General features: G+C 71.9%; 125 protein-coding genes and 6 pseudogenes (1 of these 131 only partly in view). 63 read left to right on the forward strand and 68 right to left on the reverse strand.

The window, feature by feature from the left end; translation table 11 throughout:
* A protein-coding gene (locus ACIQMV_RS16415; RefSeq protein ID WP_402593331.1) for an ATP-binding protein crosses the window boundary here: on the reverse strand, positions 1-2,505 show its 5' portion. Its footprint begins 183 nt before the window's first position; 2,505 of the gene's 2,688 nt are visible here — the first part of the coding sequence; it begins with the start codon at positions 2,503-2,505; its stop codon lies off the left edge, out of view.
* Between the two features lie 184 nt (positions 2,506-2,689).
* On the opposite strand from ACIQMV_RS16415, the gene ACIQMV_RS16420 reads away from it, so the two are divergent.
* Positions 2,690-3,715, forward strand: coding sequence for a DUF2510 domain-containing protein (locus ACIQMV_RS16420; protein ID WP_402593333.1), 1,026 nt, complete (start codon positions 2,690-2,692; stop codon positions 3,713-3,715).
* 143 nt (positions 3,716-3,858) lie between these two features.
* Here the strand turns inward: ACIQMV_RS16420 and ACIQMV_RS16425 are convergent, their stop codons facing one another.
* Complete coding sequence (locus ACIQMV_RS16425; protein WP_402593334.1) at positions 3,859-4,500, reverse strand: TetR/AcrR family transcriptional regulator; 642 nt, start codon at positions 4,498-4,500, stop codon at positions 3,859-3,861.
* Positions 4,501-4,818: 318 nt separating this feature from the next.
* On the opposite strand from ACIQMV_RS16425, the gene ACIQMV_RS16430 reads away from it, so the two are divergent.
* Positions 4,819-5,799 (forward strand): hypothetical protein, encoded by a 981-nt coding sequence (locus tag ACIQMV_RS16430; RefSeq protein ID WP_402593336.1) that lies wholly within the window; start codon positions 4,819-4,821, stop codon positions 5,797-5,799.
* A 7-nt stretch (positions 5,800-5,806) separates the two neighbouring features.
* Here the strand turns inward: ACIQMV_RS16430 and ACIQMV_RS16435 are convergent, their stop codons facing one another.
* Positions 5,807-6,628 carry a phospholipid scramblase-related protein gene (locus tag ACIQMV_RS16435; protein WP_402593338.1) on the reverse strand — a complete coding sequence of 274 codons (822 nt, stop codon included), beginning with the start codon at positions 6,626-6,628 and terminating at the stop codon, positions 5,807-5,809.
* A 145-nt stretch (positions 6,629-6,773) separates the two neighbouring features.
* Here ACIQMV_RS16435 and ACIQMV_RS16440 point away from each other — a divergent pair, with 145 nt between their 5' ends.
* Positions 6,774-7,853: an LAETG motif-containing sortase-dependent surface protein gene (locus tag ACIQMV_RS16440; RefSeq protein ID WP_402593339.1), complete on the forward strand. Its 1,080-nt coding sequence runs from the start codon at positions 6,774-6,776 to the stop codon at positions 7,851-7,853.
* Positions 7,854-7,971: 118 nt separating this feature from the next.
* Here the strand turns inward: ACIQMV_RS16440 and ACIQMV_RS16445 are convergent, their stop codons facing one another.
* Together ACIQMV_RS16445 and ACIQMV_RS16450 are read right to left on the reverse strand one after the other, a co-directional pair.
* On the reverse strand, positions 7,972-9,522 hold the full coding sequence (locus ACIQMV_RS16445; RefSeq protein WP_402593341.1) for an LCP family protein: 1,551 nt from the start codon (positions 9,520-9,522) through the stop codon (positions 7,972-7,974).
* 145 nt (positions 9,523-9,667) lie between these two features.
* Complete coding sequence (locus ACIQMV_RS16450; RefSeq protein ID WP_402593343.1) at positions 9,668-9,901, reverse strand: hypothetical protein; 234 nt, start codon at positions 9,899-9,901, stop codon at positions 9,668-9,670.
* 147 nt (positions 9,902-10,048) lie between these two features.
* Here ACIQMV_RS16450 and ACIQMV_RS16455 point away from each other — a divergent pair, with 147 nt between their 5' ends.
* Positions 10,049-10,435, forward strand: coding sequence for a hypothetical protein (locus ACIQMV_RS16455; protein WP_402593344.1), 387 nt, complete (start codon positions 10,049-10,051; stop codon positions 10,433-10,435).
* A 146-nt stretch (positions 10,436-10,581) separates the two neighbouring features.
* Entirely contained in the window at positions 10,582-11,952 is a 1,371-nt protein-coding gene (ftsW, locus tag ACIQMV_RS16460) for a putative lipid II flippase FtsW (RefSeq protein WP_402593346.1), read from the forward strand.
* 10 nt (positions 11,953-11,962) lie between these two features.
* Here ftsW and rodA read toward each other — a convergent pair whose 3' ends face one another.
* On the reverse strand, positions 11,963-13,147 hold the full coding sequence (rodA, locus tag ACIQMV_RS16465; protein ID WP_402593535.1) for a rod shape-determining protein RodA: 1,185 nt from the start codon (positions 13,145-13,147) through the stop codon (positions 11,963-11,965).
* 257 nt (positions 13,148-13,404) lie between these two features.
* Here rodA and ACIQMV_RS16470 point away from each other — a divergent pair, with 257 nt between their 5' ends.
* Positions 13,405-15,234, forward strand: a complete 1,830-nt coding sequence (locus ACIQMV_RS16470) for a phosphatidylglycerol lysyltransferase domain-containing protein (RefSeq protein ID WP_141356395.1) — start codon at positions 13,405-13,407, stop codon at positions 15,232-15,234.
* Positions 15,235-15,238: 4 nt separating this feature from the next.
* On the forward strand, positions 15,239-15,649 hold the full coding sequence (locus ACIQMV_RS16475; RefSeq protein ID WP_141356397.1) for a helix-turn-helix transcriptional regulator: 411 nt from the start codon (positions 15,239-15,241) through the stop codon (positions 15,647-15,649).
* A gap of 19 nt (positions 15,650-15,668) precedes the next feature.
* Here ACIQMV_RS16475 and ACIQMV_RS16480 read toward each other — a convergent pair whose 3' ends face one another.
* From ACIQMV_RS16480 to ACIQMV_RS16495, 4 genes are all read right to left on the reverse strand, one after another.
* Complete coding sequence (locus ACIQMV_RS16480; RefSeq protein ID WP_402593348.1) at positions 15,669-17,051, reverse strand: nitrate/sulfonate/bicarbonate ABC transporter ATP-binding protein; 1,383 nt, start codon at positions 17,049-17,051, stop codon at positions 15,669-15,671.
* Between the two features lie 61 nt (positions 17,052-17,112).
* A complete protein-coding gene (locus ACIQMV_RS16485; protein WP_401770382.1) occupies positions 17,113-18,795 on the reverse strand; it encodes an ABC transporter permease subunit in 1,683 nt (560 codons plus the stop codon).
* A gap of 654 nt (positions 18,796-19,449) precedes the next feature.
* Complete coding sequence (locus tag ACIQMV_RS16490) at positions 19,450-20,151, reverse strand: hypothetical protein (protein ID WP_402593350.1); 702 nt, start codon at positions 20,149-20,151, stop codon at positions 19,450-19,452.
* Positions 20,148-20,576: an ATP-binding protein gene (locus ACIQMV_RS16495; RefSeq protein WP_401770386.1), complete on the reverse strand. Its 429-nt coding sequence runs from the start codon at positions 20,574-20,576 to the stop codon at positions 20,148-20,150. The genes ACIQMV_RS16490 and ACIQMV_RS16495 overlap by 4 nt, the downstream gene beginning before the upstream one ends.
* Before the next feature lie 1,017 nt (positions 20,577-21,593).
* On the opposite strand from ACIQMV_RS16495, the gene ACIQMV_RS16500 reads away from it, so the two are divergent.
* The 4 genes from ACIQMV_RS16500 (at position 21,594) to ACIQMV_RS16515 (ending at position 23,716) form a co-directional block, all read left to right on the forward strand.
* Positions 21,594-21,890, forward strand: coding sequence for a plastocyanin/azurin family copper-binding protein (locus ACIQMV_RS16500; protein WP_400036342.1), 297 nt, complete (start codon positions 21,594-21,596; stop codon positions 21,888-21,890).
* Complete coding sequence (locus ACIQMV_RS16505) at positions 21,887-22,900, forward strand: metallophosphoesterase family protein (protein WP_402593353.1); 1,014 nt, start codon at positions 21,887-21,889, stop codon at positions 22,898-22,900. The genes ACIQMV_RS16500 and ACIQMV_RS16505 overlap by 4 nt, the downstream gene beginning before the upstream one ends.
* On the forward strand, positions 22,897-23,349 hold the full coding sequence (locus tag ACIQMV_RS16510) for a hypothetical protein (protein ID WP_402593355.1): 453 nt from the start codon (positions 22,897-22,899) through the stop codon (positions 23,347-23,349). Before ACIQMV_RS16505 ends, ACIQMV_RS16510 begins: the two co-directional genes overlap by 4 nt.
* Before the next feature lie 64 nt (positions 23,350-23,413).
* Positions 23,414-23,716 (forward strand): hypothetical protein, encoded by a 303-nt coding sequence (locus ACIQMV_RS16515; RefSeq protein WP_402593357.1) that lies wholly within the window; start codon positions 23,414-23,416, stop codon positions 23,714-23,716.
* Positions 23,717-23,965: 249 nt separating this feature from the next.
* Here the strand turns inward: ACIQMV_RS16515 and ACIQMV_RS16520 are convergent, their stop codons facing one another.
* Together ACIQMV_RS16520 and ACIQMV_RS16525 are read right to left on the reverse strand one after the other, a co-directional pair.
* Complete coding sequence (locus ACIQMV_RS16520) at positions 23,966-24,700, reverse strand: ABC transporter permease (protein WP_402593358.1); 735 nt, start codon at positions 24,698-24,700, stop codon at positions 23,966-23,968.
* 2 nt (positions 24,701-24,702) lie between these two features.
* Positions 24,703-25,644, reverse strand: coding sequence for an ABC transporter ATP-binding protein (locus tag ACIQMV_RS16525; protein WP_402593360.1), 942 nt, complete (start codon positions 25,642-25,644; stop codon positions 24,703-24,705).
* Positions 25,645-25,752: 108 nt separating this feature from the next.
* Between ACIQMV_RS16525 and ACIQMV_RS16530 the strand changes: the two genes are divergently transcribed.
* Positions 25,753-26,967, forward strand: a complete 1,215-nt coding sequence (locus tag ACIQMV_RS16530) for a sensor histidine kinase (protein WP_402593362.1) — start codon at positions 25,753-25,755, stop codon at positions 26,965-26,967.
* Between the two features lie 14 nt (positions 26,968-26,981).
* Complete coding sequence (locus ACIQMV_RS16535) at positions 26,982-27,644, forward strand: response regulator transcription factor (RefSeq protein ID WP_225077790.1); 663 nt, start codon at positions 26,982-26,984, stop codon at positions 27,642-27,644.
* A 120-nt stretch (positions 27,645-27,764) separates the two neighbouring features.
* On the opposite strand, the pseudogene ACIQMV_RS16540 reads toward ACIQMV_RS16535, so the two are convergent.
* From ACIQMV_RS16540 to ACIQMV_RS16590, 11 genes and pseudogenes are all read right to left on the reverse strand, one after another.
* Positions 27,765-27,887, reverse strand: a pseudogene (locus tag ACIQMV_RS16540) (ATP-binding protein); the annotation flags it as partial.
* A gap of 294 nt (positions 27,888-28,181) precedes the next feature.
* Entirely contained in the window at positions 28,182-30,365 is a 2,184-nt protein-coding gene (locus tag ACIQMV_RS16545; protein ID WP_402593365.1) for a discoidin domain-containing protein, read from the reverse strand.
* A 69-nt stretch (positions 30,366-30,434) separates the two neighbouring features.
* Positions 30,435-32,042, reverse strand: coding sequence for a glycoside hydrolase family 13 protein (locus tag ACIQMV_RS16550; protein ID WP_402593367.1), 1,608 nt, complete (start codon positions 32,040-32,042; stop codon positions 30,435-30,437).
* A 30-nt stretch (positions 32,043-32,072) separates the two neighbouring features.
* The gene (locus tag ACIQMV_RS16555) at positions 32,073-32,948 is read right to left on the reverse strand and encodes a carbohydrate ABC transporter permease (protein ID WP_402593369.1); all 876 of its coding nucleotides are present in this window, start codon (positions 32,946-32,948) and stop codon (positions 32,073-32,075) included.
* Positions 32,945-33,898, reverse strand: a complete 954-nt coding sequence (locus tag ACIQMV_RS16560; RefSeq protein ID WP_402593370.1) for a carbohydrate ABC transporter permease — start codon at positions 33,896-33,898, stop codon at positions 32,945-32,947. The genes ACIQMV_RS16555 and ACIQMV_RS16560 overlap by 4 nt, the downstream gene beginning before the upstream one ends.
* Before the next feature lie 5 nt (positions 33,899-33,903).
* Positions 33,904-35,256 (reverse strand): ABC transporter substrate-binding protein, encoded by a 1,353-nt coding sequence (locus tag ACIQMV_RS16565; RefSeq protein WP_402593372.1) that lies wholly within the window; start codon positions 35,254-35,256, stop codon positions 33,904-33,906.
* 119 nt (positions 35,257-35,375) lie between these two features.
* Complete coding sequence (locus ACIQMV_RS16570) at positions 35,376-36,374, reverse strand: LacI family DNA-binding transcriptional regulator (protein ID WP_172632789.1); 999 nt, start codon at positions 36,372-36,374, stop codon at positions 35,376-35,378.
* Positions 36,375-36,436: 62 nt separating this feature from the next.
* Positions 36,437-37,252, reverse strand: coding sequence for an ABC transporter permease (locus ACIQMV_RS16575; RefSeq protein ID WP_401770422.1), 816 nt, complete (start codon positions 37,250-37,252; stop codon positions 36,437-36,439).
* A 38-nt stretch (positions 37,253-37,290) separates the two neighbouring features.
* Positions 37,291-38,193: an ABC transporter permease gene (locus ACIQMV_RS16580; RefSeq protein ID WP_401770424.1), complete on the reverse strand. Its 903-nt coding sequence runs from the start codon at positions 38,191-38,193 to the stop codon at positions 37,291-37,293.
* A 3-nt stretch (positions 38,194-38,196) separates the two neighbouring features.
* Complete coding sequence (locus ACIQMV_RS16585; protein WP_402593374.1) at positions 38,197-39,396, reverse strand: ABC transporter substrate-binding protein; 1,200 nt, start codon at positions 39,394-39,396, stop codon at positions 38,197-38,199.
* Positions 39,397-39,427: 31 nt separating this feature from the next.
* Positions 39,428-40,465 carry an ABC transporter ATP-binding protein gene (locus ACIQMV_RS16590; protein ID WP_402593376.1) on the reverse strand — a complete coding sequence of 346 codons (1,038 nt, stop codon included), beginning with the start codon at positions 40,463-40,465 and terminating at the stop codon, positions 39,428-39,430.
* A 158-nt stretch (positions 40,466-40,623) separates the two neighbouring features.
* Here ACIQMV_RS16590 and ACIQMV_RS16595 point away from each other — a divergent pair, with 158 nt between their 5' ends.
* The gene (locus tag ACIQMV_RS16595; protein ID WP_141366028.1) at positions 40,624-41,358 is read left to right on the forward strand and encodes a FadR/GntR family transcriptional regulator; all 735 of its coding nucleotides are present in this window, start codon (positions 40,624-40,626) and stop codon (positions 41,356-41,358) included.
* Between the two features lie 36 nt (positions 41,359-41,394).
* A complete protein-coding gene (locus ACIQMV_RS16600) occupies positions 41,395-42,177 on the forward strand; it encodes a cache domain-containing protein (RefSeq protein WP_402593378.1) in 783 nt (260 codons plus the stop codon).
* Positions 42,178-42,915: 738 nt separating this feature from the next.
* On the opposite strand, the gene ACIQMV_RS16605 is transcribed toward ACIQMV_RS16600, so the two are convergent.
* Positions 42,916-43,587, reverse strand: coding sequence for a hypothetical protein (locus tag ACIQMV_RS16605; protein WP_141356438.1), 672 nt, complete (start codon positions 43,585-43,587; stop codon positions 42,916-42,918).
* Positions 43,588-43,813: 226 nt separating this feature from the next.
* On the opposite strand from ACIQMV_RS16605, the gene ACIQMV_RS16610 reads away from it, so the two are divergent.
* From ACIQMV_RS16610 to ACIQMV_RS16620, 3 genes and pseudogenes are all read left to right on the forward strand, one after another.
* Positions 43,814-44,470, forward strand: a complete 657-nt coding sequence (locus tag ACIQMV_RS16610) for a helix-turn-helix domain-containing protein (protein WP_402593379.1) — start codon at positions 43,814-43,816, stop codon at positions 44,468-44,470.
* Positions 44,425-44,999 (forward strand): annotated as a pseudogene (locus tag ACIQMV_RS16615) (toxin-antitoxin system, toxin component). Before ACIQMV_RS16610 ends, ACIQMV_RS16615 begins: the two are co-directional and overlap by 46 nt.
* 145 nt (positions 45,000-45,144) lie before the next feature.
* Positions 45,145-45,372, forward strand: a complete 228-nt coding sequence (locus tag ACIQMV_RS16620; RefSeq protein WP_402593381.1) for a hypothetical protein — start codon at positions 45,145-45,147, stop codon at positions 45,370-45,372.
* A gap of 4 nt (positions 45,373-45,376) precedes the next feature.
* Here the strand turns inward: ACIQMV_RS16620 and ACIQMV_RS16625 are convergent, their stop codons facing one another.
* Both ACIQMV_RS16625 and ACIQMV_RS16630 read right to left on the reverse strand, forming a co-directional pair.
* Positions 45,377-46,057 carry a 4'-phosphopantetheinyl transferase gene (locus ACIQMV_RS16625; RefSeq protein WP_402593383.1) on the reverse strand — a complete coding sequence of 227 codons (681 nt, stop codon included), beginning with the start codon at positions 46,055-46,057 and terminating at the stop codon, positions 45,377-45,379.
* Positions 46,054-46,914, reverse strand: a complete 861-nt coding sequence (locus ACIQMV_RS16630) for a metallophosphoesterase (protein ID WP_141356448.1) — start codon at positions 46,912-46,914, stop codon at positions 46,054-46,056. Before ACIQMV_RS16630 ends, ACIQMV_RS16625 begins: the two co-directional genes overlap by 4 nt.
* Positions 46,915-47,185: 271 nt before the next feature.
* On the opposite strand from ACIQMV_RS16630, the gene ACIQMV_RS16635 reads away from it, so the two are divergent.
* Positions 47,186-48,277: an ATP-grasp domain-containing protein gene (locus ACIQMV_RS16635; RefSeq protein ID WP_402593537.1), complete on the forward strand. Its 1,092-nt coding sequence runs from the start codon at positions 47,186-47,188 to the stop codon at positions 48,275-48,277.
* Between the two features lie 157 nt (positions 48,278-48,434).
* On the forward strand, positions 48,435-50,120 hold the full coding sequence (locus ACIQMV_RS16640) for a carbohydrate binding domain-containing protein (protein WP_402593385.1): 1,686 nt from the start codon (positions 48,435-48,437) through the stop codon (positions 50,118-50,120).
* A gap of 267 nt (positions 50,121-50,387) precedes the next feature.
* Here ACIQMV_RS16640 and ACIQMV_RS16645 read toward each other — a convergent pair whose 3' ends face one another.
* Positions 50,388-51,725 (reverse strand): 6-phospho-beta-glucosidase, encoded by a 1,338-nt coding sequence (locus tag ACIQMV_RS16645; protein WP_402593387.1) that lies wholly within the window; start codon positions 51,723-51,725, stop codon positions 50,388-50,390.
* A gap of 262 nt (positions 51,726-51,987) precedes the next feature.
* On the opposite strand from ACIQMV_RS16645, the gene ACIQMV_RS16650 reads away from it, so the two are divergent.
* The 5 genes from ACIQMV_RS16650 to gnd all read left to right on the forward strand — a co-directional run bounded on the left by ACIQMV_RS16650 (position 51,988) and on the right by gnd (position 57,581).
* Positions 51,988-53,400, forward strand: coding sequence for a glycoside hydrolase family 16 protein (locus ACIQMV_RS16650; RefSeq protein WP_402593389.1), 1,413 nt, complete (start codon positions 51,988-51,990; stop codon positions 53,398-53,400).
* A 318-nt stretch (positions 53,401-53,718) separates the two neighbouring features.
* A complete protein-coding gene (locus ACIQMV_RS16655; RefSeq protein WP_402593390.1) occupies positions 53,719-53,886 on the forward strand; it encodes a hypothetical protein in 168 nt (55 codons plus the stop codon).
* Positions 53,883-55,721: a glucose-6-phosphate dehydrogenase gene (gene zwf, locus ACIQMV_RS16660; protein WP_402593391.1), complete on the forward strand. Its 1,839-nt coding sequence runs from the start codon at positions 53,883-53,885 to the stop codon at positions 55,719-55,721. The genes ACIQMV_RS16655 and zwf overlap by 4 nt, the downstream gene beginning before the upstream one ends.
* Entirely contained in the window at positions 55,718-56,644 is a 927-nt protein-coding gene (gene opcA, locus ACIQMV_RS16665; RefSeq protein ID WP_141356455.1) for a glucose-6-phosphate dehydrogenase assembly protein OpcA, read from the forward strand. Before zwf ends, opcA begins: the two co-directional genes overlap by 4 nt.
* 37 nt (positions 56,645-56,681) lie before the next feature.
* A complete protein-coding gene (gnd, locus tag ACIQMV_RS16670; RefSeq protein WP_141366036.1) occupies positions 56,682-57,581 on the forward strand; it encodes a phosphogluconate dehydrogenase (NAD(+)-dependent, decarboxylating) in 900 nt (299 codons plus the stop codon).
* Positions 57,582-58,056: 475 nt separating this feature from the next.
* Here gnd and ACIQMV_RS16675 read toward each other — a convergent pair whose 3' ends face one another.
* Entirely contained in the window at positions 58,057-58,647 is a 591-nt protein-coding gene (locus ACIQMV_RS16675) for a TetR/AcrR family transcriptional regulator (protein WP_402593394.1), read from the reverse strand.
* A 111-nt stretch (positions 58,648-58,758) separates the two neighbouring features.
* Here ACIQMV_RS16675 and ACIQMV_RS16680 point away from each other — a divergent pair, with 111 nt between their 5' ends.
* Positions 58,759-59,688, forward strand: a complete 930-nt coding sequence (locus ACIQMV_RS16680; protein ID WP_402593396.1) for an NAD(P)-dependent oxidoreductase — start codon at positions 58,759-58,761, stop codon at positions 59,686-59,688.
* Here ACIQMV_RS16680 and ACIQMV_RS16685 read toward each other — a convergent pair.
* Together ACIQMV_RS16685 and ribA are read right to left on the reverse strand one after the other, a co-directional pair.
* The gene (locus tag ACIQMV_RS16685) at positions 59,655-60,116 is read right to left on the reverse strand and encodes a PPOX class F420-dependent oxidoreductase (protein WP_384184687.1); all 462 of its coding nucleotides are present in this window, start codon (positions 60,114-60,116) and stop codon (positions 59,655-59,657) included. The genes ACIQMV_RS16680 and ACIQMV_RS16685 overlap by 34 nt on opposite strands.
* Before the next feature lie 191 nt (positions 60,117-60,307).
* The gene (gene ribA / locus ACIQMV_RS16690; protein ID WP_141356462.1) at positions 60,308-60,967 is read right to left on the reverse strand and encodes a GTP cyclohydrolase II; all 660 of its coding nucleotides are present in this window, start codon (positions 60,965-60,967) and stop codon (positions 60,308-60,310) included.
* Positions 60,968-61,005: 38 nt separating this feature from the next.
* Between ribA and ACIQMV_RS16695 the strand changes: the two genes are divergently transcribed.
* Positions 61,006-61,788, forward strand: coding sequence for a creatininase family protein (locus tag ACIQMV_RS16695; RefSeq protein WP_402593399.1), 783 nt, complete (start codon positions 61,006-61,008; stop codon positions 61,786-61,788).
* A 161-nt stretch (positions 61,789-61,949) separates the two neighbouring features.
* On the opposite strand, the pseudogene ACIQMV_RS16700 reads toward ACIQMV_RS16695, so the two are convergent.
* The 5 genes and pseudogenes from ACIQMV_RS16700 to ACIQMV_RS16720 form a co-directional block, all read right to left on the reverse strand.
* Positions 61,950-63,008, reverse strand: a pseudogene (locus tag ACIQMV_RS16700) (lysylphosphatidylglycerol synthase transmembrane domain-containing protein); the annotation flags it as partial.
* Positions 63,005-63,973, reverse strand: coding sequence for a methyltransferase domain-containing protein (locus tag ACIQMV_RS16705; protein WP_402593540.1), 969 nt, complete (start codon positions 63,971-63,973; stop codon positions 63,005-63,007). The gene ACIQMV_RS16705 and the pseudogene ACIQMV_RS16700, both read right to left, overlap by 4 nt.
* A 149-nt stretch (positions 63,974-64,122) precedes the next feature.
* Positions 64,123-65,307, reverse strand: a complete 1,185-nt coding sequence (locus tag ACIQMV_RS16710) for a glycosyltransferase family 4 protein (protein WP_402593401.1) — start codon at positions 65,305-65,307, stop codon at positions 64,123-64,125.
* On the reverse strand, positions 65,304-65,702 hold the full coding sequence (locus ACIQMV_RS16715) for a 6-pyruvoyl tetrahydropterin synthase family protein (RefSeq protein WP_388481758.1): 399 nt from the start codon (positions 65,700-65,702) through the stop codon (positions 65,304-65,306). The genes ACIQMV_RS16710 and ACIQMV_RS16715 overlap by 4 nt, the downstream gene beginning before the upstream one ends.
* 152 nt (positions 65,703-65,854) lie before the next feature.
* Positions 65,855-66,838 (reverse strand): zinc-binding alcohol dehydrogenase, encoded by a 984-nt coding sequence (locus ACIQMV_RS16720; protein WP_401770457.1) that lies wholly within the window; start codon positions 66,836-66,838, stop codon positions 65,855-65,857.
* A gap of 110 nt (positions 66,839-66,948) precedes the next feature.
* Between ACIQMV_RS16720 and ACIQMV_RS16725 the strand changes: the two genes are divergently transcribed.
* Complete coding sequence (locus ACIQMV_RS16725; RefSeq protein WP_402593403.1) at positions 66,949-67,743, forward strand: CDP-alcohol phosphatidyltransferase family protein; 795 nt, start codon at positions 66,949-66,951, stop codon at positions 67,741-67,743.
* Positions 67,744-67,892: 149 nt separating this feature from the next.
* Here ACIQMV_RS16725 and ACIQMV_RS16730 read toward each other — a convergent pair whose 3' ends face one another.
* Genes ACIQMV_RS16730 through ACIQMV_RS16745 form a run of 4 tightly spaced genes read right to left on the reverse strand, consistent with a single transcriptional unit; the run spans position 67,893 to position 72,478 of the window.
* The gene (locus ACIQMV_RS16730; RefSeq protein ID WP_402593405.1) at positions 67,893-69,257 is read right to left on the reverse strand and encodes a GH1 family beta-glucosidase; all 1,365 of its coding nucleotides are present in this window, start codon (positions 69,255-69,257) and stop codon (positions 67,893-67,895) included.
* Positions 69,258-69,289: 32 nt separating this feature from the next.
* Positions 69,290-70,159: a carbohydrate ABC transporter permease gene (locus ACIQMV_RS16735; protein ID WP_141356478.1), complete on the reverse strand. Its 870-nt coding sequence runs from the start codon at positions 70,157-70,159 to the stop codon at positions 69,290-69,292.
* Positions 70,152-71,147, reverse strand: coding sequence for a carbohydrate ABC transporter permease (locus ACIQMV_RS16740; RefSeq protein WP_141356480.1), 996 nt, complete (start codon positions 71,145-71,147; stop codon positions 70,152-70,154). The genes ACIQMV_RS16735 and ACIQMV_RS16740 overlap by 8 nt, the downstream gene beginning before the upstream one ends.
* Before the next feature lie 14 nt (positions 71,148-71,161).
* A complete protein-coding gene (locus ACIQMV_RS16745; RefSeq protein WP_402593407.1) occupies positions 71,162-72,478 on the reverse strand; it encodes an ABC transporter substrate-binding protein in 1,317 nt (438 codons plus the stop codon).
* Between the two features lie 1,047 nt (positions 72,479-73,525).
* Between ACIQMV_RS16745 and ctaD the strand changes: the two genes are divergently transcribed.
* The 3 genes and pseudogenes from ctaD to ACIQMV_RS16760 form a co-directional block, all read left to right on the forward strand.
* Positions 73,526-75,238 (forward strand): cytochrome c oxidase subunit I, encoded by a 1,713-nt coding sequence (gene ctaD, locus ACIQMV_RS16750; RefSeq protein WP_402593409.1) that lies wholly within the window; start codon positions 73,526-73,528, stop codon positions 75,236-75,238.
* A gap of 3 nt (positions 75,239-75,241) precedes the next feature.
* Positions 75,242-75,802, forward strand: a complete 561-nt coding sequence (locus tag ACIQMV_RS16755; protein WP_402593410.1) for a hypothetical protein — start codon at positions 75,242-75,244, stop codon at positions 75,800-75,802.
* A 408-nt stretch (positions 75,803-76,210) separates the two neighbouring features.
* A pseudogene (locus ACIQMV_RS16760) lies at positions 76,211-77,410 on the forward strand (glycoside hydrolase family 10 protein); the annotation flags it as partial.
* Positions 77,411-77,810: 400 nt separating this feature from the next.
* Here the strand turns inward: ACIQMV_RS16760 and ACIQMV_RS16765 are convergent.
* From ACIQMV_RS16765 to ACIQMV_RS16775, 3 genes are all read right to left on the reverse strand, one after another.
* Complete coding sequence (locus tag ACIQMV_RS16765; RefSeq protein WP_402593411.1) at positions 77,811-79,382, reverse strand: PASTA domain-containing protein; 1,572 nt, start codon at positions 79,380-79,382, stop codon at positions 77,811-77,813.
* Positions 79,383-79,876: 494 nt separating this feature from the next.
* Positions 79,877-80,581, reverse strand: coding sequence for a response regulator (locus tag ACIQMV_RS16770; protein WP_402593412.1), 705 nt, complete (start codon positions 80,579-80,581; stop codon positions 79,877-79,879).
* Positions 80,578-81,492, reverse strand: coding sequence for a sensor histidine kinase (locus tag ACIQMV_RS16775; RefSeq protein ID WP_402593414.1), 915 nt, complete (start codon positions 81,490-81,492; stop codon positions 80,578-80,580). Before ACIQMV_RS16775 ends, ACIQMV_RS16770 begins: the two co-directional genes overlap by 4 nt.
* 109 nt (positions 81,493-81,601) lie before the next feature.
* Here ACIQMV_RS16775 and ACIQMV_RS16780 point away from each other — a divergent pair, with 109 nt between their 5' ends.
* Positions 81,602-82,309, forward strand: coding sequence for an ABC transporter ATP-binding protein (locus ACIQMV_RS16780; protein WP_141356490.1), 708 nt, complete (start codon positions 81,602-81,604; stop codon positions 82,307-82,309).
* Positions 82,306-84,615, forward strand: a complete 2,310-nt coding sequence (locus ACIQMV_RS16785) for an ABC transporter permease (RefSeq protein ID WP_402593416.1) — start codon at positions 82,306-82,308, stop codon at positions 84,613-84,615. The genes ACIQMV_RS16780 and ACIQMV_RS16785 overlap by 4 nt, the downstream gene beginning before the upstream one ends.
* Positions 84,616-84,861: 246 nt before the next feature.
* Here ACIQMV_RS16785 and ACIQMV_RS16790 read toward each other — a convergent pair whose 3' ends face one another.
* Positions 84,862-86,433, reverse strand: coding sequence for an alpha-L-arabinofuranosidase B (locus ACIQMV_RS16790; RefSeq protein WP_402593418.1), 1,572 nt, complete (start codon positions 86,431-86,433; stop codon positions 84,862-84,864).
* A 434-nt stretch (positions 86,434-86,867) separates the two neighbouring features.
* Between ACIQMV_RS16790 and ACIQMV_RS16795 the strand changes: the two genes are divergently transcribed.
* From ACIQMV_RS16795 to ACIQMV_RS16815, 5 genes are read left to right on the forward strand one after another with little or no spacing between them, the layout of a single operon-like run.
* Complete coding sequence (locus tag ACIQMV_RS16795; RefSeq protein ID WP_402593420.1) at positions 86,868-87,386, forward strand: hypothetical protein; 519 nt, start codon at positions 86,868-86,870, stop codon at positions 87,384-87,386.
* On the forward strand, positions 87,386-88,780 hold the full coding sequence (locus tag ACIQMV_RS16800) for a hypothetical protein (protein ID WP_402593421.1): 1,395 nt from the start codon (positions 87,386-87,388) through the stop codon (positions 88,778-88,780). The genes ACIQMV_RS16795 and ACIQMV_RS16800 overlap by 1 nt, the downstream gene beginning before the upstream one ends.
* The gene (locus tag ACIQMV_RS16805) at positions 88,777-90,207 is read left to right on the forward strand and encodes a VWA domain-containing protein (protein ID WP_402593422.1); all 1,431 of its coding nucleotides are present in this window, start codon (positions 88,777-88,779) and stop codon (positions 90,205-90,207) included. The genes ACIQMV_RS16800 and ACIQMV_RS16805 overlap by 4 nt, the downstream gene beginning before the upstream one ends.
* A gap of 55 nt (positions 90,208-90,262) precedes the next feature.
* The gene (locus ACIQMV_RS16810; protein ID WP_402593423.1) at positions 90,263-91,384 is read left to right on the forward strand and encodes an AAA family ATPase; all 1,122 of its coding nucleotides are present in this window, start codon (positions 90,263-90,265) and stop codon (positions 91,382-91,384) included.
* On the forward strand, positions 91,381-94,338 hold the full coding sequence (locus ACIQMV_RS16815; protein ID WP_402593424.1) for a hypothetical protein: 2,958 nt from the start codon (positions 91,381-91,383) through the stop codon (positions 94,336-94,338). The genes ACIQMV_RS16810 and ACIQMV_RS16815 overlap by 4 nt, the downstream gene beginning before the upstream one ends.
* A gap of 10 nt (positions 94,339-94,348) precedes the next feature.
* On the opposite strand, the gene ACIQMV_RS16820 is transcribed toward ACIQMV_RS16815, so the two are convergent.
* From ACIQMV_RS16820 to ACIQMV_RS16840, 5 genes are all read right to left on the reverse strand, one after another.
* Positions 94,349-95,320, reverse strand: a complete 972-nt coding sequence (locus ACIQMV_RS16820) for a hypothetical protein (protein WP_402593425.1) — start codon at positions 95,318-95,320, stop codon at positions 94,349-94,351.
* Between the two features lie 106 nt (positions 95,321-95,426).
* Positions 95,427-96,455: an alpha/beta hydrolase gene (locus tag ACIQMV_RS16825; protein WP_402593427.1), complete on the reverse strand. Its 1,029-nt coding sequence runs from the start codon at positions 96,453-96,455 to the stop codon at positions 95,427-95,429.
* 216 nt (positions 96,456-96,671) lie between these two features.
* Positions 96,672-98,024 carry a globin domain-containing protein gene (locus ACIQMV_RS16830; protein ID WP_402593429.1) on the reverse strand — a complete coding sequence of 451 codons (1,353 nt, stop codon included), beginning with the start codon at positions 98,022-98,024 and terminating at the stop codon, positions 96,672-96,674.
* Between the two features lie 325 nt (positions 98,025-98,349).
* Entirely contained in the window at positions 98,350-99,351 is a 1,002-nt protein-coding gene (locus tag ACIQMV_RS16835) for a DUF6745 domain-containing protein (protein ID WP_402593542.1), read from the reverse strand.
* A gap of 189 nt (positions 99,352-99,540) precedes the next feature.
* Positions 99,541-99,867, reverse strand: coding sequence for a hypothetical protein (locus tag ACIQMV_RS16840; protein WP_141356511.1), 327 nt, complete (start codon positions 99,865-99,867; stop codon positions 99,541-99,543).
* A 186-nt stretch (positions 99,868-100,053) separates the two neighbouring features.
* On the opposite strand from ACIQMV_RS16840, the gene ACIQMV_RS16845 reads away from it, so the two are divergent.
* The 6 genes and pseudogenes from ACIQMV_RS16845 to ACIQMV_RS16870 all read left to right on the forward strand — a co-directional run bounded on the left by ACIQMV_RS16845 (position 100,054) and on the right by ACIQMV_RS16870 (position 106,449).
* Entirely contained in the window at positions 100,054-101,007 is a 954-nt protein-coding gene (locus ACIQMV_RS16845) for an STM4015 family protein (RefSeq protein ID WP_402593430.1), read from the forward strand.
* 7 nt (positions 101,008-101,014) lie between these two features.
* Entirely contained in the window at positions 101,015-101,989 is a 975-nt protein-coding gene (locus ACIQMV_RS16850; protein WP_402593432.1) for an STM4015 family protein, read from the forward strand.
* A pseudogene (locus ACIQMV_RS16855) lies at positions 101,970-103,076 on the forward strand (STM4014 family protein); the annotation flags it as partial. The gene ACIQMV_RS16850 and the pseudogene ACIQMV_RS16855, both read left to right, overlap by 20 nt.
* A gap of 298 nt (positions 103,077-103,374) precedes the next feature.
* Positions 103,375-104,181 (forward strand): STM4013/SEN3800 family hydrolase, encoded by an 807-nt coding sequence (locus ACIQMV_RS16860; protein WP_402593543.1) that lies wholly within the window; start codon positions 103,375-103,377, stop codon positions 104,179-104,181.
* A gap of 2 nt (positions 104,182-104,183) precedes the next feature.
* Entirely contained in the window at positions 104,184-105,560 is a 1,377-nt protein-coding gene (locus tag ACIQMV_RS16865; RefSeq protein WP_402593434.1) for an STM4012 family radical SAM protein, read from the forward strand.
* 10 nt (positions 105,561-105,570) lie between these two features.
* Positions 105,571-106,449, forward strand: a complete 879-nt coding sequence (locus ACIQMV_RS16870; protein WP_402593436.1) for an STM4011 family radical SAM protein — start codon at positions 105,571-105,573, stop codon at positions 106,447-106,449.
* A gap of 21 nt (positions 106,450-106,470) precedes the next feature.
* On the opposite strand, the gene ACIQMV_RS16875 is transcribed toward ACIQMV_RS16870, so the two are convergent.
* On the reverse strand, positions 106,471-106,596 hold the full coding sequence (locus tag ACIQMV_RS16875) for a hypothetical protein (protein ID WP_402593437.1): 126 nt from the start codon (positions 106,594-106,596) through the stop codon (positions 106,471-106,473).
* A 6-nt stretch (positions 106,597-106,602) separates the two neighbouring features.
* Here ACIQMV_RS16875 and ACIQMV_RS16880 point away from each other — a divergent pair, with 6 nt between their 5' ends.
* Positions 106,603-106,728, forward strand: a complete 126-nt coding sequence (locus tag ACIQMV_RS16880; RefSeq protein ID WP_402593439.1) for a hypothetical protein — start codon at positions 106,603-106,605, stop codon at positions 106,726-106,728.
* A gap of 28 nt (positions 106,729-106,756) precedes the next feature.
* On the opposite strand, the gene ACIQMV_RS16885 is transcribed toward ACIQMV_RS16880, so the two are convergent.
* On the reverse strand, positions 106,757-109,471 hold the full coding sequence (locus ACIQMV_RS16885; protein WP_402593440.1) for an ATP-binding protein: 2,715 nt from the start codon (positions 109,469-109,471) through the stop codon (positions 106,757-106,759).
* 357 nt (positions 109,472-109,828) lie between these two features.
* Between ACIQMV_RS16885 and ACIQMV_RS16890 the strand changes: the two genes are divergently transcribed.
* Positions 109,829-110,149 (forward strand): SDR family oxidoreductase, encoded by a 321-nt coding sequence (locus ACIQMV_RS16890; RefSeq protein WP_402593442.1) that lies wholly within the window; start codon positions 109,829-109,831, stop codon positions 110,147-110,149.
* Positions 110,150-110,209: 60 nt separating this feature from the next.
* Here the strand turns inward: ACIQMV_RS16890 and ACIQMV_RS16895 are convergent, their stop codons facing one another.
* Complete coding sequence (locus tag ACIQMV_RS16895) at positions 110,210-111,502, reverse strand: MFS transporter (protein ID WP_402593444.1); 1,293 nt, start codon at positions 111,500-111,502, stop codon at positions 110,210-110,212.
* Positions 111,503-111,583: 81 nt separating this feature from the next.
* Complete coding sequence (locus ACIQMV_RS16900; protein WP_402593446.1) at positions 111,584-112,246, reverse strand: GntR family transcriptional regulator; 663 nt, start codon at positions 112,244-112,246, stop codon at positions 111,584-111,586.
* 494 nt (positions 112,247-112,740) lie between these two features.
* Here ACIQMV_RS16900 and ACIQMV_RS16905 point away from each other — a divergent pair, with 494 nt between their 5' ends.
* On the forward strand, positions 112,741-114,633 hold the full coding sequence (locus ACIQMV_RS16905; protein ID WP_402593449.1) for a CocE/NonD family hydrolase: 1,893 nt from the start codon (positions 112,741-112,743) through the stop codon (positions 114,631-114,633).
* Between the two features lie 250 nt (positions 114,634-114,883).
* A complete protein-coding gene (locus ACIQMV_RS16910) occupies positions 114,884-116,515 on the forward strand; it encodes a CehA/McbA family metallohydrolase (protein WP_402593451.1) in 1,632 nt (543 codons plus the stop codon).
* A gap of 89 nt (positions 116,516-116,604) precedes the next feature.
* Here the strand turns inward: ACIQMV_RS16910 and ACIQMV_RS16915 are convergent, their stop codons facing one another.
* On the reverse strand, positions 116,605-117,681 hold the full coding sequence (locus tag ACIQMV_RS16915; RefSeq protein WP_402593453.1) for a ParB-like protein: 1,077 nt from the start codon (positions 117,679-117,681) through the stop codon (positions 116,605-116,607).
* 426 nt (positions 117,682-118,107) lie between these two features.
* Here ACIQMV_RS16915 and ACIQMV_RS16920 point away from each other — a divergent pair.
* The 3 genes and pseudogenes from ACIQMV_RS16920 to ACIQMV_RS16930 all read left to right on the forward strand — a co-directional run.
* Positions 118,108-118,998: pseudogene (locus ACIQMV_RS16920) on the forward strand (lysozyme); the annotation flags it as partial.
* A 39-nt stretch (positions 118,999-119,037) separates the two neighbouring features.
* Positions 119,038-119,421: a peptidoglycan-binding protein gene (locus ACIQMV_RS16925; RefSeq protein WP_402593545.1), complete on the forward strand. Its 384-nt coding sequence runs from the start codon at positions 119,038-119,040 to the stop codon at positions 119,419-119,421.
* 45 nt (positions 119,422-119,466) lie between these two features.
* Entirely contained in the window at positions 119,467-120,246 is a 780-nt protein-coding gene (locus ACIQMV_RS16930; protein ID WP_141356536.1) for a D-Ala-D-Ala carboxypeptidase family metallohydrolase, read from the forward strand.
* A 36-nt stretch (positions 120,247-120,282) separates the two neighbouring features.
* Here ACIQMV_RS16930 and ACIQMV_RS16935 read toward each other — a convergent pair whose 3' ends face one another.
* The 4 genes from ACIQMV_RS16935 to ACIQMV_RS16950 all read right to left on the reverse strand — a co-directional run bounded on the left by ACIQMV_RS16935 (position 120,283) and on the right by ACIQMV_RS16950 (position 125,193).
* Positions 120,283-121,449 carry a permease gene (locus ACIQMV_RS16935; RefSeq protein ID WP_402593455.1) on the reverse strand — a complete coding sequence of 389 codons (1,167 nt, stop codon included), beginning with the start codon at positions 121,447-121,449 and terminating at the stop codon, positions 120,283-120,285.
* 104 nt (positions 121,450-121,553) lie between these two features.
* Positions 121,554-122,159 (reverse strand): class I SAM-dependent methyltransferase, encoded by a 606-nt coding sequence (locus tag ACIQMV_RS16940; RefSeq protein ID WP_402593457.1) that lies wholly within the window; start codon positions 122,157-122,159, stop codon positions 121,554-121,556.
* 89 nt (positions 122,160-122,248) lie between these two features.
* Positions 122,249-123,994 carry a discoidin domain-containing protein gene (locus tag ACIQMV_RS16945; protein ID WP_402593459.1) on the reverse strand — a complete coding sequence of 582 codons (1,746 nt, stop codon included), beginning with the start codon at positions 123,992-123,994 and terminating at the stop codon, positions 122,249-122,251.
* A 104-nt stretch (positions 123,995-124,098) separates the two neighbouring features.
* The gene (locus tag ACIQMV_RS16950) at positions 124,099-125,193 is read right to left on the reverse strand and encodes a DUF1996 domain-containing protein (protein ID WP_402593461.1); all 1,095 of its coding nucleotides are present in this window, start codon (positions 125,191-125,193) and stop codon (positions 124,099-124,101) included.
* Positions 125,194-125,593: 400 nt separating this feature from the next.
* Here ACIQMV_RS16950 and ACIQMV_RS16955 point away from each other — a divergent pair, with 400 nt between their 5' ends.
* Together ACIQMV_RS16955 and ACIQMV_RS16960 are read left to right on the forward strand one after the other, a co-directional pair.
* Positions 125,594-127,807: a discoidin domain-containing protein gene (locus tag ACIQMV_RS16955; RefSeq protein ID WP_402593463.1), complete on the forward strand. Its 2,214-nt coding sequence runs from the start codon at positions 125,594-125,596 to the stop codon at positions 127,805-127,807.
* Positions 127,808-128,008: 201 nt separating this feature from the next.
* The gene (locus ACIQMV_RS16960) at positions 128,009-129,067 is read left to right on the forward strand and encodes a hypothetical protein (protein ID WP_402593464.1); all 1,059 of its coding nucleotides are present in this window, start codon (positions 128,009-128,011) and stop codon (positions 129,065-129,067) included.
* Between the two features lie 14 nt (positions 129,068-129,081).
* Here ACIQMV_RS16960 and ACIQMV_RS16965 read toward each other — a convergent pair whose 3' ends face one another.
* From ACIQMV_RS16965 to ACIQMV_RS16975, 3 genes are all read right to left on the reverse strand, one after another.
* Positions 129,082-130,578: an APC family permease gene (locus ACIQMV_RS16965; RefSeq protein WP_402593465.1), complete on the reverse strand. Its 1,497-nt coding sequence runs from the start codon at positions 130,576-130,578 to the stop codon at positions 129,082-129,084.
* A gap of 128 nt (positions 130,579-130,706) precedes the next feature.
* Entirely contained in the window at positions 130,707-132,074 is a 1,368-nt protein-coding gene (locus tag ACIQMV_RS16970; RefSeq protein WP_402593467.1) for an aspartate aminotransferase family protein, read from the reverse strand.
* Positions 132,075-132,144: 70 nt separating this feature from the next.
* A complete protein-coding gene (locus ACIQMV_RS16975) occupies positions 132,145-133,617 on the reverse strand; it encodes an aldehyde dehydrogenase (RefSeq protein ID WP_402593469.1) in 1,473 nt (490 codons plus the stop codon).
* 266 nt (positions 133,618-133,883) lie between these two features.
* Here ACIQMV_RS16975 and ACIQMV_RS16980 point away from each other — a divergent pair, with 266 nt between their 5' ends.
* Positions 133,884-134,501, forward strand: coding sequence for a TetR/AcrR family transcriptional regulator (locus tag ACIQMV_RS16980; RefSeq protein ID WP_141356554.1), 618 nt, complete (start codon positions 133,884-133,886; stop codon positions 134,499-134,501).
* 48 nt (positions 134,502-134,549) lie between these two features.
* Here ACIQMV_RS16980 and ACIQMV_RS16985 read toward each other — a convergent pair whose 3' ends face one another.
* From ACIQMV_RS16985 to ACIQMV_RS17005, 5 genes are all read right to left on the reverse strand, one after another.
* Positions 134,550-135,476: a LysR family transcriptional regulator gene (locus ACIQMV_RS16985; protein ID WP_402593471.1), complete on the reverse strand. Its 927-nt coding sequence runs from the start codon at positions 135,474-135,476 to the stop codon at positions 134,550-134,552.
* Between the two features lie 565 nt (positions 135,477-136,041).
* Positions 136,042-137,190: a M20 family metallopeptidase gene (locus tag ACIQMV_RS16990; protein ID WP_402593473.1), complete on the reverse strand. Its 1,149-nt coding sequence runs from the start codon at positions 137,188-137,190 to the stop codon at positions 136,042-136,044.
* Positions 137,187-137,861 (reverse strand): DUF1028 domain-containing protein, encoded by a 675-nt coding sequence (locus tag ACIQMV_RS16995; protein ID WP_402593475.1) that lies wholly within the window; start codon positions 137,859-137,861, stop codon positions 137,187-137,189. The genes ACIQMV_RS16990 and ACIQMV_RS16995 overlap by 4 nt, the downstream gene beginning before the upstream one ends.
* Complete coding sequence (locus ACIQMV_RS17000; RefSeq protein ID WP_402593477.1) at positions 137,858-138,328, reverse strand: RidA family protein; 471 nt, start codon at positions 138,326-138,328, stop codon at positions 137,858-137,860. Before ACIQMV_RS17000 ends, ACIQMV_RS16995 begins: the two co-directional genes overlap by 4 nt.
* Positions 138,329-138,338: 10 nt before the next feature.
* Positions 138,339-139,625 carry a flavin-containing monooxygenase gene (locus ACIQMV_RS17005; protein ID WP_402593479.1) on the reverse strand — a complete coding sequence of 429 codons (1,287 nt, stop codon included), beginning with the start codon at positions 139,623-139,625 and terminating at the stop codon, positions 138,339-138,341.
* Positions 139,626-139,909: 284 nt separating this feature from the next.
* Between ACIQMV_RS17005 and ACIQMV_RS17010 the strand changes: the two genes are divergently transcribed.
* Complete coding sequence (locus ACIQMV_RS17010; RefSeq protein ID WP_402593481.1) at positions 139,910-140,761, forward strand: NmrA/HSCARG family protein; 852 nt, start codon at positions 139,910-139,912, stop codon at positions 140,759-140,761.
* 176 nt (positions 140,762-140,937) lie between these two features.
* Here ACIQMV_RS17010 and ACIQMV_RS17015 read toward each other — a convergent pair whose 3' ends face one another.
* Positions 140,938-143,400, reverse strand: coding sequence for a beta-L-arabinofuranosidase domain-containing protein (locus ACIQMV_RS17015; protein WP_402593484.1), 2,463 nt, complete (start codon positions 143,398-143,400; stop codon positions 140,938-140,940).
* A gap of 464 nt (positions 143,401-143,864) precedes the next feature.
* Here ACIQMV_RS17015 and ACIQMV_RS17020 point away from each other — a divergent pair, with 464 nt between their 5' ends.
* The 8 genes from ACIQMV_RS17020 (at position 143,865) to ACIQMV_RS17055 (ending at position 155,334) form a co-directional block, all read left to right on the forward strand.
* Positions 143,865-147,164 (forward strand): LamG-like jellyroll fold domain-containing protein, encoded by a 3,300-nt coding sequence (locus ACIQMV_RS17020; RefSeq protein WP_402593486.1) that lies wholly within the window; start codon positions 143,865-143,867, stop codon positions 147,162-147,164.
* 249 nt (positions 147,165-147,413) lie between these two features.
* Positions 147,414-148,496, forward strand: coding sequence for an ABC transporter substrate-binding protein (locus ACIQMV_RS17025; RefSeq protein WP_402593488.1), 1,083 nt, complete (start codon positions 147,414-147,416; stop codon positions 148,494-148,496).
* A gap of 78 nt (positions 148,497-148,574) precedes the next feature.
* On the forward strand, positions 148,575-150,209 hold the full coding sequence (locus ACIQMV_RS17030; RefSeq protein WP_402593490.1) for a sugar ABC transporter ATP-binding protein: 1,635 nt from the start codon (positions 148,575-148,577) through the stop codon (positions 150,207-150,209).
* The gene (locus ACIQMV_RS17035) at positions 150,206-151,174 is read left to right on the forward strand and encodes an ABC transporter permease (protein WP_402593492.1); all 969 of its coding nucleotides are present in this window, start codon (positions 150,206-150,208) and stop codon (positions 151,172-151,174) included. The genes ACIQMV_RS17030 and ACIQMV_RS17035 overlap by 4 nt, the downstream gene beginning before the upstream one ends.
* Positions 151,171-152,196 (forward strand): ABC transporter permease, encoded by a 1,026-nt coding sequence (locus ACIQMV_RS17040; RefSeq protein ID WP_402593494.1) that lies wholly within the window; start codon positions 151,171-151,173, stop codon positions 152,194-152,196. Before ACIQMV_RS17035 ends, ACIQMV_RS17040 begins: the two co-directional genes overlap by 4 nt.
* Positions 152,197-152,259: 63 nt before the next feature.
* Positions 152,260-153,276, forward strand: a complete 1,017-nt coding sequence (locus tag ACIQMV_RS17045) for a LacI family DNA-binding transcriptional regulator (protein WP_141356578.1) — start codon at positions 152,260-152,262, stop codon at positions 153,274-153,276.
* Between the two features lie 33 nt (positions 153,277-153,309).
* The gene (locus tag ACIQMV_RS17050) at positions 153,310-154,401 is read left to right on the forward strand and encodes an aldose epimerase family protein (RefSeq protein ID WP_402593496.1); all 1,092 of its coding nucleotides are present in this window, start codon (positions 153,310-153,312) and stop codon (positions 154,399-154,401) included.
* An 18-nt stretch (positions 154,402-154,419) separates the two neighbouring features.
* On the forward strand, positions 154,420-155,334 hold the full coding sequence (locus ACIQMV_RS17055; RefSeq protein ID WP_402593498.1) for an RNA repair domain-containing protein: 915 nt from the start codon (positions 154,420-154,422) through the stop codon (positions 155,332-155,334).
* Between the two features lie 228 nt (positions 155,335-155,562).
* Here ACIQMV_RS17055 and ACIQMV_RS17060 read toward each other — a convergent pair whose 3' ends face one another.
* Together ACIQMV_RS17060 and ACIQMV_RS17065 are read right to left on the reverse strand one after the other, a co-directional pair.
* Positions 155,563-156,324 (reverse strand): thioesterase II family protein, encoded by a 762-nt coding sequence (locus ACIQMV_RS17060; protein ID WP_402593499.1) that lies wholly within the window; start codon positions 156,322-156,324, stop codon positions 155,563-155,565.
* Positions 156,325-156,435: 111 nt separating this feature from the next.
* The coding region (locus tag ACIQMV_RS17065; RefSeq protein WP_402593501.1) for an SDR family NAD(P)-dependent oxidoreductase at positions 156,436-166,698 on the reverse strand (10,263 nt) is incomplete at its 5' end.

Raw genomic sequence — 166,698 nt, forward strand, 5'->3', positions numbered from 1 at the left:
CAGATAGGTGACGGCCTGGGCTGCCAGCCGGACCGCGCGCCGGCCGGTCTCCAGGGCCGCGGCGCAGCGCAGAGCCTCTCCTATGGCGGTGTCGGTGCCGAACCGCTCGGCCTGGCGGCGGAGGTCGGCGACGAGCCGGCCGGCCCGCTCGGGGTCCTCGGTGGCGAGCGCTCGGGCCAGGTCGGCCGCCCAGGGCACCGTCACCGGGTTCTGGTGGCCGCGTGCGGCCGCCGCCTTCTCGGCCGCCTCCAGTTCGTTGACGGCGTCCTCGGTGCGGCCGAGGGCCAGCAGCAGCCGGCCGCGCACGCTGTGCGGATCGGGCAGCACGATGGTGGACGGGTAGGGCGGGGCGAAGGCGTGCTGCTCGGCGACCTCCCAGGCCCGCTCGACATGGCCGCGGGCGAGCAGGGTGTCGACGAGGTTGCAGGTCGCGGTCCAGTACAGGGGCAGTCCGCGGCCGATGCGCTCGGCCAGGCGCAGCGACGCGCGCAGGGCCTCCTCCGCCTCCCGCAGCCGGCCTCGCCTGCGGTGCCCGAGGCCGACGTAGGCGTGGGCGAGGGCGAGGTGGCCGCCGCTCCAGCCGGCGGTCTCGTAGGCACGCAGAGCCTCGGTGTAGAGGGTCTCGGCCCGGTCGAGGCGGTCGCAGTAGGCGTAGGCGCTGGCGAGCATCAGCAGCAGTTCGATGCCCCACTCGGTGTCGGTCCAGCCGAGTCCGGGGGCGAGGCGGCCGTTGACGAGGGCCCGGTCGCACATCTCGACGACCTCCTCGGCGCTCTCGCCGCGGGTCATGGCGTCGAAGCCGCGCAGGATCAGCAGGGCACGCTCGGAGTTGTCGCGTCCGGTGCAGCCGGCGGCGAGTCCGGCGAGCCGCTCGGAGCGGTCCGGGGAGCTGGTACCGCCGGTGTACAGGCCCTCCCACATGTACTGGACGGCCTGCAACCGCATGCGGGTGGGTCCCGGTTCGTGGCGGGCGGCCTCCGCCGCGACCGTGCGGACGGCCTCCTCCAGCTGGTCGTTGTGGAGCAGGGCCTGGGACAGCCGCCACACGGCGTCCACGCGGGTGGCACCGTCGAGGCCGGGCATGGCGAGCGCCCGCTGGAGGTGCTCGATGGTGGTGGCGGGCGCGGTCAGCAGGGTGGCGCAGCCCAGCTCGTGGAGCACGCGCGCGTGCGTCGTGGGGGTCGGCGGCTCCAGCAGGGCCCGCTCCAGGCACTGGCGGGCCGCGTCGGACGCGCCGACGGCGAGGTGCTCGCGGGCCGCCTGGCGCAGCTGCTCGACGAGTTCCTGGTCGTCGTCCGGGTGTACCTGGAGCAGGTGCCGGGAGGCCGCGGCGGCGCCGAACCCGGAGTCGGCGACCACCTGGGCGGCGATGCCGTGCATGGCGGTGCGCAGGGCGTCCGGGATGGAGTTGTAGACGGCGGTGGCGATCAGCGGGTGCACGAACTCCAGGTCCCCGCCCCCCCGGGCGGTCGCCGGGTCCGGCTCGGTGAGGATGCGGGCGCGGCGCAGCAGTTCGGCGCAGCGCTCGGCGTCGTCGGGGTACATGGTGGCCAGCCGGGCGACGAGCTCCACGGAGATGCCGGTGCCCAGGACGGCGGCGGCCCAGGCGAACCGGGTGGCGTCGATGCCGAGTTCCTCCAGGCGGGCGACGAGGCCGCCGCCGCGGGCCGAGCGGTTCAGGGCGCGCAGTTCTGCGGCCTGGGCCTCGACCGGTTCGAGTTCGCTGTCGCGCACCTTGGCGAGCAGCTCGACGGTCTCGTACGGGTTGCCGCCGGTGACCGCCCAGACCTCGCGGCAGAACGGGGCGTCGGCGTGCGGGCCGAGGGTGGTGCGGGTGAGTCCGGCGGTCGCCTCGGGGGTCAGGGCGCTCAGGGTGTGCACACCGGCAGCGGCGACGGCCGCGTCCAGGCACCGGGCGCCCTCGCCGCCGAACTCGCCGGGCCGGCGGGTCACCACGAGCAGTACGGGCGGGTCCTTCAGGCGCTCGGCGAACGCGGCGAGCCAGCGCAGCGTCTCCACGTCGGCCCAGTGGGCGTCGTCGATGAGCAGCACCAGCGGCCACTCGCGCTCGGCCAGCCGGCGCACGGCGGCGACCAGTCCGTCGCACACGCCCTGCGGGTCGGCCTGCCCGTCCCGGGGTTCCGCGATGCCGAGGGCGGGGCCGGCGATGTGGTACCAGTCGCCGAGGTATTCGCGGGCCTCCTCGGGCATCAGCGACAGGAGCGCGGGCTGGAGCAGCTGCCGCACCACGTTGAAGGGGACGGAGCGCAGGGTCTCCCCGCCGCGCGCCGACCACACCGCGCAGCCGTGGTCACCGGCGATACGGCGGATCTCGGTCAGCAGGGCGGTCTTGCCGAGACCGGCCTCCCCCTCCAGGACCAGCAGCCCTCCCGAGGACGCGCGGTCGGCGCACAGGACGTCGATCGCGCGTACGACGGCGGTGAGTTCCTCGTCACGCTCCCACAGCGAGCCCGAGGCGGCCGTGCCCGGCCGTACCTCCGTCATCCCGCTACCTCCCCAAGTCGCCCGACGGCATGCAGACTTCGAGCGTAGCCCCCGAGCGGCCGATGCGGCGGCCCGTCCCGACACCTGTTGCCTCGACGGGTGACCTGCGGTAAAGACTGCTGCGCCGGGAGCCGGACCGGGGTCCTCTCATCGGGCTTTCACCGACGCCTCATACGGTAGGCACATGACGCAGGTGACTCCTCCCGGGTGGTACCCCGACCCCGGGCAGACAAGTGACGGCCCCGCCACCGAGCGCTGGTGGGACGGCAGGGCATGGACGGACCAGACCCGTCCCGTCGGATCGGCCGCCGTGTGGGGTCCCACGGGGCAGCAGGTGGCCCCCGGGCCGTACCCGGCCCAGCAGGGGTATCCGGGGTACCCGGGCTATCCGGCGTACCCCGGACATCCAGGCCGGCCGCCCGCCTCCGGGCGCCGCGGCCTGCGTATCGGTATCGCCGTCGCGGTGGCGGCCGCGGTGCTGGCGAGCATCGGCGTCGGCGTGTACGCGCTGGCCAACGACGTCGGCGGCAAGGACAGCCGTGCCGGGTCGTCCCGGCAGGGCCCGGACGACCGGGGCGGCACGGGCGAGGAACGCGGCCCGTTCGGCGGCCCGGGCGGGGGCTCGGGCGACTCCGGTGGGTCCGGCGGGTCCGGTGGCGGGCCGTCCGAGGCGCCGAAGATCAAGAGCGGCTCGGTGACCGACGCGGTCAGCGGCATCAGCCTGCCCGTGCCCGACGGCTGGTACGGCCAGGAGTTGGGGGTGGGCGCCCAGGTCACGTCGAACGACTCCTACAAGTGCCCCGGCGACACTTCCAAGGACTGCACCAAGGGCGGCGCCTACTCGGCTCCCGCGCTCGCGCTGGGCGTCCGTGGGAGCACGCCCGAGCAGGTCGCCAAGGCCGACATATCGGCGAACGCCGAGGACTCCTACGGAGGCGAGGCCTACGGCGGCATCACCTCCCACCAGGTGCTGGCCTCCAAGGCGGTGACCGTGGCCGGACAGAAGGGCTACCTGGTCCGCTGGAAGGCCGTCACCCGCAAGGGCGCGGACGGGTACGTGGAGTCGCTGGCCTTCCCCTCGCCCCACGACTCCCGGCAGCTCGTCGTCGTCCGCTTCGGCCTCGACGTCGGGGAGCCGCAGTCCGTGATCGACGACATCACCCGGGGCATCGAGGCCTCCTCGGGCGGTGGCAACGGCCAGAGCGTCTGAGCCGACGCCGGAGCCGGCGTCCGAGTCGACCCGGATCCGAAGTGACCGGGCGGGGCACCTCTCCGCTCCAGAGGTACCCCGCCCGGCCGGGGGTGTGCGCCGCCCCCGTCCCCACGGTGCGGCGCGGACAGGTCACCGCCCGGTCATCCCGGGGACGGTGGCCTGAGTCGTGAACCGAGGCCCAGTGCGGGCAGCACCGCGGCCTCCAGGAACCGGACCACGTAGTCCGGGTCGGCGTACTCCCCCTCCAGCACGGGCCGGATGCGCAGGACGCCGAACAGCTGCGCGGGCACGAACTCCAGTGCCGGATTGTCCGCGCGGACCTCGCCGCGCTCCACCCCGCGCCGCAGGATCTCCCGCAGCGCGGCGATCTCCGGCTCGACCAGCGTCTCGCGCAGCGCCCGCTTCAGCTCGGGGTCCAGCGTGATCGCGTGCCCGAGCGCCTGGAGGAGGCGGGTGTCCCGGCCCGACCACTCGCCCGTGGCCAGTGCGACCCGCCGCAGGTCCTCGGCGAGCGAGCCGGTGTCGATGCCGGCGAAGCGGCAGCGGCCGCTGGACCGCAGGGCGGCCGCCACGAACTGCGGCTTGGTCCGCCACTGCCGGTAGAGCGTGGACTTGCTGCACCGGGTGCTGACGGCGACTCCCTCCATGGTGACGGCGTCGTAGCCGTGCTCGCGGATCTGTTCGAGCACAGCGTCGAAGAACTCCTGCTCACGCTCCGGCGTGAGCTTGGAGCGGCGCGGGGCGACAACCGTCTCCGGCTCGTCCGCGGCCTGCGATGTCATCGCTGCGCTCCTCACTCGTGTCCCGGGAGTTCAGGCCCGGACTCCGGGCCGCTCTCCAGTATGGCGAAGGTCCATCGATACGACAGTGTACCGGTACGCGCGCGTATCGGTACACTGTCGTATCGGTACGCTCTCGTGTCGATGTACCGCACATCGACACAGGTGCGGACAGCACCACCCGACGCACCACCATGAGAGAGGGCCTGGCATGACACCCGGAAGCGAGGCCGCCGAAACGGAGCCCGACGGACCGGCGCGGCGCCCGCTCGCCCGCGAGTCCCGGCCGGCCGAGGGGAACGCCCCGGCGGGGGCGGGCCGGTGAACGCGGCCCTGACGGCCGTCGTCCTGTCGCTGTTCTCGGCCTTCGCCTACGCGACCGCCGCGGTCGCCCAGGAACGGCTCGCCGCGCGCACCCGCGGAACGGGCGTGCGCGGACTGCTCCGCGCCGGCACCTGGTGGCGGGCCGTCGCACTGAACGGATCGGCGGCCCTGCTGCACGTGGCGGCGCTGAAGTACGGTCCGCTCACCGTGGTCCAGCCGCTCGGCGCGCTCACCCTGGTGGCCGCCGTGCCGCTGGGGGCGCGGATGGCCGGGCGACGGGTCGCGGCGGCGGAGTGGCGGGGCACCGCGTGCACGTTGCTCGGACTTGCCGTCCTGCTCCTCGCGGCCTCCGGGCCGGCCCCGGTACGCGTGCTGAGCCCCCTCGAGGCACTGTCGGTGGCGGGTGCCACGGCCGTTCTGATCGGCGCGCTGTCACGGCCCGGCGCGCGGCCGGGCCTGCGGCACGCGACCGCGTCGGGGGTCGCCTCGGGCGTGGCCTCCGCGCTGACCCAGACGGTGACGGTGGCCGCCACGGACCACTCCGGCCCCCTGCTCAGCGCCCACGTCATCATGGTGGCGCTGCTCGTCGCGGCCTTCGCGACCGGTGGCCTGCTGCTGTCGCAGACCGCCTACCGGGACGGCCTCGGCGCCCCGCTCGCGGTGCTGACACTGACCAACCCGGCGGCGGCCGCGCTGATCGGGCTCACCCTGCTGGGCCAGGGGCTGAGGGGCGGCGCGACGGGCGTGCTGCTGGCGTCGGCGGGCGCGGCCCTCGCCGCCTGGGGGGTCGTGGCGCTCTCTCGGGCGACCCCGCGACCCACGGACGCCAACCCCGTACCGGGCCCGGAGCACATCGCACCGGGCGGCGACGCGGACCATCCCGTGGCCGCCGTGCTCGCCCTGGAGACGGAACCGCCCGCGCAGGAACCCGCGCTGCCGTCCCGGCCGTTGGGACCGGGACACCTCACCCCGCTGTGACCGGCGGTCAGTTCCAGCCGCGCGAGTCCTGCTTGAGCGCCGTGTCGACGGTCAGCGCCGTGGCGACCACCAGGCTCAGCAGCGGCTCGGGCAGCTGGTAGTGGATCTGCAGGACGTAGTTGTCGGCGGTCGTGAACATCGTCTTGGCCAAGCCCTCCCAGGTCTTGGTGATCCGGGCGACCTCGTTGTCGGCGTGGTCGACGATGGCGAAGTTCCAGGCGCGCCAGTTCTCCGCCTTGATCGCGCCGACCTGCTGCCCGTTCACGTTCATCGCGAAGTTGATCTTGCCGAAGACGTTCTGCTGGACGATCTCACCGATCTCCGAGCCGTCCGGACGGGACACCACCACCCGCGACTTGAAGACCTTCGCCGGCCGGGTGAGCACCAACTGGGGCGTGCCGTAGGCGTCGCGGATCTCGAGCCTGTGCGTCATGAACTGGTCGAGGCTGGAGACGAACCGCATCGCCTTCTTCAGCGCGCTCTGCCCGACCTCGGTGACCGTGCCGATCCGGCTGCCGTGCTGGTCGAAGACCTCGTACTCGTTGGTCAGCTCGATCAGTTTGGCCTTCTGGTTCACCACGAGCACCGGCTCGCTGAACAGCGAGCCGCCGCCCTGGGCGCCCGGAGCGACCCCGGCCTGATGCTGGACCTGCCGCTGCACGCGGGGGTCGTGGGCAGCCGACTGCGGCGGCACCTGCTGCGCGACGTGGGCCTGCTGGTCGGCGTGGGTGTGCTCCGTCCACTGGGAACCGTCCCAGTAACGCAGCGTCTGGGCCGCTCCGTGCGGATCCGGGTACCAACCTGCCGGTGTGTTCGAATACGTACTCACCGGCGCACACTACCGCCGGGCAGGCGGAACCCATGCGCGTGAGTGATGCACGCCACACATTGACCTGTGGATTTCTGGGCAACCCTTCACGGCCCTCAGCGATCTCCTTTGCGAATACATCGACCACTTAGTTTTCGAGGATCGCATGAAGATTCGCCGCTCACTGGCGCTCGCAGCAGCCACGGCAGCCATCACACCCGCTGTGCTTCTTGCGGCCCCCGCCGCCTTCGCCACGGGCTCTCCGACCCCGGCGGTCACCGAGACGACCGAGGGCGGCTCCACCGGCGCCGACGGCCAGACCACCGAGCCCGAGGACACGTCCAAGAGCGCCGACGACACCACCGAGGCCGAGGACCCGTCGAAGAGCGCCGACGACACCACCACCGGCGACGACAACAAGTCGGACGACACCGGCGAGAAGTCCGCGAACACGGGGTCCGACTCGAAGGACGAGGGCACCACCGAGAAGGAGTCGGCCACCCCCACCCCCAGCGCCTCGCCGTCCGAGACGCCGGGCCCCCAGGCGTGCAAGGAGGGCAAGGAGCAGAAGCAGGACAAGAACCTGCGCACCAGCCTGACCGGCCTGCCCTCGAAGGTCGTCGCGGGCAGCGGGTTCCACAACTTCAAGCTGAACGTCACGAACTCCGGCGACAACTCCTACAAGCGCGTCGACATGGGCGTGTTCGCGGCCCTGGTCGGGGAGAAGGAGTTCACCGACGAGAGCAGCCACCTCACCCTGCAGTTCAAGGACCCGGTCACCGGCACGTGGGAGAACATCTCCCTGGACGAGAGGGATGACGCCATCGGTTACGTCGGCTACACCGACGTCAAGCCGAAGGAGTCCTTCACCATCGACCTGCGTCTGAACGTGGACAAGAAGGCCCCGGCCGGCATGGGCGTCGCCATCTCCATCGGCATGTACGCCGATGACAAGGGCAACTGCGTCTTCGCCACCGACGACGACTTCTACCTGTTCGACGTCCTCGCCGCCGGCACCAGCGCGGGCAAGCCCGCCGACGCCAAGCCGCAGGGCGGCCGGAAGCCGCTGCCGGCCAAGCCCGCCGGCGACAAGCAGATCGTCCCGCAGGGCCACCTCGCCGAGACCGGCTCCAGCTCGGCGCTGCCGATGATCGCGCTCGCGGGCGGCGCCGCGGTCGCCGTCGGCGCGGGCGCCGTGTTCGTCGTGCGTCGCCGCAAGGCCGGCAGCGGCGCTGCCACGGCCTGATTCGCGTCCCTGACGCGCTGAGTCACGAGGGCCGCACCCGCGAGAGCGGGTGCGGCCCTTCGCCGTCGGTGTCCGGCCGGCTGCCGGGCGGACTCGGCGCCGTACCGGCGCGCCCGCCCTACCCGTAGGACAAGTTGGAGCACAGGTCGTCGTCGGCCGAGCGGGCGTCCGCCGCCACCGACGTGGGCACGGAGGTCGGCTCGGCCGAGGCGCCGTTCGCAGCGGCCGTGAAGTCCTCACCCAGGACCACGTTGATGCCCGGGCCGGTCAGGGCCTGGAGTTCGGCCCCGGGGAAGAGCTTGGCGACCGTCTCGGCCTCGGCCTGCCGGCCGGGACCGTACTGGATGATGGTGATGGCGTGGTTCTGGCTGCCCGCGTTCTCGGTGCCGGTGACGGTGAAGCCGCGGCCGGTGAGGACGGAGGCGCCGCGGGTGGCGAGGCCGGGGGTGGTGGTTCCGTTGTAGACACCCACGTCGATGCCCTTCCCCAGGTCGCCCTGACCGGCGTCCGGGGATGCGGAGGCAGCCGCCTTGCCCTTCTTGCTCTTCTTGCCGCCCGCGTCCTTGCCGTCGATGGTGCGGTCGGCCCTGAGCGCGGCCCACAGCTCCGAGGCGTCCGGCTCCACGATGGCGACCCGCGCCCCCTCATAGCGCCACGGGATGGTGACGAACTTGGTGTTGTGCAGGTCGACGTCCTTCAGCGACATCGCGAACGACAGCAGCTTGTCGGCCGAGCCCAGACCGGGGTCCACGGTGAGCGACTTGGTGGCGGCATCGGCGAGGGGGAACAGCTTGGTCGGGGTGAACCCGTCGGCCTTGACCTTCTTGATGAGGCTGGCGACGAACGCCTGCTGGCGCTTGATCCGGCCTATGTCGGAGCCGTCGCCGATGCCGTGCCGGATCCGGACCCAGTCCAGCGCCTGCTTCCCGGAGACCTTCTGCTCGCCCTTGCTGAACAGCAGCGAGCCGCGGCTGGCCCGGTTGGGGTTGAGGTCCTTCTGGTAGATGTCCTGCGGCACGCACACCGGCACCCCGCCCACCACGTCGGTGAGCGCGGCGAATCCCTTGAAGTCGACGACGACGGTGTGGTCCACGCGCAGCCCGGTGAGGTGCTCGACGGTGTTCTGGCTGCAGGCGGGGTTGCCCTCGGCGGTGTTGCCCACGGAGTACGCGGCGTTGAACATCGTGTTCGGCCGCGACTCGGTCCAGCCGCCGTCGGGGAGCTTGCAGGGCGGGATGGTGACCAGGGTGTCCCGGGGGATGGACACGGCGAGGGCGTGCCGATGGTCGGCGTAGACGTGCAGCAGGAACGCGGTGTCGGAGCGGCCGATGTCGTCCTTGCTGCCGCCGCCGAGCGCGTCGTTGCCGCCCACGCGCGCGTCGGAGCCGATGACCAGGACGTTCTCGCCCTTGGACGAGCCGGCCTCGGGCCGGTTGTCGGACAGGCCGTCGGCGCCGAAGGTGTTGATGTTGCCGTTGAGCTTCAGATAGAGCCAGCCCAGACCCGCCGTGCCGAGCACCACCAGGGACAGCGCCATGACGAGGGCCGTCCGTCCGCGACTGCGTCCGCCGCGGCCGCCGGAGGCGCGGCGGCGGGAGCCGCCCCGGCGCTGGGGCGGGACGCCCTTGCTCCGGCGGCGCGAAGGAGCGGTCTTGTGGCTGGTCGTCATGCGCGCACCCTCATCCGTCGTACTCGTACAGAGGGGACGACTGACCCCACCCAATGGTTGTACGTTTGCGCAATGTAGCAATAGTCGATGAGAGGGCTCCGCGACGGGGTGCGCGGCCGGCCCGCACCCCGATCCGGCGGGACGGTCAGGGACTGGCCACGTCGAAGCCGTATCGCAGGGGCTCGTCCTTCACGCGCGGGTCGCGGCGGTAGACGTACACCGCCTCCACGCGTACGCCGTCCCGCGACGCCTCCGCCTGACAGGGGAGCGACACCTGAAGCACCCACGGCCGCCCGGCGACCTTGACCCGCACACCGTCCGCCGGCCCGCCCACGAGCACCGCGGCCTCCCGCCCCATCACGCCACCACCAGATTCCATGGGGACAGTTTAAGGGTTGCGCAATTGTTGACCCGAGGAGAATTCCCGCCCACCGGGGCTTCGGGGCGGGGAGCCGTCGGACCGATGACCCGCCATCCCCCTTGCCCCGCTGGCGAATTGGGGACCTGACCGGGGAAGATGGGCGGCGTGAGTCATCCTGCCGACATCGTCATGGTCTTCGACCGGGACGAGGAACTTGCCGTCTTCCCCTCTCTCCGGGCCACGGAGGACGGACTGGAGGCCATGGACGTGATGGAAGGGGAGTACACGGCCTTCACCGTCGAGGGGCGCCTCGTCGACCTGCGCGCCCCGGACGGCGAGGAAGGCCTGGTCCTGGCCGCGCGCACCGACGAGGACGGCCGGAAGGACCTGGAGCGCCACCTGGCCCGCTTCTGGGCCCGCCGTCCCGGCCGACCCCCGCTGAGCCCCGAGGGCACCGCCCGCCTCCTGCTGGTCGGCGGGCCACGGGCCACGGGCCGCGGACCACGCCGGCTCCGGAACCCGTTCCGGCGCGGTCGCGCGCCGCACTCCTGACGGGACGGCGGACGACCACGATGACAGCACGTTCCGCGCGGCCGGGGCCGCGGGCCCACTCACGCGTGCCGCGGAACGGCGATTCGCCGCCGGCACCGGAGCGCCGCGCCCCGATGGACCGCTCCCGCAGCTCTACGGTTGCACACATGCGCAATTCACAGAGTGTCCGTGCGGAGAAGCGCGTGCCGGGCGCCCAGGCCGCCCCGTCGGCGCGTGGACGCCGGCAGGCCCCTCCGCGAGCCCCGGATCCGGCGGGCCGGCCGCGCGGCGGGCGTGCGGGGCGGGTGCCCGGCCCCTCCACGCTCCCGCGCCGCGCCCTCGCGCGGCTGCGGCGGGCCTGGGACCGGCCGCTCACCGGCTACTACCTGGTGGCGGGCAGTGCGGCGCTGATCGCCGGCCTGGGGCTGGTGATGGTGTTCTCCTCCTCGCAGATCCAGGCGCTGCGCTCCGGTCTGCCGCCGACCTACTATCTGCGTCGGCAGATCATGGCCGCGGTGATCGGCGCGGTGCTGGCGGTGCCGGCCGCCCGCATGTCGGTGAAGACGCACCGGTGGCTGGCCTATCCACTGCTGGCCGGGTCCGTACTGCTGCTGGCGCTGGTGCAGGTGCCGGGGCTGGGGCGGACCGTCAACGGCAACACCAACTGGCTCGACCTGGGCGGACCGTTCGTGCTCCAGCCCAGCGAGTTCGCGAAGGTCGCGTTCGTCGTATGGGGCGCGGACCTGCTGGCCCGCAAGCAGCAGCACAAGCTGCTGGGCCAGTGGAAGCACCTGCTCGTGCCGCTGGTGCCCGGTGCCTTGCTGCTGCTGGGACTGATGATGCTCGGCGGGGACATGGGGACCGCGGTCATCCTGTGCGCCGTGCTGTTCGGTCTGCTGTGGCTGGCCGGTGCGCCGCTGCGGCTCTTCGGGGCCGCCCTGACGGGCACGGCGCTCCTGGCCACCGTACTGATCATGACCGCCCCGCACCGGGTGTCGCGGTTCGCCTGCCTCGGCGCGAGCGACCCGGGCCCGAGCGACCAGTGCTGGCAGGTGGTGCACGGCCTGTACGCGCTGTCGACGGGCGGCCTGTTCGGCAACGGAATCGGCGCCAGCGTGGAGAAGTGGGGCCAACTGCCCGAGCCGCACACCGACTTCATCTTCGCCGTCACCGGGGAGGAACTGGGTCTGTTCGGCACCCTGTCCGTACTGGCCCTGTTCGCCGCGCTGTTCGCGGGCGGGCTGCGCATCGCCACCCGCCGCAACGACCCGTTCGTCCGCCTGGCGACCGGCGGCATCGTCACCTGGCTCGCGGCGCAGACCTTCATCAACCTCGGCGGCGTCCTGGGGCTGGTGCCCGTCGCGGGCGTGCCCCTGCCCCTGTTCTCCTACGGCGGCAGCTCGCTGATCGCCACCCTGTACGCCGTGGGGCTCCTGCTCGCCGCCGCCCGCGGCGAACCCGCTGTGCGTAAGGCGCTGGAGGGTCGATGGCGCCGGGTTCGCTCGACCCTGCCGCGCCTCCCCGGGCGCCGCCGCTGAGACTCTGCGGTCAGGCGGACAGCGGGCGTTGCAGACGGAGGCCCTGGAGTATGCCCACGGCGATCCAGCCGGCGAACATCGACGAGCCGCCGTAGCTGACGAACGGCAGCGGCAGTCCGGTGACCGGCATGATGCCGAGGTTCATGCCGATGTTCTCGAACGCCTGGAAGGCCAGCCAGGCCACGATGCCGATCGCGACCACCGTTCCGTACAGGTCGGGGCAGGCGCGGGCGATGCGCAGCGCACGCCACAGCACCACGCCGAGCAGGGCGATCAGCGCCCCGGCACCCAGGAAGCCCAGCTCCTCCCCCGCCACGCTGAAGACGAAGTCGGTCTGCTGCTCGGGCACGAACTGCCCGGTGGTCTGCGCTCCGTGGAACAGCCCCTGGCCCAGCAGGCCGCCGGCCCCGATGGCGATCCGGGCCTGGCTGGTGTTGTAGCCGACCCCGGACGGGTCGAGGGCGGGATCGGCGAACGCGGCGAACCGGTTGATCTGGTACTGGTCCAGCAGGTGCAGTTGCCACACCGCCACCGCACCCAGGACTCCGGCCGCGAGCAGCCCGGTGACCCAGCGCGCGGAGGCACCGGAGGCGAGCAGCACCCCGAGCACGATCACGCCGATGCCCATGAACTGCCCGAGGTCCGGCGTGAGCAGGACCAGCAGGGCGGGCACGCCGGCCACCGCCAGGGACTCCAGGACGCTGCGGCTGTCCGGGCTCGGCCGGTCACCCGTGTCCACCTTGGTGGCCAGCAGCACGGCCATGGCCAGCACGATGGCGACCTTGACGAACTCCGCCGGCTGGATGGACATCCCGCCGATCATGATCCAGCGGCGCGACCCGTTGATCGTGGCGCCCAGCGGCGTCAGCACCGCGAGGACCAGCAGGAGCGTGACGCCGTACAGGACGGGGACGAGGTCCCGGAGCCTGCGCGGGCCCAGCCACATGGTGCCGACGGCCAGGGCGATCCCGATGGCGGTGTTGATCAGATGGCGCGTCAGGAAGGCGTACGGGTCACCCTCGGTCAGCTGGGTGCGGCCGCGGGTCGCGGAGTACACCAGGAGCGCGCCGAGCACCGACAGCGCCAGCGCGGCGCCCAGCAGCGGCCAGTCCAGCCGCCGCAGCACCGAACCGAAGGCCGTGGGCGGCCGCGGTCCCGCGCGCCGGAACGCCCCCCGGACGGCCCCCGGCCCCATGAGCCCGCTCCCGACCTCCATCGCGGCTCTCCTTCGCTCTGGTTCGCTCTGGTTCGCTCTGGTTCGATCCGGTGCACTCCGGTTCGCTCCGGTTCGCTCCGGCCGCGCCCCGGCAGGCTGCCCCGGATCCCGCACGACACGGAACGCCATCATCGCCCAGTTGCGCAATCCGTTAAGTGAAGCACGCCGAAGGGTTGCGCGCTCACCGGCCCCCGCCCGTGGTCACGCCTGCTCAGCAGGCCCTACGCTGGCCTCTCGTGAAGGACTCCGTGACCACCGACGAAGGCTCCTCGCGGAATCGTCTTCGCGCCGTCTCGTACCGCCGTGTGCCCGCCGTGGCCGGTTACCTGTGCCTGCTCGTGGGCGTACTCGACGTCGCGGGGGCGATCTTCCCGCGTATGCGGCACGGGCGGGTGCACACCCTGGCCGTGGCCCTGCCCGGGGCCGTGTCCACCCTGGCCACCGCCGCCTCGCTGATCGTGGGCGTGCTGATGGTGATGCTGGCGCACGCCCTGCGGCGCCGCAAACGGCGGGCCTGGCGGGCGGTGATGATCCTGCTGCCCACGGGCGCGGCACTGCAGCTGCTGCGCTGGCACCAGCATGTGCCCGGCGTCGTCACGGTGCTGCTGTTCGTGCTGCTGCTCGTCGCCCGCCGGGAGTTCTACGCGCTGTCCGACCCGCGCACCCGGTGGCGGGCGGTGTGGAACTTCCTCCTGCTGAGCGCCTTCAGCCTCGGCGCGGGACTGCTGATCGTCGGCGCCCACCCCAGGAAGGTCGTCGCGGCCTCGCTGTCCGACCGGATCCAGCACGTCGCCTACGGTCTGATCGGCATCGAGGGACCGGTGCACTACTCCAGCGAGCGCACCAGCGACCTCGTCTACTTCTCGCTCGCCGGGCTCGGCCTGCTGACCGCGGCCACCACCCTCTACCTCGCGCTGCGCCCCTCCACCCCCGTACCCGTCCTCGGCGACGACGAGGAGCGGCGGCTGCGCGCCCTGCTGGAACGGCACGGCGAGCGGGACTCGCTGGGCTACTTCGCGCTGCGCCGCGACAAGAACGTGCTCTTCTCCCCCACCGGAAAGGCGGCGATCGCCTACCGGGTGGTGTCCGGCGTGATGCTCGCGGGCGGCGACCCGATCGGCGACGTGGAGGCCTGGCCGGGCGCCATCAAGGAGTTCATGGACACCGCCGCCCGGCACGCCTGGGTCCCCGCGGTGATGGGGTGCAGCGAGACCGGCGGCGAGGTGTGGACCCGCGAAGCCGGACTGAACGCCCTGGAGATCGGCGACGAGGCCGTCGTCGACACCGGCGCCTTCACCCTGTCCGGACGGCCGATGCGCAATGTCCGGCAGATGGTCAACCGCATCGAACGGGGCGGCTACAGCTGCCGCATCCGCCGCGTGCGCGACCTGTCCGAGCAGGAGACCGAGCAGATCCGCGCGGCGGCGGCCGCCTGGCGCGGCACCGAGGTGGAACGCGGCTTCTCCATGGCCCTCGGGCGCTTCGGCGAGGCCGGTGACGGCGACTGCGTGGTCGTCACCGCCCACAAGGAGCCGGACGCCGGCGCCCCCGCGCCCGGCGGGGACATCCGCGCGGTCCTGCACTTCGTGCCCTGGGGCCGGGACGGGATCTCCCTGGACCTGATGCGCCGCGACCGCACCGCCGACCCCGGTCTGAACGAACTCCTCATCGTCAAGGCCCTCCAGCAGGCCCCCGGTCTCGGTGTCGGCCGGGTCTCGCTGAACTTCGCGATGTTCCGCGCCGCCCTCGCCCGCGGTGAACGCCTGGGCGCCGGACCGGCCCTGCGCGCCTGGCGCGGCCTGCTGCTCTTCCTCTCCCGCTGGTTCCAGATCGAGTCGCTGTACAAGTTCAACGCCAAGTTCCAGCCCCGGTGGGAGCCGAGGTTCCTGGTCTATCCCACGGCCCGGGACCTGCTCCGCATCAGCCTGGCCGCGCTCCAGGCCGAGGCGTTCCTCAATCTGTCCTGGCCCGCACCGTGGCGGCGGAAGCCGCGGCGGCCGGAGCCCGCGCCTGCCGAGGCGGAGCCCGCCGCGTTCGAACCGCCCGGGGGACCGCCGGTACCCTAGTTGCATGGATGTGCAAGGAAAGGTGTGGGACGCCGAGGCGGCGGACCGGGCGGTGGCGGTGCTCAAGGCGGTGGCGGACCCCTCCCGCTACCGGCTGCTGTGGGCCCTCAGCCACGGTGAACAACCGGTGAGCGAGCTGGCCCGGATGCTGGACGCCCACGTGGCCGCGACGTCCCAGCACCTGGCCAGACTCCGGGCGGCCGGTCTGGTGACCACGCGCCGGGAAGGCACACGCATCTTCTACCGGGCCGCGGGAGTGCGGCCCCTGCTGGAGGCCGCGCACCTCACGGGCACCGAGGGCGGCGGCCCCGGAACCGGCGGCTCCGGTGGCGAGGAGAGCGCGCTCGCACCCCGGCGGGCCGCCGCCGCCAACCCGGTGCTCTCACGCCGCCCGGCCCTGGGCGGCACCCCGTGAGGCGGCGGCCCCGCGGTGCTCAGGCGGGGCACTGGGTGTCCGTGGGTCCGGAGGCGTCGCCGGTGTCGTCGCGGCGGTACTCCTCGGGGCCGGCGTCGTAGGCGTACAACTCGGCGTAGCGGCCCCAGTCGGTGGCCGTCTCCAACTGCTGGTCGACCTGCTCGCTGGTGTAGTGATGGGCCAGCAGATCGCGGAAGAATCCGGCCCGCGCGGTCCCGTCGGCCTTGCCGCGCACGCTGCTGGTGATCACCTTGACCAGCGGCAGCTGGATCGCGGCCCGGGCGAAGATGGTCTTCGACTCCTGGACGTCGGCCCCGGCGAACGCGGTGCCGATGTCGGTGAGCAGCAGGTCGTTGCCGCTGAACCCGGCGAAACCGAGCAGGTCCAGGGCGTCGACCTGGGGCATGACGTCGTCGACCTCGAGACCGAGGTCGTCGGCGAGACCGGCGAGATCGCAGCGCCCGCCGCGGTGCAGCACCAGCTCCGCCAGGCCCGACAGCCCGTCCACGCTCGCCTGCGGCAGCGGGGTGTTGGCCACCGTCCGCCTCTCCAGGTCGGCCGGTTCCTGGCGGCCGGGGGTACGGCCCTCCTTCTGCCGGCCGGTCATGGTGCGGTAGACACGGTCGATCATGTCCTCGAAGGCGGCGGAGTTGCGGTCGCGGGGCCGGTCCAGAGCGACCTCGAAGACCTCCCGGATGGTGCCGTAGGGGCGGGAGCCGAGCACCACGATCCGGTCGGCCATCAGGACCGCCTCCTCGATGTTGTGGGTGACCAGCACGATGGCCCTGGTGGGGAACTGGCCGGACTCCCACAGCTCCATCAGCTCGCCGCGCAGGTTCTCCGCCGTGAGCACGTCCAGGGCGGAGAAGGGCTCGTCCATCATCAGCACGTCCGGCTCGACGACCAGCGCGCGGGCGAAGCCGACGCGCTGGCGCATGCCACCCGACAGCTCCTTGGGATAGGCGGACTCGAAGCCGTCCAGGCCGATCAGGTCGATGGCCAGGCGGGCGGCCTCGGCGCGCTCCACGGGGTGCACGCCCTTGGCCTCCAGGCCGAGTTCGACGTTCTGCTGCACGGTCAGCCAGGGCAGCAGCGCGAAGGTCTGGAACACCATCGCCGTACCGGGGTTGGCGCCGGTCAGCGCGGCGCCCTTGTAGCTGACGGTGCCGGAGCTGGCCGGGACGAGTCCGGCCATACAGCGCAGCAGCGTCGACTTGCCCGAGCCGGACTTGCCCAGCAGCGCGACGACCTCACCGGCGCGGATCTCGAGGTCGATGCCGGAGAGCACGGGCAGTTCGCCGTCGGCGCCCGCGTACGACTTCGTCAGGCCGACGGTCTCCAGCAGCGGTTCGCCGTCGGCCGGGCGGGTGTTCTCGGTGGCCGGAAGGGTGTTCATCGCCATGGCAGGTCCAAGCTGTGGGGTGCGGAGTACGGATGGGGCCCGGTGTGCGGACGGGAGGGGATCACAGGGAGTACCGGGTCTCGGCCAGCCGGTACAGCGGCCGCCAGAGGAAGCGGTTGAGGCAGACCACGTAGACGCTCATCACGACCACGCCGGCGATCAGTCGGGGATGGTCGCCCTGCTCCGTGGCGCGGGCGATGTAGGCGCCCAGGCCGGTGGCGGTGAGCGTGGTGCCGCCGAAGGTGACGACCTCGGCGACGATGGAGGCGTTCCAGGCGCCGCCGGAGGCGGTGATGCCGCCGGTGACGTAGGAGGGAAAGATGCCGGGGATGATCAGCCGCCGCCAGCGCTGCCGGCCTCTCACCCCGAGGTCGTCCATGGCCTCGCGCAGGTCGGTGGGGATCGCCATGGCGCCGGCGATGGTGTTGAAGAGGATGTACCACTGGGCGCCGAGCGCCATCAGGAAGATGCCGCCGATGTCGATGCTCAGGCCGGTCCTGATGAAGAACCACACCGCCAGCGGGAAGAGGAAGTTCGCCGGGAACGAGGCCAGCACCTGCACCACCGGCTGGGCGATCCTCGTCAGCCTGGGCGAGAAACCGATCTTCACGCCGATCGGCACCCACACCACCGTGGCCACGGCGACCAGGACGGCGACGCGGGCCAGGGTGGCGAGCCCGAGCAGCAGCGGTTCGCCGAACACGCCCAGGCCCGTGTGGTCGTACAGGTAGAGGCAGAGGTCGACCAGGCCCCAGACGATCAGCCCGCCCGCCACCAGGGCGAAGGCGACATCCCCGGCGCGCTGCCTGCCCCGCTGCACCACGAGGGGCCGGTCGTCGGTGCCGAAGACGCGCCCGGCCCTGCTCAGCGCCCGGCCGGCCGGGCGCAGCAGGCGGCCGGCGAGCCGGGGCCAGTCGGAGCGGCGCAGGAAGTCCAGGACGACCGACCGCTGGACCTCGCCGGCCTCGGACTGCTCGATCTTGAACTTCTCCGCCCAGGCGGTCAGCGGCCGCCAGAACAGGAAGTTCACCCCGATCACCATGACCGCCATGGTGAGGATGGCGCAGCCGACCTTGGTCAGGTCGCCGTCGGCGATCGCGGCCCCGGCGTAGGAGCCGACCCCGGGCAGGGCGTAGTCGGTGTGGCCGAGGGTGACCGCCTCGGAGGCGACGAGGAAGAACCAGCCGCCGCCGAAGCTCATCATGCCGTTCCAGACCAGGCCGATCATCCCGGCGGGCAGCTCCACCTTCCAGAACCGCATCCACCGGGTGAAGCCGAACGACCGTGACAGCTCGTCCAGTTCGCGCGGCAGCGAGGTGAGGGAGTGGTAGAAGCCGAACGTCATGTTCCACGCCTGGGAGGTGAAGATGGCGAAGATCGCCGCACACTCCAGGCCGAGCATCGAGCCCGGGAACAGGGCGACGAACCCGGTCACCGCCACCGTCAGGAACGCCAGCACCGGCACGGACTGAAGGATGTCCAGCGCCGGGATCAGGATCCGTTCCAGACGGCGGCTCTTGGCGGCGGCGTAGGCGTAGCCGAAGGTGAAGGCCGTGGACAGGGCCAGGGCGACGAACATGCGCAGCAGCGAGCGGGCGGCGTCGTAGGGCAGCTGACCGACACCGGTGTCCACCTGCGCGGACTGGCTGGTGGAGAACGAGAGCGTGATCCCTTTCCCCACCCGCAGGGTGACGTACAGCAGTACCACCACCGCGGCGGCGACGACCAGGTCCACCCAGGTCATCCGGGTAAGACCGCCGGCGAACCGAGCGGGGAACGAGGCCCGCGACCGCGTGGCGGGCGCACTCGTCCGGAACGACATCACAGGCACCTCCAACCGCGCTCCGCCCGGACTGCGGCACATGGACGCCCTGGTGCGAGCGCACCGCGAGGCGGCGGCACTCGCACCAGGGCAGGCATGACAGGGTACGGCGAGAAAGCGGCGAAAAGAGAAGAAGGAGAGAAGAGGGGAAGAAGAAGGAAGAAAGAGAAGAGGAAGAAGAAAGCGGACGACCGGGGCGGCGGTCAGAGACTGCCGGAGAGGCCGCTCGGACTGGGTGGGTCGATGTCCACGAGTGCCTCCGTTCAGCCATGCGGTTCCGTCGGGGAGCACGGGCCTCGCGCACGGCGCGACAGGCGGGTGCCGACAGGTAGTGTGCCGCTTATTGCATCGATACGCAAATAGTGCGGTCCTGGCGGATGCCCTCGCCGCACACCCTCGCCGGGCCGGTCATGTCCACCAGCCGCGAGATCGGCACGGGCACCTGCGCGCTACCGGCCGGTCGCCAGGATCCCGATCGCCACCAGGATCGTCGAGCCGGCGCTCGGCCACGGGCCCCGCCAACGGCGCCCCCACGGCTCGACCTCGCGCCGCCTCTCGCTGTCACATCGGGCCGGTTCAGGTGCCGGGCCGCCCCGCGGATGCCCAGGCGGCGTATTCCTGGCGGACGTAGCGGCGGCGGCCGGGTCCGAGCGTGATCGCGTCGGGCTGATGCGGCCCGGCCACCAGGTCGGGTCGGCGGCGATCGTGCCGCAGGAGCTGTTCGGCGGTTTGCGCGGCGGCGCCGACCGGGCCGAGGTCGGGGCTCTCCAGGGCCATACGGTCCATGAGGGCAGCCCGGCGCAGCAGCCGGGCGCGTTCGGCGACCGCGGCGTCGACCGGCGGGCCGGTGACGGTCCTGGCCTGGCGGCCGTCGCGCTCGGCCCCGAGGGCAAGCACCTGGTGCATTTCGCGTCGCAGGTCGGGCGCGTTCGCGTACGCCTCGTGCGGGGGCGGGGCGTCGATGCCCTCGCCGGTGTTCGGGGCGACATCCTCCTCCGATACACCGCGGCGGGCGCCGCAGCGTGCACACGGCACCGTGCCGTGGTCCAGGTCACCGTGATCGAGGGCCGGTGGGTTCGCCGGGGACCGTACGGGCCCCCGGGCCGGGGCCGGACAGTCGTCGACGGGGCACGGCTCGTGGGTCGCGAAGGCCCACTCGCGGAGGCCCTCGGGTGACCCTGCGCCGCGGCGGCCCCCGGTGACCGGCAGCCGACGCATCACCTCGGCGCCCGGCCCGGCGAAGGGCGGCGGCTCGCACGTGAACTCGGGACCGGTCATGCCGAGCACCTCAGGCAGGCGCGGACTTCGCGTCCGCCGCGCGTCTGGTGGACCTCGGTCGACTGGGCGAGGTACTGGACGATGCCGGTGCCGCGGCCGTGCTCGTCCGGGGCGATGTCGGGACGACGGCGCTCCACGGCCGTTCCGGAGTCACTGACCACGATGTGCAGGGTGCCGTGGTCGAGGACGAGCCGCAGGGTCATGCGCTCGCGGCCGTACTGGGCGGCGTTGGCTGCGAGTTCGTCGACGATGAGAACGGCGGAGTCCCGCTCGCTCTCCGGGACGCACCAGGTCTCCAGCAGATCGGCCGCGAAGTGACGGGCGGCGGAGACGTGTGCCTCCTGCGCGGGCAGGGCGAGCAGCGCCTCGTGGCGGCAACGCCGGGAGACCGGTGGGCTCAGGCGGGGGGAATCGGTGACGAACATGGTCTTCTGACTCTTCTGTGCATGTGCGGAGACCGGAATCCGGAGACCGTCGACGCGATCGAGGGGCGGCCGGTGTGCCGGATCCTGCATCGGGGCGTTCACTCAGTTCCACGGCCGGCGCCCGCCGAACGGTTCGAGCGATTCGCGCCTTTCGCTCCCTGGCCGTTGGGCGACCGGCGACCGGGAGCGTGCACGCCCCGGCTGCGCACTCACGTGTCACGTCGGCCAAGGACCGGCATCCTTCGCAGGAACCGACGGCGAGGGCGACGAAGCGGTGACGCCGGTGGCGGGATCGCGCCCGGAGAAGGTGCGCGACGGAGCCGACATGGCCGCTCCGGGCGGCGTGGCCTTTCCGCGGAGCGATCCGGATCGGCCCTTGGGCCACGCTTTCGGGAGCTCAGGGGCATAGAACGATCACTGCTCATATGCATCGCCTCACCTTGTGACGCACCGCACAGAGTGGCGACCCTCCGTAAGCGCCGCCAGGGCCGCGCGCGCGCGCCGGAACGCCGGAGGGACGGTCGATCTGCGGCGACCCGAAGAAAGTGCCGCGAAAAGTGCGTATCGACCGAACCGCACCACCCCCGTCGCCCGTGAAGTCAGACAAAGGCCGACATACGCGACACCTGTCGCCCACCCCCCAAGCCGTTCTCGGCTCGGGGACGGGGAACTGCCCTCTGCCACCCGCGACTTCGCTTCGCTTGCGCGCACTCGGCAGACGCAGTCCCCATCTCAACCTGATCGTGAGGAACGAACAGCATGTACCCGCACCTTCGTACACCAGGCCGGCGATCACGCGCTGCGGCTGGGCTTGCCGTCGCCACCGTCGCCACCGTCGGCGCGCTGGGGCTCCTGAGCGCATGCGGCCAGTCGTCGCACTCCTCGTCCACCCACGCCGGTGCCATCACACCGGGACAGGGTCAGCACCAGACGGCCGGCATGCCCGGTGCCTCCGGACCGGGACACGCGGCGGGCTCCGCTCCCGGCGCCTCCCCCATGCCCAGCATGACCATGCCCATGAGCCCTCCGAGCACCAGTAAGCCGACCGCGCCGGTGGCCGGGAACGCCGTGGCGATCAAGAACTTCGCATTCGCCCCGGCCACGCTGAAGGTCAAAGCGGGCACCACGGTGACCTGGACCAACCAGGACACCGACGCCCACACCGTCACCAGCGCCGGATCGGGCGGCCCGCTGCATTCGGCCGCCCTGGCCACTCACGCCACGTACAGCCACCGGTTCACACAGCCCGGCACCTACCACTACCTCTGCACCATCCATCCGTTCATGACCGCCACCGTGGAGGTGACCCGATGACCGAGTACCACGACCCTCACCAGGGATCACCGCTCGGTGGCAACGAACCGCACGTACCCCAACACGGCATGTCCCGGCGCCAACTCCTCCGGCACGCGGGGTGGTTCGGCGGGGCTGTGGTGCTGACCGTGGCCGGCGGAGAAGTGATCAGCCACATCGCCGACAGCCGCGGCACCGCCGGGACCACCGCCGGAACCGCGGCTGCGGGAGCCGACACGACGACGAGCGGCGCACTGCGGTTCGTGCAGGTCTCCGACAGCCACATCGGCTTCCAGGGGCCGGCGAACATGGACGTGGCCGGCTCTTTCTCCGAAGCGATCCGCCAGGTCAACTCATTGGGTTTCCGGCCCGACTTCGTCATGCACAGTGGCGATCTGACCCACCTGTCCACGTCCTCGCAGTTCGACCAGGTCAGGCAGATGATGACGGGGATGCGGACCGACCGCGTCTTCACCGTGCCCGGCGAGCACGACTCCATAGGCGACGCGGGACGCGCCTACCGGCGGACCTTCGGCAAGGGCACGCTCGGCGACGGCTGGTACAGCTTCGACACCCACGGCGTGCACTTCATCGCGCTGGTCAACACCCTGAGCCTGGAGAAGCTCGGTCATCTCGGCAACGAGCAGATCGAGTTCGTCCGCAGGGACCTCGCGGGACTGCCGCCGGACACACCCATCGTGGTCTTCAGCCACATCCCCCTGTTCGCCATGTACCCGCAGTGGGGCTGGAGCACGGACGACGCCTTGCGCGTCATCGCGCTCCTGCGCCGCTTCTCCTCCGTGACCTGTCTCAACGGGCATGTCCACCAGCTGTTCACCAAGACGGACGGCAACATCACCTTCCACTCCGCCACCACCACGGCCTATCCGCTGCCCAAGCCCGGCCGGGCCCCCGCCCCGACTCCGCAGGTCGTACCCGCCCGGCAGCTCAAGGACGCACTCGGCATCCGCACCGTGGGCTACCGGCAGGGCGACCGGAACCTGGCGATCAAGGACGAGAGGCTGGCATGACCCTCGGAAGGCTCCTCGCCCCTGCCCTGCGTGTCGCGATCGCCGCCACGCTCGCCGGGAGCGGATACATCCACGCCCGCCTCTACATCGACGAGTACCGCTTCATCCACGTCGTGGGCCCCCTGTTCCTGCTCCAGGCGAGCGTCTCCTTCGCGGTCGCCGCGCTGCTGCTGATCGGGATGCCACCGCTGCTCAGGCTCGCCGCCGCAGGTGTGGCGCTGGGCGCCCTCGGCGGCTTCGCCGCCTCCCGCACCGTGGGCGTCTTCGGATTCACCGAACACGGCCTGCAGCCCTCTCCACAGGCCCTGCTCAGCATCCTGGCCGAAACCGCCACGCTGCTGCTCCTCGCCATCCGGCAGGCAACCGTGACCAGGCAACACCACGCTGCCCGGCCTCCGCTCGGGGCACCCGCCTGGGACTGGGGTACCACCCGCACACCGCCCAGGTGACCACCGCGAAGCCGCCCGGAATGCCGAACCCTGGGCGTTCCCGGAACCAAGGAGTATCCACCCCATGCCACCGCAACCGCGCCCCGCAACCGCCGGGCCGAGTCCGCGCCTGCGTGAACTGAGGGACACCGTGCGCGCCGTGCTCGGCCTGGACGACGACACCGCCGTCATCATCCGCCAATTCACGTACACCGAACCCGGCCACCCACCGCTGGAAACCGTCGTCAGCGTCCTGCCCATGGACGGCGAGGCCCACCGCTGGACACTCCACCGCCCCGCCGACCGCATCACCGAGCACCACCTTCGGGCCGCCCTGCTCCACCACCGGCCGAACCGACCGGAACCGTGCTGCCGCCCCGCCGTGTGAGGTCGGGCGGTGTCACGGCGGGCAGGAAGGCGGTCGCGGCGAAGTGGCGGCGCTGGACATCCCAGCGGCGGCTGACCGGCCCCAACGCCGTGCCCGGCTTCGCGAACCCGCGCAGACGGCGGCTCCTCCGCAAGCTCGGGTGCTCCACCGCCCGCATCACGAGCCTCGTCCGAGCCGCCCTCTGCCTGTGTCTGGCCGGCTCGGACCCAGGTGGGGAAAGGCTGCGGCCGGGGGCCCCGGGCCCGGGTGTCACGCGTCGCGCCGGCGCACCGCCCACCAGCCGGCCAGCAGCGCGGCCGCCGCCCACAGCGCTGTCACCGCGAGCCCCGTCCAGGGGCCGAGGCCGCCCGCCGCCTCTTGGTGCAGGACCTGCTGTCCGGCCCGGTCCGGCAGATAGCGGGACGCGCCCTCGGCGACGTCCCCGATCACGAAGGACACGATCAGGATGAACGGGATGAGCAGGCTGAGCACAGCGACGGCGCTGCGCAGCAGCAAGGTGAGTCCCGCCGCGAACAGGGCCATCAGGGCGAGGTAGATCCCGGCGCCGACGCAGGCCCGCAGCGCCCCCGGCGTGCCGAGGCCGATGGCGTACTCCCCCAGGAACGCCTGGCCCACGAAGAAGGTGGTGAATCCGGTCGCGAGCCCCACAGCGAGGGCGGCGGCACCCACGACCGCCGTCTTGGCCGCGCAGAACAGGCCCCGGCGCGGCACGGCCGACAGGGAGATCCGCAGGGCCCCACTCGCGTACTCGGACGAGACGGCGGTGGCCCCGAACGCGATGGCGGCGATCTGCGCGAAGTTGATCGCGTAGAAGGCTCCGAAGAGCAGGTCCTCGCCGCCCATCGCCTCCGCTTGGCCCACGGTGGAGTAGACGAGCAGGGTGATGGCCAGGGTGGCGGCGAAGACCGCGACGAGCGAGCCGAAGCTCGCCCGGACCGACCTGATCTTGATCCACTCGGAGTGGAGAACGGCGGTGACGGACATGGTCACACCTCCTGCGGGGTGGTCGGGGACGCGGCGGCCGCGGCGGCGAACTCGGCCTCGCCGGTCGTGAGGGCGAGATAGGCCTGCTCCAGGGAGGCCCGTTCGTCGCTGAGTTCGAGAACCGGGATGCCTTCGCGGGCGGCGACGGCTCCGACCTGCTCGGCTCTGGCGCCGTCGACCACCAGCGGGCCTCCGTCGCCCTCCGCCACCGTGTATCCCTCGGCCAGCAGCACGGCCCGCAGCCGGGCGGGCGCGCCGGCACGCACCCGGACGCGCGGGTGGCTGTGCTGTTCGATGAAGTCCTCCATGGGGGTGTCGGCGAGGAGCCGGCCCCGGCCGAGCACGACGAGATGGTCGGCGAAGGCCGCGGTCTCGTTCATCAGGTGACTGGAGACCAGGACCGTGCGGCCCTCCCCAGCCAGCCGGCGCAGCAACTCGCGGATCCAGACGATCCCTTCCGGGTCGAGGCCGTTGGCGGGTTCGTCCAGCATGAGGACGGGCGGGTCCCCGAGGAGCGCGGCGGCGACGCCGAGGCGCTGGCGCATGCCGAGAGAGAAGGTGCGGATGCGGCGGCCGGCCACGGAGGCGAGACCGGTCTCCTGGAGCACCTCGTCCACGCGGCGGGCCGGGATGCGGTTGCTGACGGCGAGGAAGCGCAGCTGGTCGCGGGCGGTACGGGAACCGTGGGCCGCCTGCGCGTCCAGCAGCGCGCCGACGGTGCGCAGGGGCTCGCCCAGGGCCGTGTAGGGGCGGCCGCCCACGGTGGCGGAGCCGGCGGTGGGGCGGTCGAGGCCGAGGACGAGCCGCATGGTGGTGGACTTCCCGGCGCCGTTGGGGCCGAGGAACCCGGTGACCCGGCCCGGTTCGATGGTGCACGTCAGACGGTCGAGGGCCCGGGTGCCGCCGTACTCCTTGGTGAGGCCTCGCACGTGGATGCTGTTCATGACCTCAGCGTGGCCGCGCGGGCGGGTGCCTGACCTCCCCCGCGGGAGGAGACCGCCTCCCCCGTGCGGGGGAGCCGGCGGTCCCGCCCGCTCTGCCAGGATGACGGCATGCCTGGCCTGCTGTCGCCGCTGACGCGTGCGGTCACCTACACCCGTTGGCTCCACCTGCTGGTGGGGGCGATCGTGCCGTTCGTCTGCGCCATGGTCTACCCGGGCCTGGTCGCCCCGACGCCCGGCGACTGGGCACTGATCGCGGTCCTTCCCGTCCCGCTGGTCCTGGCCTCGGCCATGGTGCCCTCGATGCGCCGCGCGGAGGGTCTCCAGGCGCGGCTGATGCTGTTCCCCGGACCGCACGCGCGGGTGCGGAGCGACGAGGATCCGGAGGTTTCCGCAGCGCCGTCCACCTCGTGGACCGACCGTGCCAGAACGGGTGCCTGGATGGTGCTGCGCATGGAGGCGGGGCTCGCGGTCGCCCTGGTGTCGGGCCAGTTGATGGCGCTCTCGCTGTCGCTCGTCGGCGGAGCCTTCGGGGATCCCAGCGTCGCCGACCCGCTCCTGCAGGTTCCCGGGCATGGCTGGTGGTGCGCCCTCCTCGTACCGGTGCCCGTGCTGGTACTGCTCGCGGGGGCCGCGGGAGCGGGTGCTCTCATGGCCCAGGCCGCCCGCCGCCTGCTCGGGCCGTCGGTCAGGGAGCGTCTGTCGGAGCTGGAGGAGCGCACCGAGCGGCTGCTGGAACGCAACCGGATCGCGCAGGAGCTGCACGACTCCCTCGGCCACGCGCTGACGCTGGCCGTGGTCCAGGCGGGTGCCGCACGGGCGGCCGCCGACCCTGAGTTCACCGACCGGGCGCTGGAGGCCATCGAGGAGACCGGCCGGGCCGCGCTGGAGGACCTGGAACAGGTCCTGCTCATGCTGCGGGACACGGGACGGCCGGCCGGCCCCCGTCCCGCGCTCGGTGAGGCGGACCGGTTGCTGGAATCCGCGCGGTCCTCGGGCGCGCGGGTCGACGCCGAGGTGACCGGGCTGCTGGAGGACGTGCCCGGGCCCGTCTCCCGCGAGGGCTACCGGATGCTCCAGGAGGCGCTCACCAACGTGCTGCGGCACGCGGGGCCCGTCCACGTCCGCGTACGCATCGCCGTGGAACAGGCACGGCTGCGGCTGGAGGTGCGCAATCCGCTGACCGGGACGACCTCGGCGGCCGGCGCGGGTGGCGGTCGCGGGCTGCGCGGGATCCGTGAGCGGGCGGCGCTGCTCGGCGGCGAGGCCAAGGCGGGGCAGGACGACGGATGGTGGCTGGTGCGCGTCGACCTGCCGCTGCGGTGATCTACGCTGACCGGATGCCGATCACCGTTCTCCTCGTCGACGACGAACCGCTCGTACGGGCGGGCCTGCGCGCCGTGCTGGAGGCGCAGCCGGACATCGAGGTGGTGGGCGAGGCGGCCGACGGGGCCGCCGTGATCCCCCTGGTGCGGCAACTGCGCCCCGACGTCGTGGCCATGGACGTGCGGATGCCGCTGATGGACGGCATCGAGGCCACCCGCGCCGTGCTGCGCACCGTGCCGGACCCGCCGAAGATCGTGGTGGTGACGACCTTCGAGAACGACGAGTACGTGTACGGGGCGCTGCGCGCGGGCGCCGACGGCTTCCTGCTGAAGCGGGCGCGGCCGGCGGAGATCGTGCACGCGGTACGGCTGGTGGCCGCGGGGGACTCCCTGCTGTTCCCGGCGGCACTGCGGGAGTTGGCCGCCCGGTACGGCGAGGACCACGGCAACGCCGCGGCCCGGACGGCCATGGAGCGCGCCGCTCTGACCGAACGGGAGGGGCAGGTGCTGCGGCTCATGGCCCGCGGCCTGTCGAACGCGGAGATCGCCGCGCGTCTGGTGGTGGGCACCGAGACCGTCAAGTCCCATGTGAGTTCCGTGCTGGCGAAACTCGGCGCCCGCGACCGCACCCAGGCGGTCATCGCGGCGTACGAGTCCGGGTTCGTCGCGCCGGGTTGAGGCCGGGGCGGGCGGGTGGTCCCGCGCTACAGCACGTCGCGGAGCCTGGCCCTGCTCCGGGCGGCGAGGCGCGGGACGCCTGCGGTCACGGGGTCATCGGGCATCGCCTCATAGCGGCTCCGACGCCAGATCGGTGGGTCCCGGCGGCCGGCGTGCACCGCGGGTGTCGGACACCTCGATGCGCAGCAGGACGTCCGGGGTGTGCGCCAGACGCAGTTCGAAGTCCCGGCCGGGTACGCGGCCGGGCGAGGCGTGCGGAACCCGCCGACGTAATCCGGCCCCCAGGTCGTAGGACAGCGTGCGGTCCGTGGTCGCGGCCTCCGCACCGGTACCGGTCCCTGGATGAGGCGGCCCAGACTGTCGTAGGCACGCTCGCGCTTCACCCCGCCTGGCAGCGACGCGGTGACCGGGACATCCGGCCTTGTCGTGGACGGAGGTGACGTGGGGGCCAGGGTTGAGTCCGGGGCGGGTGGGTGGTCCCGGGCTTCGCCGCCTCGTGGAGCCTGCTCCGGGCGGCGAAGCGCGGGACGCCTGCGGTCACGGGGTGAGGTAGGCCTCCACTTCGCTGAACTGGCCCGCCGGCCAGCCGGTGTTGGCGCTGACGGTCAGGCGCAGCCAGCGGAGGTTGGTGTTGCCCGGCAAAGACACGGTGGCCGTGTTGCCGGTGGCCGGGTCGAAGCGGTAGCCCTGGGAGCCGGCTACGGTCGAGTAGGACGAGCCGTCGGTGCTGCCCTGCACGGTGATCGTCTGGGTGCGGGCGCCCCAGGCCGACGACGGCGGCAGCTTCAGCACCAGCCTGCGGACCGCCTGGTTCGAGCCCAGGTCGACCGTCAAGGACTGCGGGAAGGCGTTGTTGGTGGACTCCCAGTAGGTGTTGGCGTTCCCGTCCACCGCGTTGCCCGGGGTGTAGACGTCCTGGGAGCCGGTGGCGGTGGCCGGGCGGCCCTTGGCGAGGTTGCGGCCCGGGTCGGGATCGGGGTTGCCCTGGCCTGGCTTGGGCCAGGTCGAGCAGTCCGACCAGGTGGTGTTCCAGCCGGAGTTGCCGCCGCCGTCGGTCAGCGCGAAGCTGCCCGAGTTGGCCGGATAGGGGCAGTTGTAGATGCCCGCCGCGCCCACGCCGGTGGCGGTCACGCCCCGGAAGGTCGCCGCGCCCTGTGCCTCGGCCTGGACGACGACCGTGCCGGTGTTCTTCACGGTCGCGCCGTCGACGGTGACGCCCCTGACCGGGTACCCGTAACCTCCGCCCGACACGAACTCGAAGGCGCTGTACGGGCTGTCGGTGATCGTGGTGTTGGTGATGCGCACGGTGGCGTTGATGGCGCTGTCGTAGGAGTCGACGCGCAGCGCGCCCATCGGGTGGTTCCAGTTGGGGTTCATCGCGCCGGCGCGCACCAGCGTGTTGCCGTCGACGGTGATGGTGCCGGCCAGCGGCGAGAAGGGGTCGAGGAACTTCTGGTTGGAGATCGCGATGCCGCTGCCGAGGGCGTTGGTGTCGGAGATCAGGTTGTCCTTCACCGTGATGTCCGTGCCGCCGTAGATCGCGATGCCGTTGGCGAGGTTCGGCTGCGAGATGGTGTTGTTCTCGAAGCTGCTGTTGGTGTCCGGCCCGTACAGCGACCACATGGCGAGCGAGTCGTCGCCCTGGTTGCGCAGGAAGTTGTTGCGGACCTTCACGCCCTTGGCGGTGCCGTTGAGGTTGAGGCCGTCGGCGGTGGTGTCGAGGATGCGGCTGTTCTCGACGACGAGGTTGTCGTTGTTGCCGGTCAGCCACAGGCCGACCTTCAGGTGCTGGAGCCACATGCCGGAGACGGAGGAGTTCGGCCCGAGCGAGCCGTTGACGAAGTTGTCGGGGCTGGAGTCGACGCGCTCGGTGACCTCGCCGATGACCGCGAAGTCCTTGATGCGCACGTTCCCCGAGGAGCTGGACTGGTCGATGAAGCGGGAGGCGTGCACGACCGAGTACCAGCTGCCCGCGCCCTGGAGGGTGACGTTCTGGACGCCGCCGAGGGAGGACGTGAGCCGGTAGTCGCCCGGCGGGATCCACACCACGCCGCCCTGCGCCGCGGAGATGGCGTCCCGGAAGGCCTGGGTGGAGTCGCCCTGGCCGCTGGGGTCGGCGCCCCTGGAGGTGACGGAGACCGATCCGGCAGGCTGGGAGGCGGCCGCGGCCACCTGCTCGAAGTCGGCGACGTCCACGGTGACCTGGACGTTCGCGGCCTCCACGGCGACCTTGTCGCCGGGCTGGACGTTCTGCCCCAGCAGCAACCGGGCGTTGTCGTAGAAGTGGTGCGTCTTGGCGCCGGCGATCCAGCCGGTGTCGACGTAGGAGTACTTCGAGGTGACCGCGAGCGTCTTGCTCAGCTTCGTGCCGTTGACGTACACGTTGAGCGTGCCGGACTGGCCGTCGGGGACGCTGTAGGAGACGTTCACGGCGTTGGCGGCGCGCGGCACGGTGAACTCCACGCGCTGCCCCGTGGCCAGCCGGACGGCCTGGCGTCCGGAGGCCTCGGAGGCGAGGGTGCCCTGGGTGTAGTCGGGCCCGATCCTGGTCCCGTTCGTGGTCGCGGACTCGGCCTCGACCGAGGTGAAGGGGAGGGTGGCGCCCGCCGCGGCGTGGGCGGCGGGCGCGCCGAGGGTGACGAGCATGCCGGCGGCGAGGGCGACGCTCGCCCCGATGGCCGGCAGGCGCCGGGCTGATCTGGCCCTGCTGTTCGCGTGCATGTGCTGATCCCTTCGTGGTGGGGGGTACGGGGATAGCGCGGTGCGTCGCGGCGGGCGGGCTGCGCGGCCTCAGGCGCGCAGCCAGACCGCCGTGTCCTGCGGGAGACGACCGGTCTCGTCCAACGGGCCGCTGCTCAGCAGGAGTTCTGTGTGTCCGGGGAGTTCGGCGGGGGTGGCGGCGAGGTTGACGACACAGGTCGTGCCGTCGGCGCGGGTGAAGGCGAGGACGCCTTCGGGGGCGGGCAGCCAGGTCAGGGGGGCGTCGCCGAAGGCCGGGCGGAGGCGGATCGCCTCACGGTAGAGGGTGAGCATGGAGGAGGGATCGTTCTGCTGCCGGTCGACGGCGTACGCGGGCCAGTCGGCGGGCTGCGGCAGCCACGGTTCCTCGTGGGAGCCGAAGCCGGCGTGGGGCGCGTCGGCCGCCCACGGCAGCGGGACCCGGCAGCCGTCGCGGCCCGGGTCGGTGCCGCCGGAGCGGAAGTGCATCGGGTCCTCGACGCGGTCGAGGGGGATGTCGGCCTCGGGCAGGCCGAGTTCCTCGCCCTGGTACACGTAGACCGCGCCGGGCAGGGCGAGGGACAGCAGCGCGGCCGCGCGGGCCCGCCGGGTGCCGAGGGACCGGTCGGTGGGTGTGCCGAAGGCCTTGGCGGCGAAGTCGAAGCCGGTGTCGGCGCGGCCGTAGCGGGTGACCGTGCGGGTGACGTCGTGGTTGCACAGCACCCAGGTGGCGGGTGCCCCCACCGGGGCGTGCTCGGCGAGCGTCGTGTCGATCGAGTCCCGCAGCCGTCCGGCGTCCCAGGAACAGGACAGGAACGAGAAGTTGAAGGCGGTGTGGAGTTCGTCGGGGCGCAGGTAGCGGGCGAAACGCTCCGGGTCGGGCAGCCACACCTCGCCGACGAAGACGCCCTCGTAGGCGTCGGCCACGGCCCGCCAGGAGCGGTAGACGTCGTGGAGTTCGTCGCGGTCGACGAACGGGTGGGGATCGCGGCCCTCGACGAAGTCCGGCAGCGCGGGGTCCTTGGCGAGCAGGGCGGCCGAGTCGATGCGGACGCCCGCGACGCCCCGCTCGAACCAGAAGCGCAGGATGTCCTCGTGCTCCTGGCGGACCGCCGGGTGGGCCCAGTTGAGGTCCGGCTGCTCGGGCGTGAACAGGTGCAGGTACCAGTCGCCGTCGGGCAGCCGGGTCCACACCGGTTCGGTGGAGCCGACGAACTGGGACGGCCAGTCGTTGGGCGGCAGTTCGCCGTGCCGGCCGCGTCCGGGGCGGAAGTGGAACAGCTCGCGTTCCGGGCTGCCCGGCGGCGCGGCGAGCGCGGCGCGGAACCACGGGTGCTGGTCGGAGACGTGGTTCGGTACGACGTCGACGATGGTGCGGATGCCCAGTTCCCGGGCCTCCGAGATCAGCTTCTCCGCCTCGGCGAGGGTTCCGAAGGCCGGGTCGATCGCCCGGTAGTCGGCGACGTCGTAGCCGCCGTCCTTCATCGGCGACAGGTACCACGGGTTGAACCACAGGGCGTCGACGCCGAGTTCGGCGAGGTACGGGAGCTTCGCGCGGACTCCGGCGAGGTCGCCGGTGCCGTTCCCGTCGCCGTCCGCGAAACTGCGCACGTAGATCTGGTAGATGACGGCGGAGCGCCACCAGTCGGTCTGCTTCCGGGCATGGGTGGGCTGTCCCACAGTGCGTGCCTTTCTGTCGAGGGGGCCGTGTCAGCCCTTGGTGCTGCCGGCGCTGATCCCGGCGATGATGTGCCGCTGGAAGACGAGGAACAGGGCGACCATCGGAATGCTGGCGATCACCATCGCGGCGACCAGCACGGTCAGTTGGATGTTCTGCGACAGCTGGACGAGGGCCACGCTGATCGGCTGCTTGCCGGTGTCGGAGAAGACCATCAGCGGCCACAGGAAGTCCTGCCACACGGCGACCAGGGCGAAGATCGAGACCACGCCGAGGACCGGCCGGGACATGGGCAGCACCACGGACCACAGGATGCGCAGCCGTCCGGCGCCGTCGATCTCGGCGGCCTCCAGTACGTCCCGCGGGAGCTGGTCGAAGAACCGTTTGAGGAGGTAGAGGTTGAAGGCGTTGGCGACGGCGGGCAGCCAGATCGCGAGGGGGTCGTTGAGCAGGCTCGTGTGGATCAGCGGCAGATCGGCGACCGTCAGGTACTTCGGTACGACCAGGGCCTGGGCCGGGACCATGAGGGTGGCCAGGATGCCGCCGAGGACCACCTTGCCGAAGGCGGGTCTCAGCTTGGACAGGGCGTAGGCGGCGGCGGTGCAGAACACCAGCTGGAACGCCCAGGCGCCGGCGGCCTGTACCACCGTGTTCCACAGGTGCTGCGGGAGCTGCATCAGGTCCCAGGCGTCGGTGAAGCCGTCGAGGTGCCAGCGCTTCGGCAGCAGGGTGGGCGGGGTCTGCGCGACCTCGTCCGGCGACTTCATCGCGCCGGTCGCCATCCAGTAGACCGGGAAGAGGAAGGCGAGCGCGAAGAGCAGGACGACACCGGTGAACACGGTCCAGTAGGCGGCCTTGCCGCGCGGGCGGGCCAGGACGGCCAGGGAGATCAGGGTCCGGGTGCTCATGCGTCCCCCTCGGAGCGGGTGAGCCGCAGATACGCGGCGGAGAACGCGCCGAGCAGGACCAGGAGCATCACGCTGAGCGCGCAGGCCCCGCCGAAGTCGTTGTAGAGGAAGGCGTACTTGTAGATGAGGTAGAGGACGGTGACCGTGGCGTTCTCCGGGCCGCCGCCCGTGATGACGAACGGCTCCGTGAACACCTGCATGGTGGCGATGATCTGAAGGAGCATCAGCATCAGGATGACGAACCTGGTCTGCGGGATCGTCACGTGCCGGACGCGCTGGAGGAGGTTCGCGCCGTCCAGTTCGGCGGCCTCGTACAGCTCGCCGGGGATGGACTGGAGCGCGGCCAGGTAGATCAGGACGGTGCCGCCCATGTTGGCCCAGGTCGCCACGATCACCAGGGAGACCAGGGCGGTGTCGGTGCCGTTGGTCCAGTTCGAGGTGGGCAGGTGCAGGAAGCGCAGCGCCTCGTTGGCGAGGCCGGCGCCGGGGTCGTAGAACCACTTCCACAGCAGGGCGCTCACCACCGGCGGGATCATCACCGGCAGATAGACCACGACTCGGAAGAAGGCCTTGGCGTGGCGGAGTTCGTTGAGGACCAGGGCGAGGACGAACGGGACGGCGAAGCCGATGAGCAGGGCCAGCAGCGTGAAGGTGAGCGTGTTGCGCCAGGCCGCCGTGAACTCCGGGTCGTGCAGGACACGGGTGAAGTTCGCGGTGCCGACCCACTCGGGCTCGGAACCCGGCGTGTACTTCTGGAAGGCGATCACGACCGCGCGGATCGCCGGGTACCAGGAGAACAGGGCGAAGCAGACGAGGCCGCCGAGGAGGAATCCGTAGGCGTGGAGCTGGTCGCGCAGTCGCCGCCGCCTCCGGTCCCCTGCCGGGGGCGGCGCCGGGAGGGGGCGTACGGCGACCGCCGGGGCGGATCGCCGCGCTGCCGTCTTCGTCATCGCCGTCAGCTCCGGGCCAGGATGCTGTCGATCTTGCCGGAGGCGTCCTTGAGGAGCTGGTCGATATGGGCGTCCTTCTTGGTGAGGACGGCGGAGACGACGCCGTCGAGGACGGAGTAGATCTGCTGGGCGTTCGGCGGCTCGATCTTCAGCTGGAGGTTCTTGTTGCCGTCGAGGAAGGCCTGGTAGTTCTCCACAGGGACGTTCGCGTTGGCCTTCTTGACCTCCTGGTCCTTGGCGTCGGCGGCGCCGGTGAACAGGCGCGGCTCGGGCAGGCCGACCGGGCCGTCGTTCTTCTTGGCGCGGGCGTAGTCACCGAGGAAGCCGGAGCCGGGGGTGAGGAACATGTGGTCGAGCCACTTGAGGCCGGCGCGGATCTGCTCGGGCGTGTCCTTCTTGTTGAACATGTAGCCGTCGCCGCCGATGAGCGTGCCCTTGCCGCCGGGCATCGGGGCGAGGGCCAGGTCCTTGTAGTTGCCGCCCTTCTCCTTGACCAGGATCGGGATGTTGTCGGGGGCGGAGAGGTACATCCCGAGCTTGCCCGAACCCATCATCTGCTGCACGTCGTTGATGATGAGGAGTTGCTTGCTGCCCATGGAGTCGTCGGTCCAGCGCATGTCGTGCAGGTTCTGGAGCACGGCGTGGCCCTCGGGGGTGTCGACGGTGGCCTTCTTGCCGTCGGCGTCGACGACGTCTCCGCCCTGCGAGTACAGCTCGGCGGTGAAGTGCCAGCCGCCCTGGTTCTGGGCGCTGTAGTCGGCGTAGCCGACGGTGCCGCCGCCGAGCGCGGCGATCTTCTTGGCGGCGGCGCGGACCTCCTCCCAGGTGGCCGGGGGCTTGTCGGGGTCGAGACCCGCCTTCTCGAAGAGCTTGCGGTTGTAGATCAGGCCCATCGAGTAGCCGGTGCGCGGGATGCCGTAGATCTTCCCGTCGACGGTGTAGATGTCGCGCAACTGCTGCTGGATGGTGTCGTAGCTCTTCAGCTCCTTGACGTACGGGGTGAGGTCGGCGGCCTGGTTGATGTCCACGACGTGCTTGGCGTCGGTGAAGTAGGTGTAGAAGACGTCCTCCATCTGGCCGCCGGCCAGCTTGGCGTCGAACGTCTTCGGGTCCTGGCAGGGGAAGGCGTCGTGCGCGACGACGTCGATGTCCGGGTTCCGCTTCTCGAAGGAGGCGATGTCCTCCTCGAAGAACTTCCGGTCGACCTTGGCGCTCTTGGGCGGCTCGCAGTTGACGGTGATGCGGGTCTTGCCGCCGGACGACTCGTCGTCCGACGCCCCGCAGGCCGTGGCGACGAGGGCAAGGGAGGAACAGACGCCGATCGCCACAAAGGTGCGGCGGAAGCCGGTGCTTGACATCGGTGGACCCCTCTGGACAGGAGCTGTGGGCGCCGCACACTCAAGCACCGGCGACACCGCTTCGCAAGATGTCGCGCAGAATCTGTAATTATTTGACAGGAGAGAGGATCTATTGGATCTCAGGCACGCGGCGCTTGCGCGGTGGAGCCGCGGACCACCAGTTCCGGCTCGAACAGCAGCTCGTCGGCCGGTACGGAGGTGCCGCCGATCTGCGCGTTGAGCAGCTCGACCGCCGCCTTGCCCATCGACTCGATGGGCTGGCGCACGGTGGTGAGCGGCGGTTCCGTGCAGTTCATCAGCGCGGAGTCGTCGTAGCCCACGACGGAGATCTGGGCGGGCACGTCGAGTCCCTTGCGCCGGGCGGCCCTTACGACGCCCAGTGCGAGCGGGTCGCTGGCGCAGATGATGCCGGTGACCCCGCGGTCGATCAGCTTGGCCCCGGCCGCGTGGCCACCCTCGATGGAGAAGATCGCCCGGGCCACGCACTCCTCGGGCAGCTCGCCCGCGAGAGCGCGGGCCGCCGCCAGCTTCCGCGCCGACGGCACATGGTCGCCCGGCCCGAGCACCAGCCCGATCCGCTCGTGCCCGAGGGAGGCGAGATGGCGCCAGGCCTGCTCCACGGCGACCGCGTCGTCGCAGGACACCGCGGGGAACCCGAGGTCCTCGATGGCCGCGTTGACCAGCACCACGGGGATGTTGCGGTCCGCGAGCCGCCGGTAGTGGGCGTGCGGCGCGTCCGCCTGGGCGTACAGCCCGCCGGCGAACACGACGCCGGAGACCTGCTGTTGCAGCAGCAGCTCCACGTAGTCCGCCTCGGAGACCCCGCCCTTGGTCTGGGTGCACAGCACCGGGGTGAGCCCGAGCTGCGCCAGCGCGCCGCCGATGGCCTCGGCGAAGGCCGGGAAGATCGGGTTCTGCAGCTCGGGCAGGACCAGGCCCACCAGCCGGGCCCGCTCGCCGCGCAGCTGCGTGGGCCGCTCGTACCCGAGCACGTCCAGCGCGGAGAGCACCGCCTGCCGGGTGGCGTCGGACACTCCGGGCTTCCCGTTGAGCACCCGGCTGACCGTGGCCTCACTGACCCCGACCTTCTTCGCCACTTCCGCAAGTCGTCGCGTCATACACGCAAGCCTAGCGCAAGAAAAGCAAGCTGCTTGCGTAAAGGAGGGTCGGCGCTGCCCTGCTAGATCCTGCTCTCCGTGGCCGTGTCCGACGACAGGCGCTGGGCTATGTAGATCGGGACGACGGAAAGCAGGACCAGTACGGCCGCCACGACGTTCACCACGGGGGCCTGTTGGGGTCTGGTCATGTTGTTGAAGATCCAGATGGGCAGGGTCTCGACGCCGGGTCCTGCGGTGAAGGTGGTGACCACGACCTCGTCGAAGGACAGGGCGAAGGCGAGCAGGCCCCCGGCGAACAGGGCCGAGCGGACCAGAGGGAAGGTGACGTCGGCGAAGGCGCGGAAGGTGTTCGCACCGAGGTCCATCGCCGCCTCCTCGTAGGAGCCGGAGGTGCGGCGCAGCCGGGCCACGACGTTGTTGAAGACGACGACGATGCAGAAGGTGGCGTGCCCGACGACCACGGTGAACAGTCCGAGACCGACGCCGAGCGGCCGGAGCACCGTGGAGAAGGCGGAGTTCAGGGCGATGCCGGTGACGATGCCGGGCAGCGCGATCGGCAGGACGACCACGAAGGAGAGGGTGTCGCGGCCGAAGAAGCGGTGCCGGGCCACCGCGAAGGCGATGAGCGTGCCGAGGACCAGGGCGATCGCGGTGGCGCCCAGGCCCGCCTTCACCGAGACCCAGACGGCGTCCCGCGCCCCCGAGTTGTCCCAGGCCACCGACCACCAGTGCAGGGTCAGGCCGGGCGGCGGCCAGCTGGCGCTGCGGTCCGGGTTGAGTGAGTTGACGAGGACCAGCAGGAGCGGGACGTAGATCACCGCGAACCCGAAGGCTGCGGCGGCGTGCAGCGCGATGCGCGCGCCACGGGAGAGCTGCATGACGTGGTACACCCCCCTGGGAAGGCTGCCGAGGACGGTCAGAGGCTGCTGAGGGCGCCGGTGCGCCGCATCGCCAGCAGATAGAGCACGATGACGACGACGGGGACCGTGCCGAGCGCGGCGGCCATGGGCAGGTTGAGTTCGATGTTGGAGTAGACGAGGTTGCCGATCAGCTGGGTCTTGCCGCCGACGATCTGCACGGTGATGTAGTCGCCGAGGCTGAGCGAAAAGGTGAAGACCGACCCGGCGGCGACCGCCGGCAGCACCATCGGCAGCACCACCGACCGGAAGGTTCGCCAGGGGCGCGCCCCGAGGTCGGCGGAGGCGTCGAGCAGATTGCCCGGCAACTGCTCCAGCGCGGTGTGGATCGGCAGGATCATGTACGGCAGCCAGAGGTAGGTCAGGGTGAGGAGGGCGGCCGGCAGGCCGAAACCGGGGCCGCTCAGCCCGAACGGCTTCAGCATCCAGTCCGCGAGCCCGCCCTGGGACAGGATCAGCCGCCAGGCGTACACCTTGACCAGGTAACTCGCCCACAGCGGCGTGAGGATGGCAACCACCAGCAGCGGGCGCCACCGGGGCCGGGCGACGCGCGCGGTGAAGAAGGCGAGCGGGAAGGCGATCACCGCGCACAGGGCGGTGACCGCCAGGGCCACGCCGACGCTGCGCAGGATCACCTGGTGGAAGACGGACGTCGTCAGCAGGGCGCGGAAGTTGTCCACCGACCAGACCTTGACGACCTCGGAGGTGAAGGAGTTCGTCGTCCAGAAGGCGGAGAGGAAGAGCACGGTCAGCGAGCCGAGGTACAGCACGGCCAGCCACAGCAGCGGGGCGGTCAGCAGCAGGGAGAGGCGCAGCCGGGGGCGGCGGTGCAGCATCCCGGCCAGCCGCCGGACGGTGGCCCTGGAGCCCTGTCGTCCGGCGGCCTGGGCGGTGACGGTCATGGTTCAGCCCTTGATCTCGGTCCAGGCCTGCACCCACTTGGCGTACGGCACGCAGGTGACGTCCGTGCGGCCGTCCAGGCACTGCGGGATCGGCGTGTTCCAGAAGGCGACCCGCTTCCAGTAGGCGGTGTCGGCCGCGTGGTAGGTGGCGCAGAAGCCCTTGTCGCTGGTCTGCTCGCAGGCCTTGGCGTTGGCGGGGGCCTCGCCGAAGTACTCGGCCACCTGGGCGTTGGCCTTCGGGGAGACGATCCAGTCCAGCCACTTGTAGGCGCAGTTGGGGTGCTTGGCCTTGGCGGAGATCATCCAGGTGTCGGACCAGCCGGTCGCGCCCTCCTTCGGCACGAACGCCTTCACCTTGGCGCCCTCGGAGGCGGCGAGGTTCACGATGACCTGCCAGGTGGTGCCGACCAGGGAGTCCCCGCTCTTGAAGGCGGAGACCTCCTTGAGGTAGTCGCCCCAGTACTCGCCGACGTCGGCGTTCTGCTTCTTCAGCAGGGCGACGGCGGCGTCGAACTGCTTCTGGTCGAGCGCGTACGGGTCCTTGATCTTCAACTCGGGCCTGGTGGCCTTGAGATACAGGGCGGCGTCGGCGATGTAGATGGGCGAGTCGTAGGCCGTGACGTGGCCCTTGTACTTCGCCGCGTCGTCGAAGACGGCCGACCAGGAAGTGGGCGCGGGCCGCACCTTCTCGGTGTTGTACATCAGCAGGTTGGCGCCGCGGCCGTGCGGGATGCCGTAGGCCTTGCCCTTGACGGAGTTCCAGGCCTGCATCTTCAGGTCGTCGAAGACGTCCTTGTAGTTGGGTACGAGGGCGGTGTTGACCGGGGCGGCGTCACCGGAGGCGATCAGGCGCAGGGAGGCGTCGCCGGAGGCGGACACGGTGTCGTACTCCCCCGTCTTCATCAGCTTGACCATCTCGTCGGAGCTGGCGGCGACCTTGGAGTGGACCTGGCAGCCGGTCTGCTTCTCGAAGTCGCCGACCCAGTCGACCTTGGGGTCGTTGGAGCCGTCCTCGACGTAGCCGGCCCAGGCGATCACGTTGACCCGGCCCTCGGTCTTCCCGAGTTCGGACTGCGCCTTGAGGTCGGGAGGGTTGAGGCCGGTCGCGGAGGTGCCGCTCCCCGAGTCGGAGGAGCCGCACGCGGTGGCGGCGAGCAGCAGTGTGAGGGCGGCGGCCGTCTGGAGGGTTCGGGTCAGGCGCACGGCGTACTCCATGGGTGAGGGGGTGTGGTGCTCAGCGGGCGTCGGGGACCTGGACGGCGTGGCGGCGGTGCCATGCCAGCCGTACGCGGGTGCCGCGGTAGGCAGCGACGTCCTCGGCGGAGGTCTCCAGGTTCTGCTGGAGTGCGGTGAGACGGCCGCCGGTGTCGAGATCGACCAGGAAGCGGGTGGAGTCGCCCAGGTAGACGACCTCGGCGACGGTGCCCGTGGCGGTCGCCTGCTCGGGTTCGTCGGCGACGGCGGACTCCTTCAGGACGCGGATCTTCTCCGGCCGGACGCTGTGCGTTCCGGGGATGCCGAGGATCCGCTGGGCCGACTCGCCCTCGAGGAGGTTGGAGGTGCCGACGAAGGACGCGACGAACGGGGTCGCCGGGCGTTCGTAGATCTCGGCGGGGGTGCCGACCTGTTCGACGCGGCCCTGGTGGAAGACGGCGATGCGGTCGCTCATCGTCAGGGCCTCCTCCTGGTCGTGGGTGACGAACACGAAGGTGATGCCGACCTCCCGCTGGAGCGCCTTGAGTTCGACCTGCATCTGCTCGCGCAGCTTGAGGTCGAGGGCGCCGAGCGGTTCGTCGAGCAGCAGGACGCGGGGACGGCCGACCAGGGCGCGGGCGAGGGCGACGCGCTGGCGCTGGCCGCCGGAGAGTTCGGCCGGGCGGCGTCCGCCGTAGCCGTCGAGGCGCACCTCGGCGAGGGCCTTGCGGGCACGGACGAGCCGTTCGGGCTTCGGCACCTTGCGGATCTTCAGGGCGTAGCCGACGTTCTGCTCGACGGTCATGTGCGGGAAGAGGGCGTAGTCCTGGAAGACGGTGTGGACGTCCCGTTCGAAGGGGGCGAGGCCGGTGACCTCCTGCCCGGCGAGTTCGACGCGGCCCGCGTCCGGGGCCTCGAAGCCGGCGATCAGACGCAGGACCGTGGTCTTGCCCGAGCCGGAGGGGCCGAGCATCGAGAAGAACTCCCCGTCCCGGATCTCCAGGTCGACCCCGGCCACGGCGGCCGTCTCCCCGAACGTCCTGCGCAGACCCTGCAGCCGGACGGCAACTCCCTTCATGGGGAACCTTTCTGACGCTCGTGATCGTTGAGCGGAAACCTATGAAGTCATAGTTCAAAGCTCAAGACCGCCTCTGGGTAAAAGTTGGGTCAACTGGCAAGGTGGTGGCCGTGAAGCAGGGACACGTCGAGAACGGCGCCGGGAGCCCGCGCGGGACGGTGGACGCGGGTGAAGCCGGCACCCGCAGAGTCGTCTTCGCGCCGGTGGACAGTCGGGCGCGGGTGGACACCGTGGTGCGCAGGATCGGCGACGCCATCGAACTCGGTCTGCTCGCCGAGGGGGAGCAGCTGCCCGGCGAGAGCGAACTGGCCGGGCAGCTCGGCGTCTCCACGGTGACCCTGCGGGAGGCGCTGATGGCGCTGCGGCAGCAGGGTCTGGTCACCACCCGGCGGGGGCGCGGCGGCGGCAGCTTCGTCTCCCTGCCCGAACTTCCGGGCGAGGAACGGCTGAAGGCCCGGCTGCGCGGCTGGGGCACGGAGGAGCTGCGCGACCTCAGCGACCACTGGGCCGCCCTGTCGGGCGCGGCGGCCGGACTGGCGGCCGAGCGCACCGAGTCCGGCGATCTGGGCCCGCTTCTGCGTACCGTCGAGGAGCTGGCGGCTGCCGAGGACGCGGCGGCCCGCAGCCGGGTCTACGGCCGGTTCCATGTGGAACTGGCGGCGGCCGCGCAGTCCGCGCGGCTCACCCGGGAGCAGATCGCGCTCCAGACGGAGGTCGGCGCGCTGCTGTGTCTGGTGCTCGGCGACGACGAATATCGTGAAGAAGTCGCAGATCGTCATCGCGCCGTCGTCTCCGCCGTGCAGGATGGGGCCCGTGATCCGGCCCGCACGCTGGCGGAGCGGTGCGTCCAGGAGTCGGCGGCGCGACTCATCGCCGTGCGGCTGGGCCTCTGACGACGCGGCGTCCGGCCCTGCCCCCTGGAGGACGCCATGAGCACGAGCCGCGTACATGCCGGGGCGGCGACCGTGACCCGCGACGCGTGCGCCGGAGAGCGCGTCGCCGCGCGGGTGGGCCGCACGCTGGAGGCGGTCTTCGGCGCGGTCGCCGAGACCCGCGCCGAGACGGCGGATCTGCTGGCGCGGGTGGTCGCCGAGGGCCGCGCGCCGGTGAGCGCCGACCTCGCCGCGCTGCGGCCGGGGCTGCATCTGCGGCTGGGCCGCGAGGAGCTCGTGTCCGGGGCCGGTTTCGTCGCCGCGCCGGGGCTGCTGACCGACGTGCCGGCCTGGCTGGAGTGGTGGCAGTGCACCGCGCGGGGGGACGTACGGCCGCTGCTGCTCGACCTGGATCCGCGGCAGTCGGCGTACTCGGACTACACGCACTGGGACTGGTTCGTCCTGCCCCGTGACACCGGGCGGCGGGCCGTGGCCGGGCCCTACGTCGACTACTTGTGCTCCGACGAGTACAGCCTGACCCTGTCCGCGCCGGTCCAGGTGGCGGGCCGGTTCGCGGGCGTGGCCGCGGCGGATGTGTATCTACGGCACTTCGAGGCGGCCGTACTGCCCCTGCTGCGCGAACTACCTGGCCCCGCCCACCTGGTGAACGCCCGCGGCCGCGTGGCAGCCTCCGCCGACCCGGCCCACCTGGCCGGCTCCCTGACCAGGGGCCCGGACTTCTCGGCGGTTCTGGAACGGGGCCGCCCCAGAACCCACGACGGAAACCACCTGGTGCCGTGCCGGGGCGTGCCCCTCATCCTGGTGATCAGGACCTCGTGACCGAGCCGGGCCCACGGCGTCGGGTACGGGATCCACGGCGGCCGGAACGGGATCCATGGCGCTCGGAGCGCGAACCGCGGCGGCTCAATCGGGATCCTGCGACCGGCGGCCGGGTTCCCTCGCCCGGCGGTCGCGGCTGCCGCGACCGGGAGCTGCCACAGGCCCCGGTGCCGCCGCACGGCACCGCTGGAACGGGGTGCGCCGCACGCCCCGGCGGACGACCGAAGCCTGCCCGGACCCGCCACGGCCACCGGCGACCGCCGCACGGCTCCCGCCGGGACGGGGCGCGCCACCACGCCAACCCGGCCCACGCGCCCCGGCCGCCATGCCGCCATCGACGGATCCCGGACAGGAGTCCACCCCTGTGGGCAGCCGAGTCCCGCCAGGGCCACGGAAGGACCCGGCGGGCACGGCATGGCTCCGCCGGGACAAGACTCGCGATCGCCGGTCGCCCCTTCGGGGGCGGGGGCCCGGCGCAACGCCGTAGGTGCCGGGTCAGACCTCCGGGGCCGGACCCACACCCAGCCGGCCGGACGACGGGACCGGCCTTGTCCTGCGCCGCACGGGCACGGGACAGCAGGCCTCCCGAAGCAAGTCCACCCCGCGGAAGACCGGAGCACCGCCCGGGTCACCACCGGACCCGGAGGTCGCCGCACGCCCTGGGGCAGGAGGTCGGTCGCCCCCGTGGAGCCGGGACGGCCCGGCGCCGTCGGCGACCTGAACGCCGACGGTGCCGGGTCAGCCCTCCGGGGCCGAGACCACGCTCAGGTGGCCGGCCGGACGGCGGCCCGGACCCGTCCTGCGCCGCACGGGCGCGGGACGGCGGGCCTCGCGGAGCACCAGGGTGAGGCGGGTGTAGCCGAGGTCCTGGAGGGTCGCCGGGGTCTCCTCGATGATCCGGCACTCGGTGGCGCCCCAGCGCGGGTCGGGGTGCAGCAGGGGACGTACCGAGCCGTCGGACACGACCGCCGTCTCGCCGACCGCGCGGAGCCAGTGCGGCAGCCCCTGCCGGTAGGCGGCCTCCATGATGGGGTCCTCGGCGATGTCCTGGAGGATGGCCTGAAGTCCGTGGTCGTGGCCACTGCGCTCCACCGTGGCCGCGAAGTGCGCCAGCATCGGCAGACACCAGCGGGACTCGTGCTCGCCGAGGACCGTGCCCGCGTCCGGGTGGAACAGGACGAACCGGAGGAAGTTGTCGCCCGGCATGGCCGTCGGATGCGGGCCGACGCCACGGAAGAGTGACGTGAAAGCGCTGTTGGTCAGGACCACGTCCCAGGTGTGGTCGACGACGAGGGACGGGAAGGGGACGGCCTCCAGGAACGTGGTGTAGTCCCGGAGGTAGGCCTGCGCCTCGGAACGAACGGGGACGGACCGCGGCGCCGGCCGCTGCCCTCCTGCCTGATGTGCCATCGGGAGGTCACCCCTCTTGCCTCTGCGGCCTTCACGCGGCGCCTTGATCCTGCTTCCCCTCCATGAGGCGTGTCAACTATCGTGGCATTCCATGCCGATTGACGGCTGAAATTGGCCACAGTTGTGGCGAGACCTGGATGCGAGTTCGAACGACCGGTTACTCTCCGGGAAGTTCACGGCACCCCGCCTTTGTGAGAAGCCTGTGAGAGACGTAGGAGATCTGTCGGTGACGGATGGCATCGAGGATCCGGGCGCCACGGCCTCGGCCGTGCTGCCGGCCGTCGTCGCACGTGTCACCGCGCTGGCCGACCGGCTCGACGTGCCCCAGGCGGAGGTCTTCGACGTCGGCCGCCTGTCCGCGGCCAGCGGCGTGCCGGAGCCCGTGGTCAGAACCCTGCTGAGCGGCCGGTCCGCGGGTGAGCCGGACGTGCAGGCCCGCTTCCTGCAACGGCTCGACCTGCTGCGCCGCACCCGGCTCAAGCCCAACGGACGCCGCTACACCCAGCAGGAGATCGCCGACGGCGCGGGCATGTCGCGGCAGCAGGCGGGCGCCCTCATCAACGGCGACCGGCGCCCCACCATGGAGCACTGCGACGCCATCCAGCGCTTCTTCCGGGTGCACGCCGGATTCCTCACCGCCGAGGACCCCGAGGCGCTCGCGGGGGCCCTTCAGCGCACCGAGCAGGAACTCCTCCAGCGGCTCGCCGACCGTGAGCGGGAGGCGGACACGGCCGCCGACGACCCGTTGGAGCGGCTGCTCCAGGACCACGGCGTGCGCGGGATCGCCTGGCGGGCCGCGCAGCTGCCCACCGACCAGCACCGCGACAAGGTCGCCGAGTGGCTGGACATGCTTCTGGAGAGCGTCAAGCGGCCCGAGCCGTGATGCCGGGGAGAGGCGTGCGCCGCGGGCGGCCCGACCGCTTCCGTACGGCCGCCGTCCCTCCCTGATCCGCCGGCGGGCTGTGGCTCGACATGACCGACCAGGACCTGGCTCTCGTCCAGGAACGCACCGCCCCCGAAAACCAGTTGGCGATCCTCGGCCACGAGCCGTGGCACATGCGGGCCGGGCACCACGGCCATCACATGGACGCTGCCGGAGTCGCCACGCGCCTGGTCGACGACGGCGCCGATCTCCGAGCGGCCGTACCCCATGCCGCCGCGCGCAGCCGGTTCGACCTCGCCGAGGAGGAGGACGAGGAGGAGGAGAGCTTGCCGCTGCTACCGGCAGGCAAGTGCCGTACGTGGCCCGTGGGTTCGCCCCTGCGCGGGCCGGTGCGGCGCGACGTCCGGCCGGGCGGATCGAGGCGTCCTTCAGTCGCCTGGGGCGGCGGGTGGAGGGGGACGGCCCGCGCGGGAACCCGTCGCAGGCGCAAGGGGTCCGGGGTGCCCGGGGTTTGATTCGCCTGAGCTGAGTGGGCGAACCGGCGCGGAGCGCGAGGGCATTGTCAGTGGTGGGCGGCAAGCTGGAGGCCGCGCCACCGCCGTGCGGAGGCGCCGTGCGCCGTCCGGGCGACCGGGCGCGCGACCGTGTGACGCCGAAACCGGGGAGAGCGATCCATGCCGACCGCCGTACTGACCGACCACGAACGCACCGCCGTCCAGGCCTATCTCAGGCTCCTGCACACGGTACGCGCCGCCTTCGACGGACCTCCGGGCGGCGCCCGCCCACCGGTGGTCCCGCCCACCGTGCTCGCCGAGGCGGAACAGGCGCTGGCCCGGGCGGGCCTGACGGGCAACGAGGAGGCGTTCTTCCGGCTTCTGGAGAGCTGGTGCCCGAGGCCGTGACCCGTCAGGCGCGCGGAACCGTCACCGCGGTGACCACCAGGCCTTGGCCCACGGTCCAGCGTCCCTCGAAGTGACCGAGGCGCCGTCCGTCGACCAGGGGGCCCGGGACGAGGAGCCGGGCGCGGAAGACGCCGTGCGGCGCCGACCCCGCGGCGGTGCTCACCTCGACGTCCGCCTCCTCGAAGTCCAGCCACTTGCCGGTGAGCGGGAACCAGGCCTTGTAGACGGACTCCTTCGCGCTGAACAGCAGCCGGTCCCAGTGCACGCCGGGGTGCAGCGCGGCCAACCGCGCCAGGCGCCGCTCCTCGGCGGGCAGAGCGATGGTGGACAGCACGCCGTCGGGGAGCGGGGCGTGCGGTTCGGCGTCGATGCCGAGGGAGGCCAGGTCGGTGGCGCGGACCAGGGCGGCGGCGCGGTAGCCCTCGCAGTGGGTCATGCTGCCCGCCAGCCCCTCCGGCCAGCGCGGAGCGCCCCGCTCACCGGGCAGCACGGGCCGCGGCGGTACGCCGAGCTTCTCCATGGCCACGCGGGCGCAGGCGCGCACGCCGGCGAACTCGCGCCGGCGCTTGCCGACCGCCCGCTCCACCACCGCCTGCTCCTCGGGGTGGAGCGGTGCCAGGTCGGTCTCGTCGTCGCCGTACGCCTCCACGGCCACCACCGAGTCCGGAAGCAACTCCTCGATCACCGGGTTCCGACCTCCAGGGGAAGAATGGGGCGCAGCCTGCCCGGAGGCTCCTTGCGCTTGCGCCACTCTCGGGGGTACCCGACCGACACCTCCTCGAAGCGGACGCCCTCGTGGTGGGTGGTCCGCGGGATGTGGAGGTGGCCGTAGACCACGGCGGCCGCGCGGAATCTGCGGTGCCAGTCGGCGGTGCGCCGGGTGCCGCACCACATGGCGAACTCCGGGTACCACAGGACGTCCGTCGGGTGCCGGTGGAGCGGGTAGTGGTTGACGAGCACGGTCGGCAGGTCGCCGGGGAGTGCGGCGAGCCTGCGTTCGGTCTCGGCGACCCGTGCCGCGCACCAGGCCTCGCGGCTCGGATACGGGTCCGGGTGCAACAGGAACTCGTCCGAGCAGACCACGCCGGTGCCGTGCGCGTAGGCCAGTCCCTCGTCCTTGGTCGCGCAGCCGGCCGGCAGGAAGGAGTAGTCGTAGAGCAGGAACAGCGGTGCCACGGCCACCGGGCCGCCCGGCCCGTCCCAGACCGGGTAGGGGTCCTCGGGCGTCGTCACTCCCAGTTCACGGCACAGCTCGACCAGATGCTCGTAACGGTCGACGCCCCGCAGGGTGACGGTGTCACGCGGATGGGTCCACAGCTCGTGGTTGCCGGGGACCCAGACCACCTTGCGGAACCGGCCCGCCAGTGTCTTCAGGGCCCAGCGGATGTCGGCGACGGTCTCCGCGACGTCGCCGGCCACGAGCAGCCAGTCGTCGTCCCGTTCCGGGGCCAGCCGCTCGACCAGGGCGCGGTTCTCGCTGTAGCCGATGTGCAGGTCGCTGATGGCGAGCAGCCGCCCGGCCCCACCGGCCTTTCCCGTCACCTCTCGCCCCCTGTCGTCCACATGATGGGCACCACAAGAGCACATCCGGCGGCACGGAGACAAGCGCGGCCCGCGCCGGTCGCGAAGGCGGAACCGCGGTGGGCCGGGCCCCGTCTCCGGGTGGCACGACCCGGTCTGCGGAAGTCGTATGATCACCCCAACACCGCCGCCTCAACTCCCTTTCATGCAGGGCGGCTTGGTGTCCCTCCTTCCCCTCTGGCCGGGCTCGGCCCGCTTCGCCCTGCCCGCGACCCCCCGAAAGGCGGCCCGCATGGTCTCCCGCGTACGCGTCTGGCTCAACCGCACGTACGCGGAGAACGTCTTCTTCATGGATCAGCTGCGCAGGAATCCCGGCGACCGGACCGTCGAGATCCACGCCACGCACGGCGACGCCGACTCGCCCGTGCTGGCCGCCGCCGACACCGCCGAGCTCGAACCGGAGGGCCTGTCCCCCGCCGCCTACGTCGAGTACGCGCTGGACCAGTGCGCACGGCGCGGCATCGACGTGTTCGTGCCGCGGCTGAACCAGGCCGCGATCGTGGCGCACCGCGCCGACTTCGCGGCCGCGGGCACCGCGCTGCTCGCGCCGACCCCGGAGGCGGTGGCCGTCTTCGCGGACAAGGCGACGGCGTACGAGGCGGCCCGGTCGATCGGCGTACCGGTGCCGCCGTGGTGGCGGGTCCGCACGGCCTGCGAACTGGTGGCCGCCGTAACGGAATTGGAGGAATCCGGGCATCTGGCGTGCTTCAAGCCCGCGGCCGGTGCGGGCGGCGTCGGCTTCCGCGTCATCACACGCGCGCCCTTCTCGCTGAGGCAGCTGAGCGGCTTCCCCGGCCCGCACGTCCCGCTGGACCTGGTCCTGCGGGCCCTGGAGCAGGCGGACGGTCCGGTGGACTGGCTGGTGATGCCCCGGCTGGAGCAGCCGGAGGTGTCGGTCGACTGCCTGACCGGGCCGGACAACCGGATCCGGCTGGCCGTGGGGCGCACCAAGAACGGCCGCCGCCGCGGCTTCACGCTGCACGAGCAGTGGCTGGAGCCCGCCCGGCGGATCGCGGAGGGCTTCGGGCTGCACTATCTGTCCAACATCCAGTTCCGGATGTACGGCGACCGTCCGGTACTGCTGGACGTGAACCCGCGTCCGGCGGGCGGACTGCACCAGCTCGCGCAGTGCGGGATCAACGCTCCTTGGGCCGCTGTGCAGTTGGCGCTGGGTGAGGATCCGGGGGTGGTGGCGCCGCCGTTCCTCGGCCAGGACTACACCGTGGTGTCGGGGCCGCGTCCGCTGCGGCCGGTGGCGATGGTCCGGCCACGGAGCGAGATGCCCGCGCAGTCGGCCGTGGCCCGCACCGGGGCCCCGGCGTAGCGGCCCGTTCCGGGATCGGTATGGACCAATCACGGCGTCATGTCTTGACACCCGGATTGGTCCATACCAACTTGGTTGCGCACCTCCTGCACGGCCCGCCTGCACCTCTCAGCACCTTTGTGCCTCCCGAACACCCCCATATCTTCAGGGAGATAGCGTGCGCGACACACTGAGACGTCCCGGACGTCGGCTCCTCGCCCTGCTCGGCTCCGCGGCCCTGGCTCTCGCCGGAGCCATCGCCCTGCCGGGCACGGCCCACGCGGCCAACATCCTGAACAACCCCGGCTTCGAGTCGGGCGGCCTCTCCCCCTGGACCTGCACCGGCAACCTCGGTTCGGTGGTCTCCTCCCCCGTGCACGGCGGCTCCAAGGCGCTCGCCGGCGCGGTGACGTCGAGCGACAACGCCCAGTGCAGCCAGTCCGTCCCGGTCCAGCCGAACACGACGTACAAGCTGAGCGGCTGGGTACGCGGTTCCTACGTCTACCTCGGCGTCGACGGCGGCCCCTCGACCTGGACGTCGTCCCCGTCGGCGTACGGCCAACTGGCGGTCTCCTTCACCACCGGCGCCACCCAGACCAGCGCGACCGTCTACGTCCACGGCTGGTACGCGCAGGGCACCTACTACGCCGACGACATCAGCCTGGACGGCCCCGGCGGCGGTGGCGGCGGCGACACCCAGGCGCCGACCGCGCCGACGAGCCTGACCTCCACCGGCAAGACGTCCTCCAGCGTGTCGCTGAAGTGGAACGCCGCCACGGACAACGTGGGCGTCACGGCGTACGACATCTACAGCGGCTCCAGCCAGGTGCTGAGCGTCTCCGGTACCTCCGCCACGGTGAGCGGCCTGTCGCCGAGCACCTCCTACACCTTCACGGTCAAGGCGCGCGACGCCGCCGGGAACGTCTCCGGCGCCTCCAACTCCGTGACGGTCACCACCGACGCGGGCAGTGGCGGCGGTGGCGGCTTCAAGCAGGCGGCTCCGTACCTGTACGAGGGCTGGGGCAGCCCGCCGAGCCCGACCTCGGTGATGAGCGCGACCGGCATCAAGTGGTTCACGATGGCGTTCGTGCTCGACTCGGGCGGCTGCACCCCGTCCTGGGACGGCCAGCGCCCGCTGACCGGCGGCGTCGACCAGACCGCCATCAACCAGATCCGCTCGGCGGGCGGTGACATCGTCCCGTCGTTCGGCGGCTGGAGCGGCAGCAAGCTCGGGGCCAACTGCTCCTCCGCGAGCGCGCTCGCCGGGGCGATCCAGAAGGTGATCAACGCCTACGGCCTGAAGGCGATCGACATGGACGTCGAGAACTCGGACGAGTTCGAGAACGAGGCCGTGCAGGCGAAGATCCTCACCGCGCTGAAGACCGTCAAGGCCAACAACCCCGGTCTGAAGACGATCGTGACCTTCGGCACCTCGACGACCGGCCCGACCTACTACGGCAACCGGCTCATCGAGCAGGCCAAGTCGCTGAACGCGGACATCGACGTCTTCACCATCATGCCGTTCGACTTCGGCGGCGGCGCGAACATGTACGGCAACACCGTGAACGCGGCCGAGGGCCTGAAGGCCAAGCTGAAGTCGACCTTCGGCTGGGACGACGCCACCGCCTACTCCCACATCGGCATCTCCGGCATGAACGGCCTGTCCGACCAGCAGGAGAACACGACCCCGGCGATCTGGACCCAGATCCGCGACTGGGCCAACGGCCACCACATCGCCCGGCTCGCCTTCTGGTCGGTCAACCGCGACCGGCCGTGCCCGGGCGGCGGCGTGGCGGAGAACTGCTCCGGCATCAGCCAGAACAACTGGCAGTTCACCTCGATCACGGCGGGCTTCACCGGCTGAGCCCGCAACCCGCCGCACACCGTTCGCCGTTGGCGTCCCCTCGGGTCCCCGGACCTGGGGGGACGCCCTCTTCGGGCTTCTTCCCCAACCGCTTCCGGGACTTCGTCCGCAACTTCTTCCGGATTTTTTCCGCCGGGGGTGTATCAGGGCCCGGACCAGCGACTCTCAAGGGTGGGGGAACGGGGAAGACGGGGGACGTGGACGGGGGACCACGGGGGACGGGGCGGTCGGTCGCCGTACGGGGGAGCGACCGACCGGCCCGGCGGACTACCTGAGATACGCCAGGCCGGGATGGACGGCGAGGTAGCCGTCGACGAGCCGGCGGGCGACATTCACGGAGTCGACCAGCGGGTGCAGCGCGAAGGCCTTCACGGCCGTCGCACGGGAGCCCGACCCCGCCGCGGCGAGCACCTCGCGCTCGACCGCCTTGACCGCGCAGACCAGCCCGGTCGCGTGCCCGGGCAGCGGGTCGACCGAGACCGGGTGGGCGCCGTTCGCGTCGACCAGGCAGGGCACCTCGACCACGGCATCGTCGTCCAGCACCGAAAGGGTGCCCCGGTTGCGGACGTTGAGGATCAGCGTGGTGCGCTCGTCGCGGGCGATGGCCCGCATCAGGGCGAGGGCGACCTTCTCGTAGCCGCCGGAGAGGTCGTCGTCCTCCCGCTCCCCCGCACCCGCCGCCTCGCGGTTCTCCGCCATGTAGGTGGCCTCGCGCTCGGCGCGGGTGCGGTTCCAGGCCGGGAGGGCGGCGGCCTGCGGATCCCGCAACTCCTCGTAGAACCGGGCCTGCTGGTCGCGCAGGAAGGCGCCGCGGGTCTTCCCGGATCCCTGGTGGGCCTGTACCGCCTCGCGGTTGAAGTAGTAGTAGTGCAGGTACTCGTTGGGGATCGCGCCCAGCGACCGGAGCCATTCGGCGCCGAAGAGCCTGCCCTCCTCGAAGGAGCCGAGCAGTTCGAGGTCGGCGAGCAGGCGCGGGAGTTCGTCACAGCCGGCCACGCGCAGTCCGCGCACCCAGCCGAGGTGGTTGAGGCCGGCGTAGTCGATCCATGCCCGCCCCGGGTCCGCGCCCAGCACACGGGCGATGCGCCGGCCGAGGCCGACCGGCGAGTCGCAGATGCCGATCACGCGGTCGCCGAGGTGGCGGGACATGGCCTCGGTGACGAGTCCGGCCGGGTTGGTGAAGTTGATGAGCCAGGCGTCGGGTGCCAGCCGGGCCACCCGCCGGGCGATCTCCACGGCGACGGGTACCGTGCGCAGTCCGTAGGCGATGCCGCCCGCGCCCACCGTCTCCTGGCCGAGCACGCCCTCGGCGAACGCCACCCGCTCGTCGTCCGCGCGCCCCTCCAGGCCGCCGACGCGGATGGCGGAGAACACGAAGTCGGCGCCGCGCAGGGCCTCGTCCAGATCGGTGGTGGCGTGCACCACCGGCGCGTCCGGTGCGCCGGCGGCCTGTTCGGTCAGCACCCTGGTGACCGCGGACAGCCGTCCGCCGTCCAGGTCGTGCAGGACGACCTCGGTGACCCGGCCCTCGGCACGGTCGGCGAGCAGTGCCCCGTACACCAGCGGCACGCGGAATCCGCCGCCGCCCAGAATCGTCAGCCTCACGCCTGCACCCTACGTCCACGTCCACCCCCGCGCCGGGGGCCGGTGACACGGGCCAGGGGCACGTCGGACGTCCCTTCTGTTGTGGTGAAGCCTTGAACTCCCGTTCCACGCAAGGACTTTCTTTGTTTTAACTCTTGACGGTGGCGGAGCCCGGGGGCACATTGGCCGCGCACAGACGATTGAGAGCGCTCTCAAGACCTCCCCGTACGTGTTCGAGCAAGGCATCCGAGCACCCCCACTTCGTACCCGAGAGGCACCCCCCATGAGTGAACCCCCCGTCGCACCCGCCGTGACGCGTCGCAGACGTTCCCTGCGGCGCGCGCTGGTCGCCGTCCTCGGCACGCTCGGCCTGGCGGCGGCCGCCGCCACCGCCGGGACCCTGCCCGCGAACGCCTCCGCCCCCACACCCCCGGCAGGCTGGACGCAGGTCTTCCTCGACGAGTTCGACGGCCCGGCCGGTACCGGCGTCAACACGTCCAACTGGCAGTACGACACCGGCACTTCCTACCCCGGCGGCGCCGCCAACTGGGGTACCGGCGAGGTCGAGACGATGACCTCCAGCACCAGCAACGTCGCCCTGGACGGCAGCGGCAACCTGCTCATCACCCCGCGCCGGGACGCCTCCGGCAACTGGACCTCGGGCCGCATCGAGACCAAGCGCACCGACTTCCAGCCCCCGGCCGGCGGCAAGCTGCGCGTGCAGGCCCGCATCCAGATGCCCAATGTCACCGGCGCCGCCGCCAAGGGGTACTGGCCCGCCTTCTGGATGCTGGGCGCGCCCTTCCGCGGCAACTACTGGAACTGGCCCGGGGTCGGCGAGCTGGACATCATGGAGAACGTCCAGGGCCTCAACACCAACTGGGCGACCATCCACTGCGGCACCAACCCGGGCGGTCCGTGCAACGAGACGTCGGGCATCGGCAACTCGACGTCGTGCACGGGCACCACCTGCCAGGCCGGCTTCCACACCTACGCGATGGAGTGGGACAAGTCGACCAGCCCCGAGCAGATCCGCTTCTACCTCGACGGTGTCAACTTCCACACCGTCAAGGCCAACCAGGTGGACGCCACGACCTGGACGAACGCCACCAACCACGGTTACTTCGTCATCCTGAACGTGGCGATGGGCGGCGGCTTCCCCGGCGCGTTCGGCGGCGGCCCGGACGGCGGCACCGAGCCCGGCCACCCGATGACCGTGGACTACGTGCAGGTGCTCCAGTCCTCTGACGGTGGGAGCGGTACCACACCACCCCCGTCCGGCAACCGGGACGCCTACAGCCCGATCCAGGCCGAGTCCTACGACAGCCAGAGCGGCGTCGTCACCGAGTCGACCACCGACACCGGCGGCGGCCAGAACATCGGCTCCATAGCGAACGGCGACTGGGCCCTCTACAAGGGCGTGAACTTCGGCTCCACCGCGGCCGGGCAGTTCTACGCGCGGGTCGCCAGCGGCGCGGCGAGCGGGGTCAGCGGACTGGTCGAGGTACGCCTGGACAACCGCGGCAACGCCCCCATCGGCAGCTTCGCGCTGGCCAACACGGGAGGCTGGCAGTCCTGGAGGACGGTCCCGGCGAACATCAGCCCGGTGACCGGCACGCACGACGTGTACCTCACCTTCAGCAGCGGCCAGCCGGCGGACTTCGTGAACGTCAACTGGTTCGACTTCGGTCACTGACCGGCACGCACCTCCCTCCGGGCACCGGGGCCCCACGCGCGCGTGGGGCCCCGGTGCCGTACCGTGACCCGTGTCGTGGCCGCTGCCTGCCGTGCCGTGTCGTCGGCGCTGCGCGTCGCCCGCCGCCCGCCGCCCATCGCCCCTCGCCCGCCGCCCATCGCCCGTCGCCCGTCACCCGTCGCGTGCATGATCCGAACGCGGCATGGAAGACGCTCACTGTGAGTGAAACAGCCATGACCGCGGCAGCCATGACGGCGGCAATCCCGGGGTACCTGTCCGGCGCGGAGCGCCTCCACCCTGGCGGGTCCGCCGATCGAGGTGAAGGATCCGCCGTACGAGGACACCCTGTATTACGAGGACACCCTGTGGACGGACGAGCCGGCCGCACCCGGCACGGTGATCAGCACACCGGAGGCCACGCCGCAAGGCGGCCTGCCGGGCGCGGTGGCCAGGTCCCTCGACAGCAAGGGAGTTGACGCGGAATGAGCAAGAAGCCCACCGAGGCGGCGGCGCAGGCCTCCCCGGCGGCCGATACCGGACCACCGGCCACCGCGGCCGCCCGCGGCCGGGCGCCGACCGCGGCCACGAAGCCCACGACCCCGAGCCCCGGTCCCGACCCCAACGCCGGCCCCGGCCCCACGGACGACCGGGCCCCGGCGGCCACCCGCGCCCAGGCGCCGGAGTCACGGTCCGCACCGCCCGACCGCAAGGCCCCCACCGGGACCGCGGCCGCCCGCACCAAGGAGAACCAGGCACCGGACGCGGGTGCCGATGTCGGGGTGCCGGTGGCGGCGGCCGCCGATTGGGTGAATCCGCTGCGTGATCCCCGGGACCGGCGGCTGCCGCGCATCGCGGGGCCGTCCGGACTCGTGATCTTCGGCGTCACCGGGGACCTGTCCCGCAAGAAGCTGATGCCCGCCGTGTACGACCTGGCCAACCGCGGGCTGCTGCCCCCGGGCTTCTCCCTCGTCGGCTTCGCCCGGCGGGACTGGGAGGACCAGGACTTCGCGCAGGTGGTGCACGACGCGGTGCAGGACCACGCACGTACGCCGTTCCGCGAGGAGGTCTGGCAGCAGCTCTCCGAGGGCATGCGGTTCGTCCCCGGCGACTTCGACGACGACACGGCGTTCAAGCACCTGCGGGCGGCGGTGGAGGACCTGGACTCCTCGCGCGGCACGAGCGGCAACTTCGCCTTCTACCTCTCCGTACCGCCGAGGTTCTTCCCCAAGGTCGTGCAGCAGCTGAAGAAGCACGGCCTGGCGGAGGGCCCTCGGGGCTCCTGGCGGCGAGCGGTCATCGAAAAGCCGTTCGGTCACGACCTGGCCAGCGCCCGGGAGCTGAACCGGATCGTGCACGAGGTGTTCGACCCGGAACAGGTCTTCCGTATCGACCACTACCTGGGCAAGGAGACCGTCCAGAACATCCTGGCCCTGCGTTTCGCCAACCAGATGTACGAGCCGGTCTGGAACCGCCACTACGTCGATCATGTGCAGATCACCATGGCCGAGGACATCGGCATCGGCGGCCGGGCCGGCTACTACGACGGCATCGGCGCCGCCCGCGACGTACTCCAGAACCACCTGCTGCAACTGATGGCGCTCACCGCGATGGAGGAACCCATCGCCTTCGACGCCGAGGCGCTGCTCACGGAGAAGCTGAAGGTGTTGAAGTCGGTGCGGCTGCCCGAGGACCTGGGCGCCCACACCGTGCGCGCCCAGTACGCGACGGGCTGGCAGGGCGGCAGGCAGGTCGTCGGCTACCTCCAGGAGGAGGGCATCAACGCGCGGTCGAAGACCGACACCTACGCGGCGCTGCGCCTGGAGATCGACAACCGGCGCTGGGCCGGTGTCCCGTTCTACCTGCGCACCGGCAAGCGCCTGGGCCGCCGGGTCACCGAGATCGCGGTGGTCTTCCAGCGGGCCCCGCACTCCCCCTTCGACTCCACCGCCACCGAGGAGCTGGGCGAGAACGCGATCGTGATCCGCGTCCAGCCGGACGAGGGCATGACGGTCCGGTTCGGCTCGAAGGTGCCGGGCACCTCCATGGAGATCCGGGACGTGACGATGGACTTCGCCTACGGCGAGTCCTTCACGGAGTCCAGCCCGGAGGCGTACGAACGCCTCATCCTTGACGTACTGCTCGGCGACGCGAACCTGTTCCCCCGCCACCAGGAAGTGGAAGAGTCCTGGAAGATCCTCGACCCGGTGGAGGCGTACTGGGACGACCACGGCAGGCCGGCGCAGTACCCGGCGGGCACGTGGGGTCCGCCGGAAGCCGACGAGATGCTCGCACGAGACGGACGGAGCTGGCGCAGGCCATGAAGATCGACCTGACCGACACCACCGCGGGAGACATCAACAAGGCGCTGGTGCGGGGCCGCCGCGCCATCGGCACTCCCGCCGTGGGCATGGTCCTGACGATGGTCATCGTCACGGACGAGGAGAACGCCTACGACTCGCTGAAGGCCGCCGAGGAGGCCTCGCGCGAGCATCCCTCGCGCACCCTGCTCGTCATCAAGCGGCACGCCCGCACGCTGCGGGACCGCACGCACTCCCGGCTGGACGCGGAGGTGCGGGTGGGCTCCGAGGCCGGCACGGGCGAGACGGTGGTGCTGCGCACCTACGGCGACGTGTCCGACCACGCCGACTCGGTGGTGCTGCCGCTGCTGCTGCCGGACGCGCCGGTCGTCGTCTGGTGGCCGGTGGACGCGCCCGAGAACCCCTCGAAGGATCCGCTGGGCAGGCTGGCACAGCGCAGGATCACCGATCTGTACGCCTTCGAGCGCCCGCTGGAGATCCTGCAGACCCGCGCGCGCAACTACGCCCCCGGCGACACCGACCTCGCCTGGACCCGGCTCACGCTCTGGCGCTCGATGCTGGCCGCGGCCCTGGACCAGGCCCGAATGCGGGTGATCTCGGCGGCGGTGGAGGCCGAGGCGGACAACCCGAGCGCGGAGCTGCTGGCCCGCTGGCTGGAGGCCCGGCTGGACGTGCGCGCGGACCGCGTGGTCTCCGGCGGCCCGGTGGTCACGGCCGTACGGCTGGGCACCGAAAACGGCGAGGTCGTCATCGACCGGCCCGAGGGCCCGCTGGCCACGCTGACCCTGCCGGGCCAGCCGCCGCGCACCCTCGCGCTGAAGGTCCGCCCCCTCTCCGAACTCATCGCCGAGGAGCTGCGCCGCCTCGACGCCGACGAGATGTACGCCGTCGCCCTGCGCGGCGAGAGCGCCAAGGAGACCGTCTGAATGTCCGACATCCAGGAAGTGAGCTGACATGGCATCGATGCAGTTGGGTCTCGTCGGCCTCGGCAAGATGGGCGGCAACATGCGGGAACGCCTCCGCAACGCCGGCCTCACCGTGGTGGGCTACGACCGCGATCCGGACCTCTCCGACGTGGACAACCTGGTCGATCTCGTGGACCGGCTCGAGGCGCCGCGCACGGTCTGGGTGATGGTGCCCGCCGGTGCCGCCACCCAGGGCGTCATCGACCAGCTGGCGACCCTGCTCAAGCCGGGCGACATCGTCGTCGACGGCGGCAACTCCCGGTGGACGGACGACGAGAAGCACGCCAAACAGCTGCGCGCGCGGGACATCGGCTTCGTCGACGCGGGCGTCTCCGGGGGCGTGTGGGGCCTGAAGAACGGCTACGCGCTGATGGTCGGCGGCGACGAGGAGCACGTCCGGTGGCTGGAGCCGGTCTTCGACGCGCTCAAGCCACAGGGCCCGTACGGCTTCGTCCACGCGGGCAAGGTGGGCGCGGGCCACTTCGCGAAGATGGTCCACAACGGCATCGAGTACGCGATGATGCAGGCCTACGCCGAGGGCTGGGAGCTGCTGGAGAAGGTCGACTCGGTCACCGACGTGCGCGAGGTGTTCCGCTCCTGGACACAGGGCACCGTCATCCGCTCCTGGCTGCTGGACCTCGCCGTCGACGCCCTGGACGACGACGAGCACCTGGAGAAGCTGCGCGGCTACGCGGAGGACTCCGGCGAGGGCCGCTGGACAGTGGAGGCCGCCATCGACAACGCCGTGCCGATGCCGGCCATCACCTCCGCCCTGTTCGCGCGGTTCGCCTCCCGGCAGGAGGACTCCCCGCAGATGAAGATGGTCGCGGCGCTGCGCAACCAGTTCGGGGGCCACGCGGTGGAGGCGGCGCCGCAGGAGCAGACGAAGAAGGACTGACACCCCGGACCGCCGCCGGGCGCTCTCCGCACCGTCCGCACGAGTCGGCACGCGGAGCACCGCGCGCCCTGCGCCGCAGTACGCAGACCCCGCTCGGGCCCCTGCACCGCCAGGCACACGAGCACCTTCGGCGCACCGCGCCGCCAGACGCACGAGCGCGTCCAAGGCTCCCGCCCAACAGGCGTAGGGGCGCGCACGGGGCGCCATGCCGCCGGGCGCACGAGCACGCCCGGAGCACTGCACCGACAAGCTCACGGGCAAGCACAGGGCCCCGTGCCGACAGCCTCACGGGCGCGCGCGGGGCGCCATGCCGCTGGGCGCACGAGCGCGTCCAAGGCCCGCACGAGGGGCGAACGGGCGCGCTCGGAGGACGTGCCGACGCAGGGACGGGCAAGCGCGGGGTGCCGCGTCGTCAGGTCGCCTGAGTGGGATCGGGGGTGCCGTGTCGGCGTGTGTGCGGGTCGCCGGGAGGTGGTCAGTGGGGCGCGGCCGCGTCCAGGAGGGGGCCCAGTTCGCGGGCCACGGTTTCCAGGGGCCGTACGCCTCCTTCGGCGCGGGCCATGATGATCGCCCCTTCCAGGGAGCTGATCATCAGCGTGGCCAGCGGTCCGGCGCGCTCGGCCGGTACGCCCATGCCCGTCAGGGCCTCCGCGACCGGCGCCCGCCAGGCCGTGAACGCGGCGGCGGCCGCCTCCCGGGTGGACGCGTGGGCCGAGGCGCAGTCCACCGTCGCCGCGGCGACCGGGCAGCCGGAGAGGGATCCCGCCGTCTCGTACTCGTCGGTCCACTGCCGGACCATCGCGGCGAACAGCCCGCCCGGCGTCGGCTCGGCCAGGCCCGCCATGAAGCGGGCGACACGCCGGCCCGCGTACCGGCCGGCCCAGGCCACCGCCTCGTTGACCAGTTGTTCCTTGCCGCCCGGGAAGTAGTGCTGGAGGGATCCGCGGGGCGCGTCCGCGTGGGCGGCCACCTCCCGCATCCCGGTCGCGCCCACGCCGTCGCGCCGGATGAGCTGGGCCGCGCTGAAGACCATCCGCTCGCGCGGTCCCGGCTCGGTACCCGTCATAGTCGGCCTCCCGGCTCCGTACGCATCTCGCGCCCCATCCTATGACCGCCGTCATGAACGCGGCTACTATGACCGCTGTCATAGCACGGTCTCGACCTCAGGGCGGTCCTCGTGAACGTCGGCTTCATCGGTCTCGGAGTCATGGGACAGCCCATGGCCCTCCGGCTGGCCCGCTCCGGCACTCCCCTCACCGTGTGGAACCGAACGGCCTCCCGTACCGCTCCCCTGCGCGCGGCCGGCGCCCAGGTGGCGGCGGACCCCGCCGGGGTGTTCGCCCGGTCGGACGTGGTGCTCCTGATGCTGGCGGACGACGCCGCCACCGACGCGGTCCTCGGCCGGGGCGGGCCGGACTTCGCCGCGCGTGTCGCGGGGCGGGTGGTCGTCCACATGGGCACCACCTCGCCCGCCTCCTCGCGCGCCCTGGAGGCCGACGTACGGGCTGCGGGCGGGAGCTATGTCGAGGCGCCCGTCTCCGGCTCCCGCGTCCCGGCGGAGAACGGCCACCTGGTGGCGATGCTGGCCGGTGAGGAGCGAGCGGTGGGGACCGTACGGCCGCTGCTCGCTCCCCTGTGCCGGGAGACCTTCGTGTGCGGCCCCGCACCGGGCGCGCTGCTGACGAAGCTGTCGGTGAACCTCTTCCTGATCACGCTGGTGACCGGGCTCACCGAGGCGTTCCACTTCGCCGAGCGGCAGGGGCTCGACCCTCGGCTGTTCCTCGACGTCCTGGACGTGGGCCCGATGGCCAGCCCGGTCTCCCGGATGAAGGCACCCAAGCTGCTGTCCGGGGACTTCGACGTCCAGGCGGCCGTCCTCGACGTGCTGAAGAACAACCGGCTGATCGCCGGGGCGGCACGCGCGTCCGGCACCGCCTCCCCGCTGCTCGACGTGTGCCACGCCCTGTTCGAGGAGACGGTGTCGCTCGGCCACGGCGGACAGGACATGGTGGCGGTCCTGCGGGCGATCGAGAGCCGCACCCGTACCGGCGCCGCCCCCGGACAGGGCGCGCCTCACCCACCGGCGGCGCCCTGGGGGATGCCGTAGGCCCGTTCCACCCGCAGGCGGAGCACCAGGCGGCGCTCGCGGACCATGGCGGCCCGGTAGTCGTCCCAGTCGGGGTGCTCGCCGAGGACGTCCCGGTAGAGGCGGACCAGTTCCTCGACGGTCTCGTCGTACGGGTCCGCGGCGACCGGTGACAGGTCCGCGGTGCCCTCGGCGACCGTGTAGGCCCACCGGTCCGGGCTGGTGACGTGGTAGGAGGCCCGCGGGTCCCGGCGCAGATTGCGGGTCTTGGCGCGGTCGTCGGTGATCGAGACGCGGATGACCCGCTCGTCCGGGTCGTAGGCGTGGGCGACGTTCGACAGCTGGGGCCGGCCGTCCCGCTTGAGGGTGACCAGCACCCCACCGCGGCCTTCGGAGAGCAGCGCCAGCAGGGCGTCCTGCACGGCGTCGTACGGCGTGTCCTGAGTCATATCCCGGTCAACCAGTGGGGCCGAGCCGCGCATTCCCCAGTGGTCGCTCTCCCGCGCGTGGGCCCCTGGCGAGGGCGCGGGGCGGGGGATCCCGGCGGTCGCCCGCCGGGTTTCCCGCTTCGTCGCCGACTGCCCGGCCGGGAGCGGCCCGGCCCGGGTCCGGCCGCCGGTACGGCCCCGGTCCGCCCGGCTCAGGACAGGTGCGCCACCGCGTCCAGGTGGGGCAGGTGGTGGTCGAGTCGCTCCCGCTTGGTGCGCAGGTAGGTGATGTTGCTCTCGCACGGCGGGATCAGCAGCGGTACCTGCTCGGCGACTTGGATGCCGTGCCGCACCAACGCATCGCGCTTGCGCGGGTTGTTGGACATCAGACGTACCGACCGCACGCCCAGGTCGCGCAGCATCCCGGCGGCGACGCCGTAGTCGCGGGCGTCGACCGGCAGACCGAGCGCCAGGTTGGCCTCGACCGTGTCCAGGCCCTCCGCCTGAAGGGCCATCGCCCGCAGCTTGGCGAGCAGCCCGATGCCCCGGCCCTCGTGCCCGCGCAAGTAGACGACGATACCGCTGCCTTCGGCGACGACGGCGCGCAGCGCGGCGTCGAGCTGGTCGCCGCACTCGCAGTGCTGGGAGCCGAAGGCGTCCCCGGTCAGGCACTCCGAGTGCAGCCGGACCAGGACCCGGTCGGTGCCGATGTCGCCGTGCACCAGCGCGACTTGTTCGTCACCGCGGTCGTGGTCCAGGTAGCCGACCGCCTGGAATTTCCCGTACACGGTGGGCAGCGGGGCATTCACGACGCGCTCCACGCCCGTGCGCCGGGCCGACTTCTTGCCGAGTACGCCGAGGTCTTCTGTCATGATCTGATTCCTAAGCAGAGACGAAAGGCCGGAAAACAATGAGTGGTTCGGGAACGCGGCCGACGGCACATGGTCTGTTGCCGGCGGACACCACGCAAGACGTACGGACGCGGGGGGCGGACCTCTCACGGCAGGTGGCGGTGCTGCCGGTGGGCAGTTTCGAACAGCACGGCCCGTTCCTCCCGTTGGCGACCGACACGCTGGTCGCCTGTGCCATCGCCCGCCGGATCGCCGACGCGTACCCGGTGCATCTCCTTCCACCGGTGACGATCTCCTGCTCGCACGAGCACGCCGCCTGGCCGGGAACCGTCAGCATCTCTTCCGTGACCCTTCATGCGGTGGTGCGGGACATCGCGGACTCGCTGCGCCGCTCCGGCGTCGAGGCCCTGGTGGTCGTCAACGGTCATGGCGGCAACTACGTGCTGGGCAACGTCGTTCAGGAGGCCTCCGCGCGCGGTGAGCGCCTCGCGCTGTTCCCCGCCGCGGAGGACTGGCAGACGGCCCTCGATGCGGCCGGGGTGCGCACCTCGCCGCTCACCGACATGCACGCGGGGGAAATCGAGACCTCCATTCTTCTGCACGCTCATCCGGAAATGGTCCGGGCCGGTTACGAGTCCGCCGATTTCGTCGCGGACGACCGGCGGCATCTGCTCACCGCCGGAATGGCCGCCTATACCGAATCGGGCGTCATCGGCCGCCCTTCCCTGGGTTCCTCGGAAAAGGGTGAGGAACTGCTGAACAGCCTGGCGGATTCCTTCGGGCCGTATTTCTCGCTGCTCACGTCCGAGGGATGGGAGTTGCCGGGGAGCGGGCGCGGATAGTCCCCGCCGGAGGCGCGGCCGGGTTCCGGGGCCGGTTCGGCGGGGTGGGACCCGGCGCGCATCGCGGTGTACCAGCGGGCGACGAGGACGAGGGCGCCCGGCAGACCGGCCACGAAGCTCAGCACCCCGTACACCACGGCCACGGCCACTCCGGTGCTCGCGCCGAGTCCGGCGGCGCCGAACGCCCAGGCGGCGACGCCCTCGCGGGGCCCGAACCCGCCCACGTTCAGCGGCAGTCCCATGGCGACCAGCGCGAGGACGGCCAGGGGCAGCAGGACGAGCACCGGGGCGGCGAGGCCGGCGACGTGCGCGGCGACCACGAACATCCCGATGTGTCCGGCCAGGACGACGGCCGAGGACAGCGCGACGCCGGGCCCGTTGCGGCGGGACAGCAGTCCCTCGCGGGCCTCGGCGAGGGTGCGGCGCAGGGCTCGCCCCCGGTGCGAGGGCGCGCGGTTCATGCGCAGGGCGAGGACGATGGCGAACGCGCCGGCGGCGGCGAAGGCGAGCAGGGCCACGAGGTGCCGCGTCTGGTCGCGCACGGGGGACGGCAGGGTGAGCAGGACCGCCGCGCCGGTGACGGCGAGCGCGATCTGCCCGGCGACCCGTTCGAGGACCACGGCCCGCACGCCGCGTCCCAGATCGCCGGCGCTCTGCCCGTGCCGCACTGCCCGGTGCACATCGCCCAGGACGCCGCCGGGCAGCGCCGCGTTCAGGAACAGCGCACGGTAGTAGTCGGCCACCGCCGGGCCGAGCGGCAGCCGGATGCGCAGGCCACGGGCCACCAACTGCCAGCGCCAGGCGCTGAACACGGTGGTGACCACCCCGATGCCCAGCGCCACGAGGAGGGTCGGCGTGTCGATCCGTCGCAGCCCGTCCAGGAAGACGCCGGTGCCCAGCCGCCACAACAGCACGGCGAGGATGGCGACTCCGGCGACGGTACCGAAGTGGGTCCGCGCGGCAGGGGTGTTGAGGCGGGAGAGCGCAGCCGCGAGCGGGGTACGGCCGCGGAGGTCGCCGCCTGATGTGCCGTGGGCACGGGGAGCGCTGGGCGCGTTGGACACGTCGGCACCGTCAAGTGCGCCGGCCCCTCCGGGTACGCCGGCCCCGTCAGGTGCGGCGAGCGCGTCCGGGGCGGACACGTCGGCGGCACCGGGGGCGTCGTACTCCCCCGCCTTCGGGTCGCGTACGAGAGGTGCGTCCACCGCCTGCGCGCTCATGCGGCACGATCCGTCGGCCGGGACAGCGCCAGCAGGTCGTTGTGGTGCACGACGACCCGCAACTCCCCTGCCGCGCAGGCCTCCAGGCGGTCGGCGAGGTAACGGTCCGCGCGCGGCTTCAGCTCGGGACGCTGTTCGACGGCCGCGCCGACCCAGCCGCGCAGCCACTGGGCGGTCACTTCGCGCTGATCGGGGCCGAGCCGCCAGGGGCTCGGGTCCAGTCGTACGGTGGCTCCGTGCGCGGCGAAGGCCTCGCAGGCCGCGTCGACCGCGTCGGGACCGAGCAGTCCGGTGCGCCGCTGATGGGCGTTGAACGCCTCGGTGATCTCGGCGTCCAGCGGATCGGCCGGGGTCAGTTCGACCCGGCCGGCCACCGAGAGGGTCAGCAGCGCCGGGCAGCCCGCCCCGGCGCAGGCCGCGGCGAGGGTGTCGATCTCCTCGCGGGTCAGGACGTCCAGCAGCGCGGAGGCCGTGACCAGGGACGCGCCGGACAGGGCGTCCGGGGTGAGCCGGGCCACGTCGCCGCGCCGCGTCTCCACGGTGACCCGGCTGCCGTCGGCGGCGGCGCGCGGGGAGGCCACGGCCGCGAAGTGCAGCAGGTAGGGGTCGCGGTCGTGCAGGACCCAGTGCTGGGCGCCGTCCAGCCGGGAGGCGAGCCAGCGGCCCATCGAGCCGGTGCCGCATCCCAGGTCGTGCACCACGAGCCCGCCGTGCCGGCTCGGCAGGTTGACCAGCCGGATCCGCAGCGGATCGAGCAGTTCCGTCGCCCGCGCGGCGGCGTCCGCCGCCTCCCGGAGCTGCAACCACTCGGGCGCGTACCGGGGCGGCTCCTCCTCCGTCGCGCCCTCCCGAAGCCTTACGGTGGCCCGTTCCCCGGGCCGCTGCGCGGGCCCGGCCCCCGGAATCACCGCCGGGGGCTCGGAGTGCTGAGCCGCCTGTGGGGAGAACGCGCCGGTGTCCGCCATGGCCGAGGGGTCCTTTCCTGCGAGCCGCGCCGTCTCGGGGGCCGATCGCCCCGCCGCGCCCGGGGCGGGAGCGGGCCGCTCCCACGTGCCCGGCTCGGACGGGATGGCGCCGGTGGGCCGGACGGCCTCCATGGACGCATCCGGCGTGGTCATGCCGCCCTCCTGGGTTCCTTCGGCAGCCGGCCGAGCACGCCGGCCAGGCTGCGGGCGGTGTTGGCCCAGCCGTCGAGGGCGGCGCGCCGGCCGCGGGCGGCGGACTTCAGCCGGCGCCGGACGTCGGCCTCGCCGAACCAGCCGCGCAGTTCGGCGGCGAGGGCCGCGGGGTCCTCCGGTGGTACGAGGATGCCGGGCACCCCGCCGTCGGGGGCGCGGCCGACCGCCTCGCCCACCCCGCCGACATCGGTCGCGAGCACCGGGATGCCCCGGGCGAGGGCCTCGGTGACCGCCATACCGTACGTCTCCGCGTAGGAGGCGAGGACCATCAGGTCGGCGGCGGCGTAGCTGGCGTCGAGCTCGGCTCCGGCCCGCGGTCCGATCAGGTGGAAGCGGTCCTGCAGGCCGTACTCCGCGATCAGGCCGCGCAACCGGTCGACATAGGCGGGGTCCTGGGTGAGCGCGCCGACACAGGTGCAGCTCCACGGCAGGTCGGTGGCCGCGGCCAGTGCCTCCACCAGCCGGTGCTGTCCCTTGCGCGGGGTGACCGAGGCGACGCACAGGAGCCGGGAGACCCCGTCGGTGCCGGGGGCGAGGGGCGCGATGTCGGCGCCGGGGGTGGCGGCGTGGACCCGCTCGGGGGCGAGGCCGTGGTGGGAGACGAGGCGGCGCACCGCCCAGTCGCTGGTGGCGACGACGGCGGACACCGCGCGCAGCACCTGGCGTTCCCTGGCGTCCAGTTCCGCGGCCACGGCCGGGTCGAGTCCCGTCTCGTCGCCGAGCGGCAGGTGGACGAGGACGGCCAGGCGCAGCCGCTCGGCCTCGGGCACGATCGTCTCGGGCACCCCGCAGGCGACCAGCCCGTCGAGGAGGACGACCGCGCCGTCGGGCAACTCGCGCAGGACGCGGGCGAGTTCGTCACGGGCCCGGGTGTCGGGGCGGGGCCAGGCACCGTCCACGGGATGCGCCCTGACCTGCCAGCCGAAGCCGGGCAGGTCCAGGCTCACCCGGCGGTCGTAGGCGTTGCCGCCGCTCGGGGTGGCCGGGTCGTCGACGCCGCCCGGCAGGACGAAGTGCACGGTGCGCAGGGACATGGGGATGATCCCGACGTTCTCCGAGCCGACGCGCTGCGCGGGCAGGTAGGCCAGGGGCGAGGGGCGGTGGACGGTCGTGTCGGTCACAGCGCACGCTCGTAACTCGCCCAGGCGACGTGCGACTCGTGGAGTGTGACGGTGAGGCCGGCCAGTCCCTTGGCGCCCTCGCCCAGGGCGCCCTTGTGGATCCGTTCGGCGAGCCGGTCGGCGATGACCTTGGCCAGGAACTCCGTGGAGGTGTTGATGCCGGCGAAGTCGGGCTCGTGGTCGAGGTTGCGGTAGTTCAGCTCGCCCACCACGGCGCCGAGTTCCCGCGTGGCCAGTCCGATGTCGACGACGATGTTGTCGTCGTCCAGCTGCTCGCGCCGGAAGGTGGCGTCCACGAGGAACGTGGCGCCGTGCAGACGCTGCGCGGGCCCGAAGACCTCGCCGTGGAAGCTGTGGGCGATCATGATGTGATCGCGGACGGTGATGCTGAACAACGGACGACCCTCCAGGTGCGGCGCGTCTGGTCCCCCGGCCGGTGCCTGCCGGGGGATGCCGTGTAGTACGGCTCTTCGCTTCCCGTTGTTCAGTGCGCTCTCACTCTTTTCTCAAGGTCAGGCGCTCTTGTCGTCCCGGATCGGACGATCCGTCATGAACGGTCGTCGTACCTGACCCGGTGGCACAGCGCCGGGATCTCGCCGGAGGCGAGCCTCGGCATCACCTCCGGCAGTTCCTCGAACGCGCTCTCCCCGGTGACGAGGGCGTCCAGGGCCGGGTCGGCGAGCAGGTCGAGCGCGAGGGCCAGCCGGTCGGCGTACGTGCGGCTGGAGCGGCGGGCCGGGGAGACGGTGCCGACCTGGCTGCCGCGGATGACCAGCCGGCGGGAGTGGAAGGCCTCGCCGAGCGGGAGGGCGACGCGCCGGTCGCCGTACCAGCTCAGTTCGAGGACGGTGCCCTCGGGGGTGAGCAGTTCCAGCGCACGGGCGAGGCCCTGCTCGGTGGCGCTGGCGTGCACGACGAGGTCGCACTCGCCGAGCGCGTCCCCGGGCAGCGCGAAGCCCACGCCGAGCGCCTCGGCGACCTCGGCGCGGGCCGGGTCCGCGTCCACCAGTTGGACGCGCACGCCGGGGAACCGGGCCAGCAGGGCCGCCACCGAGCAGCCGACCATGCCACCGCCGACGACGGCGATACGGTCGCCGACCAGGGGCGCGGCGTCCCACAGCGCGTTCACGGCGGTCTCGACGGTGCCCGCGAGCACCGCGCGCCCGGCCGGCACGTTCTCCGGCACACGGGTCACCGCGCTCGCCGGGACGACGTAGCGGCTCTGGTGCGGATGAAGGCAGAAGACCGTACGCCCGGTCAGCTCCCGCGGGCCCTCCTCCACCACCCCGACACTGAGGTAGCCGTACTTCACCGGGCCCGGGAAGTCGCCCTCCTGGAACGGCGCCCGCATGACCTCGTACTGGCTCTCGGGCACCTGGCCGCGGAACACGAGCGTCTCCGTTCCGCGGCTGACCCCGGAGTAGAGCGCGCGGACGACCACCTCGCCCGGCCCGGGTTCCGGAAGGTCCGTCCGGCGTATCTCGCCGTGGCCCGGCGAGGTCAGCCAGAAGGCGCGGGCGGAGCGGTTCATCGAGAATCCTCCTGAACGAACGGGAAGTTGTTCACGTACCGAGAAGTGCACAGGCCGCGCACAACGTACGCGGCGTTGATCGACTCTGTCACTCGGCCGGAGGATGTTCGGTGGCCCTGAACAACACGTACGACGCACGGCTGGTCCAGCAGGAGACCGCGGTGGGAGCGGGCGCGCAGATCCTGTTGCTGGCCCTGCTCGGCCCGGCGATCGGCATGGGTCCCGCGGGCTGGGCGACCGGTCTGGTCTTCGCGGTCGCCACCTGGGCGGTGCTCTCCCGGGCGCTGCACCGGTCGCGGCTCCGTTCCTTCGGCCCGGCCAACCGGGTGACCCTGGGCCGGGCCGTTCTCGTCGGTGGGGTGACGGCACTGGTGGCGGACTCCTTCGAGAGCGCGCCGCCGGTGTCGCTGCTGGTCGCGCTGACGACGGTGGCCCTGATCCTGGACGGCGTCGACGGCAAAGTGGCCCGCCGTACGGGCACCTCCACGGCGCTCGGCGCCCGCTTCGACATGGAGGTGGACGCGTTCCTGATCCTGGTGCTCAGCGTGTACGTCTCGACGATGCTCGGCCCGTGGGTGCTGCTGATCGGCGGTATGCGGTACGTCTTCGTCGCCGCCGCCCGCGTGCTGCCCTGGCTGAACGCGCCCCTGCCGCCGAGCACCGCCCGCAAGACGGTCGCCGCGCTCCAGGGCGTCTGCCTGCTGCTCGCCGGCGCGGACCTGCTGCCCCTGCCGGCCACCGCCGGTGTGGTGCTGCTGGCGCTGGGACTGCTGGTGTGGTCGTTCGGCCGGGACGTGCTGTGGCTGTGGCGGACCTCGCGGGTGCGGGACATCGCCGCCGGGACCGGCGGGCTGCTGCGGGCCGCCCCGGTCGAGGAGGTGCTGGAGCCGGCCCGGGCCGCGTGACTCCGCACCATGCCGACGGGCCCGGATCACGGGGGATGTGATCCGGGCCCGTACCGCGTGCGAAGAGCGCGACGCGTGCGGCCTGTGGAGCGCCGGTGACGGGTCGCCGCTTCCCTCCCGAGGAGCCGCGTCCGCCGGCCCGGCCGGGCTCAGGCGGCCCCGCGCCCCAGCTCCCCGTGCGCGCGCACGATGTCCGCGTACCGGTGGCCGCTGCCCTTGATGGTGCGGGCCTGGGTGGCGTAGTCGACGTGGACGAGGCCGAAACGCTTGGCGTAGCCGTACGCCCACTCGAAGTTGTCCAGCAGCGACCAGGCGAAGTAGCCGGCCAGCGGGGCGCCCTTGCGGGCGGCGGAGGCGCAGGCGGCCAGGTGTCCCACCAGATAGTCCCGGCGCTCGGGGTCGTCGACCGTTCCGTCGGGGCCCACGGTGTCGGGGAAGGCGGAGCCGTTCTCGGTGACGTAGAGCTTCCGGGCACCGTACTCGTGGGTGAGGCGCAGCAGCAGCGTCTCGATGCCGGACGCGTCGATCTCCCAGTCCATGCCGGTGCGGGGCACGTCCGGGCGGCGTACGGAACGGGCGTGGGGCACCGGCCCGTCGGGGTCGTCGGCCACCGTCGCCGGGAAGTAGTAGTTGAGGCCGAGCCAGTCCAGCGGGGCGGCGATGATGTCGAGGTCGCCCGGGCGCTCGGGGAGGTCGACACCGTAGACCTCGCGCATGTCGGCGGGGAAGCCGCGGCCGTGGACGGGGTCCAGCCACCAGCGGTTGACGTGGCCGTCGTGGCGGCGGGCGGCGGCCTGGTCCTCGGGGCTGTCGCTCGCGGGGAAGACGGTGGAGAGGTTGTTGACGATGCCGACCTCGGCGCCGGACGTCGCGGCGCGGATCGCCTGGGCGGCCAGGCCGTGGCCGAGCAGCAGGTGGTAGGAGGCGCGGACCGCGGCCGTCGGATCGGTCAGGCCGGGAGCCATCTTGCCCTCGAGGTGACCGATCCAGGCGGAGCACAGGGGTTCGTTGAGGGTGGTCCAGTGGGACACCCGGTCGCCGAGGCGTTCGGCGACGACCGAGGCGTAGGCGGCGAAGTGCTCGGCGGTCTCGCGCTCGGGCCAGCCACCGCGGTCCTGGAGGGCCTGCGGCAGGTCCCAGTGGTAGAGGGTGACGGAGGGGGTGATGCCCGCCTGGAGCAGTCCGTCGATCAACTCGTCGTAGAAGTCGAGGCCCTTGGGGTTCACGAGGCCGTCGCCCTCCGGCATCACGCGCGGCCAGGCGATCGACAACCGGTAGGCGTTCAGGCCCAGTCGGCTCATCAGGGCGACGTCCTCGCGCCAGCGGTGGTAATGGTCGCAGGCGATGTCGCCGTGGTCGTCGTTGTCGATCTTGCCGGGGGTGTGGGAGAAGGTGTCCCAGATGGACGGCGAGCGGCCGTCCTCGGCGACGGCTCCCTCGATCTGGTACGCCGATGTGGCCGTGCCCCACCGGAAGTCGTGCGGGAGTGCGGCGAGGTCGATGGCGTCGAACACGGAAGTCCTTTCGAGACTTGGGGTGTTGGCGGTCACTTCACCGCTCCCGCGGTGAGCCCCGCGACGAGGTAGCGCTGAAGCAGCAGGAAGCCGGCGACCACGGGCACGCTGACGACGAGCGAGGCGGCCATGATCTGGTTCCAGTAGACGTCGTTGAGCGTGGAGTAGCCCTGGAGCCCCACGGCGAGCGTGCGGGTGGTGTCGTTGGTCATCACGGACGCGAAGAGCACCTCGCCCCAGGCGGTCATGAAGGCGTAGACGGCGACCGCGACGATGCCGGGGATCGCGGCCGGCACGACGACCCGGAACAGCGCGCCGAGCGGCCCGCAGCCGTCCACCAGTGCCGCCTCGTCCAGGTCGCGCGGCACCGAGTCGAAGTACCCGATCAGCATCCAGATCGAGAACGGCAGCGAGAAGGTGAGGTACGTCAGGATGAGGCCCCCGCGCGAGCCGAACAGGGCGATGCCGGTGGCGTTGCCGATGTTGACGTAGAGCAGGAACAGCGGGAGGAGGAACAGGATGCCCGGGAACATCTGCGTCGACAGGACGGTGACCGTGAAGACCCGCTTGCCGCGGAAGCTGTAGCGGCTGACGGCGTACGCCGAGAACACCGCGATCACCACCGAGCAGACCGTCGCCGCGCCCGCCACGATCAGCGAGTTCACGAAGTACCTGGCGAGCGGGACCGTCGACCAGATGTCGATGTAGGGGCGGAAGGTCAGACCGCTCGGCAGCCAGCGGAACTTGCCCGTGACGTCCGCGAGCGGCTTGAGCGAGCTGGAGACCATCACATAGACGGGCAGCAGGACGAAGCCGGTCAGCAGGGTGAGGAAGATCCGCCGCGTCCACAGGAAGGAGCGCGGCGGCGCCGTCGGCGAACGGTGGGCGTGTGCGTCAGACATCGGCGGTCCTCCGTCCGCGTGAGGTGAGCGCGAGGTAGACGCCGGTGACGACCAGCAGGAAGAGCAGCAGCAGGACGGACATCGCGGAGCCGGTGCCGAAGTTCCAGGTGACGAACGAGGCTTGGTAGATGTGGACCGAGATGAGGTCCGCGGCCTCGGGGGCGGCCTTGCCGAACAGCACGTACGGCGTGTTGAAGTCGTTGAACGTCCACAGGAACAGGACCAGGACCAGGACCTGGTTGACCGGCCGCAGGGACGGCAGGGTGATGCGGCGGATCTGCTGCCACATGCCGGCGCCGTCCAGCGCGGCGGCCTCGTACAGCTCGCGCGGGATGTTCTGGAGTCCTGCCATGACGATGAGGAAGGCGAACGGCCAGCCCTTCCACACCGACACTGTCAGCAGCGCGATGAAGCTGTTGTCGCCGATGAGCCAGAACGAGGGCTTGTCGGTGAGGTGCAACTGGTCGTGCAGGACGTGGTTCACCAGGCCGTTGTCGTGCTGGAACATGAACACCCAGGTGATGACGGCCGCGTAGACCGGCAGCGCGTAGGGCACCAGGAACAGGGCGCGCAGCAGGCCGCGTCCGCGGAAGGTGTCCTGCATGCAGACCGCGGCCACGGTGCCGATGAGCCAGCACAGGCCGACCGACAGCAGGGTGAAGGCGACGGTGACGAGGAAGGAGTGCAGCAGCGCCTCGCCGACGGGGGCGTTGAAGTCCACCGACATGCGGTAGTTGTCGAGGCCGGACCAGGGGGCCGTGCCCCAGTCGCGGATGTAGAACTGGGTGAGCTCCTTGAAGCTCATCACGACGCCGATCACCATCGGCACCAGGTGGACCAGGAGTTCGAGCACCAGGGCGGGCAGAAGCAGCAGGTAGGGCAGCGACACGCGTCCGAGCCACCCGGGGCGGCGCGGCCCGCGCGTCGCACCGGGTGGGTTCACGGGTGCCGTCGTCCCGCCGGTGTGCGCGGGAGCGGTGGTCGTCATGTGGGTGTCCGCGCTCACTTCGCCGGCATCTGCTGCTGGGCCTTGAGCAGCTTGGCCTTCACCGAGGCCGTGGTGACCGCGCGTCCGGCGGCGGCGTCGGCGAACAGTTCCTTGACGGCCGTGCCGACGGCCGTCTCGAACTGGGACTCGTCGGCGACCTGCGGCAGCGCGGCGGCGCTCGTGGCGAGGGTCTCCTTCAGCACGGCGTTGGCCGGGGTGTTGAAGGCGGCGTCCGACTGGGCGGCCCCGACCGGCGGGATGGTGCTGTAGGCCGTGTTGAGGATCTTCTGCTCCTCGTCACTGGTCATGAACTTCACGAAGTTCGTGGCGCCGTCGAGGTTGTGGCTGTTCTTGAAGACGGCGATGTTGATGCCGGCCACCATCGAGTTCACCTGCGTGCCGGTGCCGGGGGCGCCGGACTGCACCGGGACCGGGGCGATGCCGTAGGCGTCCTCGCTCATGCCCTGGGACTTGAGGTTGGCGGAGGCGGACTGCCACAGCAGCATCGCCGTCCGGCCCTTGGCGAAGTCGCTGACCGACTGGTTCTGCGCGTACTCGGCGTTGCCCTGCGGGATGACCTTGTCCTTGGCCATCAGGTCGACGTACTGCTTGACCGCCGTGACCGCGCCGTCGCTCGTGAAGTCGGGCTTGCCGTCCGCGGTGAAGAAGTCGGCGCCGTGCTGCTTGGCGAAGACGAAGACGTGGTGGATGTTCTCCGAGACGTTGGCGCCCTCGGCGCCGATGACCTGCTTGCCCTTGGCCTGGATCTTCTTGCCGTCGGCGACGAGTTCGTCCCAGGTGGCCGGCGGCTTGGCGATGCCCGCGTCGGCGAAGATCTGCTTGTTGTAGTAGAGCGCGTACGCCATCGAGTACAGCGGTACGGCGGCCGGGTCCTGTCCCTGGGCACCGGTCGAGCCGAGCGCGGAGTCGACGAAGCGGTCCTTGCCTCCGATCTTGTCGAAGTTCTTGGCGTCCCAGGGCAGCAGCCCCCCGGTGGCCTGGAGGGAGGCGCTCCAGGTGTTGCCGATGTTGAGGACGTCGGGGCCCTGGCCGGAGGTGGTCGCGGTGAGGATCCGGTTCAGCAGGTCCGACCAGGGCACGACCTCCAGCTTCACCTTGATGCCCGTCTGCTTCTCGAACTTGTCGAGTTCGGGCTGGAGGACCTTCTTGTCGATCTCGATGCTGGCGCCCTGGTTGGAGGCCCAGTACGTGAGCGTCTTCGGCGAGTCGCTGGACCCGCCGCCCGTCGACGAACCGCCTCCGCAGGCCGAGACGGCTAGGGCGAGAGACATGGTGACGGCGCCTACGGCCGCGGCTCGGATACTGCGCATGGCTCCTGGTGTCCCTTTCCGGGAGTCGAGAACCGCGAGGAGTCCTCCGGACGCCGACACCGCTCGCGTTCCCATGTCCCGTGCTCGTTCTCGTGCGATCGGGTGGGGTTCGCTCGGTTCGACTTCCGAAGGCGCCTCAGGGCTTAATTTAGGACGTGAGTTAAACCTCCGGGCGGGACGTCGTCAAGGGATCCGGCAAGGGTGAATCGGCGGTCGGCGGCGCCGGAGACGGCGCCTTCGGCCCGATACGACCGGCACGCGCCGCCTGACCTGCGACAGGAGGGCGGGGAAGTCGCAGTACAACGGTTGGGTCTCGACGCGCGGCGCGGACGGCTCAGCGGGACGTCATGGCATCTCGACTACGTGGAGCACGACTTGACGTCGCGTCACTTCCTGCTTTCTCCTGCTACCTCCCGCCGGCCGAACTCGGCCGCACCTCTTGACGCTTCATTCACTCGCGTGAAGCATTCATGGCCAAGAGAGCGCTCTCGACCCCCGCACCGTTCATTTCCTGAACAGGAGGGGCGGCCGCTCCCTGCCCCTCCCCCTCCCCCTCCCCCCTCCCCCCGCACTCCCATGGCCGGGCGGTGCGGTGACGGGCCGGCCGCTCGCGGTGTGCGGGGACGGGCCGGCCCCTGGCGAGGCACGGGGAGGAGCAGGCCCCTGGCGAGGCGCGGGAAGGGGCAGGCCCCTGGCGAGGCATGGGGAGGGACCGGCGTTGGGGTCCCGGAACGCCGCCGGGGCCAAGCAGGGCTTTTGGGCCCTGTCCGCATCCCCGTGCAGGGACTGTTCGGCCCTATCGGCACCCCGTACCCCTCCGGCGATCATGAGGCGGCGGCCGGGAGGGTCAGGTCCGTTCCTCAACCGGAGCACCTCCGGGCTCGTCGTTGTGTCGATGAACCAAGCAGATGCGGAGGGCACCGTCCGGTGGACGAGGTGCGCATACAACAGGCGGCGGCAGCGCGGCCGGAAGCCCCGGAAGACGGGGACGAGGCCACGCCGGCTCCCGGAACCACGGTGACGGACAAGGACGCGGCCCGTGGCCCAGTGACAGGAGGGCAGGCGGCCCAGATCCCAGGGCACGGCGCCGTGCGGCCCTCGTGGGTGGAGTGGCTGACCACCACCGACCACAAGAAGATCGGGACGCTGTATCTCGTCACCGCCTTCGCGTTCTTCGTCCTCGGTGGCGTGATGGCGCTGGTGATGCGCGCCGAACTCGCTCGCCCCGGACTGCAGATCATGTCGAACGAGCAGTTCAACCAGGCGTTCACGATGCATGGCTCGATCATGCTGCTGATGTTCGCGATGCCGCTCTTCACCGGCTTCGCGAACTGGATCATGCCGCTGCAGATCGGGGCGCCCGACGTCGCCTTCCCACGGCTGAACATGCTCGCCTACTGGCTGTTCCTGTTCGGCTCCCTCATCGCCGCCGGCGGTTTCCTCACCCCGCAGGGCGCCGCCGACTTCGGCTGGTTCCTGTACGCGCCGCTGTCGGACGCGGTGCACTCGCCGGGCATCGGGTCCGACATGTGGATCATGGGTGTGGCGCTGTCCGGCTTCGGCAGCATCCTCGGCTCGGTCAACTTCATCACCACGATCATCTGCATGCGCGCGCCCGGCATGACCATGTTCCGCATGCCGATCTTCACCTGGAACGTGCTACTGACCGCGCTCCTCGTGCTGCTCGTCTTCCCCGTGCTCGCGGCGGCGCTGTTCGCCCTGGAGATGGACCGCAAGTTCGGCAGCCACATCTTCGACTCGGCCAACGGCGGGGCACTGCTGTGGCAGCACCTGTTCTGGTTCTTCGGCCATCCCGAGGTGTACATCCTGGCGTTGCCGTTCTTCGGCATCGTCAGTGAGGTCATCCCGGTCTTCGCCCGCAAGCCGATGTTCGGCTACATGGGCCTGATCGGCGCCACCATCTCCATCGCGGGCCTGTCGCTGACCGTGTGGGCACACCACATGTACGTCACCGGTGGCGTACTGCTGCCCTTCTTCTCCTTCATGACGTTCCTGATCGCGGTCCCAACCGGGGTGAAGTTCTTCAACTGGATCGGCACCATGTGGAAGGGGTCCCTGAGCTTCGAGACACCGATGCTGTGGACGGTGGGCTTCCTGATCACGTTCCTCTTCGGCGGTCTGACCGGAGTGATCCTGGCCTCCCCGCCTCTGGACTTCCATCTGTCCGACTCGTACTTCGTGGTGGCGCACTTCCACTACACGATCTTCGGCACGGTGGTGTACGCGATGTTCGCCGGATTCCACTTCTGGTGGCCGAAGTTCACGGGCAAGATGCTCGACGAACGGCTCGGCAAGATCACGTTCTGGACGCTCACGGTGGGTTTCCACCTCACGTTCCTGGTCCAGCACTGGCTGGGCGTCGAGGGCATGCCGCGCCGGTACGCCGACTACCTCGCGGCCGACGGCTTCACCACGCTCAACACCCTGTCCTCGATCGGGTCGTTCGTGCTCGGCCTGTCGCTGCTGCCGTTCTTCTACAACGTCTGGAAGACCGCCAAGTACGGCAAGCGGGTCGGCATCGACGACCCGTGGGGCTACGGCCGCTCCCTGGAGTGGGCGACCTCCTGCCCGCCGCCGCGGCACAACTTCACCTCCCTGCCCCGGATTCGGACCGAGTCCCCGGCGTTCGACCTGCACCACCCGGAGATCTCGGGGGTCACGGGAGTCACCGGGGTCGGCGGGGTCGCCGGGGCTGCCGGGGACGCAGGGCGGGCCGAGGTGGAAGAGGCGGCGAGGTAGGCCGTGACACACGCCGTCGCCGCCCTGGGAGCCGCGGCGCTCACCACCGCGGGCTCCGTCTGGTACGTGCCGGCCCTCGCCGACCTGCGGGCCGGCGCGGACCTGCCCGAGTCCCGGCGCATCGCCGCCGCGGCCTGCGTGACCGGCTGGGCCGGCACGGGCGCCCTCGCCGTGCTGCTGCTCGTCGCCGAGGCATGGTGGACGCCGGTCGCCGCGGCCGTCGCCGGCGCCACCGTCGCCACCGCCCTGCGTCTGCACGCCGCCGCCCGGCGCAGACGCGAGGCCCGCGAGATGGCCCACCACTGGACACATCTGGGCCACGTCCCACCCCCGCCCGGCCCGTCCCGCTCCCGGAACGTCGTCGCCACCGTCCTCGGCTGCGGCCTGGCCGCGGCGGTGGCCGTGGCGGCCCTGCACGCCCTCTCCGGCCCGGCCGACGACCCCCGCTGGCTGACGGCCGCGGCCCCCGCCGCCGTCATGGGCGTGTTCCTCACCGCGGCGGCCGGGTACGCCCACGCGACGCGCCCCGCCACGGCCGGCGTGCGGGAACCGCGACGGCGCTAGCGAGGCGGACGGGCCTTGGTCGGAGCCCGTCAGGTCGGTTCGTCATGAAGGACCGTGTACGGAGGGAGGCTCCTGGGCGCTGCACCGCTCCTGTTCGCGGTGCAGCGGTTCGCCCAGCCGGGGAGGGACCGGCTGCCCTGTAGTCGAGCAGGCTCCCGACGGCGGAATCGGGCAGCGCGACAGGACGCTGAACCCAACTCCGCGTCGATGTAAGTTTCTTACATCGAACGCTAGCGATTTGGTAACTATTTTCACCCCGCTCGTTGACCAGGCACGGCGCGCTGGGAACGGTGATCCGATCAAGCCGCTCCCGTCTCTCTTCAAGGAGTCCGCGTGACCGACACCGCGAACCACGGCTCGGCCGCACGTCGCCCCACGCGCCGCGTGCTGCTGCGGGCCGCAGGTCTGATGGCCGGCCTGGCCGCCACGGGGTTGCCCGTCCCCGCTGCTGCGGCTGCCGCCGCCGACGGCACCCCGACCGCGTACCGCGACCGCGAGCTGCGTGGCGAGTGGATCGCCACCGTCGCCAACATCGACTGGCCCTCGCGGACCGGACTGAGCCCCGCCGCACAGCAGGCGGAGTTCGTCGCGCTGCTCGACCACGCCGCATCGATCGGCCTCAACGCGATATTCGCGCAGGTCCGCCCGGCGGCCGACGCCTTCTGGCCGTCACGCTACGAGCCGTGGTCGCAGTACCTGACCGGCACTCAGGGCCAGGATCCCGGCTACGACCCGCTGGGCTTCATGGTCGAGGCCGCGCACGACCGCGGGCTGGCCCTGCACGCGTGGTTCAATCCGTACCGCATCTCGCTGCAGTCCGACGTCACCAAGCTCGTGCCCGGCCACCCGGCGCGGCTGCACCCGGAATGGGTCGTCTCCTACGGCGGCCAGCTGTACTACAACCCCGGCATCCCGGCCGCCCGCGCCTTCGTCGAGAACGCCATCATGGACGCGGTGGAGCGCTACGAGATCGACGGCGTCCACTTCGACGACTACTTCTACCCCTACCCGGTGGGCGGCCAGGACTTCCCCGACGACGACGCCTTCGCCGCGTTCGGCACGGGCTTCACCGACCGGGCGGCCTGGCGCCGGCACAACGTGGACCTGCTGGTGCAGGAGGTGCGCGACCGAGTGCGCGAGGTCCGTCCCGAGGCGGCGTTCGGCATCAGCCCCTTCGGTATCTGGCGCAACGCGTCGAGCGACCCGCGGGGCTCGGCCACCAACGGCACCCAGTCCTACGACGCGCTCAACGCCGACAGCCTGGGCTGGGTGCGCAAGGGCTGGGTGGACTACATCGCCCCGCAGCTGTACTGGAACATCGGTCTTGCGGTGGCCGACTACGGCGCCCTCGCTCCGTGGTGGGCGCAGACGGTCCGCGGCACCGACGTGCAGCTGTGGATCGGTCAGGCCGTGTACAAGGTCGGCGACCCCGCCCAGCCGGCCGCCTGGCAGGACCCCGCCGAGCTCTCCCGGCACCTGACGACGGACCGGGGGCTGCCGGAGATCAGCGGCGAGATCCTGTTCAGCGCCACGGACGTGACCGCCGACCCGATCGGCGCGGTCACCCGGCTGACCGCCGACCACTGGCAGCGACCCGCGCTGCCACCGGTCCTGCCGAGACTCGCCCGCGGGCCCGCACCACTGCCCCCGCTCGCGTCGGCGGCCCGGACGGCCGACGGCGGGATCCGGATCGAGGTGCGCTCCCGCGGCAACCACGTCCCCGCGCTGTACGCCCTGCGGCAGCACACCGCCGACGACGACGGCCTCGTGGCCGTACTCACGGGCGCCCGCCACACCGAGTGGACCGCTCCGGCGGCACCGGAGGGCGCGACGTACACGGTCACGTCGGTGGACCGCGCGAACCGAGAGAGCTCCCCGATCAGCGTTCGGCTGCCTCGCGGTTGACACGGCATCACCACCCGCGGCCCGGTCCTGCCGCTCAGGGCCGGGCCGGGCTGCGGGAGGGGCCGGTCCCTGGGCCCCGCGGCTCCTTCCACTGTCCCTGCTGTCAGCCGGAGTTGTATCCCCATCGAGCCTTGCCGTCCTTGCCCATGAAGCACTTTGCGGGTCGCCCGTCGGCGGTCGTCGCGGTGGCACCGACAGGAGAGCAGTACTGCCCGAACCCGATACCGGTCTGACCTCCGCTTCCGCCCGTGCCACCGCTGGTACTACCACCCGAGCTACCGCCCGAGCCGCCGGAGGACCCGCCGCTGGTGGTGCCGCCGCCGCCGGGGACGCCACCGCCCGAGGCGGTTCCGTACGAGGGCTGGGGGCGCGGCTCGGGCTTCGGCTTTGGTTCAGGCTTCGGCTTTGGTTGAGGCTTCGGCTCCGAGCTGGGTTCGGTACAGGGGGCGCCGAGGCCGATCAGCCACAGGTCGATCTGTGTCCCGGTCTGGACCTCGGTGTCGGGCTCCGGGTGCTGACGGCACACCCGCCAGTCGGCCAGGTCCTGCGGCTCCTCGTCCAGACGCTTGGCGTTATGGGCGTGGAAGTTGACTGTGCGATCGAAGCCGAGGGCGCTCAAGGTACGGGAGGCATGGTCGAACCGTTCACCGACGAGGTCCGGCATGACGATCCGGCGGGGGCCGTGCAGCCAGGTCGGGCACGCCTCCTCCTCCGGGACCGCGTACAGGGTCAGCATCCCGATCGACGGACGGACTGCCTCACCTCGGGATGGGCTCTGGAAGCAGACCTGCCAGCCGGTCGCGGTGGGATTCACCGGCCGCTGAGCAGAAGAGGCGTCGGCTGTCGACACGGTCTGCCACGGCTGAAGGCGGGCCTTCGCAGCCGCTGCGGTAAGAGAGATCCCGTTGAAGTCGGAAACGACCAGGGCGTGTTCCGCGGGCGCTTGGGCCACGGCCTCCTCCCCGCTGGAGCCCGGGTAGAGGCCGGCGGAGAGCACTCCGGCCGCAGCTACGGCCACGAGGACCGGGTGCCTGCGTATCCAGGTGGAAAACCGCGTCCCGCGACCAGGACGCAAAGGGGAGTCGGGAGGCAGGACTTCACCCACGGCCTCGAGGAGTTCTCCCTTCGGGTCGAGTTTTGAGCCGTGCAGCTTGTGCGGCTTTCCGTCGACAAGGACCTCGGCAGAGTTCAACATGCCGTATGTACGCCGGAGGATGCACAAGGGCACGGGGACGCGGGTCGCTCTGGGCGCCAGGAGATTCCGGAGAAGGATGAGGCCGTTCTTGGTGAGCACGGCATAGCCCCAGCCGTTGTGGTAGACGGCCCGGACGACTTCCTCGGACCCGAGCTCTTCCAGTAGCACCTTCTTGAAGTCATGGGGCAGGGTGATGCTTTCGCCGGCGGCGGCCCTGGCCGTGCGCCAGTCCTCGGCCAGTGGATCGGGCACTCGCTTTCCGGCCCGCTCGATGAGTTCTCCGGACGCGTCGAGCTGCGAGCCCCAGAGGCCGATACGCCGTCCGTTCACAGACACGTCCACGCGCCGCTTGGCGCCGTGCGCGGGGCTCAGAATCGCCAGAGGCCTCGGAACCCGCGTCGGAGCGTCTCCGCTCAGAAGGATGAGGGCGTCCACGGTCAGCGCGGCGTACCCCATCCCTGCCCGATAGAGGGCCAGCACCGTCTCCCCGGCCCGGAGGGTACCAAGCAGGGCCTCCGCCTTGCTGGTCGGCAGCGCGACACGTTCATGGCCCGCCACGGCCGCGGTGCGCGAGTCGTTCCGCAGTCGGCGCTGCGCGGAAGTTTCGGACATAGGCGGATGTTAACGGCCGTCAATCCGTGCCCGGACACCGGTACGGGTTACTCCAAGATGCCCATGACCTGCACCGACTTCCCGAGGTCATCCGGCTCGTCGGCGGCACGCGTCCTCGGCCACGCCGGTCGCTGCCGCGAGCAGCGGCCGCGAGACCTGTGTCTCCAGTGGCCGGCGCTTCCGCTACGGCGGGCTACCCGACCACGGGAGCCGCGCCGGGAGCAGCGGTGCCGCAGGTCCGGGATGCCTTCGCCGTCCTCCAAGCCGCCTACGGCGACGGCTGCACCACCCCCGGGACGCGGAGGAGCCAGGTTGCGAACCTGCTCATGTCCGCATGGCGAGGTGTCGAGCCGTTGGTCCGGTCATGGACCCGAGGGTCTGCTCGCCCCGAAGTCCCCGGGTCGCACCAGCCCCGTCTCATACGCAAGCACCACCGCCTGCGCACGGTCCCGGAGGGACAGCTTGGCGAAGATGCGGGCCACGTGGGACTTCACCGTGGCTTCGCTCAGGGTCAGTTCGGTGGCCAGTTCGGCGTTGGAGAGGCCGCGGGCCAGAAGGGTCAGGACTTCCAGTTCGCGGGGGGTCAGCGTGGTCAGGTCGGTGTGGACGGCGGGTCTGCGGGCGGATTCCGAGGCGAAGCGTTCGACCAGTCGGCGGGTGATCGACGGGGCCAGTAGGGCGTCGCCGGTGTCGACGAGGCGTACGGCCGCTGCCAGGTGTTCCGGGGTGACGTCCTTCAGCAGGAAGCCACTGGCCCCGACGGACAGGGCGGTGTAGACGTAGCGGTCCAGGTCGAAGGTGGTCAGGATGAGGACCCGGCAGTCGGGGAGCCGTTCGAGGATGCGGCGGGTGGCTTCGAGGCCGTCCATGTGCGGCATGCGGATGTCCATCAGGACGACGTCCGGTCTGAGTTCACTCGCTGCCGCCAGCGCTTCCTCGCCGTCTGCCGCCTCCCCCACGACCTCGATGCCGCGGGCGGTCAGGATCAGCCGGAAGCCGGTTCGGATGAGGGTCTGGTCGTCGGCGATGAGGACCCGGGGCGCGGGCCCGGCGGTGGTCGTCGTCATGGGCGGTCCAGGGGGATGCGTGCCCTCACCCGGTAACCGCCGCCGAGTCGGCGCCGGGCGTCCAGGTCTCCTCCGTACACCGCGACCCGCTCCCGCAGACCGAGAAGTCCGCGGCCCGTGCCGTCCCCGTGTCGTGGGGCGGCCGGTGCCGAGGCGGGCTGCGCGGGCGCGGTGCCGGTCAGCACGCTCGGGCCGGTGTTCAGGACCTCCACCCGCAGGGCGTGGTCCGCGTACCGCACGGTCACCTCGGCCTTGCCGCCGTCGCCGTGCTTGAGCGCGTTGGTCAGGGCCTCCTGGACGATGCGGTAGGCGGTCACGTCGACGCCCTCGGGCAGCGGGCGCGGCTCGCCGGAGATCCGTACCTCCACGGGCAGTCCGGCGAACGAGATCCGGTCCACGAGCGGGCCGAGCCGGTCGAGGCCGGGCTGCGGCGCCGGTCCCGCGGCTCCGCGGTCGCCTCCCGCGCCCTCGACCAGGTCCTCGTAGTCCGTGTCCTCGCCGCTCTGTGACGGCGCCAGCAGGCCCAGCAGATGCCGCAGGTCGGTCATCGCGCCGCGCCCCGCGTCCTCCACTGCCCTCAGGGCCGCCGCGGCCTCGTCCGGCATGGTGCCCAGCACCTCCCTCGCGGCCCCGGCCTGAACCACCATGAGGCTGACGTTGTGGCTGACGATGTCGTGCAACTCACGGGCGATACGGTCGCGTTCGGCCGCAACCGCGGTACGGGCGGCGCTCGCCCGCTCCCGCTCCAGCAGCCAGCCGCGTTCCCCCACGACGGTCCGCCACCGGCGCCTGGTGCGCATGAGCGCCACCGCCAGCCATCCGGCGGCCGCGCACGTCACGCCCAGCGCCGCCATCAGGGCGTCCGACTCCCACTCCCACACGGAGGCCACCTTCGCAGAACGGCGTCCCATCCGCATCAGCCTGCGGATCCATGGGCCTGCATCCGGAGGATGAGGTGCGGGTCGGAGTGCCATCCAGGGGGCGATGCCGACGCGCCTGTCTTCGCCTAGCGTCCCGTTCATGGTCACTGAGGACAGCAGCGGAGAGGCCGTCGTACGGCTCGACGGTGTGCGCAAGGAGTACGGCGGGACGACGGCGCTGGACGGGGTGTCGCTCGAGATCCGGGCCGGGGAGGCGGTCGCGGTGATGGGACCCTCGGGATGCGGCAAGTCCACCCTGCTCAACATGATTTCGGGCCTGGACCGGCCGACGGGCGGCACGGTCCTCGTGCACGGGGAGAACGTCGGGGAGCTGAGCGAGAAGGGTCTCGCCCTGTACCGGCGGCGGCGGATCGGCATGGTCTTCCAGTTCTTCAACCTCATCGACGACCTGTCCGCCCTGGACAACGTCGCCCTGGCCGCGCAGTTGACCGGCACCCCGGCCCGGCAGGCCCGCCGTCGCGCCCTGGAACTCTTCGAGGAACTCGGCATCGCCGACCGCCGGAACGCCTATCCCGCCGTGCTCAGCGGTGGTGAAAGGCAACGCGTCGCCGTGGCCCGGGCGTTGATGAACCGGCCCGCCCTGCTGCTGGCCGACGAGCCGACCGGCGCCCTGGACAGCCGCTCCGGCGAGCAGGTGATGGACCTGCTGCTCGACCTCAACCAGATCGGCCAGACGCTGATCCTGGTCACGCACGACGAGCACCTCGCGCGGCGCTGCGCCAGCCGGCTGGTCCTCCTCGCCGACGGCCGGGTGGCCGGCGAGCACGCCCTGGAGCCGTCCGCATGAGGGCGGTGTGGCGGGCCGCGCAGGCGGCCGTACGGCGGCGCAGGCTGCAGACGTTCGTCATCTGGCTGGTCACGTTGACCTCGACCGGGGCGATCGTGGTCGCGCTCGGCCTGGTCGACGCGGCGTCCGCCCCGTTCGACAAGGCGTTCGCCCAGCAGCATGGCCCGCACGTCGTCGCCGCGTTCGATCCCGCCAAGGTCTCGGACGCGCAGTTGGCGCAAGCGGCTCGCCGGCCCGGGGTCGAGGCCGCCGCCGGGCCCTTCGCGCAGGCCGTGCTCGACCTCCCGAGGGACGGCGCGCACGGCCTTCCCGGCGCGGTCACGGTCGTGGGCCGTCCCGGTCCCGGGGGCCCGGTGGACCGGGTGGACCTGTGGGCGGGCCGCTGGGCCACCCGGCCCGGTGAGATCGTCGTGAACCGGCAGTCGGACTGGACGCCCCACGACCTCGGCGAGCGGATCAAGGTGCCCTCGGGGCCGACCCTCACCATCGTCGGGTTCGGCTTCGACATGAGCCGCACCGCGGACGCCTGGGTCGCGCCCGATCAGATGCCTGCCCTGCACCCGACAGCCACCCAGATGCTGTTCCGCTTCACGGACGCGTCCTCGGAGAGCCGGCTCCGCACTGACCTTTCCGCGGTGACCGCGGAGCTGCCCGAGGACGCGCTCACCGCCTCACAGTCGTATCTCACGCTCAAGAGCCAGGTGGGAAGTTCGGCGCGGGCCTACGCCCCGTATCTGATGGCGTTCGGCGTTCTGGGCATCGTGGTGGCGGTGCTCATCGTCGGCAACGTGGTGAGCGGCGCGGTGATCTCCGGCTTCCGGCACATCGGCATTCTCAAGGCCCTGGGGTTCACGCCGGGGCAGGTCGTCGCCGTCTACCTCACGATGGTCTCCGTTCCCGCGGTCGCGGGCTGCGTGGTCGGCACCGTCGTCGGCAATCTGCTGGCGCGTCCCCTCCTGGAGTTCGTGTTCACGGGGCCGGACGCGGGGATGTTCCACCACAGCGTCGGCATCGCGCCCTGGGTGAACGTGCTCGCGCTGCTCGGCATGCCCGCCGTCTGCGTGTTCGCCGCGCTCGTTCCGGCGGCGCGTGCGCACCGGCTGTCCGCGGCGCGGGCGATCAGCGCGGGCAGCGCCCCGCGCGCCGGGCGGGCGCTGGGCATCCAGCGCCGGCTGGCGGGCAGCGGGCTGCCGCGGTCGGTGAGCCTGGGGGTGGGCCTGCCGTTCGCCCGGCCGGGCCGCAGCGGCCTCACGCTCGCCGCCGTGGTCCTCGGGGTGGCCACCGTGACGTTCGCGACCGGCCTGGGAACGACGATGACCAGGTTCGGGGACGCGGGCCGGGACGCCTACCAGGTCTCCGTGTACGCGAGCAGGGTCAGCCACGGCAAGGTGATCGGGCCGGAGCACGGGGACCTCGCGCTCCAGTCGCTGCTGCGCGCGCTGCCCGGTGCGAGCGGTATCACCGCGAGGGGGGTCGCGGAGGCCCGTATCGCCGGCTCGGTGCGGCCGGTGATGCTCGAGGGACGCCGCGGTGACCGGCCGCAGTCGGACACCGTGCTCGTCGCGGGCCGGTGGACGCGCGGTACCGGCGAGGTCGTGGCCACCTCGGCCTTTCTGCACCGGCACGGCCTGCGGGTCGGTGACCGTCTCGTCCTGGAGAAGGGCGACCGCCGGGAGAAGGTGGTCGTCGTCGGCGAGTCCATGGACCCCAACGGTCAGGTGGTCTTCACCGACTGGCCGACGCTGACGGCGCTGTCCCCGGGCGAGAAGCCCATCGCGTACCTGGTCGCGTTGCGCGGCGACGCGGACCCGGCCGCCTACGCGCGCGCGGCCAGGGCCGTCGACAACGGGATCGACCCGGTGCCGGAAGGCCCGAACACCATCACCCGAACCATCGTCGGCTCCGCGGCGCTGCTCACGGCGATGCTCGCCGTGGTGGCCTCCCTCGGCGTCCTCAACACGGTGGTCCTCAACACCCGCGACCGCCGCCGCGACCTGGGCACGCTGAAGTCGATCGGCATGACGCCGCGTCAGGTGACCGTGATGGTGGTGACGTCGATGGCGCTGCTCGGCGCGGTCGGCTCCCTGCTCGGTGTCCCGCTGGGCATCGCGGGCTACGACCTGGTGGTGCCGCGGATGGCGGACGCCGTGGACATCGTCCTGCCCGCCTTCATGACGGACGTCTGGCGGACCGGCACCTTGGCTCTCGTGGCCCTGTCGGGCGTCGCGATCGCGGTCCTGGGCGCGTACGTCCCGGCACGGGGCGCGGCACGGCTCACGGTCGCGGAGGCGCTGCGCAACGAGTGAGGCCGCGGCGGTGAGTTGAGCCGGGTACGCCGGACCTCGCCGAGCCGGCAGCCGCGGGCCCCGGCGGCGTCTCCCGTCGGGGCCCGCGCATGACTGCGTCCTTCCTGGTACCGCTGTCCCAGGAAAAGGGGACGCCTGGCTGCGTGGGCGGGCGGGACGGATCTCCCCAGCGCCCCTGCCCGGCACAGGCGGCCGTGCCACCGGGTCGGGTGGCACGGCCGTGGTGCGGATGGTGCGGGGTGGGTGTCAGGCCCAGGGGGAGGCCACGGCCCAGCTGGTGTCGTCGGCCCAGAGGGCGGTGTTGTCCCAGGTGTGGGACCCGCCGTGGCTCGCGATGTAGGCGTCTTGGCTGTAATGGCGTACGAAGTCGCTGGGGTAGTTGGCGGACCGGAGCGAGACGCCCTGGCCGTTGTGGCTTGCCTGCGGGCAGAACGTGGCGTCCGGCCGGAACAGTGCGCTGCCGTCGTCGCCGGCGATGCGCAGCCGGAAGTCGTAGTGCCGCAGGTACTGGCCCGGTTTGTCGGCGGACTCGAAGGAGACGCAGGAGGCGTCACCCAGGCCCGCGCGCACGATCCAGGTGGCGGCGGCCTTGTCGGCGGACGCGCTGGAGGAGGAGACCGTCGCGATGGAGGCGTTGCTGTCGGCGCTGTTGTGCCGGAGGTACTGGGTGGTGCAGCAGGAAGTGGTGGCCCGCAGCGAGACCCGCGAGCCCGCGGTCAGGCCGCCCGCCGTGGCGGACGTCGCGTAGCCGGCCGCGTTGATGTTGGCCTGTACGGCGTTCTCGGTGGCGTCCGAGGGGTAACCGGACGTCATGACACCCTCGTAGAAGGTGCCGGCGGAACTGTTGCTGTTGTCGCCGCCGATGCCGAGGATGATGGCCCCTTCCTTGTGCATCGGGTTGTAGCCCGAGACGTTGGGGCGCGGTCCGCTGTAGTAGGTGGACAGGCCGCCGGACTGCGCGTTGCCGCCCCGGATCGCCCACTGGTTCGGCCCGCCCTTGACGACGGCGGTGAGGAACCGGTGACTGACACTGGGGTCGTTCGCGTTGTAGCCGCGGTTGACCCCGGAGAACAGGCCGTTCTCGAGGTCGGCCATGATCCAGGGGCCGTTTCCGCTGCCGTAGCCCCAGGACTTGCTGTTGCCGAAGTAGATGGTCTCCATGTGGCCGTTGCCGGTGTCTCGGCTGTTGGTCTCGGCGTTGCCGTAGTCGAAACAGCAGCCGCCGTTGTAGTGACTGCCGTCGAGGATCGCGTACATGCCTTCCGGCTGGTCTCCGGTCGCGATGCCGTTGGTGTTGTTGTTGCGGTAGCCGGTGCCGGGGGCGACGAAGACGCCGTATGCCTTGTGACCGCCCACGGTGACCGGTGCGGCGGATGCTTCCGCCAGGTTGTCGTACCCGCCCGCGGCCGGGCCCGAGAACCCTCCGGGCGGTGCCTGGGTGAGGTGGTTTCCGCGGCCGGACTGGTCTTGGATGACGGTGATGAGGCAGCTCGTTCCCGCGCAGAACGAGTCCTGCGCGGCGGCGTCGGCGTAACCGCCCGCGCTGAGCACACCGATGTCCCGGGTGGCGCCGTCGGAGGCGCGTTTGATCTGGTAGAGGCGGCCGTTGTACGCGGAGTACAGTGCGCGGGTCGTGCTGTGAGCGGCCACGCAGGGCGTGCCGCCGGAGGCGTACAGGTCACAGGGGAGCGTGCCGGCGGCTGCGGCGCTGCTGCCGGCGGAGGCCCGACCGCCGAGCATGGCCGTGGCCATGGCCAGCACGAGCGCCAGCAGAGCTAACGGTCTGACCCGCCTGGAGCGGGTCGGTGTCACAGACATGAGTGGCCTCCTGGGATGGGGGGTCGGCGGCGTTCCACCGCCGGGGCCGGACGACTCAGCAAAGGCATGAACATGTCATTTTTGCGGACTTCCAGAGCGGATCGAAGACTGCTGCCGTGCGCGTCCGGAGCTGTCAGAACGACGACCAGATTTGACGGTATTTCGAACAACGGTCGCAGTTACGGACAAGCATTGATGATAGGAAGCCGTCGAAGAGTGTCAACATCTCTCACATGTCCGATACTTCGACCACCGAAATCGGAGGTCAGAGAGGTGAGGAGCGAGCGCGGCGTTGACCACGTCGCTGATGCGGCCGCCCTGCCCAGCTAGCTCGTTCCCCCGCGCCCCGACCGCCGTCCGGCCGCGTTGTCAGTGGTCGCCGATAGCTTCGATCATGTTCCGCCGAGGTGGCGTGAGCGCCCCCTTTCGCATGCATGGGAGATGGTGCGTTGTCGGTCTGGGAGAAGTCGAGCACGGCACGGGTGGTGCCATCGGCACGGCCGCGGAAGCTCGCGAAGGTGCCGTTCGTCGAGTTGGCCGACGGGCGGTTGCAGGGTGTGGTGTCCAGCGGGTCGGACATCGGGCGCGTGTATGTGTCCTCGGTCGAGGCGGGGACGTACGCGTTCGCGTGCAGCACCAACAACAACCGCCCCTGCGGCGGGGCCCGCGGAATGTTCTGCAACCACATACGCGCGCTCATCGGCGAGGCCGTGCTGCAGTACGGCGCCGAGCGCGTGGCCCGGTACCTGAAGGTCGAGGTCGACGCGGCGGAGCCGGACGCGCACGCCGTCACGGCCGCCATGACGGCCACGCGCCCCTCGGCGGCGGGCGGTTCGGCCGCGGCCAGGGTGTTCAGCCGGTTCCTGCGGAACCTGGCCTATCTCGAACTCGCGCCGAGTACCGCACCGGTGCCCGAGATGCAGTGGTTCCCCACGACGAGGGCGGTGGCCTGATGCATGCCGATCTGCTGTCGGACTCCGTCGACGGCCTTGACGAGGCTCTCGCGGCCGTGGACGGGTTCGACGAAGCTCTCGTCGCCGGTCTGCTGCGTCCGCAGCCCGGCCAGGCCGCCGGTCTGACCGGGCTCGCGGACGCCGTCGCCGGGACGCCGCTGGCCGCGCGGGTGGCCGAGGCCGCCGACAAGGCGGTCGCCGGAGCCGCCGGCGAGGACCACTTCGTCGCGCTCGCCGCGGCCCGTACCGCCCTGCTCGGTTCCGTGCACGACGCGCTGACCGATCGCGTCGAGGAGGCCACCGGCCGGCCGCGGGCCGAGGAAGCCGACACCGCGGCGGCCGGCGACGACAGGCACGCGGCGAATCCGTACGCCGCAGCGCGCAGTTGGTTGTGCGATCTGGCGCGGGCCGGCTGGCAGGGCATCGACCACGAACTCGTCGACGGGGCCGCGCCGGTCGTCTCCGCGATGCTGCCCGACCCGGCGCTGCGCCGCCTGGCCACGCTGCTCGACGGTTTCGCCGCCGAACTCGCCGCCTCCTGCCCGGGGGCGACCCTGGAGCGCGTGCCGGTGCGCCGCTGGGCCGACCTGTGGTCGCGCGCCCTGCTGCTGACGCTGCCGGGCGCGGCGCGCGCTTCCGCCGTGGCCGAGGCGACCGGCCGGCTACTGCCGCTCGGTGTCGACGTGCAGGAGCACGCCACCGCCGTACAGGCGCAGGTGCACGCGGTGTTCGAGCCCGCGGACGGCGGCACGCCCCGGCTGGTGCGCGCCTCGGTGTCCGCGCCCAAGCCGGACACGGTCGTCGGCGCCGGTCTGTGGCAGCTGCTGCGGCCGCACATGTCCCTGCTGGGGGCCGTGAGCGAGGACCGCGCCATGGACCTCGACGCGATGCCCGTCACCGACGAGGGCGACCTGATCTGGGACGACGGCCGTGCGCGCATGGGTGAGCCCGCCGAGGTCCTCACCACCGCCCGGGTGGCCCTGCCCACCGCCGCCGCCTTCCCCGCGTCGCCGCTCGACCGGCACCCGGCCCGGATCGCGGTGCCCGTCCTGCTGGAGGGGTACGGCGTGGAGGAAGGCGACGACGGGGTCGTCTTCCAGGTCGCCGGGTACCGCCTGGCCGTCGACACCGATCGCGTCCCGGCCGCCGGTCCGCTCTCGCCCGAGGTCGTCGCCGCGTCCGACGCGTGTGTCGGGCTGCTGCGCTGGGACGCCGGGGAGTTCCTCCTCCAGCCGCTCGCCGTCGAACGGACCGTGCGGAAGAAGACCGTCGCCGTGCACGCGGGGGCCTGGGCCGGGGGTACGGCCGACAAAACCGGGGCGCGGGCCGAGAAGGCCGCCACCGACGCCGTCGGCGTGCTGCGCGAACGTGCCGGAAGGCTGCTGCGGAAATGACCGAGGACTTCTCCGGACAGGCTGCCGCCCCTGAGCCCGATCCGTACGACAACCGGCGGCAGGTCCTCTACTGGCGTCTGCTGGCCCGTCTCTTCGACCCGGAGGAGCAGGCCGGCCTGGAGTCGGCGAGTCTCGCCGTGGTCGAGGACATCGGCCTGCCGTCCGCCTTGCTCGACCCCGGTGCGTCGGTCGGCTCCGTCGTGCAGCGGCACCCGGAGCTGGCCGCCGAGTTCGACGGGCTGATGGCACCGGCGCCGGACGAGGACGGCGAGCGCGACCGGGCCGCCGAGGTACGGCGGGCGGCGCTGGCGTCGAAGGTGCTGCTGAACGTCTTCGCCTCGCGCCCCGGCACCGTCACCGCGGAGCAGCTGGCCCGCTGGCAGTCCGACGCCGACTGGCTGGAGCGCGCGCTGGGCTGCCGGCCCGGTGAGCTGCGCGGCGGACGCGGCGGCACCCCCCGCATGGGGGCCGGAGGGGGCGTCAGCCCGACCGGCACCGGAATCGGCGGCCCCGCGCCCGACCTCAGCCGGCTGATCCCCGCGATCGGCCCGGAACTCGGCTCCATCGAGGGCGATCTCGTCAAGCGCATGCACCTGCGCGAGGTGCTGGCCGACCCGCAGCTGGCCTCGCGGCTGACGCCGAGCATGTCCCTGATCGAGCAGTTGCTGCGCGACAAGAACAACCTCTCCGGCGTGGCCCTGGCCAACGCCAAGGCTCTGATACGCCGTTACGTCGACGAGGTCACCGAGGTGCTGCGCACCCAGGTGGAGAAGGCCACGGTCGGCGAGCTCGACCGGTCCGTCCCGCCCAAGCGCGTGTTCCGCAACCTCGACCTCGACCGCACCATCTGGAAGAACCTCACCAACTGGAGCCCGGAGGAGGAGCGGCTCTACGTCGACCGCCTCTACTACCGGCACACCAGCCGCAAGACGACGCCCCAGCGGCTCGTCGTGGTCGTGGACCAGTCGGGTTCCATGGTCGACTCGATGGTCAACTGCACCATCCTGGCCTCCATCTTCGCCGGGCTGCCGAAGGTGGACGTCCACCTGATCGCCTACGACACCCAGGCCCTGGACCTCACTCCCTGGGCACACGACCCGTTCGAGACGCTGCTGCGCACCAAGCTGGGCGGCGGCACCGACGGCACCGTCGCCATGCGGCTCACGCAGCCGAAGATCGCCGAGCCGCGCAACACCGTCGTGGTGTGGATCTCCGACTTCTACGAGTGGCGGCACCAGGAGCTGTTCGACAGCATGGCCGCCCTTCACCGCTCGGGCGCGAAGTTCATCCCGGTCGGCTCGGTGACCAGCTCCGGGCGCGGCAGCGTCAACCCGTGGTTCCGGGAGCGTTTCAAGGACCTCGGCACGCCGGTGATCTCCGGCCACATCAAGAAGCTCGTGCACGAACTCAAGACGTTTCTCACCTGATCACCGACCGTACGTCCGCGTCGTTGTGATCACCCCACGGAAAGGCCCTCCCCTCATGTCCGACCTGCTGCGCGCCCCCGCCGAGATCAAGTACGCCGAGGAACTCGACTGGCTGGAGTCGATCGACGACGGTCCCAAGCCGTTCTCATGGCGTCTGTCCCCGAAGATGGTCCGCCTGTTCGTCCTGGGCTCCGAGCGCTCCGACGGCCTGGACCGGGAGATCTCGCAGAAGTGGTTCGGCGACCGCAGCTTCGTCGAGCGTTCCATCGTCACCCTCGCCTCCGACCGCGGTCTGCTGCTCATCGGCGACCCCGGCACCGGCAAGAGCTGGCTGGCGGAGCTGCTGTCCGCCGCGATCAGCCGCAACTCCACGCTGGTGGTGCAGGGCACGGCGGGCACCACCGAGGACCACATCAAGTACTCGTGGAACGTGTCCATGGTCATCGCCAAGGGCCAGTCGCGGGAGTCGATGATCCCCTCCCCGATCATGACCGCGATGGAAGCCGGTGCCATCGGCCGGTTCGAGGAGCTGACCCGATCCACGAGCGATGTCCAGGACGCGTTGATCTCGATCCTCTCCGAGAAGTACATCTCCGTTCCCGAACTGGAGAGCGGCGGCAGCGACAACATCGTCTTCGCCAAGCCCGGTTTCTCGATCATCGCCACGGCCAACAGCCGCGACCGGGGCGTCAACGACCTGTCCTCCGCGCTCAAGCGCCGCTTCAACTTCGTCCGCATCCCCGTCGTGACGAACAAGAAGAGCGAGGCGGAGATCGTCCGCTTCCGCACCGAGGAACTGCTGCGCCGGCACTCGATCGACCTCGATGTCCCGCCGACCCTGCTCGACGTGCTCCTGCAGAGCTTCGCCGACCTGCGCGCGTCCGCAGCCGCGGCCGGCAGCGACGACGAGAAGCTGGAGTCGGCGCTGTCGACCGCCGAGCAGATCGGCGTGCTGGAGGACGCCGTCCTGCACAGCAACTTCTTCGGCGAACGCGCCCTGACCGCCCGCACTCTCGCTTCCTCGCTCGTCGGCTCCCTCACCCGCCGCGAGCCCGAGGACCTGGCCATCCTCAACAAGTACCTGCACGGTGTCGTCGAGCCGCGCAGCAAGGAGGAGGGCGGCTCCTGGCCCGAGTTCCTGGAGGGCGGCCGCGACGCGATCGCCACGCTGTCATGAGCGGGCCCCAGGAGAGCGGCACGTTCGCCGCGCTGCGCGGGCAACTGCAGGAGGCCGCCGCCACGTTCGCGGGTGGCCCCGACGCTCTGGAGGGCATCCTCCTCGGCATGGTCGACGACGTCGACCGGGCGGTGCGCGAGCCACTGGAGATCTTCCCCGTCTGCCATCACTCGCCCGCCTCGGCGACCGCCATGGCCCGGCGGCTGCGCGAAAAGCAGCCCAAGGTGGTCTACCTGGAGCTGTGCGAGGACATGGCACCGCTGCTGACCGAGCTGCGCAACTGCCGGTTGCCGGTGGCGGTGCAGGCGTTCGCCGGCGACGTCGACGGCTTCCCCCGCGACTGGGCTCCGCTGTCGGTCGTCGCGCCGATCACCGAGGCGTCCGCCGAGTACCAGGCCATCGCGTACGCCCTGGACACGCCGGGTGTGGAGCTGGTGCTCGTGGACCGGTCCGCGGACCACGTCTTCCAGTGGGACACCGGCGGCGAGCAGGCGCGGGAGGCCGCGGCGGAGGACACCGACCCCCCGGCCGAGGCCGAGGCCGCCCTGCACGGCGAGGCCGTCGGCGTCGAACTCGGTGACCTCCGGCCGCGCTTCGCCGAGCTGGAGGAGCACCTGTTGCGGCACGGCAGGGTGCGGCACTGGTCGGAGTGGTGGCACCAGTACGTCGAGGTGCCGCTCGGCGACAGTGCCGCCGACCACGACACCTACCGCCAGGTGATGCTCCTCGTCGGCAGCCTGTTCCGGCGCCTCGCTCCGGGCGACGGCGCCCGGGTCCGCGTGGACGAGGACCGCGAACGGTACATGTGGACCCGGATGCGCGAGCACATGACGGCCACCGGGACCGATCCGGCGGACTGCCTTTACGTGTGCGGGGCGTTCCACGCGGTCAGCCGCGTCGAGGAGTTCGGCGTGCACGGCGCCGCCGAGACGTTCACGATCTCCCCGCGCACCGCCACCACCTGGCAGTACGGGCTGATCCCGTCCAGCCACGCGGCGATCGAGGCGCAGTTCGGTCTCGCGGCCGGCTCGGTGTCGATCGCCTCGACGGAGTGGGCGAAGAGCCTGAAGCGCACGCGGGTGCAGCCGTACCGGCTGGCGGGCCAGGCGGGCACGAAGAAGTCCCCGGCGACGAAGGCCCCTGCGAAGAAGGCCTCGGCGGCGAAGACCCAGGGAGGGCAAGTCACCGTCCCAGCACCGGAGTCCGCCGCCGCGGACCGGCTGTCCGGCTTCCTTCGCAGGCCGCCCGTGCTCGACGGCCTGGACGAAACCGAACTGCTCGGCTGGTCGGTGGACATCGTGCGCGCCGCCCGGCGCAACGGCTATCTCGCCTCCACCGCCGACGCCATCGCGGTGTTCGAGACGTCGGTCCTGCTCGCCGGGATGCGGGACCGGGCCAAGCCCACGCCGTACGACTTCCAGGACGCGGCGGTCACCTGCATCGAGAAGGACGCCGTGCCGGGGCGGCGGGACGTGCGGCGCCTCGTCGAGATCATGATGGGCGGCGACCGGATCGGCCAGGTCGGCTACGAGGCGCTGCCGCCGCTCGCCCGCGATGTGCACGACCGGCTGACGCCGCTCGGACTGAAGCTCCAGCAGCGCGGCGTGCAACGGGCGTTGCTGGACATGGCCTCCCGGTCCGAACTCCAGGCCTGCTCCGACGTCCTGTGGATGCTGCGGCGCCTGATGCCGCACGGCGCCGCCCGGCCGATCATGGGCGAGCGGCGGCTCGGTGAGCGTTCGATCCAGGAGTCCTGGGACCTGGCGCTCGGCACCCACCAACGGGCCCTCATCGAGCTCGGTTACGAGGGCGTCAGCATCGAGCAGGTCCTGGAACAGCGGCTGCGGCGTGACGCGTACGGCCCGCAGGCGACGACCGCGACCGTACTGGCCGCGGTCGAGGACGCGACCCTGTACCTGCGCAGCCGCCGCCTCGCCGATGAACTCGGCACGCACGCGCTGAAGGTGCTCGCCACCGAGCGCAGCGTCGACGGCGCGCCGGAAGTGCTGCGCCGGGTGCGTGGGCTGCTGGCGTACTACCGCACCAGCGAACCGGTGCTGCCGCAGTGGATCGAGTCGTTCGTCAAGACCGGCTACGCCCACTACTGCACGCTGCTGCCGGTGGCGTTCCGGGACGAGGACGCGACGGTCGGGCAGGTCGCGGCGATGCTCGGCTTCCTGTTCAGCATGGAGAGCCTCGCACTGTCGCTGGGCTGCGACCGGGCCCAGTTGGAGCTGGCGGTCGCCCAGTCGCATCCCGAGGAGCCGTCGAAGACGGCCCTGCTGTGGGCGGCGCAGGTGCAGCTCGGCACGCTGTCCCGGGCGGAGTTGCGGGGACGGTGCGACGCGCTGCTGGACAATCCGCTGGTGGTGCCCGCCTATCCCCGTTACCTCAGCGGCTTCGTCCACGCGCTGGAGCCGGTGCCGGGGTTGGCGGACGTGGTCGTGGAAGCGGTGTCGAACGCGTTCGGGCGACTGCCCGACGCGGTGCTGCTGCCATGGCTGCCGCTGCTCATCACCACCATGCGGTCCGGCGCCGCGGAGCTGGCCCCGCTGCTGATCCGCGAGGCCGGGCGGATCTTCCCGGGGCGGCTTGCGGCCTTGGACGCCTGGATCCCACCGTGGCGGACGCCCCCGGCCCCGCCCGCCACCCGACGGACGCGGTCCAGCGGGCACGACCGCCAGGGCGCCGCGCTGCTCCCGGCGCATCCGGCGACCTGCGACGCGGTGGCGGAGCTGCTGGGCTGCACGCAGGGGTGGACGCCGGCCGACGTCCCGCCCCCGTCGGGTATCCGGTTGCTGACCGCGCATCCGGCGACGTGCGACGCGGTGGCGGACCTGCTGGGCTGCGACGGCATTTGGGCGGCGTCGGACACTTCGGCTTCGGGCGCCGCGCTGACGAGCCGTCATCCAGCCACGGCGAAGGCCTTGGAGTCCCTGCTCACGAACGCATGAGAGCGAGGGCTCATGGCGCCGGCCGAGTCCTGGGCCCACCAGGATCCGGCCGGTCCGGCGGCGTGCCCGGCGTGCCGGTCTCGGCCGCGTCGTACCGGCCGCTTTCGCCCGACGGCTTGCTCAAGAGGGTTTCTCTCAGTTGGTCCGGGTTCATCGCCACCAGGTGCGGCACGCGGTCGTTCCACTGTGCGGCCAGGTTGTCCAGGGTCCGCACGACGGATCGGCGGATCCGGCGGGCGGCGACGGCGAGTACGACCGCGGCGACCGGTCGAAGGAGTCGACGGCCACGAAGGGAGACGGTGACGTGTATGTCCCATCTGCCGTCGTCCCGGGACGGCCGGGGAACCGCTCGCACGTCCGCCCGGATCCAGGGGTGGTCGAGCCGGGCCGACGCGGGGGCCGAAGGTGGGGTGCGGTCGGTGTCTGCGGCGGGCCACCAGTCGTCCAGCCGTACCCGGACGCGGCCCGCCATGCCGAACAGCGTGCCCGCTGCCGCGCCGCCTCCTGCCCGGCCGCTGATCTCGACCAGGCTCGGGCGGTCGGGGCTCTTCAGTGCCGCGTCCAGTTCGACGTTCATTTCGTCGGAGACCAGGGCGAGTTCGAGGCGGACCGCGCGGCGGTGATCCCACTCCCTGACGGTGATCTGTACGGTTTCGCTCGCCTCGGCATCCTCGCTGATCCCGGACCCGTCCGCGTCCGCGTTGGCATCCGCTTTCGCGATTCCGTCCCCGGCGTCGTCCCCGTCCTCGACCTCAAGCTCGACCTCAAGCTCGACCTCGGCCTCCGTGAGGTAGACCGAGCCGGGTCGCAGGTGCCGCCCTTGGGTCAGTCGGATGTCCGGGATCACCTTTCCATCGGGCAGTACGAGCCCTTGTTCATCCGCCTGGCTCTCCTCCGCCAGGGTGCGGATCACGGCCAAGGCGTCGACGAGCCACCGGTACGGAACCGGCTCGACGACCACCAGGTGTCTGACGGAGACCATGCCGACAGTCTGGCCAGTCGGGCGCCGGTCTTCCATGGCGCGGCACGGCAGAACCACGTCAGGCTGCTTGCCGAGCACCGGCAAGCAGCCCGAGCGAGCGACCGTGTCAGCCGTCGACGCGCAGGGCGCCCAGCAGCATCGGCAGGGAGGCGTGCAGTTCGCGCTGCCAGTAGGCCCAGCCGTGGGTTCCCGGTCCGTAGAAGTGGGTGGTGACGTGCTTGGCGCCGACACGTTCGAGTGCGGCTGCCAGGGCGTGGTTCTGGCGGTTGAAGTCGGCCTCGAGCGCGCTCGTACTGCCCGGGGAGTCCAGGGGGCCGGTGGTGCCGTCACCGCACGACAGGTACACGGGGACCGACTTGAGCCGCCGGGCCAGGTGGAACGGGTCGTGCGCCTCCCAGATGCCGCGCTGGGCGACCGGGTCGCCCCAGACCCGCAGCGGGTCGTCGCCCTGGCCGGCGAAGAAGCCCATGATGCGGTTCACCGACTCCTCGTTCAGCAGCGGGTGCGCCGAGCCGGAGTACGCCGCGGTCGCCTTGAACATTCCGGGGTGCCGGGCGGCGTACAGCAGGGCGCCCTGGCCTCCCATCGACAGGCCGGCCACGACGCGGTTGCCGCCGGCGGCCCAGTCGCGTTCCAGGAGCTGCCGCAGCTCGACGGTGTGGAAGGTCTCCCAGGCGGGGTCGCCGCCCTGGCCGTGGTTCCACCAGTCGCTGTACCAGCCGTTCCAGCCGGCCTCCGGCATCACCACGAGCACGTCGCGCAGGCTGTCGATCCGTGCGACGTCCGTGAGGGCGGTCCACGAGGTGTAGTCCCCGCAGCAACCGTGCAGCAGCCAGAGCGTCGGCCAGTGCTGCCGTCGGTCGCTCGGGTTCCAGCCGTCGGGAGTGAGGAGCCGGACCTTGACCGTGCGGCCGCCCAGGGCCGCCGAGCGTACGGACAGGTCGATCTGACGGTCCGCGACCTGGGTGGCCGCGACGACCTCGGCGCCTCGCGGCTTCGCGGAGGCGGGAACGGTGGTTTCGGCCGCTCCCGCGGCTGTGGGTGAGGCGGCGTGTGCCCAGGCGATCGGCGCGGTCGGCGTGAGGGTGAGAAGCAGTACGGAGAGGACGAGCAGGACTCGGGTTCGAAGGGTCATCGCGGCTCCCTGTGGTTGGTCGCGGCTCGAGCGTTCTTCGACCGGGCGGGGTCAACTCCTCTGGGGCTCACATGTCGCAGCAGCCTGATGCTGCCAGCCCTGCGGGTGACGCGAAAGCCCTGCCGTTCCTTGCGGACGGCAGGGCTTTCGCGTACGTGGGCCCGAATCAGCCGCCGGTCACCTCCGGAGGGGGACGGCGACCGTCGCGGCGGTCGGTCAGGCTGGGATCGACTGCCCCTGGAACATCCTGGTTCCGGCCGAGCCGAAGTCCCCGACGGGTCCGGGCAGGTCACGCGGGCCGGTCGGCAGCGGGTCGTGGCGGACGTGTTCGGCGGGCAGCCCGGCGCGGGTGAGCGCGGTCGTCACCGTGTGCACCATCAATGGCGGCCCGGCGAGCAGTGCGTGGCCGCCCGCCGCGGGGCGGCTCCGGGTCACCGCGCGGGCCAGACGCTCGTACACGCCCTCCCCCGGGGTCCCGCCCGTCACTGGAACCACGGTCAGCCACGGGCGGCTCCGTTCGACCTCGGTCAGGTACTCCGTGTCGTACAGGTCGGACAGCGTGTCGGCGCCCAGGAAGAGCCGTACCCGGCCCGGCCGGTGTGCGGACGCCGGGCACAGGCGGCCTTCCAGTTCCTGGAGCAGCGCCTTCATCGGGGCCCAGCCGGTGTCCCAGGCCACCAGCCGGAGTTCGCCCGTCTGCTCCTCGCCGAGTGCCAGGTTTCCCTTGGGAGGACCGAGCCGTATCCGGTCCCCGACCGTGGTGTGGCGCACCAGGGCCTCACTCACGCCGCCGGGGCCGGTGCACCGGACATGAAACTCCAGCTCCCCGTCCCGGCCGGGCTCGCCCGCCAGGTAGTAGGGGCGCCAGGTGTGCGGCAGCCGGGCGGACTCCAGCGCGGTGTACTGCCCGGCCCGGTACCGGAAGGTCTCGTGCGGCCGTACCCGGAGCACCGCGAGGTCCGGGCCGCACAGCCGATGCGCCGTCACCGTGCCCTGCCAGCACGGCGGCTCGTGCAACGCCGCCTCCGCGCCCCGCACCATGGCCGTGACCCCGAAGCGCACCATCCGCACCCACGCCTGCTCGAGTTCCGCGGTCCAGTGCTCGCCGGCACGGATGCGCAGCGCCTCGCACAGCGCGGTTTCGAACGCCGCGTACTGCGCCGGACGCACGCCGAGCTTGCGGTGGTCGCGGCCCAGCTGGGTGAACGTCGCGGTGATCTGGTCGGGCCTGTCCAGGTGGTCGAGCAGGAACCAGAACGCCCTTGCCAGGTGGGCCTGCTGGAACGCCATCTCGGCGGGGAAGAGCGACCGCAGGGAGGGGTGCCGGGTGAACAGTGCCTGGTAGAGGTGGGCGATCAGCTCCTCGAACGGGGCCACCAGGTCCAGATCGCGCATGATGGTCTGCTGGTCGGCGGACCCGTCGTACGACTGCCCGGCCGGGCCGCGGAGGCCGCCGGCACTGCCGCCGTCCGCGCCCGGGAAGCCTCCGGAGGAGAGCATCTGCCGGCGCAGTCGCATCGCGTCGTGCCGGGCGAGGAGTGCGTGGTACGTCCCGTCTTCCGCGCTCATGATCAGCGCCCCCTCCGCGTCTCGCTCCCGACGGCGGTCAGCCGCGTGGCGTCCGGTCCAGCCGCGTCCGGGGCGACGGCCGGGACCGGAGCGCACCGGACCCCCGGGCGGTCCGGTGCGCTGTCCGGGTGCCGGCGGATGAGTCGAAGCATGGGTGGGCTCCTGAAGAGACGTGTGAGGAACGGTGGGGGGGACACGACGGGAACAAGGGACGATCCGTCCGCTGAAACCGCAGGTCAGTATGGCATTAGGGGCAAATGCCCCAACGTCCCTGGGTGCGAGGGTCGTTGGGCCCTGGACAGAGCCGACGCCGACCTCTCCGGGCTCAGGTCTCCCTCTCCGGCACGTAGTCGGCCTCCGCCAGGCCGAAGGTCCAGGCGACCCCCTGCCGGGCGGTTCGGGTGCTCGGCGGCACCCGAAGCCAGTAGGTACGGTGGGTTCCATCGGGCTCCGGGGTGGAGTTGACCACCTCGACCATCACCAGCGGCTCGTCTCCCTCCAGTTCGATGCGCCACAGCACACCCGCCTGGTCGCGCTGCACCGGTTCGGCGCCGGAATCCTCCAGGTAGCGCTCGTAGCCGTAGTGCTCCAGCATCACGCGGCGCAGCTCGGCGTTCTCCTCCTCGCGTATGCGTCGCGGGGTCAGCTCGGCGAGTCCGGCGAGGAATTCGGCGGGGACCGGCATTCCGCGCCAGGCGTGCAGCGCGAACCCGTCGGGGAAGGCGAGCGCCGGTCCGTCCCCGCGGTCGAGCCGGCCTGCCTCGTCCCGGTGCAGCTCCACGGGGCGTTCGCAGACGACCGCGGTCTTCTCGTACGGCCACCACCAGCCCGCGGCGCGGGCGACCGCGGCGATCCCGTCGAGCGCCTCCCCACCGTCCTGGCCGTCGAAGGCCGCCAGCCAGGCCGCGTCGTGCTGACCGAGGACCGCGTCGAGCAGGACGAGCCGGACGGCCTGCTCGTCTCCCGCCGCAGCGGTCGTTGCCTCGACGACGCCGGTGCGTATGCGCTCGGTCAACGCGATGGTGCCGTCCCACAGTTGGGCGCCCGTCAGGGCCCAGTGCGCGGCCCAGCCGGCCGGTCCGAGCCGGTCGAGGACACGCTCGCGCGCGGCTGCCCAGGGCCGGGTACGCACCGCGTCGCGGACACTGCGGCCGGCCGTGCCCTCCGCCGTGAGCCGCGCGGCCACGGCCACGCCCTCGCTGGGCGAGCCCGTCCAGACGATGTGCTGCGGCTCCGGCAGGCCCGCCAGCCGGTAGGCCAGGCGCACGCCCTCCTCGGCCGCCGGGCGGTCGGCGGGGCCGGTCGCCGCCGCCACCTCGCGCCACATCGCCGTCGTGTCCGCCCGCACGGTCTCGCGCGGGCTCTCGTCCGAGGTCTCGTGCGGGGTCTCATGCACGGCATCGTGCGGGGTCTCGTGCGCGGTTCTCATCGGGGTCGTCATCGTTCCGCTCTTCGCTGTCTCAGTCCGGCTGTCCCAGTGCGCCGTTGCCATCCGGCGGTCTTGAAGTCCGCTGTCTCAGTCCGCCACGACGCGCACCGCGCCGGGCGCGTACTCACGCTGCCGCACCACGCGGTACCAGCCCTTGGGGAGCGGTATCGCCGCGTGTTCCTCGTGCACCACCCGCCCGCCGTCCGGGAGATGGAGGTAGGACGCTCCGAACGGCCCCGCCTCACGGACCAGCGTCCCGGGTCCGATCACCGCGTGAGCGTGTCCCGTGACCTCGCCGAGAGCCAGTACGAGCCTCCCCCGCGCGTCCCGCGGCTGGTGCGGCAGCCGGTCCGTGCCCGGCGGCACGGCCGCCTCCGCCACGGGCACGATCAGGACATCCCCCTGCCGGTACATACGTGTCTCCCTTCCCCGTCGGCACCTCACCGACCGATGTCCACGACGCTACGCGGGGGGTCTGACAACACCCCGGACCATCCACTGCACCCCGGACGCACCCAGCCCGTCACGTCGATGTCAGAGCCGCTTGGTACAACTTTTCGCGAGCAACGCAATGCGTGAGAGCACCAGGAGGCCAGCGCCATGTCCCACGTCGAGCATCTGAAGGAACTGCACGGCCTCCCGGCCTTCGACTTCGCCCGGTTCGCGGGGAAGCGGGAGCTTCCGGAGGCGGACGCCGCGGCCTGGTGGCTGGCCATCGAGCCCTACGGGGACTCCCCGCTGGACTTCGGTGACCTGTGGGACCGCTTCCTCGACGCCGTCGACCCCGCCGGGGTGCGCGCCATCATCGTGGGTCAGTGGGGTGAGCCGTACGACAACGACTCCAGCGGCATCGTGCGGCGTCTCGTGGACGCCCGGGACCGGCTGACCGCGCTCCGGGCCGTGTTCATCGGGGACCTGGAGATGGAGGAGGCGGAGATCTCCTGGATCGAGCAGTCCGATGTCACTCCGGTCCTCGACGCGTATCCGCTGCTGGAGGAGTTCGGGATCCGCGGCGGGTCCGGGCTGCGCTTCCCGGCGGTCCGGCACGAGCACCTGCGCAGGCTCCGCTTCGAGGCCGGCGGCCTGCCCGGCGAGGTCGTGCGCGGTGTCGCCGCCAGCGAGCTTCCCGCGCTGGAGCACCTCGACATGTGGCTCGGCGTGGAGGAATACGGCGGTGACGCAGGGGTCGCCGACCTCGCCCCGATCCTGGCCGGGGGACGCTTCCCGGCGCTGCGCCATCTCGGCCTGCGCAACAGCGAGATCCAGGACGAGGTCGCCGCCGCCGTCGCCGGGGCCCCCGTCGTCGCCCAGCTCACGTCGCTCGACCTGTCGCTCGGCGTGCTCACCGACGAGGGCGCGACGGCGCTGCTCGGCGGTCAGCCGCTCACCCACCTGACCCGGCTCGACCTCCACCACAACTTCCTCAGCGAGCCGGTGGTCGAGCGGATCCGTACGGCGCTGGAGCCGTACGGCGTCGAGACCGATCTGTCGGAGCGCGGCGAGGTGTGGGAGGACGACGGCGTCGTCCACCGTTTCACCGCGGTCGCGGAATGAGGCCGTCATGACCATCGTCGATCACTTCGAGACCTTCCACGGGCTGCCGGTCTTCACCCTGCCGGAGCTGCCGGAGCCCGGCGAGGAGACGCTTCCGGCCGCGGGCGACGTGGCCTGGCGGCTGGACTGCTACGCGGCCGGGGAGGTTCCGTTCTCGGAGCTGTGGCGGAGCTTCACGGACCGGGTGCCGAGCGCGCAGGTGCGGGCTCTCGTCATCGGGCCCTGGTGGGACGACGAGTACACCGATCTGCGTCCGGCGCTGGAGCTGATCGTGGCCGACGCGGAGCGGTTTCACGCGCTGCGCGCCCTGTTCCTCGCCGATGTCACCGGCGAGGAGTGCGAGATCTCCTGGCTTCAGCTCACCGATGTCACCCCCGTCCTGGAACGCTTCCCGCTGCTTGAGGAGTTGGGTGTCCGCGGCGGCGACTCGCAGGGGGTCGGCGAGGAGCCCCTGACGCTGCGCCCGGTGCGGCACGACGCGCTGCGCGTGCTGCGCTTCGAGTCGGGCGGTCTGCCCGGCCAGGTGGTGCGCTCGGTCGGCGCCTGCGAACTGCCCGCGCTGGAGCGTCTGGAACTGTGGCTCGGTGTGTCCCACTACGGCGGCGACACGACGGTGGCCGACCTCGCGCCGCTCCTCGTCCAGGGGCGCTTCCCGGCGCTGCGCCATCTCGGTGTGCAGAACAGCGAGGTGCAGGACGAGATCGCGACGGCCCTCGCCCCGGCACCGGTCGTGGCGCAACTGGAGTCGCTGAGCCTGTCCATGGGCACGCTCACCGACACCGGTGCCGAAGCACTGCTCCTCGGCCAGCCTCTGCACCATCTCAAACGGCTGGACCTGCACCACCACTTCCTGAGCGAGTCCATGGCCGACCGGATCCGTGCCGCCTTCGACTCCACCGGGACCGAGGTGGACCTGTCGGATCACCGGACTCCGGACAGCTGGAGGGACCAGGAGTGGCGGTATGTCGCGGTCTCCGAGTAGCGCGGCGACCGACTCCGGCCTTCGGTTCGCCGTCGTCGGAAATCCCGAGAACCGGCGGACGACGATGTTCGCCGACGCGGTTCACGCGGCCGGTCACCCGGCGCCCCGGGTACTCGCCTGGCGGGACGTACTGCGCGGACAGTACGCCTTCACGCCGGGCGAGTTGGTACGGATCGACTCCCCCGGCGAGAACGCCGAGGTCGACCGTTTGCTGAGGGACACCGACGACCCCACCCGGGTCGAGGGAACGGCTCTGTGGCACCGCCGTTTCACCGCCGCGGTCCGGGAGGTGACCGCCGCGGCGCGGCGTGCGGGCGCGGCGACGACCGCCGACCCGGAGGACGTCGCGGTCATGTTCGACAAGCGGCGCTGCCACGCCCGGCTCGCCGCCGCCGGCATCCCGGTCCCGCCGGCCCTGACGGGTCCGGTCGGCGGCTGGTCCGGGCGGGACGGGCTCCGGGAACAGCTGAAGGGAGCTCGTATCTCACGGGCGTTCGTGAAGCCCGCGCACGGGTCGTCGGCCTCCGGTGTCGTGGCACTGACGGTGGCGGGACCGGGCCGGGTCAAGGCGACGACCTCCGTGGAGACCACTGTCGACGGCCGCCTCCACAACTCCCTCCGGGTGCGCCACTACACCTCGGAGACCGAGGTCGCCGCCCTCGTCGACGCCCTGGTCCCGGACGGGATCCACGTCGAGCGGTGGCTGCCGAAGGCCTCGCAGGGCGGCCGGGCCGCAGACCTGCGGGTGGTCGTGGTGGCAGGACGCGCCACACATGCCGTGGTGCGGACCAGTCGGCACCCCATGACGAATCTGCACCTCGGTGGCGCCCGCGGCGATCTGGACGCGGCACGCGCGGCGATCCGGGCGGCGGGAGGCGGCTTCACCGACGTGCTGGACGTGGCCGAACAGGCGGCCGCGTGCTTCCCGGGCACCCTGTGCGTCGGCGTGGACATCCTGCCGGCGACGGGGTGGCGCCGCTTCACGGTCGGCGAGGTGAACGCCTTCGGGGACCTGCTGCCCCGCCTCACCGGCCTGCCGGGAAGCGGTGCCGAGGGCCTCGACACGTACGCCGCACAGGTCGCCGCAGCACCAACGTTCGTGCAGGCCGCCGCACCGACCACCACACCAGCCACCCTGCACGACACCGCACGGACCGCAGCGCCGGCCGCCCTGCAGAACACCGCACGGACCCCGACACCGGACGCCGCACCAGCCACCGTGCAGGACGCCACATGGACCCCGGCACCAACCCCCGCACCGGACGCCGCAGCAGCAGCAGCAGCCGCCGCACCAGCCACCGTGCAGATCGCCACACGGACCGCCGCCCCGGCCGCCGTACGGCGAGCAGATCGCAAGGAGCACCACCATGGCACCACCGCTTGACATGAACGACATCGTGGGAAGCCACGACATCCTGTTCGTCACGCTCGACACTCTCCGCTACGACGTGGCGCAGGAGCTGGCGGCGGCCGGGCGCATCCCGAACCTGGCCCGGCACCTGCCCGGCGGCACCTGGGAGCGTCGGCACGCCCCCGGCAGTTTCACCTACGCCTCCCACCAGGCGATGTTCGCGGGCTTCCTGCCGACACCGGCCGCACCGGGCCCGCATCCGCGGCTCTTCGCCGCCCGTTTCGCGGGCAGTGAGACCACCGCGAACGGCACCTTCGTCTACGACACCCCCGACCTGGTCTCGGGTCTGGCCGCCGTGGGCTACCGCACCGTGTGCATCGGCGGCGTGGGCTTCTTCAACAAGCAGGGACCCCTGGGCTCCGTCCTGCCCGGGATGTTCCAGGAGAGCCACTGGGAGCCCGAGTTCGGGGTGGCCTCCCCCACGTCCTTCGAGGCCCAGGTGACCCGCGCGGAGCAGGTCGTCGCCGGGCTCCCCCAGGGCCAGCGCCTGTTCCTGTTCCTGAACGTGTCGGCGCTGCACCAGCCCAACTGGTTCCATCTCAACGGGGCCACCCGCGAGGCGGGCGACACACGGGCCACTCACGCCGCGGCGCTGGAGTACGTGGACCGGCACATGGGACGGCTCCTGGCCACCGTCGCCGGCCGCCGTCCGTGCTTCGCCGTCGTCTGCTCCGACCACGGCACGGCGTACGGCGAGGACGGCTACAGCGGCCACCGCATCGGCCACGACGTCGTCTGGACCGTTCCCTACGCCCACTTCTTCGTCGACGGGGCCCGATGACCATGGCCATCACCAGCACCGAGGCGGCGGCCGCGCCCAGCACCGTCCGCCCGTACCAGCAGTACGTCTACGCGTATCCGCACAAGACCGCGTACCGTCCGCTCGCCCGGGAGCGGGCGTCCCTGCGGGCGCTGTGGGCGCACGAGCCGAAGGACGCCCTCTCCCTCTATTTCCACATCCCGTTCTGCGAAGTCCGCTGCGGTTTCTGCAATCTCTTCACCCGGATCGGCGCGCCGGACGGTCTGACCACCGCCTACCTGGACGCGATGGAACGCCAGGCGGCCGCGGTGCGCGAGGCACTGGGTGAGGGGGCGCGCTACGCCAACGCGGCCTTCGGCGGCGGCACTCCGACGTTCCTGGAGGCGGCCGAGCTGGAGCGGCTGTGCGATCTGGCCGAGCGCGGCCTGGGCGCCGACCTCGCCGCGATCCCGCTGTCGGTCGAGGCCTCCCCCGCCACGGCGACCGCCGACCGGCTGTCCGTGCTGGCCGCCCGCGGCACCACGCGGCTGAGCCTGGGCGTGCAGAGCTTCGTCGACTCCGAGGCACGCACGGCTGTACGCCCGCAGCGCCGGGCCGACGTCGAAGCGGCCCTCGCCCGGATCCGCGACACCGGTCTACCCGTCCTCAACATCGACCTGATCTACGGCATCGACGGCCAGACCGAGAAGTCCTGGACCCGTTCCCTGGACGCAGCCCTCGCCTGGCGACCGGAGGAGCTGTACCTCTACCCCCTCTACGTGCGCCCGCTCACCGGTCTCGGCCGGCATCGCGGGACGGCGCCCGGCGGCGCCGGCGACGCCGACTGGGACGAGCAGCGGCTGCGGCTGTACCGCCACGGCCGCGACCACCTGCTCGCGCGGGGCTACGAGCAGGTGTCGATGCGCATGTTCCGCCGTGCGGGCGCCCCCGCCACCGGAGGAGAGGACTACGCGTGCCAGACCGACGGCATGGTCGGCCTCGGCTGCGGTTCCCGTTCGTACACTTCCACCCTGCACTACTCCTTCGACTACGCCGTGGACATGCACCGCATCCGCGGGATCATCGACGAGTACACGGCACGCCCGGCCGACGACTTCCGGCACGCGGACTTCGGCTGGGAGGTGAACGCGGACGAGTCCCGGCGCCGCCATCTGCTCCAGTCACTGCTCCAGGCCGAGGGCATGCCCGTCGCGGACTACCGGACCCGTTTCGGCACCGCGCCGGGTGACGACTTCGCCGCCGAACTGGACCGGTTCCGCGAGCGGGGCTGGCTGGACGACCGCACGGGCGCGGAGTTGCTGCGGCTGTCCCCCGAGGGCCTGGCCCACTCCGACGCGCTGGGGCCCGAGTTGTTCTCCGCCGCGGTGCGTGAGCGCATGGCCGCGTACGAGCCGAAGTGAGGGAGCGCGCATGGACCTGACGATCCTCTACCGCGGCCCGCTGGCGTCGTGCGACTACGACTGCCCGTACTGCCCGTTCGCCAAGCGCCGGGACAGCCGCGCCCAACTCACCGCGGACCGCGCGGCGCTGGAGCGTTTCGCCGCCTGGGCGGCCGCGCAGCGCGACGACCGGCTCTCCCTGCTGTTCACGCCGTGGGGCGAGGGACTGGTGCGCTCCTGGTACCGGCGTACGCTCGCGGAGCTGAGCGGGCTGCCGCACATCCGCCGGGTGGCGATCCAGACCAACCTCAGCTGCCGTACGGACTGGCTGGACACCGCCGACCTGAACACCCTCGCCCTGTGGTGCACCTTCCACCCCGGGCAGACGCCGTACGACCGCTTCCTCGCCAAGTGCCACGACCTGGCCGCGCGCGGTGTCCGCCACAGCGTCGGGGTCGTCGGCCTCCCCGAGCACCTGGAGCAGGCGCGTCGGCTGCGCGCCGACCTCCCCGACCACGTGTACCTGTGGGTCAACGCCGCCGAGGGCCACCCCTACACCGACGCCGAAGCCGACCGGTGGACGGCCCTGGACCCGCTCTTCCCGTACAGCCGCCACCCGCACCGCAGCGCGGGCCTGCCCTGCCGTACGGGAGAGTCGGTCATATCGGTGGACGGCGAGGGCACGGTGCGCCGCTGCCACTTCGTCCGCTCGGAGCTGGGCAACCTGTACGACGGCTCCTACCGGCGGGCCCTGCGCCCCCGTCCGTGCCCGCTGGCCGTGTGCGACTGCCACATCGACTACGTCCACCTGGAGACGCTGCCGCTGTACGACGTGTTCGCGGGCGGCGTCCTGGAACGGATCCCGGCCGCGCCGCCCGCGGTTCGGCGTTCGGTTCCGGCGGCCCGGTAGCCGGCAATCCCGCGGGCCTTCTCAGGCGGGGCGGCCGGGCGCCCGGTCGAAGTCGTCGTCGCTCATGCGCAGGAGCGCCCAGCCGGCCCCGGCGAAGCCGACCGCGGCGACCAGCAGGCCGACGCCGGACGCGATGTGCCCCGGCATGAAGGGGTGAGTGATGCCGACCACCGCCTGGGCGATGCCCGCCTCCCGGCGATCCTGGCCACGCCGCACCTCACCCAGCGCGACCAGGCCGTCGTCGAGGCACGCGACGCCGGTCTGGGCCGTCCGCGCTGATAATAACTCCCCTCATTTCCACGCCGGTTCAGCCGTGCTCCGCGGGGCTCGCTCCGCGTCGCGCCAACGGGCGTGCCCCATTGAGCCGCAGTCTCACCGCGGCCAGCTCGGCGCGGCCCCGCTCGGCGAGGCGGTCGGCACCGCACTCCTCCGCCAGCTCGACGCCCTCGGACAGAAGCCCGGTCGCCCGGTCCGTGCCGCCGCCGCGCCCGAGTTCCGCGCCGAGGTCGATCAGGGCCTCCGCGTACGCGTGCCGGCTGGGGGATCGGCGCAGTATCTCCACCGCGCGCTCCCGCAGCGGCAGCGCCTGCCCGTCCTCGGCCACCGCCGCGCTGAAGCTCAGCGCCTCCCCGATGGCGGTGGGCGTACCGTAGCGCTCGGCCCGCCGCAGCATCTTCGCCGTGAGGGCGCGGGCACGCGCGGGGTCCTCCTCGGCGACGGCGAGGGCGAGGTGTCCCGCCCAGGGGCACCAGGTCGGGTTGACGATGCCCTTGGCCTCCAACCGCGCTCCGGCGGCGGTGAGTTGCGCCTCGGCCTCCTTGCGCAGGCCACGGGCGAGAAGCAGCCGCCCGTAGACCGTCTGGGAGTCCGGGAAGACCACCGCGGTCAGGTACGGGGGCGCGAAGTCGTACGTCCTGGCGACCCGCAGCGCCTCCTCCACTCGGCCCCGGGACAGCAGGACGTCCACCAGCAGCCCCACGGCGTACCACCGGGCGGGCACCCGGTCGCCCACCCGCTCGGCCAGGCGCACTCCCTCGCGTGCGCACTCCTCCGCCTTGACGAGCATCCCGCGCCGGAACCAGACCAGGCCGAGGAGGGTGAAGCCGAAGGAGAGGTGGGCACCGCTCCAGCCGACCTGCTCGCACTCGGCGATGGCCGAGCTGAACAGCTCCTCCGCTCGGTCGCATTCGTCGGCGTACATGTAGCTGAGCGCGGCCACGCTCGGCAGTTCGAAGCCCCAGTCCGGGTCGGTGTAGCTCAGGCCCATGGCGCGTGCGGCGACGTCCAGCGTGTCCGCGGCCGGCTCCCCGCGCAGCATCGCGTCCCAGGTGCGGATGCACAGCAGGGCGCGCTCCTCGATGGTCTCCCCGGGCAGGTGCTCAACGAGTCGTGCGAGCCGGAGGGAGCGGTCGGACGCCTGCTCCTCGTGCGCGTCGAAGACCAGCCACAGGTAGTGCGCGACCTGCATGCGCAGCCGTGCCCGTGGGGAGTGGGACCGGGCCACCTCGGCGCCCGCGACGGTGGCCGCCTTGGCGAGTTCGTCGTTGTGGGCGAACACCTGGGCCAGCCGGAAGGTGGCGTTCTCCCTCAGCTCGGGGTCCAGGAAGGGCTGTTCCAGGGCCGCGGTGAGGTGGTTGACCGTGGTCGCGGGAGCGGTGAGCAGGGCGGAGCAGCCGAGTTCGTAGAGCACGCCCGCACGGTCCTCGGGCGCGGGAGGTTCGCGCAGCGCGCGTTCCAGACAGCGCCGGGCCGCGTCGGGCGCGCCCAGGCGGGCGTTCTCGCGGGCGGCGGCGCGCAGTTGCCGGACGGTGTTGGGGTCACCCTCGGGGTGGGTCTCGAGCAGGTGCCGGGCTGCGGCGGTGATGCCCAGGCCCGCGTCGGCGAGCGCCCAGGCGGCCTGACCGTGCAGTCCGGTGCGTGTGGTCGGCGGGATGGCCTGGTACACGGCGGTGGCGATGAGCGGGTGGATGAATTCGAGGGTGCGGGTGCCGGTGAGGATACGGGCGACACGCAGCCGGTCCGCGGCGGCCTGCGCCTCGGCCGGGGGCAGTCCGGCCACCGAGGCGGCCAGCTCCGCGGAGATCTCGGTACCGAGCACCGCGGCGGCCCAGGCGAGCCGGACGGCGGCGTGGCCGAGCCTCTCCAGGCGTTTGATCAGGCCGGTACCCCGCGCGCTCGCGGCGAGTTCCCCCAGCAGGGAGGCCGACTCCGCGTCCGGGGCGAGGTTCCGGTCCTGGACCTTGGCGATCAGCTCGACGGCCTCGTAGGGGTTGCCGCCGGTGACCACCCAGCACTCGCGGCAGAAGACGTCGTCGGCCTCCGCTCCGAGCGAGCCCCGCACCAGTTCGGCCACCGCCTCCGGGCTGAGGGCGTGGAGCGGGATCGGGCGTGCGCTGCGGCCGTCGATGAGTTCGCGGAACGCCTGCGCCTCGGCCGGCACCTCGTCCGGCCGGTAGCCGATGACCACCAGCACGGGGAGTTCCCGCGCTCTCACCGCGAAGGCGGAGAGCCAGGCGAGAGACTCCAGATCGCCCCAGTGGGCGTCGTCGAGGACGATCACGACCGGTGCCCGGCGCACGGCCACCTGGGTGACGACCCAGTCCAGACCGTCCCGGACGCCCTGCGGGTCGGGGCCGGCGGTACCAGTCTGCTGAGCGAACAGGCCGACGGCCGGTCCGGCGATCTCGTACCACCCGCCGAAGATCTCGCGCCGCTCGGCCTCGGTGCAGGAGGCGAGGACGGGCTGGAGCAACTGGCGTACGACGTGGAAGGGGACGGTGTGCTCCTGCTCGCTGCCCCGGGCGGACAGCACGGTGCAGCCGCGCGCGGCGGCCATGCGCCGGATCTCCGTCAGCACGGTCGTCTTGCCCAGTCCGGCGGCGGCGCTGAAGAACAGCAGCCCGCCCCGCCTGCCTTCGCCGTTGCCCCCGCCCGCGCAGATCCCCTCCACCGCTTTCTGTGCGGCTGTCACCTCGTTCTCGCGCTCGTACAGGGGCTTCCCCAGCCGATCGCGTCCATCCACGATGGTGGTCCTCTCGGTGCGCTGCCGTTCCGACACTCCGTTACCCCTGATCTGCCGGTATGCCGGGAAGCCTAGCGAACCGCACACGAGGACTGCACAGTTGCGTGCGAATTGGTTGCGGAGGGCCGCGAGAGGGTACTCACGCCCGGACTTGACGAGCCGTCAGGAACGGGAACCGGCTGGAAACAGCCCGGGGTGCCGCGCCGGGGCCGGCCGGGTGCGCCGGATGTGACCAGCGGGAAGGCGCTCGGCGTCGGCGGGGTCGGCACGCCGGACGGTGTCCGGGATCAGCCGGTACTCGGTCCTGGCCGCCGGGATCCACCCGGAGCAGCCGGTCGCGGAGATGACCGGCGTGCAGTGGCGCGAGTCGAGGTCGCCTCGCCGGCCAAGGTCCTGGCGGTCGAGTGGGCATTCGCCGGTGTCCGGGTGAACGCGCTCACGCCGGGATGTGGGGAGGCCGACCTGGTCGCCTCGCTCGCCGCGACCGGTCGTCCCGGCCTGGCGACGCCGCGGTCCCGTACCCCTTCGTCCCGGCTCGGCGGTCCGGGCGACATCGCCAACCTCGCGCTGTTCCTCCCCACCGACGACTGGGCCGACATCACCGGCCAGGTCCTGGTGAGCGGCGGCGGCCGGACCGCCGACGGCTTCGGGATCACCGTGACGGCGGCGGGGCAATGACAGCGCCCCCGCGGTGCGGCCCGCGCGGGCAGGGCGCGCCCTGGGGAACGGGCGCGGGTGTCAGCGGGCCGGGGCCTCGGCGGGCCGTGTCTCGGCGGCGCCGGTCCCGGCCGCGGCGAGGGTTCCGGCGGTCCGCCCCGACGAGGTCGCGATCACCGCGAGGCTGGTCAGGGCGAGAAGGGTCAGGACGACGAGCATCACGGTGTAGGACGCCAGCGCGGACAGCGCCGCCAGGATCGCGGGCAGCAGGAATCCCGAATAGCACAGGGCGTAGTAGACGCCGGTGATGCCGGCCATGTCGTCGGGGGTGACGATCCGCTGGATCTCCAGCAGTCCGGAGACGACCCCGATGCCGTAGGCGGCCCCCAGCAGGACGGCTCCGCCGAGGCCGAGCCAGGGCGAGCGAACGGCCGCGTCGCCCGCGCAGACGGCCATGCCGCAGGCCATGAGGATCATCGCGACGATGATCCCCCGCGCCGAGTCGAGCGAGTCCAGGCGCTTGGCGAAGGGCTGGACCAGCGCCCCGGTACCGAGGGTGCAGACGGTCAGCAGGGTGGCGTAGGCCAGGGCCCAGTTCCCGATCCGGTCGCCGACGAGCTGGGGGGTGACCGCGTAGGCGACGCCGGCCGCGCCGAACACCCAGGGGGCCATCGGAAGCACCACGCGCAGGAAACGGCGGTGTCCGGCGGCGGGGACCTTGAGGTCGGCCCACAGGCCGCGGACGGCGGTGGTCCGCGCCCGGGTCTCCACGGCGCGCGCCAGCATGAACAGGGCGGGCAGGCTGACCAGGACATGCACCAGGTACGGGGTGATCATCGGCCAGGGGCCCCACTGGGCCAGCACGCCGGCCACCCCGGCGCCGAGTCCGAAGCCGAGGGTCAGCGAGAGGGAGGCGCGCCGCGCCCCCGCGCCGGCGTCGGCCGCCGGGTCGTGCGGTGCCTGGGAGAGCTCCTTGACCCAGCTGGTGCCGACCGCCATCGCGATGCCGACGGCCAGGCCGCTGAGGAAGCGGCCCGCGTAGACGGGGATCTGTCCGGCCACTCCCCCGCACAGGACGGCGCTGGCCGCGAGCGACGCCGCGGTCGCGACGGTCATCAGCGGGCGGCGGCCACAGCGGTCCGAGGCGGCCCCGCCCACCAGCAGCCCGGGTACGAGTCCGAGGACGTAGGCGGCCAGGAAGGCGTCGACCGTGACCGCGGAGTAGCCGCCGAGGCGGCGGTACATCAGCAGCAGCGGGGTGAACTGGTTGCCGCCCCACCCGGAGCAGAACATGGCAGCCGCCGCCGGCAGCCACGGCCTGCCCCTGCCGGACGGTACGGCGGGACGGCCGGTCGGCCACCGGGTGGTGCTCATGACGGTGCTGCTCCTTGCTTGTTCACGTGCTGATCCCGCCGGGGCTTGCGGTGGGGGTGCCGGCGGGTGTCTGTGACGGGGTCAAAGGCCCGTCGCGCCGCGGTGGGCGTCCAGGTGGGCCCGCAGGGCACCGGCGAACCCCTCGTCGTCGCGGTCGGCGATCCGCTCCACGAGCAGGCTGTGCTCGTGGATCAGCGAGGCCAGGCGCTCCGGCTGTGGCTGGAGGAGCTGCACGGCCATGCGCCGCTGGCGGTCGCGCAACGTCTCGTAGAAGCGCTCGGCGAGGCCGTTGCCGGAGGCCGCCACGATGCCGTGGTGGAAGGCCTCGTCCGCCTCCGCGAAGGCCGCCACGTCGGCCCGGCGGGCGTGCTCCCGCTGGACGTCGATCAGGTCGGACAACCGGCTCACCAGGCCGCCGAGCGGCTCGGCACGACGGGCGATGCGGCGCACCGCGCTGCTCTCCAGTGCCTCGCGCAGCTCCAGGACGTCCTCGGCCTCGCCCGGCCCCACCGGTACCACCACGGCTCCGCGCTTGGGGAAGAGCTGCAGCAGCCCCTCGGCCTGGAGGCGGAGGAAGGCCTCGCGGACCGGGGTGCGGCTGAGTGAGGTGCGCTCGGCGATCTCGCCCTCGCTGATGAGACTCCCGCCGGGGAGCCGCCCATCGATGATGAGCTCTTTGGTCAGGCCGTACGCACGCTCGGCGGCCGGCACGCGGGCGGTGGAGGGGGTGGTGTTGGCGGCCATGTCTCCACTGTAGCAGCGATAGATGCAAGCTTAGATACATCACGCCCGCGTCCGCCACGGCACGAAGGCCGGCGAACGGCGGAGCGCCGTGCCCGGGCCGATGGAACCAACATCACACCGACGAACCCACGACGAACCGATGCCGAACCGCCGACGTACCGATGATGATCAGACCGCCGGCGAAAAGGGCTCCGTGTGGTCCCTTCCGGCCGCTCCTGACGTGGGCGGCAGGGCGATTCGCCGCCGGCCGATGTCCCCGCGCGCCCACGGGGCGCCGAACCGGTCGGGGTCACATCGGCAACACGCATGACGCGCAGCCCCGTTGACTCGTTTCAATGATGATCATAGGCTCCGTCGCCGACGGCTCCGGTGCACGCCCGCGATCCGGCCTTCGGCATGCGTGCGACCGCCCACACAGCTCTGACGGTGGGTCAGGGGCCGTGCTCGACCGCACCACCTGCACCGCCCCGTACCTGACACTCCGGGAGGAGCAAGTGAACAGACGTCGTACGGCCGTCGCGACCGCCTCGGCACTCGTCACCACCTTCGCGCTGACCGCCGCGCTCGCCGGCCCCGCCACCGCGGCGCCCGGCGCCGCGGCCCAGCCCGCCGCGGAGCAGACCCGGACGGGGGCGGTCGCCACCGCGACCGACCCCGTCACCCATGAGGAGAACGACCGCGTCCCGAAGGGCTCGCTCTGGACGCAGCACTACTTCCCGTCCTCGGACGGCTCCGACACCGAGCTGCACGCCGACGTCCTGCTGCCCGAGGGACTGGCCCCGGGCAAGAAGGTGCCCGTCATCCTGTCGGTCGGCCCCTACTTCGGGCACTCCGGGCAGACCGATCCCGAGGGCTGGAAGCACACCGGTCCCTCGTCCCGCTTCCAGGACTTCATCGAGGGCACCGACCTGTTCGCCCAGGGGTACGCCTTCGTCATGGTGGACCTGCGCGGCTTCGGCGGCTCCACCGGCTGCCTCGACTGGGCGGGTCCCGGCGAGCAGGCCGACGTCAAGGCGGCGATCGACTGGGCGGCGAAGCAGCCGTGGAGCACGGGCGCGGTCGGCATGTACGGCAAGTCGTACGACGCCGTCACGGGCCTGATCGGCAACAACCTGAGCCAGAAGGCCCTCAAGGCCGTCGTCGCCCAGGAGCCCGTGTGGGACATGTACCAGTACATCTATTCCAACGGGGTGCCCCGCCCGAACGTCACCGGCACCGCCAACGCCTACAACTCCATCGCCACGCTCTCTCAGATGGCGGACGACGACCCGCACTACCTGGCCAACGCCCAGTGGGAGAAGACCCACCCGGAGTGCCTCACCCAGAACTCGGCCGGTTACAAGATCGCGAACCAGTGGGACAAGCACTGGACCGACCGTGACCTGGCGAAGATGGCCAAGGGCACCAAGACCCCGCTGTTCGTCACCCAGGGCTTCATCGAGAACAACACCAAGCCCGAGGAGATGCAGGAGTACCTCGACAACCACGTGGGCCCGGAGCGCGGTTGGGTCGGCCAGTGGGAGCACGTGCGCGGCGGCGACCGCACCAGTGACGGGCGCCTGTCCATGGGCCGCGAGGGCTGGTACGACGAGACCCTCGCCTACTACGACGAGTACCTCAAGGGCATCAAGCCGAAGGTCAAGTACCCGGCCTACGTCGTCGAGGACTCCACGGGTGCCTGGCGTGCCCAGAACACATGGCCGGTCGTGAAGCGGTCCGTCACGCTCCCGCTCGGCAACGGCTCGTACCTGGACGACGGTGGCGCCTCGGGCCGCGCGGCCCTGGCCGCGGCCGGCGAGCCGACGCCGCAGACGCTCGGGAAGCCGTCCGGCCAGTGGGACATGGAGAACGCGCCCGCGACCGACCAGGCCGCCCCGAAGGGCCTGGCCAGGGGGCTGGCGAAGCTCCAGAAGGACGGCAAGGTCACATCGAGCTTCTTCGTGTGGTCGAAGCCGGTCGGACAGGCCGTGCGCCTCACCGGCACCCCGCAGGTCTCGCTGACCGCCAAGGGTGAGGGCAACGTCATGCTCAAGCTGTACGACGTCGCCCCGAACGGCAAAGCCGTCATGTTCGACGAGCAGGTCTCCCTGCTGCGTTCGGGCCGGATGACCGTCGACCTGAAGGCCACCGACTGGACCCTGGCCACGGGTCACGTCCTGGCCGTGGAGATCGGCTCCATCCAGACCGGCTCCTGGCGTGCCACGCCGTCCGGCCAGACGGTCGCGGTCAAGGGCGCTCAGCTCAGGCTGGCCCTGGACGACCCGGCCCGCGACGCGGCCACCGCCGGCGCCCGTTCCCCGTTCCTGGACACCTACCTGCGCCAGTACACGGTGAACCTGTCCGCCGGTCCCGCCTCGTTCACGGTGACCCCTGGCGGCCACCTCTGAGCCGAGCCGCAACACACGACGAGGGCCCCAACCGCCAAGGTAGGGGCCCTCGTTGGCGTATCGGTGGGGCAGGTCCGCGTGTCACGCAGCGCAGGCGGGGGTGCGAGGGGGGCGGCAACTCGCCGCCACCGCACACCAGCCACAGGCTCTTGCCGGGCGGGCCATGCCCGGCTCATCCGCCGTTCACGGAACCCCATGAGGCTCCAGAGGCTTTCCGCGCATCCATCACCGAGCTTGCCGAGGACGGAACATGTGCCTTGACGGACACTGCGAGCACAACGTGAAGCCCCTGGAGCCCGACACCACGGACGTCGGCAATGCCGGTGCCGGCCTCGGACGCCGGCGACTGCTGCTGGCGGGAGGTGCCGGAGCGGCCGCCCTCACCCTCGCCCCGGTCTCCTTCGCGCGGGCGGCGGACGGTCCCGCCGGCGCCGCGCCGGCGAACGGCAGCGAGGCGACCCGCACCATCACCGGCTTCCTGGAGACCGGCGTCGCGGACTTCGTCCACCTCCCCGTGGAAGTCCCCAGAGGCGTAAGGAAGATCGCCGTCTCCTACTCCTACGACAAGCCGTCCGTACCGTCCGGTGTTCCGGGCAACTCGTGCGACATCGGTGTCTTCGACGAGCGCGGAACCGCGCTCGGCGGCCGCGGCTTCCGTGGCTGGTCCGGCGGCTTCCGGACCTCGTTCGAGATCGGCGCCGGCGAGGCCACGCCGGGCTATCTGCCCGGTCCGGTCAACCCGGGCACCTGGAACATCGTCCTCGGCCCCTACCAGGTGGCTCCCCAGGGCATGAACTACCGGGTGGAGGTGACGCTCACCTACGGCGAGCGCGGCCCGGCCTTCGTACCCCACCACCCCCCGCAGCGGGCGAAGGGCCGCGGCCGCGACTGGTACCGCGGCGACTGCCACCTGCACACGGTCCACTCCGACGGAAAGCGCCTGCCGGCGGAGGTCGCGGCCGGCGCGCGCGCCGCGGGGCTGGACTTCATGGTCTCCACCGACCACAACACGTCCTCCTCGCACGCGGTCTGGGGCGAGCACGCCGGTCCGGACCTGCTCATCATCCCGGGCGAGGAGGTCACCACGCGCAACGGGCACTGGCTCGCCCTGGGCCTTCCGGCCGGTGAGTGGGTCGACTGGCGCTACCGCTCGCGCGACGACGCGTTCGACCGGTTCGCGCGTCAGGTCCACCGCAACGACGGCCTCGTGGTGCCCGCGCACATGTACTGCGCGTACGTGGCCTGCCAGTGGAAGTTCGGCTTCGAGAACGCGGACGCCACGGAGGTGTGGACCGGCCCGTGGACCTACGACGACGAGCACGCGGTCAGCACCTGGGACCAGAAGCTGGGCGAAGCGGTCCGCACCGGAAAGCGCTGGCTCCCGGCCATGGGCAACAGCGACGCGCACAGCGAGCCGCAGGTCATCGGTCTGCCGCACAACGTCGTCCTCGCGGACGACCTCGCCACCGACTCGCTCATGAAGGGCATCCGCGAGGGCCGCAGCTGGATCGCCGAGTCCGCCTCGGTCGAGCTGGCCTTCACCGCCACGGGCGGCGGCAGGCAGGCCGGTATCGGCGAGAAGCTCACCGTCCCCGCCGAAGCCCCGGTGGACATCCGCCTCGACGTCCGGGGCGTGCCCCACGGCACCGTCCGGTTCATCACCGACGAGGGACAGATGCACCAGGAGTCCGTCGGCGCCTCCGGCACCGGCACGGTGGTCTGGCGGACCACCGCCTCGCTCGCCGCCTATGTGCGCGCCGAGGTTCGCCACCCGATGGCCGACGGCTCCCCCGGCCAGGGCAACACCATGGGCGACGCGCTGCTGTTCGGGCCCATGGCCGCCATGACCAACCCGGTCTTCCTGGAGCGGAAGGGCCGGTGACGTACGCGGCCGGGGGCGGGCTTCGCGAGACCGCCCCCGGCCGGCGGTGTCAGGTGGCCCGGGTTCCCGGTGAGCCGGGCGGGGACACCTCAGCCCAGACCGTGCGCCCGCTTGTACTCCAGCGTGTAGGCGAGCTTCCCGGGCTTGGCGTCGGAGTACGGCTTGCTCAGCTTGTTGAACTCGCCCTTGTTGACCGCGCTGCCGTCGTTCCACCGGTCCAGCGCGCCGAGTTCGGCCGCGGTGAAGCCGCTGTCGACGACGGCGCCCTTGGGCAGCGCCGTCATCGTCCCGGTCAGGGACTTGACGGTGGCCAGGTAGTTGTCGAGGTTGTTCGGGTTCCAGTCGGCCAGGTCGATCGGCTTGGCGTCACGGACCCAGCTGCCCCAGTAGAACTCCTGGAACGGCAGCCCGTTCTGCGCGTAGCCGATGTCACGGCCGAAGTAGAGCAGGCTGCGGTACGTGTCGTCGGTGAAGTTGGCCAGACCCACACCGGTCGGCAGCTTGTTCACCGTGACCTGCCTGCCCTTGGGGTCGCGCAGGTACACCCACTTGTGCGCCTTCATCTCGTCCCAGAAGGCCTGGCGGGGCAGATTGCTCAAGTTGGCCTGCACGCGCAGCCGGACGTGCAGGTCGGCCCCGCCGTCGGGGGTCTGGTAGAAGGAAGTGAGCGTGTGGTGCCCGTCGGTGAGGAACGGTTCGCCGCCGGGGCCGATGACGACGGTCTTCATGGGAGCGACGCTGTCCGCCGTCTCCGCCCCGAGCGGGAGTTCGCACGTGAACGACGACGGGTCGTCAAGTCGCGCGTCGGCGGACACGGTTGCCGCCGCGGTCCGGCCGTCGGCCTCGCACCAGTCGTCGAACTTCTTGTTGATCGCGTCCTTGCCGAGGGTGTAGCGGCCGAGCTTGTAGTACACCTCGTCGTAGCCGAGCGACGGCTGGGTCGGGTGCACGTCACCGATGCGGACGTCGAGCAGGTCGCCGGGCCGGGCGCAGAGATACCGCGAGAACGGCGTGCTGCGGTTGTCGTGGCCGCAGAACGACGGCCGGGTGCCCGGAGCACCGGGTGCGGCGGCGGCGACGGGCGCCAGTGCGGCGACGCCGGCCCCGATCACGGCGAGGGCCACTCCGAGGGCCGAGGCCCGGCGGGACGGAGATCCGAAGCGCATCACACCTGCTCCTTGCGATAGGGGGAATGCCGACGGTCAGCGTGTGGCCGATCGCCCAATGCACTGGATCGTCCCGGTGACATCCGGTGGAGCCGCAGGTGAACAATTCACCGTCAACCGGCCTCCGCGCGACGCTTCCTGCCCGATCTCCGCGCGCGCCGGCCAGGGACCGCCGCCCCCGATTCAACTTTTCACATCTCGAAGATGTTGCGGGCATGTCAACACATCCCTTACGTTTACGCGCGTCAACCCAACCTGTGCGCCGCAGAGTTGACGGCGTGCCCGGCACCTGCTGACCCCCCACCGCGACCGGCACTCACCCGCCGCTCACCGCTCCGACGCTCCACTCCCGACCGTCGATGGCCGTCACCACGGCCACCCCGGCCCAAGCGCATCGCAGTGTCCCTCCACACCTCTGGGAGCACCATGCCTTCAGCCACCCCCTCGCGGTTCAGACCCGGCAACACCGGTACCCGCCCCCGCCGGACGTTCGCCCGTGCGGCCGGGCTGCTGGCCGCCGCCCTGACCCTGCTGGTCCTGCCCGGCACCGCCTCGGCGACGGCCGCCGGCGACCCCGGGACCGCCACCGGGACCCCGGTGCGCATGACGCACCCGGACCAGGACCACGCCGGATCCGGACTCCAGCGCCAGGGCGCGGGATCTCTGTCGGCCGCCGCCCCGCTCGCCGTCAGCACGGGTCCGGCAGGCCTCGACGTCAGCGGCTACCAGGGCAACGTCGACTGGACGTCCGTCAAGAACAAGGGCGCCGCCTTCGCCTACGTCAAGGCCACCGAAGGCACCACCTACACCAGCCCCTACTACTCCCAGCAGTACAACGGCGCGTTCAACGCCGGACTGATCCGCGGTGCTTACCACTTCGCGCTGCCCGGCAATTCGAGCGGTGCCGCGCAGGCGGACTGGTTCGTCAGCCACGGCGGCGGCTGGACCGCCGACGGCAAGACGCTGCCGCCCGCGCTGGACATCGAGTACAACCCCTACGGAGCCACCTGCTACGGGCTGAGCCAGAGCGCGATGGTCTCCTGGATCCGGGACTTCAGCAACCAGGTGCGCACCAAGGTCGGGCGCTACCCGACGATCTACACCACCACCGACTGGTGGACCACCTGCACCGGCAACAACAGCAGCTTCGGGGCCACCAACCCGCTGTGGATCGCCCGTTACGCCGGCAGCCCCGGCACACTGCCCGCCGGCTGGTCGGCCCAGACGATCTGGCAGTACGCCGACTCCGGAACCTTCCCCGGCGACCAGGACACCTTCAACGGCACCCTCACCGACCTCCAGGCCTTCGCCAAGGGAGGCGGCTACAACCCTCCACCGACGGCCAGTTGGCCCACGGTGAAGCAGGGGGCCTCCGGTGAGCGGGTCAAGACCGTCCAGTACCTGCTCAACGCGCAGGGTTCCGCGTTGACGGTGGACGGCGCGTTCGGGCCGGGGACCGACTCGGCGGTGCGTTCGTTCCAGTCCTCGCACGGCCTCGGCGTGGACGGCGTCGTCGGACCCGCCACCTGGCAGGCCCTCATCGTCACCGTACGGCAGGGTTCGTCGGGAGCCGCGGTCCAGGCGGTGCAGAGCCAGCTCAAGGCTCACGGCGCTTCGTTGACGGTCGACGGCGCGTTCGGGCCCGCGACCGACACCGCGGTGCGTTCCTTCCAGTCCTCGCACGGCCTCGCCGTGGACGGCATCGTCGGTTCCAACACCTGGCAGGCCCTGGTCGCCTGACCTTCGAGGCGTAGTCACCAGCAGTCACCAAAGGAGGAGACTTCCATGAACCCGGCACGACACCCCCACCGAAGCATCGACCGCCGCACCCTGTTCCGGAGCGCGGCGGGCGTGACGGCCGCGCTCGGCGTGGCGGCGGTCACCGGCGTCGCCACGGCCGGCACGGCCTCGGCCTACGGCTGGAGCCGTACCCTCCAGCAGGGCGCCTCCGGCTCCGACGTGGTGGAGCTGCAGATCCGCGTCGGCGGCTGGGCCGCCGGCAGTGCCTCCCAGACGTACGTCGCCTGGGACGGCTCCTTCGGCCCGGCCACGGCCGCCGCCGTCCAGCGCTTCCAGTCCGCCTACGGACTGGGCGCGGACGGCGTCGCCGGCCCGCAGACCCAGAGCGTCCTCAACAGCCTCGAGGCGAGCGACGGATCGACCGCCCACTTCGATTTCAGCGAGTTCTACTCCAAGGACGGCTCCGGCTTCAACAACGGCAAGGTCGCCGCCGCGACGGTCAAGGAGAACGTCCGCCGGCTGATGTACAAGCTGGAAGCGGTGCGCAAGAAGGCCGGCAACAGCCCGATCACGGTCAACTCCGGCTTCCGCAGCATCGCGCACAACGCCGCCTCGGGCGGCGCGTCCAACAGCATGCACCTCTACGGCGTCGCCGGTGACATCGTCGTCTCCGGCCACAGCACCCTGCAGACCTACCGGATCGCCGAGACCTGCGGCTTCTCCGGCCTCGAGGCGTACACGAACTCGTGGCAGCACTGCGACAGCCGCGTCCAGTACCCCTCGTACGGCTCCGGCTCGTGGTGGTGGGAGAGCGGCGTGGCGTGACCCGCCCGCTCCGGCGCAACCGGCCCGTCCGCGCCGTCATGGCACGGACGGGCCCGTCCGGTCGTGACCGGTGTGCGGTGAGCCGCCCATCATGCGCAGCATGGACGGCCCGCCGGTCCGCCAGAACCGCGCCAGAAGCAGCGCGGCGAGGACGAGGAAGGCGATGTTGAGCCAGGTGGTGTAGTTCCATCGAATGCCTTCCATGGGCAGCCTCGCGTCGGCCTGGTCGGGGATCAGACCGAGGCCGCCGAAGACGAATTCCACGACGTAGCCAGCGACGACCATCGCGAGGTAGAAGGTTCCCAGCAGGAAGGCGGCCATCCGGGCGCCGTAGTACTTCCGGTAGATGTTGAGGATCGGCAGGATCAGCAGGTCGGCGAAGATGAACGCCACCACGCCGCCGAAGCTGATGCCTCCCTTCCACAGCACCACCGCCAGCGGCACGTTGCCGATCGAGCACACGAACGAGGCGATCGCCACCAGCGGGCCGATGACGGGGCCCCACAGCTTGGCGGCGAGCGGGTGGCCGTCGAAGAAGAAGGTGCGCCAGAACGAGTCCGGGACCCAGGCGGCGACGGCACCGGCGATCAGCAAACCGACCACCAGGTCGCGCAGGATCGCCGCCCATTCCATGACGAAGACGTGACTGACGGCGGTGAAGCCCTCGCGGGAGACCAGACGCCGGGTGAAGGAGCCTTCGCGTCGCACGGACATGTCCATCGCCGCGTGGCCCTCCATCGACCCGGCCAGGCCCCGTTCGGCCTGTTCGCGGGCCTGGCGCAGCAGCCTCTCGCGCAGGAGCAGCCGGAAGAGGACGGCCAGCAGGACGATCATGACGGGGCCGCCGGTGAACTCGGCGGCGGTGAACTGCCAGCCCATGAGCAGCGCGAGGATGACGCCGAGCTCGACGACGAGGTTGGTGGAGGCGATCTCGAAGGCCATCGCCGCGGTGAAGTCGGCGCCCTTGCGGAACAGGGAGCGGGCCAGCGCCACGGCGGCGTAGGAGCAGGACGAGGACGCCACGCCCAGTCCGGCGGCGACGGCGAGGGTGCGGGGACGGTCGTCGCCGAGCAGTGCGACGACGGTGGACTTGCGGACCACGGCCTGGACGACCGCGGACAGGGCGAAGCCCAGGATCAGCGCCCAGGTGATCTCCCAGGTCATGGATCCGGTGATCGACAGTGCGTGGAGTACGGCGTGCATCTGTGCAGCCTTCCCCGCACGGCCCGGCCCGCGGCCGAGGGACACGCCCGCCGCCGGGGTCGGGACGGCGGGGGCCGGACTACGAAGCCTTCGTCACCGAAGTGTCACCGGAGGTGGACGCTGACGGCATAGCCGCCGCCGTCGTACGGGTCGGCGTCCCAGGTGGCGAAGCGGTCGACGAGGGTGAGGCCGGCCGCGGCGCAGCAGTCGTCGTACTCGGCCAGCGTGATGCCGGGCGGCACGGGCAGGTGGGCTTCGTCCAGGCCGAAGCCGGCGACCAGCAGTCCGCCTGGGCGCAGGGCGGCGGTCAGGCGCTCGATCACAGCGGCCTCGGTGCCGGCGGCGAGCAGCGGGAAGATGTTGCCCGCGGCGACCACGAGATCGAAGTCGGCCGTGATGCCGAGCGGGTCGGGCTCGAACGCGGCCAGATCGGCCTGGAACCAGGGCAGCTCCGGCGCCTGCTTGCGCGCCATCGCCAGCATCGACGCGTCGAGATCCACCCCGACGCAGTCGTACCCCAGCTCCGCGAGCCGGATCATGACCCGTCCGGTACCGCATCCGGCGTCCAGCACCCGTGCCCCGGCGGGCACGAGAGCGGCACAGAACCGCGCCTCACCGTGCACGTCCTTCCCGCTCCGGGCCAGAGCCGCGAACCGCGCGGCGTAGTCCTCACCGGACGTCTCCCCGGTCAGTTCCCTCCAACGGCTCATGCGGCCCACTATAGGTCGGCCGTGCGCCGCTCGAAGAGGCGACCGACCGGGGCGTACCACCCAGCGGATGCCACGGCCGATCCTCGCGCTCAGGCGTAGACGCCCAGCTCGTACAGCGAGTACCCCCAACCGGTGCCGCGTTGCGTGCAGTTGACGCGTACGTACCGGGCGGTCCCGTTGAGGTCGAAGTCGTCCACGCCGCCGTTGCCGTCCGTGACCTGGCGCAGGGTCTGCCAGTTCTGGCCGTCGTTGGACGTCTGGATGGTGTAGGCCTTGGCGTAGGCGGTCTCCCAGACCAGTTGGACGTGCCGGAAGGAGGTGGGGGCGCCCAGGTCGACCTGGATCCACTGCGGGTCGCTCCAGTCGCTCGCCCAGCGGGTGTCCGGGCGGCCGTCGACGGCGTTGGCGGCCGTGCAGGGGCAGTCCCCGCCGGACGGCTGGAACGAGGAGGCGGTGGCGGTCTTGCGCAGGGCGACGTTCGTGCCGTCGATCATCGGTGGGATCACCCTGATCGAGCGCGACTGGACGCCGACGTTTCCGTGGCCGTCGGTCGCCTTGACGTAGATCTTCCAGACGCCGGGGCGATCGGGTGCGGTGAACTTCAGCCTGCCCGCACCCTCACTGGTGGAGCGCAGGGAGTTCAGCTGCCCGCTGCCGTCGAGGTACATGCTGTTGTCCAGGACCTCGTACGTGACCGGGTCGCCGTCGGGGTCGGTGGCCTGGACGTCGAGCGTCAGGTCCCGCCCGGCCTCGACCGCGCCCGGGTTGCCCACGACGCCGATCTCGGACAGCACGGGTGGGGTGTTGTCGTGGGAGGTGTCGCCTCCGTAGGCCTTCTTCACCGCGTAGTAGGACAGCCGCTTCTGTCCGGCGGGCAGCAGGTTGAACCAGATGCCGCCGAAGTCGTACTCCGTGCCGTAGTGGAACAGCGTGGCGCCGAGCGCGACCCCGTTGTGGCCGGTGACGCAGTTCCACGCCTTCGTGTAGCCCGCCGCCTTGGCCTGGTCGCTGGGCTCCGCCGGGACCCCGTTGGCGTCGTTCGGCACCTCCCACTCGCCGGCCGGGCCGGACTCGGTCACGATGTACGGCTTGTCGTAGCCGCCCTGTTGCCAGGCGGACCTGATGTCGCAGACACCGTTGTAGGAGTTGACGGCGTACAGGTCGAGGTCGGGCGCGTTGCGCTTGAAGTAGGCCCAGGCGCCGGCCCATGCGTCGGTGGAGGTGACCGGGTGGTCGGGGTCGATGCCGTGGATCCTGCGGGCGACCTCGTTGACGAAGCTCGTGTACGCGTCGCGCTGGCGTTCCAGCTGGTCACCGCCGTAGCAGTTCTGCAGGCCGAGGACCGACTCGTTGCCCACGTCCCACATGAGCACGCCCGCGTTGTCCTTGTAGGTCCGTACCCAGTTCGTGAACTCGTTGAGCATGTTGTTCTTGTACGTGGTGTCGGTGACATAGTCGACGCAGCCGCCGCTGCCCGGACCGCCGCCGGGCTGGAGCCAGAATCCGGCGACGACCTTGATGCCGTGCGCGGCCGCGGAGTCGAACAGCGGCTTGCTGCTCGCGTCCGTGCCCCAGGTGCGGATGGTGTTGACGCCCATGGACCTCAGGTCCGGCAGATAGGTGTCGGCGGAGGCGGCGGACGGGCCCCAGGTCAGGCCCTTGATCTGGTACGGCTTCCCGTCCACGGTGAGCTGCCAGTTGCCCTTGGCTCCGGTCACCTTGACGACGCTGCCGGCCGCGTGGGCCTGCGTGGCGGGCACGGCGGTGAGGGCGCCGAGGGTGAGGAGGCCCGCGGTGAGCGGTGCGGTCAGACGGCGGACGCGACTTCGTGACATGGGGGTCTCCGATGCGCGGGAGGTGGGGGGAGGTCGGGTGGCCCGGCCGTGTGGGGGGCCGGCCGGGCCACCCTGCTTCGGGGTGGCGCCGTTCAGGGTGCGGTTCAGGGAAGCCGGTAGTCCCCGTTCAGCGCGGCTCCCGCCTCGGGGTGCGTCTCGTCGTAGCCGCGTGCGTCGCACTGGAGGCCGCCGACGATGCAGTGGCCGACCATGGCCGACAACGTGGGCGCGTCCCAGGCGTTGAAGAAGTCGTAGTGGTAGGACCAGGCGGCCCCACTGGCCAGCCTCACCCGGGACATGTCGCCGTTGACCGGGAACGCCATCTTGAACTCGATCATCGGCAGCGCGACCGGGTGGTCGACCGGGCACATGTTGTCGTTGGTGCCGGGCTTGACCACCGGGTAGGCCATGTGGCTGCGGTGGTCAGGGGTGTCGAGGTACTTGCCGTCCCAGCAACTGGGTGCCTGGAAGCGGATGTTGAGCTGTACGTCGGGCCTGTTGGGACAGCTGGCCGGAAAGTCGACGTTGAAGTAGCTGTCGCCGCATTCCCAACCCTCGACGAAACCAGGGCTGTTGCGGAACTCCTGAGCGCTCTGCAACGGGTTTCCCACCACGAAGCGCAGCCCCTTGGGGAAGGGCCGCACGCTGGTGTAGTCGGTGACTCCCGCCTTGTAGTAGATCGTCTGCGGGCCGACCGGCAGCACCGCCTTGTCGCCGTTGTAGACGGTCGGCACCCAGTAGCCCGACCGGTCGCCGGGCGCCTTGCAGGCGGTGCCGCCCGCGTCCAGTGACGCGGCGGTGCTGTACGCGTCGGTCGTGGTGTTGCCCATGAAGGTGTGGTCGTGCGACGTGCCCGGCTGCTGCGGATAGACGATGGGGTCGTCGGGCCTGGTGCGGGTGACGGAGCAGTTGGCCTGGAACTCGTGGAAGTAGCGGTGGGGCGGGTTCGCGGTGGACGGGGTGACGCCGGTGACCGGCGGGATCGCCGGAATGTAGCCGTCGCCGTTCGCGTCCTCGGCCGAGAAAGCGGTCGACGCGGCCATGACGTGCCCGGAGTGGCCGGCCGCGAACGACGTCGCCGCCTCGCTGCCGGGGGCGGGCGGCCCGGCACTGGTGGCGACGCCGGCCACACCGAGCGACGTCATCAGCAGGGCTCCGGCGATCAGCATTCCTGACAGGGCTTTCGATCTCCGTGGCATGGAGACCTCCTGAACGCAGGGGGTGAGAGGTGGGGGGTGAAGAAGGGCGAGCGGGCACGGCCTGACGGGATGTCACGAACGTCGTCAGCGGCGGGCAAGCGCTCTCCTGCCCTGGGAGTGTTGAGTGCTTGACGCGCGGGTGTCAAGGCATGCCGCAGAAGGATCAGCGCCGCCCCGCCCGTCCTCATTTCCTGAACACCACCCCACCTGCGGCGGGCACCCGTCCCGTCAACGCTTGAAAAGATTCCCGCGTCCGGGGGCTTGCCGACCCCTCTGCCTCATCAGTTAAATCAAGATGTGAACTAAGCCGTGCAGGCTTGCAGTTGAGCTTTCGCACGCCGTGACACAGCCCCGCCCTCCTCGCGAACACTCACCCCCCATCGCATCCGCAGGGACCCGTATGAGACTCAGATCCCTGGGTGTCGCGCTCGCCGCAGCGGCAGCGCTCATCGCCCTTCCCGCCACCCAGTCGCCGGTCGCCGCGGCGGCCGGGACTCCGCTGCCCCAGGGCAGGACCGCCGCGTCGCCGTCCGGTCAGAGCGCCGGCGTCGCGGCCGCCTGCGGCACCGGCAACGCCGCCCTGGGCAGGCCCGCGTCGGCCTCCTCCACCGAGAACGCGGGCACCCCGGCCTCCGCCGCCTTCGACGGAGACCCCGGCACCCGCTGGTCCAGCGCCTTCTCGGACCCGCAGTGGGTTCAGGTCGACCTCGGCTCGGTCCAGAACCTGTGCAAGGTGGACCTGACCTGGGAGACCGCCTACGCCAAGGAGTTCCAGATCCAGGCCTCTGCCAACGGCCAGAGCTGGACCACGCTGAAGAGCGTCACCGGCGCGACCGGCGGCACCGCCTCCTACGACGTCAGCGGCTCGGGCCGCTACCTGCGCGTCTACGGAACGGTCCGCTCGACCGGCTACGGCTACTCGCTCTGGGAGGTCGCCGTCCACACCGAGTCGTCCGGCGGCGGCACCCCGCCCGTCCAGGGCGGCGGCGACCTGGGGCCGAACGTCATCGTCGTCGACCCCTCCACCCCCAACCTCCAGCAGAAGTTCGACCAGGTCTTCGCCCAGCAGGAGTCCAACCAGTTCGGCTCCGGCCGCTACCAGTTCCTGCTCAAGCCGGGCACCTACAACGGGATCAACGCCCAGATCGGCTTCTACACCTCGATCTCCGGGCTTGGCCTCAACCCCGACGACACCCAGATCAACGGTGACGTCACCGTCGACGCGGGCTGGTTCAACGGCAACGCCACGCAGAACTTCTGGCGTTCCGCCGAGAACCTCGCCATCAGGCCGTCGCACGGCGACGACCGGTGGGCCGTCGCCCAGGCGGCGCCGTTCCGCCGCATCCACGTCCAGGGCGGCCTCAACCTCGCCCCGAACGGATACGGCTGGGCCTCCGGCGGGTACATCGCCGACTCGAAGATCGACGGCACCGTCGGCCCGTACTCCCAGCAGCAGTGGTACACCCGCGACAGCTCGGTGGGCGGCTGGACCAACGGCGTGTGGAACATGACGTTCACCGGAGTGCAGGGCGCGCCGGCGACCGACTTCGCGACCGGCTCGTACACCACGCTCGACACCACGCCGGTCTCGCGCGAGAAGCCGTTCCTCTACCTCGACGGCAGCACCTACAAGGTCTTCGTACCCGCCAAGCGCACCAACGCACGCGGTGTGTCCTGGCCGGCCAACGCGGGCACCTCCCTGCCGCTCGACCAGTTCTACGTGGTCAAGCCGGGCGCCACCGCCGCCACCATCAACCAGGCACTGTCCCAGGGCCTCAACCTCCTGTTCACGCCCGGCGTCTACCACCTCGACCGGACCATCGACGTCACCCGCGCGAACACCGTGGTGCTCGGACTGGGCCTTGCCACCCTCGTGCCCGACAACGGCGTCGACGCGATGCACGTCGCCGACGTCGACGGCGTCCGGCTCGCCGGATTCCTGATCGACGCGGGCACCGTCAACTCGGACAGCCTCCTGCGGGTCGGCCAGCCCGGCTCCTCCGCCGACCACTCCGCCAACCCGACCACGGTGCAGGACGTGTTCGTCCGCATCGGCGGCGCGGGCCCCGGCCTCGCGACCAACTCGGTCGTCGTCAACAGCAACAACGTCGTCATCGACCACACCTGGCTGTGGCGCGCCGACCACGGCAGCGGCGTCGGCTGGAACACCAACCGGGCCGACTACGGCTTGTGGGTCAACGGCAACGACGTCCTCGCCACGGGCCTGTTCGTCGAGCACTACAACAAGTACGACGTGTACTGGAACGGAGAGCGCGGCCGGACGATCTTCTTCCAGAACGAAAAGGCCTACGACGTCCCGAACGCCGCCGCCATCACCCACGACGGCATCGTCGGCTACGCGGCCTACAAGGTCGCCGACACGGTCAACACGCACGAGGCCTGGGGGCTGGGCAGCTACTGCAACTTCACGGCCGACCCGACGATCGTCCAGGCGCACGGGTTCCAGGTGCCGGTCAAGTCCGGCGTCAAGCTGCACGACATCCTGGTGATCTCCCTGGGCGGGCAGGGGCAGTACGCCCACGTCGTCAACAACACGGGCGCGCCCACCTCGGGAACGAGCACGGTGCCGTCCAAGGTGGTCCAGTTCCCCTGACCGGGGACGGATGACCGGTTCGAACCGGCGTAAGCCTGCGGCGAGTCACCCACCGGTGGCTCGCCGCTCGCTTCAGCGGGAACCGGGTTGCATTTCCGGGGAAGTCGGCAAATCCGGGTGAACGGGTGCCCGGAACGGGCATTCTGGTGTCGACCACCTGTCCCGCCACGCCGATCGCCCCGCGCGGTCCGGGAGTTGCGTATGCCGGAGAACGTGCCACCGCCGCCGGTAACCCCGGACCCCGCCCCCGGGCCCGATCCGTCCGGCGGATCACCCTCCGCTTCCCCGCGCCGAGTTGCGCGATGGCGCCGCTATCTCCCACTGGGCGACGGCAACTTCACCGCCACCGCGATCATCGCGCCGGTGCTGGTCGCGGTCGTCGTCCTGGCCGTCACCAACGGCTTCGGCTGGATCGGCGACCAGTTCAAGGACGACAAGCCGGACCTGTACGTGACCGGGTCCCGGTCCCCGAGGGCCGCCGTCTCCGAACGGCCGACGCCGTCGGACCCCGCCACCCCGTCGGAGGACTCCCCGGCACCGGCCTCCCCGGCCGCCTCCCCATCGGAACCCGCGGCCCCGTCGCCGTCCCCGGCGGCGGAACAGCCGGCGGACCAGTCCGCGGCCGAGGAACAGGGCATCAACTCCCTCCGGGACTCCTACACCTGCCCCTGGCAGGCCTATGTGGTGAACAGGCCGTCCGGCGCGTTCACCGGTCCGCCCGCACTGGCGGACGGCTCCCCCGACCCCGCCGTCATCGACGACACGGCGGGAGACCCCGGCAACACCCATCTCGTGATCGACGTGCAGCCGCCCGACACCCGGCCGCTGCTCGTCAAGGAGCTACGGATCAAGGTGCTCCGGCGCGCACCGGCCCCCTCGCCCGACCGGGCCACGCTGGTCGGCCTGGACAGCGGGGAGTGCGGCACCTCTCCGATCACCGTGAAGGCCGCCGCCGACCTCGACGGGAACGCGGACTTCGCGACCGTGCGCTACTCGGGAGGGCCGTCCCTCCCGCAGGAGATCACCGGCGGCCGGACCCTGAGCATCGCCCTCACCGTGTCGACCCGGAGCGCCGACTGCGTCTGGGTGCCGGAGCTCGTCTGGGCCAAGGACGGCGAGGTGAGGACGACCGAGTTCCGCATCGGCGGCAGGGACTTCCACACCGTGGCGACCGGCGGACTGCCGCGGCTGGCCTGGAAGCAGGACCTCAACACCCGGCAGTGGTCGGTGACCGTCTTCGACGAGTCGATCCTGCGCTGAGCCCGCGCACGTGGCTACGAACCGGCCGCGCCCGCCACGGCGTCCTCGCGGCGGGCCACCACCACACCGACGACCCCGACGACCAGCAGCACGGCGACGGTGCCGAGGGTGAAGGCCTCGAACGAGGCACGGGAGACACCCCAGACGTCGTGGAAGACGTAGTCGATGCCGAAGAGGTGTTCCAGGACTCCGGGGAAGAGCGCCGACCACGACCCGATCAGGATCCAGGCGTAGACGAGCGCCGCGCAGAGCAGGAAGCCGCGGCTGCCGAAGGGGACGCTGTAGGGCCGCGGGACGTCCGGCCGGCGGATCCGCAGCAGGACCAGTGCGGGAATGACGATCAGGTAGGACAGCAGCAGGGTGGTGACCGCGACGGTGAGCACCACCGCGAACACGTCGGCCGCGTCGCCGTTCGCGAGCCGCATGGCGGCGAGCATGAACACCGTGGCCACGGCTCCCGAGAGCAGATTGGTGCGCACCGGCGTACCGAGCCGCGGGTGGAAGGCGCCGAGGGCGCGGGTGAAGAAGCCCCCGTCGGCGGCGGCCATGGCCTGCATGCGGTCGCTGACGATCATCCAGGCGCTGCCCTGGGTGAGCAGGGCGAAGACGAACATGACGGCGGTGAGCTTCAGCAGGGGGCCGGCCGCTCCGCCGTAGACGCCGAAGACGAGGCGGGCGCCCTCCATGAAGCCGCCGATGCCGGTGACCTGCTGCTTGGGTACGACGGCCAGGAGGGCGAGCACCGGCAGCAGATAGCAGCCGGCGGCGACGGCCGCGGAGCGTCCGAGTGCGGCGGGCACGTCCCGCTGGGGGTCGTGCATCTCCTCACCGGCGGCGTTGGGTGCTTCGAAGCCGACGTAGGCGAACAGCAGGATCGGCACCAGGGCGAGGAAGCCGGCGGTCGTCGGGGTGAAGCGGGTGTCGGTCAGGCCCTGGAAGCCGTGCCGCGCTCCGTAGAGCACCGCCGTGAGGGTGAACACGGTGAGGGCCAGGACCTTCGCCGCCGCGCCCGCGGTGGTGATCCATTTGCCGCGGCGCAGGGAGACGACGGCCGTGAGGATGGCGATCCAGACGAACAGCAGCTTGAAGGTGTAGTCGGCCACCGTGCCCGAGCCCAGGTGGAAGACGAAGCCGTCCCAGGTCTGCGCGGCGAGGAAGACCAGTGAACCGCCCAGCCAGACGGGGTTGGTGACCCAGTAGAACAGGGTCGTGAGCGCGGCCGCCGGACGGCCGAGGGCGAGCTTGACCCATACGTACGGGCCGCCTTCCTGGGGGAACGCGGCGCCGGTCTCGGCGAACAGCAGGGCGTAGGGGACGAGGAAGAAGAGGGCCATGACCGCCGTCCAGGTGGCGGCCTCGCCGCCGCCGGTGGCGATCTGCCCGACGGTGTCGAAGGAGATCACCGCGGCGATCGCCATGGCGGTGATGTCGAAGCGCTTGAGACTGCGCTGCAGGGCTCCGGCCGCGGGCTGGGTGTCGCGTGGTTCGGTCGTCGAGAGGCGGGAGGACACGGGCAGTTCCTAGGAGGGAGAGGAGTAACTGCGAGGGGGCGCGTGCGGGCGCCGTGACGGCGTGGAGTCCGTGTCGGGTGGTGCTGGGCGAGGAGGCCCGGTCGCGGGCCGGGCCTCCCCTCTGGGCGTCAGGCGGCGCGGATCTCGCCGGTGGGCCCGGTGCGCTCCAGGACGCCGCGCAGCGCGGAGGCCGCTTCCTTGGCCTCGGCCTCGGTCATGATGAGCGGCGGGGACAGCACCAGGCTGTGTGCGGAGTCGCGCACGATCACGCCGGTCTCACGGCGGATCACGTCGTGGGGCATCCGGTGCGGGTCGAGGGGCAGGGGCGCGCGGGTGGCGCGGTCCTGGACGAGTTCGACGGCGAGCATCATGCCGACCGAGCGGATTTCGCCGACGATCGGCAACTCTCCCAGCTGCGCCTCGAGTTCGGCGTGGAGGAAGGCGCCGAGACTCGTCGCGCGGGCGAGGAGGCCCTCCTTCTCGATGATGTCGAGGTTGGCGGTGGCGACCGCGGTGGCGACGGGATGCCCGTTGTAGGTGTAGCCCATGGGGAAGCCGTGGTCGCGCAGCAGGACCTCGGCGACGTGGTCGCCGACCAGGAGGGCGCCGAGCGGGACGTAGCCGGAGGTGATGCCCTTGGCGGTGACGATGATGTCCGGGGTGACGCCGAAGTACTGGGCGGCGAACCACTCGCCGACGCGTCCGTAGGCGGTGACCACCTCGTCGAAGATCAACAGGATGCCGTGCCGGTCGAGGACGTCGCGCACCCGGGGCCAGTAGTCGGCCGGCGGGACGAGCATGCCGCCGACGCCCATGATGGGTTCGCCGATCATCGCGGCGATGTTCCGCGGGCCGATCTCCGCGATGCGCTCCTCCAGTTCGCGGATGAGGAAGTCGGTGACCTGCTCGGGGCTCAGCGGCTGGTCCCCGTAGAGCTCGGAGCGGTACGGCCACGGGGGCGTGAGGTGGGAGACGTGCGGCATCATCGGGGCGAAGCCCTCGTGGTAGACGGGGAAGCCGGTGGCCGAACCGCCGCCGTAGCCGATGCCGTGGTAGGCCTTGCTGCGCGCCAGGATCCAGGTCCGCCCGCTCTCCCCGCGCCGGTGGTGGTAGTAGCGGGCCATCTTGATGGCCGCCTCGTTGCCCTCGGAGCCGCCCGAGGTGAAGTAGACGTGGTTCAGGGGGTCGGGGGCGAGGGAGGCGAGGCGCGCGGCGAGTTCGATCGCGCGCTCGTTGGAGAACTCCCAGAAGCTGGTGAAGTACTCCAGCTTCTTCATCTGCTCGTGGGCGACGTCGGCGAGGTCCGTGCGGCCGTGGCCGACCTGGGCGAGCCAGAGGCCGCCGGTGGCGTCGAGGTAGCTACGGCCCTCGGAGTCGGTGAGGCGGCAGCCTGAGCCGGAGGTCATGACGACGCGCTCGGTGGCGGTGCCCGGCAGGTAGGGGTGGATGATGTGCGCTCGGTCCAGCTGGATGAGGTCCGCGGCGTTGCGGGTCATGAGGGGTGCGTCCTTTGTTCGGTGCCGGTGGTGGGTGTGGTGGCCGGGCGGCCCGGTGTCGCCGGCGCGGTCAGCCGTAGGCGATCCAGGTCGTCTTCAGGCCGGTGTACTTGTCGAAGGAGTGCAGGGAGAGGTCACGGCCGTGGCCGGACTGCTTGAACCCGCCGAAGGGGGTGAACGGGCTGAGCGCGTCGACGGTGTTGACCGAGACGGTGCCCGCCTGGAGGGCGTCGGCGACGCGGTGGGCCCGGCCGAGGTCCCGGGTCCACACGGACGCGGCCAGTCCGTAGGCGGAGTCGTTCGCGAGGCGGACCGCCTCGTCCTCGTCGTGGAAGGGCAGCACGGTCAGCACGGGGCCGAACAGTTCCTCCCGGACGAGCGGGGCGTCGGGTCCGAGGCCGGTGACGACGGTGGGGTCGAGGTAGGCGCCGTCGCGGTCGGGGCGCGTGCCGCCGCACACGAGCGTGCCGCCCGATGACCGCAGGGCTTCGAGGACGCGTTCCGCCTGGGCCTCGTCGACGAGCGGGCCGAGACGGGTCGCGGGGTCGAGCGGGTCGCCCGGCAGCCAGCCGCGGGCGTGTTCGGCGACCCTGGCCGTGAACTCCTCGGCGACGGAGGCCTCGACCAGCAGACGGGTGTTGGCGGAGCACACCTGGCCCGAGTTGTAGACGAAGCCCCAGGCGGCGCGTTCCGCGGCGGCCTCCAGGTCGGCGTCGGCGAAGACCACGTTGGGGCTCTTGCCGCCTGCCTCGGGCCACACCTGCTTCATGTTCGACTCGGCCGAGTAGGCGAGGAACCGCCTGGCCACGGCGGTGGAGCCGGTGAAGACCAGGGTGTCCACGTCCGGGTGGAGACCGAGAGCACGCCCGGTCGTCTCCCCCGGGCCGGGCACGACGTTCAGTACGCCGTCGGGAAGGCCGGCCCGCGAGGCGAGTTCGGCCAGCAGCAGCGCCGACAGCGGGGACTGCTCGGCCGGCTTCAGCACGACGCTGTTGCCCGCGGCCAGGGCGGGCGCCAGCTTCCAACTCGCGATGTCGAGGGGGAAGTTCCAGGGCACCACCGCGCCCACGACGCCCAGCGGGGCGCGGCGCACGAGGGCGAGGCTGCCGGGCGGGGCCGGGGCGACCTCGTCGTAGAGCTTGTCGACGGCCTCGGCGTACCAGGCGAAGACACCGGCCGCGCCGGGCACGTCGGTGCCGTGGGACTCCGCGATGGGCTTGCCCATGTCGAGGGTGTCGCAGAGGGCGAGTTCCTCGCTGTTCTCCTCGATGAGGCGGGCGAGGGCGAGCAGGACCCGCTTGCGCTCGGCGGGTGCGGTACGCGACCAGCGGCCGTCCTCGAAGGAGGTGCGCGCCGCGGTCACGGCCCGGTCGACGTCGGCGGCCGAGCCGACCGCCACATGGGCGGTGGTCTTGCCGGTCGCGGGGTTCACGGTCGGGATCCACTGGTCGTCGGCGGGGTCGCTCCACGCTCCGTCGATGAACAGGCGCGTGCGTGGCGTGAGGTCGGCGGCGCGCTGCCGCCAGTGGGCGTACGTCTGCATGCTGTGGCCTTCGATTGCGTCGTGGGACGTGGGCGAACCGGTGCCCGTTCGGACCGGGTGTGGCCCGGGCCGTCTCGATCGGGTGTGGCCCGGCCCCTTTCAGGGGCCGTCCGGAAACGGCGGGCGCGACGGGGCGGGCGGCTCGGCAGCGCGTGCCTGCGCCGGTTTCTTTGAGTCGAGATTCAAACAATAGGTGCACCGGCCGTCAATGCTTCTGGCTGAAACTTCTTGCGAAGACTGAGACGGGTATCAGAGAATTGGCCACCATGGGGAAAGCCGGTAGACCACGCAACCAGACGGCACGCAGGCAGGCCCTCGTCTCCGCCGCGGGACGGGCCATCGCGGAGCGCGGCCTCGAGGGCCTGCGCATCAAGGACATCGCGGACGCGGCGGGCGTCTCGCAGGGCTCGGTCCTGTACTACTACCCCGAGCTCGACGACCTCGTACTGGAGGTGCACCGGGGCGCGGTCGAGAGCTACCTGTCCTCGCGGCAGCGGGCCTACGACGAGGCACCCGCCGAGGATCCGGCGGCACGGCTGCGGGCCCTGCTGCACAGCGGTCTGCCGAGCATGACGGAGGATCCGGTCCACGGGCTGCTGTACGAGCTGCACCGGCGCGCCGGCCGCAGCCCGGGCCACGCCGAGCTGATGACCTCCCTCTTCGCCCGGGAGGTCGCTCTCTACACGACCGCCCTCGAGGTCGGCGCCGCGACCGGTGTGTTCTCCCTCGCCGCGTCCGCGCACGATCTGGCGCACGGGCTGGTGGCCCTGGAGGACGGCTACGGTCTGCACATCGTCAGCCGCAACGCGGCTCTGCGGCCCGACAGGGCCCGTGAGCTGATTCTGGCCCATGCCCGGGCGGTGACGGGCTGCGCCGGTCTGTAGGGCTCGGCGGGCACCGCCCGGGTCCGTCCCCGGTGAGCGGCTGCCGGCTCAGACCTCGGTGGACCGGGCGGCGGCGATCTCCCGCAGCAGGTCCATCACCGCTCGGGCGCGGGCGGTCTGGGTCACGCCCTCCAGGGAGGCGATCCTGACTTCGAGCGGGGAGGCGTCCCGGAGCTGGAGTTCCGCGATCTCGCCGCCGCCGTAGGTCTGGCTGGTCGCCGGGCGCTGGTTGAGCACGGAGTAGCCGAGTCCCCGGGCCACCAGGGAGCGCACGGTCTCGTAGCTCCGGGTGCGGTAGCGGACGTCGGGCGCGGTGCCGGTGGCGGCCACCAGCGCGCGGAAGTAGTCGCGGCTGTGGGGAAGGTCCAGCAGGACGAGCGGTTCCGTGGACAGTTCGGCCAGCTCCACACTGCCCTGGCCGGCCAGCGGGTGATCGGCCGGGACGATGACGTAGGCCGGGGCGCGGGCGATCGTCTCGCTGCGCAGGTCCGGCTCGGCCGACAGACCGAGGTGGTAGGTGAGGGCGAAGTCGATGCGCCCCGCCGCCAGGGCGTGGACGAGCTGGTCCGTCTCCGCCTCCACCACGTCGATCTCGATGCCCGGATAGCGTCCGGTGCACTCGCTGAACAGGTGGGGCAGGTAGTAGGGGGCCAGGGTCACGAAGCAGCCGACGGTCACCGGCCCGGAGATGGTCTCGCCCTCTCCCCGGGCCTCCCGTTCGACCTCGCGGGCGCGGGCCAGCAGATCCCGCGCCTGCTGCTGGAGCCGCTCCCCGGCGGGTGTGAGGGTCAGCCCCCGGCCCCGCCGGCGGATGAACAGCTGCGCCTGGAGGTCGCGTTCCAGGTTGTGGATGGCCGCGGACACGGCGGACTGCGCGATGTGCAGCTCCGCCGACGCCTCCGTCATCGAACCGCGCTCGGCGGCGACGAGGAAGTAGCGGAGCTGAACGAGCGTGAAACCCACTGGTGCCGTCATACGTGACCCTTGCGCCGGCCGATCCGTGTCGCAGTCGACCTTATGCGGCACCGCCCGGCGCACCTCGGCGGCCGCCGCTTCGGGCACGTTCTCGGGGGCGTTCTCGGACATGCCCTCGGGGCGCAGCAGGGCGGAACCGGCGGTCTCCCGCAGGAAGGGCGGCCACGAGACCGGCGACGGCGAACACCATCAGGTACAGGCCGGGCACCAGGGTGCTGCCGGTCGCGGAGATGAGGTGTGCCGGGGGCCTGGGGTCGGGGGCATCGGTGTCCTCCGGGTCGTCGGGGATCGAAGGGGCCGGTGAACGGCACGCCGGGCGTCGTGGGAAGGCGGTCCGGGGCGAGCGGACCGTGCGGCGGCCGGCGGGCGAAGGCCACCGCGCCGGCCGCCACGCCGAGGGTGTCGGCGGGGCGCCGCATGGCCGCGGGCAGCCGCCGGCGGTCGCGGTGGACCCCGTCGAACCGGCCGAGGCTGACCGCCGCCGGACCGGCGCCGGGCGGAACGTCTCCCGGGTGCTTCCACGGCACGCGACCGGTCCGCGCGGCCCTGGCGGCGGCCGCCCACGTCACGCCGCCGCTCCCCCGGCCGGTGCGCTCCGGTCCACGCCGGTCCAGGCCAGTGCGATCGCCCCGTCGAGCAGGGCCCGCCGCGCCGCCGCGCCCACGCAGTACGCGGCGAACTCGTGCTGGTGGTTGGTGGCGGGCAGGGATCCGATGCCGATGTAGGGGTGGATGGCCGGCACCACCTGCGAGACGTTGCCCATGTCGGTGGAGGCGCGGTTCATCCGCGCGGCCTGGCCGGGGGGCGCGAACTCCCGGCCCAGGGCGAGGGCGTTCGCACGGTAGTGCCCGAGGGCGGTCTCGTCCGTACGGAACTCCGCGTACGGCTTGCTCTCCGGCTCGATCCCCAGCTCGCAGCCGGTCGCGAGGGCACCGGCCTCGAAGGCCCGCATGACCCGCGGCTCCAGCTCGGCCAGTTCGGCGAGTGTCTCCGCCCGTACGTACCAACGGCCTGTCGACCGCTGCGGGATGGCGTTCGGGGCGTCCCCGGCGTGGGTCACCACACCGTGCACCCTGGCCGAGGCCGGCAGTTGCTGGCGCAGCAGGCCGATCGCGACCTGGGCCACGGTGAAGGCGTCGGCCGCGTTGACCCCGGCCTCCGGATAGGCCGCGGCGTGCGCGGACTTCCCGGTGTAGGAGATCCTGGAGTGGCTGACCGCGAACGGGCGGGCCTCGGCGACGTCGACCGGGGCAGGGTGCACCATCATCGCGAGGTCCACTCCGGCGAAGGCGCCCCGGTCGAGCATCTCGATCTTGCCGCCGCCGCCTTCCTCGGCCGGGGTGCCGTAGACCTCGACGGTGAGGCCGGCGTCGTCGGCGACGGCGGCCAGGCCGAGCGCGGCTCCCACCGAACTCGCGGCGATGAGGTTGTGCCCGCACGCGTGGCCGAGGCCCGGCAGCGCGTCGTACTCGGCGCACAGTGCGATCCGGACGGGCCCGCTGCCGAACCGGGCGAGGAACGCCGTCTCCAGACCCAGGTAGGACGAGGTGACGTCGAATCCGGCGCGGTCCAGCAGGTCCGGTACGGCGGCGGCGGCCCGGTGTTCCTCCCAGGCGGTCTCCGGGTCGGCGTGCAGCCGCTCGGAGAGGCCGATCAGCTCCTCGGCCCGGCGGTCGACCGCCTGCCGGGCCGCCTCCTTCAGCGCGCTCGTCACAGGTCGCCCGGGACGCCGTAGGAAGGAGCGGCGGCGGGGTCGAGGCCGCGCCGCACGTAGTCGTCCCGCTGCGGCAGCCAGACGTCGAGGAGTTCGCCGAGCCGGTCCACGGGATCCTCGGCCCAGTCCACCCGCAGGTCGGTCACCCGCCAGTCCACGTCCGCGACGACCGCCAGGCCCGCGGAGTACACCGGCCCCTCCTCGCCGCCGGCCGCGACGGCGGCCTTCAGGGCGGTGAGCAGACGCTCCTCGAGCTGACCGGTGGCCGTGGCGTAGGCGTCGAGGAGTACGCCGGGGATGTGCTCGCCGGACAGCATGTTGCCGGCCGCCACCGCGCCGTCCGCGGTGGCCGAGGCGTGCCTGCCGAGGGTCCGCGAGCCACTGTGGGCGAACCCGGGGCCGGAGCGGCCCAGCACGGTCAACTGCCGGTACTCGATGGACTTCGCGTTCCGCGCCGCGCCGGTGACGTCGGCCAGGGCACGCTCCGCGTCGCCGTGGTCGGCGAGCCCGTCCAGCAGGCTCGTGCCGAGGGTCGGGTCGGTGACGTTCTGCGAGGCCGCCGCGCCGACCCCGGGCCGCAGATGAACGACCCGGGCGGCGACCGCCGGACTCGACGAACTGGCCACGACGCCGAACCGCTCACCGTCGCGTACCACCAGGGAGAAGGTCATGCCCGCGCCTCCTCGGGGATCACGGCGACCGCGTCGATCTCGCACAGCCACTCCGGGCGGGCCAGGGCGGAGACCACCAGGCCGGTGGAGATGGGGTGCACGCCCTTGGTCCAGCGGCCCACGGTGCGGTACACCGCCTCGCGGTAGCGCGGGTCGATCAGATAGATGGTCAGCTTGACCAGGTGCTCCATCCGGCTGCCCGCCTCTTCGAGCAGCATCTTGATGTTGGCCATGGCCTGCTCGGCCTGGGCCTCGGCGTCGCCGACGCCCACGGACTCGCTGGTGTCGAGGTCCTGGCCGATCTGGCCCCGGACGTACACCGTGTCCCCGGCGACGACGGCCTGGCAGAGGTCGTTGTCGAGGTTCTGCTCGGGATAGGTGTCGCGCGTGTTGAACGGCCGGATCCGGGTGTGCCCGCCGGCGACGATCGGGGCGCGCGCCTGGCTGCCCTCGCTCGTGGAGGTCATCGTCCGCTCCTCAGTTCTTCGGGGTCGCCGGCGTGGCGCCGGGCCGGTCGGTGGTGCCGTATTCGAGGTAGCCGCGCTGGATCGTGATGTGGTCGGCGACGTATCCGGCGTCGTGCCACACACCCCAGATGAAGCTCGATCCGCGGCGGGACAGCCAGGGCAGGCCCAGGAAGTAGACGCCGGGCTCGGAGGACACTCCTCGCCGCTGGTCCGGCCGGCCGTTCTCGTCGAACGCGTCGACCTCGAGCCAGCCGTAGTCGGTGGCGAAACCCGTCGCCCAGACGATCGAGGTGACGCCGGCCCCGGCCAGGTCGAGCTCCAGAAGGGGGCTGGTCACGCAGTCCGGGTCGGGCCCGAGGACGTGGGCCTCCGGCTCCTCGGGGAGGTCGAGCCCGTTGCGCTCGACGTACGCGTCGGCCGCCCGCAGGAACGCGAGGTACTTGTCGTCGCCGAGCGCGATGTTCGTGGCGAGATCCGGCGCGAAGCGCAGTACGCCGTCGTCGTAGGACGCGGTCAGGCCGACGAGCTCGATGCCGGTGCCGACCAGGGCGCGGAAGTCCACGGTGTGACCGCCGCGGGCGCCGCTGACGGCGATGGTGACGTGTTCGGCACCTCGGGGAGGGGTCTCCGCGTCCCAGATCCCGAGCACACCGAGCCACCAGCAGAAGTCACGTGCGCGGTACTCGCGGGGAGGACGGTCGTGTGGACCGACGGAGAGGAGGACCCGGCGACCGGACCGGCGCAGTTCGTCGGCGATCTGGACCCCCGAGGAGCCGGCCCCGACCACGAGGACCGCGCCCTCGGGCAGCTGCTCCGGGTTGCGGTACCCGCTGGAGTGGATCTGCACGGGGACGGCGCCGTCCGGGACGATGGGCGGGATCACGGGCCGCTGGAACGGTCCGGTCGCGGCCACGACGAAGCGCGCGTCGATGGAGCCCTCCGACGTTTCGACCCGGAAGCCGGGCCGGCCGGCGTGCTTGCGCACCGAGGTCACCTCGACACCGCACCGGATCGGGGCGCCGATCTTCTCGGCGTACGTGACGAAGTAGTCCGCGACCTGCTCCTTCGAGGCGAAGGCGTCGGGGCCGACGTCGGAGAACTCCAGCCCCGGGAACCGGTCGTGCCACGCGGGCCCGTTGGCGACCAGGGAGTCCCACCGCTCCGAGCGCCACCGCTCGGCGATCCGGTGCCGCTCCAGGACGACGTGCGGTACGCCGTGGGCTCCCAGGTGCTCGCTCATCGCGACGCCCGCCTGGCCCGCACCGACCACGACCACTTCGGTCTCTTCACTGGGCATTTCAGCCTCCACTCAGGCGGTAGTCCATCCGGTGTCGCGTTGACTGTGCTACCGCACGAGACATCCTGGGGCGGACCCGAAAATCTGTCGAACAGATGTTTCCGGTTTGAGTGATCTGATTTTCAGATTCCGAGAGGAGGTGATGACCGGTCCCGCGAGCGCTGCGCCGACGCAGGCGGATCAAGGGGCGTGACGCCGGGCGTGTCCGGCGGGACGGATGGTTACCGTGGGGGCGGCGCCGGCGATCCGTTGCCGCGTCCCCCCACACGGAAGGGAACTCCTCGATGGTCGAAGAGCCGGTCTTGGTGCTTGCGGCAACCGGAGGACAGGGCAGGGCTGTTGCCGACGCCCTGCTGGGCCGCCGGGCCCGGGTCCGCGCGCTGGTGCGCGACCCCGCGCGGAAAGCGGCGCGGGAACTGGCCGACCGGGGTGTCGAGGTGGTGGCGGGATCCTTGAACGATCGCGGATCGCTCGCCGCCGCGATGAGCGGGGTGGCGGGCGTCTTCGCGTTCACCACCCCCTTCGAGGCCGGCGTCGAGGCGGAGGTGGGCCAGGGACGGGCCATCCTGGCTGCCGCCGAGGAGGCGGGCGTGCCGCATCTCGTGTTCAGCTCGGTCGCCGGTGCCGACCAGGAGAGCGGGGTGCCGCACTTCGAGAGCAAGGCACGCATCGAAGCCGAACTGGCCGCAGGCGACGTGCCTCATACGATCCTGGGGCCGACGTACTTCTTCGACAACGCTCTCGGCGGAGCGGACCGCGTCCTCGGCGGCGTCCTCGACCTGCCGCTGCCGCCCGACCGGCCGTTGCAGCAGCTCGCCCGCCCCGACCTCGGAGCGTTCGCGGCGGAAGTGCTGCTCGACCCCGCCCGCTACGCCGGGCAGCGCATCGAGCTGGCAAGCGACGCGCCCACACCCACGCAGATGGCGGCCGCGCTCGGCGCGGCACTGGGACGGGAGGTCCGCCATGAGCAAGCGCCTTTGGCGGCGGTCGCCAACCCGGACATGCACGCGATGTGGACGTTCCTGAACGGACCCGGCTACCGCGTCGACATCCCCGCACTGCACGCCGCTCACCCGGAGATCCCCTGGACCGGCTTCGCCGACTGGGCGCACGGCACGTTCGCGACGGCCCGCTGAAGCAGCCTGTTTGCCGATCCAGCCGCGTCGGGTCCTGCGGAGCGTGGCCATCGGGTCGTGACCGGCGAAGACCTCCGGAAAGCCGCGAACACTTCGTGCCCGCACGAACGTTCAGGGAGACGGTCGCCGGCGGAGACCTCAGTCCGGCCGCCGCCGTCACCGCCCGGGCCGCTGCCTCACGAAAGCCGGACCCGCCAGGCCAGCACGCCACCGGAGACGCCGGTCCGCAGTCGCACGCGCAGGCGCAGGGCGGTGACGGTCACCGGCTCGTAGGAGACGTGGTTGAACGTGTCGGTGGCCGTGCCGTACGCCGAGGCGCCGCTCACCGGCTGCCAGACACCCGCGGGTGACCGGTACTCCAACTGCCAGGACTGCGGTACCCGGCAGGCGCCGTGGCCGGTGTCGTCGTACCAGTACACCGACACCCCGCTCGTGCGGACCGGCTCGGCGTACTCGTACCGCACCCACTCCTCCGTGCCGGTCCGGTCCCACCAGGTGAAGCGGGGTATGGACTGGTCGAAGGAGTCCGCGGGCCCGGCCGTGGCGTTGATGATCAGGGCCTGGGGGCTGTCCACGCCGCTGAAGGACGCGGTGCAGGCGACCCATTCGCTCGCCCGCCGGCCCGATCCCGCCGTGGGAAAGGCGGTGATGCGCAGCCGCGCGGCGGCGGACGGGATCAGCGTGATGTGCTCGACCGGCTCGGTGGAGCGCGCCGGGCTCTGCTGGAGCGGCGCCGCCACGTCCTGGTCGTCGGCCTGCCAGGCGGGGACACGGCGCGCCTTGGCCTGCATACGGACGGGGGTGCCGGTGTGCGTGAACGGGTTGGCGGCGTGGGCGCGGGTGCGCTCCGGGGTGAAGGAGCGGGCGGGGTCCTTCTCGTCCAGTACCAGGGCGTAGTTCCACGGCGAGGCCGGGCGCACCTCGTACTCGGGCCAGTCCTCGGTACCGGCGAACCGCGTCCACTCCTCCTCGATCCGGAGGGAGTAGGTCAGCGGACCGTGGTCGACGGAGACCGAGTCGCGGTTCGCGCCCCAGGTGCGCACGGTGGTGCGCATGGGCAGGCGCAGTTCCACGGTGTCGCGGTGCTGCCAGGGGCGGTCCAGCACCAGGTATCCGCCGCTGCCGCGGGCCTGCGCGGGGCGGCCGTTCACCAGCACCGTGGGGGCCTGGCACCAGCCCGGCACGCGCAGGTAGAGCGGGAAGCGCACCGTCCGGGGTGCGGACAGGGTGAAGGTGACGGTCTCGCCGAACGGGTAGTCGGTGCGTTCGGCGATGGAGACCGTGGTGCCGTCGGCGACGTCGGCGCGCACCGAGGACTCCGCGTACAGCGAGGCGCACAGGCCGCCGTCGGCACTGGCCAGCCAGAGTTCCTCGGCGTAGTAGGGCCAGCCCATGCCGTAGTTGTGCGGGCAGCAGCGGTACTGGTGGATGCCGGGCATGTACGCCTGCATGGCGAAGCGGTTGTCGAACTGGCCATGTGACTTCGGGACGTTGTCGAGCTGGATGCCGTTGGCGGAGGTCGCGTAGTGGATGCCCTTGTGCAGCGGGTCGAGCGCGGCCGGCAGCAGGTTCAGCGCCAGCTCCTCGCAGCGATCGGCCCACACCGCGTCGCCGGTGATGCGGGTGAGCAGTTGATGGCTGTGCATGTACTCGACGATGCCGCAGGTCTCGAAGCCCTGGCGGGGATCGTGGAAGCCGCTGCGGGCGTTCTCGTCCCCGGCGAAGCCGCCGCCGGGGAACTGCCCGTACCGGCGCATCACGGTGTCGTAGACGCGGTAGGTGGCGTCACGGAAGGACGGGTCGCCGGCCAGAACGCCGTACTGGGCCGGTTCGCGGAAGCCCTGGGCCAGGTTGACGTTGTGCCAGGTGGGTATCGCGGTGGTGTAGTCGGCGCTGTTGGCGTGGATCCTGTGCACCAGGTCCAGCAACCAGGAGTCGCCGGTGCGGTTGTACAGCCAGTAGGCCGTGTCGATGGTGTCGCCGCAGCGGGCGGAGCCCCAGCCCTGTCCGAACAGTTCGGCAGGCTGCGTATCGAGGTACTTCAGCCACCCCCGCAGCGCCGGGACGACCCGGTCGTCGCCGCTGTACTCGTGCCAGGTGCGCAAGGCGTCCAGCACCGGCATGTACGGCCAGAAGTCCGGGCCGCCGCCCAGCGCCGTACGCAGCGCGGACGGGCCGAAGAAGCCGTCCGGCTGCCGGGTGGCCAGGATGCGGTCGATCCAGGCGCGGGTCAGCTCCAGCGTCCTGGCGTCGCCGGTGACGTAGCCGAGGTCGCCGAAGCCGCGCAGCCAGTACGGCAGTTCCTCCCAGCCGTCCCTGTCGGGCACGGCCCAGCCGCTGGTGGCCGGGGAGAGGTAGTCGGAGACCTCCGGCAGGCGCCCGTTGAGGCCGTTCAGCTGGAGGTCGAGCTGTTCGCGCAGCCAGCCCTTGGGGGTGACGCTGCCCGGGGGAAGCCGCAGAAAGGGCTCCTGCCGCAACGGGGCCCGGTTGGCCGGGTATCGGGCGGCAGCGCGGGTGGGGCCGACCAGACGCACCGGCGGCCGGGGCGCGGCCGCCTGCGCGGGCAGACCCGCCGTTCCGGCCAGCGCTGCGCCACCGACGACGGCCAGTGAGCGGTTGAGGAACGCGCGACGTTCCATGCGGACGTCCTTCCTTAACTGCCGGAGGTGGGACAGGGCGGTGGGACGACGAGGGGACCGCCGGCCGGCGGCGGTCGTGGTAGGGGGGTGACGGCCGGCGCGTGCGGACCGGCCGGCGACGCTGTGCGGACGCGGCGTCAGCGCGCCTTATAACGTTGGAGAGACTGCCGCCGACAGGAATGACAGCATGCGCGAGCGGTCGTGTCCAGACCTCGAACGGCGCCTGCTCGCCGCTGACTTGGAGGTCTTCCAACCGGGGCCGTGTCGGTTCGCATCGGTTGGGGTCCGGGGTCTGGACAGGGTTGCGAGGGCCCTGCTTTCATGCTCCCGCGCCGACTTTTCCAACGTTATACAAGACGCGTCCGCTGCGCTTCCCACGGTGTTTCCCGCTGTGCCGCGCGGCGCGAGCGTCTCCTTCGGCGCAGGTTCAGGCGTGGACAATTTCCGTTACGGAAAGGGTGAGCATGAGCCCAGGCAGACTCCGAATACCCTTCCTCGGCCGACTCGCTGCGTTGCTGCCACTGCTGCTGGGAGCCGCGTTGCTGGTCCCGGCCCAGGTGAGTGCCGCACCCGCTGCGGCGTCCCCTCCCTCCGCCGGGGCCGCCGACCTCGGCCTGCGAGGTGACTACTACCGGATGTCCAGCACCACGGCGCTGGACTTCGCGTCGTACACCGGCACCCGGATCGACAACTCCCTCTACGTCGACGACCTGCTGCCCACGCTGCGCGCCTACGCCGGGACCACGGACAACGTCGCGGTGCGCTGGACGGGCCGGCTCCAGGTGCCCACGGACGGCGTCTACACCTTCTACATCAAGGGCGACAACGGTTTCCGGATGTCCCTCGACGGGGCCGGTGTGATCGACCACTGGACCACCGACTGGGACGTCCAGACGACCTCCGAGGCGATCACCCTGACGGCCGGTCCGCACGACCTCGCGGTCGACTACAACCAGGGCAACGGCGGGGCCTACCTGCACACCGAGTGGTCGGGGCCGGGCTTCTCCCGGCAGCCGATCCCCGACTCGGCGCTGCGCCTGCCGGCCGGCTTCGCCCCCGCCGACGCCAAGGGCACCGTCGCCACGACCGGACGTGCCGCCACGATCGAACTGCCCTCCGCCGTGAAGGCCGTTCCGGCCGACGCGGCCAAGCATCTCGCGGTGGTCTCCGGAGGCACCCTCTGGTCCCCCACCGTGGCCAGGGATCCCAAGAACGCCTCCAGGCTCCTGGTCACCCCGGGCAAGGACGACACTCCCGTCTCCCTCAACGCCGACGTGCGGATCAGCTACGACGGCAAGGGCGCCATCACCACCGCCCACGGCGACCTCGGACCCTTCTCCGTGGTGGCGCAGAACAACTCCACCTGGTACTTCGCCACCAAGTGGGCCAAGGACGTCTCCGCCGACAACGCCCTGCCCGAGTACCCGCGGCCGCAGCTGACCCGCAAGGACTGGCAGAACCTCAACGGCACCTGGCAGTTCCAGGCCACCCAGCAGGACGCCGCGCTGCCCACCGGGAAGCTCACCGGGAAGATCCTGGTGCCGTATCCGATGGAGTCGGCCCTGTCCGGCGTCGCCAAGCACCACGACTGGTCGCTGTACCAGCGCACCTTCACCGTGCCGAACGGCTGGAAGGTGGGATCGGGCAACCGGCTGCGGCTGAACTTCGGCGCGGTGGACCACGAAGCCTGGGTCTACGTCAACGGCAGGCAGGTCGCCCACCACCTGGGCGGCTACGAGGAGTTCGGCGCCGACGTGACCGACGCGCTCACCGGACGCGGGCAGCAGACCCTGCTGGTGAAGGTCAAGGACACCACGAACGACAAGTACGCGCTCGGCAAGCAGTCCACCGACCCGAGCGGCATCTGGTACACCCCGACCTCCGGCATCTGGCAGACCGTCTGGATGGAGCCCGTCGCCGCGGCGAGCGTCGACTCGCTGGTGCTCACCCCGGACCTGGCGGACAACTCGCTCTCCGTCACCGTGCGCCCCGCCGCCGGCACCGCCCCGACGGCGAAGGTCACCGCCACCGCCTACGCCGGCAACAAGGCCGTGGGATCGGTCACCGGCCGGTCCGGTACCGCGCTGCGCATCCCGATCAGCAAGCCGCACCTGTGGAGCCCGGACGACCCGTACCTGTACAACCTCAAGGTGACCCTGGACGGCGGACGTGCCGGAAAGGACGAGGTCGGCTCCTACTTCGGCATGCGGTCGATCGAGGTCGCCCCGGTCGGCGGCGTCAACAAGATCGTGCTCAACGGGAAACCCACTTTCGTGATGGCCACCCTGGACCAGGGGTTCTGGCCGGACGGCCTGTACACCGCGCCGACCGACGAGGCCCTGAAGTACGACCTGGTGGAGCACAAGAAGCTCGGCTTCAACGCGGTACGCAAGCACATCAAGGTGGAGCCGGCCCGCTGGTACTACTGGGCCGACCGGCTCGGTCTGATGGTGTGGCAGGACATGCCGAGCCGTATGACGGCGGCGGCGGGCACACCGGAGACCCAGACCTTCATCGACCAGGTGCACACGATCGTCGACCAGCACATCAGCAGCCCGTCGATCGTCATGTGGACCATGATGAACGAGGGCTGGGGCGAATGGAGCAAGGCCGCCACCGGTGAGCTCGCGGACGCGGTCAAGAAGCAGGACCCGTCCCGTCTCGTCGATGCCCACTCCGGGGTCAACTGCTGTGCCTCCAAGGGTGATTCGGGGCGAGGCGACATCATTGACTTCCACGACTACCACGGCCCGGCGAACCCCGCCCCCGACGCCACCCGGGCGTCCGTCGACGGAGAGCACGGCGGCTACTCGTACGTCGTTCCGGGCCACATCCTGGGGACCGCCGGCGGTCAGGACTACGGTGACGCCGCCACCAGCACCGAGGAGCTGACCAAGGCATACGTGGAGAACACCAGGAAGCTGATCCAGCGTGCCTCCTGCGGGCTCTCCGGCTCGGTCTACACCCAGGTCACGGACGTGGAGGGCGAACTCAACGGCCTGCTCACCTACGACCGCAAGGTGGTCAAGGTGCTCCCCGGCCCGGTGCGGGAGATCAACCAGCAGGTCATCGCGGCGGGCTCCGCCGCGGGCGGGGTGAACGTCCCGCCGGGCACCCCGGGACCGGCCGGAGTGTCCTGGTGGCCGCTGCACCAGCAGACCGGCACGGTGGCCACCGACGTCGCCGGCGGACACGACGGCACCCTCAAGGGCGGTGCGACCTGGACCTCCGGGCCGAACGGCGGCGCGCTGCGACTGGACGGCACGACCGGTTACGTCGACGCCGGCGCGCCCGTCCTGGACACCGAGAAGGGCGACTACTCGGTGGCCGCCTGGGTCCGGCTGGACGACAAGGGCCACTTCAGCACCGCGGTGTCCATCGACGGCGACAGGAGCAGCGTCTTCTACCTCCAGTACTCCCAGGCCGACAAGCGGTTCGCGTTCAGCTTCTCCGGCGCCCGGGCGCTCGCGAACAGCATCGGTGAGCCGCAGGCCGGCACGTGGTACCACCTGGTCGGCAGTTACAGCCACCGGGACGGGGCGCTGCGGATCTACGTGGACGGCACCGAGGCGGGCTCCACCCGCGCCTGCAACGGAGAGGTGCCCACCGGAAACCTGGTGATCGGCCGCGGCAAGTACAACGGCGGTCCGGTCGACCACTGGACCGGTGCGATCGCCGACGTCCACGCCTACGACCGCGCCCTGAGCGGGGCCGAGGTGGCTTCGCTGGCCGCCCACGAACCCGCCGCACCCACCAGGCGGTGACGCGGGCGGGAGGCCCCCGGTCCACCCCGGGGGCCTCCCGGCCCCCTCCCTGGCCCTGACCCGGCCTAGCCGCTGACCTGCCCCTGCCCCTGCCCCTGCCCCTGCCCCTGCCCCTGCCCCTGCCGAGAACGTGTGCGACGCCGCATTCCCACCCTGTGGCCCCTTCGGTGCCCCTTCGGCGATCCGGACGACGCCGTCGACCTCGCCGTGACACAGCAGTCGCCCCACCACGCAAGGAGTGCAACGACCATGACCAGCCCTCGCAGATCCCGTCTCGTGGCCGCCGTCTGCCTCGCTGCCGCCGCGGCCCTCGCCGCCGGCTGCTCCAAGGAGGAGGGCAGCGGCACGGCCTCCTCCGACACCAGCCAGGGCGCCCAGGTGGTGCAGTCGCCGTCCGCCGACTCCTCGGGATCGGGCTGCACCCTGGAGGCCTACGGCGCCACCAAGATCGACCTGAAGAACGCGGTCGTCGGCTTCTCGCAGTCCGAGAAGGAGGCCAACCCCTTCCGGATCGCCGAGACCCGATCCATCAAGGACGAGGCCGCCAAACTGGGCGTCAAGAAGCTGCTCACCACCAACGCCCAGTCCCAACTGTCGAAGCAGATCAGCGACATCAAGGACATGCTGGCCCAGGGCGCGCAACTGCTGATCGTGGCGCCGCTGAACTCCGACGGCCTGGAACCGGCGCTCCAGGCCGCCGCGGCCAAGCACGTGCCCGTGATCACCGTCGACCGCAAGCTCAACGCCACCGCCTGCAAGGACTATGTGGCCTTCCTCGGCTCGGACTTCGTCGAGCAGGGCAAGCGGGCCGCGGACGCGATGATCCAGGTGACCGGCGGCAAGGGGAAGGTCGCGATCCTGCTGGGCTCGTCCGGGAACAACGTCACCACCGACCGCACCAAGGGCTTCGTCGACCAGCTCAAGGCCAAGGCCCCGGGTCTGGAGATCGTGGCCCAGCAGACCGGTGAGTTCGCCCGCGACAAGGGCCAGCAGGTGATGGAGCAGCTGATCCAGTCCAAGCCGGACATCACCGCCGTGTACGCGGAGAACGACGAGATGGGCCTGGGCGCCGTCACCGCCCTCAAGGGAGCCGGCAAGAAGCCCGGCAAGGACGTCAAGATCGTCTCCATCGACGGCACCCGCAACGCGGTGCAGGCCCTGGCCGACGGCCAGTACAACGGGGTGATCGAGTCCAACCCCCGGTTCGGCCCGCTGGCCTTCGACACCGCGCAGAAGTTCTTCGCCGGCGAGTCCATCCCGGAGAACGTGATCATCTCCGACCGCGCCTACGACGCGTCCAACGCCAAGGACTCCCTGTCCGGAGCCTACTGAGCCGCCCCCGGGCCGCCCGGGCCGCCCCTGACCGGGCGGCCCGCTCCCCGCTGACCGACCGACGGAAGGCCTGACCCCATGGCACCCCCCGAAGCGGCTGTCGCCGCACCGCATCCGGACGCGGACGGCGCCGCGCCACCGACGGTGCTGGAGGCCGTCGGCGTCGGCAAACGCTTCGCCGGCGTGGTGGCGCTCGACGACGTCTCCCTGACGCTGCGCCGCGGTGAGATCCACGCCCTGGTCGGCGAGAACGGCGCCGGCAAGTCCACGCTGGTCAAGGTGCTCACCGGAGTGCACCGCCCCGACACCGGGGAGCTGCGCCTGGGCGGGCAGCCGGTCTCGTTCGCCCGGCCGCACGAGGCGCAGCAGGCGGGCGTCTCGACCATCTACCAGGAGGTCAACCTCGTCCCGATGATGAGCGTGGCGCGGAACATCTTCCTGGGCCGCGAGCCCAAGAACCGCCTGCGCCTGATCGACTTCCCCCGGATGCACCGGGAGGCGGCCGAGCTGCTGGCCGGCTTCGGGGTCACGGCCGATGTGCGCCGTCCCCTGAACACCCTGGGCGTGGGCACCCAGCAGATGGTGGCACTGGCACGGGCCGTCTCGGTGCGGGCCCGGGTGGTGGTGATGGACGAGCCGACCTCCGCGCTGGAGCCGCGCGAGGTGGAGACGCTGTTCCGGGTCATCGAGGACCTGCACAGCCGGGACATCGCCGTCCTCTACGTCAGCCACCGGATGGACGAGCTGTACCGCATCTGCGACCGGGTCACCGTGCTCCGCGACGGGCGGCTGGTGCACACCGGCGCCCTCGCGGATCTGGACCGTATGCAGTTGGTCTCGATGATGCTCGGCCGGGAGGTCGCCGAGGTCCGACGGCACGGCGTCACCGGCTTCGGCGCCGCTCACGACGCCGCCCGTGAACCGGTGCTCACCGCCGAGAGGCTGAGCCGCCGTCATCTGCTCGACGAGGTGTCGCTGGAACTGCGTCCGGGGGAGGTTCTGGGCCTGGGCGGACTGCTGGGTTCCGGCCGTACCGAGACCGCGAAGGCCCTGGTCGGTGCGCTGCCGCTGGACTCCGGCACGGTCTCGGTGGCGGGCGGAGAGCTGCGCCGCCCGTCTCCCGCCGCGGCGATCCGGGCCGGTATCAGCCTGCTCTCCGAGGACCGCAAGGCCGAGGGGATCGTGCCCGGTCTGTCGGTGCGGGAGAACATCGTCCTGGCCGCCATGCCCCGTCTGTCCCGGGCCGGTGTCGTCTCCCGCAAGCGGCAGGACCGCATCGTCGAGATCTTCATGAAGCGGCTGCGGATCAAGGCGGCCGGCCCCGAGCAGAAGGTCGAGGAGCTCTCCGGCGGCAATCAGCAGAAGGTGCTGCTGGCACGCTGGCTCTGCCTGGAGCCCAAAGTCCTGCTGCTGGACGAGCCCACCCGCGGGATCGACGTCGGCGCCAAGGCCGAGGTGCAGGCCCTCATCGACGAACTGGCGCAGGAGGGACTGGCGGTGCTGCTGATCTCCTCCGACGTCGAGGAGCTGGTGGAGGGCGCGGACCGGCTGGTGGTGCTGCGCGGCGGCACGGTGGCCGGTGAACTGGCCGGCGACCTGGTCAGCGAGCCCGAACTGCTGGACATGCTGGCCGCCCACACCTCCGAGCCCGCTGCCGCGGCGCCGCACACACCGCCGCGCACACCGCCGCACACGGACAAGGAGCAGGAATGACCCAGCTGTCGCCGGCACTGGGACGGAGCGCGGTGCGGCTCGCCGCACCGGCCTGGTTCCAGAAGTACGGCGTCTATACCGCGGTGTTGGTGCTGCTCGCCTTCAACGCCGCGTTCACCGACCACTTCCTGACGGTCGCCAACCTGCGGACCCAGCTGGTGCAGGTCTCCCCGGTCGTCATCGTGGCGCTCGGCATGGCGCTGGTCATCGGCACCGAGGGCGTGGATCTGTCGGTGGGGTCCACGATGGCGCTGGCCGCCGCCGTGCTGCCCCTCTATCTCGGCTACGGTCTGGTTCCGGCGCTGCTCGTGGCGCTGGTGGCCGGGGTCGTCGTGGGCGCGGTCAACGGCACCCTGGTCGCCGTGGTGGGCCTGCAACCCATCGTGGCCACCCTCGCCCTGTTCGTCGGAGGCCGGGGACTGGCCCTGGTGATGGCCGACGGGCAGCTCAAGCAGATCGTCAACCCGGACCTGCTGGCGCTGGGCAGCGGGGAGGTGCTGGGCATCCCCGTGGTGGTACTGACCGCGGGCGTCCTGGCACTGGCGGTGGCCGGCGTCGTGCACCGCACCACCTTCGGCCGGCAACTGGTCGCGGTGGGCGGCAACCGGGCCGCCGCCGGACTCGCCGGACTGCCGGTCAAGCGGGTCCTGATCGGCGTCTACGTGCTGTGCGGCGTCCTCGCGGCGCTCGCCGGCGTGCTGGCCACCGCCCGGCTGACCGCCAGTGACCCCTCCGCGCTCGGCAACCTCATGGAGCTGTCCGCGATCACCGCGGTGGTGGTCGGCGGCACGCCGCTGACCGGCGGCTCGGTACGGGTGCTGGGCACCGTCACCGGCGCACTGCTGATGCAGCTGCTGCGGGCCACCCTGGTCAAGCACGATCTGCCGGACTCCACCGCGCAGATCGCCCAGGCCGCCATCATCCTCGTCGCCGTCTACGTCGCCCGGGAGCGCAGGTCCCGATGAAGTCACTCACCATCCCCCGGCAGCTGTCGGCCGCCCTCCGTCCGACGGCGGCGTCCCCCTCCCCCACCGCCGGCCAGGAGCGGATCACGACGCTCCTGCAACGGCACGGCGCCCTCGCCGTCCTGGTGGCGGTCGTCCTCGTCTCCTCGTTCGTCTTCCCGTCCTTCGGCACACTCGACAACGCCCAGAACATCGCCGTACAGGCGTCCTTCATCGCCGTCGTCGCCCTGGGCATGACGCTGGTGATCATCACCGGCGGCATCGACCTCTCGGTCGGATCGGTGTTCGCGCTCGGCGGCGTGCTGGCCGCCTGGGCCTCGCAGTACGGTCTCTGGGCCGCGCTGCTGCTGCCGCTGGCCGTCTGCGGGGCGATCGGCACACTCAACGGGCTGCTGATCGCACGGGCCGGCATGGCCCCCTTCATCGTCACCCTGGCCACCCTGCTGGGGGCCCGCGGCCTGCTGCTCGCCCTCACCCACGAGGGCGCCACCACCTATCTGGTGCCCCGGGGCTCGGCCTTCGCCGAACTCGGCCAGGGGGCGGTGGGCGGCTTCGGGTATCCGGTGCTCATCGCGCTGGCCCTGTTCGCCGCGGGCGGGGCGGTGTTGCAGCGCACCTCGTTCGGCCAGTCGCTGTTCGCGGTGGGCGGCAGTGCCGACGCCGCGACCCTGATGGGGCTGCCGGTGGCCCGCACACGGGTCCTGGTCTACCTGCTCAGCGGTCTGCTCGCCGGGTTCGCCGGAGCGCTCAACGCCGCCCGGCTCTCCTCCGGAGTGACGATCATCGGCGTGGGCATGGAGCTGGACGCCATCGCCGCGGTGGTCATCGGCGGCACCCTGCTGATCGGCGGCGCCGGCTCGGTGAGCGGCACCCTCTGGGGAGTGCTGCTGCTCGCGGTCATCCAGAATCTGATCAACCAGATAGGCTCGCTCAATTCGTCCTATCAGTCCGTGGTCAGCGGCGGCTTCCTCATCGTGGTGGTCGTGGCCCAGCGGTACCTGGCGCGGGCACGCCGCACCTGATGACAGACGCCGTGCCGCAGGACCGTCGCAGTCCTGCGCCCGGCCCGACAAGGAGGGAACGCCGTGGGCGTCAGCCTCAAAGACGTCGCGCTGCGAGCGGGAGTGTCCATCAAGACCGTCTCGAACGTCGTCAACGACTATCCGCACGTCACCCCGGCCATGCGGGCCCGGGTGCAACAGGCGATCGACGAACTCGGCTACCGACCCAATCTCACCGCGCGCCACCTGCGCAAGGGCCGCACCGGGATCATCGCGCTGGCCGTACCCGAACTCGGCAACCCGTACTTCGCCGAGCTGGCCAGCGCGGTCATCGACGCCGCGGCCCGCCACCACTACACCGTGCTCCTCGACCACACCGCCGGCATGCGGGAGAAGGAGATGCTCGTCTGCCAGGGGTTCCGGACCCATGTGATCGACGGTTTGATCCTCTCCCCGATCGAGCTGGAGAACCAGGACCTGCGCGGCCGCACCGACACATCACCGTTGGTGCTGCTCGGCGAGCGGGAGTACGACGCCCCCTACGACCACATCGCGATCGACAACGTCGCCGCCGCGCGCAGCGCGGTCCGCCACCTGGTGGGGATGGGACGGCAGCGGATCGCCTTCCTCGGCGCGCGGGCGGAGAGCGCCCGGCAGCCCGCCCACCTGCGCCTCCAGGGGTGGCGGGAGGAGCTGGCCGCGGCCGGGCTGCCGCACGACGACTCTCTGGTGGCCCCCACCGACGGCTACGGCCGGGCGGACGGCGCGCAGGCCATGACCGTCCTGTTGGACCGCGGAGTGCGGCCCGACGCGGTCTTCGCCTACAACGACCTCCAGGCGATCGGCGCCATGAGGGTGCTCGGCGAGCGCGGGCTGCGCGTCCCGCAGGACGTCGCGGTGGTCGGGTTCGACGACATCGAGGAGGGCCGCTTCGGGGCGATCACCCTGACCACCGTCTCCCCCGACAAGCAGGCCATCGCCCGCCAGGCCGTCGGCTGCGTCATCTCGCGGCTGACCGGCTCGGCCGACGGAGAGCCGCGCCGGCTGCGACCGGGCCACGACCTGGTGGTACGCGAGTCCACCCTGGGCCGCCACCGCTGAACCGGCCCGCCACCCCCCTTCCCGAGGACCTCCATGCCCGGACCCGCCCCGCGCTGCTCCCCCTTCGGCACCACGCCCGACGGCACACCGGTGGAACGCTGGCACCTCGACTCCGGCCGCGGCGTGCGCGCCGAGGTGCTCACCTACGGCGGCATCCTGCACGCCCTGGAGGTGCCGGACCGTGACGGAGTCGCACGCTCGGTCGTCCTGTCACTGACCGGCACCGAGGACTACGCCGGCCCGAGCCCGTACCTGGGGGCCCTGGTGGGGCGGTACGCCAACCGGATCGCCGACGGCCGCTTCACCCTGGACGGCCGGGCACACCAGGTGCCGGTGAACGACCGGGGCCACGCCCTGCACGGCGGCCCGGACGGCTTCGACCGGCGGATCTGGGCGGCCTCGCCCGTGCTGGGCGACGACCGCGCGGGGGTACGCCTCACGCTGCGCAGCCCCGACGGCGACATGGGTTTCCCCGGAACACTGGACGTCACGGCCACCTACGTCCTCGACGCCCGGGGAACCCTGGCGCTGGACTACCGGGCCGTCACCGACCGGCCGACCGTCGTCAACCTCACCAACCACGCCTACTTCAACCTGTCGGGTGCCGGCACGGTGGCCGACCACATGCTCCAGCTGGACGCGGACCGTTACCTGCCACTGTCCGGCGAAGCCATCCCGTACGGGCCCAGCGCGGCGACGGCCGGCACCCCCTTCGACTTCACCCGCGCGCACGCCATCGGCGCCCGCCTGCACGATCCCGACCCGCAACTGCGGGCGGCCGGCGGCTACGACCACTGCTGGGTGCTGCGCCCGCCCTCGGACGGGTCGGCCCTGCGGCGTGCGGCCCGCCTCGAGGATCCGGAGAGCGGGCGGGCCATGGAGGTCTGGACCACCGAACCGGGCCTCCAGGTGTACACCGGCAACCAGCTCGACGGGACGCTCAAGGACGCGGCGGGCCACCGCCACGAGCGATACGCGGCCGTCTGCCTGGAGACCCAGCACCTGCCCGACTCGCCGAACCGACCGGAGTACCCGAGCACGGTCCTGCGCCCGGGCTCCGTCCTGACCAGCCGCACCGAGTACCGCCTCGTCCCGGGCGGCACCCTGGAGGAGGAGAGGGTGTAGGGCGGGAGAGGAGGCGTGATGCGAACCAGCGACGAGATCTATCACCGGGTCCGCTGGGACCCCCGGTTCGACCCGTCCCGGTTCGTGCTGGGGATCAGCCTGCGCGGGGACGGCGTCGCACGCGTCCCGCTGCCTTCCTTCGTGCCCGGGGGCGACATCCCCTGGCACCGGGTGGTGTTCATCGAGGCGGACGACGAGGTGGTCTGGGACCGGTCCACGGGCGTGGACCGCGTCGACGCGTCCGGCGCCGGCCGGGTGCGGGACCCGCGAACGGTCCCGGGCTTCGACGCGACCTCCGGCAGCGGCGAGCCCGTCGGTGTCCTCGACGTGTTCCCGACGGCCCGCACGGCGGTGGCCTGGATCCCGCCCGCGGAACTGTGGCCGCCGGTCCAGGACATCCGCCGGGATTACGATCCGCAGATCCACCGGTGGCCGCCGCACGTCAATGTGCTCTACGGCTTCGTACCGGAGTCCGACTTCGCGCGGGCGGCCCCGCTGCTCGCCGCGGCGACGGCCGCGGCGCCGGTCTTCACCGTCCGGCTGGACGGGGTGCGCACCTTCCGGCACAGGGCGTACTTCACCGTGTGGCTCGACCCGACGGCAGCCGGCGAGGCGCCGTGGGCGGACCTGTACCACGCACTGCGGCAGCGGTTCCCGCGCTGCCGTGGGCCCGCCAAGGACTTCACCCCCCATCTGTCCCTGGGCCGGACCCGGGACCCCCGGCGAGTCACCGCCGACTGCGCCACCCGGCTCGACGCCATGACGGCGACGGTCTGGGAACTCGTCCTGCTCTCCCGCAGGGGCGACGGACCGATGCGGCCACGGGCCACGGTCGCCCTGCGCACGGGCGAGCTCCGCCGGCTGCCCACGCCCGGCCCCGAAGCACCGGGCCCGGAGGACACGGCATGGCTCGCCGCGATCACCGAAAGGTGAGGCGACGTGTGGCCGGGCCCGCGCGACACCTCGTGACGTCCCGAAACCCGCTCGCCGAACGCGCATGGCCCAGCCCTCCGGAGGCCGTCCGTTCCGCCCGCCGCCCATGGCCTGACGACGGGCGGAACGGCAGACGCCAGGGTCTTTCGCTCGGATCAGGCCGGATCAGGGAGCGGGGTCCGGTGCCGTGCCGGGCCCGTGAGCCCGGCATGATCCGAGCGAGAGGCCCTAGCCCTGCCCGGTGAGGTGCTTCCTGAGGGAGGCGATGACCGCGGGCGCCTCCGCCGTCAGGTAGAAGTGGCCGCCGGGGTAGACCTGGAGGTCGAAGTCGCCGGTGGTGTGGCCGCGCCACGCCTCGGCCTCGGCCATCGACGTCTTGGGGTCGCTGTCGCCGGTGAGGACGGTGATCGGGGCGCGGACGGTGACGTCGGGAGCGCACCGATAGGTCTCGATCGCCTCGTAGTCGCTGCGGATGGCGGGGAGGATCATGCGCAGGATCTCCTCGTCGCCGAGCAGCGCGGTGTCGGTGCCGGCGAGGAGTTTCAGTTCCCGCACGATGCCCTCGTCGGACAGGCGGTGCACCCGCTCGTCGCGGACGGTCGACGGCGCGCGTCGCCCGGACGCGAACAACCGGACGAGCTCACCGCCGTCGGCCTCCAGCCGGCGGGCCACCTCGAAGGCCAGGGTGGCGCCCATGCTGTGCCCGAAGAACGTGGTCGGCCGCGCCTTGAGGGCGGGGCCGAGGGCGTCGTAGAGCTGGTCGGCGAGGGTGGCGATGTCCGTGGGCGACACTTCCTTGCGCCGGTCCTGTCGTCCCGGGTACTGCACCGCGAAAACCTCGGCCACGGAGGACAGTTGGGCGGACACGGGGAAGTAGAAGGACGCCGAGCCGCCCGCGTGCGGGAAGCAGTGGAGCTGGGCGGAGCGGGACGGGGCCGGGTGAAAGCACCGGGCCCACAGGCTCTCCTCGGTGGACGTGCGAGTTGTCACGCTTTCTTGGACCTTTCGTGAGCGTCGGCATGGTGCCGGGGTGGCATGCGGCGTGTACGGGCGGAGCCGCGGCGGGGTCCCGCGGGCCGCGGGGGCGGCCCGCGGGGCGGGTCAGTTCAGGCCGAGTTCGTCATCGAGGAGCGCGAACATGTCCTCGTCGGAGGCCCCGTCCAGGTCGTCCTTCGAGGAGTCCTCGCCGGACGAGTCCGTACGGCCCAGCTCGGCCCACTTGGTCCTGAGGACCTCGATCCGGCCGGTCACCCGACGGTGCTCGTCCGCGTCGTCGAGGCTGAGTCCGGCGATCGCCTTCTCCAGCGCGTCGAGCGCCGAGAGCACCGAACCGGCGCCCGCCTGGTCGTCGGTGACGAGCCGTCCGCGCAGGTGCCGGACGACATCGGCCGTCGTCGGGTAGTCGAACAGCAGCGTGGCGGGCAGCCGCAGACCGGTGGCCGCGTTGAGCCGGTTCCGGAACTCGACCGCGGTCAGCGAGTCGAAGCCCAGTTCCTGGAACTGACGCTCCGCGCCGATCGCCGAGCCGTCCCGGTGTCCGAGCACCGCCGCCGCCTGTCCACGCACCAGCTTGAGCAGCACCTCCTCCTGCTCCTGCGCACCCAGTCCGGCGAGCTGCCGGGTGAGCGTGTCCGCGGACGGCACCGCGCCCCGGGCCGCGGCCCGCCGCGCGGGCACCCGGATCAGGCCGCGCAGCAGGGCGGACACATCACCCCGGGCACGCAGTACGGCGAGGTCCAGCCGGACCGGCAGCGCCAGCGCCCGGTCGCCCGCGACCACCGCGTCGAACAGGGCGTGGCCCTGCTCGACCGTCAGCGGCGGCATCCCGGAACGTGCCAGTCGGTCGGCCTCGGCGTCCGAGAGGGTGCCCGTCATGCCGCTGTCCTGCTCCCACGGGCCCCACGCGAGGGACACGCCGGGCAGTCCGTCGGCGCGGCGCCGCGCCATCAGGGCGTCCAGGAACGTGTTGGCCGACGCGTAGTTGGCCTGCCCCGCACCGCCGAACACACCGGCCACGGACGAGTAGACGACGAACGTGTCCAGATCCAGGCCGCGGGTCGCCTCGTGCAGGTGCCACACCGCGTCCGCCTTGGGCCGCAGCACCGTGGCGAGGCGCTCCGGCGTCAGCGAGCCGACCACACCGTCGTCGAGGACACCGGCCGTGTGGACGACCGCCGACAGCGGACGGTCCTGGGGTGCCGCCGCGACCAGGGCGGCCACGGCCTCCCGGTCGGCGACGTCGCACGCCCGCACGGTGACCTCGGCGCCCATTTCCTCCAGTTCGGCGACGAGCTTGCTCGCGCCGTCCGCCTCGAGACCGCTGCGGCTGGCGAGGAGCAGGCTCCGTACGCCGTGCGTGGCCACCAGGTGCCGGGCGAGGAGCCGGCCGAGGCCTCCGGTGCCGCCGGTGACCAGGACGGTCCCGGTGGTCCGGAACGTGCCGGACGTGCCGTCCGCCGCAGTGGCGGAGGCGAGTTCCGGCCGTGCGGTGTCGAGCCGGGCGAGGCGCGCGGCCACGACCTCGGTGCCGCGCAGCGCGAGTTGCGGTTCCTCGGCGCCGGCCGTCAGGGCCTCGACGAGCCCGGCGGACGGGTCCGCCGCGGCCGGATCGAGGTCGAGCAGGCCGAAGCAGCCGGGGTTCTCCGTCTGCGCCGACCGCACCAGGCCCCAGACCGCGGCGGCCGCGAGGTCCACGGTCCCGCCGCCGTCCACGGCGACCGCGCCACGGGTGACGAACACCAGCCGCGAGGCCGCGAGCGCCTCCTCACCGGGCCACTGCTGAAGGAGCGCGAGCACCCGCGCGGTGACCTCCCGGACCGCGCCGGGCAGATCGTCCCCGCCGGCCGGGGCTCCGGCGACCGGGACGAGCACCATGTCCGGTACGGCGGCGTCGGACGAGGCGGGCAGCGCGGTGAGGTCGGCCGCCGCGCCGACCGTGAGACCGGAGCCGGTGAGCGCGTCGGCCAGGCCGAAGGGGTCGTCCCCGACGACCGCGACCGACGCGGGCCGCGCGGCCCCGGTGCCGGCCACCGGCGTCCAGTCGACGCCGAACAGCGTGTTCTGGTCTTCGCCCGCGGACTTCAGCTGGTCACCGGTGACCGTGCGGGTGAGGAGCCGGTCGACGGTGACCACCGGCGCACCGGCCGGGTCCACCGCGTTCACCGACAGCGCGTTGTCGCCCGCGGGGGCCAGCCGCACCCGCAGCGCCGAGGCGCCGGAGGCGTGCAGCGCGACGCCCTCCCACGAGAACGGCAGGGCACCTCCGCCGTCGCCCTCCTCGGCGCCGGCGGCGCCCAGCATGGTGGCGTGCAGCGCGGAGTCGAGGAGCGCCGGGTGCAGACCGAAGTCGGCCGCCTCGCCACTGCCTTCCTCGGGCAGCGCGACCTCGGCGAAGAGCTCATCGCCACGGCGCCACACGGCGCGCAGACCCCGGAAGGGCGGTCCGTACGCGAATCCGGCCTCGGCGAACGCCTGGTAGCAGTCCTCGGTGTCCAGCGGTTCGGCATCCCGCGGCGGCCACACCTCGGTGTCGAAGCCCTGGTCCGGTGCGGTGGTGCCGGGCGCCAGGACACCGGCCGCGTGCTGGGCCCACTCCGACTCGCCGGCGCCTTCGGGACGCGAGTACACCCCGACCACGCGCCGGCCGGAGTCGTCCGGGACGGCGACGGCGACCTGCACCTGGAGCGCGCCCCGCTCGGGCAGGACCAGCGGCGCGGCGAGGGTCAGTTCCTCCACCCGATCGCAGCCGATCTCGTCGCCCGCGCGGACCGCCATCTCCAGCAGGGCCGTGCCCGGCAGCAGGACGGTGCCCATGACGGCGTGGCCGGCCAGCCACGGGTGCGAGGTCAGCGACAGGCGACCGGTGAACAACACGCCCTGTCCCGCGGCGAGTTCGACGGCGGCGCCCAGCAGCGGGTGCTCGGCGGAGCCGAGACCGGCGGCGCGGACGTCACCGGTGGCGGAGGCCCGGCCGGTCGGCCAGAACCACTGGTGCTGGAAGGCGTAGGTGGGCAGATTCACCCGGCGGGCACCGGTACCGGCCAGCAGGTCCTGCCAGCCTCCCCCGATCCCCCGCGTGTACAGCCCGGCCCGGCCCAGCAGGGCGGTCGTCTCCTCGTCACGGTCCTTGCGCAGCAGCGGGACGGTGACGGTGTCGTCGCCGGTCAGCGACTCCTGGGCCATCGCGGACAGGACCCCGTCCGGACCCAGCTCCAGGAAGGTGGTCACCCCTTGCTCTTCGAGCGTGGCCACCCCGTCCGCGAAACGGACCGCCTCACGGACGTGGCGCACCCAGTACTCGGGCGAGCACAGCTCCTCGGCCGCGGCCAGGGAACCCGACAGGTTCGACACCACCGGAATCACCGGGGCGGCGTACGACAACTCCTCGGCCACCGCCCGGAACTCGTCCAGCATCGGATCCATCAACGGCGAGTGGAACGCGTGCGACACCCGCAGCCGGGTGGTCTTGCGGCCCTCCGCCTCGAACCGCGCGGCCAGCTCCAGTACGGCACCTTCGACGCCCGACACCACTACGGACGTCGGTCCGTTGAGTGCGGCGATCGACACCTCGTCCGTGAGGTACGGGGTGACCTCATCCTCCGTGGCCTGCACCGCCACCATCGCGCCACCGGCCGGCAGCCCCTGCATCAGACGACCACGAGCCGCCACCAAGCGGGCCGCGTCCTCCAGCGAGAACACCCCGGCCACATGCGCGGCGGCGATCTCACCGATCGAGTGACCGGCCACGAAGTCCGGCCTCACACCCCACGACTCCACCAGCCGATAAAGCGCCACCTCAACGGCGAACAGCGCGGGCTGAGTCCACCCCGTCTCATGCAGCAGACCGGCGTCCTCACCCCACATCACCTCCCGCAGCGAAACACCCAACTCACCATCCAGAACGGCCAGTACGGCATCCAGAGCCTCAGCGAACACCGGGAACCGGCCATACACCTCACGACCCATCCCGAGCCGCTGCGAACCCTGACCCGAGAACAGCGCCGCCGAGCGACCGGACACCACCGTGCCCGACACCGCCGCCGGATCGGCCGCGCCCGCCGCCAGGGCGGTGAGGGCGCGGACCGTCTCCTCGGGCTCACCGGCCAGCACCACCGCGCGGTGGGCGAACAGCGAGCGGGTGACGAGCAGGGAGTGGGCCACGTCGGCCGGACGCGGTGCCGGCTCTTCGGCGACCGCGGCGAGCAGGCGGGCGGCCTGGTCGCGCAGCGCCTCCGGCGACTTGCCGGACAGCACCCACGGCACCACCGCGGGCTCCACCACGTCCGCCTCCGGTGCCGAGGCATCGACCACCGTGCCCCGGATCACCTTCGCGGGCTGCTCCAGGATCACGTGGGCGTTCGTACCGCTGATACCGAAGGACGACACCCCCGCACGACGCACGTGCTCCGTCTCCGGCCACACGGTCCGCTCGGCAAGCAGCTCGACCGCGCCCTCGGTCCAGTCGACGTGCGAGGACGGAGCGTCGACGTGCAGGGTGCGCGGCAGCACACCATGACGCATCGCCATCACCATCTTGATGACACCCGCGACACCGGCCGCGGCCTGCGTGTGACCGATGTTCGACTTCACCGAGCCCAGCAGCAGCGGCTGCTCCGCATCACGGTCACGGCCGTAAGTGGCCAGCAGCGCCTGCGCCTCGATCGGGTCACCCAACGTCGTACCCGTGCCATGCGCCTCGACGACATCGACATCACCGGCCGACAGCCCGCCACTGGCCAGCGCCTGGCGGATCACCCGCTGCTGCGAGGGCCCGTTGGGGGCGGTGAGGCCGTTGGACGCGCCGTCCTGGTTGATGGCGGAGCCGCGCAGGACGGCGAGGATGTCGTGACCGTTGCGGATCGCATCCGACTGCCGCTCAAGGACCAGCATGCCCACACCCTCGGACCAGCCGACACCGTCCGCCGAGTCCGAGAACGCCTTGCACCGGCCGTCGGGCGACAGACCCCGCTGGCGGGAGAACTCGATGAAGGTGCCCGGGGTGGAGATGACCGTCACGCCGCCGGCCAGGGCGAGCGAGCACTCGCCTGCCCGCAGGGCCTGGGCCGCGAGGTGCATCGCCACCAGCGACGACGAGCACGCGGTGTCGACGGTGACGGCCGGGCCCTCGAAGCCGAAGGTGTACGAGACACGGCCGGAGGCCACGCTGCCCGCGCTGCCCTGACCCTGGAGGCCCTCGAACTCCTTGCCACCGAGGAGGGAACCGTAGTCGCTGTACATCACACCGGCGAACACACCGGTCGCACTGCCCCGCAGACCGACCGGGTCGATGCCGGCCCGCTCGATCGCCTCCCACGACGCCTCAAGCAGCAAGCGCTGCTGCGAGTCCGTCGCCAGCGCCTCACGCGGGCTCATCCCGAAGAAGTCGGCGTCGAACTCACCGGCGTTCTCCAGGAATCCGCCGGAGCGGGTGTACGACGTGCCGAGATGCTCGGGGTCCGGGTCGTAGACCGACTCGATGTCCCAGCCGCGGTTGGCCGGGAACTCGGTGATGGCGTCCGTGCCTTCGAGAACCAGTCGCCACAGGTCCTCGGGCGAGGCGACCCCGCCCGGGTAGCGGCAGGCCATGCCCACGATGACGATCGGGTCGTCGGTCGTGGACGGCATCAGCTTCACCGGGAGCGCCGACTCGGTCTCGGCACCGAAGAGTTCGTCGTGCAGATGGTTCGCGAGCGTGGCCGCGTTCGGGTAGTCGAAGACCAGCGTCGCGGTCAGGCGCAGTCCGGTGGCCGCGCTCAGCCGGTTACGCAGCTCGACCGCGGTGAGCGAGTCGAAGCCGACGTCCCGGAACTGGGCCGCGGCGTCCACCGACGCGGCGTCGGCGTGTCCGAGGACCAGGGCCGCCTGGGTGCGGACCAGGTCGAGGAGCGCCTCCCGGCGTTCCTCGGCCGTGAGCGCGGTCAGGCGTGCCACGAGCCCGTCGGCGGTGACGGTTCCGCCCGCGACCGTGCGCCGGGTGCGGGTCCGGACGAGGCCGCGGAGTACCGCGGGCACCTCGCCCTGCGCGGCGAGCGCCGCCAGGTCGAGCCGGACCGGGACGACCAGGGCGGTGCCGGTGGTGTCGTCGGCGTCGGCCGCGAGCGCCGCGTCGAAGAGGGCGAAGCCCTGCTCGGCGGCGAGGGGCGGCATCCCGGACCGCGCCAGCCGTTCGGCCTCGGTGTCCGAGAGGGTTTCCGTCATGCCGCCCGCCTGGTTCCAGGGTCCCCAGGCCAGCGACAGACCCGGCAGACCGGCTGCCCGGCGGTGCTCCATGAGCGCGTCCAGGAAGGCGTTGCCGGCCGCGTAGTTGGCCTGTCCCGCCCCGCCGAGGACGCCCGCCACGGACGAGAACACGACGAACGCGTCCAGGTCCAGGCCGCGGGTGGCCTCGTGCAGGTTCCAGGCCGCGTCCGCCTTCGGGCGCAGCACCCGGGCGAGCCGCTCCCCGGTGAGGGAGCCGATCACACCGTCGTCGAGGACACCCGCCGTGTGCACGACCGCGGTGAGCGGGTGCTCCGCCGGGATCCCGGCGACCAGGGCGTTCACGGCGTCCGAGTCGGCGACGTCGCAGGCCTGGACCGTCACATCGGCACCGTGCGCGATGAGTTCGGCGACGAGTTCCGTGGTGCCGGGGGCGTCACCGCCGCGCCTGCTGACCAGCAGCAGGTTGCGGACCCCGTAGGCGTCGACGAGGTGCCGGGCGAACTGGGCGCCGAGGCCGCCGGTGCCGCCGGTGATCAGGACCGTGCCGTCGGCCTGCCACGCGGTGGGCGCGGGCGTGTCGGCGGGGCGGGCCGGCCGGGCGAGCCGGGCGGCGTGCGGCCGGCCGTCGCGCAGCGCGAGCTGCGGTTCGGCGGAGCCGAGCGCCGAGGCGAAGGCGGCGGCGGACTCGGGGGTCCCGTCCAGGTCGACGAGGCCGAGGGCGCCGGGGTGCTCGGTCTGGGCCGAACGGACCAGGCCGTGGACGGCCGCGGCGCCGACGTCCCGGGCGCCGACCACGCCGCGCGTCACCAGGACGAGGCGGGCGCCGGCGAGACGGTCGTCGGACAGCCGGCTCTGGACGGTGTCCAGCGCGTCGGCGGTGAGCCGGTGTGCCGCGTCGGAGGCCGGCTCGTCGGCGTGCGAGGCGACGCCGAGGACGATCACGTCCGACGCGGGCCGGTCCGCAGCGACCGTCGCGGCCACCAGGGCGGCGACGTCCGGGTAGGTCCGCACGGTCGTGCCGGCGCCGGTGAGCGCGGCGGCGAGCCCGAGCGGGTCGCCGTCCGTGCCCAGGAGCGCGACGGTCGCGGGGGCCGCCTCGGTTGCCTGGGCGGGGGTCCACTCGATGCCGAAGAGCGCGTCACGCAGCAGCGCGTCGGTGCCCGTGGTGTCGAGTCCGGTGACGCTCCGGGTGACCAGGGAGCCCACCGAGACGACCGGTGTGCCGGACGGGTCCACGGCGCTGACGGACAGCGTCCGGTCACCGGTCGGCGTCAGCCGGACGCGGAGCACGGTGGCGCCGGAGGCGTGCAGCGAGACGTCCGTCCAGGAGAAGGGCAGTCCGGCCGTGCCGCCGTCGGCGGCCGGGGTCAGCAGCAGGGCGTGCAGCGCGGAGTCGAACAGGGCCGGGTGCAGACCGAAACCGGCGGCCGTGTTCTCGGTGCCCTCCGGCAGAGCCACCTCGGCGAACCACTCGTCGCCGCGGCGCCAGGCCGCGCGCAGCCCCTGGAAGAGGGGTCCGTACACGAACCCGGCCTCGGCGAACTCCTCGTAGCACCCGTCGGCGTCGACGGCCTCGGCGCCCTCGGGCGGCCACACGCTGGTGTCGAGGGCGGCGGGGGCCGGGCCGCTGCCGGCGGGGGCCAGCACACCGGCGGCGTGCTGCGACCAGGCGGTGTCGCCGGTGCCCTCGGGACGTGCGTACACGCCCACGACGCGGCGGCCGGCGGCGTCGGGTGCCTCGACGGCGACCTGGACCTGGACGGCGCCCCGCTCGGGCAGGACCAGCGGCGCGGTGATGGTCAGTTCCTCGACCCGGTCGCTGCCGACCTCGTCGCCGGCGCGGACCGCCATCTCCAGGAGGGCCGTGCCCGGCAGCAGGACGGTGCCGTGGACGGCGTGGTCGGCCAGCCAGGGGTGCAAGTGCAGTGCCAGGCGTCCGGTGAACAGCACGCCCTGTCCCGCGGCGAGTTCGACGGCGGCGCCGAGCAGCGGGTGTTCGGCGGAGCCGAGACCGGCGGCGCGGACATCACCGCCGCCGAGCGGGGCCGCGGGCCAGAACCACTGGTGCTGGAAGGCGTACGTCGGCAGTTCCGCACGGCCTGCGCCGGTACCGGCGAACAGGGCGGACCAGTCGATCCGCAGCCCGCCGGTGTGCAGGCGGGCGAGCGCGGCGACCGCGGTGGTCTCCTCGTCGCGGTCCCTGCGCAGGACCGGGACGGTGACGGCCTCGTCGCCGGTCAGCGACTCCTGGGCCATCGCGGACAGGACCCCGTCCGGACCCAGCTCCAGGAACGTGGTCACACCCTGCTCCTCGAGCGTGGCCACCCCGTCGGCGAAGCAGACCGCCTCACGGACGTGGCGCACCCAGTACTCGGGCGAGCACAGCTCCTCGGCCGTGGCCAGGGAACCGGTCAGGTTCGACACCACCGGAATCTCCGGGGCGGCGTAGGACAGCGTCTCGGCCACCGCCCGGAACTCGTCCAGCATCGGATCCATCAACGGCGAGTGGAACGCGTGCGACACCCGCAGCATCGTCGCCTTGCGGCCTTCCGACTCGAACCGCGCCGCGACCTCCAGCACGGCACCTTCCTCACCCGAAACGACCACCGAGGTAGGCCCGTTGACGGCAGCGACCGACACTTCCTCGCTGAGGTACGGGGCGATCTCGTCCTCGGTGGCCTGGACGGCGACCATCGCGCCACCGGCCGGCAACGCCTGCATCAGACGACCACGAGCCGCCACCAAGCGGGCCGCGTCCTCCAGCGAGAACACCCCAGCCACATGCGCGGCAGCGATCTCACCGATCGAGTGACCAGCCACGAAGTCCGGCGTGACTCCGAAGGACTCCACCAGCCGGTAGAGGGCGACTTCGACAGCGAACAACGCGGGCTGAGTCCACCCCGTCTCATGCAGCAGACCGGCGTCCTCACCCCACATCACCTCCCGCAGCGAACCACCCAACTCACCATCCAGAACGGCGAGAACGGCATCCAGAGCCTCAGCGAACACCGGGAACCGGCCATACACCTCACGACCCATCCCGATCCGCTGCGACCCCTGACCCGAGAACAACGCCGCCGAGCGACCGGTGCGGGCCGGGCCAGACACGGCCGCGGGATCGGGCTCGCCCACCGCGAGGGCCGCCAGGGCGCGGGCCGCGGTGTCCACGTCGGTGGCGAGGACGACCGCGCGGTACTCGAACAGCGACCGGGCGGTGACGAGGGAGGAACCGACGTCCACGAGCGGACGGTCGAGGTGTGCCTCCACCGAGGCGAGCAGCTTCGCCGCCTGGCTGCGGAGCGCCTCCGGCGTCCTGCCGGACAGCACCCACGGCACCACCGCGGGCTCCACCACGTCCGGCTTCGGCACCGCCGAGCCACCGACCACGGTCCCCCGGATCACCTTGTCGGGCTGCTCCAGGATGACGTGGGCGTTGGTGCCGCTGATGCCGAAGGAGGAGACGGCGGCACGGCGCGGGCGGCCGGTCTCGGGCCACGCGGTCTGCTCGGTGAGCAGTTCGACGGCGCCTTCGGTCCAGTCGACGTGCGAGGACGGGGCGTCGATGTGCAGGGTGCGCGGGAGCACACCGTGCCGCATCGCCATGACCATCTTGATCACGCCGGCGACACCGGCCGCGGCCTGCGTGTGACCGATGTTCGACTTCACCGAGCCCAGCAGCAGCGGCTGCTCCGGATCACGGTCACGGCCGTAGGTCGCAAGCAGCGCCTGCGCCTCGATCGGGTCACCCAGCGTCGTACCGGTGCCGTGCGCCTCGACGACATCGACATCGCCCGCCGAGAGCCCACCACTGGCGAGGGCCTGGCGGATGACCCGCTGCTGGGACGGACCGTTCGGAGCCGTCAGGCCGTTGGAGGCACCGTCCTGGTTGACGGCCGAACCGCGGACGACCGCGAGGATCTGGTGACCGTTGCGGATCGCGTCCGACTGCCGCTCAAGGACCAGCATGCCGACACCCTCGGACCAGCCGACACCATCGGCCGAGTCCGAGAACGCCTTGCACCGGCCGTCGGGCGACAGACCCCGCTGACGCGCGAAGTCCACGAACACGGCAGGCGTGGACATCACGGTCACACCACCGGCCAGCGCGAGCGAGATCTCACCCGACCGCAGCGCCTGCATCGCCCAGTGCATCGCCACCAACGA

This window comes from Streptomyces sp. NPDC091412 (genome assembly GCF_044756885.1).
In the GTDB taxonomy this organism is placed as follows: Bacteria; Actinomycetota; Actinomycetes; order Streptomycetales; family Streptomycetaceae; genus Streptomyces.

Bases quoted from the DNA above. Each gene is read 5' to 3' on its own strand.
- ACIQMV_RS16420 (WP_402593333.1), top strand. From the start codon at position 2,690: ATGACGCAGGTGACTCCTCCCGGGTGGTACCCCGACCCCGGGCAGACA.
- ACIQMV_RS16425 (WP_402593334.1), bottom strand. From the start codon at position 4,500: ATGACATCGCAGGCCGCGGACGAGCCGGAGACGGTTGTCGCCCCGCGC.
- ACIQMV_RS16440 (WP_402593339.1), top strand. From the start codon at position 6,774: ATGAAGATTCGCCGCTCACTGGCGCTCGCAGCAGCCACGGCAGCCATC.
- ACIQMV_RS16445 (WP_402593341.1), bottom strand. From the start codon at position 9,522: ATGACGACCAGCCACAAGACCGCTCCTTCGCGCCGCCGGAGCAAGGGC.
- ACIQMV_RS16450 (WP_402593343.1), bottom strand. From the start codon at position 9,901: ATGGAATCTGGTGGTGGCGTGATGGGGCGGGAGGCCGCGGTGCTCGTG.
- ftsW (WP_402593346.1), top strand. From the start codon at position 10,582: ATGCGCAATTCACAGAGTGTCCGTGCGGAGAAGCGCGTGCCGGGCGCC.
- rodA (WP_402593535.1), bottom strand. From the start codon at position 13,147: ATGGGGCCGGGGGCCGTCCGGGGGGCGTTCCGGCGCGCGGGACCGCGG.
- ACIQMV_RS16475 (WP_141356397.1), top strand. From the start codon at position 15,239: ATGGATGTGCAAGGAAAGGTGTGGGACGCCGAGGCGGCGGACCGGGCG.
- ACIQMV_RS16480 (WP_402593348.1), bottom strand. From the start codon at position 17,051: ATGGCGATGAACACCCTTCCGGCCACCGAGAACACCCGCCCGGCCGAC.
- ACIQMV_RS16485 (WP_401770382.1), bottom strand. From the start codon at position 18,795: ATGACCTGGGTGGACCTGGTCGTCGCCGCCGCGGTGGTGGTACTGCTG.
- ACIQMV_RS16490 (WP_402593350.1), bottom strand. From the start codon at position 20,151: ATGACCGGTCCCGAGTTCACGTGCGAGCCGCCGCCCTTCGCCGGGCCG.
- ACIQMV_RS16495 (WP_401770386.1), bottom strand. From the start codon at position 20,576: ATGTTCGTCACCGATTCCCCCCGCCTGAGCCCACCGGTCTCCCGGCGT.
- ACIQMV_RS16500 (WP_400036342.1), top strand. From the start codon at position 21,594: ATGAGCCCTCCGAGCACCAGTAAGCCGACCGCGCCGGTGGCCGGGAAC.
- ACIQMV_RS16505 (WP_402593353.1), top strand. From the start codon at position 21,887: ATGACCGAGTACCACGACCCTCACCAGGGATCACCGCTCGGTGGCAAC.
- ACIQMV_RS16510 (WP_402593355.1), top strand. From the start codon at position 22,897: ATGACCCTCGGAAGGCTCCTCGCCCCTGCCCTGCGTGTCGCGATCGCC.
- ACIQMV_RS16515 (WP_402593357.1), top strand. From the start codon at position 23,414: ATGCCACCGCAACCGCGCCCCGCAACCGCCGGGCCGAGTCCGCGCCTG.
- ACIQMV_RS16520 (WP_402593358.1), bottom strand. From the start codon at position 24,700: ATGTCCGTCACCGCCGTTCTCCACTCCGAGTGGATCAAGATCAGGTCG.
- ACIQMV_RS16525 (WP_402593360.1), bottom strand. From the start codon at position 25,644: ATGAACAGCATCCACGTGCGAGGCCTCACCAAGGAGTACGGCGGCACC.
- ACIQMV_RS16530 (WP_402593362.1), top strand. From the start codon at position 25,753: ATGCCTGGCCTGCTGTCGCCGCTGACGCGTGCGGTCACCTACACCCGT.
- ACIQMV_RS16535 (WP_225077790.1), top strand. From the start codon at position 26,982: ATGCCGATCACCGTTCTCCTCGTCGACGACGAACCGCTCGTACGGGCG.
- ACIQMV_RS16545 (WP_402593365.1), bottom strand. From the start codon at position 30,365: ATGCACGCGAACAGCAGGGCCAGATCAGCCCGGCGCCTGCCGGCCATC.
- ACIQMV_RS16555 (WP_402593369.1), bottom strand. From the start codon at position 32,948: ATGAGCACCCGGACCCTGATCTCCCTGGCCGTCCTGGCCCGCCCGCGC.
- ACIQMV_RS16560 (WP_402593370.1), bottom strand. From the start codon at position 33,898: ATGACGAAGACGGCAGCGCGGCGATCCGCCCCGGCGGTCGCCGTACGC.
- ACIQMV_RS16565 (WP_402593372.1), bottom strand. From the start codon at position 35,256: ATGTCAAGCACCGGCTTCCGCCGCACCTTTGTGGCGATCGGCGTCTGT.
- ACIQMV_RS16570 (WP_172632789.1), bottom strand. From the start codon at position 36,374: ATGACGCGACGACTTGCGGAAGTGGCGAAGAAGGTCGGGGTCAGTGAG.
- ACIQMV_RS16575 (WP_401770422.1), bottom strand. From the start codon at position 37,252: ATGCAGCTCTCCCGTGGCGCGCGCATCGCGCTGCACGCCGCCGCAGCC.
- ACIQMV_RS16580 (WP_401770424.1), bottom strand. From the start codon at position 38,193: ATGACCGTCACCGCCCAGGCCGCCGGACGACAGGGCTCCAGGGCCACC.
- ACIQMV_RS16590 (WP_402593376.1), bottom strand. From the start codon at position 40,465: ATGAAGGGAGTTGCCGTCCGGCTGCAGGGTCTGCGCAGGACGTTCGGG.
- ACIQMV_RS16600 (WP_402593378.1), top strand. From the start codon at position 41,395: ATGAGCACGAGCCGCGTACATGCCGGGGCGGCGACCGTGACCCGCGAC.
- ACIQMV_RS16605 (WP_141356438.1), bottom strand. From the start codon at position 43,587: ATGGCACATCAGGCAGGAGGGCAGCGGCCGGCGCCGCGGTCCGTCCCC.
- ACIQMV_RS16620 (WP_402593381.1), top strand. From the start codon at position 45,145: ATGCCGACCGCCGTACTGACCGACCACGAACGCACCGCCGTCCAGGCC.
- ACIQMV_RS16635 (WP_402593537.1), top strand. From the start codon at position 47,186: ATGGTCTCCCGCGTACGCGTCTGGCTCAACCGCACGTACGCGGAGAAC.
- ACIQMV_RS16650 (WP_402593389.1), top strand. From the start codon at position 51,988: ATGAGTGAACCCCCCGTCGCACCCGCCGTGACGCGTCGCAGACGTTCC.
- zwf (WP_402593391.1), top strand. From the start codon at position 53,883: ATGAGCAAGAAGCCCACCGAGGCGGCGGCGCAGGCCTCCCCGGCGGCC.
- opcA (WP_141356455.1), top strand. From the start codon at position 55,718: ATGAAGATCGACCTGACCGACACCACCGCGGGAGACATCAACAAGGCG.
- gnd (WP_141366036.1), top strand. From the start codon at position 56,682: ATGCAGTTGGGTCTCGTCGGCCTCGGCAAGATGGGCGGCAACATGCGG.
- ACIQMV_RS16675 (WP_402593394.1), bottom strand. From the start codon at position 58,647: ATGACGGGTACCGAGCCGGGACCGCGCGAGCGGATGGTCTTCAGCGCG.
- ACIQMV_RS16685 (WP_384184687.1), bottom strand. From the start codon at position 60,116: ATGACTCAGGACACGCCGTACGACGCCGTGCAGGACGCCCTGCTGGCG.
- ribA (WP_141356462.1), bottom strand. From the start codon at position 60,967: ATGACAGAAGACCTCGGCGTACTCGGCAAGAAGTCGGCCCGGCGCACG.
- ACIQMV_RS16695 (WP_402593399.1), top strand. From the start codon at position 61,006: ATGAGTGGTTCGGGAACGCGGCCGACGGCACATGGTCTGTTGCCGGCG.
- ACIQMV_RS16705 (WP_402593540.1), bottom strand. From the start codon at position 63,973: ATGGCGGACACCGGCGCGTTCTCCCCACAGGCGGCTCAGCACTCCGAG.
- ACIQMV_RS16720 (WP_401770457.1), bottom strand. From the start codon at position 66,838: ATGAACCGCTCCGCCCGCGCCTTCTGGCTGACCTCGCCGGGCCACGGC.
- ACIQMV_RS16735 (WP_141356478.1), bottom strand. From the start codon at position 70,159: ATGTCTGACGCACACGCCCACCGTTCGCCGACGGCGCCGCCGCGCTCC.
- ACIQMV_RS16740 (WP_141356480.1), bottom strand. From the start codon at position 71,147: ATGACGACCACCGCTCCCGCGCACACCGGCGGGACGACGGCACCCGTG.
- ACIQMV_RS16745 (WP_402593407.1), bottom strand. From the start codon at position 72,478: ATGCGCAGTATCCGAGCCGCGGCCGTAGGCGCCGTCACCATGTCTCTC.
- ACIQMV_RS16770 (WP_402593412.1), bottom strand. From the start codon at position 80,581: ATGACGACGACCACCGCCGGGCCCGCGCCCCGGGTCCTCATCGCCGAC.
- ACIQMV_RS16775 (WP_402593414.1), bottom strand. From the start codon at position 81,492: ATGGGACGCCGTTCTGCGAAGGTGGCCTCCGTGTGGGAGTGGGAGTCG.
- ACIQMV_RS16780 (WP_141356490.1), top strand. From the start codon at position 81,602: ATGGTCACTGAGGACAGCAGCGGAGAGGCCGTCGTACGGCTCGACGGT.
- ACIQMV_RS16785 (WP_402593416.1), top strand. From the start codon at position 82,306: ATGAGGGCGGTGTGGCGGGCCGCGCAGGCGGCCGTACGGCGGCGCAGG.
- ACIQMV_RS16790 (WP_402593418.1), bottom strand. From the start codon at position 86,433: ATGTCTGTGACACCGACCCGCTCCAGGCGGGTCAGACCGTTAGCTCTG.
- ACIQMV_RS16795 (WP_402593420.1), top strand. From the start codon at position 86,868: ATGGGAGATGGTGCGTTGTCGGTCTGGGAGAAGTCGAGCACGGCACGG.
- ACIQMV_RS16800 (WP_402593421.1), top strand. From the start codon at position 87,386: ATGCATGCCGATCTGCTGTCGGACTCCGTCGACGGCCTTGACGAGGCT.
- ACIQMV_RS16805 (WP_402593422.1), top strand. From the start codon at position 88,777: ATGACCGAGGACTTCTCCGGACAGGCTGCCGCCCCTGAGCCCGATCCG.
- ACIQMV_RS16810 (WP_402593423.1), top strand. From the start codon at position 90,263: ATGTCCGACCTGCTGCGCGCCCCCGCCGAGATCAAGTACGCCGAGGAA.
- ACIQMV_RS16815 (WP_402593424.1), top strand. From the start codon at position 91,381: ATGAGCGGGCCCCAGGAGAGCGGCACGTTCGCCGCGCTGCGCGGGCAA.
- ACIQMV_RS16820 (WP_402593425.1), bottom strand. From the start codon at position 95,320: ATGGTCTCCGTCAGACACCTGGTGGTCGTCGAGCCGGTTCCGTACCGG.
- ACIQMV_RS16825 (WP_402593427.1), bottom strand. From the start codon at position 96,455: ATGACCCTTCGAACCCGAGTCCTGCTCGTCCTCTCCGTACTGCTTCTC.
- ACIQMV_RS16830 (WP_402593429.1), bottom strand. From the start codon at position 98,024: ATGAGCGCGGAAGACGGGACGTACCACGCACTCCTCGCCCGGCACGAC.
- ACIQMV_RS16835 (WP_402593542.1), bottom strand. From the start codon at position 99,351: ATGTGGCGCGAGGTGGCGGCGGCGACCGGCCCCGCCGACCGCCCGGCG.
- ACIQMV_RS16840 (WP_141356511.1), bottom strand. From the start codon at position 99,867: ATGTACCGGCAGGGGGATGTCCTGATCGTGCCCGTGGCGGAGGCGGCC.
- ACIQMV_RS16845 (WP_402593430.1), top strand. From the start codon at position 100,054: ATGTCCCACGTCGAGCATCTGAAGGAACTGCACGGCCTCCCGGCCTTC.
- ACIQMV_RS16850 (WP_402593432.1), top strand. From the start codon at position 101,015: ATGACCATCGTCGATCACTTCGAGACCTTCCACGGGCTGCCGGTCTTC.
- ACIQMV_RS16860 (WP_402593543.1), top strand. From the start codon at position 103,375: ATGAACGACATCGTGGGAAGCCACGACATCCTGTTCGTCACGCTCGAC.
- ACIQMV_RS16865 (WP_402593434.1), top strand. From the start codon at position 104,184: ATGGCCATCACCAGCACCGAGGCGGCGGCCGCGCCCAGCACCGTCCGC.
- ACIQMV_RS16870 (WP_402593436.1), top strand. From the start codon at position 105,571: ATGGACCTGACGATCCTCTACCGCGGCCCGCTGGCGTCGTGCGACTAC.
- ACIQMV_RS16875 (WP_402593437.1), bottom strand. From the start codon at position 106,596: ATGCCGGGGCACATCGCGTCCGGCGTCGGCCTGCTGGTCGCCGCGGTC.
- ACIQMV_RS16895 (WP_402593444.1), bottom strand. From the start codon at position 111,502: ATGAGCACCACCCGGTGGCCGACCGGCCGTCCCGCCGTACCGTCCGGC.
- ACIQMV_RS16900 (WP_402593446.1), bottom strand. From the start codon at position 112,246: ATGGCCGCCAACACCACCCCCTCCACCGCCCGCGTGCCGGCCGCCGAG.
- ACIQMV_RS16910 (WP_402593451.1), top strand. From the start codon at position 114,884: ATGTGCCTTGACGGACACTGCGAGCACAACGTGAAGCCCCTGGAGCCC.
- ACIQMV_RS16915 (WP_402593453.1), bottom strand. From the start codon at position 117,681: ATGCGCTTCGGATCTCCGTCCCGCCGGGCCTCGGCCCTCGGAGTGGCC.
- ACIQMV_RS16930 (WP_141356536.1), top strand. From the start codon at position 119,467: ATGAACCCGGCACGACACCCCCACCGAAGCATCGACCGCCGCACCCTG.
- ACIQMV_RS16935 (WP_402593455.1), bottom strand. From the start codon at position 121,449: ATGCACGCCGTACTCCACGCACTGTCGATCACCGGATCCATGACCTGG.
- ACIQMV_RS16940 (WP_402593457.1), bottom strand. From the start codon at position 122,159: ATGAGCCGTTGGAGGGAACTGACCGGGGAGACGTCCGGTGAGGACTAC.
- ACIQMV_RS16945 (WP_402593459.1), bottom strand. From the start codon at position 123,994: ATGTCACGAAGTCGCGTCCGCCGTCTGACCGCACCGCTCACCGCGGGC.
- ACIQMV_RS16950 (WP_402593461.1), bottom strand. From the start codon at position 125,193: ATGCCACGGAGATCGAAAGCCCTGTCAGGAATGCTGATCGCCGGAGCC.
- ACIQMV_RS16955 (WP_402593463.1), top strand. From the start codon at position 125,594: ATGAGACTCAGATCCCTGGGTGTCGCGCTCGCCGCAGCGGCAGCGCTC.
- ACIQMV_RS16960 (WP_402593464.1), top strand. From the start codon at position 128,009: ATGCCGGAGAACGTGCCACCGCCGCCGGTAACCCCGGACCCCGCCCCC.
- ACIQMV_RS16970 (WP_402593467.1), bottom strand. From the start codon at position 132,074: ATGACCCGCAACGCCGCGGACCTCATCCAGCTGGACCGAGCGCACATC.
- ACIQMV_RS16975 (WP_402593469.1), bottom strand. From the start codon at position 133,617: ATGCAGACGTACGCCCACTGGCGGCAGCGCGCCGCCGACCTCACGCCA.
- ACIQMV_RS16980 (WP_141356554.1), top strand. From the start codon at position 133,884: ATGGGGAAAGCCGGTAGACCACGCAACCAGACGGCACGCAGGCAGGCC.
- ACIQMV_RS16985 (WP_402593471.1), bottom strand. From the start codon at position 135,476: ATGACGGCACCAGTGGGTTTCACGCTCGTTCAGCTCCGCTACTTCCTC.
- ACIQMV_RS16995 (WP_402593475.1), bottom strand. From the start codon at position 137,861: ATGACCTTCTCCCTGGTGGTACGCGACGGTGAGCGGTTCGGCGTCGTG.
- ACIQMV_RS17000 (WP_402593477.1), bottom strand. From the start codon at position 138,328: ATGACCTCCACGAGCGAGGGCAGCCAGGCGCGCGCCCCGATCGTCGCC.
- ACIQMV_RS17005 (WP_402593479.1), bottom strand. From the start codon at position 139,625: ATGCCCAGTGAAGAGACCGAAGTGGTCGTGGTCGGTGCGGGCCAGGCG.
- ACIQMV_RS17010 (WP_402593481.1), top strand. From the start codon at position 139,910: ATGGTCGAAGAGCCGGTCTTGGTGCTTGCGGCAACCGGAGGACAGGGC.
- ACIQMV_RS17015 (WP_402593484.1), bottom strand. From the start codon at position 143,400: ATGGAACGTCGCGCGTTCCTCAACCGCTCACTGGCCGTCGTCGGTGGC.
- ACIQMV_RS17020 (WP_402593486.1), top strand. From the start codon at position 143,865: ATGAGCCCAGGCAGACTCCGAATACCCTTCCTCGGCCGACTCGCTGCG.
- ACIQMV_RS17025 (WP_402593488.1), top strand. From the start codon at position 147,414: ATGACCAGCCCTCGCAGATCCCGTCTCGTGGCCGCCGTCTGCCTCGCT.
- ACIQMV_RS17030 (WP_402593490.1), top strand. From the start codon at position 148,575: ATGGCACCCCCCGAAGCGGCTGTCGCCGCACCGCATCCGGACGCGGAC.
- ACIQMV_RS17035 (WP_402593492.1), top strand. From the start codon at position 150,206: ATGACCCAGCTGTCGCCGGCACTGGGACGGAGCGCGGTGCGGCTCGCC.
- ACIQMV_RS17040 (WP_402593494.1), top strand. From the start codon at position 151,171: ATGAAGTCACTCACCATCCCCCGGCAGCTGTCGGCCGCCCTCCGTCCG.
- ACIQMV_RS17050 (WP_402593496.1), top strand. From the start codon at position 153,310: ATGCCCGGACCCGCCCCGCGCTGCTCCCCCTTCGGCACCACGCCCGAC.
- ACIQMV_RS17055 (WP_402593498.1), top strand. From the start codon at position 154,420: ATGCGAACCAGCGACGAGATCTATCACCGGGTCCGCTGGGACCCCCGG.